Origin of the sequence: Pseudogracilibacillus sp. SE30717A (assembly GCF_037071985.1) — a bacterium.
Classification (GTDB): Bacteria; Bacillota; Bacilli; order Bacillales; family Amphibacillaceae; genus Pseudogracilibacillus.
In genome coordinates this window covers 1-178390 of record NZ_JAXHDF010000010.1, presented here as the reverse complement: position 1 = coordinate 178390, position 178390 = coordinate 1, and the positions used below count along the sequence as shown (strand labels likewise).

The following is a 178390-nucleotide window of genomic DNA, read 5'->3' as shown; positions in this document are numbered from 1 at the left end:
GGCATAAGTGAGGAAGAAGACCTTCCAGGTCTGGCCAGTAAAGGTAGTACGTAAGGCGAACCATTCAGTAGCCCTTAGGGCCTGGTCAGTAACAAAGGCTTTCAGCCGCAGAGAAAACCACCCGTTATCACGGGTGGTAATTATTGCGAACTTGAGGACCCTAGGCTTGGCCTGGGGTTCAATTTCTATGTCGATGTAAAAATGATCATCTAATTATTTGAGAATTTATCTGATAAAATGTTCTAATCGCTTGGAAATTTCTGATCTCAACCAAGCAATTAGCTAAATAATAAATCTCTAACCCAATCAGAACTACTTTCTTTTGGATCTTTTTAGATCGTGACGTTTTGCCACTTAGAGTTTACTTATTTCTTTTCGTTAGTCTTCCTAGTAAAAATCCAGCCGCAGCGACTCCGATAAGTGTGTTTGTTTTTTTGTTAAATACTTGTTTTGCAAGTAAATTTAAATTTTGAGGCCGTTCAGCCAGTCTCCGCATGAAATAACCGTACCAGTCTTCACCGAATGGGACATAGGTGCAAAAATGGTAGCCTTCTTTTACGAGGGCATGTTGCATGTCGACGCGAAAACCGTATAGCATTTGGAATTCAAATTTGTCTTTTGGAATCGTATGCTTTTCTACAAATTCTTTTACGTGATTGATGACGTGATGATCGTGTGTGGCGATCGATGTGAACTTTCCATTCAACAAATGCCATTCGATTAATTCAATATAGTTTTTGTCGATATCATGTTTGTTTTGGTAAGCGACTGACTCCTCCTCTTTATATGCACCTTTTACGATACGGAGGCGGTAGTTTTTATACTTTTCAATATCGTCTTTTGCACGGTAAAAATACGCTTGAATAACAGTTCCGATATTATCGTAAGTAGATGAAAGTTCATCCAATAAATCAAATGAAGCTTGTAGCCTTGCGTGATCTTCCATATCAAAATTAATAAAAATATTATATTCATTTGCTTTTTTGACGATCTCTTTTAGGTTTTCTGAACAGAAATCAAGGTCAATATCTAAGCCAAGTTGAGAAGGTTTCAAGGAAATATGTGCGTCCAAATCGTTCGTATGAATTGATTCAATGACCGCTAAAATTTGCTCCTTTGCTTTAAGTGCTACTTCTTTTTCAAAAACAAACTCACCTAAATTATCGATCGTACAAGAGATTCCAGCTGCATTTAATTTTTTAACGCTTTCGATCATTTCATCTACATTCGTCCCGGCGACAACGTTTTGTGCACCTAAACGAAGACCCCATTTTTTTGCTCCTTGATTTAACGTTTTGTTTTGTGAAAGAGAAATAAAAAAGTCTCTTACAATATTATCCATCCATATTACCCTCACTTTCATGCTTCGAATCGTTTTATACTTAAATTTCTACTTTTATTCCGGTATCTGTTGCGCGAGCTTTTTTATAGACGCCATTTGCTACTGCAAGGTCGTAATAAGCGGCGCCGACTGATTTAAAAAATGTAATTTCATCATCATTTTCGCGGCGACTAATTTGGTTTGTAACGAGCCCTAGCAGTTCACCGTGAATATTTTCATACGACCAATCTGGTTGCTTTGCAGCATGGATGAGTTCCCCAGCTTCTTCAGTCACTCCTTCCATATCATCAACGACGATTTTTGCTGCCCGTTTAATAAATGTAAAATCAACCTCTTGCATATGTGGTAAGTAGGAACCAACGCCATTTACATGCGTCCCTGGTTTTATATCTTTTCCATTAAACACTGGTTTATGAGATCGCGTGCTGCAGCAAATGATGTCGGCACGAGATACTGCTTCAGAAACATTTTCTAACACATTAATTTCTACCGAAGAATTTACACTAAAGTCGCGTAATTTTTCTTTAAAAAGATATGCCTTCTCCTTTGTTGGATTGATTAATAGTATTTCTTTTATGTCGCGAACAGCCAATACACCGAGAGCTTGTTCAAAAGCCATGCCACCCGTTCCAATCATTGTTAGTGTTTCAGCATTTTTTCTAGCGAGCCTGTCTGTTGCAAGTCCACTAATTGCGCCAGTACGTAAACGGGTTAAGTAAGAAGCATTAAACATCGCTACATGTTCTCCGTCTTTCGCACTTGATAATAGAACAACTCCTTGAGTCGTTGACTTTCCTTGTGACGGGTTATTCGGGAAGATTGTAACCGCCTTCATTGACATGATTTCTTCATCAAGATCAGTGCTTGGCATGTAGAGAACAGAACCGTCTTCTTGTGGAAATTCAATAACCGTACGTATAGGGTTTATTATTTTTCCTTCATTTTTATGATGAAGCATTCGTTCAACATCAGAAATTGCTTCTTGCATCCCGTAAATACCCTGAATTTCTTTTTCGTTTAAAATAATCATTATATTTTCAGCCTTTCATGCTTTGTTATTTAAGTGACACTTCAATTTATATTTATTGTAATTCCAAATGTTACAATAGTCAAATTTCATGAAAATTTCTTAACATGAAAAAATTGTTATTGACAGCAAGATTTATCTGTTTATATAATTAAAGTGCGACTTCAATTAAGTGACACTTCAATTTTGAAATACTTTTAACGGTTTATATAAATTTTTTTATTCGAAATGAAAGCGTTGCCTTTCTAATTTAGATGAGAAGAGGAAAGAAAATGAAGAAAAGTTTACCATTTAGTCAAATTTTCGTCATTGGTCTTATGCTTTTATCAATGTTTCTAGGGGCGGGTAATATTATTTTCGCTCCAAAACTTGGACAACTTGCCGGAACAAACACATGGATTGCGATGGCTGGTTTCTTGGTCACCGGTGTTGGACTCGTTTTACTTGCGATCATTTCATTAGCGATTTCAGGTGGAACAGTTGAAAAACTAGCAGGCCTTGTCGGTAAGAAGTTTGGGATTATTTTTTCTGTGTTATTATTTTTAACATTAGGACCTATATATGTTATCCCACGTACTACTTCTGTTGTATATGAAGTATCTATTCTCCCATCCATTTCAATCTTAGGGATGAATACAAGCATTTTTCTGTTTATTTTTTCTGTCATTTTTATAGCATTGACTGTATGGTTATCGATGTCTCCGGGAAAATTCGTTGATCGTTTAGGTAGAATTATTACGCCTGTGTTTGGTGGATTACTCGTTATATTAATTGCAAAATCGTTTATTACACCGATGGGGGCAATAGGTGCGCCTCAAGAACCTTATCTAGAAAATATCTTTTTAAAAGGGTTTGTTGAAGGATACTATACAATGGATGTACTTGCTGCATTTGTTTTTGGTGGTATTTTTATTAAAGCGATTGCAAATGAGGGAATTACAGAAGAAAAAGATGTTTCACTTACGTTTATAAAGGCAGGAATTATTACGATTATTGGTTTAGCCTTGTTGCAATTATCGATGGCATGGATAGGAGCGTCTAGTGTCGATGCGATTGGAATGGGTGAAAATGGTGGCGAAATTTTAGCGTGGAGTTCCCAGCAACTGTTTGGAAATATTGGACTCCTTATAATTGGAACAATCGTATTTTTAACAGGGATTACAACAAATATTGCGTGTTTATCTTCTGTTGCAGAATATTTCGAGAGACAATTTCCGAGATACTCGTATAAACAATGGATATATATTTTAGCTTTTGGTAGTTTAGTCATTACAAACTTTGGTTTAGCGACGATTTTAGAGTTAGCTTCTCCTGTTTTATTGTTATTGTATCCGATTTCAATTGCACTAATCGTTCTGTCATTCACACATAGATGGTTCAATGGTTATCGGGCTGTTTACATTGGAACTATTACTGGGGTTGGATTTGTTGCAGTATTGGATGCGTTAAAAGAAGCAGGCATTGCTGTTCATTTTATCGATCAGACATTTGCTTTTATCCCTCTGTTTATGAATGGTGCTGGTTGGATTACGACGGGTTTAATTGGAGCGGTAATCGGTTTGATTTATGCGAAATCTAAGTCAGCAGAAGTGCGCTCCATGCCAATCCAAGACTGATGATTTGGAGTAAGAATACTGAACTGTGGTAAGCTTTTCGGTGTTTTTAATAGATGATAGGGCAAGGGAAAAATGATATGCTTATTTAAAAGTCTAGAAAGGGTAATACGATTGAAGGATACATTAGGTGCAAATATAAAAACATTACGCAAGAAAAATAAAATGACACTGAAAACTTTGGCGAGTAAAACTGGTTTTTCTATTAGTTTTCTAAGCCAATTGGAGCGTGGAAAGTCTTCGGCAACATTGGAGTCATTGAAAAAGATATCGCTCGCCTTAAATGTAAATCCAGGATATTTCTTTGATGAAACAGACGAAGAGGAGAAAATTGTTCGTCGTGGGGTACTCGAAACGGAACAAATGGAAAAGCATAATATTTATTATAAAAGCTTAGCGAAATCGATGGAGAATCCTGCATTTTCTCCCCTTCTCGTCGTGTTGAAACCAAATCAAAATGAAGATAACTTAATGCAACATTCTGGACAAGAATTTTTATATGTTTTAGAAGGACAATTAACTGTTCAATTGGATGATAAAACATATATTTTAAATCCTACTGACTCGATTATGTTTGACTCGAGGAAAGAGCATTATTGGTACAATTATACAGAGGAAGATGTGAAATTTCTCTGTGTTGCTTATGATGAAAATTAACTTTGGCTGTCACATGTTGTGGTGGCTTTTTTTTTGTGGTTGTAAACTACTGAAATTGCTTCATAATAATCCAATTTGTAAAAGTCCTAATGAATTTTGATTCTCTTTCTGCATTAAAAAAACTCAAAGTCATATAATAACTCAACTTTCGCAGCCTAAAAAGTTTCCGAAGCAGCTTTTGGAAATTAATAAATACTGCACAGTTTACGTTTTTGTGCAAAACAGATTTAACATCATAAGGTTGTCAAGATAGCAAATGGAAGCATTTTTCGGGTTAATCCACGTATCTGTTTAAACTCAATTTGTTGTACGAAAGTTGAGTAATAATTTTCTTGTATTTACAATAAACACCTCCCGAAATTTCGGGAGGTGGGTTTTTAATTTGAAGAAGCAAGTGTAGATGCTTCTTCTCGTCGTTCTGGATATATGATACTCACTGCGATTCCTACAATTAAACAAATGAAGAAAGTTGCTGCCTTGGCAGATATAATTGCTTCCAATGGAGAAATGGACCATAAAATAGCGCTAATAAATCCTGTAATAATGGTAGCAACAATTCCAGTACCCGAAGCTTTTTTCCAAAAGAAGATAAGTAAAATAGCTGCTGAAAAAGTGTTTCCTACACCTGCCCAAGCGAAACTTACCATCGTGTAAATAATGGAACCCGAAGCGAGTGACACGACAATACCGACAAGCCCGCTTAAAATAGTGACAATACGAGATAGTTTAACTAATGACCGACTTTTAATTTTCATGCCCATAGCTTTATGAACGATATCTTCACTCACAGAGGTGGTAATGACAAGTAATTGTGATGAAGCAGTAGACATAATGGCTGCTAAAATACCTGCAATAATAATTCCGGCAACCCATGGTGGCAATAAATCAAACACCATATGAGGTAAGATCATTTCTGCATCTTCAATTGTTCCTTGCTTATATAAAACAGAAGCGAAAATTGCTGTTAAAAAAGCTCCAACATACACGATTAATGTCCAGATAACTGCAACAATTTGACCGTTTCTTAAATCTTTCTCATCTTTTAATGCCATGAATCTGGAACTTAACTGTGGTTGACCACCAAGCCATCCGAAAAACCATGAGATATTAGTAAATAACATAGCACCGAGAGCTAACCCAGTTAAGCCGCCAAGCCAACTATTTGCACCATTTCCCATATCACTTAAACTAGAAGAAATAGATAAGTCTGCTTGCTGGATGGCGAAAAAACCTGCGATAGGAACAATAATAAATGCAGCAACCATGAGAAAGCTTTGTATTGTATCGGTCCACACAACAGACATGAATCCACCCATGCAAGAATAGGCAATAATGATAATTGCGATAATGATTGTTCCAATTGTAATATTAAGACCCGAGAAAGAATAAAGTGTTTTTCCGACACCCGAGAATTGTGCTGCTAAATAACAAGTAAAGAAAGTAACCATAATGATTGCAGATAGCCATCGAATGAGATTGCTATGATTCGGAAATTTTACGGCAATATAATCAGTCAATGTATAGACATTGTATTTTTTTGTTTCAATCATAAATCTTTTTGCTAAGAAAAACCATGAGAAAATTATTCCAAAAAACATTCCGGATAAGATCCAAATCCCTGATAACCCAGTTACATAAATAAAACCTACTGCTCCAAGGAACATATAAGCAGATTCACCTGTTGCTCTTTCTGAAAATGCAAGTGCCCACCCAGGCAGTTTATTCCCCCCAAGAAAAAAATCGGCATGATCAAGTTTCTTCCTACTGAAAAAGAAACCTACTCCCAGCATGACAAACAGGTAAAGAATAATTTCTACAAATACAATTGTAGAACCTGTAAAGTTCATCGTTTTCTCGCTCCTTTATTATTAGAATATTAATTAAACAAATCAATTTAGTTGGATTAATGAGACAAAAGAGTGGTTAGATTAATAAAAAAGCTAACCACTTAAATGAAATCGTAAAAGATTATTTATCTTTTTCTTCTGGTAACTGAAAACGGAAATGGCATTTCCCTTCCTTTAAAATGTATTGATCATGGATGACGTTAAAATTCTCATTAAATCCTTTTGCGATAGAAGGGTCAATCATTCGACAATAAACAATTCCATATTGATGCATATTATCGTCGGCCCATTGTTGCCCAAATGGACAAACGGTAAAGGTTTGTTCAATTTCTTCAGGACTATGGGTCGTTTCATATTTAAATAAGTCGCTTCTTCCCATATCATAGTTTGCTAGATATTGATCGATCGTGTTATCTTTTCCTTGCACGCGAGCCCGTTGCTTGATGCCTTCTCCACGTTTTTCGCCAAAGTTCCAGACAGCTTTTTCAATAACTTTTTCCCCTTCAGCCCCGTAAGTATCCATAAAGATTTTTGTAATTTGGGCAAACAGCTTTGCAAATAAGGCGAAAGAGGTAAGTCCTTCATAATTATAATTTTGGCTATGATTTTTCGGGATATAGTCAAATAATTTATGGTTCTCGCCTTCCTTTGTAGCTTGAATGGCGATGTCTTCTGCATCCTTATAGCCAAAATTTTTGACACCTTGTTGCAAGAGCTTTTTTCCTTCTTCTTTATATTTAGTGACAACTTCTGCTTCGATTTCATTAAATAATTTAGCTGTCATTATTTCCATTGAATGGGGTGGAATAACATGATGTGCAATGCTCAAATTTATCCCTCACTTTCTAAGTTGATAAAACCAATTAAGTTACTGTGATTTTAGATATATTATAAGTAGCGATACTTGTATAAGTCAAATGAATATTTATAATATAAAGTATGAAATAAATTAATAAATGGGGATTAACGAATGTCATTAAATAAATATGAAGTATTAAGAGCGGTTGTAGAATCGGGGACTTTATCGAAAGCAGCAGAAAGTATTGGATTAAGTCAGTCGGCTATAAGCCATGCGTTAGCTAATTTGGAGTCTGAATTTGGATTTGAATTATTAACACGAGGACGGTCTGGAATTAAATTGACGCACAATGGGGAGAAGGTGTTAATTTATATCAATGAAATTTTAAATTTAAATGAAAAGCTAATACAGGAAGTTAATAAAATTAATGGATTAGAGAAGGGAATTGTACGGTTAGGAACGTTTCCAAGTGTTGCCATTCAATGGTTGCCTGAAATAATGAAGCGTTTTGAAGTTGACTATCCCAATATTGAACTGAAATTATATGAAGGAGATTACGATGAAATAGAAAAATGGATTGAGGATAGAACAGTGGATTTAGGTTTTCTTCCACTTCCAATTCAAAGAAAAGACGAAGTAATTTCGTTAAAGCAAGATAGGTTGCTCTGTATTTTAAGTGATGAACACCCACTTGCTGAACAAGAAATGATTTATTTTAATCAACTAGAAGATGAATGGTTTATTATGCCGAAATCGACAATTGATAAAGACGTACGGCGCGTATTAAAAAAACATCAGATCAAGCCAAAAATTCGTTATGAAATTGCTGAAGATTTTGCAATCATTTCCATGGTTCAAAAAAATCTTGGGATCAGTATTTTACCGGAATTGATTTTATATAGTCTGCCTGAAAACATTCGGGTTATTCCGTTAGAAGGAAATTATTATCGTACAATTGGAATAGTTGCTCCATCTTTAAAAGGTCTATCGCCCGGAGCTAAAAAAATGATTGATTTGATAAAGGAGATTATTAATTTATAGTTTATAGGATTCAAATTAAGTTTAAAACTTTAAGCGCATTTTTAACATTTTTAAATAAGCATTAAATACAAAAACCTAAATGATGAGCTTCACCATCTAGGTTAGAATCGTAATGAATGGGCAGATCTTTTTGGTTCACTTTTCGGATAGGAACTCCCAAAATCCGGGTGTGTTATTTTTTTCTAATAGACTATTTACTTTTTCAATTATTTTTAACTTGATCTCTTGTTCTAAGTCATCCCGGTCATTTGCGGGAACTTTTCGTAAGTTATAGTTAATTTTCACTTGAAAATCACTCAAAATTTCTTCCCAATTTTTATCATCATAAATATTATCCAATTTCTTTGTGCTGTAAATCTGATTCACAACGCTCACCCCCGATCTTTCTCAAAAGATTCTTTAATCTTTTTTAAAGCCCGTTTGTGGATATTGGAAATGTTTTGGGGAGTCTCTTTATATAAACGTGCAATTTCGTTTGTATTATATCCATGAATATAAATGAGATCTAATACTTTTTTCTGCTTGCTTGTCAACTTTTGGTAGGCATTATACAGCTTGGAGCTTTCGATAGTTTCTTGAAAGGATTGCACACTATCAAAGTAATCCGTTTCAGTAGTGTATTTAGAAGGTTGGACATCAATAAGGTTTGTTGAACTGTCGTCGCTCTCATATTTAGGTGCATCTAGCATTAGCATAAAACGACGGTTTCTCTGATTGTTTTTCTTATCAAAATCGATTGTGTAAAAATGAATTAAACTACTAATATATTTTATGATTTTAAGTTTTAAATAATACTCTTTAAACTCTTTATCTAATTTCTCAATATTAGTTGGAGAAGGATTAACCAGAACTTTAGCTAACAATTGTTCATTTTTCTCTTGTTTAAGAAAACTTTGAATTACATCATTTTGTAATTGAGATCTATTTTCTATATGAAATTTTTTAAAATTTTCTTTGTTAGGCATTGATTTCACCCCTTACTTAAAACTTTTTACTGCAAAGTAAGGCTCAGGTTCTAATAAATTATTATTTGTGACAAAAAATAATCCGATCTCAGAGGATTGTATTTTTTCTTATTACCGATACAACTGAGTCGAATTAATAAAATGATTGATTTGTATTTTTGCTCGTAATATATACACTTTACATTTATTGGTATTTTCCCCTAAGTTTTAACTGTTAAACAATTACTTTCTAGAATAGTGAAATTCAATAATTGTAGCTATTTACCTCTAATAAATACGCATTTTTTAGCTTTCTTTTGTAAATAGGAAATAAATTAATTTTCTACTGCTTTTTGTATCAGTTTTCCAGTCATCTAGTTACCCGTTCATTACTTCCTGAAGGCTGCTTTTCATAAAAGACAATTTTCTTCTAAGGTAAGAAGGCTTAGTAAATAAGAATTGGAATATCGCCTTAATAGCTTGCCAATTGACGAGTTTTATTTAGCGGTAAGCACATTTATTTATGAGAACCTTTATATACTAGAGTGAGAGGAAGGGTGAAATTATCAACCTTTATTTAAAAATATTTGGTGGCAAACTTTCTCAGCAGATAGGATATAAAACTTTATTCCTATTCACGGGCCAAGAGCATGACATCCTGTTGTTCGCCCAATAGCATTTTTCGCTTTGCCAGAACTAGCATGTCCTTTGTACAATCAGTTTACTAACTAATTAACCACATAAGCTCTGGCAATTAGTTAGTAAACCTATTACAAAAATACATTAACGCATCTGATAGTGATAATACATGCCAATCAGTGTGTTTTCTTTAGTGATCGTCCAAACTTGCTATGAGGGTAAGTAGTCATAAGTGTGAGTTTATTTGCTGAAGTTAATTGAACTAATCCATTTCCTACTGAATGAATGGAATAATTAAGTTCTCTTGCATGGGTAAGTAAATAATGATAAATAAAGTAAGGAATCATGGATTGATTTTCATGCTCTATCATATTTAAAATGAGGGCAACAGAGCCGGCGATATATGGAGCAGCCATGGAAGTACCTGTAAGTTTTACAAATTTATTGTCTAAATGAGTGGAATACACATTTTCTCCTGGAGCAACGAAGTCAATATTAACGTTACTGTTGGAAAAGACAGAAGGTTGCAGATCTTTATTGACAGAACCTACTTGAATCACCTCTTGATAGAATCCAGGGTAGGATCGTTCAAAAGAATTAGGATTACCATCTCCTTCATTTCCAGCGGCAGCAACGAGGCTGATCCCTTTTTGTCTGGCTTTTTTAATAGCGGTATGCAGTTTTTCATTCGGTGCAGGACCACCGAGCGACATATTGATAACATTTACCTTTTCACCATTTGGTCCTCTCCAGTCGATTGCATAGTTTATTGCTTCTGTGATAGATTTGTAGGACCCCATACCATGTCGGTTCATTACTTTTAAAATGAGTAATTTACTTTTCGGGGCGACTCCAAAAATTCCTCTACTATTATCTTGATAGGCTGCAATAATGCCTGCGACATGTGTTCCGTGCCCAGCATAATCTTCAAATATAGTTGGATCCCCTTTGTCATCATCTGAAAAATTGTACCCACCAATTATATTACGAGTTAAATTTTGATGATCTGAATCAACTCCGGTATCCAAAACAGCCACGACATTTCCTTCTCCTTGTTTAGAAATTTCCCATACATCACGGGCTTTAATGACATCAAGATTACTAGGTGTTAACGTTAATGTATCAAATATCGATACAATCTCTGAAGCTTTGTAATGAAAAGAATTTGTCATTTTAAATCTCCTCCTTTTACTCTATTAAGGAGGAATAAACATAAGAGAAATAAATCTTTTGGTCGAAATAAATTTTAAAAAAATATTTTATTATTTGAGTTGATCTTTTGGATCAATGTTTCACTTTAGAAAGAGAAGGGGAGAGGTGGTAATGAAAAAGGTAAGGGAATTGGTTAGTTGTAAATATTTCTGGAAAGAAGCGTTCCTATTACCTGGATGTTTATTTTCCCTGTCGTCAATTGCAGTCACATTTATGGAAGAAGTCCAATTTGTACAACGTTATAAAATTGTTGTGTTTATAGTGCTTCTCATCATTTCGATGCTCATGATCGTATTCTTTCTTATATATAAAGCGAGAATTCAATCTGTCAAATTAATAATTAATCATTCGGTGGTAAAAGTTGAATTCGGAGATATATTTAAGCAGAAGATCAATGATTTTAAGGTGATTCCATTTAATGAATTTTTTGATACAGTCGTAGATGGAAAAATTGTTTCGAGCCATTCATTGCATGGAGAGTATCTTTTGAGAAGATACGCGAATTCTGAGTTTCGTAGAAATTTAGATGAGCGAATGGAGAAAGATCGCGGGTTAAATGAAAAAATTTTAGATTCTCTTGTTTTGCGTGAGAGTGGAGGGAAATGTGTTCGTTATAAATTAGGCACAGTATTTAAGGATGATGATTTTTTGCTTTTCGCTTTTTCAAAGGTGAATGATAGGAACGAAGCGGAATTATATTTAGCGGAATATGTTCAATCTATGCTTGCGTTTTGGGAGGAGGTTGAGCGGTACCGTGAAGGGCAAACTATAGTTGTGCCGTTGTTTGGAACAGGGATTACTCGATATAAAAATTTTACTGCGACACATCAGGAACTATTAGAAATTATTATTTGGACGTTTGAAATGAGTAAAGTACATTATAAAACACCTGCAAAAGTAAAAATTGTTGTCCATGAAGAAAAACGGAAGGAGATAAATTTTCATCGATTGAAGGCGCTTGAAAAATAGGATTCTCATAGAGAAATTAATCGAAATATTATAATGTGTTTTTTATGAATCTTCAGCCCAGCCGACATGTCTGACCATACAACTGACGTGCCTAGAAAACCCAAATAACTGATATTATTTGGGTTTTGTCCAATGGGAAAATTTATCACCTTTTTTCTGATATTGCTAGAAGGGTATTGAACAGACGATTATGCATTGTTACTCAGAGGTTTCGAACGAGACAAATTAATAAATGATTTTTTACACGCTTATAAGGAGGGAGACAGGAGTGTACAAAGGCTTTAAAGTTGTGTTGACAGATTGTTTTTCTCATTATCATCATTCGGGTGAAGAAATTATCGCTCTACAGAATCAATCTATATGGCAGTGCTTGGATAATTATATCAATCCTGAAACAGGTGCGTTGGTCGGTGATGCGCTTGAACGAGATTGGTTTCCAGTATCAGCGTACGATGTCTTTATTTCTCATTCTCATGAAGATGCAGAGCAAGTTGTGGCATTTGCCGGTTATTTACAGGAAAAATATCAATTATCCGTTTTTATTGATTCGGCAGTTTGGCGTAGTGCTGATTCTTTAGTAGAGAAGATCCATGCACGATATGGTACAGATTGGGTGAAACCCGATTATCGTAGACGGGATTATCAAGTTAGCCATGTGTATATGTTGATGGCGATGGCACTTGGAAAAGTGATAGATCGAGCGGAATGTTTTATGTTCATCACTACACCGAATTCGGTGAAAAAAGGCATTACACGATCTCCTTGGATTTATGCAGAGTTAATGTTTACAAAATTAATGAAGAAGCGGCTTCCTTCGAGGTGGGTTTCCAGGCATCCAACAGAGATTATGATGCATCAGAAGAAGCAGCTAGCGGTTGAATATGATGTTTGTTCTGTAATGAGTGAGCTACTTTTATTACAAGAGGATAATTTGCAGTTATGGGAAAAAATGTATCAAAGTAATCGCTCTAATCATCCTTTAGATTTATTGTATGCCCAATATGATAGAGGGGAGTCGGAAAATTGAGGCGAATCTCTAAGGTGAGTTTTTTAGGGATATTTTGCCCTTGATTCTATTATTTGATTAATATATTCAGGTGGGGACGTATTATTAATTCAAGTTGTTAATAATTATACTGAAAACCTTACAATGGGTTGACCCATCAACCCGAGTATGGTATATTGCTTATAATCATTTTTAAATATTCGGAATATTATCTATTGTGACTTAATAATAATGGATTTATTTCACAGAATAGGTGATTCGTCTTGCTATTTAAAATTGATATTCTTGTTTCATATATAAAGGAGGTGGATAAATGATTTATTAATTTGTTGAAATAAATTAATAGTTAAACTTTGAAATGATAGGAGGTTTCTTAATCTAAAAAAAAGATATTATAAATTGTGAGTCGCCTTAAACTCAATATTTTTACCAACATAATTTATAGACTAGAACAAAGAATTAATTGTTATATAACTCTTTATTTTCATGAAAAAACGTGTTAAATAAAATGACTTTGGAGGTTGAAAATGCAGAATAAAAATATGCTTAAACAACTAGCAGGTCTTTTTTTTGTAGTATGTATACTATTAGTGCTTGTACCTTCATCCATGGTTGGTTCAGCAGAGAATAATAATGAGGGAGCAATCGGTACGATAAATAGTATTAACCAAGATGGTAGCGATGTCTTTATTGAATTGTCTTCGGGAGAAGGAATCAAAATTAGTTTCTTAAAAGATAATCTTTTTCGCTTCCATTTAGATCCAACAGGTAAGTTTCCAGAATATCCGACTCCAAACAATAAGGATCATGTTACTACAATCGTTGATAAGGATGAAAATGAGTATAAAGATAGTTATGGAAAAATAGATGTTAAGGTCGAGGATAGTGATGCAGATGTATACAAGATTTCTACAAATACGATTGAATTAAGAATTGATAAAAAAACATCTAAAATGAGTCTGTATAATAAGAAGACCTCAAAGGTTATTTGGGAAGAAGCAGAGCCATTAAAGATTCAAAATAATAATGCGATTCAAACACTAACAACCAAGGAAAATGAATATTTTTATGGCGGCGGACAACAAAATGGATATTATTCACACAAAAATCAATCGATTAACATTAAAGTTGGAGGAGGTTGGGATGCAGGAGCTGCTTCAAGTCCTGTTCCATTCTATTTAAGTACAGAGGGTTATGGTGTAATGCGTAACACCTTCAAACCTGGAATGTATGATTTCTCAAAAACAGCAACATTTGGACATAATGAAAATAGATTTGATGCGTACTATTTTGTTGATGAGTCTATTCCAGAAATAATCGACGAATATACTGAGCTAACAGGAAAAGCAGCTTTGATGCCAGAATACGCTTTCTACCTAGGACATCTTGATTGCTTTAACGGAGTGCATAACGGGCATAAGGAAGAAAGAAATTTCATGGAAGATGCATATAAATATGTAAAAGAACATGGAAACAATGACATGCCTTTGGGTTGGTTTTTGCCAAACGACGGGTATAGTTGTGGCTATAGTGGTTTAGATAACTTAGAGAATTTTGTAAACGCTGCCAAAGAAGAAAATGTGGTAACAGGTTTATGGACTGAGAGTAATCTTCATCCAGATCCTAATTTACCTGAAGATGATCCTAAACGTAGAGATCTTGATGGTGAAGTAAAAGCTGGAATCAGAGCAATTAAAACAGATGTCGCTTGGGTTGGGAATGGCTATTCAATGGCATTGAATGCGACCCGTCTGGCAGCAGAAGGAATTGAAAAAGTTGAAAATTCTGGAGGCGCTCGTCCGTTTGTTGTGACTGTAAATGGTTGGGCGGGGACACAACGATATTCCACCTTATGGTCTGGTGATCAATATGGTGGAAACTGGGAGTATATTAGAATGCATATTCCAACCTATATCGGAGCTGGATTATCAGGAAATCCGAATATAGGTTCAGACATGGATGGAATTTTTGGCGGAAACAACGTCATTCAAACAAGGGATTTTCAATGGAAGGCTTTTACCCCTATTCAAATGGATATGAGTGGCTGGGCTGGAAAAGCAAATGAAAAAAATCCATGGAATTACGGTGAACCATATGCATCAATTAATAGAATGTATTTAAAATTAAAAGCGGAAATGATGCCGTATAACTATACAATCGCTGAAGAATCAACATCAACATCGATGCCAATGGTTAGAGGAATGATGCTTGAATATCCTGAGGATCCGTATACATACGGAACTGAAACTCAATATCAGTTTATGTGGGGGCCAAATCTTCTCATCGCACCAGTTTATAAGGGGAGTGACCATGATGCTGGTGTAAGAAATGGAATCTATCTGCCGGATGAAAACCAAATTTGGATCGATTATTTTACAGGCGAACAATATAAAGGTGGATCAGTAATAAATAATTTCAAAGCTCCATTGTGGAAAACACCCGTATTTGTAAAAGCAGGTGCAATTATTCCGATGGCACCGGAAAATAATTCAATTTTAGAATTAGATGGCAGCGAAAATAGAATTTTTGATGTCTATCCATTAGGTAAATCCGAATTCACAATGTATGAAGATGACGGGGAAACAATCGAATATAAAAATGGAAAAAATATGAGAACAAAAATCACTTCCGAAGTGGAGAATGATATAGCTGTCATAACTGTTCATGAAACAAAGGGAAATGGTTATAACGGGATGGTGAAGGACAGAGGGACAGAATTTATCGTAAACACAAATCAAGAACCCGAAGCCTTAATTGTCAATGTGGGCACAAAAAAAATAGAGCTAACAGAGGCTAAATCCATAGAAGAATATGAGAAATCAGACAACGTTTACTTCTATGATGAGAAACCAGACTTAAACAAATATGCTACAGAAGGTTCTGAATTTGAAAAGACTGAAATAATTACGACCCCTAAGCTGTATGTAAAGGTTGAAAAAGCAGATATTACGGCTAATAAAGTTACTTTAACCGTCGAAGGCTTTAGTAATGCCTCTGACGAAGAAGTAGTTGACGAAGAAGTGCCTGAAGTTCCTAAAAACCTTCGAGCTGATGAAGAAGCAATTAAAGACAATGAAATTAAGCTGATTTGGGACAAGGTTGAAAGTGATAATGTTCAATATGACATAATGATCGATGGAGTTATTCATCGTAATATTTTTGTAGAAACAAAAGACAAAGAGGAACCTTTCTTTGTCCATACTGATCTAAAAAGTGACACAGAATATACGTATCAGGTCAGAGCTGTTAATACGAAAGGTGCTTCTAATTGGAGTGAAGAAGTAAAAGTGAAAACAGATCTCGACCGTTTTAGGAATGTACCGAAGAACATGACTGCTACTGCAAGTAGTCATCAGTCAGGAGAAGAACCTGATAAAGCAATTGACGGAAAAGAAAGTACAATGTGGCATACAAACTGGAATAATGGGAATGTTCCACCTCATACTTTTGAGATTGATATGAAATTGGCTTATGATCTTGATAAATTTGAATATGTACCAAGAAGCGGTGCCGGAAATGGAACAATATTAAAATATAATTTAGATGTTAGTCTAGATGGTAAAACATATAAAAGTATTGTTAAAGATGGTAAATTTGATCGGAACGATGAGATAAAAACGATTAATTTTAATGAAGATGTATATGCAAGATATATTAAAATAACGATTACAGATGGTGTTGGAGGATTTGGTTCAGCAGGGGAATTTAGACCTTATAAAAAGGACAAGACTGAAGGTTGGGTTGTCGGAAAGAACATTTCAGATGGTGTTGACGGAAAAATAGGAGAAGATGATTTGAACTTCTTCGCAAGTTATATGGGCGTTGATGAAACGGATACTGCTTGGAATCAAGTGAAGAGAGCAGATATTAATTATAATGGTGTAATTGATGCCTATGATCTTATGTATGTGGCTAGTCATCTAGGAGAAGAACCGCTTAAAGAAACAGGTAAAACGATTAAAGGTTCGATAGATATTAGACCTAGTAAAGAACAATTAACTAAAGGAGAAGAGTTTACTGTAGATCTTATAGGGAATGGAATGCAGGACATTAATGCATTTAGTCTAGAGTTACTAGCTGATACAAATAAATACAGATTAATAAAAATCAGTACAACTGAAACAAGTGGGCATATGCTCGATTATTCTACAAGAAATGGTCAAAGAATCATGGCAGCGTTCTCTAATAAAGGAACCCAGAAGACGCTTGAAGGTACAGAAGTATTAGCTACTATTACATTGGAGGCAAGAGAAGATACAGAGTTTGGTTTGTCTATCTCAAGGTCCATGTTACTTAATACTTCATTTGAAACAAAAGAAGAGATTGGTAAGATATTGGCTCCTAATCAAGAACCAGAAATTCCGGAAGAACCAAGAGCAGAAAAGATTCTGACGAATGAGGATATAACCATCACAGGTGACGATGAAAAGATGCAAGGTGGAAAAGATGCTTTTGAAAAATTAATTGATGGTAATCTAAACACGTTGGCAGAGCTTATCTGGACCACTGTGCCTGGTGAAGATGTAGAAGGAGTATCATTACCTTTAAATGTCCAGTTTACATTTAATCATCCAGAAGAATTAAAAATGTTCGAAGTTTATAATCGGCCAACCGGTCAGAATGGAAAAATAAAAAAACTTAGCGCCACGGCAATTGATGAAGAAAATAATGAATATGATTTAGGGATGAAAGAGATAAAACCTGATGCTAAATCAGTAGTTTTTGAGACGGAAGGGCTAGAGGAGATCCCTAAAGGTACTAAGTTTAGCCAAATTCATATTGTATTTGAAGAATCACATGTAGGACATCCGAAAATGTTATCGGTAGCAGAAATTGAATTCACTGCATATGTTCAGGAGATGGAAGAAGTTGATAAAGCTGCATTAAAAGCGGCAATAGTCGATGCAGAGCAAATAAATCTAGAAGAATATACTGAAGAAAGCGTAGAAAAACTAATGGAAAAGTTAGATATAGCAAAAGCTGTTGCTAATGATCAAGATGCCAGACAAGAACAAGTGGACTCAGCATTAGCTGAATTGCTGAAGGCAATTGAGGGATTAGAAAAAGTAGAAGTTAAAGTATCTATTGAAAAAATTAAAACAATTGTCGAGGAATTTGAAGAAGCTGGAGAATTTAAAAACCAAGGTGTTGCTCGCTCTTTAATTGCTCAATTAGATTCAGCAATTAAAAGTGAAGAAAAAGGACAAGCCGATAAGGTTGTACACCATATGGAGAAATTTAAAGAGTTATTAGAGAAACGGTATGAAAATGGCCATATATCTAAACATGCATATGAAGCATTACTAGCTGAATCAGAAGTAATACTTGAACAGTGGAATTAAGTTAAAGCAATAGATTAACTCAACTATAACTTGAAGTCATAACTTCTCTCATTTGAGAAGTTATGACTTTTATGACCTTATCAAATTAAATGCTTGTAGGCTGTTCAACACTTTTTTAAGGGTGAAAAGTTAGAAAGAAGCTAGTTCTAATGAATTAATTTACTGGTTTATTTAAATGTTTTTATAAGTAATAAAAAGTGAAATATAAAATAAACTTTAAAAAGAACCTTTATTGGGTTGACCCATCAACCCTATTGGAGTATAATCTATTTATAGAAAATTTTTAGAAAATTCGGTTTTAAAAAAGGGGGAAGAATAAAGTAATGTTTACAAGAGGTATGGTCGGTAATTTTGAATGCGTTTTCATGAGGGTTAATTTAATTCGTTAGAGATAATAAGACACAATAATTTAAAAAGAGGTGGAACATATGAGGAAAAAAGTTGGACTTTTTAGTGTAATCTTGTTAATCAGTATCTTATTTGTTGCGACAGCATGTAGTAAGAATACTGGTTCAGATTCAGGAAGTTCAGGAGATTCTGGTAAGACAGTAATTAAATACTGGTCAATGTGGAATACTGGAGAACCCCAACAAGAAGTAATCCAAGGAATAATAGATGCTTATGAAGAGGAAAATCCAGACGTAACAATTGATGTTCAGTGGATGGGCCGCCAAGTTTTATCCGATGTAAGAAATGCTTCCCTAGGTGGAGATGGGGCACCAGATTTAACTGACCAGTCAGGTGCTGAAGTAGTAGGGACATTAGTTAAAAATGAGTTGGTAGAACCATTAAATGACTTACTTACAATGGAAATACCGAATGAAGGTGCAACTTTTCAAGACGTATTTATTGATGATACCTTATCATTCTATCAGCAAGATGAAGATACTTATTTTATTCCTTATGAAATAATCACATCAGGTTTCCATTATAATGAGTCACTCTTCAATGAACATGGAATTGATGCTCCTTCAACTTGGGATGAATTTATTGAAGTAGGTAAAAAATTAAAGGATAAAGGAATTGCGCCACTTGCCCAAGATGGGAATATTGATTTTTATAATGCCTATTATTATTATTGGTTAACTGAACGAATCATGGGTGCAGAATCTTTACTAAAGGCAGCTGGAGATGAGACAGGAGAGACATGGTCTGAACCAGGGTATTTGGAGGCAGCTAAAAAGATTGAAGAGTTAGTTGATAATGATTTTTTTGCTGATGGTTATGAAGGCAGTCAGTATCCAGCGGCACAAACTGCTTGGGCTAAAGGTGATTCTGCAATGATATTAAATGGAAGCTGGATCTCAAGTGAAACATCTGAATATAGCTCTGATGATTTTATTTACCGTGCGTTTCCTTTTCCTGAAATTGAAAGTTCAGAGGTTGATAGTGATCAAGCTGAACTCTATTTGATCGGATGGGTAGCTCCAGAAGGGTCTAATGTAGATGCAGTGCAGGATTTCCTAGCATTTGCAATGCAAAAGCAATATCAAGAAGGCATAGTCACTGAAACAGGTAACATCAGTACAAGAAATGATCTTGATGCTCCAGAAAAACTAACTGATTTAAAAGAGATGATTGTAAATGCATCTACATACCATGCTGAATACGATAGATTACAGGCAGAATATCCAGAGTGGTGGAAAACGGTTTTCCTACCTTTAGATGATAGTTTACTATTTGGTGATATAACAGCAGATGAATTTATCGATCAATTACAAGTCCAAACAAAAGAGTTTTGGGAAAATCAATAATTAAATAAAGAGAACGGGGGATTTCTTCTCCTGTTTTCTTTTTAACAAACTCCAAAATTAGGGGGAATACAATGGATAAAGAAAAGAGGAAACTAGCAATTCCGTATCTACTCCCAGCGGTAGGTTTATATTTAATTTTCTTTATTGGACCAGCAATTTATGGACTTTGGATAAGTTTACATAGCTGGAGTGGTTTTACAAAGGAAATGGATTTTATTGGCTTAAAAAATTACGCTAAAATCTTAGGAGATCCAATATATTGGCAATCATTTAAAAACATGATGTTAATTTTATTGGGAGGTGGGGTTTTTGTTTTTTTAATTGGTTTATTATTTACTGCATTGATGAGTCAAGGAATCCCAGCTAAAAAAGCGATACGTGCAATTATATTTTTTCCGCAAATCGTCGCTCCAATCGCTTTAGCAATTGTATGGAATTATTTATATAGGTTCGATACAGGATTTTTTAACTCTTTATTAGATTTAGTTGGTATAAGTGCGGTTAACTGGACTAGTCCTAAAAACATTATGATTTCTGCTGTGGCAGCGATTATATGGTATAATACCGGTTTTTATGCAATTATTTTACTAAGTGGTGTAGATAAAATCCCAAATACTCTTTTTGAAGCAGCAAAGATTGAAGGGGCTTCAACATTCACGATTTTTAGAACAGTCACTTTACCTCTAATATGGGATGTGTTTTCAATTGCAGTTATTTTATGGGGAATAAATGCAATTCGACTATTTGATTTTCTGTTTGCATTTGGAGGACCGGAACCTCCTTCAAGAATGTGGAACACTGCAATGTATCAATATATATTAGGTTTTGGTCAGCGGACCCCAATTTATGAGCTAGGGTATTCAAGTGCAATTGCCGTTACCATGGTTGTAGTTGTATTTATTTTTGTTATCACTGGAAGAAAATTATTTCAACGTGAAGTCTATGAATTATAACTCAATTTAATTACTGAAATATTAGGGGTGAATGAACTTGAGGACTCGTGACCGAAGTATCTTCTTTAGATTGGGAATGATATTTTTATATATTTGGGTGTTATTTATTTTATTTGTCTTAGGTTGGATTATACTTGCTTCGTTAAAAACAAACCAAGAATTGTTTGAAAGCTTTTGGAAACTTCCATCTTCTCTTCAATGGGAAAATTATTATACAGCATGGGTACAATCTGATTTAGTATCGTACTTTTTTAATAGCGTGTTCGTTGTAATTATTAGTGTTTTAGGAATAGTGTTGGTAAGTGCTCCTGCGGCATACGTATTGTCCAGATTTTCATTTCCGGGAAAAGAACCATTAACTATTTCTTTTATTTTAGGAATAGGTATTCCATATCAAGCGGTATTAATTCCTATCTACATGTTATTACTAAAGATAGGATTGATTAATACACTTACTGGATTGATTGTTGTATATATTGCTCTTTCCTTACCATTTACAATTTTTATTTTAACTGGCTTTTTCCAAACATTGCCTAATGAGATAGAAGAGTCAGCGGCAATGGATGGTGCAAGTCAGAATACAATATTTTGGAGAGTGATGCTTCCGATGGCTCGACCAGGTTTAATAACAGTTACGATATTAAATGCGGTAACTTTGTGGAATGAGTTTTTGCTTGCAAAGGCATATATAAATGTCAATGACAAATTTACGCTATCGGTAGGATTGTATCAGTTTTATCAATCCATGCAGTACAATTCAGATTGGGTCAGTTTATTTGCCGGGGTAGTTATAATTATATTCCCGATTTTAATCTTCTTTTTATGGCTATCGGATCGAATAATTGAAGGCATGACTGCAGGAAGTGGAAAATAATATAAATCATTCTATACTATACATTTGAAGGGAGATAAACAATATGGAAAAATTCGAACTAGATACAGGCAGTTTTGTTCCACTGTACCAACAGTTAAAGGAATTTATCATTGAAAACATAGATAAGAATGTTTGGAAGCCGGGAGATAAGATATATTCTGAAAATCAGTTGTTTGAGAAATTTGACGTAAGTAGAAATACTGCGAAAAAAGCAATTGAAGATTTAGTTCAGGAAGGCATTTTGTACCGTATTCAAGGTAAAGGTACGTTTGTAAGTTACCCTAAAATAGAGCAATCTTTATCTGCATTTTATAGTTTCAGTCAAGTGCTAAGAGATAAAGGAATGCATCCAAAAGATGTGGTGTTAGATGTCAAAGTTATTGAAGCAACCCACAAGGTAGCAAAAGCATTAAATTTAGATAAAGGAGAAGAAGTTGTTCATTTACAAAGACTTCGTTATGCGAATGAGGAACCAATTATTTTAGAATCATCTTATTTACCAAAAAGTATTATAAGTGATGTGGTGAAATTAGAATCTGTTGGTGAAACACCTCTATATGACATATTAAGGAAGGAATTTAATGTTTTTGTAAATTCTGCAAAAGAAACTTTTGAACCTATTTTAATAAGAGAGGAAGAACAGGGTCATTTAGAAGTGAGTATTGGATCCCCAGCATTGTTACTTGAAAGGATCGCTTATGATCAAAAAAAGCAACCGGTAGAGTTTTGTAAATCAATCGTGCGTGGAGATAGATGTAAGTTTTATACAGAATTGGTATAAAGACCGCGTTGAGGAGTTTTGATATGGAGTATACGTTAGCTGTAGATATTGGAGGAACTAAGATTGCCGCTGGTGTCATGGATCAAAAGAAGTCTTGGGTAACTACCTTGCAATTACAAAGTGATAAATCAAGTGCAACTAGTATGTATGAATCCGTCTTACAATGCATGAATGATGTAATTAATAAAGCCGGGATACGTAAAGAACAAATTAATCATATCGGCATAACCATACCAGGTCAATTAGATATAGAAACCGGTTTAGCCATTTATCAAAATAACTTACCGTGGAGAAACTTTCCATTAGGAGAGTTACTAAGAGCAAAGTTCTCTCAAAGTAATATAATTTTCGAGCATGATGTCGTTGCAGCTGCACAAGGAGAGTGGACAGTCCGCAATTTAACAAACGAATTGTTCGTCTATGTAACGATAAGCACTGGGATATCTGCAAGTATAATATATCAAGGGATACCGTTAAGAGGGAAAGGATTTGCTGGTGAGATTGGTTTTTTTCAGATGGATAAAGGAAAAGAATTGGAAAAGTCAGCATCCGGATCTGCAATGGAAAAAGAGCTTAAGTTAATTGAACAAAGCCTCTCACTTCCATACGCATTTAAGGAATGGAATAAAGGAAATGAACAATTAAATAGCTTCTTCAATGACAAAGCCGGTCAAATTGCACGTGCAATTTACAATATAACAGCTACACTCGACCCACATAAGATTGTACTCGGTGGAGGAGTTATTAATCATCAAAACCATTTTTTCGAACTAATAAAAGATCATTTTTATTTTTTATGCCGTCAGCCATTTCAACATGATTGGGGAAATAGAGTGGAGAGAAGTATTTTGCAAGGAAAAGCTGGATTGTTTGGAGTTGCAAGTGGTTGCCATAATAAAAGGAGAGTGGATGTTTGATTGTATTACATTTAAGTAATGAATTTTAATTAACATTATGATTATGGTAAAGGTGGATGATCTTTCATGTTTAATTTAACTTCAGAAGAATTAAAGGAAAAACAGGCGCTACATACGACTACAGAAATATATCAACAGCCAGAAGTATGGCGAGAGTTAACTATAGACTTTATAAAATACCAAAATGATTTTAAGAAATTTATCGAATCGATTTATACGAGACATGAAAAAACACGGGTTATTTTTACAGGAGCAGGAACGTCGGCATTTATTGGGGATATTCTTGTACCGGAACTGACTAAACATGCGGGAAAGAATGTTCAATTTGAAGCAATTGCAACGACAGATATTGTTTCAAATCCCAAGGAGTATTTGATTGATGTACCAACGATATTAGTTTCATTTGCAAGATCAGGAAACAGTCCAGAGAGTGTGGCAACCGTAGCGTTAAGCAAATGGATAATAAAAGATTTCTACCAAGTTATTATTACAAGTAATAAGAATGGAGAATTAGCTAAAAATTGTGAAAGTGACGATAAAAGTCTTATTATTTTAACTCCTGAAAAAGCAAATGATCAGTCGCTTGCAATGACGAGTAGCTTTTCGAGTATGATTCTTCTGGCTTATATGTTGTTTGCAAATAGTGAATTTTCGGATAGTTTTTCCAAACAATTAATTACTAGTGCTACTCACTTGCTAGATTCATTTGAAGAGCTAATAAACGAAATATTAGATTTTGATTTTAACCGTGTTGTTTATTTAGGATCTGGTTCTCTAGCTCAATTAGCTCATGAAGCGGCACTCAAAATGTTGGAGTTAACAGCTGGTAAAGTAATCGCCATTCATGAATCATCCTTGGGCTTTCGTCATGGTCCCAAGTCAATTTTAAATGATCAATCGATTGTTGTTTTATTTATGTCACAAGATGAGTATACGAGAAAATATGATTTTGATATTTTAAGAGAATTGGCTGCAACAGATTCAGAGATGAAGATTGTTGCTTTAACTGAAAAAGAGGAAAAAGAAGTTGAATCCTTGGCCAATTGGACAATTCCAGTAAATGTAGGTAGTAAGAGTATTAATAGTGACTTTCAGTTAGGGCTACTATATATCCTTTTTGCTCAAACTCTTGCGTTGACAAAATCTAAAGACCTTGGAATTTCACCTGACAATCCAAGTCCTGATGGAGCTATAAGTCGTGTTGTACAGGGCGTTACGATATACGAATACGAAGAGTGAAATATGTGGATAAAAGAAAAGGATGTATAACATGGAATATTATATTAAGGCAGATCGTTTTTTACTTGAATCAGAAGAAAAGATCGGTGGATATTTACTAGTGGAAAACGGTCGCTTTGGTAATTTTGTAAATAAAGTTCCAGTGTGTGCGGTTGTAGAAGATTGGACTGGATATACGGTTGCTCCCGGTCTTTTTGATACGCATATTCATGGGATTAAGAATTATGATGTAATGGATGGTACGGTTAAAGCAGTTCAAGAAATATCTGCAATTTTGCCGGAGCTAGGTGTTACCCGTTTTTTACCGACTACGTTGACTTCGAGTAAACATGATTTGCAAAAAGCGATTTTAGCTGTTAAAGAGGGAATTGACAAAGGATTACCTGGCGCTAAGTCTGAAGGGATATTTTTAGAAGGTCCCTATTTTACAAATAAACATAAGGGCGCTCAAAACCCAGCCTTTTTTCGAAATCCCAGCTATGAAGAGTTTACCGAGTGGCAACAACTAGCAGATGGTATGATCGTAAAAGTTGCTCTTGCTCCGGAACGCCCAGGTTCGATTGACTTTATTGAGAAAGTTAGTAAGGAAAACGTGTTTATAAGTATAGCTCATACTGATGCAAGTTATGAATGTTGTAGAAATGCAATAAAAGCTGGAGCGACTATTTTTGTTCATTTGTTTAACGGTATGTCAGGTTTGCATCATCGAAAACCGGGAGCCGTTGGAGCTGCATTATTGAATAATCAAACGTATACAGAAATAATTTGTGACGGATTTCATGTACATCCACATATGGCTAATCTTGCTTTTCAAATCAAAGAAGAAAAATTAGTGCTCATTACGGACTGTATGCGAGCCGGATTAATGCCTGACGGTGATTATTCATTGGGAGATTTTCAAGTAAAAATGAATAATAATATTGCCCGAACTGTAACAGGTTCATTGGCAGGAAGTACATTAACATTGATAGACGGGGTAAAAAACTTTTACAAGTGGAGCAGGAAAGGTTTACACATAGTTTGGCACTTGGCAAGCTTGTCTCCCGCTAATAGTATCGGAAAGGGAAATCAACTTGGCAGTATATCTCCTGGAAAGCTTGCTGACTATGTTGTTATAGATGAAAATTTTGAAGTCCAGATGACAGCCATTACTGGGGAAATAATTTATAAAAGATTAAACATCTAGCAGCAAAGAATTGGAGGAGGAAGATAATGGGATATGTAACAAATACGAAAGATATGCTGATTAAAGCGAGACAGGGAGGTTATGCAATTCCGGCGTTTAATATTCATAATTTAGAAACAATTCAAGCCGTTGTTGAAGCCGCTTCCGCTTTAAGATCACCGTTGATTTTAGCAGCAACTCCTGGAACAATGGATTATTCAGGTCGAAGTTATATTCAATCAATTGCGGAAAACGCTGCAAAAGAAAATGATATTCCTATCGCATTACATTTAGATCATCATGAAACAGTAGAATCTATAAAAGAATCACTTAAATTAGGTGTAAAATCGGTAATGATAGATGGATCCATGGGTTCTTTTGAAGACAATATTGCAATAACAAAGAAAGTAGTAGAAGTAGCACATGTCTTTGGAGCTACAGTTGAGGCTGAACTTGGTAAACTAGTTGGACAAGAAGATGATATTATTGTAGAAGAAAAAGATGCTGAATATACTGACCCTGATCAAGCAGCTATCTTTGTTAAAGAAACTAGAATCGATTCATTGGCAGTTGCAATTGGAACGGGACATGGTGTCTATGAGATTAAGCCTAATTTAGATTTGGCCCGCTTAGAGAAAATAAAAGAAGTTGTTGATATTCCTTTAGTATTACACGGTGCATCCGGTATTTCGACAGAAGACGTACGTAAGTGTATAGCATTAGGTTGTGCCAAAGTAAACATTTCCACCGAGTTAAAAGTACCATTTTCAAATGAGGTTAGACAATACTTAATTGATCATCCTGAAGAGACTGATATTAGAAAATATATGAGTCCTGCCAAAAATGTAATGAAAGAAATTGCTACTGAAAAAATAATCATGTGTATGAGTGATGGTAAGGCGTAGAATAGAAATTTGCTTCGACTAGAAGTCTTTAAATAGGAGTATACGTTTTGCCGGAAACTATAAAAATTTAATATGTAAATTTTAAAGATATGATTAAGCTAAGAAATGAGGTAGTTTAATGATATTAACAATTACTCTAAACCCGGCAGTTGATATTGGATATAAGCTGGATTCATTTACTACTAATGCAGTTAATCGGGTAAACGATGTTTCAAAAACAGCAGGAGGGAAAGGTTTAAATGTTGCTCGAGTATTAAACGAACTTGAAGAACCTGTCGCCGTATCAGGTTTTCTAGGCGGAAATTTAGGGGAATTTATTAGACAAGAAGTCTATAAGCTAAATATAAAGGACTTTTTTGTAAATATTAGTGGGGAAACACGTAATTGTATTGCAATGATACATAAAGGGAAGCAAACGGAGATTTTAGAAAGTGGTCCAACAATCACAAAAGGTGAAGCAACGAAGTTTTTGAAGGAGTTTTCTGAATTTGCTCAAAAGGTAAAATTTATTACTATATCAGGTAGCTTACCAAAAGGTTTGCCCAAAGATTATTATGTCAGATTACTAGAAATTGCTGATCAACATAGTACCCCGGTTTTATTAGATACGAATGGGGAATTGCTAAGTACAACATTAAGTAAGAGTATACCTTTTCTTATTAAACCAAACAAAGAGGAACTTGGTGACCTGCTAGGTGAACAATTAACTTCTATAGAAGATATTCTTGAAGGGTTAAACTCATCTTTATTCGCGGAAATTCCTTGGGTTGTAGTAACAATTGGAGAAGAAGGGGCTATTATAAAGCATCATAATAATATCTATCAAATAACACCTCCACAGATTGAAGTTATAAATCCTGTTGGATCAGGGGATGCAGTAATTGCTGGATTTGCAGCTGGGTTCTCTCGTAATTTATCTAATGAAAAATTAATAAGATTTGCAATAACTATGGGGGTTTTAAATTCTATGGAAAGTAAAACAGGACATATTAATGCAGCCAGAATAAAAAGTATAATGGCTCAAGTAGAATTTAAAAAACTATGATAGGATTTAAAAACAAGAGATTTAACTTTCTATTTCCCAACATATATCCATCAAATAATAAAATGTTGTTTGGTGGGTATTTTTATGAACTTTATGAAAAATACTAACGCAATTGTTATTTAGATAATAAATGCAGCATTTATCAAAAAAGTTCATAAAAAGGATCAGTGCTTGAATTATGATAATGCTCTCAACCCAACGACACCAATGACAATAAGGATAACGCTTGTAATTCTACCGAGACTTTTAGATTCCCCGAAAAATATCATATTGATAATAACGGCACCTGCTGTTCCAATCCCAACCCAGACGGCATATGCAGTACTTACTTGTAAAAAATTAAAGGAGAAATATAAAAAAGTAAAAGACGCTGCAAACCCACCAAGATATAAAATCGTATTAATGACAGTTTTAGTCTCACTATATTTTTTTAGACCGATGACGCCGACAAATTCGCTCATTGCTGCCATGAAAACTAGTATCCAACCCATTTATTTCAAACCTTTCAATGCTTTTTTCTCATCTGCACTATCTGCTATATTTAAACCTACAACGCCTGCGATTAAAATGATAATAAAAATAATTTTACCGAGATTGATTGTTTCATTGAATAAAAATATATCCATCAACGTTGTTCCCAGTGTTCCTATGCCTGCAAAAATGGCATATACCGTTCCAGTTGGTAAAAGTTCACACGCTTTTGCTAAAAAGTGAAAGTCTATCAATATAAATATAATGATAAAAATCCATTGCCACCAAGCGTTTACAACATTAAATCCAAAAATCCAAACTAATTCAAAAAATGAAGTTAAGGCAACATAAACCCATGCCTTTCTCATAAAAATTTCCTCCTAACGATTTATGACTGAATGTCATTCATTATAATGTAAAGTTAACAAAATGTTAACTATTTGCTTTAGAAATACCTAAAGCATCAAACAAAAATTGAACGACTTCCTTTCGTTGTATTTCTATTTCATGCTCGTCACGGTAGTCATATAAAAATACTTGCTCGGCTGCAGATTCTATTAAACCAATAATAAGTTTCGCCGTACGATCTGGTTTAATCGATTGCCGAATCGTTCCATTTTCTTTTGCATCTTTTAACAAATCACTAACCCATTCATAACAGGTGGCATACACCGTTTCCCATTCTTTTAAATGCTCAGTAGATGCGAGCCCTGAGTAAATAATGGCCATAACTTCACTATATTCTTCATTTATAGCGAAAATACTATCTACTAATTGTTCTAATTTTATTTCAATTGTTTGATCACTTTGTACGTCATTTCTAATTCGTTGCATTAGAATTTTTACCATTTCTTCCGCAATTGCAGGCATCAATGATAGCTTGGATGGAAAGTATAAATAAAAGGTTCCCTGTGCTATATGTGCATCTTTTACAATATCAGAAATTTTCGTTTGTTCAATGCCGTTCTTCTTAAATAGATTAATCGATGATTGGATAATTGCATCTCGTTTTCCCATACGACTACCCTTCTCTCGGAATGCTGTAATTTTCTAAAGTATATCTTATATGTTAGTTCTTGACAACAAACAGTAGCGAATTTCGTATATTTTTAAGTTTGTACAATCGTCAAATTTGTAAACTTCTTGACAATATTTCTTTTACTAAAATATAATAGAAGTAGTTATAAAACGCTGTTTTAATAATTAAAAAAGGGGAGTATAATGAGTAAATCTTTACGTAATTCATCTACAGTAAGGGTTCTTCGTATTTTGGAAGAGATCGCGAAAAGTGAGGAAGGGATTGGAGTAACGGAGCTTGCTAATCGATTAGAATTAAATAAAAGTACAGTTTATCGATTTCTAGCAACATTAGAGGAAGAACAGTACCTGGAACAACAATTGACAACTAAAAAATATCAATCAGGAATTAAATTGTTTGAACTCGCTTCACGGATTGTTAATCAAGTAGACTGGACGAAAGATATTCGACCTTTTTTGGTTGATTTAAAAGATCGCGTGAATGAAACCGTTCACTTAGGAATCATTGATGATGGCGAAGTAGTGTATATCGATAAAGTGGAGTGTGAACGCTCTATTCGTATGTATTCGAGAGTAGGAAAGCGGGCACCTGTTTATTGTACAGGAGTTGGCAAGGCGATACTAGCTTTTCTTTCCAAAGAAAAACAGGCGAATATTATTGAAAATATTGATTATACTAAGTTTACTGCTAGTACCATTATTGATGATAGTGATCTAAATAAAGAAATAAAAATTATTCGAGCTCAAGGATTTGCATTAGATAGAGAAGAACATGAATCAGGTGTAAATTGTGCTGCGGCACCAATATTTACGCATGATGGCCAAGTCTTGGGCGGAATAAGTATTGCGGGTCCTTCTTCACGTGTAGATGAAGAAAATTTATTTGAATTAGCTGCCGAAGTAAAAGAGACGGCTCAATTAATTTCACGTCGCTTGGGAAGTCTCTAAATTTTTTTAAGTACCTATTAAAACGCTGTTTTAACTATTAAAATAGTAGGAGAGGATTATATGTCTAAAATAGAACAGAGATTAAAAGAATTAGGTATTGAACTTCCAGAGGCGCCTAAGCCTGCTGCAGTCTATGTACCGGCAAAAAGATTTGCCAACAACTTATTATATGTGTCGGGACAAGATTGTCGAAAAGATGGAAAGCTAATCTATGAAGGAAAAGTCGGTTCTGACTTAACAATTGAGCAAGGGTATGAAGCGTCTAAGCAAGCGATGATTAATACGTTAGCTGTAATTAAAAGTGAAATTGGCGATTTAGATAAAATAAAGGATTTTGTAAAGTTATTAGGCTTTGTTAATTCAGCTGATGGCTTTGTTGAACAGCCTTATGTGATTAACGGTGCTTCGGAATTTTTAGAAGAAGTTTTTGGCGAAAAAGGAAAACATGCACGATCTGCACTTTCTGCTAACGAATTACCTTTTAATACGCCAGTTGAGATAGAAACAATCGTAGAGCTAGAGGGATAGGAGTTTCGAAATGGATGTATTTACTTTAGGGGAAACAATGGTTTCATTTAATACGGTAAATAACCGTTCTATTGTACAACACGATGAAACATTAGCATCAATTGCAGGTGCCGAATCAAATGTATCGATTGCTTTGGCTCGGCTCGGCAATAAGGTTAAATGGTTTAGCAGATTAGGGAACGATCCATTTGGACAAAAGATATTATATGAATTGAACGCACACCTTGTTGATACGAGTGATGTAATTATTGATTCAAACCATTCTACTGGATTAATGTTTAAACAAAAAAAAGAGCTGTTAGATTCGGAAGTCATATACTATCGAGAGCAGTCTGCAGCTTCTACCATGGACAAAAATGATGTCCGGGAAGAATGGATAAAACATGCAAGATTGATTCATATTACAGGAATAACCCCAGCACTTAGTCATTCATGTAAAGAGTTAGTGATGGAAGTGATTCGGCTAGCAAAGCGGCATGGAATATTAATCAGTTTTGATCCAAATATCCGGTTGAAATTATGGGATATAGAAGCTGCGAGGGAAACATTAATACCGATTGCCAAACAATGTGATATATTTCTCCCGGGAAAAAGTGAAATGAAGTTGCTTTGCAATGTGGAAGAATTCAATAGTATTGAAGTTTATTTAAAAGAATGGGAAGTTCCTCTTACCGTAATGAAAGATGGTGCAAATGGAGCCTGGGTACTTGAAAATGGTGAGTCCACATTTATTCCTTCTTTCAAAGTAAAGCGAGTTGTCGATGAAATTGGTGCCGGAGATGCGTTTGCAGCAGGCTTTTTACATGGTTTTTTGCAAAAGCGAAGTCACGAGAATGCGGTGAAAATGGGACATGCCTGTGCTGCGTTTGTTGTCAGTTCAGAAGGAGATACGAATGGGCTACCAACCAAACAAGAATTGGAACGTTTTTTAGCCAATGATTTTGGGACAGTTCGATAATCAACTAATAAGGGGAGTGGTTTCTTTGTTATCACTAGTAAATAAATACAAAATTATACCAATATTAAGGGGTATGGAACTGGAAGATGCTCGTTTTTTGGTCGACTGTTTTCGAGAAGCAGACCTCAAGATATTGGAAGTTTCATTAAATCAGTCTAATAGCTTACATGTTTTAGAAAATCTAGTTAAAGAATTTGGCGATGATATGGTGATTGGTGCTGGTACTGTTTTAACGAAAGAAATAGCAATTGATGCAAAAAATGCAGGAGCAGCATTTTTCTTAAGTCCTAATGTTTCAGAACAAGTAGCAGATATGGCAGCAGAGATGGGCATTCCTTATATTCCGGGAGCCTTTTCTCCAACTGAAATTCAATATGCCAGTGAATTAGGTGCTGAAGTCATCAAAGTTTTTCCTGTTCGACAAGTAGGAGCATCCTATATTAAGGATGTTTTGGCATCTTTGAATAAAGTTTCTTTGTTAGCGGTTGGGGGTGTCGCTCCTCAAAATATGCGTAAATTTTTTGAGGCAGGCGTTAAAGGAGTAGGAGTAGGTAGTAGTTTAGTTGATCAAGAATGGATTGAAAAAAGAGATAGAAATAAAATTATAGCACGATTGGAAGAATATAAAAATCTAGTGCATGAAAATTAGGAGGGAAAGTGGATGGATTTTGGAAGCGTTTTGATCTTGGGTTCTGTTGCCGTATTTGCCATATTGCTTAGTGTAGGACCTTATTTGGAGTTGAAAGGAAAAATATTATTTGAAAAACAAAAAAGAGCACCGGTATTAAAAGGACGTTTTGGAATGGGATTAATGGTGGTGAGTATCCTCGTATTTGTCATAGGTTTATTACTTCGTTCCGTTCTTGATGCAAGTGTTGTGACTCCGTTTGTTATTGGTGGTTATTTACTATGGATAGTTGGGGGAGTTATTGCAGTAGCTAGAAATGAATTGTTAGCCTTTATGGTTTCTGATGAAGAAAAAGAGGCATTGAAAGGAGATCACAACTAATATGGATCATACAATTGCAAGTTTGGATATTTTGATTATAGTTTTCTACGTTATTTTAACATTATTTATCGGATGGTGGGTATCGAGAGGAATTGACAGCTTTGAGGATTTTGCTGTAGCTGGAAGAACGTTTGGTCCGTTTATGTTAGCGGCCACTTTTGGAGCAACAAACTTTTCTACTTGGAGTTTAGTCGGAAAACCTGGACTTGTATATAATGCAGGTGTTTCTGTAAGTTGGATTGCATTAAATGCGATGGCATGTGTCTTAGCAGCTGTTGTGTTTGTCCCTATTTACAGAAAATTAAGATATAATACAATGTCGGAAATTTTTGAAGATCGATATGATGGTCGAGTTCGAGGACTTATTAGTGTCATTTGGATTTTAGCAGATACATTAAACAGATATGGTGTTACTGTATATGCAGCTGCTGTTATTACAGGACTTGTTTTTGGAATCAATCTTAATTGGATGATTATATTAATTGCTATTATTGTTGTTATCTATACGTACTTAGGTGGACTTCGATCTGTTGTTATTACAGACTCAATTCAGTTCTTGTTCATGTTTGCCGGGTTATTTATCGGTGGAGCATACATCTTTTCACAATTAGGCGGTTGGAGTGGTGTTGTTAATTCCGTTCCAGAAAATTTAACTGAATGGGTTCCTTCTGCTGAAAGTGCAAACGGTTGGCCATGGATTATGGCTATGACATTACTAGGTTTTCCTTATTTTATTACGAGTCAGTTCGTTATGCAGAGAGGGCTTGCTGCAAAATCAGTGAATGTCGCAAGATGGGGATTAATTTTAGCTGCCATTATTGCAATCCCAATTGCTATTTTAGAGATTTTACCAGGGTTGGCTGCACATTCAATTCTTTCAGAAGAATTAGTAGCAAGTCTTGATCCGGATATGGTTGGACCACAAGTTTATATTGAATTGCTTCCGGTTGGAATGTTGGGGATCTTTTTTGCAGCTTTATTATCAGCAGGTATATCAACAGCGGATTCGGCTTTATGTGCGTCATCTTCATTATTTACTGAAGACTTTTATCGGAAATGGAATCCGAAAAAAAATGAAGGTCATTATTTAAAAGTGTCCAGAATTGCAACGATTATTTTAGCTGTAATTGGAACATTATGGGCAATGATTGTTCCATTATTAGGTGGTGCAGTAGATGCAATTTTAAATGTTATCGCAATTACGGATATGCCGATCTTTGTCATTGTTTGTTTAGCAATCTTCTGGAAAAAGATGAAAGCAACAGCGGCAGTTATCTCTATTCTTGTCGGAACAGGAAGTGGATTACTCGTTTCTATTCTTGGTGTTGGGGGAATACAAGGCTTAGCCGCAACAACAGCTACAAGTACTTTAATGACGTTGATTACTGGTGTAGTTTTAAGCTTTATAATTAAAACAACGAATAAACATGAAGAAAAAGTACAGAAATTCTTTGAAAAGATGGGAACAAAAGAAATAGAAGAATAATGTGTTGGAGTGATTTTTGTGTTAAATATTGCTGTTATTGGGACAGGTGCTTTCGGAGTGGAACATATCCGAACCATTCAATCAATGAACGGTGTCGAATTGTTTGGGATATGTAATCGGAGTGAAGACCGATTAATGAGAGTGGCAAAGGAATATGGAATACCTGCCGAAAAGACGTATACAAATATAACGAAACTTTTACAGGAAAAGGAACTTGATGCAGTTGTAATTGCGACGGATGAGAAAAGTCATGAGCCAATTACACGCGAAGCAGTTCAATATGGGAAACATGTGTTAATTGAAAAGCCGGTCTCAACAGATAGTAAGACAGCAGAGAATTTATTGAATCTGTCGGAAGAAAGTGATGTCGTTATACTCCCAGGTCATATGCTTCGTTTTGACCCGGGGTATGCAGCAGTGAATCATCAATTAGCTGAGGTGGAGGGTAATATCCATTCACTGCGCTTAAAACGAAATGTTCCAGTTGAACGATTTTCTTTACATGCGCGGACTCATCCAGTGTTTATGGCTCTCTCTCATGATATTGACCAATTAATTTGGAATGTAAAATCGAAGCCAAAACGCATATATGCCATGGAGAAGAAAATTGACCAGGAAATTAATATGCCAGGCGTCTTTTTTGGACTTATCGAAATGGAAAATGGCATAATTTGTTCGCTCGAAACCCAGTGGTGTTTACCGAATGAATATGGTCAGTATTTGGACGTTGAGTTGGAAGCAATGTATGAGGGCGGTCATTTGAAATACCGTTTCCCAGGAGATACGCTCTCTGTGATGGAAAAAGGAGAGCTTAGCCGACCTGATATTCAACTTTCTCCAATGATCCACGGAAATGTGTATGGAGCGCTTCGTAATGAATTAGAACATTTTGTGGAACTTATTCGTAATCCAGAAATCAAACAAGCAGTTCCAATGGAAGATGCTGTTTTAGGAATTAAGATTTGTGAAGCATTAATTAAGTCAGCTAGCGAAAAACGAGAGATCTTATGGGAAAATCTTTAATCCGTTTAGGAGTTGGAAAAAATGAAGTTAACCGAAAATATATACTTAGTCGGTAGTGGAGAAATTGGATTATCGAACAACTATGATTGTCATGTATATTTGGTAGATGGCGGAAGTGATGCAATTTTAATCGATGCTGGAGTAGGGATTGAACCAGAGAAAATTAAAGCGAATGTTGAAAAATATGTTCCTTGGGATAAGGTGTCACGTGTGTTGTGCACACATTCGCATGCGGATCACAGCGGAGGAAGTGAATATTTCCAAAAAGAAGGGAAAGAAGTTTGGCTTTCTAAGGAAGAATATGACTGGATGAGTAACAGCAAGGCAGAAGTGGAAGAAGCACTTCGTCTTGCTATCAATGCCGGTGGCTATCCTGAAGGGTATGTTTTTTCTTATTTTAAACCAGATCATGTAATGAATGAGGATGAACTCATTACATGTGGCGATTTGAAACTCCGTCCTATACATGTCCGTGGTCATAGCCCGGGAATGTATTGCTTTTATATGGAAGCAGACGATGGAAATGTATTATTTGCGAGTGATTTTGTTTTTATTAATGGGGATATTGGTTTGTTAAATGCACCGGGTTCTGATTTAGCAAGTTACCGGGAAGATATTGGAAAACTAAAAGACTTACTAGTGGATGCAATGTTTTCTGGTCACCGATTATTTTTACTTAAGAACGGGCAAGCTCATATCCAAAAAGCTATTGAGCAATTAGACAAGGTATTTATGCCATCGACATTTTAATTACGTTAGGATGATGGGAAGTGGACTGGAAAGAAGAAGCATTTGAGCTATTGGAGAAACTTGTTTCTATACCGAGTATTAATCCAGGAGAAAAACCATTAGATGAAGCACTTTATGGAGAAAAAGCAGTCGGTGACAAGTTACTTTGTTATTTTAAAGAATATTTACCGGATTTCTCGTATTGGAAAGAGGAAGTTTTACCAGAAAGGTTTAATTGTTTTGCATCATATGTAAGAGGAGAAAATTATCCAACGATTTTGTTGGAAACACATCTCGATACAGTCGATGTAAAAGGAATGACGGTTGAGCCTTTCACATTAACTCGTCAAGGAAATAAATGGTTTGGGCGCGGTGCTTGTGATGCAAAGGGGCAACTAACAGCAATGATCATCGGTTTGAGAAAAGCATTAGAGGAACAGGACGGGAAATTACCGGTCAATATTATACTTGCTGCAGTCGTGGATGAGGAACATAAACATCGGGGAGTCGACCATCTAGTTGAGCAATCTGTTTCGGCAGATTTAGCTATTGTTGGAGAACCAACACAATTGGAATTCGGTGCTTTTCATAAAGGAAGTATTCGTTTCGTCCTTGAAACGATTGGAAAAAACGCCCACTCATCAACTCCTTGGAATGGGGAAAATGCAGTAGAAAAGATGGCTGAAGTCGTTATGGTTTTGAAGGAGGATGCAAAGCAAGCGGTTGAAGGTATCGTTCATCCCTTATGTGGGAAAAGCTCCTTAAGTGTAACGCTAATTTCTGGTGGAGAACAAGTGAATATTATTCCAGATCAATGCTCGATTCATGTGGATCGGCGACTAAATCCACAGGAAAATTGGCAAGAGTCACTCGATGATTTGAGACTACTCGTCAAACAGAAAGTAAGTTTTAGCTTATGGGAGGATCTTGTTTGGCAAAAACCATATTTAATCGACCCACCTTTGACGAATGATCTTTCTACTAGGGAATTAGTGGCTCTGTCAGATGTGATCCAACAGATTCGACCAGACTTTGACTTTGTAGGTTTACAATTTGGTTGTGATGCAAGTAAAATTCAGCCTGCAGGTATTCCGACCGTTGTTTTTGGGCCTGGCAGTATTAATGAAGCACATACGGCAGATGAGTGGATAGATGCGGATGAATTGATGGAAGCAGTGGATATTTACTCAACAATTTTTCAGACGTATCGACTGTAATGAATAGAAAAGTTTAATAATTTAAAAGAAAGTGTGAGAGTTAATATGGACGGAGAAGAAATAAAGAAGTTTCGTGAAGGGATTCCAATTTTACATGAAAAACTGTATCTAGATAATGCAGCGATGGGGCCACTACATAATGATGTGGTTAATCGTATTCATGATTTTCATGTTCAACGACAAACAAAGGGACCAGATTTTACAACTTGGTGGAATATCGTTGGAGAAACACGTGGATTAATCGCTGATTGGATCCATGCCAATCCAAAAGAGATTACTTTTTTATGGAATACTTCGGCCGGAATTAATTTAGCTGCACAGGGAATCGATTTTTCAGCCGGGGATGAAGTGATTATCCCTGAAAAAGAATTTCCAGCAAATATTTATCCTTGGTTAGCGTTAGAGGAACGCGGTGTACATGTGAAGATTATTCCATTTGTAGAAAATAAACTAACCGCTGAACAAATTATTGATGCTGTGACAGATAAAACAAAAGTAATCAGCGTAAGTTGGGTAAGTGCGACAAATGGAAATATGATTGACCTTCAGAAACTTGGTGAGTTTTGTAAGAACAATGATATATTTTTTGTAGTGGATGCTATTCAAGGATTTGCAACGAATGAACTCGATGTTTCGACATGTCATATTGATGTGTTAGTTAGTGGCTTTTATAAATGGGCAATGGGACCTGATGGAATTTCCTTCGTATATGTAAATAAAAATGCGATGGATAAATTGGATATGCCTTGGGTAGGCTGGGCAAGTATGGAAAATCCGTTTGACTATGAAAAAATTGAGTATCGTTTAAGTGAGGATGCTAGACGTTATGAAACAGGAAATATGAATTTTTCTGCAATCGCTGGAATTCATGAAGCGTTACGTCTACTCCAGCCTCTTCGAGCAAAAATATATGAGCGGGTTCCGATGTTGACAGCGCGGTTACGAGATGGATTAAGGGCGATTCCGAATATAAGTCTGCTCTCTCCACTGGATAGCAAATCAGGAATTACATTATTCTCCGGACGTAATATAGAGGATATTTCGAAACATAATATAACAGTGAATTTCCGTTCTGGCATTCGCGTGTCACCTCATTTTTATAATACTGAAGCTGAAATAGATCGGTTTTTAAATAGTTTATAACTGGGACTGGGTTAAGTGGAGCTTATATCTCTGCTTAACCATTTTTATTGATTTTTTACCGAGTGGCATAAGACTCATCTCCCTCTTAAATGTCAATTATTAACTTTCTATATCTTTCCTCATAAGGTGAATTTAAAAATAAGTAGTAGCATAAGATAAATCGCTTACCTCTTTTCGGTTATCTGAGCAAGACTACTTAAATTGAGCCGATTTTTCAGATTCACATCAACACATCAAGAAAAGGGATTCTACTATCTGACGTCGTATATATAGAATAGGTTCTTTACATGAAATTTTCGGGTATATTAACTATACTTAAACAAAGTAGAAGGAAGTGATCAGATGAATTTAGTCACATTGAATAATGGAATCAAAATGCCTCAGTTAGGTTTAGGAGTATGGAAAATTCCAGACGAAACAGCGGCAACTGTAGTCAAAGAGGCAATTGACGTTGGGTACCGTTTAATTGACACGGCGAAAGTGTATCAAAATGAGTCCGGTGTTGGTGAAGGGTTAAAGCAAGTATCGGTACCGAGAGAAGAATTATTTATTACAACGAAAGTTTGGAATGCTGATCAAGGGTATGATCAAACATTAAAAGCTTTTGATGAAAGTCTTGAGCGTCTTGGTTTAGACTATATCGATTTATATTTAATTCACTGGCCGACACCAAAATATGATCAATACATAGAGACATATAAAGCTTTGGAGAAGTTATATAAAGACGGTCGCGTAAAATCAATTGGAGTTTGTAATTTTAATATAGAACATTTAGAAAGATTGCTAGAAGAATGTGAAGTCGTTCCTGTTGTTAACCAAGTAGAATGTCATCCATATTTACAACAAAAGGAACTTCAAGAGTTTTGTAAGAGACATTCAATTTATCTTGAGTCATATAGCCCATTAATGAATGGAAGAAAGATTTTGGAAGATAATGTGATTAGTGAGTTGGCCAAAAAACATGGTAAAACACCAGCACAAATTATATTGCGCTGGCATCTTCAATCAAATTATATCGTTATCCCAAAAACAGTCACGCCATCAAGAATGGAAGAAAACTTAAACGTATTTGATTTTGAGCTAAGTGATGACGATATGGAGAAAATTAACGAGCTCGATCGTGATGAGCGGATTAATCATGAGCCGAGTGAGATGAATATCAGATAAGTTTTTAAAACAATGTAAACCAGGTAGAGAATATACTGCCTGGTTTTTTCATTGTCTTTTTAAGCTTGATGAACAAAATCTATATTTTATTTATTAAAATAAATCTTTTCATTTAGTTCTATTTTTAATTTTTCTGACATTTACTAATAATAATCAAATTTAAAAACAAGATTGAAACCGATTTCCTAATAAGTGCTTATATTTACTGGACTATAAAATATATTGCCATCTTCACACTGTTAGATACTCCTTTTTTCTTCAGCGATGATATTAAATCTTCTGTATTTCTATGCAGTTAAACAAATTCTTGCTTCATGTAAATTAATAGAAAAAATGAAAAGCGAAACAAATAAAATAGAAATCGATTTCTATATTTTCTAGAATGAAGCGAAGATTTAATTGAAATATTCAAAACTAAACATATAAAAATGTTAAAATACTTTTTTTAATCGAATTATAGAAACCGATTTCTATCCTAGACTTAATGCATAATTCACTTCAGATAAAAAATTTATAGGGTAGAGGGGGATTGAAAGAAAAATCGTAAATCCGTCCAAATAAGTTTAAGTATTTATTAAATTTTAGTAGGGGGTAAAAAAATGATAAGAATTAAACGTTTATTTTTCTTAGTCTTAATTTTAAGTGTAGCTTTTTCTTTAGTGGCCTGTGGTAGTTCTGATAAAGATGCGTCTCAAGATAATCCCAATTCCGGGGATAAGAAATCGGATGAAAATATCACACTTAACTTTTGGACATTTGGAGCTACAGGGTATGACGAATTAATCAAGGAGTATGAAAAAGAAAATCCTCATGTGAAAATAAAGTTTAAAACTTCCGAGAACGCAGATCATCATGATGCATTGTTTACCGCGTTATCAGCAGGAACCGGAGCTCCAGATATTGCCATGATAGAAGTAGATCAATTAGATCGTTTTAAGCAAGCGCAAGATCGTTTTAATAATTTATTTGATTTAGGTGCCGAAGAAGTTGCTGGTAATTATCAGGATTGGGCTTGGAATACTGCTCAAAATACAGAGGGTGATTTTTTAGTTGGTTTACCGACTGATATTGGACCAAAAGCTTTATATTATCGCATTGATGTGTTTGAAGAAGCTGGACTACCGACCGATCCTGATGAAGTCGCTGCTTTGATTAATTCTCCAAATGCTTTAAAAGAAGCTGCTAAAAAGGTGAAAGAAACTACGGGTAAACCTTTTGTAGATAGTATGGAAATGGCATATAGAGCTTATTTAGATGCAGCACCAAACTCACATTTAAATCCGGATGGAGAATTATTAATCGATAAAGAAGAAAGTCTTGTAAAAGAAGCTTATGACTTTGCAGTGGAGTTAAATGAAGCAGGTTTGGTAGGCAATTTTGAGATGTGGACGCCTGAATGGGCAAATGCAGTAAATGATGGTGATTTTGCTGCAGAATTAGGTCCAGGTTGGCTTAAAGGTTGGATGGAAGGAAATGCACCTGATGCATCAGGTTTGTTTCGGGTTGCAACGTTACCAAAAGAATTTTCCGCTAACTGGGGTGGATCATTTTTAGCTATTCCAGCAGAAACGAAACATGCCGTAGAAGCTTATAATTTTATTCAATGGCTAACATCTCCTGAAAATCAACTAAATTCTTTCAAAAGTCATGGGTTGTTCCCCTCTGCACCATCTGTGTATGACATGGAAGAATTTAAAACGAATGAAGATGAATTTTTTGGAGGACAGGTAACATCTGTAGTGTTTGGTGAAGCAGCGAATAATATTTCGGAAGCTGTTTATAAGGGAGAGAAATATGTTCCTGTAAATAATGAGATTTTAACAGCTTTGACAAATGTTCAAGAAGGTGCTGATCCCGAAAAGGAATGGGAGGAAGCAGTTCAGCGGGCTCAAGAATTAGTTAACCGCTAGGAGAGAAAATTTAAATAATGGATATGGTGTTTTCCAACTAAAACATCATATCCACTTATTTAAAAGAACGAGGTGTGAAAATGGCAGCGAAGAAGCAAGGAATTAAAAAAAGATATTTATCGGAAGAAAAAAAAGATATAATTTCGGGATATTTATTTGTTTCGCCATTTTTTATTATTTTTATTTTAGTTGGATTGTTTCCGGCATTATTTAGTATGTATTTGTCATTTCAAAGTTGGAATGGATTCGCTCCTATGGAATTTGTAGGGTTGAATAACTTCAGAATCGTTTTAACTGATTCTCTATTTTGGAAATCGGTATATAATACAATCGTTATGGGACTTTTAGGAACTGCGCCTCAATTAGTTGTGGGGCTCATTTTAGCCTTTTTATTAAATCAGGCCCTTTTACGTTTTAAACAATTTTTTAGAGTAACGATCTTCATGCCCTATATCACATCCATGGTAGCAGTTGCACTTGTATTTAGTGTATTGTTTAGTAATCAAGATTCTTCAATGGCTAATTATATATTAAGTTTGTTTGGAAAGGACCCGATAAATTGGAGTACGTCAGAATGGGGATCTAAAATTGCCATCTCTCTTATGGTGTTTTGGAGGTGGGTAGGATATAACACAATTATCTATCTAGCAGGATTGCAAAGTATATCAAATGATCTTTATGAAGCAGCAACAATAGATGGAGCAAGTAAACTTCAGCAATTTAGATATATTACTTTACCACTTTTAAAACCCTTCGTCTTATTAACGGTATTTTTTTCAACAGTCGGTGCGTTACAACTATTTTCAGAACCTACCGTATTTTTGGGAGCCAGTGCTTTTACAAGGGATGAAGCGATGACAGTAGTTATGTATTTATACCGCGATGCATTTAGCTTACAGTCTTTCGGAACTGCATCAGCTACTGCAGTAATCTTGGTAGTATTAATTACGGCGTTAGCTACAATTAATTTGACTCTCACATCTGGTATAGGGTTTAGAAGGAAGGGGGTAAGAAAATGAAGCAAACAACAGGCGGAAAGAAATTCCCGTTAAACAAGATTTTAATGTATTTCTTTTTGTTCCTTGCTTCTCTTATGTCATTATTTCCATTTTATTGGATGTTTGTTATGGCCACACGACCTAGTGCTGCTTATAATTCTATACCTCCTACTATTACTCCCGGTACTATGCTAGTGGAAAACTTTCAAAAAGTTTTACAACAGATCAATTTCTTCGGGGCAATGTGGAATTCGTTCGTACTTTGTACCGTTGTCACGTTGGTAGTTTTATTCATAAGTTCTTTAGCAGGTTTTGCTTTTGCAAAGTTTAAATTTCCGGGAAAAAATGTACTTTTTGTAGCGATATTATTAACAATGGTAATTCCACCACAATTAGGGCTAATTCCTCAGTACCTTGTAATAGCAAAAGCAGGATTATTAGACACATTACAAGGGGTGATGATTCTATTTTTTCTTAATCCGTTGGGGATATTTCTAATGAGACAATATATTAGTAAAGCAATATCTGATGAATTAATTGAAGCGGCAAAGCTAGATGGTGCTTCAAATTTTAAAATATATAGAAAAGTAGTTTTGCCGATTATACTTCCGGCTTTTGCAACTTTAGGTATCATCGTATTTACAGCAACTTGGGGCGAGTTTTTATGGCAATTTACAGTACTTCGAGATCCTGAAATGTATACGATACAAGTGGCTCTTGCTTCATTGAATAATACATTTAAAGTAGATTTTGGAATGCTCTTATCAGGTGTGTTTTGGTCCACCGTCCCATTGGTGATTGTATTTTTAATCTTTAATAAGTTATTTATTGCTAGTATTACAGAAGGTTCTGTTAAATCTTAAAATAATATTGATAAATTCTATAAATTGAGGGATAAAATGAATCTAACAATAAAAAATATTGCTGAACTAGCAGGTGTCTCACCATCAACTGTTTCAAAAGTCATGAATAAGTATAGTGGAGTTAGTGATAAAACGAGAAAAAAAGTATTAGATGTAATCAAGGAAAAAGAATATCATCCAATGTTTACAGCTAGAACACTCGCAACTAAAAAATCAAAATTAATTGGTTTAATCTATGCAGGAAAGATAAACGTTGATTTTAATCATCCATTTTTTAATGAAGTAGTTACTGCATTTAAAAAAATAATAGGAAAATTAGGATATGACATTATTGTGTTTTCTAATGAAGGATTTGAACACGATGGCGGTAGTTATTTAGCTAGATGTAAATACTACCATGTAGAAGGATGCGTTATTATTGCTGGTGATGAAGTAGAGGAAGGGATTCAAGAACTGGTGAACAGTGGAATTCCTTGTGTTGGGATCGATATTGAATTGAATGGTCCAAGAGCAAGTTACGTGATGACAGATAATGAAAGTCTATCCAAAAAAGTTGTTCAACAGCTATATTTGAGTGGAATAAGGGATATTGGATATATTGGCAGCACGAGGGATTCTGTTGTTGCCAAAAATAGAAAAATAGGTTTTATTAAAACGATGAATCAACTAGGAATGGATATCAAAGAAAATTGGATGCAATATGGCGATTTTTATGAAGAAAGTGGTTATCTTGCCATGAATAAAATAATGAAAAAGAAACCATATCCGAAGGCAGTTTTTGCTATTTCTGACTTAATGGCGTTCGGAGCATTACGTGCAATTGAAGAAAAAGGTTTAAATGTACCGGAAGATATTCGAATTATTGGTTGTGACGATATTCATGCATGCCGATACAGTAGTCCAAAATTATCTACTATGAGGCAACAGAAAGATATGCTAGGAAAGTTTGCCGCAAATATTTTAAATGATCTAATTAATGATACAAAGAAAATCAAACCTATTTTAATCGATTCCGAATTAATTATAAGGGAATCATAAACGTTTCGTGCAGGTATTTTTATCATCATTTATAGATGTAAAATATGTATTGGAGGATATAAAGATGGCCGTGATAAAATTTTCTAAAGATATCGAATGGGGAACTGCGACAGCTGCATATCAAATTGAAGGTGCTGTTGATAAAGACGGAAGAGGTTTGTCCATTTGGGATACTTATTCTCATACGCCGGGTATTATACGTAATGGTGACAATGGTGATATCGCCTGTGACAGCTATCATCGCTATGAAGAAGATATACAATTAATGAAGGAACTTGGTATTGATATATATAGATTTTCTGTTTCATGGCCTCGAATTTTTCCATTGGGTAAAGGCGAACCTAACCGGAAAGGGCTAGAATTTTATCATCGATTTGTAGATACTTTATTGGAGAATGGCATTGAGCCAATGTGTACGTTGTATCATTGGGACCTACCACAGTCAATGCAGGATATAGGGGGATGGGGCAACAGGGAAGTTGTTGATGCATTCGCTAATTATGCACGTGTCATGTTTGAAGAATTCGGTGGAAAGATTAAAAAATGGATTACGATTAATGAGCCTTGGTGTGTCTCTTTTTTATCTAATTATGAAGGTAAACATGCTCCCGGAAATACAAACTTACAACTAGCTACGACAATATCGCATCATCTGCTGCTAGCTCATGGTAAAGCTGTTTCGCAATTTAGAGATTTAGGTATTGAGGGTGAAATTGGTTACGCACCGAACGGAGAGTGGCTTGAACCTTTTAGTGTCCAAAAGGAAGATATCGATGCTTGTAATAGAGGAATGGGGATATTTATCGAATGGTTTTTTGATCCAGTTTTTAAGGGTAAGTATCCAGATTTCATGTTAGATTGGTTTAGAAAAAAAGGAATTACACTTCCGATAGAAGAAAATGATATGGAGACCATCCATCAACCGATTGACTTTGTTGGGATTAATTATTATTCTGGAAGTGTTGGAAGATATAAAAAAGACGAGGGATTATTAGATGTAGAAAAAGTGGATATTGGTTATACCAAAACGGATATTGGGTGGAATATTTATCCCGAAGGTTTTTATAAACTACTGACGAAGATTAAGAATCAGTACGGGAATATCCCAATCTATATCACTGAGAATGGTGCCTGTTATAATGATGATGTCAAAAATGGTCGTGTGCAAGATGATAATCGTATTAACTACTTAAAACAGCATTTAACTTCGTTACAAAGAAGTATAGATTCAGGAGTAAACATTAAGGGATACCTAGCTTGGTCATTATTAGATAATTTTGAGTGGACGGAAGGGTATGCTATGCGCTTTGGTCTAATCCATGTAAACTTTAACACATTAGAAAGAACGAGAAAGGATAGTTTTTACTGGTATAAAAAAGTTATTAAAAATGGATGGATATCTATGTAAGCAAACTGTCTATAACTAAGTTAATTAATTGGGGATAATTATTTTAGCTGATGATTTCTATAAGAGGTACATACCGGTGTTGATTTAAAAAGAGAAATTACGTATCTAGGTTTGAAATTGAAAACTTTCATATTTTTTAGCTTATATGACGGTAGAGGTTAAATAAACAATAAGATATATCAATTAATAGTTATTTTAATCTGAATTTTTTCAATTTATTTTTATTTTCATATGAGTATTTTTACCTAAACTTTTAACTAATAATCTCGATATTATATATGTAGTTGAAAACTACACTTACTTTATTTGTCTAGTCTTTCATGACAATTTAATATAAAGAAGTGGAAGAAGGTACTCAGCAAATTGAAACAACAGCTGAGAAGTTTATCGGTATTAATTCTGCGGTCATGGAAATGGTCAATAATATTCGACTCGTATCTGGCAATTTAGAGAGCATGGCAACAAGAGGTCAAGAAATAAATAATTCGATCGAAGATATTGCTGCAGTATCAGAAGAATCGGCAGCTGGCATTGAAGAGACATCGGCATCTTCTGAACAGGCAAGTGCCTCTATGGAGGAAATATCATTTAGTTCAAATGACTTGGCAAAACTTGCAGAAGAATTAAATGAAATAGTAGGACAGTTTAAATTATAAAAAGAGTAGTTACTATCGTTCGTTCATTTGTTTAATTAATGAGCGAACGATTTTTGATTAAATGATTTATGTATTGCTATTTTCCTTTTTACCTCGATAAGTCTATGTTTGCTTTTTAATGTATCGCTGATTTAAACTTTCCTCCTCGCGCTTCTTGAGCATCCATTATCGTCGTAAAAGCATTAGGATCAATTTCGTAAATAATATCTTTTAATTTTGAAATTTCCAGTCGGATAATAACAACATAGATGATATCTTTTTCTTCACCGAAAAAACCTCCTTGACCATGTAATCTGGTTACAGTGCGACCGAGCCGTTGATTAATTGTATCTGCAATTTCTTCATATTGATCGGACACAATGATGGCTGCTTTCGTATCGTTAAACCCTTGGGTAATAGCATCGATCGTCTTCGAAGCGATGTAATAGGTAAGTATCGAATACATAGCTTGTTCCCAGCCAAGTACAAAGCCTGCCCAGCCAAAAATGAAGATATTAAAAAACATGACCATTTCGCCGACTGAAAAGGGAATTTTTTTCGTAAGTAAAATACTTAAAATTTCCGTTCCATCTAATGCTCCACCTACTCGAATGACAATACCTACTCCGGCTCCCAGTATCAATCCTCCGAAAACTGTTGCAAGGAGAGGCTCGTTTGTAATAGCAGGAAATGGTTGCAGGCTTGGTTCGATGACAGCTAAGATGATAATTCCGAACAGAGATGCAAAAGAGAAACTCTTTCCAATGTATTTATACCCGAAATATAAAAAAGGTAAATTAATCACGAATACTAATATACCGAAGTTGATATTTGTTAAATGATTGAGTAATAGAGAAATCCCGATAATCCCACCATCAATAATAGTATTTTCAACTAAAAACAATTCAATTGCAGTTGCAGCTAGTGTTGCTCCGATTACGAGAAAAATATATCTTCTTATTAAATGCCTGGTTGTTTCCGGTTTATGTTGTTTCTTCATCTCTTTTCACCTCTAAACTAGTTTTCCTTAATTAGATAAAAAGTAAACCGACTAGATTTCAAATCATTTACTGTAATATGTGAAGAGATACAGTTAATTTTATTTTTTTCTAACTCTTCTTTGGCAATAGTAAAGTTAACCAAACAATCCCCACACAAGCTATAAAGGAAACGATAGCTACTATGTGAAAATGTGCAATATCAAGATGTCCTGTAAATGACAAGCCGAGGAAGCTACTAGATAAAATTGCCCCTAAGTAACGACTTGTTTGAAATAAACCGGAAGCGGAACCAGTATCTTTTTCGTCAATATGTTCATAGAGTGCTGTCTGGGCAGATATATTATTAAACCCATTACTGATTCCGAGGATTGCCATATTCATCATCAGCAACCAAAGTACGGAATTTTCATTGTAAGTAAGTAAAAGTCCTGTACCGATAAGAAGAAAAATTGCCCCAATAATTGCAGCTGGCTTTGCTCCTTTTCGGTCGATAAGAATTCCTACTAACGGGGTAACGATGACGCTAAAGCCTGCTAGTGCAAGCATAATAAGACCAGTGTGTTCCTCACTATACCCGCGTACTTGTTGTAAAAGCGTTGGCAGACCGAAAAAATAGTTATAGTAAACAGCGTTGATCAACATAAATAAAACATAAACAATAGTAACATTTTTATTGTTACGTAGTGCTTCAACATCGATAAAAGGCTCTTTTTTCTTCCTCTCAAATTGGAAGAAAAGGATTCCGAAAAAGACAAAGATAATCAATGCCCACCAACGAATATGCTCGGCTAAGGAGAGCAAGAATAAAATTAATCCGAATACAGAAATAATGAACAGAATGATCCCGATCATGTCAATTCGTTTAAGGTCAATATTCACTTTACTTGTCTGTGGTAAGAAGAAAATTGCCATAAAAAAGGCGACGATAATTATCGGAATATTTATGAGGAAGATAGCGGGCCAATTCCAATTAGCGACTACTAGCCCTCCGATTGTCGGTCCAAATGCTGCTGATGTGGAAGAAAATATGCTAATAAAGCTAATCGCGCGAGCTTGATTTGTCGTAATATGTGCACGTATCATACTCATCCCGCTTGGAAACAAGGTAGAACTACCAATTGCCTGCAAGGCACGACAACCTAGTAAAAATCCATAATTCGGTGCAAATGGTGCTAATCCACAAGCGAAAACGATTAGAATAAGGCCGGCAATAAATAAACGTTTCGCACCGAACATATCGCTTAGTTTTCCCATAACAGGTTGACCAACTGAACTTGCTAGATAAAAGACGGATATAAGCCAAGACGCATCAGCAAATGTTAAGGAAAAATCACGTTGCATCTGTGTTAACGCGACAGAGATCATTGACGAATTTAACGGATTTAATAAGGTGCCTAGACCGATTGTTAATAAGAATATCCATGGTTTCGGCGTTGTACTTGTCATTAAATCACCTCACAAAAAATCAATGTTCTTAGTTACTTTGTTCAGTTTACCAAATCTTATCAAATAAATTCATATGAACTTAAAAAGAACAAATCCATGGCAAGAATGGTATAATACACCAAGAAATAGAAGTTTCCTATATATATGCGCTATAATTAGCTTGAAAATATAGAAGAACAATAAAGTATACAATATGTACGATAAAAGGAGTTATACTATTGCCTAACAATAAAAAACATCTAGCGAGCAAATCAAAGCATTATGCGGTTGAAGAGTCAACTACTTTATTACTTTTCCTGTTAAAGGTAATGCCTAAACGTGGACGAAACTCCGTAAAGTCAATACTGGAGCGTGGACAGGTATCTGTCGATGATCATATTGAAACTTTTTATAAATATGAACTTAACCCCGGGCAGATTGTCTCCGTCTTACCAAATAAAGAAGCTAGGAGAGAAGGCGCATTAATCGGAATGTCGATTCTTTATGAAGACACAGAAATGATAGTCATTGATAAAGAAGCAGGCTTACTATCCATTGCAAATCAAAAAGAAAAGCGAAAAACAGCTCATCATCAGTTAATGGATTATGTTAGAAAAAAGAATCCGCGTAATCAGATTTACATTGTTCATAGATTGGATCAAGACACATCTGGTGTCATGATGTTTGCCAAAAATGAACAGGTAAAACGTCAGTTGCAAGATAGCTGGAACAAGAGAGTCAAGGAGCGAGGATATCTGGCGCTTGTAGAAGGGAAAGTGAAAGAAAAGTCTGGAACCATTACTTCATGGCTGAGGGAAACAAAGGCACATCGTATGTATTCAAGTTCGGAAAAAAATGATGGCCAGTTTGCCAAAACAAATTACACAGTGTTGCAATCAAATAATCGGTTTTCGTTGCTCGAAGTTCATTTGGTGACAGGGCGAAAAAATCAAATTCGAGTGCATATGCAAGATCTAGGTCATCCAGTAGTCGGCGATAAAAAATATGGTGCTCAGTCAAACCCAATTCGCAGGCTTGGTCTTCATGCCCATAAATTAACACTTACCCATCCAACAACAAATGAAGAGCTTACCTTTAACAGTCCTGCTCCTAAGACATTTTGGAAAATGTCTAATTAAGTAAGTAGAACCTTTTCTTACTTGGTGCTAAGTCAGTTTTCAGCCAGTTCAGCAGAGTCGTTTTCCCTAAATTAGTGTTTTGTGTACCACATTCAGAGGGCGAATCGACTCTGTATGATTTTTAATTCAATACTCATACCTTTTATTCTCTGCCCCATCAATAATTCCCTACCGTTTTATGCACTCCTCTTTTTGCGAATATATAATTTGGTTAATAGAAACTTCATCCCCATAATATCTGAAGTCATATCCTCATTGTTCAATAGTTAGAACGTAATTGACACCGTTTGATTTGAAGGTTATGACCTTAAATTTTTCTTTTTTAAAAAAACATTAAAAAAAAGTCATTTTCCCTTTGTATTTTTATACATATTTATGTATAATAAATACTAACAGATTCGAATGTTTAGGGAGAGAGTGCGTTGGATAAGAAAAATATTATTATTATAGGTGCTGCTGGAAGAGATTTTCATAATTTTAATACGTATTATAGAAACAAAGTGGAATTTAATGTCGTAGCTTTTACTGCTGCACAAATTCCTGATATAGATGGTCGTAAATATCCGAGTGAATTGGCTGGAGAATTGTATAAGGAAGGAATTCCAATTTATTCACAGGATGAATTACCATCGTTAATAAAAGAGTTTAATGTTGATGAATGTGTTTTCGCTTATAGCGACGTTCCTTATGAGGAAGTGATGAGCGTTAGTGCGATCGTTAATGCAGCAGGAGCGGATTTTACACTACTTGGACCGAAAAATACGATGTTAAAAAGTAATAAGCCTGTTATTTCTGTTTGTGCGGTTAGAACGGGAACTGGTAAAAGCCAAACATCACGTAAAATTATTGAAACATTATTGGAACAAGATATCAAAGTTATCGCAGTTAGACATCCGATGCCGTACGGTGATTTGAATGCACAGCGTGTACAGCGGTTTGCGACTGTGGAAGATCTTGAGAAACATAAATGTACGATTGAAGAGATGGAAGAGTATGAGCCGCATGTAGCACGGGGAAATACGGTTTATGCTGGAGTTGATTATGCAGATATATTAACAGCGGTTGAAAATGACCCAGATGGTTGTGATGTGATTTTATGGGATGGCGGTAATAATGATTTCTCATTTTACGAGCCAGACTTAGCCGTAACAGTTTTAGACCCACATCGTCCGGGACATGAGTTAAAGTATTACCCAGGTGAGGTTGCTTTAAGAACGACTGATGTTTCAATTATTAACAAGATTGATAGTGCAGATCAAGAGTCGATTGAAATTGTTGAAAATAATATTAAACGTGTAAGTCCTGATAGCACAATTATTAAAGCTGAATCAACTATAACAGTTGATAATCCAGAAATTATTAAAGGAAAACGTGTGTTAATCGTAGAGGATGGACCGACACTTACACATGGCGAAATGAATATTGGAGCAGGTATGGTTGCTGCACAGCGTTTGGAAGCAACTGAATCGGTTGATCCGCGTCCATTTGCGGTTGGTTCTATTAAAGATACATTTTCAAAATATAGCCATATTGGCAATGTTCTTCCGGCAATGGGATATGGGGAACAACAATTAAAAGATTTAGAAGAAACAATTAATCAAACAGACTGTGATGCAGTTATTATCGGGACACCGATTGATTTATCTAGAATCATCGATATTAATAAGCCGTGCACACGGGTTCATTATGACTTAGATGAGGTCGGTAATCCGAATTTAAAAGAAATATTAAATGATTTCGTTAAAAAACATAAGTTGAAAAAAGAATCGGTAGAACAGGCATAATCGGAATAGCAATGGTGAAGAAGCCACCTTCTTTTTGAAGGTGGTTTCACTATTTGATAAGATAAATAATAGTAGCATGTATATACATATACATTATCAATTATACATAAACAACTTGCTAAATTAATAATTGGGGGATACATGGATGAAGAAGTTTATTGGTATTTCTATGTTAATGGTTCTTCTTTTTTTATCCGGTTGTGGAACAATTTTGGATGTAATTGGTGGTAGAGAAGGAATGATTTTCGGTACGGGGACATTTGAGGATGGAATTCAAGATAAAAAGTCTACATTTCGGTCTAATGAAGATTTTTTATTAGAAGCTTATTCGAAAAAAGCTTTTGGAACGAGTGAAATAAAGATTACAACATTGAAAAATGATAATAATAAAGAAGAAATTTACGAAGAATGGTATGACAAAGTAGACCCTACATGGAATGAAATGTTATATGAGTTTCACGTTGTCGATTATGATGGTGAGTATGAGCCAGGTGATTATATTGTTCGTATATTTAAAGATGAGACCAATCTTCTTGTAGAAGGAACATTTTCCATTGAAGAGTGATTGAATGAGGAGGAAATTTCTTGTTTCATCTTTCCTCCTTTTATTTACTATTTTCTGTCGCCACCCAGTATGTTAAATAATCCGCCGACGATACTACCTTCGTCTTTTGAACCCCCGTGTTGTGGAGCAGCAGCAAATACTCGGCTTGCCAGTCTGCTGAAAGGAAGTGATTGAACCCAAACAGTCCCTGGCCCTTTTAATGTTGCAAAGAACAACCCTTCGCCCCCAAACAATGCTGTTTTAACGCCACGTACGAACTCAATATCATAATCAACTCCACCTGTCATCGCAACAAGACAGCCTGTATCTACCTTTAATGTTTCGCCAGCTTGAAGGTCTTTTTGATGAATAGTTCCACCTGCATGAATAAAGGCCATGCCGTCTCCCGCAAGTTTCTGCATGATAAACCCTTCTCCTCCGAAGAAACCAGCACCAATTTTTCGTTGAAACTCAATTCCAACAGAAACCCCTTTTGCGGCTGCTAAAAAAGCATCTTTTTGGCAAATTAATTTTCCATTAATCGTATTTAAATCAATTGGAATTATTTTACCTGGATATGGTGAAGCAAAAGATACATGCTTTTTTCCGGTACCTTTATTTGTGAATGTCGTCATGAATAGACTTTCACCAGTTAATACTCGTTTACCTGCACCAAGTAATTTATCCATTAAGCCATTTTGAGTGGACGATCCATCGCCAAAAATAGTTTCCATCTGAATTTCTTCATTCATCATCATCAGACTGCCGGCCTCAGCAATTACTGTTTCCTCGGGATCAAGCTCAATTTCGACAAATTGCATATCGTCCCCAAATAGTTTGTAATCAATTTCATGGTTTTTCATTGCTTCATCTCCTGATCTATAGCATCTTATGATGATTATTATATAGATTATTTATTAATTCGTATACTTTAACAGAATCATATAGATTATTTAGTTGGTGGAGATTTGAAAGTTGTTCGGTATATTTTAAAAGTTTCATTTACACATATACTATTTAACCTTCTACGTTTACTAATAAGATTGTAACCAAATGTCATTTCCCGGGAAATAAAGTCGAATATTTGCATAGCGTGATTTTCTTTTAACATATTAGGGAGCTTGGTATCCAATAGAAAGTTTAAACCACTCGACTTTACAGAGTTTATAAATATTCATAGCAATGACCTTACATACATGGTTGTTTTCCAAATAAGTTTCGAATATTATATTATTAGTTTTTAATGAAAAATCTTTCATTCCGTGAGAAAGCAATGTTACTATTATAGGCAAGGAGGAAGAAAAAGAATGTGAGAGTATGTTCTAATTTTTAAAAATGGAGGTACGTCATGACTCAAAATATATACTTTGAACCAGCTTGGGAACGTACAATAAGTGATCCGGATCGCAAAGTGATTCTTGAAAAATTTTATCGTCTCAAAGAAGCAAATGTAGCTAACGATTTTATCACATACTTATGGCATGCCTATAATCATCGTCAATCGTTGCTGACCACAATACTTATTCATAATTGGAGTGGTCAGGCAATAGATTTTGAAAATCGGCTTGTTCATTGTTTGGTTGGCGGCGAAAAAATTGCAACTGAAAAATTTAGTATTCCATGTCAAGTGCCTGCACACACAAGTATGCCGTGGACATTCATTTTTCCTAAAGAGCATGTAAGAAGCAGTGTGGATTTTAGTAAATGTCAGTTAATAGTTGAAAATAATATTTGCAGGACTTTAAATGATGATAAGAATGAGATGCATATAGAATAAGCAATTTGTCTCATCCATAGTCTTAGATGCTATTATTTAGTAATGAGATTTTAAACCATAAAGGTATTTGTCAGGTTCGTTTAAATCTTTTCTTAAAATAAAATATATTTTTTCCTGAGAATATCTTTTTTAATAAAGATTTTTCATCAAATCCAGCGTCTAATGAACAAACTGTATTTAGATGTTTTTGTCGTTGTTTTATTTCGTAATAATAAACTTGTAAATTGATATTCATTATATTTCCTCCTTTTAATTTGATATTCATATAATGTTATGTTTGATACTTATCAAATAAGGTGACGTAAAATAAGCCGAAAAAATCGATCGATTTATTTTCTTTATGTTAATAGGTCAATCATTTCGGCAATAGATTGTTTCAATTTATCTTTATTTACTTCATAATAAATTTTATTTTCAAATTTAGTAGTTGTAACAAGACCAAGACGAAACAAGATAGACATATGATGGGATATAGTTGGACTTGATAAGTTAAGACGTTGTGCGAGTTCGTAACCATAACGGGGTTGTTTGTTCAATTCTTGAATAATATTTATCCTTTTACTATCAGACAAAGCACGTGCAAATTCAATAATTTTTTCTTCGGTGTCCTTTTCGTTCATTAACTCTTCAATTAAATTAATCCCTGTGATACTTATAACAAGATCGCAATCAGTGTCATATGAAAAAACAGTTTTACTATGATGATAATAAGAAGGAATAATGATAATCGTGTTTGGAAGTTTTTCAAACGGTGTATTTTCATCAAATCGAATGATCTGATTTAATTGTTGTACACTTAATGATTTTATTTTTTCTATTGCTTCCACATGGGATGTTTCAAGCTGTTTACTATTGGATCTATATATTAGATCATAACCTTGTTGAAGAACTGAAATAAGTTTTTCTTGCGTATTTTCTGCATCAAAATAGAGATAAAATAATTTTGATTTCTCATTGTTTGGTAATGTTGTGTTTTGAATATATTTATGAACTTTTGCGGAGTTTGAGAAAATTGATTCATTGTTAAATAAATTATGTCCTGTGTTAAAGAAGGATGATACGATTTGTTTTGCATCGACTGTTTTTAAAAAAGCTAAACATTTTTCAATATCATGATGTTGATTATGAAGGTAAATCATTTCTATTAAGGATAATCCAAAAAAACTATCGGGGTGAAAAAACATATTAATTTCTTCAAGTAAGTCAGTTGAAAGATCTTGCTGTAACTCTTTAAACCAGTCGTAAAGTCTTTTAGTCTCCTGTTTTTGATAAGTTTCCTTTTCTACGGTTTTAAATTCAGAAATTTGAACGAGTAGAACGAGTAATTCAAAAACAGGTGAACGAGCAACGTAAAAATTGTTGGATAATTTTTCCGCCATTTTGTCACTTCCTAACATGAAGTTTGATGAATATCTAATGTTAAATCAATTTTACCAGCTAAATTCCTGTTTATCATATTTATTTTACCATAAATTTCTATTATGAAAAATAGAATCTAGTTCATTTTAATGTAGAACATAGCTTTCTTGACCTGTATATGTTTAATTGTTATTATTTTTCTATTGTATAAAACATCTTTTGTAAGATAAATTATTTAACTATAAATACGCATAATAGCAGGAGACAGCCTTGATGAAAAACTTTTTTAACTTTACAGAAAGAAATACAACATATAAGAAAGAAATTTTTGCAGGTATTACTACTTTTCTTTCCATCTCTTATATTTTAGTCGTTAATCCGTTAATCTTGAGTGAAGCAGGGATGGATAAGGGAGCTGTATTTACAGCAACTGCCCTGACTTCTATTCTTGGTTCACTCCTTATTGGTCTGCTTGCCAATTTTCCGATTGCCATTGCACCAAGTATGGGATTGAATTCTTTTTTTGCTTTTTCGGTATGTCTTGGGATGGGCATTGAGTGGCAAGTAGCATTAACAGGAGTGTTTATTGCAAGCGTCTTATTTATGATGTTAAGTTTAATGAAAATAAGGGAGAAAATTATTAATGCCATTCCTGAGGATTTAAAACATGCGATTGCAGGCGGGATTGGCTTTTTTATTGCTTTTATCGGACTGAAAAACGCCGGAATCATCATTTCCAATGAGGATACTTTTGTCACAATTGGAAATGTGACTTCTCCCATGACAGCATTAGCTTTATTCGGTCTTGTTATTACTATTTTTATGTTGGTGTATGGAATAAATGGCGGGATTTTTTACGGGATGGTTGTTACAGCTATTGTCGGGATGATGTTTGGGCTTATCAGTACACCTACATCAATTATTGGAAAAATTCCAAGTCTAGCACCAACTTTCGGAGTTGTCTTTACGAATTTACATGAGGTATTTACACCTGAGTTGTTGGCAGTAATATTTACCTTTTTATTTGTAGCCTTTTTTGATACAGCGGGTGCGTTAATTGCACTAACAAGTCAAGCTGGAATAATGAAAAATAATAAAATTCCAAATGCAGGTAGAGCATTACTTGCAGATTCCTCTGCAGGTGTTATTGGTTCCATATTAGGAACATCCACTCCAGCTACCAGTGTGGAGTCATCAGCAGGCATTGCACTTGGTGGAAAAACAGGGTTTACATCTGTCGTTATCGCATTTTGTTTTACGATCGCATTGTTTTTTTCCCCCATTTTAACTGTAATTACAACAGAAGTGACAGCTCCTGCTCTAATTGTAGTTGGCGCATTAATGGCAATGCAAATAAGTAGAATAAATTGGAGTAAGTTAGAAATTGTTATTCCTTCCTTTATTACAATCATTATGATGCCGATGTCTTCAAGTGTGGCAACTGGTATAGCATTTGGTTTTATTCTTTATCCGATAACCTTAGTAGCACAAAAGCGGTACAAAGAAGTTCATCCAATTATGTATGTATTAAGCTTATTATTTGTTTTGTATTTTGTATTTATCGTTTGATAAACGAATTAACACTCAGTGAAAGATCTAATTCATCTGTGATTTTTTTAAAAAGATTCTAAAAGAAGTATGAGAAATCAATAGGTATCATGCATGCTGCATGTAGGTCCGGAATGGAAATTAAAGTAATATCACCTATTAATTACAATTGAGAAATAAAGATTATAATTGATAAAACGAAAATATAAAATAATTTGACAAATATAATTTTTAATCATATACTCTTATCTATCATGTTGCTATAAAGACATGGTGCATACACAATAAAAATTACCTACTAAAATTTATTAGTTTACTCTTATCCAGAGAGGTGGAGGGACAGGCCCTAAGAATCCTCGGCAACCAAATGAGTTAATCTCATTCAGGTGCCAATTCCTGAGAAGCGATTGCTTTTTGTAGATAAGAGAGTTGGAAAAATTGATATTGACCATCCAATCTCTCTGTATTTTGCAGAGAGATTTTTATATTTAATGAGGCTGGGATAAAACAAAATAGTAGATATAAAACATGAATACTACTCCAAATTAACGAAAGAAATATTCGTAGACTCTTGCCAGAAGATGTCGCTCTTATGCCAGTGATAAAAGCGGAGTATATTTCTGTAGCGACTATAATAAGCATTCGTGTTTTAATAACTCTATATAACTTATATCTCAACCTCTTTATATATAACAGGTAATTACTATTAACTAAATTTTCTTATTAGGTAGGAAATAAACAAGTTTTGATAAATTGCGATTAGTTAGGAAAATTAATCTGTATGCAAGGTTAATTCCTAGTCAGGTCAGATGTATTATACATAAAAAAGTAGCATAGTAGATGTATATTCTATAAATCGAGTGAGTTATCAGAAAATTGCGCGCTTTAAATAGGCAGTATTTTTGTAGGAGGAAAGCTGATGAGTAAGGGGCAAAAAATAGAAACATTATTATTGCACGGAGGACAAGAAGTTGATCCGACAACAGGATCACGAGCGGTACCTATCTATCAAACAACATCATACGTTTTTGAAGATTCCGCCCATGCTGAGAAGTTATTCTCTTTAAATGAAACCGGAAATATATATAGTCGCATGATGAACCCGACCGTTGATGTTTTTGAAAAAAGAATGGCTTTATTGGAGGAAGGTGTTGCAGCAGTAGCGACGTCTTCAGGGATGGCTGCAATTGCGTTATCCGTCCTTAATATCGCCTCGGCTGGAGATGAAATTGTCGCTGCAACCAATATATATGGAGGTACATATAATTTATTCTCTATAACATTACCTAAATACGGAATTAATGTACGGTTTGTCGATCCGTCGAATCCACAAAACTTTAAAAAGGCGATCACGTATAAAACGAAAGCAATTTTTGCTGAAACAATTGGAAACCCGAGTCTACATGTGTTAGATATCCAAGGTGTTGCAAAAATAGCACGTGAGGCAGGTATTCCACTTATTATTGATAACACATTTGCAACGCCGTATGTTTGTAAGCCTATAGAACACGGAGCAGACATAGTTGTTCATTCGGCTACAAAATGGATAGGTGGTCATGGGACGTCAATTGGTGGCATTGTGGTAGACGGCGGTAATTTTGATTGGAACTCGAAAAAGTTTCCGGGCTTTATTGAACCTGATCGCAGCTATAACGGTATAAGTTATGCAAAAGATTTTGGCGACATTGCCTTTGCGACAAAACTACGTGTTCAATTACTCAGAGACTTTGGTTCATGTTTAAGTCCTTATAATGCGTTTCAATTGCTTCAAGGGGTAGAAACGTTAAATTTACGGGTTGATAGACATAATGAAAATGCGTTAGAGCTAGCAAGACGATTAGAGAAACATCCTGCAGTCGCATGGGTTTCTTATCCTGGATTACCATCTCATCCATCATATGAACATGCTAAAAAACTATTAACCAACGGATTTGGATCTATCGTAGTGTTCGGGATAAAAGGCGGCAGAGAAGCTGGTAGCAGATTAATAGATCATGTCTCGCTATGGTCACATTTAGCAAATGTGGGGGATGCAAAAAGTTTAATTATCCATCCTGCATCAACCACTCATTTACAATTGTCAGATGAAGAACTTGCGGCTACTGGTGTATCAAAAGATTTAGTTAGATTATCAGTAGGTTTAGAAAATATTGATGATATTTATGAAGATTTGGATCAAGCGTTAGAAAAAGCAACAGGTCAACGTGACAATGGAAATAAGGATATAGTAACGAATGACATCTTGCAAAACAATACGGAAGATATTGTGAACAAACTTACTGAAGCAGTTATTCAGCAATTGAAAGACAAAAGAATTTAGTAGAACACTATGCAAATAGTTTTCATAAAAAAATTAGAAAAATCAGGGGGAAAGAAGATGAAAAAGAGAAGTATTTTAACAGCATTTCTACTAACGTTTGCACTCGCGCTGTTTTTAGCCGGATGCGGATCATCTGATGATAAAGCATCAAGTGATGATTCATCAGATAAAGGGGTAAATGAAGATGTGTCATTAGAAGGAGTGCCAGAAAGATTTGCAGATGGAGAGAAAACTAAAATTATGGTTATCCGTAAAATTGGCGGAGACGACCATACAGCACAATTCTTTGCTGGTGCAAAACAAGAAGGAGAAGCGTTAGGCTTCCAAGTAGATACATTTACAGCAAACGGAGATTCAGCTAAATTCAATGATGCTATCGCTCAAGCGATTCAGCAAAACTATGATGGATTAATTATTTCTCATGGTGATGATGCAGCAGTAGTTGATCAAGTAAAAGAAGCGAGAGAAAAAGGCATTGATGTAGTAGCGTTTGACTCAAACACGGACTTACTTGATGTTGAAGGAGTAACACTAACAGCACAGGATGACCATGCATTAGCAACATTAGCATTAGATAAATTAGTTGAAGAACAAGACGGCGAAGCTAAAATTGCTTATTTATGGGTGGATGGATTCCCACCAATGGAAAGAAGAAATGAAATCTATACACAAACATTAGAAGAAAATCCAGGCATTGAAGAAATTGAGCGTTTTGGAGTTGCTTCCGAAAATACATCGGTCGATACACAAGATGCCGTGGCGGCAATGCTGAATAAACACCCTAAGGGTTCAATTGATGCGATTTTTGCAACATGGGATGCATTTGCAACAGGTGCAGTACGTGCCATTGAAGAAGCGGGTCGAGACGAAATTGCTATTTATGGAATTGATGTTTCAAATGCAGACCTTCAATTAATGAGCGAAGAAGGCAGCTCTTGGAAATATACAGCAGCTGTAGATCCGAAGTTAATTGGAGCAATAGATTTACGTATTCTTGCGAAAAAACTTGCAGGGGAAGAAACGCCTCAAACATTTGATTTGGAAGCATCTTTAATTTCTCAAGAAGATTTACTAGCGGCAGATGAAGAAGTGAATATGGAAAACCTTGCAAATGTTATTGAAGGCTGGGGGACGTCATCCGAATTTGAAGAAGATTGGATGATTACGTTAAAAGAATATCATGCAAAATAAAATGAAATGATCGGAATTCACTATCACCGAACACTAAAGCGGCACTCTTTTTGGGTGACGTTTTAGTGCTTTATATAAAAAGTGGGTGGAGAGATTGAAAGAAATAGTTCTTAAAATGAAAAATATATCGATTGAATTTCCTGGCGTGAAGGCATTAGACGATGTTCATTTTGTTGCCAAAACGGGAAGAACTCATGCATTAATTGGTGCGAATGGAGCAGGAAAATCCTCTTTAATGAAAGTGCTATCCGGAGCGTACAATCATTATACAGGTGAAATTGAATTAGACGGTAAAAAAATTGATATTCGTAAACCAAAAGATGCTCAAGATTTAGGTATTCAAATTGTTTATCAGGAAGTGGATACTGCTTTGATTTCCTATTTATCTGTCGGAGAAAATATTATGCTCAATGATTTAGTTAGCAATATGGGAAAAAAGCAATTTGTTAACTATCAGCAACTTCATAAACGAGCAACGGAGATTTTAAAAAACCTCCATATGAACGTTTCTTCCAGACAACTTGTAAGTGAATTGACATTAGCGGAGAAACAAATGGTATTAATTGCTCGCGCTATTTCTTCTAACTGCACGTTTTTAATTTTAGACGAACCGACAGCCCCTTTAAGTCATTCAGAGACCGAGAAGTTATTTGAAGTAGTGGATCAGCTAAAGAAAAATAATGTAGGAATAATCTTTATTTCACATCGTTTGCCCGAGTTGTTTGCCATCTGTGATGACATTACCATTATGAGAAATGGCCGCTTTATTATTGAAGAAAAAATTAAAGAAACAAATGTAAATCGAGTTGTAGAACATATGATTGGTAAAAGGATGGAGGACCAATTTCCTACAATTGAAAAGGAAATCGGAGAGACAGTTTTAGAAGTGAGAAATCTTACTGATTTTGAAAAAATTAAAGATATTAATTTACAGGTTCGTGCAGGGGAAGTTGTTGGGGTTGCAGGACTTGTTGGGGCAGGAAAAACAGAAATATGTAAAGCGCTATTCGGCGCATCGAAAAAGATCGAAGGGCAACTATTAATCAAAGGAAAAAATGCGAAAGCAAATAATCCACGTAAAGCTGTTATAAATGGAATGGCCTTAGTTCCTGAAGAACGTCGAAAAGAAGGTGTGTTAGTATTAGAATCCGTTTCTACTAATTTAACAGCCTCTTACTTAAAAAACTTTTTAAAACCATTTAGTTTTCTAGATTTTAAAAAAGAAAGAGACGTTTCAAAAGAAATGGTTTCAAGTCTAGGGATTAAAACACCTTCTGTTGATACAAAAGTCCAAAACTTATCAGGCGGAAATCAGCAAAAAGTAGCGATTGGAAAATGGTTAACAGCAGATGCCGAGGTGTATATTTTTGATGAGCCGACAAAAGGAATTGATGTAGGTTCCAAAAAAGATGTGTTTGAACTTATCACTGCGCTCGCAAAACGCGGTAAAGCAATAATTTACGCTTCCAGTGAACTTTCTGAAATCATGGGTATTACGGATCGGGTATACGTAGTTTATGATGGTGAAGTGACGAAAGAGCTGGAAACGACTGAAACAAATGAAGAAGAACTTCTATACTTTTCAACAGGAGGAAGGTAGAATGACGGCATCGAATACAGAGTCAACCAATCGGTCAAAACGAAGATTCGACTTTTTCGATTTTTTATATAAATATGGAACAATAATTACAATCGTTTTACTTATCATTATTTTTTCCATTGCAAATCCAAGTTTCATTCAAATGGGAAATATTATTAATATTTTACGCTCTATCTCCATTGTAACCATTATTGCTATTGGAATTACGATTTCATTATCTGTTAATGGATTCGATTTATCAGTAGGATCGACTGCGTCTCTTACAAATGCTGTCGTTATGTCGATGTTTATCTGGTATGGGCAATCAACACCTGTCGCTATTTTAGTTGCGCTATTAGCAGCATTAGCAGTTGGACTTCTTAATTCTTTTTTAATTGTTAAAATACGTATCCCTGATATGTTATTGACATTAGCGATGATGTTTATCATCCAAGGGGTAGCACTGACATACACACAAGGCGCAACCTTATCAGAAAACATGATCATGCCAGATGGAAGTTATGCGGAAGGAAAGATCTCGCCTATTTTTGATAAAATCGGTCAAGTACCATGGATTATTATAATTATGCTCATTGTCGTTTTTGCCGTACATATTTTATTGACGTATACGAAGCACGGTCGTTATATGTATGTCATAGGTGGAAATGCAGAGGCTGCTAGATTATCTGGAATTCCCGTAAATAAATATAAAGTCGCTGCATATTTATTATCCGCAACGTTTGCGGGAATTGGTGGAATTGTATTAGCTTCACGTGTAGGTACAGCAGAGATTAATGCCGGGGGTTCTTACTTAATGGATTCAGTTGCAGCCGCATTTATTGGACTTTCGGTACTTGGTGCAGGGAAACCAAATGCGTTTGGAACGTTCGTAGGAGCCGTATTAATTGGTATTTTAGCAAATGGGCTAGTCATGTTGTCTGTTCCGTATTATGCGATGGATATTGTCAAAGGAACTGTACTGGCGTTAGCACTTGCACTAACCTATTATAAAATGAAATAAATAGACTAGGAGGTTTTGTGAGGTGGATTTTACGACAAGTTATTTTACGATGTCAGAAAAGGAAGCATTGGAATATGCAAGAACAAAGTTAGATTATTTTGCAGAAGATGCAGAGCTTACGTGTAAAGAAATTGGAGACGGTAATTTGAATTATATTTTTCGTATAGTAGATGAGAAATATAATAAGTCAATTATTATTAAACAAGCAGGTCCGGTTGCTAGAATTTCGGATGAATTTAAGGTCTCACCAGACAGAAACCGAATCGAAAGTGATATATTAAAACTTCATTATAAACTTGCACCAGATTATGCTCCAATTACGTATGAATACGACCCGATTATGAACTGTTTTGCGATGGAGGATCTATCTGATTATGAAATTATGCGAGCTGCATTAATGAAATATAAAGAATTCCCACTTTTTGCTGATCAGATTACAACTTTTATTGTCAATACATTAATCCATACTTCAGATGTCGTGATGGAACATAAAGAGAAAAAAGAACTTGTTAAAAAATTTATTAATCCAGAGCTTTGTGAAATATCAGAAGATCTTGTTTATACTGAACCATTTTATGACTGTCCAAGAAATGAAGTGTTTGATCCATCAAGGTCTTTTATTGAAGAACATATTTGGAATGATAAGCAGTTACAGTTGGAAACAGCTAAACTGAAATTTGAATTTATGACAAACGCTCAAAGTTTAATTCATGGAGATTTGCATACAGGTTCCATTTTTATTAAAGAAGATACGTTAAAAGTAATTGATCCGGAGTTTGCTTTTTATGGACCGATTGGATATGATGTCGGAAATGTAATTGCAAACTTGATCCTTGCTTATGTACATGCGCGATTTACAATCGAAGATGAAACAGAAAGAAATTCGTATGTAAACTACTTAAAGAAGACGATTCGAGAAGTAGTTAATCTCTTTAAAGATAAATTTAATCAAGCATTTGACCGTTATGCAACTGAACAAGTTACTGCATATGAAGGATTTAAGTCATATTATTTAGAGTCGATTTTAAAAGATACAGCAGCTGTTGCCGGATTAGAACTTTGCAGAAGAATTATCGGTTTAGCCCAAGTTGTTGATATCACTTCTATTGAAGATTCAGAAAAGCGAGCGAATGCTGAAAAAATTTGTTTGTTATCGGGTAAAAAGTTTATTTTAGAAAGAGATACACTTACTACTGGGGAGGGTTATGTCAACGTGATTGAAGCATTCGAGAAAGAAACATTGGAGGTATAAACAATGACTAATCCTGTAAACGTAATAGAGTCTGTGAAGTTAGACGATGAAGAAAATACATTAGTTATCCTCGATCAAACGGCGTTACCTAATCATAAGAACTTCTTACGCCTTATGACAGTGGAACAAGTATGGGATGCAATCTACCATTTAAAAGTACGTGGTGCACCTGCAATTGGAATCGCAGCAGCTTATGGGGTATATTTGGCAACAAAGATATCCGTTGCCTCCACAACAGAAGAATTATATGAAACATTTAAGCGGCATAAAGAATACTTAGCATCTTCACGTCCAACAGCAGTAAATTTATTTTGGGCACTTGATCGAATGGAAAATCGTTTTCTCAAAGAAAAACTAAAAAACCCAGAACAAGTAAAAGCGGCATTGAAAGAAGAAGCTGAATTAATTAAACAAGAAGATGAAGCGATTTGTGAATCGATTGGAAAACATGCATTGACCTTATTGGAACCAGGATGGGGGTTACTTACACATTGTAATGCTGGTACCATTGCTACTGCAAAATATGGAACAGCCCTAGCGCCAATTTATTTAGGACAGGAACAGGGCTATAATTTTAAAGTATTTGCCGATGAGACGAGGCCACTTCTGCAAGGTGCACGACTCACCGCATGGGAATTAAATGAAGCTGGAATTGATGTTACATTAATTTGCGATAATATGGCATCAATCGTGATGCAACAAGGTAAAGTCCAAGCCGTATTAGTTGGCTGTGATCGAGTGGCAGCGAATGGAGATACAGCAAATAAAATCGGTACGTCTGGTGTTGCGATCTTAGCTAAACATTATGGGATACCTTTTTACGTTTGTGCTCCATTATCGACTATTGATTTAGAATCAAAAACTGGAAAAGATATAGAAATTGAGGAACGACCGTCGGAAGAGATCACTTCCACATGGTATACAGAACCAATGGCTCCAACGGACGTGAAAACTTATAATCCTGCTTTCGATGTGACGGATCATTCGTTAATAACTGCAATTGTAACGGAAAAAGGGATTGTGTACCCAAATTATGAAACAAAATTACAAGAATTGTTTACAGAAGAAAGTAGTTAAGCAACATCTTGTCATGTTAATAGTTTATGAAAATTAACAAGATGTGGGTCTTCAAAATAGGTGTATTGCGAGAAAAGAGGTGACAGTATTTGAAACAAAAATATTATTCAGATTTTGAAGCGAAAAAACTAATTTGTGATATAGGAAAACGAATATATAATAAAAACTTTGTTGCCGCAAATGACGGAAATATTTCAGTCCGTGTAGGTCCGAATACAATTTGGACGACCCCTACTGGAGTAAGTAAAGGATTCATGACCCCAGATATGATGGTGAAAATGGATCTGTCAGGTAAGGTTTTGGCAGGAAGAAGCAAACCTTCCTCAGAAGTGAAAATGCATTTAAAAGTTTATAATGAAAATGAAGAAACAAACGCAGTTGTCCATGCCCACCCACCAGTTGCCACTTCATTTGCAATTGCGGGGATTAGTTTAGAAAAGCCAATTTCACCAGAAGCGGTCGTTTTATTAGGGAAAGTTCCATTAGCTCCCTATGCAACACCAGGTACACAAGAGGTTCCGGATTCAATTGCACCATTTTGTAAAGACTATCATGCAGTCCTCCTTGCCAATCATGGAGCATTAACATGGGGACGCGATTTAATAGAAGCTTATTACCGAATGGAATCATTGGAACATTATGCGATGATGCATATGTATACGACCAATATAATGAACAAATCAAATGAATTAGATTGTAATCAAATTGCCGATTTAGTAGAAATCCGACATAAGATGGGGATAAAAACAGGTGGTGTTCCTGCATGTGAACTTCCGAAACAAGAAGAGGCGACAGGAATGCAAGAAACAAACCAGGATCTTGACAAACAACAAGCACTCGAAGCAATTATCAGTAGAGTTACTGAAAAAGTGTTAGAGAACTTAAGCAAAAAGGGAGGGTAGACGGAAATGAATTTAACGGAAAAAGATATTAAAACTATTGTCGAATCAGTCATGAATAACGTTGAATCTACTCTTATACAGGATAGCAGCAAAGTAAATAATCCTATTCAATTAAAGACAATTACATCTTCTCTGGCTAGTTCCAACGAATCTTCCCATTTATTAAGTGAAGGTGAGTACGGTGTTTTTGCAGATGTGGAAGCTGCTATCGATGCAGCATATGATGCTCAAGGTGAGTTGATCAAAAATTTCGGTATCAAAGATAGGGAACGAATGATTGAATCAATTCGCCGTTTAATTCGTGATAAAAAAGAAATATTAGCTAGACTAGTACTGGAAGAAACACAGATTGGTAAATATGAGCATAAATTAGCTAAGTTGGAATTGACAATAGACAAAACCCCTGGAACAGAGGATTTACAAACAGATTCTTTTACTGGTGATGATGGACTTACTTTCGTGGAAAAGTCTCCCTTCGGACTAATTGGAGCAGTAACTCCTGTGACGAACCCAACGGAAACAATCATTAACAATGCGATTGGTATGATAGCTGCCGGAAACTCCGTTGTTTTTAATGCTCATCCCGCTTCCAAACAGTCCAGTGCATTGGCAGTAACATTCATTAATCAAGCGATCGAACAGAGTGGTGGACCTCAAAATCTTGTAACGATGGTAAAAGATCCAACTTTAAATACGCTTGAGACGATTGCAAAGAGTCAAAAGGTTAAATTACTTGTAGGGACGGGCGGACCTGCAATGGTAAGAACGTTACTTAAATCAGGAAAAAAAGCGATAGGAGCAGGTGCAGGGAATCCACCAGTTATTGTGGATGAAACGGCAAATCTAAAAAAAGCGGCAAAAGCGATTATCGAAGGCGCTTCATTTGATAATAATCTTCTCTGTATAGCGGAAAAAGAGGTATTTGTTTTAGATCATGTAGCAGATGACCTCATCTTTGAACTGTTAAATGAAGGAGCTTATATGTTAGATCGAAATAAGCTTGCTGATGTAATGAATTTTGCGTTAGAAGAGAACATCAATAATAGCGTAGCAGGCTGTAGTTATAAAAAACGAAATTATCTTGTATCAAAAGATTGGATTGGTAAAGATGCATCAACATTTCTTAATAAGTTAAATATAGTTGAAAAAGATGTGAAACTATTAATTTGTGAGGTTGATTTCCATCATCCTTTCGTCCAATTAGAACAACTGATGCCTATTTTACCAATTGTAAGAGTAAATGATATAGACGAAGCGATTAAAAAAGCAGTAGCCGCGGAGCATGGTAATCGCCATACAGCAGTTATTCATTCACAAAATATTGATACAATTACGAAGTTTGCTAGAGCAATTGAAACAACTCTATTTATTTCGAACGCTTCTTCCCTAGCTGGTGTAGGTTATGGTGGAGAAGGACATACAACAATGACTATTGCAGGACCAACAGGTGAAGGAGTAACTTCTGCCAAAACGTTTACAAGACAACGACGAACAGCTATTGCGGGCGGATTGAACATAATTGGGTAGGTGAAAGAAATGAATAAAGCGATTGGTCTACTGGAAGTACAAGGGTTCAGTGTTGCATTAGCAGCGATGGATCAAGCTCTGAAAGCAGCGGACATCCGCATAGAAGGTATCGATTGTAACAATCCCTCAAAAGGAGATCTTGCATCTATCCCAGTAGTTATTCAAGTGAAATTCAGTGGAACTATTTCAGACGTAAAAGTCGCCTTAGAAGTTGCGAAAGAAGCAGCCGAAAAGTATATAGCAAAGGAAGATATTTTAACACATTACATTCCATCGGCATTGAAAGAATTAGAACCACTGTTAACGACAGGAAAGGTAAATAGAAAAACATGAACAGATGGCCGGGAAGGTGGAATTAAATGAGTCATTCATTAGGAATTATTGAAGTAAGAGGGATTGTAACAGCCACTTCTTGTATAGATGCAATGGTTAAGTCATCCTATGTGACTATCTCTCGTATTGATCGAGTCGGTTCGGGATTAATCGCAATCATTATTAAAGGTGATGTCGCATCTGTTCAAATAGCTCTAGAGATTGGACGAGAAGAAGCAACAAAACATGGAGAGGTGATTGCTGCAAAAGTAATACCGAAACCTGATGATAAATTAGATTCATTCATATCTCTAGAGGAAAAGGTGAATGAAAATGAAAAAGTATGAGGCTATCGGCGTCATTGAAACTCAATATTTTCCCGTTGCCACGGAAATATTAGATCATGTTTGTAAGGCTGCTAATATTGAATTTTTATCTAGCGAAAAGTATTTAGGCGGACGGTTAGTCTCATTGATCATAGGTGGATCGATCGCTGATGTTTCTGAGGCAGTTCGTGTCGCAGAACAGGTTGGAGAAAGTAAACAAGGAAGTCCATTAAAAAAAGCAATTGTCATTACTAACCCACATGAAGAGATATTACGGTATATTATCTCTCCTAAGGAAAAAGTAAAAGGAAAAAAGCGATCAAAGAATACAATAAAAACGAAAAAAACAACGGCTAAGAAAAAGTCTGAGGAGGATAATACGAATGAGTGATTCATTAGGGATTATTGAAACTAGAGGGTTAACAGCAGCAATTGAGGCAGCAGATGCAATGCTAAAAGCAGCAAATGTAGAGATTGTTGGCAGTGAAAAAATCGGTTCAGGCTTAGTGTCTGTAATTATTCAAGGAGATGTTGGTGCAGTTAAAGCAGCAACAGAAGTCGGCGAAGAATCAGCAAGCCGTGTTGGTGAAGTAGTTGCGGTTCATGTCATTCCAAGACCACACGGAGATGTACGTACTTTACTTAACTTAAAAAAATAAGCAAGCCTATAGGAGGAATTTAAACATGAGTAATTCATTAGGAATGATTGAAACTAGAGGATTAACAGCAGCAATCGAGGCAGCAGATGCAATGTTAAAAGCAGCAAACGTAGAGATTGTTGGCAGTGAGAAAATCGGTTCAGGCTTAGTGTCTGTAATTATTCAAGGAGATGTTGGTGCGGTTAAAGCAGCGACCGAGGTTGGTGAAGAGGCAGCAAGCCGTGTTGGAGAAGTAGTTGCAGTCCATGTAATCCCAAGACCACATGGAGATATATCAAAATTATTGCCTGAATTAAAATAAAGTGGTGAATAAGCCGTGAAGCAATTTAACAAATCGGATATATATGAAGAGATAAAAAAAGCATTAGTAGAAGAATTGGGTTCACAGGCTTACCGAACAACATCGTATAAGCAGTCAAATGTGCCTGTAAGTGTATCTGCTCGTCATGTTCATTTACAGCCAGAACATGTAGAAAAACTATTTGGCAGAGGGTATACATTAAAGAAATACAGAGATATTTCACAACCAGGGCAATATGCATGCGAGGAAAAAGTGACGATCGCAGGGCTTAAAGGTTCTATCGAAAATGTACGCATCCTTGGCCCAACACGAAAAGAAACTCAAGTGGAAGTTTCACGAACGGATAGTCGTACATTAGGGGTCACGCCGCCAGTACGACGTTCAGGGGATATTAGCAATTCCGCTCCAATCCGTCTTATTGGACCAAAAGGAACGGTTCGGCTTACTGAAGGTTGTATCATCGCAGACCGACATATTCATATGTCACCATCAGAGGCACACGCATTCGGAGTAGAAAATCTCCAAAAAGTCTCTGTAGTGGTGGAAGGTGAAAAAGGTGGAGTGATGAACAATGTGACAATCCGTGTAAACGAACGTTACGTGCTTGATATGCATATTGATACAGATGACGCAAATGCATTTGGACTTATTGGGGGAGAAGTGTTAAAAATTGTCTCCTCCTCTCATAATGGAGGCCTGTAGAAAATGGTAATAGGTAGAGTAGTAAGCAGATTAGTAGCCACAAGAAAATATGATGAATTACAAGGATATAAAATGTTAATCATTGAACCGTATTTTGATGAAAATAAAAAGCATTTCGTGGCTGCCGATACAATTGGAGCAGGCGAAGGTGAACTTGTACTTGTTTCGTTTGGAAGCTCTGTGCAGCATGCATTAGATAAAACAGCTCCAATTGATGCACTTGTAGTCGGTATTCTTGATCAAGAACCAACGCTATAACCATGAAACTAAGTTTTTTAGCAGATAGGAAATATAAATCCTTTCTTACTGTTCACTGGCTAAAGACGCAACGTCATGGATTGAGACAGCTTACATGTCCCAACTAAATGTTTTGTTTAGGAGAAATTAACAATGAAGTTAATCGTCATTGGTGGAGTTGCGGCAGGAATGTCGGCGGCTTCAAAATTAAAAAGAATGAAAAGTGATGCACAAATAGTTGTGTATGAAAAAGGTGCTCATGTATCATATGGCGCCTGCGGCCTGCCTTATTATGTGTCAGGTGAAAATGATGATCATACAAAAATGATTGCTCGTACGAAAGAGCAATTTGAAGAGGCAGGCATCGATGTGTTTTTACATCATGAAGTAGTAAAAGTTGCTCCAGAAAGAAAACAGATTATGGTTAAAAACATTGAAAATGGAGATGTTTTTATCGATCACTACGATAAATTAATGATTGGAACAGGAACAATACCGATCAAGCCACCATTTGAAGGATTAGAATTGGAAAATATCCATGTTTTAAAAACGTTAGAAGATGGAATTGATTTAAAAAATATCGCCCATCAAGATGATGTTGAAAATATTGTTATTGTTGGTGGAGGATATATCGGCATTGAAGTAGCAGAAGCAATGCGATATATAGGAAAAAATGTTTCAGTCATTGAACAGGCTGATCGTGTTTTAACAAACTTTGATTCAGAAATAACGGATCTTGCAGAAAAGGAACTGAGTAAGCAAGGTGTCCAACTTCTTCTGAATGAAAAGGTTGAAAAATTTCTAGGTGAAAAAAAAGTGAATGCAGTTCAGACGAGTAAAGGGATTCATGCTGCTGATCTCGTTATTCTGGCAATTGGGGTAAAACCGGCAACAAAATTTCTTGAAAGTTCAGGGATTCATTTAGCGAATAATGGAGCAATTCGGATTGACCGGGAAATGCGTACGAATTTTGAAGATATATATGCAGCAGGAGATTGTGCAGAAGTATACAACAAAGTTATGCAAGAAAATTCATATATTCCACTTGGAACGAATGCAAATAAATGTGGACGAATTGCTGGAGAAAACATTGCCGGTAACCATGTAAAGTATACTGGAACACTTGGAAGTGCTGCTGTAAAAGTGTTTGATTTAGAAATTGCACGTACAGGAATGTCAGAAAAAGATGCACAAGACTTAGCGGTTGATTTTACGACAGTCTTTGTAAAGAGCAATGATCGTCCAAAATATTACCCGGATCAAACTCCGATTTGGATAAAATTAATTTGCGAAAAAAGAACGCGGAAAATATTAGGTGCACAAGCAATTGGACCAAAAGGGGTAGTCCTCCGTATTGATATGTTTGCTATTGCAATTCATAACAAAATGACAGCCGATGAATTAGGGATGACAGATTTGTGTTATGCGCCACCATTTGCAGGCGTTTGGGATGCTGTTCATATCGCGAGCAATGCTGTTAAATAAGACATTGATAATAGATGCAGGAAGATTGGTGGTGGATGGTCAATGGATAAGCAAATAACTTTAAGTGAAGCCGTAAATCTTGTAAAAGATGGGGATATATTAGCTCTCGGAGGGAACGTTTTACATCGGGCTCCGATGGCTTTTGTCCGCGAATTAATAAGACAGAACAAACGAGAATTAAACGTAGTAAAAACAGCAGGAGCACATGAGATTGACTTATTATGTGCGGCAGATGCAATCGACTCTGTTTCAGCCGGTTTTGTCAGTTATGAAACTAAATATGGTCTGGCCACTCACTATCGAAAAGCTGTACAAACAGGAAAAGTAAAAGCACATGAGCATGCTTGTTATACGGTAATTAATGCACTTAGAGCCGCTACAATGAATGTTCCTTTTATGCCAGTACATGGTTTAAAAGCAGGTGATCTGATTGAGAAAAATGATTATTTTGTTGTAGTTGAAGATCCATTTGGCGGAAAGCCAGTTACTTTGATTAAAGCAATCGTACCAAATGTGGCCATCATTCATGTTCAGGAATGTGACATCAATGGAAACGCTAGAATTTTTGGTCCTAAGTATGAAGATGTGTTAATGAGCCGTGCTGCGGATAAAGTAATAATTACTACCGAACGCATTGTAACTGAACATACGACTAAACAGCACCGAGAGCAAATCGATATTCCAGGATTTTTAGTTGAAGCGGTAGTTCACATACCTAATGGTGCAAGCCCTGGGTCCTGCTATAAACGATATGATGCTAATGATCGCTCTTTATCTTCCTTCTTATCCATGACATCATGGGAAGAAATAACAGCATATATTAAGTCATTTGAATCAGCTGATTATGCAGGTATAAGGAGGAAACAGGTATGGTAAAGCAATATCGGACGAGTGATATGATGACGTGTACGATTGCCCGTATGCTTCAAGATGGCGAAACCGTTTTTCACGGCGTTTCTTCCCATTTGCCGATGGTGGCTATGTTATTAGCAAAGAGTTTGCATGCACCTAATTTGGTTCAATTAAATATTCCAGGCGGAGTAAATCCCGACTCCATAGATAAAGCTTCCTATTCTTCGGCAGGAGCTGATTTATTAGAATGTGGGGAAGCGTATTTTCCTCTCGATCAATTATTTGATTTATCAATGAGAGGAAAATTGGATGTTGCTTTTTTAGGTGGTGTGCAATTCGATATCCATGGTAATGTCAATGCCTCGGTAATTGGTGACTATCGAAAACCTAAAGTGCGACTCCCTGGAGGTGCCGGAAGTGCCGTCCTTATACCAACAGCTAAAAAGGCGATAATTTGGCGTACAAAGCACGATCGTCGTACGTTTGTTGAAAACGTCGACTTTATTACGACAAGAGGGAATCTGTGGAAAATAGTTACCCCATTATGTGTGTTTGAATTTAAACACGGGAAACTACATTTAGACAGTGTCCATCCAACTTCATCTTTAGAAGAAGTTGCTGAAAATACGGGATTTAACTTGCTTTACGATGAAATTAAATATACTGAACTACCAACACAACATGAACTAAAAACATTACGGAAAATTGATCCACACGACTATCGATCGAGTGAATTTTAGCTCAAAGGAACAATGAGGACTGTACCCTTGTTGTTCTTTTTTGGTTTAAAATATTAAATTTTTCTAAAAGAAAGTTCGACAAAACATCAAAGGAATTTCCCCATCTTGATTCTTACTGTTTCTTACTTCTGTCTAATTTCTCATTCGTCATTTTTGCAATATCTGCTGGATTTACTATTTTTTCATGTCCAACTTCAATCCCGTACTGTACTCCAGTAGGATCGCTCATAACACCTTCTCTCATACCATCTGGATTAGGAGTTATTTTCTGGTTCGTATCACTTTCTTTTCTAGGCACTTTATTCACCTCCATTTTTCGCAGTTTTGAGCTATAGATTTTGTCGACCACGGCAACTAAGTAGATCATATTTATAAAAGGAAAAAATTGCTTAATTGGTCATCTAAACCGAGTTTATGAATGAATGGTTTAAAGGTATAAGGCTTAGTATAGATACACTAAACGCCCAACCCACTTCACTTAATGTAAAATGTATTAATAAATATGTTTCAACTTATTTTGGAGCTTTAACATAAAAATATACCAAATATTCGATTTCCTGCTTTATTTGTTTCCTTCATATAACATACTAATAATAATCTTTAGTATTTAATGATCATCTGATTTTGTACTTTAAAAAACATACTGAATAGAATGGCCCTTTCATGAAATAAAAAGTTGGTCTTCCCGAAACTTTCTGCTATAATAGTCGTAGTACTTTAGTTGCAATTTTTATAAAGATAAATTGGAGGCAAGTAGAAATGAGTTCAACGCAAACGGATATCTTATTAGAAAGCGGTACGAATGAGTTGGAAGTGATCATGTTTGAGATTGGTTCCGGAATCTTCGGTATTAATGTATTGAAAGTAAGAGAAATTATAAATGCAGTAGAAGTAACAAAGATACCAAACTCTCATGAGCATGTTGAGGGAGTTATTCGTTTACGTGAAGAGGTCTTGCCTGTTATTAATTTATCTCATGTTTTAAATATACCGGAATCAGAAAATCCTGAACGTGATAAATTTATTATTGCTGAGCTAAATCAAGTAAAAGTAGCATTTAGAGTTCATCATGTATCAAGAATTCACCGAATTTCTTGGGAACAAATAGAAAAACCATCTGAGTTGTCTTCAGGAGAACATGCTTATGCTATAGGAATTATCAAACTTGAAGATCAAATGTCTATTTTATTAGATTTTGAAAAAGTAGTTGTGGAAATTGATCCAAAATCGGGCGTTAATGTTGAAAGCTTAAAAGTACTTGGTCCACGAGAGCGTTCCACAAAAAAATTAATTGTAGCCGAGGATTCTGCAATGCTTCGTCAATTATTAAAAGACACTTTATCTGAAGCTGGTTATGAAGATATACTTTTTTTTGAAAATGGTAAAGAAGCATGGGAGCACCTAGAAGGTTTAACTGAGAATGAATCTGTTAACCTAAGGGAAGAAGTTAATATAGTAATTACAGATATAGAAATGCCACAAATGGATGGACATCATTTAACAGGAAGGATTAAAGGAAATTCACAGTTAAAGGATATCCCTGTCATTATATTTTCTTCGTTAATTACGAAAGATCTTTTTCATAAAGGAGAAACGGTTGGAGCGAGTGCTCAAGTAAGCAAGCCTGAGATCGTTACACTTGTTGAAAAAATTGATCAATTAATTAAATAAATTTAACATCCCTTCTTATGATAGAAGGGATAAATATTGTTTTTATTTAAAGGACATAACAGCATTATTAAGACGTTTAAAAAGAAATTTAAAAGTTTTTATTAAATAAGCTTGCATTTTTTTTAGAAAGAGATATAATATAAATTGTCGCTAAAATTCAGTGGCTTCAAACAAAAGATAAAATGTTTGTAGGTACATAAAAATCAACTATTTTTATTTTAACGTATTTCACACTAACACAGTGGTAGAACAAATCGGCAGAAAACGAATATTTATTTTCGTTAAAGTGGATAGTACTGTACGATGAGCCATTGAAAAGTTTGAACAAAACTTAAATATCTTCTATATTAATCATATTCCACAGTAGCTCAGTGGTAGAGCAATCGGCTGTTAACCGATCGGTCGTAGGTTCGAACCCTACCTGTGGAGCCATTCGGAGAGCTGTCCGAGTTGGTCGAAGGAGCACGATTGGAAATCGTGTAGGCCACTAACGTGGTCTCAAGGGTTCAAATCCCTTGCTCTCCGCCAGCATATAAAAACTGGCCCGTTGGTCAAGTGGTTAAGACACCGCCCTTTCACGGCGGTAACACGGGTTCGAATCCCGTACGGGTCACCAATATTTTTAAAAAATGCTATAATATATCTTAATAGATTATATTTAACGGAGGATTAGCTCAGCTGGGAGAGCACTTGCCTTACAAGCAAGGGGTCGCAGGTTCGAGCCCTGCATCCTCCACCATATTTTTACCTGCAGCATCTTCTACATGTAAGAGCTACGACGGGAACCTTAGGTCCTACCAAAATAGCAGGTCGAAAATAATTTAATTTATATCGCGGGGTGGAGCAGTCTGGCAGCTCGTTGGGCTCATAACCCAAAGGTCGCAAGTTCAAATCTTGCCCCCGCAACCAAATATCATATAATTGATTCATTTGACTAATACCAATTATTAATGGTATTTTATTATTGGTAAGATTGTTGTTATGGTCCGGTAGTTCAGTTGGTTAGAATGCCAGCCTGTCACGCTGGAGGTCGCGGGTTCGAGTCCCGTCCGGATCGCCATAATACTTTGGCTCGATAGCTCAGTCGGTAGAGCAAAGGACTGAAAATCCTTGTGTCGGCGGTTCGATTCCGTCTCGAGCCACATTTAATTATAAGCACTTAACGTGGAGGGGTAGCGAAGTGGCTAAACGCGGCGGACTGTAAATCCGCTCCCATCGGGTTCGGCAGTTCGAATCTGCCCCCCTCCACCACTTAATATAGGGGTATAGTTTAATGGTAAAACGAAGGTCTCCAAAACCTTTGATGTGGGTTCGATTCCTACTACCCCTGCCATAGTGGAATAATATACACCTAATGATGATGGCGGTCGTGGCGAAGTGGTTAACGCACCGGATTGTGGCTCCGGCACGCGAGGGTTCAAATCCCTCCGGTCGCCCCATTTTATTTCATTGGGCTATAGCCAAGCGGTAAGGCAACGGGTTTTGGTCCCGTCATTCCTAGGTTCGAATCCTAGTAGCCCAGCTAGCTTGCGGAAGTAGTTCAGTGGTAGAATATCACCTTGCCAAGGTGAGGGTCGCGGGTTCGAATCCCGTCTTCCGCTTTAATAATTTATTATGGCGGCATAGCCAAGTGGTAAGGCAGAGGTCTGCAAAACCTCTATCACCGGTTCAAATCCGGTTGCCGCCTCCAAGATAGATATTATTGCCAGTGTGGCGGAATTGGCAGACGCGCGGGACTCAAAATCCCGTTCCAGCAATGGAGTGTCGGTTCGAGACCGACCACTGGTATTTTTAGTATATTATAATTTAATTAAATTGATTTAAGCTCGTAAACTTGATATAAAAGGGTTTGCGAGTTTTTTAATTTTTTTAAGAATGTTTTATAAAATGATTGGATATTATATTGTTTTACACATTTTATACACAAGATTTACACTACTAAGTCTTCAAAAGTTTTCATGCTTAATCGTTCATCTTCTACTCTTAATTCTGTTAAAACATGTGTGTGTCTTATAAATATTTATAAAGAAAAACGGTGCCCTTATCTTCTTTTCCATCCATCCCTTTCACCTTGATAAGTAACCATATAAGTATTCCCACGATAAGCGATAAAATGGCAATACTCAAAAACATGCCGCTTCTAGACCAATCCATCAACCTGGAAAAGATGGGTGGTCCGATTGCCACACTTAAAAACCGAATTGAACCATATAAGGAAGAGACAAACCCTCTTCTTTCTTTTCCTACAGCTCCGGTTATCAGGCTGTTCACGCAAGGCATCACCATACCAGCACCAACACTACTTAGGGCTAAAACCAATAAAAAAGGAACAAGTTTTTCAAAAAAAACTAAAAGACCATAGGATACGGTCATTAAAAGAAATCCAATTATCATAAGCAATTTCATTTTCTCAAAATTTTTCCCAATTTTGTTTCCTGTCAAGTAGGAGTTAGTCACCATGACAAACAATGGTATCGCTAGTATTACACCTTTTAAGACACCATCAATTTTATACTTTTCCTCTAAAATGTCGGATAAAAAGAATAGTATGCCAAAAAGGGTGAATAAACATGTACCACCTGCAAGGTATACAGTAAAAAGCCACCTGCCCTCAAATTTAAATACACTGAATAATCCCTTTGCATATTTCCTAAGAGGCGGCGGAGATTGAAATTTGGCTTTTTCCTTAACAAAAAACCAAACAAGTAAAATTGAAATGAGACAAATTCCAGGAAATGCAAAAAATACAGAATACCAAACGATCAATCCGAAAAGGGATCCGAGGATTGGTGATACAACCTTTCCAAGTCCATTTGAAGCTTCAAATATTCCCAAAACCCTACTTTGTTCTCCGCCTTTAAATAAATCCCCTGTTAATGCCATGGCGATTGGGGCTGTCCCCGCGGCACCCATACCTTGGAATGCCCGTCCGATTAATATCCATAAATACGCATTTGAAAAAAAAGCCGCTGCGACCCCCGCAAGTATTCCGCCAATACCATACAGAAATAATGAAGGGATAATGACCATTTTCCTTGTAAATCGGTCAGAAAGATAGCCGACAAATGGAATTAAGATTGCGGCGGATACTGAAAAAACAGTAATTGTTAAACTAACTTGCATCTGGGACAGCTTTAGGGCTGACTTCATTGCGGGAAGTACGGGAATGATCATAGAGTTTCCCAAGACCATAATAAGCGGAATAGAACCAATGGCAGTTATGGTCATGCCCTTATTATTCGATGCCATGTATTTTTCACTCCGTATTTTTAAATTTGTTTTATTAATGATGAAATAATCTACTTCTTCCATTGGTAGTTTTAAACTAAACTTTTTTTCGAGCATCGCAACATAGATCCGAACTTCCGGTGTAAACTTAAAACCTTTTTAGTCTAACAGGTCAGAATTATATATTATTTAGGGTATTTCCAATGAAATCACGATGTATTTAGTTATCCCCCAAAATGATTAAATTATTTTCTATGATTACTTCTGTGTTACTTGAAATTATGCTAGAGCTATTAAGCAGATCTTGATTAAATTAAGGGAGTATCAACATAATCATGTTGGACATGCATAAACTGTACAAGCGGGAAAAATAATGGGGGAGAATTGTCATGAAGAAAAAAAACCTTAAACACCGTCTGTATTCCAAATGAAAAAGGGTATATTCATCTATTTTTTCCTTTTTTCTGGGGCAATTTTACAAGGCCTATCCATGGTATTTTTTTTCTTTCCACATTCCATCCCCTCGGGTGGAGCTGCGGGGTTTACCATTTTACTGAACCACTTTTTTGGATTACCCTATGGTTTGGCCTTTTGGTTTGTTAACGTTCTTTTTTTGGGCTTTGCACTTAATCACTTCGGTAAACGTTGGACATTCCGAACAATTTTATCTGTATTTACGATATCTACGACACTAAATGTTGTTTCATTTTACATGTCAATTCCACATATCAATTTATTTTTTGATATTTTATTTGGAAGTATTCTTTTCGGAGCCGGAATTGGATTACAAATTCGCGCTGGAGCCTCAAGCGGGGGGATGGTCATTCTAGCTTTGATGATTTCTAGCTACAAAAAATGGAGTCCGGGGAAAACATTGATGGGGGTTAATATGCTAATTTTTATATTAACTTCAGTAGTTATCGATTATAAAATCATTATTTACGCCATTATTTGTCAAATCATTTCTGCATTTATTATTGATTATATGAATGGCTTATCATTAAGCACTGTAGTTGGATTTACCTTGAGAAAAAAATAGGTGAATCAACAAATGAAGGGATTTTTATTGGGGTATTTGAATAATTTATGAATGCAATTTCAGAATACCCCGGAGTATTTAACACTATTCCCTTAATATGTTATTTTTTTTGCGTTATTAATATTCATGATGACGGGATCATTAAAACGGACCTTTCTTTTGTTCATATCGGACAGATTACCGTTATGAACGTAGGAGAGAAATGCACGAATCCAGGCACCATGTCCAAATAATAATATATTTTTATAGGACAGATATTTTTTTAAAAAAGCAGCTATCCTTTCCTCCAATGTCAAAAGACTTTCTCCAAGCCTAATTGTTTCAGGGTTTTCCATCCACTGTTTTCCAAAATGATCTAGCAGTTTTTGCCTTGGGTTGCCCTCATAGATACCAAAATCCAATTCATCCAATAAGGTTTCCACAAGCGGCTCAAAGTCATATTGTTTTGCCGTTTGCTGTGTCCTTCTTAATGAACTTGCAAGCACAAGATCATATGGTGCATTTTCCTGTAAGAGCAACTTATTTTTCATTATCCTTGCTTGGTGCTCTGTTGTAATGTCAGAAATGCTAATATTCTTTCTACCTTGTAATACTGCCTTTTTATTCCATTCCGTTGGCAGATGCCTTATTAGCGTAATTTGCATTTTTGTTCATCCATAAAAAATGTTTCACACCTCAGTCCATGGCGCTGAGTTTCCAAGACAAGTATTTCATTTGGCTTCACATTACCGAGGTTTACATTTGGTCCAATTCTATTAATAAAGTACATTTGTTGTTTCGGTGTCGGTGCTTCGAAAATGACTTTTTTCACATCAATATTGTTTAACAATTGTTCAATTAAATCTGAATTAATCGTGCCATCCTGATTGTAAATTCCTGCTGTTCCGGAATCCCTGCCTTCCATAATGACATAGTCACATCCAGATTCCAATAAAAGATTAATTTCATTTTTCCATTCAGGTATAAATATTTTTTTTGTCGTATCCTTGGAACCAACTTCAGCCACTATTCTAAAATCATCCCTCAGCGTAGAAATTAGATAAAGTCGTTCCTCAAGTGGAATATCCACTGTACCAGTTGAAACCTCAATCCATTCAATTCCTAGTTCCTTCAGGTTATCAACAAACTCGGGAATCTTCCCTTGGTAATAACATTTTTCAAATAATGTTCCTCCAAAATAAGGTATCACATTATATTTTTTGTATAGTTTAATTTTATCTTTTAGATTAGATGTAATATAAGCAGTGCCGATGCCAAACTTGGCTATATCAATAAAGTCTCCATAATCCAATAAAATATTTTCAAGTTCCCTACTTGGAACTCCCGAATCCATTATAGAAGTCAAACCATATGTTCTCTGGCCACTTACACGTTTTGGTAAATCTAAAAAATTCATTGAGAAAAACCCCTCCTCTTGTTACGATAACCTATTCAAAAACTAGGTAAATGTGCAAATTTGCAGAAAATAAGAAGGGTTAATATAGATAGTTTTTGCAAGTAAAGGTCCAGCTTCTTCCCAATGCTTAATCTATCAAATGCGAGAACGCCCGATCACAGTGATGGCGGTAGGTCAACAAGCGGCGGAGGAAGTGTGGCGGGGCGCAAGGTAATGACCCCTTGTCAAAAGGATAAATGCATTCAAATAGGGGGGCTACGTACTTCATAATAGCCTTTGTAAGTAATTTTCAACAATATTCACAGGAACTGAACCCTTTATGCCAATTATCGTTTTTTGATTTTTCACTTTGCTATAATAAAAAAGAATTAAGGGTGCACGTTCATTTCATTTATGATGTGCATCCTTAATTATTCTTTATCAAAAATCATAAAAAACTAGGATTTCGCAATATCACGATAATTTTCAATAATATGGTCTGCAGTTCTTGCAGCGATTGCCATCACTGTATTTGTCGGATTACCCCCACCAGATGTTACGAACAAACTGGCACTGCAAATAAATAGATTGGCAATATCATGGGTGCGCCCATAGGAGTCCGTAACAGAGGTTTCCGGATCATCACCCATCCGGCATCCACCCATTAGATGGGCTGTATCTGTTGTCACAAATTCCGGTGTACCGCCCGCCGCTTCAATGATTTCTTTCATTTTGGACACTGCATGTTTTATTAAGCGCTGGTCATTATCCCCATATGAAAAGGTAACATGCGGAATTGGCAGGCCATATTCGTCTTTTTCCGCTGAAAGGGTGACACTGTTATACGGGTTAGGAAGGACCTCACCGACTAATGTGATTCTCCCATAGTAATTGTAGTCCAGCATGGTGTTACGAAGCGCTGAACCCCAGATGCCCCCTCCGGATTTGGCGATAGCTTTAGCCGTTTCAACAGGTCGGGACCCGTGTGCATGCAGCGTATATCCCCTTGCAAAACCACGGTCTTTGTCTGTTTCATAAAATTCCTGCGTTGTCGCCAAGATTGGAGTCCCTTTGTACAAACGAATTTCATCTTCAAATTTACCGTACACATCGTTACTACTATGTACCATAATGGCTTTTCCAACCCAGCCACTGGAGTTCGCAAGCCCATTAGGGAACATCGGGTTTGCGGAATTAAGTAATAATCGCGGGGTTTCCACAACAAAATTTGCCAAAATAGTGATCGGTGCCTTTTGTTCATAGTCATTTCCATCATAATTAAAGATTACCCCTGTGGCTAACCCCTGATTGTTTGTGAGGACTTGTGTCACCATACTATCCGAAATAATTTCTGCCCCATGTTCAATTGCTTTTGGAATATGATGGACTAATGTACTAAATTTTGCATTTGGCATACACCCATAATTACAAAACCCGCGGTTAGTACATGGAGGCCGTCCATCGAATGGGGCTGAATTAATCCCAAGCGGGGGCACAACGGTACGAATCCCTAATTTTTCACAACCAATTCGAAACATTTGTGAATTGGAACTAATTGGATCCCGGCTTGGATAAGGGTATGGACCATGATATGCCCCCCACGGAAAATCTTTCGGCCCAGATACGGCGATATCTTTTTCAATTTTATCATAATAAGGTCTAAGATCCTTATAACGAATCGGCCAATCCTCTCCTACCCCGTCGATTGTTTTCGTTTGGAAATCACTTTCAAAATATCTAAGTAATACCCCGGTAAAGTGTGTGGTGCCCCCACCTACTCCCCGCCCACAGTTGTTATGCCCCAATTGAATGGGATGCCCACCGCCAACAATTCTTGTTTCTTGCCATCCAAGATGACCCATTGATAATTCATCACTTGCAAAATCTGACTCCGGATCCCAAAAAGGGCCCGCCTCAATAACGACCACCTTGAGACCCGCTTTACTTAGTTCATAAGCAAGAATACCGCCAGCTGCACCGGCACCAACTATACAAACATCCGCGTCATCTTTATATTTTCGATTATTTAAATGGGTATATCGATAATCGTTAAAATGATTGATATGATGTCTAGGGCTTTCGTTTTTATTCGGCATCTCTTCTTGCCTCCCATGGATCTGTTAATCCTAATTCTGTCCGTACATAACCACGTGGATATGCGGGTCCGGCATAACCAATCTCTGACCACACAGTTGGATGTGAATAATAGGCTGCCGTCGCTTCATAAAAAATTTTATGAATAAAATCCAATGACGGAATACTTTTTTTCCCGTCCTGTAAAGGAAAAACCCCTTCCATTAATCCCTTTACAACTTTCTTTTTGACTTCTTTATTCAATGCTTTAAATGTAAAGTTATATTTCTTATGGCACACCTGATTAAGTAGTTCCATTCCCTCACGGATCAACAGTGGCTGTTTCGGTACATTTGCTTTCCTTTGAGATTCCCCGATATTTGCTTGTAAAATGTTATCAAAATGATGAACTATAAATGTAAGGATCGGGCGGCGCTGATCGTCAAGAAGGATGGAACATAGACTGTACAGTGTGTCCACTTCATCTATTGTAAAAAACTTCAAATCGGGTGTTAATTTTTTGTCCAATCTATTTCCGACAATTTCCTGTGTATGCGAATCCCAATATTCTTTTTCGTCCATCACATTAAATGTAGGGTAATGTCCATGTTTTTCCGTCAATGTATTCACCTCCAATGCAGCGCAAACAAACCCAGAACACTAGCTGCAGTAATTAAGGACGGAAGTGTAAGTGGTGGACCGATTAGAAAATTACGCAATTTATAGCCGTCCACCCTTTTTCCAATTCCTTTAATATGCATAAATGAGCCAAACAAACCTGCAAGCACCCCAACCACGAGCAATACTGTTAACAATAATAATAACCAGTTTGCATGATAAAAGGTATAAATGATGAGTAATAAGCCAAACAGCGGTGTAGCAGTTACAGGTATCCACATAGACCAATGGCGAAAATTTTGCCGATAGTGAAATAGTGTTACCTGTATAAAAATCACAAGAAATAACAATCCCATTGCCAGAACTATAATTCGATGTAATGACCAACCATCCCAAACCATCTTTCTTCACCATCCATTCTTAATTAAACATACATGTAGTGTGTTTAAAATAAATATTCCTATTCTTGACATTTTTCCGGAATAATGGGGGGAATACTGGGGAAACTACCGGGCAATTAGAATGTTTTACATGAGTAAAGGAGTTAAATAAATGCCATCTAATGAAAATCAAATAGACCCTATTCAACAACTACCTAACTCGAGCACGGTTGCTGAGACAATAATTGAACAACTTCATCTATGGGGTGTTAAACGAATTTATGGTGTAGTCGGTGATGCCATTTTTGGGTTATTGGATGCTATTGCAAAACAAAATAAAATCCGGTTTATAAGTGTTAAACATGAATCCGTTGCAGCAATGATGGCATCAGCGGAGGCTAAATTAACAGGGAATATCGGTGTTTGTATCGCCCAAATGGGTCCCGGGTTAGCAAATTTAATAAATGGATTGGGGGATGCATACTTGGATAAGGCCCCTGTTCTAGCGATAACCGGACAGTCGCCACTTAAAAAAATCGGAACGCCATATAAACAACTAATTAATCAACAACAATTGATGCAGGCAATTTCCGGGTACAGCGAACTTGTTGTTCATCCGGATGTGGCAGTTGTTGCTCTTGCAAAGGGAATACATACGGCTGTATCTATGAACACAGTTGCACATTTATCTATCCCCACAGATCTATTTGAACATATAACCTATGCACAGCCCCATCAACCAGTCAAAAAAAAGCCAGTTTTTCACCGCCCGGAACAATTTGATGAGACCGTTAGCATAATGGAAAGTGCGACATCCCCAATGATGATGGTTGGAAATCAGACAAGAACTCTAAACCCCGAAATTCAAAAGTTAGCTGCGCATTGGGGCAGTGGTATTGTGACCGCATATGGGGCAATTGGAATGTTTGCAAATGATTTTCCCTTCTATTTGGGGGGGATCGGTGAAGGTGGTAACCCAAATGTAACACCATTATTCAAACAAGCAGATGTTATTTTGGCAATTGGGACCTCCTGGTGGCCGGCTGGGTTTTCACCGGTGGCAACTAAGATCATTCAAATTCAAGATAATGAAATGAAAATTGGAGAAGGAATGCCGACAGATCACGGGATTACGGGTTCAATACGTAGCATTATAACAATCCTTAATGAAAAATTGCAGTTCCATACACCTAATGAGGAATGGATTAATCAGATCTGTGGGTGTCATCAAATGTGGTCACTAAAAAAAGAAAGCGGAAATTCCCCGTCCCCCATATCCCCATCATCTATTGTAAATGCAATTGAACGAAATATTACGAAGGAAACAATTATCGCATTGGATGAAGGGGATTCAACCCTTTGGTTTATGGAAAATTTTAAAACACAATGTCGCGCTATTCTTCTCTCGCAGAACTGGCGTACAATGGGCTTTGGCCTTCCAGCAGCTCTTTCTGCAAAATTAACGATGCCGGAAAATCAGGTTATTTGTATTACAGGTGATGGAGGGCTTGGAATGGTATTGGCCGATTTACTTACTGCAACAAGATATAAACTGCCAATTACCGTAGTTGTCTTTAATAATGGGAAACTACAAATGGAAAAAAACAAAATGACGTTCAAGGGACTTATTGCGGAGGGAACCGATATCACAAATCCCGATTTTGCCGCACTTGCTAAAGCCTGCGGTTGGGAGGCCCATATAGTTAAAGATGAAAATGAACTTGAAAAATTACTGCAATTAGCGCAAACTAAACAAGTCCCAATGCTGCTTGATATCCAAACCGCACAAGATGTTTATCCAAATTATCAAAGTGAATGAAAGGAAAATGAAATGATGAATAATAATAACGATATGAAACCAATCCCACCATACCCGACACAGGAGCAGTCCCAGCAGCCGGGGCTCGAAACGGAAATGGTTCCAAGACCCGTTTTTGATAATCCAAACTATATTGGTAGCGGAAAATTAAAGGGTAAAGTCGCCATTATCACCGGTGGGGACAGTGGGCAAGGTCGTGCGATTGCAGTTGCTTTTGCCAAGGAAGGGGCGGATGTTGCCGTTGTTTATTTAAATGAACATCGGGATGCAGAGGAAACAAAACAAGCTGTTGAAGAAAAAGATCAAAAGTGTCTACTTATCCCGGGAGATATTGGAGATGAAAACTTCTGTAAACAAATTGTTGAGCAAACAATAACTGAATTTGGTAAATTAGATATTTTAGTTAATAATGCGGCCGAACAACATGTAAAAACAGGTTTGGAATTTATTACGACAGAGCAAATTGAAAAGACTTTTCGAACCAATTTTTTCTCCATTTTTCATATAACAAAAGCTGCCTTGCCCTATTTAAAAAGTGGAAGCACAATTATTAATGCTGGCTCTTTGGCGGCCTATGAAGGAAATAAACAATTAATTGATTATTCCGCGACAAAAGGGGCGATCGTCTCCTTTACTCGCTCGCTTTCCAAATCATTGCACCATAAAGGAATTCGCGTGAATGGTGTTTGCCCTGGAAACATGTGGACACCACTAATTCCAGCATCCTTTCCGGCCTCCCAAGTGGCAAATTGGGGAATGAGCGCACCAATGAAACGAGCCGGACAACCGTGGGAAATCGCCCCAGCCTACGTATTTTTGGCATCGGAAGATTCCTTGTATATGGGGGGACAATTTATTCACGTGAACGGCGGAGTTGTTATAAACGGGTAGTTATATTAAATTTATAAAAAAATAATAAAATGATTAAGGGATCCAAAAAACACCTTCCGAATTATGAATTTTTGGAAGATGCGAATGTGATGGAACCTTACAAAAAAGAATTGGTTTATTATTTTGAGGGACGAATTAAGGAATTTTCATTGCCGATGATTTTCATGGCACAGAATTTCAACGGACAGTTTGGCGGGCACTGATGGAAATTCCTTACGGGCAAACAGTTACATACACAGAAATTGCGGAAAAGATCAATAGACCTGATGCAGTCCGGGCAGTAGGCAGCTACTATCTCCGAACAAATCGAATGACCCCTTATGGACGATTAGAAAGATGTCCAAAGGCAAACAGAATGAGAAAAGAGCATGTTACAGAGATGGTTTTAGCGAAACAATCTAACATCGATTATATTTACCATCTCATAATCCCCGATAACTTTAGGCAATCGGCCATTCAAGGAAGAATAAAAATTACCGATGAACTATAAAGTTCATCAGTAATATTTTATTAGTTATGCACTTTTCTTTCGACGGATATCTCCTAAGTAAAAGTCCATTGAATTGAAATATTCGTTTTTAAGTCTAACTACTTCTTTACTTAATAATAGTAAAGCAATAATATTCGGGATTGCCATTGCTGCTAGGCTAATGTCTAGAAGACTCCACATTACTTTTGCTCCACCAACCGCACCAATTAAAATGGAAAGTACATAGACTACTTTCATAACCCAAACGGCCTTATGTCCAAACAGGAACTCAGCTTGTTTTTCTCCATAGAAAGACAATACGATTACAGTAGACACTACAAAGAATAACAGTGAAATGGTTACAACATACCCACCAATGGTCCCTAACCCCTCGGAGAATGCGATGGAAGTTAATGCAGAAGGATCATCACCAGCGCCTTCAGCTTTCCATACCCCTGTAGACAATATAACAAAAGCAGTTGCTGTACATACGACCAACGTATCAATTACGACCTCTGCAAGGCCCCATAGACCCTGTCTAACCGGATGATCTGTTGTCGCTGTAGCATGAGCAATTGGTGCTGTACCTACACCAGCTTCGTTCGAATAAACTCCACGCGCAAATCCGTGTCTGATTGCCTGAGCAATTACTGCACCCCCAAACCCGCCAGCAGCTGCCATAGGTTTAAATGCATAACCGAATATTAAGCCAAAAACTTCTCCAACCATATTGATATTCATTATTATAATGAATAATGCTCCAGCCAAATAGATAAATACCATAAATGGAACAAATTTTTCAGTAAAGCTTCCTATTCGCTTAATACCGCCAATAATAACTGCGCCTACTAAAATCATCGTAATAATCCCAGTTACTATTGGGCTAATATTAAATGTTTCTTTAACAGATAAAGCAAGTGAGTTTGCTTGTACCATATTGCTTGCAGCTACTTCAAACATAAGGGCAACAGCAAACCAAACACCAAGCCATTTCATCTTCAATCCTTTAGTTATGTAATACATCGGACCACCGACGTATTCGCCTTTTGCATTTTTTTCACGGTACCGGACAGCTAGTACAACTTCTGAAAACTTTATTGCACCTGCTAATAATGCGATAACCCACATCCAGAAAATAGCTCCTGGTCCACCTAACATGATAGCAACAGGTACACCTACAATATTACCTGCACCGATTGTACAGGCCAGTGCAGAAGTAAGAGCTTGAAACGGTGAAATTGTACCTTCTGCCTGCTTTGTAGGATTTTGTTTCTTAAATAGACTTCCAACTGTTTGTCCGAAAATATATTTAGCATATCTAAGGTGAAAAAAACCTAATCTTACTGTTAAAAAAATACCGCTAATAAATAATAAAATAATCATCGGCGGTCCCCATATCCAATCCGATAATTGAACAATCCTGTCAATCATGTCTTCTCCCCCTTCTTTTTGTCAAAAAACGTGTTTTTGTAAGCGTTCTCTAAAAGTTGTTCTATATTTACTTACTAGCTTGTTTTGTCCCGGTCTCTTTCTGTCAATTGTCGACAAAGCATTTCTTAGGTAGTCACATTATAGTTAACAGATATATTTATGTCAAGGTTATTTCTGGCTTTTTATGTATATCTTGTTAGATAAATACTGCAATAATTTCTTACAAATGAGGTTATAGTATTGCTAAACAAGTAGTAGGGTATAAATTATTTTTTATTTGTATTAAAATAAAAACTCTTTTATTTTAGAAACATTTTTATTATTCTAGTAATATACTAAAAATTTCTTATGACAGAAAGTTGGAACATACATGAAAAAAGTATTAACATTTGCAGGATCTGATTCAAGTGGTGGAGCTGGTATTCAAGCTGATTTAAAAACATTCCAGGAATATGGTGTCTATGGCATGACAGCGTTAACTTCAATAGTCACAATGGATCCAGAAAATAATTGGAGCCATGGTGTATTCCCAATAGACCTAGAGATCGTTGAAAAACAGCTTAATACAATCTTATCTGTTGAAATTGATGGAATGAAGACTGGGATGCTTGGTTCTGTTGAGATAATCAAACTGGGAGCCAAAAAAATTGATCAATATAAAGTAAATCATGTAGTCATTGACCCTGTGATGGTCTGTAAAGGAGAAGATGAAGTACTACAACCTGAAAATACAGAAGCACTACGCGAATTGCTTATCCCTAGAGCAACAATTGTTACCCCTAATTTATTCGAAGCGGGCCAACTTGCAAAAACAGGTCCAATCAAGACTGTTGAAGGAATGAAAGATGCAGCAGTCAAAATACACAAACTAGGTGCGCAAAATGTCATTATTAAAGGTGGCAAAGCACTTGAACATGTAAAAGCAATCGATTTATTTTACGATGGTCAAACGTTTACTATATTAGAAGAAGATAAAATTGCTACTAATTATAATCATGGTGCGGGATGTACCTTTGCTGCAGCGATTACAGCAAATTTAGTTCAAGGTAAATCAGTAAAAGATGCAGTGTCAGCGGCTAAGCAATTTGTTACTGCCGCTATTAAACATGGTTGGAAATTAAATGAATATGTAGGTCCTGTCATGCATGGGGCATACAACATAAAATAAGCAGTTACTTAAAAGGTTTTGATTCCGTTAATGGATCGAGACCTTTTTTGTTAAAAATAAAGTAATATTTAGGATATTTACTAGGAGTAAAGTAATAAGTGTAATAGATTATTTTAAATAAAATAGTTGAATAAACAAGAGGCTAAAGAATGGAAGTTATGAAAGCGAGTAATCTTTTTGATTCATTTACTATTAAATCTATTAAAAACTCTTTACAATTGGAAGGAGTTTTATTAAAGTAGCGTTAAAATGGGATATTTTTCTATCAAAGCAATCTAGGCATAATTATCTAGTTTACTATAGAAAGTTAAAGTATCTTTGATTGAATCAAAAGAGGTGAATTTATGTTACCAATTGGAAGCGTTGTTATGTTAAAAAAAGGTGAAGAAAAACTAATGATTACCGGAAGAAAGCCAATCGTTGAAAATATACATAGTGAAAATGTTTATATGGATTATATGGCTTGTTTGTATCCAGTTGGAATGGTGAATGAAGAGATGTATTTTTTTAATGAAGAAGATATTGAAACAATTTTTTTTAAAGGGTACAAAGAAGATGCTGAATTACTGGATTTCATCGAAGAATGGGAAAAGCGTACGCCGATTAAAAAAGGAAATATTAATCAAGAATTTTTAATTGAATAATCTGGGAGGAATGACGGAATGGATTATGATACGCGGATAAATCGATTGGAAAATGCAATCCAATGGCTGGAAAGTGCTCAATCAGTTGCGCTTTATTGTCCAGCATCTATTCATTCAAATTTTTGGGATACTAGTCAATCAAAAAATGCTGCGGAAGAAACATTCAATCAATTAGATTCCTTTCTATTACATTATCAAACAGCTTATTCGGATAGTCTAGAAGCTCTTAGAGCAAGAAAAGAACAATTGTATCAGACAAAAATAGAGTTATTTAACTATTATACGAGAGAATTAATGGGATTATCAGCAGAAGACCGTGCAAATTATTTAAATAAAGCAAACATTGATCAGAGTGTGAAAAAAATGCTGGGAGGGTAAACGAATGCTTGAAATTGGTAGTGGAGGAAGCGCGAAGGTTACCATTGAGTATGATTCAGATAAAACACTCCAAGGAATATCAGATGTTAAAAGTCAACTATCTGCATTTATGGATTCAACGAATAAAATTACAGGCGAATTTGATCGAATATTTGCTGAATTGTCAGGGGAGTCCATAAATAACTATCGTGAACAGGTAAATGAATATATGGTAAGTGCAAAATTGGCTGAAGATTATATTACTATCCTCGTTGATTTAGTAAATCTAATGGATGATGAAATTTCTGAGGCGGAACGGAAAAGTGCGAATATGTTTTAAATAGGTGGATTTAAACCTTGCAAAAGGAGTGGGAAAGTATGAGTAAGATTCTTATCGATATGAATCGCATGGAAGAATTGTATAAAGTGCTTTATGAAGAAAAAGGCAGTGCTGATCTGATGATTAGTACACTTATTAAATTTAAAGAAAACTTGGAAGAGCAAGGGATTGATCGGAGCAGTTTGGGACAAGTTCATTATTATACAGATACATTAATTAATTTAATGGAAATTCTATCGAAAAACATCACTACACTTCAAGATAATGCAACCGAAATTGCTGAACAATTTGCACAAACAGATCAAACATTGGCTGCTTATCACGGTATGCCAAGTAGTGGAATAACGAGCTATGAAAGTTATGAAGTAAAACAATTGCAGAAAGAGTATGGTATGTATTAAGGCAGGACTCGAAAGAGGTGATGGTGTGGGAAAGTTGAAGATACAGACGGATGATATACGTGAGTATTTAAATCGAATGTATGCTTATTATGAAGAACAGGAAGATGTGATTAAAAGCCATGTCTCGATTATACAAGATATTCAAGACCATCTTGCAATTGAAGATCTGGCTGCAGTACAATTTGAATTAGGGGAAGTAGAAAAACGAGGTAAGAATTATATTGATCAAAAAATGCCACCATTACACGATATATTACCTCAAACAAAACCCGTCGATCCATACATAGAAGCAGTATCAGTAGTTCAGCAATATATACAAGAAAATGATGTGATGTCACTAAGTAGAGAAATTCGGGAATTACAAGCCTATAATCGGACAACAGAACCGAAAGAGCCGATGAATTGGGAAGGCGTTGCTGAGTTTGGCTTAGACATTGTAGGCGTAAATGATTTATACCATGCATTTAATGGCAAGGATCCTTTTACAGGAGAAAGTTTAAGCTTCGCTGCCTGGTTAGAATCCGTCGGTTGGAGTATTTTAACGGTGGTTCCACCGGCAAGGCTTGCAAAAGGTGCTGGAAAAGTAGGAACTGCTGCTAAAGGTACACGTGCACTCCAAACTACGAAGGCCATGAATGCCCAAGAAAAATTGACACAGCTTAGTCAATTGGCGAAAGCACACGGCCATGCAATCGCAAAAAAAGGAAAAGAACTAACCCAAGCAGAAGCAGATCGGCTAGTAAGACAAATAAACGAAATGTTAGATAATCTCGGGTTCTTTCCTAATTCTGCTTTCGCCAGTGCAGGAGGACCAAGCTTTAAAGTGGTAGAAAATCAATTTCAGATGTTTAGTAAGGGGAAAACTGGGGCTGGAAAAAGTTTAGGGAGCAGTGAAGTAGTTTACAATGCTAATAGAAATCCTGACTTGAGAAAGCTTCGAAGACCCACCTTTGATAAAATATTGGACGAAGGTTTCGAGAATGGTATGAAACTTAATCCTCATGCTTATAATTCGCTTTTTAAGTCTGGGAGAAAAGATATCATGCCAGCCGATGTTATTGAAGCGCTAAAAAATACTCCAAAGAAAGCACAAGGAAATAGTCAAGAATATATAAATCCAAAAACCGGTACTAGTGTATTTGTTAATGCAGACACGAATGAAGTAGTCGGAATATGGCCAGCAACTTTTAAACGGTAGAAAGCAGGGAGTATAATGTTCAAAATTAAAGATGTATTAAAAGAAAATATTGAAATAACGACAAGTTTTATAGAAGAAGTTAATACTTATTCTATTTCAACTGAGAAAATGAATGATGATTGTTTGCCAATCAGATATTCTCAAAGCTTAATGGTATGGATTGACGAAAATGGGTACATAGGCGAAATGGAGTCGATATTCCCAGTACAGACAGAAGAAGATATGGAATTTAGTTTTACATCAAATTTTGTTAGAGAAAAAGGGCTCCCTAAGATAGAAGTTTTTGAAGAAAATAAAGATATTAAAGTTAAAAACACTAAAGGTGGATTCATCCTTTTATTCTCCGATTATACGCAAATCGATAAAGTTATTGAATGTGAAAAAGTAAAATTCTATTGCTCAAATAACTTTGTAATTGCAATAGATGCTCTACTTTAATTGAAAAGTAGAACCAGAGGATTGTGAATTCATGGTTAGAGATAAATTAAGAAGTAAAAAGTATTTTAATCAATTAATTGAAGATGAGGAACAGCGAATTACTAAATTTACGAATGTAATTAGGAAAGTAATTGCAGAAAGAGGAGAAGTCGATGATGGAGTTGAAAGTGGGTACAACTATCTCTTTGGGGCTCACTTTAGAAAATTGAAAGCATTATATTCCTCAGGTGCTCCCCTAGAAAAGATCAAAGACTTTGTTCCTGAAGTCATTGATATAGCGGAGAAAACATGGGATTCAGAAGGCGATTATATAGAGATGGTCTATCTATTGTCAATAGGGTATATGTTAAATATTGAGTCATCACAAATGGAACGATTAAAACAGCTAATTATAAAAGATGGCGTAGAAGATTATTTAATTGATTTCTTGCTTCATTCCTACGATACAACTTGGGAAATTCGGACTACTTCTCTTCATTTTGGTCACCCTTATCCACTATTACATGATATCATCCAAGATGAAAATAAAGAAAAAGCATTATCTTTATTAAAAACTTACTTAGAAGTAGATTGGTACGATGCCCACGATGATATGGGATGGTACGATACTCATAAAAAGGAGGATGAGCTTATTTACAGCGGTTACTGGAGTTTTGAATGTGGTGCGATTGCCAAAACCCTTGGGTTAGACGATAGTAGTTTAAAAGATACACCTTATTATCCGTATGATATGGTTCATTTTATAGGTTGAAATATGTTAAAAGTTACTGAGATTTTAAAAGACCCTATCACGGTTAAAGGAAGAAAAGTTCAAGAAGTAAGGACATATTCAATTAGGACTGAACGGATGAATGATAATTGTCTGCCAATCAGATATGCTCAAAGTTTAATGATATGGATTGATAAAGACGGATACATAGGTGAAATGGAATCAATCTTCCCAATTCAAACTGATGAAAATATTGAATTTGCTTTCTCGTCAAATATTGTTAAAGAACAAGGATTTCCACAACTACAAATAAAAGAAAAGAATATGGACATAAAGGTAAAAAACACTGAAAAAGGGTTCATTCTGTTATTTTCCGATGATAGAAGAATTAATAGAATCATTGAATGTGGGGATGTAAAATTCTATTGCTTGGATCAGTTTGTTATTGCACTGGAAGCTATGATTTCGATGTAATATTAAACATACTTTATAAAAAAAGTTCAACGAACCAGCCAGATAATTGAATAAATTATATTTTAATTACTCGCTAGAAATAAATAATTAATACAAGGTGGCTGTTTATTTGGATATAAAGCAAGATATCGCACGTACAAAAATGAGGTCTATGTGGGGATGTTTAATATGGGCAGTAATTTTGATCTTTGGACCCATTCTATTTTTGACTATCAAATTCTACTACGACACAGAAATTAAAGAAAATACCCTTGTTGTCAGTGATTCTCCAAATGATGTAAATAAAATTAAGGTGATTGAAAAAGGAGAACCCTTTTTCTTTGGTCCTTCCTCCATTCGTTTGAAATATAGAAATGAATATCTTGATACAAGTATATCTAATGATGGTAAGAGACTAGATGAATCGAATATTGAAATCACCTGGAACAATGAAAATGAGGCAAAAATTATTTTATATGGAGAAGAACAAGTCCCAGAGGTAATTAGCTTTAAGGCAACAAGTAACGCCACTCCGTTTAATGTAGAGTACATAGAACTTGGTTATATTCCAACTGCATCCAAACAAGATCCATATGGGGATTATGCTATTCAGATTCGAAAATCCACATATTCCAAGGGATCGAAACAGCGTTATAATTTCAATGCACCTGTCAGAATATATTATGGTCAAAAGAACAGTGATCCGAGTCGATATAAGGAATGGGACATAAGGGATCTTTCAATGTGGGATACTTTCGAATTATATTGGAACGATGATTATGTTTGGATTGATGTATTGGGCGAAAACAGTAACGGGACAACGTATGTTAAAGATTCAATCGAGATACCATTTAATGAATAGGTTCGTTGACTGTAATCCAAAAATACAAATAGGGTTAAGTTTAATAGTATTCGTATTCAACAAACGGTCGCGACCGCATAAGACAGTTATTTATTTATCGAGCCAGATTGTTTAATGTTATTCAAAAACTTGGAGGTTTTTTGATGATAAAAGAAGCGACATTAAAGGAAGCAAAAGAAGCTGCAAATCTCGCTCTACTACTGTGGGCAGACCACACATTAGAGGAATTAATTCAAGAAATGAGTCTTCTTATTTCTCAGCCTGACGCAAAAGTTTTCTTGGCATATTGTGACAATAAAGCAATTGGGTTTGCACAATGTCAATTGCGATATGATTATGTTGAAGGAACAAATTCAAGTCCTGTAGGCTACTTAGAGGGACTATTCGTAAGAGATGCGTTTCGTGAACAAGGATTTGCAAAAAAACTGGTGAATGTTTGTGAGGAATGGGCGCGAAACAAAGGTTGTCGTGAATTTGCAAGTGATTGTGAGTTGGAAAATGAGGGGAGCTTGGCAGTTCATCTAAAATTGGGATTTAGAGAGGTCAACCGTATTATTTGTTTTAAAAAAGATTTATGAGGATAGGAGAGACTAAGGATTCCATATCAACTTCGGCAATCGGGCGCGCTTCTTGAATAAGTGTCCTGCAGCATTTGGCTAGATTACCTTTGAGAGGTGGCGAACCCTAAGGAAAAAATTAGAGTATGACGATAGCGTGACAGTATTTTGTTCCTCGCAGCTTCAATCAAATAGCCGAATAAACTCTCTACTCCTTAAAAAACAGCCGCTTCTTCATAAGAAGCAACTGCTTTTCGCTAATACGTCGTTAACCCTGTTAATTTTTGGACCCAGTATGTTAATTTTCTGGCAGGAGTTAATGTATCTTGATATTTTTCATATTCCGCTGTAAAAATTCCGTCCTCGTTGTTCCACATACGTTGAAAATAAGCATCCATATCTTTCATTACCTGTTCATCTAAGGATGACACGATTTTTATATCATTCTCTAAATTGAGGTCGTCTAAGTTTCTCTGTGTGTAATTTGCTGAGCCTCCGATGATTATTCCATCCTTTTCATCTTTAATATAAATCATTTTTGGATGGTATTGTTCCTCTGCAGAATCATACCAGCGAATTTGAATGTTATCATGTGTAATCATTTCTGAAGAGGTCGGTAAATTCGGCAGACCCGCTTTTGTATGACCGAAGGCAATTTTATTCGCATCGAGAATCATATTCACTTGAACCCCTCTATCTGCAGCAACCACTAAAGCATCGATCACCTTTTTGTCGGCTATATAAAACATACTTAGCCATATTTCATCTCCTTGCTTTGTCTGGTTAATATTTTGTAATATGTGTTCATATATCTTTCCTTCAGTTAGATATTTTATCGCAATATTTCCTTCTTTTTTTTCCTTAGAATCTTTTCTTTTTCTAATATTTATGGGGTGCTCTTTGGTTGTATAGTCGATGACCGCTTGCTCCGATTCGAAAATGTCATTGATTATGTTCCCCCTCACCTTAAATGCAGTATTGGAGAAAAAACCACTTTCATCATGAGCATTTGCTGATGTAATGATTGCTGCTTTTTCGGTAGCTACTACTTTTCTATGATTTGCTTTTACATTAAACAAGAGTAAGTATGAGCGTAGTGTAACTTTTGGCGCGTCTGACGAAATCGGATTTGGCAGCCAACCTTTCCCTTCCTGACCAAACATCTGGAAAAATATCCGCCAGATGCCTGAATAGAGAGGGTTTGAATCTCTTAGTTCATTTAAACTTGTAACTACCACATCGATCCCGTTCTCTTTCAGTTTTTCAAGCAGTTCATTTTCATATGAATGATACCCCGTATTTACTGGATCAGTAATAAAAATAATTTGGATATTAGGATGTTTTTCTTTTTGTGTAATTAATGCGTTTGTTAGATTCGAACTTAATTTAGGAAAATCTCTGTCTTGGTCTGTGTAATTATTAAATAGAAACATATCAACGACAATAACATCTTCCGCTTCTCCGATTATTTTTTCAATTTCTGAAAAAATTTCCTGTTCATATATCGTGATGCCATTCTCATCTTGATAAGTCAGATTATATAAGAATTCTACATCATCTACATAATGTGTTTCGCCTTCATATGAGATTCTTTCTGGTAAAGATTTATTTGTATTGTAAAAAATGACGAGAATTAATATAACAATAAACAAAAGCAATGCTATAAGGTATTTTCTCTTGTGATTTTTCATGATTTTCCCCTTTGGTTTATTTTTTATATACCTTAAAAGGAGGAAAGCAAAACGTTAGTTAAACAGCAAGATTCGATTTACAAATTTTCCATGGTATAATTTACTTAAGATAATATTTTGGAATGTTCCAAAAGGGATTCAGTTAGTTTTAACAGTTACCAATAAAAAGTTCACGCTAAGTTAGAGTTGCTCATCTTCCCCTAATTTATTTCTTCCTGTAGGGGATCCGACTCATCATAAAATTGTCGGATGAGATTACTAATCGATACATCTTGAATTTTGCTTGAAAGTAGTGAAGTGAATTGATTTATGTACGTTTTCTAGTATTTATGATTGGAACGATTCTTTTTAGTTTTGGGATTTCTGTTACAATCAACATGCAACATTTAGGTCTACATCCATGGGATGTACTGAATGTAGGATTATTTGATAAGTTCGGATTAACGATTGGTACATGGAATATTATTATTGGAATAATCCTTGTAACCGTTTCATTAATTTTAGACAGGACATATGTCCGTATTGGTACGATATTAAACGCTTTTCTAGTTGGATCTTTTGTTGATTTTTATTTATGGCTAGATTTTCTACCTAAGGCCTCTCATACATGGATGGACGTCGTTGTTATTGTTGCAGGAATTGTATTTATGGGGATTGGCGGAGGAATTTATAATGCTGCAGGAATTGGATCTGGACCAAGAGACGGGTTTATGTTATCTATTTCAGATAAGACTGGTGTCTCGATCGGAAAGGTACGGATTATTACGGAAACAAGTATCCTCTTGTTAGGGTTATTAATTGGAGGACCAGTGTTTATCTTTACGTTAATTTTTACGTTTGTGCAAAGTCCTATTTTCCAATTTATATACTTAAAAGTAGTCGAATTTCTAAACCGGATAGAACCGAATAAAAAGCAACAAAAATCAAAGGCGATATAAAACCGCCCTTGTTTTCTCATTTATTTCAACACTTGCTCAACACGATATGCGTTCAATTCAACATCTAGCTCAGAACCTTCTACCATTGCTGCAAGTTGCTTTCCGATAAAAGGTCCAGTCGTAAGTCCAGATGCCCCTAGTCCATTTGCAATCAGTAAACCATTTATTTCTGGGATTTTACCGAAAATAGGTAAGTGATTAAAGGTAAATGGTCTAAAACCAACTCGAGTTTCAACGATCGATAAATTACTTAATCCAGGGGCTACCTTTAATGCTTCATCAAGTATATAGTGAATACCGCTAGCTGTAATGTTTGTTGTGAGTGTGTCAGTATTTGCATGAGAGGCTCCGATAACTATTTTGCCACGATCAAAATGTAACATATATTGATTATTAGGTGGCATCACAACAGGCAATGAGGATGTATCGATTGTGTCTGTTTGCAAATGGATGATTTCACCTTTTTGCGCAGTAATATTCAGGTTTATGCCTAAAGGTTTTAGAAGCTGGGGCATCCATACCCCATTTGTTGCGATGACCATGTCTGCATGAACGTTTTTTTCTCCGACTTCTACACCGGTTATTTTATTTTGCTTTGAATTGATATTCGCCTTTCCTTTTATATATATAGCACCGTATTTCTTTGCAGCTGAAATAAGGGAATCACGTAACGCGCGACCATCAACACGTGCTGCTCCTTCGATAAATAAGGAAGAATAGGTACCATTTAACATAGGAAGTTTCTCCTGGGTTTCTTTTTCTGATAAGAGTGTGAGTTCACCTATTTGCGGAGCAATCTCTCTTCTTTTACATGCAATCTCTTTTAATTCGTGTAGTTTCTCTACATCAGTATGCAATCGCATTGCGCCAATTTTTTTGTACCCAGTATCCCTTTCTCCATCAGCATGTAATTCGGAAATCAACTGTTCAATATAGGCGGCTCCTTTTCGAGCTAATTCATACCAAGCTTTATTTCTTCTACGAGTTACCCATGGACAGATGATGCCCGCTGCAGCTGAAGTTGCACGACCGTCTGCATGTTCATCAATTAAGGTAACATGAAAACCTTTTTGAGCTAATTCATAGGCGGCTGAAGCGCCAACAATTCCAGCTCCAATAATGATAACTTTTCCCACTACAAATTACCTACCTTTTTTGAAAAAACTGTATTGCGCGTCGAACATTTATTAGGTAAAATATATCTTAACATAATTTAAACCTCTTTCGTCTTGAAATGTCGAATATTGAAGATAACAGGTAGAAAAACAAGTTAAATATGTAACTAATTGTGGAGAAATATGTTAATGTAGTACATATAACTATTGAATTAGGGGTATTGAAATGGGAAAAACATTCATATTTGGGCATAAGAATCCTGATACAGACTCAATTTGTTCAGCGATTGCATATGCAAATTTAAAGACTATGTTAGGAAAAAATGTTGAGGCGGTCAGACTTGGAGCGCTGAATAAAGAGACGGAATATGTTTTACAGTTTGCTGAAGTAGAGGCACCTCGCTTCATTGAAAAAGTAGAAGAAGGTGTGGAAGAAGTTATTCTTGTAGACCACAATGAATTTCAGCAATCAGTAGATAATATTAAGGATGTAAAAATTACTGAAGTAATTGATCATCATCGTATTGCAAACTTTGAGACGAATGATCCACTTCTTTTTAGAGCAGAACCAGTAGGTTGTACGGCAACAATTTTGAATAAAATATATAAAGAAAACGATTTAGAAGTAAACGAAAAGAATGCTATTTTACTTCTTTCTGCTATTATTTCCGACACTTTATTGTTTAAATCTCCAACTTGTACAGAAGAGGATATAAAAGCAGCAAAAGACTTGGCGAAGATCGCGAATATTGATTTAGATACATATGGTCTTGATATGTTAAAAGCGGGAACTGATTTAAGCGATAAGTCGATTGCCGAACTCTTAGCAATGGATTCTAAAGAGTTTATGATGGGGCCATCCAAAGTTGAAATAGCACAAGTGAATGCAGTAGATCTTGAAGAAATTTATGAAAAACAAGCAGATCTTGAAAAAGAAATAGAAAAGATTATAGAAGATAAAAAGTTAGATTTATTTTTATTAGTTGTTACGGATATTATTAACAGTAACTCGGAAGTATTAGCCTTAGGTAAAGCAAGCAGAAATGTAGAAGATGCTTTTAGCGTACAATTAGCAGGTAACCGCGCATTATTAGAGGGTGTTGTTTCTCGTAAAAAACAAATTGTTACTAATTTAGGTGCTACCTTTCAATAAAACTACAGAGAGAAAGTAGCTATTATTCCGAACTTAGGAAACACATTGTTTCTCGTTCGGAATTTTCCTGTTATTTTAGAATATTGTGTTAAGTTTTCGAAATTTTTAATTAAATAAATAGAATGGAGGAGTGAAGTGGATACCATCAAAAGATGGAAACAGGAGAGAAGGTTATTTGTTGTATCCATAACAGTATTAGCAATTATTTTTTATTTGGCTCTCCCGCTATCTCTTAGTGTGATACCTGACACGATGAACAAGCCGGCAATTGCCAATGTGTCTTGGGCATGGATTTATGCTTTTATGCAAGTCCTAATGACTTGGTTAATCGGTTGGGTTTATTGGATTAAGGCAAAACAACTGGACAAGCTAGTTGATCGAATAAAGCAGGAGGAAGCGGAATGAACTTTACCTATTTTTTATTTTTTGTCTGTATCGTTGTCTGTACGTTAATTATTACATACTGGGCTGCAAGACGTAGTAAGACAACGATACAATTCTACACAGCTGCAGGGCGATTAACAGGAATTCAAAATGGAATGGCAATCGCTGGTGACTATATAAGTGCAGCATCTTTTCTTGGGATTGTCGGTGCAATTGCGTTGAATGGGTATGATGGGTTTTTATACTCACTCGGTTTCTTAGTATCATACTTAGTCGTTTTATTGTTTGTTGCTGAACCTGTTCATCATTTAGGTAAATATTCATTAGGCGACGTGATTTGTGCACGATTTCCTAGCAACCAAATTCGTTGGATTATGGCAATCGGTTCTTTTATTATTTCTATTTTTTATATGATCCCGCAATTGGTTGCTTCAGGCTTACTACTTAGATTACTATTAAATATTGATTACTCTACCTCAGTTTTAGTGATTGGCAGTTTAATGACTGTTTACGTTGTTTTTGGTGGAATGATTGCTACGTCATGGGTGCAAATTGTTAAAACGATTCTACTTATGTCGAGTACGTTTTTATTATCCTTAATTGTTTTTTCTTATTATAACTGGGATGTATATACGTTGATAGATAAAGTGAAAATGGGTACTCCTTTTGGTGATCAATTTTTTATGCCGGGTCATTTACTGACGAATCCATATGAAGTGTTCTCATTATATATAGCGTTAATTTTAGGGACAGCAGGGTTACCGCATATATTAATTCGATTCTATACGGTACGCAATGCAGCTGAGGTACGTAAGTCTGTTCTAACAGCCAGTTGGATTATTGGATTATTTTATTTAATGACGTTAGTTTTAGGGTTAGGAACTGCTGCAGTTATTGGATATGATTATTTAATCGTAGCTGACTCCACTGGTAATTTAGCTGCTCCTCTATTAGCAAAGGCATTAGGGGGAGACTTTTTATTAGCATTCATTTCTGCTATTGCTTTTACTACGGTTGTTGCGGTAGTCGCAGGTTTAGTTATTTCTGCAACGACAGCATTTTCTCATGATATTTATCACCATATAATTAAAAAGGGTAACACAACTGAAAAAGAGCAGTTGAGAGCGGCACAATGGTCTGCATTTGCGATTGGTTTAATCTCTACTTTATTTGCTTTAGGATTAAAAAATATTAATGTTACTTTTCTAGTGTCGTTAACTTTTATCGTTGCTGCTTCTAGTAATCTACCAGTTATTTTGTTTACTATATATTGGAAACGCTTTAGTAAGACTGGAGCATTAATAGGTATGATCAGTGGCTTAGTTGCCTCCCTGTCTTTATTAATGCTTGGTCCACATATTATGAATGTAGAAAATGGCTGGATTCTGCGGGAACCTATCTTTAATTTGTATAACCCTGGAATTATTGCTATTCCGATTGGGTTCTTAGGAGCAATTTTAGGGTCATTATTTTTTCCTAGTAAAGAAGAAATCGATTTTGAACGCTTTTATCTCAAGGCACAAACAGGGATTACATTAAGGAGAGAAGGCAAGTGAAAGACTTAACTATCATTTTATTAGAGCGTATCGGTTTACTGTTAGTCATTGCCTTCGTACTTACTCGGGTCCCAAATTTCAGGTCGTTGCTATATAGGGAATATGATACGAAAATGACAATTATTCATGCATGTGTCTTTGGAGTTTTTGCCATTGCCAGCAGTCATTTTGGAATTGTTTTATCAAATGGAGAAGTGATTAATAAAGGATTAGTTTGGATTGTAGAACCTGATCATATGGTAGTGAGCTTAAGTTTAATTGCAATTGTAATCGCTGGTTTATTAGGAGGTCCAATAGTAGGCTTAGGTGCGGGGATTATTGCGGCAGTACATTTAGTGTTTTTAGGTGGAATTGGTTGGTTTGCCAATATGTTAGTTAATCCGCTAACCGGGTTATTGGCAGGTCTGACAGGTAGGTTTTTTTCAAAAGCAAGAGTTATTTCACCGATACAGGCTCTTTTTATTGGAGTGTTTCCGCCCATTTTACAGATGCAATTATTAATTGTCTTATATCCTCAAAATGAAAATGTTATTCAGTTTGTTAATTTAACAGGATTACCTTTAGTCTTATCTAATAGTATAGCAATTGCCGTATTTACAGCAATGATAGGAATTGTGTTAAATGAACAAGAAAATGAAGCTGCTTTAGCGACGAAGCAAGCATTGACGATTGCAGAAGAAGCATTACCTTTTTTAAAAAGCGGTTCATTAAGTGACCATGCTGACGGCATTGCTAATTTACTTTATGAACGCTCTGGAGTTGCTGCGATCTCGGTTACAAGTCAAGATGAAGTATTAGCATTTAAAGGGATTGGAGATGACCATCACCAAATCGGCCATAAAATTATAACTCCTTTATCGAAAGAAGCGCTCGAAACAAAAGAGATACAAATTGCGTATTCAAAAACAGACATTGCATGTCAAAACCCTGAGTGTCCTCTTGAAGCGGCAATTATTATTCCAATTACTGAAGCAAATGACACGATAAGTTTAATAAAATTTTACTTTCGTAAAACACAACATATTAGACCTGTTGAAAAAGTGTTGGCTCAAGGGATAGGCGATCTTATTTCGAACCAGTTAAAAGCCATTGCGAGTGAAAATTTAAAAGCAAACATTCGTGATGCAGAGCTGCGGAACTTACAAGCACAAATTAATCCTCACTTCTTATTTAATACATTACATTTAATAGCGACACTTTTCAGAGTTGATCCGAAAAGAGCAAGGCATATTACAATTCAACTAGCCAATTTCATGCGATTTAACTTGGGGATCGCTTCAGAATCATTGATATTATTAGAAAGAGAATGTGAGCATGTGAAAGCTTATATCGAAATTATTCAGGCGAGATTTTCAAATCGGTTACAGATCAATTTTGAACAAGAGCGTACAGTCTCTAATGTATTAATACCTCCATCGACTATTCAGCCGTTAGTAGAAAACTCTATACAGCACGGACTTAAAAGTGTCACAACAAACGGGAAGATCGATGTGCTTATTAAAAAGCAGGAAGATCGAATTATGGTCATTGTTCAAGATAACGGTGTAGGGTTCGATGAAAAAGAAATTGAAAATATTAATCATAAAAGAAAAACAAATAAAGATAATGGTGGGATTGGTCTTTATAATGTGAATCAACGATTAATCAGTTTGCTAGGTGAAGAATCACGTGTATATGTGGAGAACTTCCCATCAAGAGGAAGTAAGGTTTATTTTACAATCCCAAATGGTGCAGTAAGGAGGAATACAAATGCAAATTAAAGTAATGATTGCCGAGGATGAATATTTAGCTAGAGAAGAATTAATTTATCTACTTGAAAAAGAAAAAGAGATCATTCTATGTCCTAGTGCTGAAACAGGAGAAGAGTTAGTAGACCTTTATTTTGAACATAAACCCGATGTGTTGTTTTTAGATATAGAGATGCCAGGTATTACAGGGGTTGAGGCAGCCAAGCAAATTATGAAGTTTACGAGTAATACCCCTTTATTTGTTTTTACAACTGCCTATGATGCTTATGCAATTGATGCCTTTGAAATCGAAGCAGTTGATTACTTATTAAAACCGTTTGACCAGGGCAGACTCCATCAGGCGGTAGAACGAATTAAGAAACGGCTGTTGGATAAAAAAGAAATCGAACTTCCGAATACACATCCATCCAGTGGAAAATTATTAATTGATGATGGAGAAAAGATGATTGTCTTATCTCCTGATTCAATTTATTATGCCGTTCCATCTCAACGGATGCTGGAAATTCACACGGAAAACGACGTTATTGAGAGTAAAATGACTTTACAAGAATTAGAGAAAAAATTAGAAGGCTTGTCATTTTTTCGAACTCACCGTAGTTATTTGGTAAACCTAAACCATATTTTAGAAATTACACCTTGGTTTAATGGTGCGTATAATATTACTTTAAAGAATAAAGAGAAAACGACAATACCTGTAAGCAGGTCGGCACGAAAAGCATTATTTGAGAGATTTGGACATTAAGAGGCTTTCTAAATTAATTATTGAACCACTTAGTCTGAATTTTTAACCATTCAAACGGAAATAACACAATTTGTTCATGATTTTGATAAACTACCTGTTAAGCGTTTACATTATTGATATAAAAGGGAGGTAGTGTAATGTCAAAAGCTATTAACTTTGAACAAATTGAACAAACAGAAGAATTTAAGGAATTAAAACGGCAGAAATACAAATTTATTTTCCCAGTTCCTATTCTATTCTTCTTATACTATTTAACATTTCCAATCTTATCTGCGTATGCAAAACCGTTAATGACAAAACTTGTAATTGGTAACTTGACATTTGGATATCTGTTTGGTTTATCGTATTTTATTGTCATTTGGACACTTGCATTTGTATATGTAGTCAAAGCAAGAAAGTATGACAGAATGATCGATGAGATTGTTCAAAAATATGGACCGAAGACGAAAGAAAAGGGGGCATAAGATTTGGATACAGCAAAAATATTTGGAATTATTTTATTTGGACTTATTATTGCGTTAACGATGTACGTAACTTATTTAGCATCGAAACGTACAACGGGTACACAAGATTTTTATGCCGCCGGTAGATCTTTAACAGGTTTCCAAAATGGGATGGCGATTGCGGGAGACTATTTAAGTGCCGCATCTTTCCTTGGGATTGCGGGATTAGTAGCCCTTTACGGTTATGATGGTTTTATGTACTCGATTGGTTGGTTGATGGGATATATTATTGTATTATTTATTATTGCAGAGCCATTTAGAAACTCAGGAGAGTTTACTGTTGCAGACGTAATTTCTTATCGTTTAGAACAGCGTCCTGTACGGACAGCAGCGGCGTTTGTGACAATGGGAATCACTATCTTTTATATGATTTCTCAATTAGTTGGTGCTGGTGCAATTATTCATTTACTAGTAGGTATTCCATATGAAGTTTCCTTAATCATTGTTGGAGTTCTAATGATGATTTACGTTACACTCGGTGGAATGTTAGCAACGAGCTGGGTACAGATTATTAAAGCAGTTTTACTAATGAGTGCAATGCTTGTCATGTTAGTATTTATTGCGGTAATCTTTAAGTTTAATTTGTCATCTTTGTTTGGTTCTATTATAAATGGAAGTGAAATTGCTGGTCTTGGAAAAATTGGTGGTCAGGGAATTTCTTTCTTAGAACCAGGACAGTTATATAAGAACCCTATTGATTTATTATCTTTAGGAATGACCTTAATTTTAGGAACAGCGGGATTATCACATTTACTGGTACGTTTCTTCACAGTACCGACTGCTCAAGCTGCTAGATCGTCCGTTATCTGGGGTATGGTTATTATTGGTTCTTTCTATGTAATCATTGGAATTATCGGATTTGCATCTGCTTCACTTGTTGGTGAAGAAGCTATCACTGCAGCAGGCGGTGGAGGTAATATGGCAGCACCATTACTTGCCCAAGTTCTCGGTGGTGGAGCAGGAACCCTTGGTGGAGAAATATTTATGGCTGCTATTTCAGCAGTAGCGTTCGCTACGATTGTTGCTGTTGTTGCCGGTCTAGTAATCACTGGAGCAGGAGTGTTTGCTCACGATATTTACACAAACGTTATTAAACGTGGTGAAGTAGATCAGAAGAAACAATTCCAAGTTGCTCGTTTAGCAGCACTTTTGATCGGTATTATTTCGATCATTTTAGGTATCTTAGCAAAGAACTTCAACGTAGCTCAGTTAGTTACGTATTCATTTGCGATTGGTGCGAGCTCTAACTTACCAGTTATTATATTCTCTATTTACTGGAAGCGATTCAATACTCCAGGAGCTGTTGCATCTATGATTACGGGTACTTCGGTGACAATTATATTAATTTTACTAAGCCCACAAATTTTACATGAAAATGCTATTTATCCTTTAACAAACCCAGGTATCATTAGTATTCCAGCAGGATTCTTAGCTGCATGGCTCGTAACATTAATGACAAAACCAGAAGATAAAGATAAAGTGTATGCAGAAATGTCTGTACGTTCTCACACTGGTTTAGGAGCAGAGTAAGAATAGTAGCTTTAAAATATCTGATAGATACTCTTGAAACAATTTATTAAATCAAAACCAGCTGCCATTATTGCAATAATGGCAGCTGGTTTTTGTTTTGACAAGATTCTCATATTATGTGAGTAAATATATTTAGATACTACACTCAATTTTAGAGTGAAGATGAATCTACTTTTTTAAAGACACGACAGCTGTTATCTGTACGTTTATTACAGTAAGGGCACTTTTTTAAATCAATAATTTGTAACGCATAATTAATCGCATCTGTTGTATCATGAAAGAAATTATTAGGTCCAATCACATCATACAGTCCACTTCTTTTTAACATATCAAGCGGTTCTTCGTGTAACTCTGTTATTAGAACCGTACCTTTCTTTTTAATAAAATCTTTCACAAACGTTGCTAAGTTAGCTTCACCGGTAACGTCAATCACGGATACATGTCGCATTTTTAAAATTAATACTGTTGGACGTTTAAGAATAGAGCGTGAGAGAGTTGATTCAAAACGATCCGCAGCTCCAAAGAATAATGGACCATGTATGGTAAAACTGGCAATCTTTGAACAACTGTATTCAGTTCGGTTGTCTTTTCCTCTACCTTCTTTGTCAGCAAATTGAACAGGCATGATATTTTGTACGTTTAACACATTACTGATACGTCTTACAAACGATACCATGGCAAGTAATAATCCAATTGGAACTGCGATGGTTAAATTGACAAACACAGTGAGAAGAAATGTTGTAATTAGTACTAATGAGTCTGATGTACGTAATTTAAATATCGAACGGAACGATTTATATTCACTCATATTGAATGCAACGACCATTAATATTGGAGCCATACTAGCTAATGGGATATGAGAAGCATAAGGCGCAAATAATAACAATGTTAGTAAGACAAAAATACTTTGAAAAATTCCTGAGAAAGGACTTATTGCACCACTCTTTATATTGGTTGCTGTTCTAGCAATCGCCCCAGTTGCGGGAATTCCTCCAAAAAATGGAGTAACAATATTCGCTAAACCTTGGCCAAATAATTCCCGGTTTGATTTATGCTGCTTACCAGTCATACCATCCGCTACAACGGCTGATAGGAGAGATTCTATTCCACCAAGCATGGCTATAGCAAATGCAGGTTGCCACAAATAAAGTAATTTATCAAACGTAATTTCAGGTAATTTAAAACCCGGTAGAGATTGAGAAATACCGCCAAAAGCAGAACCAATAGTTGCAACCTTACCTTGAAAGAACAAAAAACTAATAATTGCCGGTATGACGAGTGCCACGAGAAGTACCGGTAATCGAGGAAAGAATTTAGGTACAAAAATAATTATCAGTAAGCCAAGAATGGCGATAAGTACACTGTATATGTTGACCGTATCAATATTTCTGATAATTTCCAACATATTTTCATGAAAGTATTGTTTCTTCTCTATGTTTTTCAGGCCTAAGAAGTTTTCAATTTGTCCGGAAAATATTATTACTGCAATACCTGAAGTAAATCCTATCGTTACCGATCTAGGTATATATGTTATTAAACTGCCAAATTTAAAGATACTCATTAAAATGAGCATTACTCCCGCCAACATTCCTGCAATAAGTAAATCTTCGTAGCCGTACTGTAAAACGATTGCGAGCAATATAGGAATAAAAGCCCCCGTCGGTCCAGCAATTTGAAAATGGGATCCACCGAATAATGCAACTATGAGTCCTGCAATAATTGTTGTATAAATACCATATTCCGGACTAACTCCAGACGCTATTGCAAATGCCATTCCTAAAGGGATAGCTACTACACCGACTGTAATCCCAGCGATTAAGTCATTCTTTAAGTCACTTGTGGTTAAACCTTTAAAGCGATCATCACTAAACAATCTACAACACTCCTAATTTAATAATGGAACGGTAAAACGACAGATCCCTAGTTGACCGCTAACAAATCTAGGTATCTGTCCAAAACATTAAAAACCAAATTATATATCTATTATATCACAAAGGGCGAAAATTTAAAAGGTTGTTATATAACAGAATTATAAATGAACCATAAGACAGATGGCATATCAACTGATAAATGGTAAAATAAAAAGAATCGATGCTACCGTAAAATGAATCTACTAAATAAGAGGAGTGTTACGGATCTTGAGAAAAGTGATTGATGCGCATATTCATATTGATGATTATAAAAAAGAATCACGACTAAAAGTGTTACAAGAATTAAAACAATATAATGTAACTGCACTAATTGCTGTCGCAAAAAATATTACCTCTTCAAAACTAATATATGAATTATCCAAGGATTGGTTGGAAATTAAACCGGCATTTGGATATCATCCGGAACAACGCTTACCAACTGAGCAAGAGATGGAAGAGTTGATAAAATTTATCGAAGACCACAATGACGAAATGATTGCAATCGGGGAGGTAGGACTTCCCTTTTATCAAAGAACAGAAGATTCATCCCTTCCTTTTGAAGCGTATATTGAGCTATTGGAATATTTTATCCGTTTAGCAAAGAAATACAATAAACCAATTGTGTTACACGCTGTTTATGAAGATGCTGAAATAGCTTTGGATTTATTAGAAAAACATTCGATCGACAAGGCTCATTTTCATTGGTTTAAGGCAGATAATTCAACGGTAGAACGGTTAATCGCTAATCGATATCATATTTCTGTTACGCCAGATATTTTATACAGTCAAAGATCGATTGATTTAATGGCTACATATCCTTTAACGTTAACGATGGTTGAAACAGATGGACCTTGGCCATTTACAGGTCCTTTTACAGGAGAATTAACACATCCGAAAATGGTTCATCAAGTCATTCGAAAAATTGCCAGCATAAAAAAATTAGCTGTAGAAGAAATATATAAAGTAGTTTATCGAAATACAAAGTCTTTTTATCGATTATAAGCTAAAATAGTCGATGTGAAGTCTATATAGATATATGTTAGAATAAGATAAAACGTAGTAGAAAGGGTTTGAGGTATATGTTAAAGATAGATAATACAGCGCTTGTATTAATTGATGTACAAGGAAAACTTGCCAAAATAATGCATCAGAGTAAAGAGCTTTTGGTAAATTTAGAACGCTTAATCCAAGGTGCACATCTTCTTGAAATTCCGATCATTTGGTTGGAGCAGTATCCAAAAGGCCTCGGACCAACCGCAGATGAAATTAAGCAGCATTTAGCTGAATTGAGGCCTATTGATAAAATGACGTTTAGCGCATGTAAAAATGATGATTTTCAAAAAGAGATTGCTAGTTTAGAGAAAATGAACTACCTCGTCGCAGGCATTGAGTCACATATTTGTGTATACCAAACAGTAAGTGAATTATTAAATGAAGGAAATCACGTTGAAGTTGTCATTGATGGCGTGTCATCAAGAACATTAGCAAATAAAGAAGTCGGTATCGAAAAAATGAAATCATTAGGTGCACAAGTTACCTCAGTTGAGATGGCATTATTTGAATTAATGGAAACAGCTGAACATCCTAAGTTTAAAGAAATCAGTAAATTAATTAAATAAATATAGAGTTTAAATACGTGTATATGTTTGTTTTGAATTTTATTTTTAGGAGGGATAAATGTGAAGGTGATCTTAGAGCAAAAACAGATGTTGAAGATGGTCATGACGACCGAACTTCGTCAGGCGATTGAATTATTACAACTTTCAACATATGAATTGATGCAATTTATCCGTAAACAAGCAGAAGAAAATCCTTTAATTGAGCTTGCAGATACTATTTATGACACTCCAGCAAACAGAACACGGTCACCGTACAGAGAAAAAAGTATAAATTCAGTTGAGTTCTCAGTAAGTGAAGAAAAAACATTGTATTCTTATTTGACAGAACAGTTAATGGATTACGAACTGAGTGAACATGAGCGGGATACAGTTGAATATATGATATTAAACTTGGATGAAAACGGTTATCTTAACATTTCTGAAGATGAAATTTGTAAGCGTTTAAACACCAATAAAGAAACGGTAGAAAAAGCAAATAGTCTACTCCAAAAATTGGAGCCTGCCGGCATAGGTGCAAAAAATTTAACCGAATGCCTTCTCATTCAAGCAAAAAGGAAGTTTCCAGAAAATGAAATTCTTTTGCAGCTCATAGAAGGCTTTTTACAGCCTCTTGCTGATAAAAAGTGGGATCAGATTGCAAAGCAACTTTCGATCTCTCTTCAGGATGTAAAAAAATTATTTGATATGATACGGCTTTTTAACCCGAAACCTGCTTCTAGTTTTTCATCTGAAAAGGTTGAATATGTGACTCCAGATATTTTTATAAGTAAAACAAATGATAAAAAAGGTTTTACAGTTACGTTAAATGATTACTATCTACCCAAAATCACATATAACCATTCCTATTATCTTGAGTTAACTAAAACGAGACAAGTAGCTAACTATGTAAAAGACTATTTTAAAAAATATGAATGGCTTCAAAGAAGTATTGAACAACGGAGAGAAACAATTATTAAGATTATGAAGGTAGTCATAGGGAGACAACATGCATATTTGACAAATGGTTCCCCGGCATCGATACAGGCTCTTACATTAAAAGAGGTTGCACGGGAAATAGGGATGCATGAATCTACTGTCAGTAGAGCGACAGCTAATAAAATTGTTCAAACTCCAATTGGGACATTTGAACTGCGTCGATTGTTTTCTACAAAACTATCTTCACCAACAGGCGAAGCTGCTTCACAATTAAAGGTAAAAGCATTATTGAAGAAAATGATAAACGAAGAAGATAAATGTAAGCCCTTATCCGATCAAAAACTATCCAATCTAATGAAAGAGGAAGGAATCCTTGTTTCACGAAGAACTATTGCAAAATATCGAGAGGAACTCAATATACTCTCTTCAACTAAAAGGAAAGAAATCAAGATAACAAATGAATAATTTGATATAATAAGAGATTAAAGCATACTTCATAGAATTCTATGAAGTTTTTATTTTTTGTTTAGAAAGAAAAAGGTGATCGATTGGCAAGGATATATACATTACTTTTTTTAGTTATGGCGATATGGGGATTTAATTTATCGGCCCTCGTCGTATTAGTTAATAATGTCGAACCAATTACATTAACTGCCGCTCGTATTTTTGTGGCGGGAATTTCAGTACTCATTATTTCCAAGTTGATTGGAATCTTTCGTTTACCGACGAAAGAGGAATGGAAGACGATCTTTATTATTACCATCTTTAACGTCGCATTTCATCATACCTTCTTAGCTTTGGGTCTGACTAGGACTACTGGAGTGAATGCGGGGATCATACTTGGAGCAGCTCCCCTTGTGACGATGGTTTTATCAATTATTATTTTACATAATCAGATTTCCCGTTTACGTGCATTTGGATTTTTGTTAGGTTTTATCGGAATTCTTATCACTTCTTTAGCTGGTACAGAAGGAATAGCTACAGTCTCTTCGGGAGATGTGATGATTTTTTTATCTATGTTTGTTCAGGCGTTTAGTTTTATTTTAATTAGTAAACTGAACCCGACATTTGATCCACGCTTATTAACTGGATATATGTTAATGCTCGGTTCCATATTTATTTTTGTAGTGAGTTTTATTTTAGAGGGAGATTTCGTTCAATTATCAAAATTGTTATCTTGGAAACTAGGTATGCTCTTTTTGTTTAGTGCTATCATTGCGACAGCATTCGGACATATGACGTATAATTTTGCGATTAAGAATGTCGGACCGACTGAAACAACGATTTTTGTTAACTTAAATACATTATTTGCTTTACTTGGTGCTACATTTTTTTTAGGTGAACCGATTATGAAGAGTGATTTTATTGGATTAATATTTATTTTAGTAGGTGTTTTTATCGGTTCAGGAACATTAGAATATTTAATTAAGAAAAGACGTATGAGAGCACGATAAAGCTTCTTGTTCATGCAAGTTATAATTCGTGAAGAATAAAAAATAGAAAACGGGTGGGACGTAAATCAAAATGAAGCAACATACATTGGATCAGTATATAACATGCAATGTGCGAATAGTGCTAGGGGAAATTTGGCCTTACTTTATGGGGTTCTAAAAAAACAGAAGGTTTTGAATCAGTGGAATATGTATTAATAGACCAAGATATTTTAGATTTTATAAAAATGTAAATTTTTATAATGGGTGGTGATGTTAATGGAGCCTAAATGGCTTGATTGGGCAAAACAACTGCAATCAATAGCACAAGCAGGATTAACTTATTCCAAAGATGTTTATGACTTGGAAAGATTTGAATTACTAAGAAATATAAGCATTGAAATATTGTCGCAATATACAGATATGGATAGAACAGTTATAAGAAATTTATTTGCCAATGAAACTGGTTATGCAACACCTAAAATAGATATTAGGGCTGTTGTATTTAGACATAATAAGATATTAATGGTTAGAGAAAACACGGATGGTAATTGGTCGTTACCAGGCGGTTGGGGTGACATAGGATTAACTCCAAGTGAAGTTGCAATTAAAGAAACAAAGGAAGAATCAGGATTTGATGTAAAAGCAATCAAATTGTTAGGTATACTTGATAAGAAGTGCCATCCCCACCCTCCTTCTCCCTATCATGTTTATAAAATGTTTATCCAATGTGAAATAATTGGTGGACAGGCAAAAGAAGGAATAGAAACTGATGCAGTCGAGTTCTTTTCTGAAAACAATTTACCATCTTTATCAATAGCCAGAAATACAGAATCGCAAATTAAATTGGCTTTTAAACATTTACATAATCCACAAGAACCTGTTTATTTTGATTGATAATCCAAGTTGAATATCGATTAGTGTTATATTGAATGGCATGATATGCGCTGTATATATTAACTTTGTAGTCTCTAAATTACATTGCGGTGTACTTGTAAGTAGACTAGATTTTAGTGAAAAATCCGAACTACTACAAGTTCTGATAAACTTGTAAGATAGTTCGGTTAACTCTAATACCAGAAACTCTTATTATATTAACTAGCCCTTTCTGTTTGTGTATAAATAATGTTGGCAGATTGTAGGCGTTGACGTACAAGAATACCAATCCATGCGGCAAGAAAAGCTTTGATTAGACCACCGACAATAAATGGAATGAATCCCGCCATAAATGCTGCAGGCCATGTAAGATTGGCGATAAATTTAAGCCAAACTGTGCCAATGATTAATGTAATGAACATCCCAATGATATTTGCAATGAAAGCATTAATAACTGTAAATTTAGTTTTTTCGAGATAAATACCAATGATATAGGCAGTCGGAATAAATCCGATGATGAATCCGCCGGTCGGTCCAAAAATAACTCCTAACCCTGCACTCATTTGTGAGAAAACAGGAATACCTATAGCTCCGATTATAAGATATAAAACAGATGATAGCGATCCGTAACGTGATCCTAATATAGTAGCTGCAAGTCCTATAGCAAGTGTCTGTCCGGTTATTGGCACAAGCGGTAAGGGAATGGTTACTTGGGCAAGTACACCAATAATTGCAGCAAATAATGCAGTTATATTCATCATTTGTAATTTGGAATTTCTCATTTTCTTCCCCCTTGTCAATATAATGTAAACCTATGTATTTTTAAGTTAACATAATTTGTAGAATACAAGAAAACAAATAAGTTGTCAAGAGAGAGTATGCGAAATTAGAAAGGAGAAAGAGGCTTGAAGTCGAAGGAATTAATTAGTATTCTGTGTTTTTTTATTCTAATAACAGGCTGTGGATTAAATGAAAAAATGGAAGGATATATCTTAGAGGTTGCAGAGGGGAGTATACTTTTCGCTGAAGACGCGAGTATGGAAGAATATGACGAATGGAAAGACTTAACCTATGATGAGCTGTTAGAGGCATCCCCAAAACCGTCTCTAATCAAACTTACCTATGAAGATGTGGAAAAACTTCAAAAAGGGGACTATGTCCAAGTTAAGCTGGAAGGCGATGTGGCAGCTTTATTTCCAGGCCAAGCTAAAGCTAAAAAAGTTCAACTAAAATGAAACACTTCTCGCCGAATAGCAAGAAGTGTTTTGACTTAATGGAAAACGATTGTTTTATTATCTTTAACAATTATTCGGTCTTGTAGATGCCATTTTACAGCTCGGGCTAGAACTCGTCGTTCTACTTGCTGACCAATCTTTTTAAGTGTTGCAATATTATCGCGATGATCGACACGTTCTATATCTTGCTCAATAATTGGCCCTTCATCTAAGTCATTTGTCACATAATGTGAAGTAGCCCCAATTAATTTAACTCCCCGTTCGTATGCTCTTTCGTAAGGACGTGCACCAATAAATGCAGGTAGGAAAGAGTGATGAATATTTATAATTTGATTTGGGAAATTCTGGACGAAATTAGGTGTTAAGATTTGCATATAACGTGCCAAAATGAGTACATCTATATCGTGTTCTTTCATAAGTTCAATTTGTTTTGCTTCTACTTCTTCCCTTATATCTTTGTTGGCAGGAATATAATAGAATGGTATACCAAGTGGTTCGACAATCTCTCTTGCTGTTTCATGATTACTAATAACAAGGGGGATATCTGTATCTAAATCTCCACTTTGCCATTCCCATAACAGCTCAAGTAAGCAATGGATCTCTTTTGAAACAAAGATTGCACTTCGTTTCCTGTTTTTATTGTACGTAAAATTAAAATCCATTTCGAACTCATTTGCTAATGTTTTAAAGGCAGCTTCCATTTGACTACGTATTTGTAAGAGATTTTCACAGTAATATTCAAAACGTATATAGAACATTCTGCTTTCATCATCACTTGAATATTGACTAGATTCCATTATGTCTGCGCCATGATCATATAAAAATTTTGATAAAGCCGCAACAATTCCCGGTTTATCTGGACATTTAACTAATAATCGTCCAATATTTTCTTTTTGTCGATTATATTGTGTGAAAATTGACATATCTTCTACGACTCCTACTAAAAATTTTTTCCATGTATGATTATACATGAAACTTCTTTTTTAATAACTTAAAATGATTCCTATTTTAAGGCCCTTATAAATAAATGGGATAATAGTTTAAATATGAGCAAAGGTTTTACTTGATGTTAAATTTTAGCAGTAGATTTAATCACTAGCCATTACAACACCAATAGGTTTTAGTGTATGGAGAATTTCTATCGTTCCTTCATGCGCATCTAATACTTCTTGCAATTTTCTATAGACAAATGGACTTTCATCAGTGCCAGCACCTCGTAGTTCAACTCCATAACGTTTTACTGCTTTTTTCATTTGTTCTTCTGTAATAGCTCCACCACGTCTTTTACGTGTCTTCCAATTCATCTTTCCAGCTGCTTGAGTTCGACTCATAATTCTACCCGCTCCGTGAACGGTACTATAAAAAGCCTCTTTACTTTTCTCTGACTCTACACCTTGTAAAATGACAGAAATATCGCCCATGCTTCCGCCTACAAAGCCAAGTTGTCCCGGTGCTGCAGGGGTTGCACCTTTTCGAACAACTATATATTCTTTGCCGAAATGGGTTTCTTTCCACGCATAATTATGGTGATTATGTACTTCAAATGTGGATTCTGCACCTAATATATCGAGAACTTGTTGAATGACATAATCTCTTCCCGCATATGCATAACGACCGGCTAGCGTCATAGCTCGGTAATACATTTCTCCTAATTCACTATCCATTTGAAATAAGGTAGGCGCTACTTCCATTGATTCCCCTGGAGCGCGGTCAGAAAAAGCAAGACCTTTAGCTAAATTGAGGAAACCTGTTGCAGTTCGATGACCTAAACCACGGCTACCAAAGTGATTGCCAATCCAAACTTCTTCTGTGTTTTGATCGATTAGAATATCGACATAATGGTTTCCAGATCCGGCTGTTCCAAGCTGTGCTCGTGCAGTTGCTTTTAATTGATCATGTTCATGTTGTCCAATTTCTTTAAACACATTCCAATTTTCGTCGTCAAAAATTTCATGATCAACCGGGACTGGATTTTTTCTTCCAAAGCCAAAAGGAACTTTTTTCTGCACTTCATCCATAATAGATGAAATCGTATCTTTTATATCGTTGTATTGTAAGTTCGTTTTCACTGCTTTATTTCCACAGGCAATATCATATCCGACACCAGATGGAGAAATCTGCCCATCGTATACAACCACACCGCCAACAGGTTGTGAGTACCCATAATGACCATCTGCACACATAACGCCACCAACGACATTACCAGTTTCTAAACAATGATTAAACTGTCTTATTGTGTCTTGTTCATGCTTCCCAAAAATAACAGTTTTCAATGTGATCCACTCCTCTTACATAGTATACATGATTAGAAGAAAGTCCTCATGTTTAGTCTTATTTTTAAAGGGAATATATATATGAACAAACAATTAATTGATAAAACTGAATAGTAAAATAGTGGTAAATATAGATTCTTTCCATTGAATTTTTAAAGATTTAGGGTTATTATATAACTAAAGCTGCGATGTCCGTAATTTACTTAAGTTTAACCTCTAAACAAGAATTAGGGAGTTTTAATATCGAGGGCCGAATGTCATGCCTTCCTTTGAGAGGAAGACAGGAAGTCCTTTGCGAACACCCACTTAGTTAAGTGGTGGTTAAAACTTTTTAATTGATTACGGCATCTGTGGCTGTTTTATTCGTTATAGAAGTTATCCGCTCTTTCAAACAAAGAGCGGATTTTATGTTTTTAACACTGTTATTGTGAAAGTTCTCGAGTTATGAGCAGATAAGATAAAACATCTGTCGAATAGAGCTATAATAGACGATAAGCTTTTCTAAGACTTGGGGGTACTTTATGTGACTAAATTTACAACTCAAAGCACTGAGAAATATAATCGTTTAACGATTGTTGCAATTTTATTGGGCGGTTCTTTTTTAGCAATTTTAAATCAGACATTATTAATAACCGCTACACCTCACATTATGGAGGAATTTAAATTAACGGAAAACTCTGGACAGTGGGTGACAACTATTTTTATGCTCGTCAATGGGATCATGATTCCTATTACGGCATTTTTAATGGAAACCTTTACAACAAGGAGATTGTTTATCGTTTCCATGTCCGTATTTATAGCTGGAACTGTCGTATGTGCGTTATCTGCAAACTTCCCTATGTTAATGGTAGGGAGAATTATACAAGCTGCTGGTGCAGGGATTGTTATGCCGCTTATGATGACAATATTTATGTTGATTTTTGCTGTCGAAAAACGTGGTTTTGCAATGGGCATATCTGGCTTGGTCATATCTTTTGCTCCTGCAATTGGTCCATCTTTATCCGGTTGGTTAATTGAAATCTTTCCTTGGAGATCGCTATTTTATATTATTCTTCCCTTAGCTATTATCGATTTAGTAATTGGAATATTTTTTATGAAAAATATTATTACTCGGACATTCCCTAAAGTTGATTTTCTATCTATCATCTTATCTACGCTCGGTTTTGGCGGATTATTATATGGATTTAGTAGTGTTGGTAATTATGGATGGTCAGATACAGGGGTGATGATCTCGTTAATCGTTGGCGCGATTACAATCACTATTTTTATCCTTAGACAACTAAAATTAAAGCAACCGGTATTAGAGTTCCGTGTTTTTACATATAAGATATATACATTAACGACAATAATCGGGATGATTGGTTTTACGATGTTAATTGCTGCTGAAACTATTTTACCAATTTATATGCAGTTGATGGCAGGGTTTACCGCTTTTGAATCGGGATTAATGATCTTACCTGGCGCCTTGATTATGGGAATATTATCCCCATTTATCGGAAAAGTTTTTGATGCTATCGGTGCGAGGTGGCTATTAATTATCGGGTTATCGATCATGTCTATTACGACGTTGTTTTTTACAAATTTAACAGAAAATACGTCATTATTCTTTTTAACAGTTGTGTTTGCGGTTCGCATGATTGGAATTTCAATGGTAATGATGCCTTCTACGACCGCAGGGTTAAATGTACTGCCGACAAGGCTTATTCCTCATGGGACTGCAATGACAAATACGATGCGACAAGTAGCTGCTTCAATTGGAACGGCAACTCTTGTAACCGTCATGTCCCTTACGGCTAAAGACCCATCCGAAGCAGGCGTGCAAGGGCTTATTCATGGAGTGAATATAGTATTTATCGTTGCGACAGTCATTACGATTATCGGTTTGATATTATCTTTTTATGTGAAAGATAATAAACGAGTAATGGAAGAAAATTCAGCTGCTGAAATGTAAAAAATAATTTTGAAATTAAAATGTTATTTCTCGAAAAAATCTAAATAAAATAAGCAGCGGTTGCGATAGCGGTAATCACTGCTTATTTTTAATTCCAAGCACAAAAAAGAGAAGCCTCTAAAAAGGACGAGCGAACTCCAAAATTGGAGAGCTTTCTTTAGCAAAGCATATTTTAAAAACATTAACTAAGAAACTTGTTTGTCCATCCCTGTTAGCCGTTTACGATCGATTAAAGTTGAGATGACGCTATGCAAAATAATACCGGAAATAACGAGGATAATTCCCATAATGGAGATAAAATTAGGGAAAACTGCTCCTAGAAATATAATTTCACCAACTAAAGCGAAGATGACTTCTCCCGCTGTTGTTGCTTCTACTCCTGCAAGTTTATGATTATCATGTTGAACAAGTTCTGTTGCGTAGAAAAATAATATCGTTGCAATAATGCCCGATGCAATGGCAACAATAAATGTTTGGACTACCTGACTTTGAGTAGGTGATCCATATGTAAACGAACCATAAATACCTAAAATAATCCAAAAAGGCATGGAAGCAATCGTCATCCCTAATGTACGTTGAATGGTGTTTAATTCTCCGTTCACAATCTGCATCATTTTTCGATTGCCTAGCGGGTAGGAGATTGCTGAAATAATAAGTGGAATGATCGTTAGTATGAGTGCTAGAGAAGATACTTTGCTAGCATGTTCAAGTTGCATGAGAACAACTCCAATAATGATAATTAACGATACGATAATACTTTGAATTGGAATAGAACGATTTGTTTTATTAATAAAAGGAACGAGCAACGAGCCAGCGACAATACTTAGTTGAAATGTAGCAGCAACGAGCCAGCCGGGAGCGTAAATTGTTCCGAAAGTAAGTGGTGCATAGAATAATCCAAATCCGACAGTACTCCAGATGATCCAAGAAAGCGGATATTTTTTTATATGAAGTAGGACTGGTTTTACATTACGTTTATATCCAACGAGCAGAAATAAAATTGGTAGCATAAAGAAAAAGCGAAGAGAAGAACTCCAAACCCAACTACCACCTTCTAATTCCATTGCCCGATTTAAAATAAAGGTCACAGAGAAAAAAAGTGCGGCTAATATTCCAATTAAAATCGGTCTCAAATCATCACACCTTTCTTAAAAATATTTATTAGTTGCTTTAGAGCAGGCCCCTTCTAGCTTAACATAGAATGTTTAATAGGAGATAAAAACTTTAAAAATAATGCTTGACATATTTTTATCCGGGCCATATAATCAATTTATATTAAAAATGCATATAAAAATAAAAACGTAGATGAGAAAAAGTAAGATTTTGTAATTTTTCAACAGAGAGCTTCGGTAGCTGAAAAGAAGCAAAAATGAGAAATCTGAAAAATGGCCTCAGAGTTTCGTGCTGAACATACTGTAAAGTATAAGTAGGTTCCGACGGGAATTAGCATCCGTTATCAAAGCAAGGGTATTAAAAGTGTTTTCTATAAACATTTGCGTACTTAATGAGGCTATTTGTGTGAGCAAATAGTAAAGTAAGGTGGTAACACGTATATTCAACCACGTCCTTATCGATAATTAACGATATGGACGTGGTTTTTTATTTTTACTAAAAAATTTTTGGAGGTAGAAGAAATGAGTAGACATTTAGTATTACAGACAGACTTTGGATTATGTGATGGGGCAGTAAGTGCGATGTATGGTGTTGCTTTATCAGTCGATCCAGATTTAAAAATATATGATTTAACCCACGAAATTCCACAGTACAATATTTGGGAAGGTTCTTACCGTCTTTATCAGACGATAACGTATTGGCCAGAAGAGACTGTATTTGTTTCGGTTGTAGATCCTGGAGTTGGAACAGAGCGGTTAAGTATTGTGGCAAAAACGACAGATAATCAATATATTGTTACTCCAGATAATGGAACATTAACACATGTTGCCGAAAATATCGGTATCGTTGCTGTTAGAGAAATAGATGAAACGAAGAACCGCTTACCGAATTCTGGAGAGTCCTACACATTCCATGGCCGAGATATTTACGCTTATACAGGTGCTAGATTAGCCGCTGGAGTAATTAAATTTGACGAAGTAGGCCGGGAATTATCCGTAGATTCCATCCTTAAATTAATCAACCCAGAACCAAAATCAGGGGAAGGAATTGTAACAGGTAATATTGATATTCTCGATGTCCGATTTGGAAACCTTTGGACGAATATAAGCCGAGAACTTTTTATTCAATCCGATGTGAAATACGGTGATTTACTGGAGGTAACGATTGAAAACAACAATCGTCAAGTATATAAAAATGCTATGACGTTTGGAAGATCATTTGCTGACAGTCGTCTAGGTGAACCACTAATCTATGTTAACTCTGTTGATAAGCTGGGAGTGGCAATTAACCAAGGATCATTTGCAAAAGCCTATCATATTGGAACAGGGATCAATTGGAAAATTACGATTCGAAAAACAAATAACCGAGCATATAATTAATAATAATTAGAAAGAAATATTTAAAAAGAATTTACTATTAAGCAAGCGAAGTAGTCAAAAGATCGAAACGAGTAATTTAGCAGATAGATAATAAAAAATAAAGGAGAATGTATAATGGAAAAAGGATTATCAATTAAAACGATTGTTGCAATTGGGATTGGGTCAGCCGTATTTGTTATATTAGGAAGGTTTGTCTCGATTCCGACCGGAATACCAAATACATCGATTGAAACAGCATATGCATTTCTTGCATTAATGGCTGTAGTGTTTGGACCGGTAGCAGGATTTTTAATCGGGCTCATTGGGCATGCATTAAAAGATGCTGTTTTCTATGGATCGATTTGGTGGAGCTGGGTACTCGTATCTGCTTTTGTAGGACTGTTTATTGGATTGTTCGCTAATCGGATCAATATTCAGTCAGGCATATTTGAAGGCAAACAAATTGTTACGTTTAATGTTATTCAAGCCCTAGCTCAAGCGGTTGGTTGGTTTGTTATCGCCCCTACTCTTGATGTATTAATTTATGCTGAACCAGCAAATAAAGTATATCTTCAAGGGATTGTAGCCGGCCTTTCAAATATTGTCACGGTAGGTGTAATTGGAACTATCCTTCTTGTATCTTATGCAAAAACACGTAATAAAAGTGACAGCTTATCTGTTGAGTAATTGATATAAGAATTAGAAATTATACATTTTATTAAATCTTATTTCTACTTTTCATTGTATAATAAAGTTAAGTGAACAGCCTTTCCGATGAGCTTTTGGAGGGGCTCGTTTTCTGTTTTACCTCGTAAAGGAGAAGAAAATGAAAAAAACGGTTATCCAATTTAATAACTTTACATTTAAATATGATAGTCAAAAAGAACCTACCATTCGAAATATTGATTTGTCCATTTATGAAGGAGAAAAGGTATTAATAGCAGGTCCATCTGGTTCAGGAAAAAGTACACTAGGTCATTGTTTAAATGGTTTGATCCCATTTTCCTTTAAAGGAGATATAACAGGGAGCTTAACCATCAATAATCAGGAGACTAGTAAGTTGAATATTTTTTCTTTGTCTAAAATGGTAGGGACTGTGTTACAAGACCCTGATGGTCAGTTTATCGGCTTATCTGTCGGTGAAGATGTTGCCTTTGCTCTTGAAAATGATGAAGTTCCAAGGGACGACATGCATCGTAAGGTGATCGATGTTTCAAAGCTAGTAATGATGGAAGATAAGCTAACATCCTCTGTCCATGAATTGTCAGGAGGACAACGGCAGCGAGTTGCACTTGGTGGGGTCATTGTCGAGAAGGTAGATATTTTACTTTTTGATGAACCACTTGCAAATTTAGATCCAGCAACAGGTCAGCACGCTATTAAATTGATTGATGACCTCCATAAAGCTTTAAATTGTACAATTGTTATAATTGAACATCGATTAGAAGATGTATTAGATCAACATATGGATCGTGTTATCGTAATGGATAGAGGTAGAATCGTAAGTGATTCCAATCCGAATGAATTACTTGCTTCTACTCTTTTAAATGAAAGTTATATTCGAGAACCTCTCTATGTAACAGCGTTGAAATATGCGAATTGTGAACTGAATCCATCTATGGAATTAGAACATATACAGAAATTAAATATAGATTCTTGTAAAGCATCGTTGCACCAATGGTATGAGGATTCAACTTTTAAAAAAGAACAACCTAATAAAACGCCTATTCTTGAGGTACAGAATATAACATTTGCTTACGAGGGTAAAGAACCTACATTAAAAGATATATTTTTTACCATTCAACAAGGAGAAATGATTAGTATTGTTGGAAAAAATGGTGCGGGAAAGTCAACACTCTCGAAGTTAATCTGCGGATTTGAAAAAGGGCATCAAGGTAAAATAATATTCGATAAAAGAGACATCACATACGATACAATCCGAGAGCGGGCGGAAAAAATAGGCATGGTGATGCAAAACCCGAACCATATGATTTCCAAACATATGATTTTTGATGAAGTTGCCCTTGGTCTTGTGATGCGTGGAGTACCGGAAAAAGAAATTAAGGAGCGCGTCGAAGCTGTGTTACAAATCTGCGGATTATACCCATACCGAAATTGGCCGATTTCCGCACTTAGTTTTGGGCAAAAAAAGCGGGTAACGATTGCTTCTATATTAGTATTAAATCCTGAAATTATTATTTTGGATGAGCCGACAGCAGGACAAGATTTTTACCATTACACACAAATTATGGAATTCTTAGTTGAGCTGAATAACCAAGGAAAAACAATCATCATGGTTACTCATGATATGCACTTAATGCTTGAATACACCCCGCGAAGTCTTGTACTTCTTGACGGTGAGTTGCTGGCAGATGATACGTCAGTCAATATTTTATCAGATAAAGAGATTGTCGAAGCAGCTAATTTAAAGCAAACTTCTTTATTTGAACTTGCTCGTCGTGCATGTATTCCTAATCCTACAGAATTTGTTGCACGCTTTATTTCGTATGATAAGGAGGTAAGAAATATTGGCTACAGAGATGCTGGCATACATTGATCGAAAATCATTTATTCATGAATTATCTGGAGCAACTAAATTAATTATCTTTATCATGTGGTCAACGATAGCTATGTTAACTTACGATACTCGGATATTACTGTTTTTGTTTCTGTTCAGTTTAGTAGTTTTTTGGATTTCCAAAATAAAAATCCGAGAAGTTGGATTTGTGTTATTATTTATATTAGCGTTCTTATTATTAAATAATGTAGCGATTTACATCTTTTCCCCACAAGAAGGGGTAAAAATTTATGGAACGAGTCATCTTCTTTTTGAATTTTTTGGTAGGTATAACCTGACGGCAGAGCAATTATTTTATCAATTAAACATTACTTTAAAATATTTTGCAGTAATTCCAGCAGCATTACTATTTATCGTTACGACACACCCGAGTGAATTTGCTGCATCGTTAAATAAAATAGGTGTAAATTATAAAATAGCTTATTCAGTTTCATTGGCACTCCGTTATATTCCTGATATTCAGCGGGATTTTAGGACAATCGCACAAGCACAGCAAGCGCGAGGAATTGATTTATCGAGCAAAGAAAAGTTAGGTAAACGGCTAAAGAATGCCTCTTCGATCGTTATGCCGCTTATTTTATCTAGTCTCGATCGAATTGATACGATAAGTAACGCAATGGAACTACGTGCGTTTGGTAAAAAGAAAAAACGGACTTGGTATAACGAACAATCATTTAAGCGAACAGACTATATTACGATTATTCTGGGTCTATTTATATTAGTTGGATCCCTTATCATCACTTTTTATGATGGGAGCAGATTTTATAACCCGTTTGTATGATTACTGCGATTCAACTAATCTCCCTTCTCTTTATAAAAAGAGCAGAAAATGTTAGAGAATTTTTTAAAAAAGACAGAAAAAATAGTAATTATAGGAGGAGTTAAGTTGACGATAAAAGAGTTTCCATTAAAACAGAAATTACTTTCGAATTATGATCAATCATTAAATAAAAACGGAGTTAGTGGAGAACGGCTTGCCGAAAGATTGCATCAAATTGCTCAAATTGGGCTAACAAGTAACAACGGCTCGAATCGTCCTGGTTTCTCACCCGAGGAGTTAGCAGCGAAACAACTAGTCTTAAAGTGGATGAAGGAAGCAGGGCTTACTGTCACGACTGATGGGGCTGGGAATGTCTTCGGACGCTTAGAAGGAAAAGACAATATGAAAAAAGCAATTTTAAGTGGTTCTCATGTGGATAGTGTTCCGAATGGTGGACATTTTGATGGTCCGTTAGGTGTATTAGCTGCCTTAGAAGTAGTAGAAGCATGGCGAGAAGCAGGGTACCTACCCGAGAGAGATTTTGAAGTAGCGATTTTTACCGATGAAGAAGGGTCCCGGTTTAATAGCGGATTCCATGGGAGTGAAGCAGTTACCGGAGCTGGAAGCATTGAAGAAAGACTAAAATTAACCGATCAGAAAGGGCTGTCTTTTCAGGAAGTTTTGCAATCAGTTGGTCTGACAGTTGAAGGCTATTTGGATTCAAAAAGAGATTTGTCTGCAATTGAACTGTTCATAGAAGTACATATTGAACAAGGAAAAAAACTTGAAAAAGCAAATGAACCGTGTGGAATTGTAACAGGTATTGCAGGACCTTGCTGGGTTGAATTTACCTTTACCGGCGAAGCAGGTCATGCTGGAAATACACCAATGAATGATCGAAAAGATGCACTTGTGGCAGCTAGCGAATTTATTCAAAGAGTGCCGCAGGTTCCTGTTAAAATCAGTGAAAGTGCGGTGGCGACAATTGGGAAACTAGCTGTAAAGCCGAATGGGGTAAATGTCATTCCAGGTGAAGTGAGTTTATATGTAGATATGAGGGATATTTACAAAGAGAATCAGGAAGAATTAGTAAATCAGGTAATTGCTGTTGCCAAAGATGTGGCTGAAACATATGATGTTGAGCTTTCTTATGAAGAGAAAATCCGAATTACTCCTGTTCCGATTCAAAAAGATATCCTGCAAAAACTAGCGGACATCTTTCATGAAAAGGGAATTGAACCTTTATATTTACCTAGTGGAGCAGGGCATGATGCGATGATTATCGGTGAACAAGTTCCAGCAGCAATGATATTTGTCAAAAGTAAAGATGGAATCAGTCACCGACCGGATGAATGGACAGATTTAAATGATTGTGTACAGTCTGTGCATTTGTTAAAAAGTTTTATTGAGAAGCAGCAATAAACAATTTGATTGGATCGAGAAATAATGACATCATTTTTACTTCGGTTTGGATTATATTGTACACTTTGGGTATTCATGATCTTTTTTGCTAGCGATTCTACATTGATAAGTTTATCGATGTTAATCGCTAGTTTAGCAGTCTATTTTTTCTTATCACATGAATATACCTCTGTCTATATTTATATTCTTCTATCTGCCTTGTTGTTTATTCATGGTTTGATTATACATGATGTATTATTTACTTCATTACTTTTAGCATTAATAACTATTACAGCACTTTTTCGCTTTACTAAACGATTGTTGTATCTTTTTATAGGAATCAATTATTTCTTCGCTGTTATTTTAGCGTATATACATAAAGAACATATGATAGCTACTGTTTTTATAGGTAGTATGCTTGTTTTTTTAATCGTAAAATTAAATGAAATGTCCACACAAAATAAGGAACAGCAAGCATTTTATCAGGAAATGAATGCTGACTATCGTCAATTAAAAAGATTACATGTTTCAGCTGAAGAAATGGCAAAAGCAGAAGAGAGGACTAGGATTGCGAGAGAAATTCACGATTCTGTCGGACATCGCTTAACCGCATTAATAATGAAACTTGAAATCTTATATCTTCAAAAAAAAGATGAACAGTTTTTAGAATTAAAGAAAATGGCAAATGAAAGTTTAACAGAAACTAGGGAAGCTGTACAAACCTTACAAGAAAGTGAAACAAGTGGAATTCCAGCCGTAGTTCAATTAATTCGTAAATTGGAAGCAGAGAGTCAACTACTTATCCAATTTACATTAAAAGAAGGAGCACTGACACTTCCCATTTCAAATGAACATGGAGTCGTGCTATATCGTGTTATTCAAGAATGTTTAACGAATGTAATGCGGCATTCACCTTCCAAGCAAGTTACCATTTTAATAGGAAAGTCGGCGGTAAACACTCTCTCGTTTACCATTTCCAATCCAATCTCAATTAATGAGAAATTCAGTTTAGGGTTTGGATTAACAAATATGCAAGCGAGAGTGAAGGAAATTGGCGGGCAGTTATATATACATCAAACGGAAGAACAATTTGTTGTTCAGGGGATGATACCTAATGAATAAAAAAGAAAAAGAAGTGTGGCGCATACTCATTGTAGATGATCAATCGATTGTACGACAAGGGTTAAAAGTAATGCTGGAACAAGATGAGAAAATTAAAGTTACGTGTGAAGCTGAAAATGGCCAAGAAGCAATTGAACTATTAGAAAAAAACCATCTGATTGACCTCATCTTAATGGATGTTCGAATGCCTATTATGAATGGGATGGAAGCGACTCGGCTAATCAAAGCGAAATGGCCGCAAGTTAAAATTTTAATACTAACGACATTTAATGATGAGCACTATGCAATGGAAACGTTAAAAGATGGAGCAAGTGGCTTTTTATTAAAAACTGCGGATTCAGAAAGGTTGATACGTGCAGTACATAGTATCATGGAAAATGCCTTGCCAATAAACGAGGAAGTGGCGGCAAAGGTCATTCCGAATTTATTAAAAAGGGGTAATCATACCAAAATACCAACAAAGTTGACAGAAAGAGAACTCGCTATTGTAAAACGTATAGGTGAAGGCAAAACGAATAAAGAAATTGCTTCAGAACTATATTTATCGATTGGGACAGTTAAAAATAATATAACGAATATTTTACAAAAACTACAATTAAGGGATCGAACACAATTAGCTATTTTTGCGATAAAAAATAATCTTGCATAATGGTTCAATAATTAAGTGGATAATAATGCTGACATTACAAAAATTACGCATATTTATTAGGTTATTAAAATTGTTTGTAGGATTACGGAATTGGATAAATAGAAAGAATTTATGTTAAAAAAGTATTGGATACTCAATCAGTAAAATGGAATTACTCATAATATACATATTGACATGGGGTATATATTCTTTTAAAATAAATTTGAACAGTGGTCAAAAAGGATGAATTTTATGAAAAACAATAAAATGGGTAAAACCGAACTAACAAGACAAGTGATTATGGAAGTTGCAAGAGAACTGTTAATTGAAAAAGGGTATACGAATGTATCTATGAGACTGATTGCTAATGAAATTAACTGTAGCCATGGAGCAATTTATTATTATTTTAAAAATAAGGCAGAACTTTTTTATGCGTTAGTCGAGGAACATTTTCTAATGTTAGATCAAAAAATGACAGAAGTGATCGTAGATTCATGTGACCGAAAGGAAAAATTAAGAAGGCTTTTATTGGGTTTTATTGAATTTGGTTTAACTAATCAAGGTCATTATGAAATAATGTTTTTAATCAAAGATGAAGAAGTGCTGCATTTTTTAAATAAGAGCCCGTCAAAAACGTACGAAAAGTTTGCAAACTATGTAGCCGAATTAAGTGATAGACAGCTAACGATTAAAGAGATCTGGTCAATCTTTTTATCACTCCATGGATTTGTAACTCATTATCTCAGACATATTGTCAGTTTTAGTGAGGTTGAAGATATGGCTAATTCACATGTAGCTATGTTACTGAAGTGGACGGAAAATTAATAATAAATGGAGAGCTTTTGACAAACGTATTCTTATCAAAGAAAAGACGAACGATGGTAGATGTATGATAAGTTACACTGAAATATACTGCTTTTACCGCATGTATAAGAGCTACATCCGGGACTACATGAACATTCGTCCTCTTAGATATAGTTTTATTTGTCTTAGCTTCAATTTTTTATCCTTATTTGAACAGTGGTCAAAAAAGAAAGGATGAGTAAAAATGAAGAACGCAATCGTATTAGGAGCAACCGGAGGAATGGGTTTTGCACTTGTCAATGAATTAGTAAGTAGAGAAGTCAAAGTAACAGCTTTTGCGCGTAACGAAAGGAAACTTAAGGACTTGTATGGTGGCAACAAACAAATAAATATTTTTCCTGGAAATGCTTTTAATGAGGAAAATTTAGTTCAGGCAGTTGAAGGTAATGACGTTATTTTTCATGCTATTAATTTACCGTACGGAGATTGGAGAACAAACTTGCCAGTCCTGACAAAAAACATAATCCATTCTGCAAAAGTGCATTCAGCTAAATTAGCTATTGTAGACAATATTTATAGCTATGGAAAAAATCCAGGTAATAAAGTAAGGGAACTTACAACAAAAAATCCACATACGAAGAAAGGAAAAGTCAGATTAGAAATGGAATCGCTATATAATTCTTCCAATGTTCCAACAATCATTGCTCACTTCCCTGATTTTTACGGTCCTCACGTAGAGAGTTCGTTACTAGGCTTTACATTAAATAAGATGATTGAGAATAAACAAGCACAGTTTGTAGGAAATAAATCAATCCCACGTGAACATCTTTTTACTCCAGATGGAGCGGAAGCATTAGTGAATCTTGCGATGAATGATAACTCATATAACCAAAATTGGAATATCCCTGCTACTGATGTAATAACCGGTGAGGAAATTATTTCGATCATTCGTCAACTGACTAACAATTATAAAAAGGTATCTACTGTGACGAGAAATATGTTACGTCTAGTTGGATTATTTAATAAACAAATGCGGGAATTCGTTGAAATGCAGTATTTGAACGAAGATCCAGTCGTATTAAGTGGAGAAAAGTATGAGAAATATATTGGCCCTTTACCAAAGACACCTTATAAAGAAGGGATAAAAGCTACGATTGAAGCAAGGAAATCTTAAATAAATTAAGTGTCTATGGCTGCTTTCAAAGTAAAATTTCTTAAGACGACCTCTCTTTGATTATGTCTATATTATTATGTAAAATAATAGACCGCTCTAACTTAAGCGGAAGAAACCAACGTAGACTCCCACGGGAAAAGCAACAACTGAAAAGTTATAGCGACACAGAAGTGGAGCTATAAAAGTTGAAGTGTTGCCCGTGGAAAGCATAGTAGGTTTCTGAAGCGATTTTATCTACAATAGTAATTTTACACATATGTAAGGTCATAACCCTCTCTTTTAACGTTTATTAACAAATGTGACTTAAGTCATTGTTTTCTATTAAAAATAATGACCTAAGACAGTAGGAAGGAGAAGTAAAAAGCAATACAATAAACATTAGCAGGGAGGGAATGGCATGCTTGAGTTAGTGAACCTATCCAAACGTTATAAACAATTTTACGCAGTGAAAAATATGAATATGTATATTGAAAAAGGGGAGATAGTCGGACTATTAGGTCCCAACGGGGCTGGCAAATCGACAGCAATTTCTATGTTATCAACCCTTATTGAACCGACAGAGGGAGATGTGTTATTTGAGAGAAGAAGTGTGTTAAAAAAGCCGGTTTCACTACGTAAGGTGACAGGAGTAGTCCCACAAGAAATAGCCCTTTATGAAGATTTGACAGCTGATGAAAACTTATTTTTTTTCGGTAAGATTTATAAAATGTCTGGTACTAACTTAAAACAAAAAATAGACGATATTTTAGATCTCATAGGACTCACTGATAGAAGAAATTCATTAGTGAAAAAATTTTCCGGGGGAATGAAGCGACGGTTAAATATCGGTGTTGCATTACTGCATGATCCGGAATTGCTAATTATGGATGAACCGACAGTAGGAATTGATCCTCAATCAAGAAATTATATTTTAGAAACGGTAAAGAAATTAAACAAAGAAAAAGGAATGACTGTTCTTTATACAAGTCACTATATGGAAGAAGTCGAATTTTTATGTGATCGAATTTATATTATGGACCGTGGGAACTTGATCGCTGTAGGCACAACAGAGGAAATTAAAGAAATTCTCTCTTCAGAAAATACAATTTACATCGAGGCGGAACTGTTAAATGATTCATTTATCACCGCATTACAAGATGAGCTGACAATTAAGAAAGTCTTTGTGAAAAATGAAACTGTAACAATTATTGTTCCTAAAGAGATAAATATTTTTAGATTGGTGACGGAATTTGCAGCAAATTCAAATGTACAGTTAAAATCATTGTCTGTTAAAACCCCAACTTTAGAGGATGTCTTTTTACATCTTACGGGTCGAGCGTTAAGGGACTAGAGGTGAATGAAATGATTTGGGATATTGTAAAAAAACAGAGTATTTTATTCATACGTAATCCACAACAATTAATTCTTTTACTTATGTTGCCGATCATATTAATCTGCATTTTAAGCGTCTCTCTAAGTGGGTTTATAAGTGGGGAAACGTTTGAAATTGACGCTAAAATAGCAATGATAGAACATACCGATGAAAAGGAGCAAATAGAAAGATTTATCCAAGAAGTAGAAAACAGTAAGCTTTCTGAAGTGGAGAAAAAGGAAATTGGTCAAGTAGCAAAAAATATATCAATTGTCCATCTATTAAAAGATGAAGCATTTGCTGATATGGATAAATTAATTGATATAACGATGGTTTCACCAGAAGATAAGGCAACTGTTTTAGCGGATGATAGTTTTGCAGCTGTCATCGAGATTCCAAAAGACTTCACATACAATGCATTAAACTTCTATTTATTAAAAGAAGGAAATGCTAGTGAAATGAAGGTTTATCAGAATGAAAGTAAAACACTTCAGTCAAACATCGTTAAAAGTATTATCGATTCTTTTCAGGAACAAATGTCTATGATGAAGTTCACTATGGACCACCATATAGATCCAGTAAATTTGGAAGCTGGTGATCTAGAACATATAGGAACGGTAGAACCGATCGGAAAAGGTAATCCTGTTTCTTCAAAACAATATTATACAATAGGTATGGCAGTGATGAATGTATTATATGTTGCAACTGCTGTAGGAGTATACGCTTTTATAGAAAAACAGACACAGGTTTTTAATCGAGTCATTCTTGCTAATGTATCTAGATGGACTTATTTTTCCGGGATCTTCGTTTCGGGCGTTTCATTTGCATTGATTCAATTACTGATTATATTTGGTTTCTCATGGATTGTTTACGGGGTGACATGGCCGATTTTACAGTTTCTTTTGGTTACGGTTTGTCTTGCATTTGCAGTTGGAGCGTTATCTGTTCTACTTACTTCAATTAGTTATCGGATAAATTCTGAATCAGTTATCAATTTCTTTTCTAATTTTTTAGTAGCATTGTTAGCCTTATTGGGAGGTAGTTTTTTTCCGATTGGAGATATTGCAGACGTATTCCAGTTACTTGGAGATTTCACACCCAATGGTGCGAGTATGAGTGCGTATTTAAGTTTGCTGCGAGGAGATGAGTTTAGTCAAACAATTCCATACTTGATTTATTTGCTCCTCTTTACCTTTTGTTTGCTTTTAGTATCTATTTTCAGCTTTCCAAAAAGGGGGCAAATATAATGAGTGGAATATTTATTACGAAAATAAAATGGTTAATTCGAAATCCGTGGACATTTATTTTAATGACGTTTATGTCTATTCTATTTGCCCTCATCACTGGTGGTGCAAATGGTACGAATAAAATAACGGTTCCTGCCTATACGGAACTCAATCAGATTAAAAACTCGTCTCTAGCTGAGATGATAGATGAGAAAAGTATTTTTAAAATCGATTGGGTTACGGATAAACGGGCACTGGAAAAAAAGATCCTTAGTGGGAAACATGAATTTGGGATTGTTTTTAATCAAGATGACTATGACATTCTTGTTGGAATCAATTCCCCTAATGTGGTTTTGTTTGAAAACACAGTGAAAAATGCTTACCACTTAGATAAACAGTTTAACCAATTGGAACAAGCTTCGGGCGAAGAAAATGTAAAAGAAATAATTGAAAACAATTCATTTTTTAATGTGAAAAGTCAATGGTTTCACGGGCAAGATACATTCCTTTTTGACGGAAATCTGCATACACTCTTCGGTTTTTCATTGTTTTTTGTCATTTATACAATTGCCTATAGTGTGTTTCAAATCTTGTTAGAGAAAAGAACTGGTGTATGGGATCGGGTTATTCTGTCACCTGTTAGAAAATGGGAAATGTATGTAGCAAATTTCCTCTATAGTTTTTTAATCGGTTATGTTCAAGTAGTAATTGTTTTTTTCATATTTCGATTTATAGTTAAGGTTGATTTTCATGGGATGTTTTGGCAAACATTACTTTTATTAATTCCTTATGTGTTAGCGATAGTGGCTCTATCTATTTTTATCATAGGAACAGTTAATACAATACAACAATTTAATGCTGTCATTCCAATTGTATCTGTAAGCATGGCAATGATTGGTGGTGCATTTTGGCCACTAGACATCGTGGATTCAACTTTTATGCTGCAATTATCAAAATTGATTCCGATAACGTACGGAATGGAAGTATTATATGGAGTAACCTTGTATGGATATAATTTAGAACAGATTTTATATCCGGTAAGCATTTTACTGTTAATGACCGTTGTTTTAACGGGGTTAGGTATTCATTTGATGGAAAGAAATTATATCTCATAAGAGGAATGGATAAAAAGAAAGATAAGAATTTCCAGTAGCATGTTTCATTTCAATCAGTTTGGGATAAAGTAGAATAAATAACTAATTAACTTTTGGAATGATGATATGCGAAACGTGATAAATATATTTAAACTGGATATAAAAAATATAACGACGAATTGGGTTGTAGCCATTTTAATTGGAGGGTTAATTATCTTACCCTCCCTTTATGCGTGGTTAAACATAAAAGCATCTTGGGATCCTTATGGTCAGACAAATCAGATTCCGATTGCAGTTGTAAATGAAGATACAGGAACGAATATTAGGGATCAAGATGTAAATGTCGGGGATTTATTAGTTGAAACGTTGCAAAAAAACAATGACTTTGATTGGAAATTTGTTAATCGGGAAAAAGCGATGGAAGAAGTAGAATATGGCAATTATTTTGCGGTCATTGTTGTACCTGATGATTTTTCAGCAACGTTAGGAACGGTGATTACAGAAAAACCACAAAAAGCTAAGATTGAATATTATGTAAATGAAAAAATTAATGCTATTTCTCCGAAAATAACTGAAAAAGGGGCTTCGGTTATTGTTGAACAAATAAGCAGTCAATTTATTTCGACAGTAAATGGCGTTATTTTTAATATGTTTAACCAAATCGGATTAGAACTTGAAGCAGACTTACCAGATATTAAAAAATTTGAATCTTACTTATTTACCTTAGAAGAGAATTTACCTGATATACATAAAAAATTATTAAGCACGAGAGAAGATGCTGAAGAAGCCAATCAAACAATTGCAAAAGCCAAGCAATGGATACCTGAAGCAAAAACAATGACAGAAGAAGGATTAGAAACGATTAACAAAGCGATTAAGATAATATCGAACGCTGAAGAAAAGTTTAAAGAGTTGGAACCTAAAATAGAGGAAGATGTGCAAAAAGCAAAAGCTGCGTTTGAAAAAGCCTCTGCTCTAATAACTGAATTAAAAGGGGTAGAACTGAATAAAGATGCTTTGACAGGAAAAGTTGAGGAAATAAATCAAAATGTAAATGAATCATTAGAGACACTTGAAGCTATCAATGCAGCACTAAGTGAGATTCAAGAAAATACTAACGAAGAAAACGAAACGATATCAAATGCGCAAGATAAAATAACAAACCTTCAGACAAGTCTTACGTCATTACAAACCTCTATAAAAGATATCGAACAATTTGTAGCAGAAAACGATCAACAGATTGGTACGATGACAGAAAAAATTTCAGAAATAGAACAAGTACCAGAGGAAAGTTTTCAGGAGTTTGTTACGACATATCAAAAGCAAATTAAAGCTGCTATTAGTGAAGAGATCAAAAATGTGACCGAAAAATTGCAAACAGCAAAAAGCATGCTAACAGACATTCAATCGACAATACCAAAAATAGATAAATTACTTACGAATACAAGTAATCGTTTGGATGAAGGGAAAAAAGTACTGGATGACGTATTGAACGAATTTCCTTATGTGAATGATAAAGTAACGGAGTTAGCAAATCGAATTCGTGAATTGCAATCTGAAGCAGACGTTAATGAAATAATTGAGTTATTAAAAAATAACCCTAAAGCAGAAAAAGGATTTTTTGCTGAGCCTGTCGTGCTAAATAAAAATGAAATATTTCCTATTGAAAATTATGGGACAGGGATGACACCATTTTATACCGTTTTATCGCTTTGGGTAGGAGCCTTACTGCTTATCTCATTACTTTCTACAGAATTACCAGCAGATGAAAAAGTGAAACCACGAGAAGTATATTTTGGAAGGTTATTGACATTCCTGACGATTGGTTTAATGCAGACGATCATTGTGACCTTAGGAGATGTTTATCTTGTAGGAGTTCAAGTAAGTAGTCCGTTCTGGTTTGTTATTTTTGGTATTTTGATCAGTCTTATTTTTATGATGATTGTTTATACGGTCGTATCGATATTTGGAGATGTCGGAAAGGCAATTGCGATTGTTCTACTTGTATTACAAATTGCTGGATCGGGAGGAACATATCCTGTCGTTCTACTTCCAGAGTTTTTTCAAACGATCAATCCATTTTTACCGTTTACCTATGCCGTTGACTTAATGAGAGAAGCAGTGGGAGGGATTATTTGGAAACGCGCATTACGTGATATTGGTTTTTTAATTGTCTTTGGTATCCTATTTATTCTTATGGGATTCTTGTTAAAAGAACCTGTCAATCGTCATTTACATAAGTTTCTTCGTTCAAAAGGTTCTCGTCTTTTCCATTAAAACGCTGAATGAATCAAAGAAATTGGTGGATTCCTTATGGTCTTGTTCGCTTTCCACTGATTTCTTTGTGAAATCCATCAATTTAATAGGAGAATTTTACAAGGTAAAATAGTACAACATTAAAACTATTAATCGCCGTTATAGTTGGTCCATCGCCAATAAATGAATATGCCCCGCCGTAAAACTTACATAACCGCCGATACCGACCTCCAATTCGCCGTTATAGTTGGTCCACCGCCGATAAATGAATATGCCCCGCCTTAAAACTTGCACAACCGCTGATATCGACCTCCAATCCGCCGTTATCCCAAGGCTACTTGCCGATAATTTCTGCACTATACATGCACTCACGATGAATGTATGTAAATTTTTCTGTGGGTATACGTATTGTGCCAAATTTATTTCCACGAAAAAATATCCATTATAATCCTTTTTTGTAAAAAAGAATTGAGTGGAAATTACAGATTAATATTTTCATTTCTATTATAATAGAATAAGAGAGACCTCAGGTAGGGGGGATAGAAATGAAGAGAAAACGTTGGATGATTATACTTAGTACTGTACTATGCAGTTTATTAATTATAGATGTAGTAGCAAGTTTTTATTTTTATAATTTAGCGATTAAACGAGGGCCGAAAGATTTTCTTCAAGGTAATTCAGATTTGGAAGTATCTGCAGAAGCACTTGATGAATTTTTAGAAGGCGATTGGATTGATTGGACCCAACAACAAAGCTTCGACCAGCTTGAAATGACATCATTTGACGGATTGAAGTTACAAGGTTATTATTTACCGTCGAAAGAGCCGTCTAATAAAATAGTCGTTTTTGCTCACGGATATTTAGGAAATGCCTATGATATGGGGTTATTCGGCGAATATTATTATGAAAATCTTGGCTACAATGTATTTACTCCAGATCTTCGTGGACATGGTAATAGTGAAGGAGATTATATTGGTTTTGGATGGCATGACCGCCTTGATTTGATTGATTGGATCAATTTACTGATAGAAAATAATGGACCAGATACAGAGGTTGTCATGCATGGACTATCTATGGGAGCAGCCACAGTTTTAATGGCATCTGGTGAAAATTTACCACAGAATGTGAAAGCAATTATTGCAGATAGCCCATATACATCGGTTTATGATTTGTTTGCATATCAGATGGAACGGATGTTTCATTTGCCAGATAAGCCAATTTTACCTTCAACGAGTCTAGTAACAAAGCAAAAAGCAGGCTACTCTTTAACGGAAGCATCGGCAATAAATCAGGTGAAAAAAGCGACTGTTCCGATTTTATACATTTCTGGAGATTCAGATACGTTTGTACCTACAGAAATGACGACAGAACTATATGAAAATACGAAAAGTGAACGGTCATTGGTTTCGTATGCCGGAGCAAATCATGGGGAGTCAATTATCTTATATCGAGATGATTATTTAAAAACAATTACCGAGTTTATTGAAAAATATGTACAGTAAAGACAGGGGCGATTTAATTCCCGTCTTTACTTATTAAACAATGAGGTAGGGAGTAGCTAATCAGCTGCCAACTTTTCATCGTTGTTTCTTTGATGCAGAAATAATATAGATAATAAAAAAATTCCTACCTATAATTAGGTAGGAATGTATTTTTGCTTATTTAACTTTTTCTCGCTTTAACTGTGCATCAATTTCATATGCTTCCTGAAGTTTCCGAGAAATATCACCAGGTTTTCCATCAGCAATTTTTTTCTGATCAACTTCAACAATTGGTAATACTTCTGACATACTGCTCGTTAAGAACAATTCATCCGCTTCATGAATATCATCTAAAGTAAATGCCTCTTCAATGAATGGAATGTTTAAGTCGTTTGCAAAACGTTCTACAGCAATACGTACACATCCTTTTAAAATTCTATGTGTAGCGGGATGTGTATAAATCTTACCGTCTTTTACAAGAAAAACATTTGAAGAACCACATTCGGTTACACGTCCATCAAGATGAAGAATTGCTTCATAACAACCTTGCTCTAAAGCAGTTTGTTTCGCCAAAACGTTTGGAAGTAAATTTAAACTTTTAATATAACAATTTTGCCAACGTTCGTCTGGAAGGGTAATTGCTCCTACCCCATCTGCAATCCCTTCAACATTTCGAGGTTGATTTTCTAAATATGCATAAAAGTTCGGTTCAACATTTTCCGGAAACGTATGAATACGTTTTGCTGAACCTCTCGAAACCTGTAAGTAGACTAAACCATCCTGGTTCATATTGTTTCTTGCAATTAGCTCTGAAAGTAAATTTATTATTTCCGCTTTCGAATGTTTCAACTCGATTCGAATGGCATCAAGTGAGCGAAATAAACGATCGACATGCTCATCTAATAAATAAAGTCTGCCATCGTAAATACGAATTACTTCGTATACTCCGTCTCCGAAATGAAGGCCTCGTTCTTCATATGGAAAAGTCAAACTGTCCTTATGTGTAAATTTACCTTGTGACAAAATAATTGGATACATTGACATACTATTACATCCCCCTCATCTACAATAATATTTTACATCTTATTCGAGCGATTGTAAATTAGTTCATTTGTTGGGTTTATTCATGTATGATTTACATGGTAGTTTAACTTTTATAAGGAGGTGATTCGTTTGAATGTTGCCGAATTAAAGCAAGATATTATTTCGTATAGCAAAGAAATAGGGATTGATAAAATCGGTTTTACTTCTGCGAATATGTTTACAGAATTAAAACAACGATTAATAGAGCAAGAAAAACTGAACTATGCTTCGGGGTTTGAAAAAGGCACGATTGAAGAACGAACTGAACCGAAGAAATTAATGAGTGAGGCAAAGTCAATTATTTCTATTGCCGTTGCCTATCCGTCAAAAATTCAAGATCCTCCAAAAAATAAGTCAGGAGAACGTCGAGGGATTTTTTGCCGAGCTTCATGGGGAAAAGATTATCACTATGTACTTCGAGAACGTTTAGAAAAATTAGCTCAGTACATTCAAGCGAAAAATCCTTACTTTTCATATAAAATTATGGTTGACACGGGTGAATTGAGTGACCGGGCAGTAGCTGAACGAGCGGGTATAGGGTTCAGTGGGAAAAATACATTATTAATTACGAAAGAATTTGGTTCTTTTGTATATCTTGGAGAAATGATTACAAATATTCCATTTACACCAGATAATCCAATTGAGGAAAGCTGTGGAGATTGTCGTATCTGTATGGATGCATGTCCGACTGGTGCACTTGTTCAAGAGGGGCAACTGAACGCCCAAAAGTGTTTAGCATTTCTAACCCAAACGAAAGATTTTTTGCCGGATGAATTTAGGACAAAAATTGGGACAAGAATATATGGCTGTGATACTTGTCAAGCAGTTTGTCCATATAATAAAGGAATTGATTTTCATCTTCATCAAGAGTTAGAACCAGAACCTGAGGTTGCAAAACCACTTCTTCGTCCAATGTTACGGATGTCAAATCGTGAATTCAGAGAAAAATTTGGGCATGTTTCTGGATTTTGGAGAGGTAAAAATCCGTTACAACGGAATGCTATGATTGGGCTGGCACATTTTAAAGATGAAACGTCGGTTGACGAGCTGATTGAAGTAATGCAAAACGATGTTCGGCCAGTTATTCGAGGTACCGCAGCTTGGAGCCTAGGGAAAATTGGCACGAAAAAAGCTATAGAAGCGATTGAACAAGCTTCAGTGTCTGAACAAGATGAACGCGTATTAACCGAAATGAAAAAAGGATTACAGCTTGCAGAAGTAAATAATAGATAGCAAGATTATGCCGGTTCTCTCATACAAATAGATGAGAGAACTTTTTTTAGTTCAAGCTTTTAAGCTTTGCCCTTTTCTATCACTTTAGATATTGAGGAGGAGAAATATATGAATGGTTTTGTATACGATCGTGATCGGGCGGTAGAATATGCAGAAAAGTGGTGGAACAGTTATAACCCGGAATTCCCTCAATTTGACGTTGACTGTACTAATTTTATATCGCAATGTTTATATGCGGGAGGAGCACCGATGAGAGGAGAACCTGTAAGAGACCGAGGATGGTGGTGTCGATATAATAATTGGAGTTTCAGCTGGTCTGTTGCTCACTCGTTGTATTGGTATTTAAAAACATCAAAGAGTGGCCTTCAGGCAGTGGAAGTTTCGCGAGCTCAAGAACTTTACCCAGGAGATGTAATTTGTTATGATTTTGAAGGTAATAATCGCTGGGATCATAATACAATTGTTGTGACATATGATAACAGTGGAAACCCCTTAGTAAATGCTCATACAGATAATAGTCGGCATCGATTTTGGACATATACCGATTCAGCAGCTTGGACAACTAATATTAGATATGCTTTTTTTCGAATAAAAGGATAAAATATATCATTATATCGTACGAGGAGAAAATTTTATGGGATTACATATCGTCTTATATCAACCAGAAATACCAGCCAACACTGGTAATATTGCTCGCACTTGCCTAGCAACCAATACGTCTTTACATTTAATTCATCCACTAGGGTTTTCAACAGATGACAAAATGCTAAGGAGAGCAGGTCTCGACTATTGGAATGATGTAACCATTCATGAATATGATTCAATAAATGAACTGTATAAAAAATATGAGAAGGGAATATTTTATTATATAGAAAATTTTGGAACAAAATACTATTCTGATTTTGACTATAGTAATAAAGAGGAAGAGTTGTTTTTTGTTTTTGGCAGGGAAACGAATGGGATTCCTAAAGAATTGATAGAAGGTAAAGAAGACTACTGTCTACGTATTCATATGACCGACCAAGTACGCTCATTAAATTTATCAAATTCAGCTGCTATCATAATTTATGAAGCTTTAAGGCAGCAAGGTTTTCCATATGTGAAGTAGTATTCTTTAGTAATAACTCAACTATCGCACAAACAAAGTGAGTTCTAAAAGAGACGTGGGTTAGCTGGACCGCTTCGGCAGAATACTTCGCTTTCCGTGGGGACGGCTTCAGCCCCCTTGTCCCGACAAGGAGTTTGTCGACGTTGTCAGCAAAGACATTTTTAGTCGGCCATCATTAAATTATGCTGCGGGGTCTTCAGACTCGTGCTATTCCCACAGGAGTCTACGTATTATGCCTACGCTAGTTAGAATTTCTATAACAGCGTTATACACGGAGACTCCTAGTTGCCTAATTTCGGTCACGTACTGTGGCCTACGCCAACACTTGGACGTCCTATCCGTCGTAGGAGGAAAGGCATCGGTGAGACTAGTGCGTAGTACGAAGTAGGTTCAACAGTCGGCCACAGTAAAGGAAACACTGTGAAAGCAAGCGATAGTGCGGCTTGAAAAGATGTACTTGGTGGGACGATCAATATGTAGTCCAAGATATCGCTCTTATGTCTGTGGTGAAAGTGCATTGTATTTTCGTAGTGAATCATACGCTTAACTTTTTAATAAGTTACTGCGCAGTTTATATTTTTTGTGGTATATTTATCTATTTTTCGCTGCGAAACCGTTAGTAATAAAAAATCGTCATGTAAAGAAAATCACATGACGATTTTATTATTGATTATTTTTTGGTACACCCGGTTTTGCTTCGTATGCAGAAGTAAAGCATGCAGTGATGAATGAAAGAGCAACAGCTAATATTAATACTAGTTTCATGAAATTTACCTCCCTAAAAACGAATAATAATTCTGGGTCTATTATACCTGCTTTGAATCTATTTGTGAACTCATACCCTATTCTTATCAATCAAAATGTCTTTTATTGATAACTTAATCGATAAAGTGGGATTAATTGTTCAAATGTTTGTTTTGCAAATTGAATAAATTCATTTCCATTCGCTAATACCGGATTTGTAGGGAAAAGTTGCTTTCCAACTAAAAACTCCGCTTTTTTAACATCACGTAATCTTTCTAAAGCGTTTTTTAAGTCCATTTGTTCAATTGCCTTGGCGTCTTTTTTAGTATGGTCTAAGGAAATAACATAATGGTCCGAACTTAAGTTACTAATTTCATTCATATGTTGTAAGAATGTATTCGCGATTTCCGTTTTGCGTGGTAACTCATAAATATAAGCGAGCCATATAAATACTCGGTCATCCCATAATCCTATTTGAAAATGAGGATGTTTTTTGTAGCCACGCTTATCCCCGGCAATTGCAAGCCATGTGTCATTAGGAGGATTTACAGTTCTCCTTGCATGTCTGGCGATATGCAAATACATTTCTGATCCAATCATTCCGGATAAATCTTCTGTCAGTTCATCGCCAATTATTCTGAATTTCGGCTGAATACGATCTTCGATTGCTCTTTTTCTGGGAAGTAAGCCTTCAATATGAAAAACATTAAAATCATCTGCTGTAAAACCGTCAAAAGTCATTTTTATTGTCCTTTCTACTAGTTAAGTCACGATTCATGCAGTAAAAAAATTAACTTAAGATTTCATTAATAAGGTTGGTATTTGCCTGGACAAAATTGATAGTCAAACCCATTGTTAAGAATAGCGTATCATGAAAATTAGAAAATATACATAAATTAGCGAGCTCGGCAACCAAAAATACCACTCAGGAACAAAAGGTAGCGCCTTCATTATAGTTTCATACCATTTAGGGGTTATTAGTTGCTCAACTTATCGTACAGTTCTATAATGAGAACAGAGTGGAAATTTCCGTTTAACATGGAAAAGTCAATATCTAATGGGGGTATAAGACGTGGCACAGAGTGCAGAACCTAGTGAAAAGTTTTGGCAAAAATTTTATGGTCCAAACATGGGATATGTAGAAGAACAATATGACCTATATAAAGAGGATCCCAATGTAGTAGATCCTACTTTGAAAGCAATGTTTGATGAACATGGTGCCCCTAAGTGGTTGGACCAGACTGGTGCAGACCAACACGTAAGTGGTGAATTTTCGACAAATGATGTCAGAAAAATCACTGCTGCAATGAAGTATTTAGACGCAATCCGTCGATTTGGTCATCTGGAAGCTGACATTTATGCAGTTGGCGGCTGGGATGAAACAACAAATCTATTAGAAGCGCAAACCTATGGTATTACGGACGAAGATTTAAAAGAGATTCCTGCGGCATGGTTATGGGACAAAGCACCCGCAAACTTGGAAACAGGATATGATGTAGTTAAATTTTTACGTAAAAAATATACTGGTAAAATATCATTTGAATATGACCATGTTAATAGTGATGAAGAAAGAAAATGGTTTTTAGATCGTATTGAATCAGGTAAATTTGAATTAGAATTATCTGATACTGAGAAAAAGCAATTATTAGATCGATTAATTCATGTTGAAGGTTTTGAGCAATTTTTACAAAAAACATTTGTTGGGCAAAAACGATTTTCGATTGAAGGATTAGAATCAATGGTGCCGGTACTTGATCAAATCGTTAAGTCAGCAAATAAAGATAAAATTGAAAATATCATGATGGGTATGGCACATCGTGGCCGTTTAAGTGTGCTCGCTCATGTGCTTGGCAAACCTGTTGATAAAATTTTTTCAGAATTCCATCATGCACCGGATAAGGAATTAATTCCTTCTGAAGGTTCCATGGGAATTAACTATGGTTGGACCGGAGATGTAAAATATCATTTCGGTGGAACGCGTGTTGTCAAGAATGATCAGGCGTCTACTCGCATTAAACTTGCAAATAACCCGTCTCACTTAGAATTCGTTAATCCGGTTGTTGCTGGTTTTACAAGAGCAGCACAGGATAGTCGAGATGAAAAAGGCTATCCAAAACAAGATCTTGATAAAGCAATTAGTGTGTTAATTCATGGAGATGCTGCTTTTATTGGAGAAGGAATTGTACCGGAAACGATGAATTTAAGCGGACTTGAAGGGTATCGTATAGGTGGAACGTTACACATTATTGCGAATAACTTAATCGGATTTACAACAGCTCGTAAAGAAGGCCGCTCTACTCGCTATGCAAGTGATCTTGCAAAAGGGTATGAAATTCCAATTATTCGTGTAAATGCAGACGATCCGATTGCATGTGTTCGGGCAATTCAATTAGCCTACGAGTATTCACATGAATTTAAGAAAGATTGTGTGCTTGATTTAGTTGGATATCGTCGTTATGGGCATAACGAAATGGATGAGCCAAGAGCAACTCAACCGAAATTGTATGCTGAAATCGATAATCATCCTACAGTAACTGAGATTTTTGCAAATGTGTTAAAAGGGCAGAATATTGTTAGTGATGATGAATTTAAAACAATGAAAGAAAAAGTCCAAACTGAATTACAAGATATTTATAACGGAATGAAAGAAGATAAATTATCAGGTATCTCTGAATTGAAAATGCCAGATGTTTTAGCAAACAGTATCGATCATTATGAGACAGCTGTTCCTTTAGAGGACTTGAAAAAATTAAATGAAGATTTGTTAAAACGTCCGGAAGGATTTAATGGATTTAAACGATTGGAAAGAGTGTTTAAACGCCGTAAAAACATCTTAGAAGAAGGACAGAAAGCTGATTGGGGCGAAGGAGAAGCACTCGCTTATGCTTCCATTTTAAAAGATGGAATTCCAATCCGTCTAACTGGTCAAGATTCTGAGCGTGGAACATTCGCACACCGTCATCTTGTATTATATGATACGGAAACTGGTGAGAAATACTGTCCAATGCATGGATTAGATGATGCAAATGCTTCATTTGCTATTCATAATAGCCCATTATCCGAAACAGCGGTGCTTGGATTTGAATATGGTTATAGTGTTCAATCACCTGATACATTAGTTATTTGGGAAGCGCAGTTTGGAGACTTCGCGAACGTAGCACAAGTAATTTTTGATCAATTTATTTCATCTGCACGTGCTAAATGGGGCGATAAGTCCAATATGGTTATGTTATTACCTCATGGATATGAGGGCCAAGGACCAGAGCATTCAAGTGCAAGGCTTGAACGTTTCTTACAAATGGCAGGGGAGAATAATTGGATTGTAGCAAATGTTACATCATCAGCACAATTCTTCCACTTACTACGCAGACAAGCAAAAATGCGTGACCATGAGGAAGCACGGCCTTTAGTAGTTATGTCACCTAAAAGCTTATTGCGTAATGAGCGAGTTGCATCGCCTTCGGAAGACTTTACAAATGGTAAATTTGAAGCATTACGAAATCAGCCAAACCTAAAGGTAAGCAAGAAAAATGCGAAACGACTTTTACTAGGTACTGGGAAAGTCATGGTAGATATTGAAGAAGCGATCGTGAATTCAGAGGAAAAATATGATTGGTTACGCACCTTACGCGTTGAACAGTTGTATCCATTCCCAATGGAACAATTGAAAAAAGAGATAGAGCAACTTCCAAACTTAGAAGAAATTGTTTGGGTACAGGAAGAACCGAAGAATATGGGAAGTTGGCGTTTTGTTTTAGAATATTTGCGCGAGCTGGTAGACGACGAAAAAATGATTCGTTATATTGGCAGACCAGAAAGAGCTTCTACCTCTGTAGGAGAGCCAAATGTTCACAAGATTATTCAAAACAAAGTCGTTACAGAAGCGATAAATCCAGCAAAGGGAGGAAATAGTAGTGAAGGAAATTAAAATTCCAGAACTAGCTGAATCGATTACAGAAGGAACAATTGCAGAATGGCTTGTAAAAGCAGGAGACAAAGTTGAAAAGGGAGATCCTGTTGTTGAGCTGGAAACAGACAAAGTAAACGTGGAAGTTAACTCAGATTATTCAGGAGTTATAGTTGAAGTTTTAGCTGAAGAAGGAGACGACGTAAGCGTTGGAGACGCAATTGCGAAAGTCGACGAGAATGCAGAAGCAGGAACAGTAAGCGAACCATCAACAGACGCTCCAAAAGAAGAAGCGAAAGCAGATGCACCAAAAGAAGAAACACCTGCACCAGCTGCTAGCTCTGAAGAAACGGTAGATAATTCAGGTGTTATTGCTTCACCGGCTGCAAGAAAATTAGCTCGTGAATTAAATATAGATTTGACTAAAGTAAAAGCACAGGATCCACTTGGCCGTATCCGTCCTGAAGATGTAGAAGCTGCAAATAAAGCAGCGCAATCTGCTTCTGCCCCAGCTGCCAAACAAGCATCAGCACCGGCATCGGCACAAGAATTTACTAAGCCTGTTAAAGTGGAAAAAATGTCACGCCGTCGTCAAACAATTGCAAAACGTTTAGTTGAAGCACAGCATAATTCTGCTATGTTAACTACATTTAATGAAGTAGATATGACAGCAGTAATGAATATGCGTAAAGAGCGTCAAGAAAGTTTTGTCGCTAAAAATGATATTAAATTAGGTTTCATGTCATTCTTTACGAAAGCAAGTGTTGCTGCATTAAAAGAATTTCCATTACTTAATGCGGAGATTGATGGAACGAACCTAATTATTAAAGAATACTACGACGTTGGTATTGCAGTATCAGCACCTGGAGGATTAGTAGTACCAGTTGTTCGCGATGCAGATAAATTAGATTTTGCTGGAATTGAACGTGAAATCGTTCGTCTTGGTACAAAAGCTCGTGATAACCAGTTAGGTATTGATGACTTACAGGGCGGTTCATTTACGATTACAAACGGTGGAATTTTCGGATCTATGTTATCAACACCGATCTTAAACGCACCGCAAGTCGGAATTCTTGGAATGCATAATATCGTTAAACGTGCAGTGGTTATGCCTGATGATACAATCGAAGTACGTCCAATGATGTATTTAGCATTATCCTATGACCATCGTATCGTAGATGGTGCAGAGGCTGTACAGTTCTTAGTTCGAATTAAACAAATGCTTGAAGATCCATACGATTTATTACTTCAAGGGTAATTAATATAAATAGAAATCCCTCTTAGAACTGATATGCTCCCCTATAGGTAGACAGATTAAATAAATAAAATCTGATTACTTATAGGGGAGCTTTTTTATGTCAAATAAAAGAAGTCGTTCTTTAAAAGAAAAAGTTGAAATATTGAAAGCTTATGAATCGGGGAATCATTCTTTAAGTGAATTATACGATCTTTATAATGTATATCCTAGTTCAATTAAGGACTGGAAATATAAGTATGAAAGGTATGGGATATTTATGCAACTCTTTAATTTCTTCAAGAATTTTTTCGTTCAATCGTTCTTCTGGAGAAGGTATTCGTTTATCCCATTTATAGTACGATGAACGTGCAATAACGGCTATTTCACATAATAAAGATATATTAAACCCTTCATCTTCATTTAGTTCTTTGATTGCTAAATACTTATGTTCTTGACGAAATTTACTTAAGACCGCCTCCTTTCTAGTTCCTCCAACTTTTTTAAAAACGTATTCTCCGTGACACTGTATATAAATCGTTTATTTAAAAATAGCTATAACAAAAAGAGAATCCGAAGGATTATGAAAATCGCAGGCATAGAATCTGTTATTAGAAGGAAAAAGAATCGATATGTAAAATCTACTCCGCAACATGTTGCGGAAAACACGCTAAATAGAGACTTTACAGCAGAAAAGCCAAATCAGAAATGGGTAACAGATGTTACTAAATTTAAATATGGTCATTCAAAGAAAGCCTATTTAAGTGCTATTTTGGACTTATATGATAACACTATTGTCAGCTATGTAGTTGGTCATTCAAATAATAATCAACTTGTATTTGAAACATTGGATAATGCCATCCAAACATTATCGGCAACAAAGCCATTAATCCATAGTGATCGTGGATATCAGTATACTTCTTATCAATTTAAACGGAAAATTGATGAAGCAAAGATGACACAAAGTATGTCAAGGGTCGGAAAGTGTATTGATAATGGACCAATAGAGGCATTTTGGGGAACAATAAAATGCGAAAAATATTATTTAAATAAATATGATACTTTTGAAGAACTCGTAAAGGCAATAGATGAATACATATATTTTTTCTATTACGAACGATTACAAGAAAGCTTAAACGGCCTTAGCCCCATGGAATTTAGGGATAAGGCCGCTTAAGCTCATTTTATTATTCCACTGTCTACTTGACAGGGAGCAGTTCAAACTTCTCGTCTAAGTGGGATTTTTTATAGGCTGTCAGAATTGGTGCGAATTTTCAATAGCTTCGCTATCATCTTTTTCCAAGAGCAACATCGACGAAATATACAACATCGTTTGTTTTTTAAGCCTTGTCTTTGAGGTGGCCGTTTTTCGTGTTTTTCTATTAGATTAACGGTGAGAGCGACCATGAAAAGCGAGTAAATTAAATTTATCTCTTTTATTATCACTCTCATTTCAAGTAATATATAATGGAGTGTAGAATAAAATTGTAAAGTGTGATTGTCTATGAGGAAAGGAACTGCTTACATGAAACAAAAGCGTATATTATTTACTGGTGGAGGTACTGCAGGGCATGTAATTGTAAATTTGGCTCTTATTCCACATTTTCAGAGAGAAGGATGGGCAATTGATTATATCGGTTCTAAATCAGGAATTGAGCGTGATTTAATTAACCAGCTGCCAAATATTACATATCATCCAATCTCCACAGGGAAATTAAGGCGATATATGTCGGTTGAAAACTTTAAAGATCCTTTTAAAGTATTAAAAGGCACATTAGATGCTTGGAACATAATTCGTAAAACAAAGCCAAATATTATATTTTCAAAAGGTGGGTTTGTTTCTGTCCCGGTCGTAGTAGCGGCACGTTTGCGCAGGGTACCTACGATTATTCATGAGTCAGATATAACACCAGGGCTTGCGAATAAATTAGCTACCCCTTTTGCAAAAAAAGTTTTGACAACTTTTAAAGAAACTGCCAAATACTTGCCTGATAAAAAAGCAGAGCATGTTGGAGCAGTTGTTCGAGAAGAGTTGTTTCAAGGGAATAAAACACGTGGATACGAGGTAACAAATCTTACGCCAGGTAAACCAATCATCCTAATTATGGGTGGAAGTATAGGGTCTAAAAAAATTAATGAAGCAATCCGCTCTAACTTGGACTCATTATTAAAAAGATATCAATTTATACATATTTGTGGACGTGGTAATGTGGACCCGTTACATCAAAGAAAAGGCTATGTTCAATTTGAGTATGTAAACGAAGAATTAAAAGATATTTTCGCAATAACAGATTTTGTTATTTCAAGAGCGGGAGCTAATGCTATTTTTGAATTTTTAGCATTGGATTTACCAATGTTATTAATTCCTCTATCTCTTGCCGCTAGTCGAGGAGATCAAATTGACAATGCAAAGTCATTTAAAGAGAATGGATTTGCTCATGTTTTGCCAGAAGAAGAACTGACACAAGAAAGATTATTAGATGAAATATATGCTTTAGAACAAGCAGCTGTTACGATCAAGGAAACCATGAAGCAATATTCAAGTGAAGAATCACGGGATAAAGTAATCCGAATGATAGAGAAAATGGCAAAATAAGTAGAAAAAACTGCACCTTCTTTATGAAACGTGCAGTTTTTATATATTACAGCTAGAAATAAAACTATATTCCAAGATATATCTTGTCGTATTTGATGAAAACTGTGCAGTAACTAAAATTTATGAGCTGATCAACCGCTGCAGAATATGTTTCGCTTTCCATGGGCGGCTGTTGAGCCCCCTTGTGCTACGCACTGCGTAGTCTCATCTAGGCCTATACTCCCATAGGAGTCTCCACATATTTCCTTCGCTGGGACGATCAGTGTTGAACAACAATACTATATATTAAATAAAATTTAACGTGCTAGCGCAGGAAAAATACGAAGACTCCTGCAGGAACAGCGCGAGTCCGAAGATCCCTGTAGCTTCTCGTTAACGAGAAGTTACAGAAGCTGAGGCCGTGCCTGCGGAAAGCGAAGTATTTTTCCGAAGCGGCTTCCGGAAATTAATAAAGTTGACATCATTACGTCGCAGTCTACGTTTTTGGTGTAAAACTGCTTTATCATGATAAGGTTGTCAATATATCAAATGGAGGCATTTTTGAGTTAATCTACATATCTAACTCACTTTGTTGGTGCGAAAGTTGAGTATGTAATTATAAAAAGCATAGAGTTTTGGCTCTATGCTTTACGCTCATCAATAGAGATTGCGTCTACTTTTCCAGTGTTTGGATCGATAACAAGTCCATGTACAAGCACTCTAGATGGTAAAAGTGGATGCTCGCGAATAATTTCAACACTTTGAGCGATTGATTCTTCTACCGTTTCAAATCCATGAAACTCCTTATGAAAATCGACTCCAGAGTATTCCAACGCTTTAAAGGTTTCTTCTGTTATTCCTTCTTCTTCTTTCATCATATCCATTAATTCATTTGTATTCACACAGGACATACCACAATCATGATGTCCTATAACTACAATTTCTTCTGCTTGAAGTTTGTATACTGCTACAAGAATACTTTTAATGATACTGTCGAACGATTTACGAATGATTGCCCCTGCGTTTTTAACCATTTTTACATCGCCATTTTGGATGTTTAAGGCTTTTGGCAATAACTCTACAAGCCTTGATTCCATACAAGTAAACACAACCATTTTTTTATTAGGAATCGAATTCGATAAAAATTGTTCATAATTTTTGTTTGCAACAAATTGTTTATTATACTCCAACATTTTTTGAATTCGCATCATTAGAACCCCTTTCGATGCCATATTTTATATAATAAAAGTTATTATATCATACCGTACAGAAAGTCCAAGCAGTAAGCAACTATAAATCAAAATGCATATTGACAACATTTAATGAACGATTATAATTAGATTGGAATAATAGGAAAATATTAGGTATTATACTAGAATCAGAGAGTGCACGAAATAAACGTGCTTTTTTGGTTAGATGAGTAGGTGAAAAAATGTTTGATGTATTGGTAAAACTAGATTGGTTTTTCAAAACCTATTGGAAACGATATGTATTTGCAATTACTGCATTAATTATCGCGAGTGCAATTGGATTATTACCTCCCAAGCTATTAGGGTATACAATTGACCATATTCGATTCGATTCATTAACGGAGCAGCTTTTACTGATGGTTGTGATTGTTTATCTTACCATCATTATTGTGCATTATATCATTTCATTTCTTTGGGATTATACATTATTTAGTGGAGCGGTTATCTTGGAAAGAAAGATGCGGAGTCGGTTGATGGGACATTTTCTTAAAATGACGCAAACTTTTTTTGGCAAGAATAAAACGGGAGATTTGATGGCGAGAAGTACGAACGATCTAAAAGCAGTTGCCCTGACCGCAGGATTTGGTATTTTAACATTAGTTGATTCAACGACATTTATGTTTATGATCATTGCGATGATGGGTTTTACAATTAGTTGGAAGCTTACACTTGCTGCGTTAATTCCTCTCCCTGTAATGGCAGTGATTATGAATAAGTATGGTTCGGTGATTCATTCCCGATTTATGAAAGCGCAAAATGCATTTGGAGATATGAATAATGAGGTTCTTGAATCCATTCGGGGAGTCAGAGTGCTTCGAGCGTTTGTACAGGAACGACAAGATGCAAAGCGTTTTAATGATATGACAGAGGATGTCTATGAAAAAAACATGGCGGTTGCACGCATTGATGCATTGTTCGAACCTACGATGAAAATATTGGTAGGGAGTTCATATACGATTGGATTAGGGTATGGTGCAATGCTTGTGTTTCAGAATACGATCACATTAGGTGATTTAGTTACATTTAATGTGTATCTTGGTATGCTGATTTGGCCAATGTTCGCGGTAGGTGAACTAATCAATGTTCTACAACGAGGAAACGCATCTATTGATCGGGTAAATGAAGTATTACGATATAAACCAGATGTTAGTAGTCCTAAAAATCCTATCGATGTTCCACAGTTAGAATCAATTCTTTTTAACAATGTTAAATTTTCTTATCCTTTCACCAAAACAAATCAATTGGAAATTAATCATCTTACCATTCATAAAGGAAATACGATAGGAATTGTTGGAAAAACGGGTGCTGGTAAGACGACAATTTTTAAGATCATGTTACGTGAATATCCGAATATTAAAGGAGAAGTTACATTTTCAGGAGTACCGATCGAGCAATTAGATGTTAAACAACTGCGAAACTGGATTGGATATGTGCCCCAAGATCAAATTATGTTTTCAAAATCGATACGAGAGAACATTCAGTTTGGAGATGAAAATGCAACTGATGAGGACATATATCGAGTGATGGAACTTGCTCACTTTTTAGATGATATAAAACAATTGCCGAAAGGATTAGATACGGAAGTCGGTGAAAGTGGTGTAACACTGTCAGGAGGACAGAAACAACGAGTTGCTTTAGCAAGAGCGTTTATAAAAAATCCAGAAATACTTATATTAGACGATTCCTTATCTGCAGTGGACGGAAAGACAGAAGCAAACATCATTGAACATTTAAAAAATGAAAGACAAGGAAAAACGACGTTAATTGCAGCTCATCGTCTATCTGCCGTTGTTCATGCAGACCATATTATCGTATTAGATAATGGAAAAATAATTGAAGAAGGGACACATGAAGAGTTATTACAGACGGATGGCTGGTATAAAGAGCAATATGATAAGCAGCAATTGGAACAATAGGAGGTGACAGCGATGAAAAGAATGTCTACAGAAAAAAGGTTATTACATTATGCTTCACATTTTAAGAAAGGGATTATATTAGGAATCATTTGTTTAATGATTGCGACGGCATTAGAATTGGCCGGTCCTCTTATTGCTAAAGTAATTATCGATGATCATATTTTGGGAATAGAGGGAACATGGCACGAAGTAAATGAAGAAAGTGACTATTCAGTTACCTATAATCAACAAAAATTTATAAGAGAAGAACGTCTGTCTTCTAAGCAAGAGTCACTAGGGAAAATTTCAATTGTTCCAGTAGATAAAGATTATTATTTAGTAAATGAGGAAGTACCATTAGAGGGGAAAAGAATTGTTCAGGATGGACTATTAACGATTGGTCGAGATGCACAAGTAACGATTCAAGCTGAAAAATTAACGCTAAATGAATTGTATCAATTTTTTAAACCGGAACAAAAACCAATTATCCTCTTATTATGTCTCTATGTTGGTTTACTACTCATTGCGGGTATTTTCCAATATTATCAGACATACTTGTTACAGCAATCTTCCAATCAAATTGTGAAAAAGATGAGAAATGATGTGTTTTTGCACACACAGAAAATTCCAATTGATTATTTTGTTGATCAACCAGCTGGAAAAATTGTAGCAAGAATAACCAATGACACAGAAGCCATTCGTGAATTGTATGAACGTGTTTTATCGATTGTTGTCACCCGAGTGATTTATATGGCTGGGATTTTGGTTGCGATTTATATTTTGAATCCAAAGCTCGCTCTTCTTTGTTTAATCATTATTCCAATTATTATTTTAATTGCTAGAGTGTATAAATATTTCGGCTCTAAGTATAATTTAGTTATACGAAAAACGAATAGTGAAATTAACGGAAATATTAATGAAGCGATTCAAGGAATGTCGATTATCCAAGCGTTTCAAATGGAACGTAAAACAAAACAAGAGTTTGAGAAATTAAACGAAGAAATCTTTACTCATCAAAGAAAGTTAGTAAAACTTAATGCATTTACATCGTTTAATTTAGTATCGTCAATAAGAAACCTTGCTTTTGTTTTATTCATTTGGCATTTTGGTAACTTTTCCCTTGAAGCGACAAGTGTCTTATCCATTGGTATGCTTTATGCATTAGTTGATTATTTAACACGTTTTTTTGAACCTGTTACTGCGATTGTTAATCAATTTCCGCTTATTGAGCAGGCGAGAGCGTCTGGAGATCGGATGTTTAAATTGATGGATGAAAAAGGTGAAGAAGTTATTAACGATGAGATTGGTCGGTATAAGGGAGAAATTACATTTCAAAATGTATCTTTTGCTTATCAGGAAAATGAATATGTATTAAAAAATATTTCATTTCACGTGAACGCTGGAGAAACAGCAGCATTTGTTGGGCATACTGGGTCAGGGAAAAGTTCTATAATGAATGTACTGTTTCGATTTTATGATCCACAAGAAGGTTTAATCACGATTGATGGTGTATCAACGAAGGAATGGTCAAGGCAACAAGTTAGATCTCATATGGGCATTGTATTACAGGATCCTTTTTTATTTTCGGGTTCGATTATTTCGAATGTTACAATGAACGACCCTACCATTTCTCGTGCAACAGCCATTCAAGCTTTAATAGCGGTAGGGGCAAATGAATTTATTGAAAAGCTTCCTAACAGCTATGATGAAAACGTAACGGAAGGTGGAAGTACATTTTCTCTTGGTGAAAGACAGTTAATTTCATTCGCTAGAGCTCTTGCATTTAATCCGGCAATCCTAATATTAGATGAAGCAACTGCAAATATTGACACAGAAACAGAACAAATTATCCAAGAAGCACTAGAAGTACTTAAAAAAGGGAGAACGACATTAATTATCGCTCACAGATTATCGACCATTCAAAATGCTGATAAGATTTTTGCGTTGGAACATGGTAAGATAAAGGAAACAGGAAACCATGAAACATTAATAAAAGAACGTGGAATTTATTATCAAATGTACGAAATGCAAAAAGGGAAGTCTCAGCAGGTTGGATAATGAGCGATTCAAGCGGGACATTGAGGGGTGTCTATGGATAATCAAAAAGAATACACAAATGACATCATTGATGAAGATTTATATGAAGAATTTGAAGATGAAGAACTATATGAACTTGTAGAAGAAGCTCGGAAAGAGGCCCTTCAACGAATAGAAGAAAGAAAGCAAAATAAAAAACAAAGAACCCCATTTCCTAAATGGATATTCTGGATAATTGCTTTTGCACTTATGTTTAATATTGTCGCTTTATTGCCTCAGACATTTTCTATTCCCGCCGTTGATTTTTTAATTACATCTGCAAAATTATCAACACAGGATAATATTAAAACATATAAAGAAGCTGTTGTTGTAATTGAAACAGATAATTCAAAAGGAACTGGATTTTCTATTAATGAACAAGGAGATATTATAACAAATTATCATGTAATCGAGGGCAATCAAACCGTCACCGTTGCTTTTCCAGAAGATGGCTTGTTTTCAGGGGAAATTGTTGAGACGTATCCTGAAATCGATTTGGCTGTTGTAAGAGTTGACAGCCATGAACAGTTGCCTTATCTTCCATTAGCAGATACCTTCCTTTACGAACCAAAAGAACAAATATATTTTATTGGAAATCCGCTTAAGTTCCAAGGAATTGCTAATAAAGGAAATATAATGGATTATGTCTATGTGAACAGTAAAGACCTACCGATGGTCATGTTAGATGCTCCCGTGTATAAAGGAAATAGCGGAAGTCCAATTATTGATGAAGCTGGAGAAGTTATTGGAGTTATTTTTGCCACGATGGATCATAAAGAAGAAGGACGTGTTGGTTTATTTATTCCGATTGATTATTTTTATGATTACAGGAGCATTAATAAAGAACAGGTGAATTAAAATGCGTATTTCAAAAAGAAAGTATCCATGGATTGGTGAACAAACATGGACAGATACGTTGTTTTTACATTGGCCCGTACCTGTCGATATTATTCGCCAGTATGTTCCTTCATCCTTTGAAATTGATACATTTAAGGGAACGGCTTGGATTAGTATAGTTGTTTTTAATGCAAAAAAAAGTTTGATCCGAGGAATGCCGGCCTTTACATCTTTTCCTACAGTAACCCAAATAAATATGCGTACGTATGTGTATCATCCTGATTGTTCAGAACGGGGTGTGTATTTCATTTCCTTACGTGTCAATAATTTACTGGCCGCTATTGGTGCCCAAAAATTGTTTGGGCTTCCGTTTTACAGAGTTACAAATATATTTAAACAGATAAATTCGACCTTCTTTGTAACTAGTTGGACAGAGGAAATAAATAAATTCTCTTTACAATATACACCCGAAGATATAACAATTAATGACAAGTTAGCACAGTTTTTAACGGAAAGATATTGTATATGGAATATTCACCGCAACCAGATGATTAAAATACCAATTCGTCATTCTCATTGGAATCTGAGGAAAGTGCAAGTAAAAGTCTTAGAAAATAAATTACTACCTTTTACAAATGAATCCAATTTTATTGCGCACTATTGTGGGTACAAACATGCTTTATTGTATCCATATGAAACGTATAATTGGAAATGAAAATTTTACTATCCGATCAAATACATGTAGAGTGATTCGGGGTCGTGCTAAGAGGAATTTCCTTCTGACAAGTGATGCGCGCTAATAAGTCTAAATTGTCTCCCGCGAAATAGTTTAAAAATCCGAACGATAATAGTTCGGATTTTTCTGTAGCTGAAAAATTTTTAAGGCTCTTCAAAATTAAACATGCATTGTATGTGAGTGAATTGTACTACTTACAATTGCATGATCAATATAAAATAATAACTCATCGTGTGTGTCAATGATTTCTTTTTGTTTAGACGAATAATAATAAGCATTCAAAAACAATTGAATTTTCTTTCCTAACATATCATCATTAGTGCGTATCATTAAAGTAAATAGGTCATCCCACCGACCCCATAAAACATAATTTAAAGCATATTCATAATCAGGTAACATATGTTTGCCTCCTTTAAATTGGAGTTATATTGATGGTGTTATTTAGTATTACCCGAAAATAGTGTAACTTCCCTAACCATATGTGGTGCTCTTTCCAATATAAGGTTTAAAGAATAAATCCTCCTTCATGATACATAATAAAATCAAAACAAAAAGGAGGATAAATAAATCAATGAAAGGTAAACTTACTTCTGTAATAATTGCTACTTTTTTAGTTTTAGTAGGCTGTCAAGCAACGAATAACGACCAAGAAGGTCAAGGGATGAATAATACGTTTGAAAGAACTCGAACTACCCATGATAATGGAACTAATAGAGACGGTAACTTGACAGGTAATAATAATTGGACCCAAAATGTTGCTGACCGTAATCGAAACAGTAATAATCGTCCGAGTAATAATACTCAAGATCAATATGACGTTTCTGAAGAAGCAGCAAATCGAATAGTGGAAGAAATGGCAGATATCGATCGTGCATATGTATTAACGACCCGTAATAATGCCTATGTTGCGGCTACACTGAACAAAGATAATACGACACCAAAAGATAATTTAACATACAATGACAGACAGAACAGTTCAGCTGGAATGAATGTTCGTAATGTTAATGATCGAAATGTAAAAGATCGAACTGTAAATGAAGGTGATGCAAACCAACGTAGATCTGACAATCATTCCTCTAATAGACGAGACCAAGTTTCTGATGAAGTTGAAAAGAAACGAGATGTTGAATCAGATGAAGTTACTGATGAAGTAAAAAATCAGATCGCTGATATCGTTCAAGATGTCGATAATAACATCGATAATGTTTATGTATCAACAAGTCCTGACTTTTTTGATTTAACTCATAATTATGTTACAGATATGAATAACGGAAAACCAGTTAGAGGATTTTTTGATCAAATAGGTAACACGATTGAACGTATCTTCCCTCAAAATAAACGATAATTTATTTATGCGAGCGGCATTAAAGTCGCTCGTTTTTTTGTTCGCCTTTTTTTATTATTTAAGATAAAGTATAGATAGGTCAAGAAAGGATGGATACATAATGGTAAAAGGAGTAGTTGAATATTTAACGGACAATCGTGAAGCACTTTTAAAACGTTTACATGAATACTTAACAATACCTAGTATTAGCACGGACAGCGCGTATAAAGAAGATGTAAAAGACGCTGCCCGATTTACATCTGAATATTTAACAGAAATTGGATTTAATAAAGTCGAAATACTTGAAACGAAAGGTCATCCACTTGTGTTTGCAGAATATAACAAAGCAGGAGAAAATGCACCTACTGTGTTATTTTATGGTCATTATGATGTACAACCAGTCGATCCGATAGAAGAATGGGAAAGTGATCCGTTTAACCCAAATATTCGGAATGGTCGGATATACGCACGTGGTGCTAGCGATGACAAAGGACAGGTTTTCATGAATTTAGCAGTATTCGAAGCTTATATGAAAACTAAAGGAAAGCTTCCTATAAATGTAAAGGTTTGTATTGAAGGGGAAGAAGAAATTGGTAGTGAAAACTTATATGATATTCTGATAGACAATAAAGAGAAGTTTTCTGCTGATTTTGTTGTCATTTCAGATTCAGGAATGGTTGCAAAAAATCAACCAACTATTCTATATGGATTAAAAGGTTTTACTGGAATTGAAATTACGGTAAAAGGACCAGATCAAGATTTGCATTCAGGAATATACGGTGGAGCAGTTAGAAATCCAATTATGGCCTTATCACATATTTTAGCTTCAATGAAAAATGATGAAGAAGTAATTACAGTAGAGGGTTTTTATGACAATGTTGAACCTTTAAGTGAAGAAGAAAGGGAGTTAATTAAAAAAGTAAAAGGCGAGAATTACGAAGAGACAACAGGGGTAAAAGAAACGGTGTCTGAAAAAGGATACGATGCAAAAGAACATACAATGGCTAGACCCACGTTTGAAATAAACGGCATATATGGTGGTTATCAAGGAGAAGGAACAAAAACGATTATACCTTCCACAGCAACTGCTAAGATTACATGCCGCTTAGTACCAGGACAAGATCCAAACGAAATTCAACAGATGTTGAAAAATCATATAGAAAAGGTAAAACCTTCCGGGGTTGACGTAGACATTAAGCTTGAAAAATTATCTTCAAAGGCATATATGGTAAAACCTGATCACCCGCTCGTCCAAAAAGCCGCAGCATGCTATAAAAAAGCATTTCAAAAAGAAACTGTTTTTGTAAGGATGGGAGGTTCCATACCTATCGTTGAATGGCTTGATGAGTTATATCATATACCCGTCATTTTATTAGGCTTCGGTACACCAGATGATCGTTTACATTCTCCGAATGAAAGTTTTCCTTTAGATAGTTTTGATAAAGGGATGGAAACACTTGTTTATTATTGGAATGAAGTGGGAATATAATTTGTTAGTAAAGAATCGTAAAGTGTACGAAAAATAAAGTGAAACAGTAGCCTTTATTATAAAATGAAAAGAGGGGTTTGTTTTGGATTATTTAATGTACATTAATGGAAAGAAAATGGGGGAGGATCTGGAGAAAATAGAGATCATGAATCCCGCAACAAATGAGGTTATCGGTAAGGTGCCAAACGGAGGCGAGAAGGAAGCAGAACAGGCGATAAAAGCAGCTTATGAAGCGTTTCTTACTTGGTCTGAGACAACTGCTTATGAACGGGCTGCTTATTTAAAAAGATTAAACAAGTTAATTATTGAACATCAAGAAGAATTGGCTCAGACGATGACGATGGAAATGGGAAAGCCGATAGAGGAATCTAAAGGCGAAGTTGTTTATGGAGCATCCTTTTTAGAGTGGTATGCAGAAGAAGCAAAGCGAGTTTATGGCGAAACGATACCGACACATATTTCAAATAAACGGTTACAAGTATGGAAAAAACCAGTTGGGGTTGTTGCAGCAATAACACCATGGAATTTCCCTCTAGCTATGATTACACGTAAAATCGCTCCCGCCCTTGCTGCTGGATGTACAGTAATTATTAAACCATCCAAAGAAAGCCCACTTACCGCAATTAAGCTAATGGAATTAGTTGAAAAAGCTGGTATCCCTGAAGGTGTGGTTAATCTTGTCACTGGTTCGTCTGCAAAAATTGTTGGACAAATGATGGAGAATGATAAGGTACGCAAGATTACCTTTACCGGATCAACAGAAATAGGAAAATTACTCATCGAACAAAGTGCCAAACAAGTAAAACGTCTATCATTGGAGTTAGGGGGGCATGCTCCTTTTATTATCCTTGATGACGCAAATGTAGAGAAAGCTGTAGATGGTGTGTTGGCATCGAAGTTTAGAAATGGCGGTCAGACATGTGTATGCGCCAATCGAATTTATGTTCAGGCGGGTATTTATGAACAGTTTGTAAACAAATTCAGTGAAAAAGTAAAAGGATTACGAGTCGGGAATAGCCTTCACGAAGAAAAAGTCGATATTGGACCATTGATTAACGAAGATGGGGTAAATAAAGTAGCCCGTCATGTAAAAGATGCTGTTGAAAAAGGGGCATTAATCGTTACAGGAGGGAATAGAATAGAAGGAGAAGGAACATTCTATGAACCGACGGTACTTCGTGATATCGACCCGTCAATGATCATTATGCAAGAAGAGACATTTGGCCCTGTTGCTCCAATTCAAAAAATTGAAACGGACGAAGAAGCTGTAGAATTGGCGAATAGTACCGAATATGGATTAGCTGCTTATGTTTTTACGGAAAGTGTATCTCGGGGCACTAAACTTGTTGAAAAATTAGATTTTGGAATCGTTGGTTGGAATGATGGAGTCCCATCAGCAGCTCAAGCACCCTTCGGTGGAATGAAAGAAAGTGGGATTGGCCGGGAAGGTGGCCATGAAGGAATGGATGCCTTTTTAGAAACACAATATGTTTCAATTGGTCTTTCGTAAGTAGGCTGCACCTTAAAGGGTGCAGTTTAAATTTTTCTGTACATTTCTAAAAAAGGGGGATTTATGTGAAAGTGGCCATTGTAACTGGAGTTTCACGAGGTCTGGGAGAATCTGTTGCCGCTTTTTTACTTGAGTCTGGTATTCATGTATACGGTATATCACGAACTATTAATAAGAAATTACAAGAGATAGCTGCTGATAACAATATACAATATAAACATTTTTACAGTGATCTAGGGAACTTAGATAATATAAATCAAACAATTGAGCGTATTAAAATGGACGTGAACAATAATAAAATAACACAGATGTATGTTGTCAACAATGCGGCCGTGTTAAATCCAATTGAAAAAGCAACATCTACGAATGGGAAAGAGGTAGTCTACCATTACCAAGTGAACGTTATCTCTCCAATGATTATTTTGAATACATTACTTGCTCAATGTAATGAACAAAACATTCCGATTGTTGGGGCTAATGTAACGAGCGGTGCAGCCAACAATCCGATTTACGGTTGGTCCGCATATTGCAGTTCGAAAGCAAGTTTGAATATGTATACAAAGACAGTTGCCTTAGAACAGGAGCAATTAAAAACTGGTAATAAAATTTTCGCATTCAATCCTGGTGTAATGGATACAGAAATGCAGGCTGAGATACGTAAAAGTGATTATGAGCAATTTATTGATGTAGATACGTTTAAAGATTACAAAAAACAAAACTTGTTATCAGAAACAGAAGCAGTCGCCGGAGTGCTTGTCGATATTTTAACGGATGAAGTCAATATACAGAATGGAAAAATATATAACGTATCTGAATACTTTTGAATTAAAAATGTAGGTCAAATTTTCTTTGACTAGTTAATCGCCCTTCCATGCAGGCTAATTATTCATAAACTGTACCATAAGCGATTGGGAATCCCATCGCCAACAAATGTATTTAATATGGGGAGGGGCTTTAATATGAGTGAAAGAGGATACGGAGAAGGCTTCGGCTTTGCATTAATAGTCGTGTTATTTATACTATTAATCATTGTCGGTGCGTTTTATATGGACCGAGGATACGATTATTGCTAAAAAAGCAGAACAAAAGAGGGCATAATAGCTCTCTTTTTTTGTTTTAATGATCTTCTGAAGAGTATTACAATCAACTATGTCATACATTTATGGTACACTTAAAAATGGAATATTACGTTGGGAAGGGAGTACTTTAGGTGATAACTCGAAAAAGTAAGCGTGAAATTACTCAAATGCAAGAAGCGGGAAAGCTGCTTGTTAAAACGCATAAAGAAATTGCGAAAATGATAAAACCTGGTATTACGACAATGGAGATCGATGAATTTGTAGAAGGTTTCTTAAAAAAACATGGTGCAACACCTGAACAAAAAGGATTCCAAGGTTACCCATATGCAACATGTGCATCGATTAATGACGAGATCTGTCATGGTTTTCCGAGAAAAGATCCATTAAAAGATGGAGATATCGTTACAATAGATATGGTTGTTAATTTGAACGGTGGTTTAGCGGATTCGGCATGGTCTTATGCTGTTGGAAATGTAGATGAAAAAGGTAAACGATTAATGGAAGTAACGAAAAAGTCCCTTTACATTGGAATTGAGCAAGCACAAGTAGGAAACCGGATAGGCGATATCGGTCATGCGATTCAAACATATGCAGAAGGAGAAGGTTTTTCAGTTGTTCGAGAGTTTACGGGTCATGGCATTGGACCGACGATTCATGAACCACCACATATTCCTCATTACGGTTTGCCAAATAAAGGAGTCCGTTTAAAAGAAGGTATGGTTATTACGATAGAACCAATGATTAACGAAGGTACTTGGAAAAGTAAAATGGATAAAAATAATTGGACGGCGAGAACTGTAGATAAAGGGCGTTCTGCTCAATATGAGCATACATTAGCAATTACAAAAGATGGACCAATAATTATAACAGAACAAGATGAAGCGTAATTAGCCAGAGGGGGTACTAAAATGACGCAGGCGACGAAGCAAGAAAGCAAAGATCATGCTTTCCATATGTTTCAAAAAGGAATTCAAGTAGGTTTTCCGATTATGCTTGGATATATTCCAATTGCGATTACATATGGAGTATTAGCTGCACAGTCTGGCATGTCAATTATTGATTTAACGTTGATGAGTGCCCTCGTATTTGCCGGAGCAAGTCAATTTATGGGTGTAAATATGATCGCTGCAAGTGCAGGTGCAGTAGAAATCATCATTGCGACATTTGTTTTGAATTTCCGCCACTTTGTAATGAGTTTATCATTTATGAATGAGGTACGGGACAGTGTGTCATTGAAAGGTCGTACAGGATTAGCTTTAACATTGACTGATGAAACATTTGCTGTCTCAGCCCTTAATAAAGACAAAGCAAAACAGAAAAATGCAGTATTCTTTTTTCTAGCGATAAACTTATCCGCCTATTTATCATGGATTTTCGGTTCCTTCCTAGGTGGGCTGCTAGGGGAAATAATCCCTGAGCAGCTAAGCCAAAGTATGGGTGTCGCTTTGTATGCGATGTTTATTGGTCTCTTAGTTCCTTCGGTTAAAAAAGAATTGAGAATTGGATTAATTGCAATTATTGCAATGCTTATAAATGTACTTGCAAGTCAATTCGTAAGTAGTGGTTGGGCAATTGTTTTAGGAACTGTACTTGGCGGACTTACCGGGGTGTTTATCTTAAAGGAGAAGAAACAATGATCTTTTTAATAATTATTGGTATGGCACTTGTAACGATGATTCCAAGAGTTATTCCAGCTTTATTAGTTAATAAATTTCTATTTAAAGATTGGGTCAATCGGTGGCTGCAGGCCATTCCATATGCGGCGCTTGGTGCATTAATTTTTCCTGGAATTTTATCTGTCATTGAGGATGCTCCTCATATTGGATTACTTGGTGGAATCGTAGCGATTGTACTCGCTTATTTTGGTCTCAATATAGTCCTAGTTGTTATCGGTTCGATCGCAACAGTTTTCTTATTAACGATGTAAAAACGAACAACCAGACATTCTGGTTGTTTTTTTATCGCATAAAGTTCATTCCTCAAGTAAATAATAATCGTACTGATTATGTAAAAGGGTGAACCTTTGTGTCCAATGAGCAATCAATTGAAAAAAGATGGGCGATCATTTCGCTTGCATCTGTTCCCCTTATAATGACGTTAGGAAATTCAATGTTAATTCCAATATTGCCTGTAATGGAAAAAAAATTGGATATTTCTTCATTACAGTCGAGCTATATTATTACGGTTTATTCAATCGTTGCAATACTATTTATTCCTATAGCCGGCTATTTATCAGATCGATATGGCAGAAAAATAGTGATAGTTCCAGCACTTATTTTGACTGGAATAGGCGGATTAATTGCAGGTTTTGCAGCATGGAAAATGGAACAGGCGTTTACAGTAATTCTAATAGGGAGAATTTTGCAAGGAATTGGTGCTTCAGGAGCGATGCCGATTGTTCTTCCTTTAGTGGGAGATATGTTCAGAAGAGATAATGAGGCGAGTGCGACACTAGGTATTATTGAAACGTCTAACACAATTGGAAAAGTACTTAGCCCGATTTTAGGTTCAGCATTGGCTGCGATAGTCTGGTTTTTACCGTTTTTCTCGATTCCTGTATTTTGTACGATATCCGTATTGATGATTCTTTTTTTAATTAAGAATAAAAAAGAAAATGACGACAAGCCAATGCCCTTTAAAGAGTATTGGGGACAAATAAAAGATGTTTTCAGGGAACATAAACGTTGGTTAATTGCTATTTTTTTAATTGGCGCCATATTAATGTTTATTTTGTTTGGCTTTCTTTTTTATTTATCTAATACATTAGAAGATAAATTTGATTTTAAAGGAATCAAAAAAGGATTACTATTAGCAATTCCTTTATTGGCATTATCAATCGCATCTTATATTACTGGAAGGAAGATTGCATCCAGACTCCGTCTAATGAAATGGATCACTTTTACCGGAATTGTTTTAGCTGGTTGTTCTGTAGCAGTCATTTCTTTTATGGATCATTTTATTTACCTAATTATCATTTTTTTAGTTTGTGGAATAGGGATTGGCATGGCATTGCCTTGTATGGATTCTTTGATTACAGAGAGTTTAGACAAGAACGTTCGCGGAGCAGTTACTTCCATTTATAGTTCAATGCGTTTTATCGGTGTTGCCGCAGGTCCGCCAGTAATCGCTGTCTTAATGAAGCAAAATATCTTTTGGATGGTAAGTTTATTAACTATATTTGCTTTAGGGGCCGGGTTTTTAGCTTTTCGGAACATTGACCCAGAAAAAGAGTAGATTAAAATTACTTTTTTCTAAATCCTAATTGTTGCAATTATTGAAAAAAATTAGGATAATAGAGTAAAGCTTAGGGGGCATGTTCCATGAAAAAGCAAAAGACGAATTATCGATTTATTCGGTACGATGGTAAAGTGCTTCTAGCTAAAAAGGAAATTCCATTTGAAATGAAGTTGGCAGCAAGATTAATACTTGATGAACTTTGTTATACATGGAATAAGAAGCAGTTGCAAAAACAACTTGATCAGGCATTACTAGATGGAGATGAAAAAGAATTTGCTACAATAAGCAAATTATATCAGCAATTTATTTTGGAATAATAAAATAAAACGTTTATAATAATTCGAATGATGATTCCTAAGAATCTCTTCGGATTTTTCTTTTGCCTTTAAAATTTTACGAATATCATAAGAGCAAAAAAAGGTGGCATGATCATAATACTTTTCATAAGACTTTTTTTACAAAGTAACATCACTCAAGCGTAAAACATTACAGTATAACGTTATTTGTAAGTATGTCATACTGATTTGTATATAAAAAGAAAAATTTTTGTTACAATAGATACGAAACAATTATCACTGGTCCATAGGGAGGAAATAGTAGAATGGATTATCGTATAGAAAAAGATACATTAGGTGAAGTGAAAGTACCTGCAGATAAATTTTGGGGAGCACAAACACAACGTAGTAAACAAAATTTCCCAATCGGGCATGAAACAATGCCTACTGAAATAATAAAAGCATTTGCTATTACGAAAAAAGGCGCAGCAATAGCAAACAGTGACTTAGGTTTAATGGAAGAGAAAAAAGCAGAAGCAATCTCTTATGCTGCTGAACAAATTTTAGAAGGAAAATTGAATAATCATTTTCCTTTAGTAGTATGGCAAACTGGAAGCGGTACTCAATCAAATATGAACGTAAATGAAGTCATTGCACATGTAGGGAATAAATGGTTAAAAGAACAAGAAAGTGATTTAGTATTACACCCGAATGATGATGTAAACAAGTCACAAAGTTCAAATGATACATACCCAACAGCATTACATGTTGCAGCTGTGCTAAAACTAGAAGACACAGTACTTCCTGCTGTTAAAGTACTGAAAGATTCGATCGGTAAGAAAGTTGAAGCGTTTAAAGATATTGTAAAAATTGGCCGTACGCATTTACAGGATGCTACTCCAATTACATTAGGCCAGGAAATGAGTGGCTGGCATCGTATGCTTGAAAAGGCTGAAATAATGATCACTGAAAGTGCAGAACACTTAAAAGATCTTGCAATTGGTGGTACAGCTGTTGGTACAGGTTTAAACGCACACCCAGAGTTTTCTGAACGTGTTTGTAAAGAAATTAGCAAGATTACTGGAAAAGGTTTCCGTTCCGAGCCAGTTAAGTTCCATTCTTTAACGAGTTATGATGAAGCAGTATATGCACACGGAGCATTAAAAGCATTAGCAGCTGATTTAATGAAGATTGCCAATGACGTTCGTTGGCTCGCAAGCGGTCCACGTTCTGGACTTGGTGAAATTATTATCCCTGCAAATGAGCCGGGAAGTTCTATTATGCCAGGTAAAGTGAACCCTACTCAAAGCGAAGCAATGACGATGGTTGTAACTCAAGTAATAGGAAATGATGCAACAATTGCTTTTGCAGCAAGCCAAGGAAACTTTGAACTAAATGTGTTCAAGCCAGTTATCGCGTATAACTTTATCCAGTCAGCACAATTACTTGCAGATAGTATGTTATCTTTTGAAGAACGTTGTGTACGTGGAATTGAGCCAAATCATGAAAAAATTGATAAATTTTTAAATGATTCATTGATGCTTGTAACGGCATTAAACCCTCATATTGGCTATGAAAATGCTGCTAAAATTGCTAAAAAAGCATATGAAGAAAATACAACTCTAAAAGAAGCAGCAGTAGCACTTGATTTATTAACAGAAGAAGAATTCGATAAATACGTTGTACCAGAAGATATGACACATACATTGTAACACAAAAAAACTGTCCCAAAACTATGGGGCAGTTTTTTTGTATACTGCAATCTAATTAAAAAAAACACATATATGGAAACAATTTACCTCTATTACCAAGAAGTTAACCTGATAAGAACAGAAAAATTGCTAACAATACGTAGTAAGGAGGTGACAGAAATGGAAACTAGCCGAAATAATTCAAATCAATTATTAGTTCCTGGAGCTGAACAAGCCCTTAACCAAATGAAAACTGAAATTGCTTCAGAATTTGGTGTACAATTAGGAGCTGACACTACTTCCCGTGCGAATGGTTCAGTAGGTGGAGAAATCACAAAACGTCTTGTCCGTCAAGCGCAGCAACAATTTGGTGGCGGTCAATAATAAAACTAGAGGTAGAGGATGAAGCATACTTATGATGTAGCTTGCTATACCATAAGATTCATCCTCTTTTACCAAAAAAACTTTACTTCCATACCTTACGGATAAAATGAACTAAACATTAGCTTTAGTTCATTTTGTTTTTAAAGAAAAATGTTGTTAGCGATGAAATAATAGCAAACGAGCATCTTCCGTTACACAACGGTGAGTATAGTCACTAAATCCTTTTTCCTCTAATTTTTGCCTTCCAATATTTTTGGCTTCCTCATCATTTGGTGCGCTAAATGATTCATCTAGTAGTTTTTCTCCCGTTTTTGAAAACACAGTAATCACAAAATTTTTCATTTTTCTCTCCTCCAAATGAATGCTTATTCATTATTATTACATAAAAAATGAAAAAAAGATACGAAGATTAAATGTAAAGTTAACTTGACACCAAATAAAAAACCATTTATGATAAATATGTAAAGTTAACTTGACATATACTGTGAGGAGAAAGAATGAAAAATCGCATAAAAGAATACCGAGTTCAGGAAAGTTTAACTCAAGAACAGTTATCCAGGAAGGTTGGTGTCTCGCGTCAGTCTATTGTAGCAATTGAATCGGGAAAATATAACCCTTCATTGGAACTCGCATTTAAAATTGCAAGAGAATTTAATTGCTCTATTGAAGATGTATTTCTTTTTGAGGAAGGAGAGAATAAATAATGGGTATCCAGATTGGTGGCATAATTGGTCTATATGGTGGAATGATCTGTGGTTTATTAGGCTGGTATATCGGAAGAGTAAAAGCTAAAAAACAGAGAGCTCTTGATGAAACCCATAATCATATTTGGCAAAAAGCTAGATCTTATTCTTGGTATGTAACGATTGTAGGCAATTATATTTTATTTTCACTATATTTATTTGGACTTACTTTTAGTGTTGCTGCAGCACTTGGGATTTTAATTTTAATTCAATTAGGAAGCTGGGGAATTATCGGCATGCCCCTAACGGGGTTTATGTATAATGAAAAGGAAATTAAGGTATCTGATCTTTTGATCGGCATTTGCATTATTGTTATTTCTACTCTTTTATTTGTAAGTTTAGCTATAATCATGGACCAGTGGATGTATTTTATTATGACTTTACCTTTCAGTATCGTTGGTTATTTATTTATTCGTAAAAGTTATACAGAAAAAGAAAGTTAAGGGGGTTCTATTATTGTCACTTTCATTATCAAATGTTACAAAAAAATTTGGGGAACATACAGCGGTAAATCAATTAAATTTGGAAATACCGAATCAAGAACTTTTTGGATTCCTAGGTGGTAACGGAGCCGGGAAGACAACTACTTTCCGAATGATTTTAGGCTTAATAGATCAGACAGAAGGTAATATTACATGGAATGGTGAACGAATAAATTATGATCAGAGTCATCTAATTGGGTATTTACCAGAAGAGCGAGGATTGTATCCAAAGTTAAGAGTAAAAGAGCAATTGCTTTATTTAGGTAAATTAAGAGGAATGACAAAACAAGAAGCATTAGTTCAATTAAACAAATGGCTGGAACGATTTCGAGTAGAGTCCTATTTAAATAAACGAGTGGAAGAATTATCAAAAGGAAACCAACAAAAAATCCAGTTTATATCTTCCGTTATTCATCAACCCAAATTATTGATTTTAGACGAACCATTTTCTGGACTTGATCCAATTAATGTAGAAATGATGAAAGATGCTGTATTGGATTTAACGGAAGAAGGAACAACAATCGTGTTTTCATCTCACCAAATGGATGATGTGGAACAAATGTGTGAAAATGTTTGTATTCTGAGAGAAGGAAATGCTGTTGTTAAAGGAAACTTGAAGGATATTAAAAAGACGTTCGGCAGAAAAAACTTACATATAAACGCGGATTTTAATTTAGATTTTATAGAAGAAATGGATGGAGTGTTAAATTATAAAAAATATAATAATGGGTGTAAATTACAAATCGCTAATGAGCAAATATCCCAAACAATTTTAGCCCAAATTCAACAAAAAGGATTTATACGGAAATTTGAGTTAGAAGAACCTTCTTTACACGATATTTTTATTGAAAAAGTAGGTGAACAGTATGAATAAATTTTGGACCGTATTAAGCCATACATATATGACGCGTTTGAAGTCAAAAGCTTTTATAATTACAACATTAATTGTTTTATTATTTATAGTTGCGTTAGCCAACCTTCCGTCCATCATTGATACGTTTACTGGAAAGGACGGGGCAGATCAAATCGCTGTAATTGATGAATCGAATGAACTATTAGAAGTTCTTTCAGAAAGTGTTGCCGAATTAGATGAGTCGATTGATTTAATTCCATTTAAAGGGACAGAAGAGGAAGGGAAAGAAGCAGTACGAGAAGAAGAATTTTCGGGTTTTTTAGTTTTGTATTTAGATGAACAAAAATTGCCGGCCGCGACATATTATGAAAATTCAGCTGTAAGTTCATGGTTAGAAATGATGATTCAACAACAATTACAACAAATAAAAGTAGAAACCGCAATGAAACAAGCAGGAGTGGATGAAGTAACATTTGCAGCAATTCAAGAAGATGTAACCTTTGAAAAAATTGCTCTAGATGAAGCGGCCAAAACAGATGAAGAATTGGATCAGACCCGTGGTATTGTTTACATTATGTTATTTGTATTATACATGGCAGTCGTGGTTTATGGACAAATGATTGCAACAGATGTGGCGACAGAAAAGTCTTCTCGGGTGATGGAGATACTGATTTCTAGTGCTTCACCAGTTACGCATATGTTTGCAAAAATTATCGGTATAGCCTTACTTGGTTTAACCCAAATCGTCTTAATTTTTATTGTAGGATATAATTTAATTCTAACAAAATCACAAGAATTTACAGGGGATTTCTTTGAAGTATTTGGCTTTGATACAATTTCGTTAAACATTTATTTCTATGCAATTTTATTTTTTATTTTAGGATATTTATTATATGCTACAATCGCAGCAATGCTTGGCTCATTAGTTAGTCGGGTGGAAGATGTCCAATATTTATTAATGCCTATGATATTTTTAGTCATGATCGCATTTTTTATAGCAATTTTCGGATTAGGGATGCCAGAGGCTAAGTTTATTACAATCACTTCCTTTATTCCATTTTTCTCACCAATGATCATGTTTTTACGAGTCGGTATGTTAGACGTTCCTGTGTGGCAAGTAATTACATCGATCGGATTATTAGTAATGACAATCGTTCTATTAGCGATTCTTGGGGCACGAATTTATAAAGGGGGAGTACTCATGTATGGTGCATCTCGTTCTTTAAAAGACTTTAAAAAAGCATTTATGTTATCTAAAAAGAATTAAACATTGATTCTCTTGCTTGATAAAAAATTTTAGTATAGTAAAACTTTAAAAATATCGTAATTATACATACGATTTCGTAGGTTGACCTGCAGAAATCCGTTTCATAATTAGAAGTAGAAGACTTCGTAATGAAACGGATTTTTTTTGTTTTAATGGGAGTTATTAAACAAATGGAAACACTTGCTCTCATATTAGGTTCATGATATGATACGTTTTAACTAGTACTTAATAAAAGAGAGATAAATTGGTGATCAAGAATGACAAATTCAATATCCTTTATCCATGCAGCGGATCTACATTTAGACAGTCCGTATAAAGGCCTTACTCATATCCCTAAAACAATTTTTCAAGATATTAGAGAAAGTACATTTAAAGCATTAGATAATCTTGTATCAACTGCGATTAAAAAACAAGTAGATTTTGTTTTATTAGCCGGAGATCTTTTTGATAATGAAAATCAAAGTTTAAAGGCACAAGTTTACCTGCGAGAAGCATTTGAAAGGTTAGAGTCTCACCATATTCATGTATATCTATCTTACGGAAATCATGATTTTATTAATGGAAACATTCATCCAATAGACTATCCCGAAAACGTACATATCTTCCTAAATGAAAATGTTACCTCCTTTACCTATGAAAAAGATAAAAAGAAATTGGCCTCTATTTATGGTTTTAGTTACGAAAATCGCTCCCTTACCAAAAATATGTCTATTGAATTTAATGTAAAAGATACATCTATTCCTTTCCATATAGCAATGATGCATGGAACGGTGAATGGAAATAAAGAGCATGATCCTTATGCTCCTTTTAATCTTAGTGATTTACAAGCGAAAGATTTTGACTATTGGGCGCTTGGCCATATTCATAAACGGGAACAGTTATCCGAGTTTCCATCGATTATTTATCCTGGTAATATACAAGGAAGGCATCGTAATGAAGCTGGAGAAAAAGGATGTTATTATGTTCGATTATCCTCTGCGAAAACTGATTTAGAATTTATCCCTTTACACTCTGTCTTATTTCAAGAAACGAGGATAGATATATCAAATTGCGATACGATTTATCAAATGGAAGAAAAGTTGAGAGAAACGTTTCAGAATAACTCTTGTAAACAACTTATTCATTTAACGCTTTATAGTAAAACGAATGAAATTTTAAATTTTGAAACTGACGGAATGATAAAAGAACTGATCGATGTGATAAATGAGACAATGATCATTGAGAAGCCTTGGAGTTATATATATGCGTATCGGATCGATACGGATAATTTATCCCATTTTAATTATGATGATTTTTTTATAGGGGAGATTATACAATCATTGGACAATCTATCTGTTTCCGAAACGATAACCGATTTATATAAGCATCCCGTAGCGAGAAAATTCCTTGAAAATTTATCTACTGAAGATATACAAGAGGCAGCAAAACAGTTTCTTATCCATGAGCTGTTAAAGGTTAAAGAAGGTGATTGATTTGAAATTTGTTCGAGCTGAAATATATGGGTTTGGTAAATGGGTAGATGCTACGTTTGATTTTACCAATGGGTTGTTAGCCAGTTTTTATGGTGAGAATGAAGCGGGTAAATCAACGTTACAGCAATTTATTTTATATATGCTATTTGGATTACCACCAAGAAAACGTAATTTTTATCAACCAAAAAATAGTAATCGAGTAGGTGGTACATTAACAGTTATAGATGAACAAATTGGTCAGTACACTATTGAGCGTGTTGGAGATCATGTTACCTGTCTGCTTGCGAATGGAAAGACATATGATGAATTGTGGTTAGACGAGCAATTAAAAGGGATGAGCCGAGAAGTATATACGTCTATCTATGCTTTTTCAGCAAATGATCTTACTGATATACGAAAAATGAAACGGAATCAGTTAAGTGATGTGTTATTTAGTGTCGGCTTAACCGGTGCAACAGCTATATACGACGTAGAGAAAAAACTTGATAATAAATTAGCAGGCCTATTTAAAAAAGCTGGTCGTAATCCAGTAATTAATAAGCAAATTAAATTAGTTCAAGAAAAACATCAACAACTACAAATATATAAAGAAAATGAAGCAAAATATCGAGATCAAAAAGCTTTACAGGAGCAGTTGGAAAAATCAATTGTAAAAGAGAAAACAACTTTAACCGAATTACAGGCGGAACTTTATCAGAATGAAAAAGTTCAACATATGATTCCAATGATTCTTGATTACCAGACAAGTAAACGATCATTACAAACATATCCGACAGATATTCCATTTCCAGAGGATGGGATAGATCGATTTCAAGCTTTAAAAAATAATATGATCCCTTTAAAAAGTGAATGGGAAATTTTTCAGAAAAATATTGAGCAATATATAGAAAAACGTACGATGTTGAAAAAAGAAATTTATGCTCCTAGCATTTATAAAGTTGCACAATCAATTGTTGCGCAAAAACAAGAGGATGAAAATAATAAACTGCAACTTATCGAGAAAGAAAAAATGCTGGATAAAATGAATAACACGATTAAGGATCAACTTGTCCCTTTAAATTTGGAAGAAAAAGAGGTTCAAGAAACAGTTCTTCCTTTTCATATCGAAGCAAATTGGCAAGAAATTAGGGATTTAAATATTCAATTGCAGCAAGAAAGTGAACATTTAGCAGAGGAGATTCAATATTTATCTGTAGAATTAAATAAAATTAAGGAAGAAAAAAATGAAATCAGCAGCTTTCTATTACCAGAACAGGAAGTGACTGAGTATCAAATAAAGATAAATCAGTATGACTACTATCAAACAACAAACCATACTGAAATGAATCAAAAACAACGAGTTGAGGATTGGAAGCAAAGACAGAGTCGACTAGCATCCGGCACGTTATTGGGAACAAGCATCATTGGTATTGCATCCGTTTTAGCCGGATTCTTTATGGACAACTATATGTGGTTTGGGCTAGCTATCGTGATTGTTTTAGTAGGTTTTTTACAAGTTTCATTTATTAAACAGACAATTAGAGAAGCGAAAAATGACACGGGGAGACAGGCTTCTCCTCAGCCAATTTCGCAGGCAGAACGGGTACACTTAGAAAGTAAACTTAATCTGCATCATCAATATTTAGCTGATGTTCGAACATTAGAAAATGAAGAAAAACGGTTAGAATTACAAAAGATTCAATGGGAAGAAAAGAAACGGATGTTTGATCAAAAGGAAAGTCAGTGGGAAGACCGTCTAAAAACAGAACAGTATCAATATCCTTTTTTAAAACAGGTGGAACCAGATCATTGGTTAGATTTACTTAATAAAGTGAAAGAAATTAAACATCTATTACGCGACAAACAAGAATTAATTGAAGAAATAAACATATTAAAAGAAGCACGTTCCTTATTGGAAGAGAAAATGAGACATTTCGCAACAGATATAGAGTGGGAAGAAGCTTCTATTACGATGAAAGATATCGAAAAATTGTTAGATAAAGAAAAACAAATACATCAATCGCTTGAACAGTATGAGCGTTTATTAGAAGAAACAGAAGAAAAGCAACAGGAAGTAGAAATGAAAATGGCCTCATACGAGAAAGAGATTTTAGGATTATTATCAATTGCTCGTGTAAAAGATGAAGAAGAATATTTTAAAAACGCTAGAGAAATAGAAGATAAAGCTAAACTAATGAATCGTGTAAACGACCTTGAACAGCAATTAACTCCCCTTCGTAAAAGCGGCCAATCATTCCATCATTTTTTAGAAGGCATAAACCAAGAAGAAATCGATAGAAAGGTCACTAGTTTAAAAGAAGAAATAAATGATTGTCAAACTACTATATCTGATTTGAATAAGCAATTAGCTGCTGTTGAAATGATGATTAAACAGATGGAAAAGTCAGAGAATAACTCTAAAGCAGCCTTTACTTATCAAATGGAGAAAGACAAATTAAATAAACTCGCAGAAGAATGGGCTATTTCCCAAATTGCACAAACTGCTTTAATGAAAGCAAAAGATTCCTATCAGAAAAAACACTTAACTGAAGTCATTAGATTAACATCAGAGTTTTTTTGTACATTAACCAATGGAAAGTATGAAAAAGTACATGCTCCAACCGGTTCAAAACTATTTCAAGTAGAAGCAAATAATTATATACGTTATACTGTAGATGAGTTGTCGCAAGGAACAATAGATCAATTGTATGTTTCTTTAAGATTGGCAATTAGTAAGGTAATGAGCGATAAATATGTAATTCCGCTCATGATAGATGATGCATTTGTTAATTTTGATGATCAACGGACGGATCAAATCATTAAAATTATTAAAGCATTTGCAAAGGAACAGCAAATTTTATTCTTTACTTGTAAACAAGAGATTGCTAGGAAATTAGAAGCAGAGTATATTCGATCAGATTTGAAAGTATAACAACTTAGGAACAAGGGGGATCCTCATGCAAAAAGGGATAGGTAATCATGCGGTTGGCGATACATTTGAAGGGTTTATGCTCATAAAAGAAGCCAAAAAGGGTACGGCGAGTAATGGAAAGCCATTTTTAACCTTGTATTTTGTTGACTCAAGTGGGGAAATAGATGCTAAGTTATGGGATGCATCAAAAGAAGATGAGGAAATTTTTACTGAAGAAAAAGTTGTGAAATTAGTTGGAGATATTCATGAATTTCGAGGGAAAGCACAAATGAGAATTAAATCAATCCGACCTGCTCAAGTGACGGATGGAGTCAGAGTTTCTGATTTTCTTGAAAAGTCTCCAGTTGATAAAGATATTTTGCAAGAACAGATGATGGAAGCCATTTTTGAAATGAAGAATCCAAATATTCAACGAATTGTTCGGGCATTTATCAAAAAGTACAATGAAGATTTATTTATATATCCTGCTGCTTCCAGAAATCATCATGCTTATGTTTCTGGGTTAGCACACCATATTGTCAGCATGTTAAAAATAGGTAGACAGCTTTGCGATATTTATCCAGAGCTAAATAAAGATTTACTGTACGCCGGGATCATTTTGCATGATATCGGAAAACTTCATGAATTATCTGGAGTAGTGTCAACATCTTATACATTAGAAGGAAAACTATTAGGACATATCTCATTAATGGTCACAGAAATAAAAGAAGTAGCAGATGAACTAAAAATTGAGGGAGAAGAAGTTATTATCCTTCAGCATTTAGTTTTAAGTCATCACGGAAAAGCTGAATGGGGAAGCGCAAAACCGCCATTAGTCCGTGAAGCAGAAATCCTTCATTTCATTGATGTGATCGATGCTAAAATGAATATGTTAAATCGTGCATTAGAAAAAACTAACCCGGGAGAATTTACCGAGCGTTTATTTGCGCTTGATCAACGATCATTTTATAAGCCGTTATTTGAGGAGTAATTTATTCTGTAACTTCTCATTTTGCTTTTTTCTGAATTCTCAATTCACCAATAAATCAAAGACTCCTCTGCCAAGATGGTAGAGGAGTTTGCTTTAGTACTATCAAATAAGAGACCATACGTTCGATTTCTGGGACATCTAAATAAAATGCCTGTTGGTTAGTTTCTATAATTATAGTATAAATCAATTTTAAATATAAGTCTATATTTTTCTGAAAATTTATATTATTGTTATAGTTACTTGGCCAAGGAATACAATCGAAAGGGTTTGACTTTTATTGAAGTGGCTTTCATGGGATACTAATTTGAAAACAAGGTTAATTGGTGAAACACTCTTTAATATGTTTTTTTGGATGTACTTTCCATTTTTAACTATATATTTTAGTGCTACACTGGGGGTGGTTGAGGCAGGTATTATGATGACTACTCCGTCAATAATTAGTATATTTGGAGGCATGGTCGGAGGCTATATAACCGATCAATTCGGAAGGAGAAAGATAATGCTAATAGGGTCATTTATGCAGGCTGCTTTTTTTGCCCTGTTTGCTTCATCTTTTTCTCCTTGGTTAGATTATGTAGCTTTCATTGGGATTAGCCTTGGGAAGTCCTTTTATAGACCAGCTAGTTCTGCAATGGTAGCTGACCTAGTACCAGATGAAAATAGACGTAGTGTTTTTGCAACCTTTGCTTCGGCCAATAATCTAGGAGCAGTTTTTGGGCCAATTATAGGAGCCGTTTTGTTTTTCCAATATCGTAGTGAACTACTATGGACTTGTACAGTAGTTACTTTACTGTATTCTTTTGCAATCTTGTTTATAATTAGAGAAACCACGCCGAATCGGGAAAGAGAAGAGGAACAAAGCGAGAGCTTATTTTTAATTGTAAAAAAACAATTTGTTAATTATTATGTGATTTTGAAAGATAAAGTGTTCCTTCTTTTTATACTCGGAGGAATTTTTATAACGGTTTCCATTATGCAATTAGATTTGTATTTAGCCCTCTATGTACGAAATTTCGTACCTGCTCAGGAGTTGTTTTCAACAGGAGAATGGTCAGTCTCGTTAAGCAGTGAGGAAATATTTGGTTGGATGATTGGATTAAATGGTTTACTGTTTGTGTTATTAATAATTCCAGTAACCAAAATCTTTGAGAGATGGAGTGATAGGAATTCACTGATACTTGCTGCTTTTCTATCTGGATTTGGAATGTTTTTAGTAGGATTCACGAAAAGTGCATGGGTCCTATTTGGAATTATCATCATACTGACAATAGGTGAGATAATTCATGGTCCAGTGGTACAAAACTTTGTCAGCAAGTATGCCCCTGTAAATTCTAGAGGCCAATATTTGGGTGCATCCGATATACAGTATTCAATAGGGAGGTTTATCGCACCAGTTACAGTTATATTTTCTGTTTCATTTTCTTCGGTCGTTATATTTGGCTTTATAATGCTTTGTGCTTTGATAAGCGCATTTATTTATTTTCAGATGTTTAGAATATTACCTAAAACTGATTTAAAAAAATTAAGTTATTAAATGCTTTATTATAGATTTTAACTAACGTGCTTGATCTACCGATCACGGAAGAAATTATAAAAACACCCATATAAAGAAAAGGAAGTACTATTTCAAGTGCTTGTGCAAGAGAAAAATGATCGTTTCGTACGAACAAAGCAAAATCATGCGGTTAATTTTCTTCAAAAAAAGCTTTGAAAGAACTCCAAGAGGAAGTATTACTAGATTCTGCGAGACAAAAATTAGCGCATCTAAAACAGTTGAACTGCATGAATTAAATCTTCCCTACAAATCCTTTAAAGAAAGGATGGCTTACCCTTATGGATACCATCCTTCTATCTGAATTATATCTCATTATTTTGATTGTTATTTCCTATTTGTTGTTGTAAATTTTGGGGAGCAGTCCCTGCTTGCAACGGAGTTGATATTTGTTGATTATTTTGGTTGCCTGTCATATTTTGTAATGACTTCGTTAATTGTTGAACTTGTGGATTGTTCAGCGCATTAGAAACGGTTTGGGGCAAACGCTTAAATGTTCCGTTTTGAACCCCCCTCGTAATACCATAGATAGCCGCACCAGCCGCACCGATAGTTATTAGTGAAGTTAACATACCTCTTTGGTTATTCATAATAAAGTATCATCCTTTTATTGATATAATTTGTTCAAAAATTCTTATTTGAATCATGATTAGTTTTTACCAACCCACTAAAAATATACTGTTAACTGTTTTTTGGTTTATTCAATACACATTAGGGGAGATGACTAGCCAGATTTA

General features: G+C 35.4%; 166 protein-coding genes, 14 tRNA genes, 1 other RNA gene, 2 pseudogenes, 1 riboswitch and 1 other annotated feature. Of the genes and pseudogenes, 147 read left to right on the top strand and 36 right to left on the bottom strand.

Annotated elements, in window-relative coordinates:
* Positions 1–361: 361 nt before the first annotated feature.
* Both SPD48_RS16415 and SPD48_RS16410 read right to left on the bottom strand, forming a co-directional pair.
* The gene (locus SPD48_RS16415; protein WP_336259198.1) at positions 362–1342 is read right to left on the bottom strand and encodes a proline dehydrogenase family protein; all 981 of its coding nucleotides are present in this window, start codon (positions 1340–1342) and stop codon (positions 362–364) included.
* 40 nt (positions 1343–1382) lie between these two features.
* Complete coding sequence (locus SPD48_RS16410) at positions 1383–2372, bottom strand: ornithine cyclodeaminase family protein (protein WP_336259197.1); 990 nt, start codon at positions 2370–2372, stop codon at positions 1383–1385.
* A 269-nt stretch (positions 2373–2641) separates the two neighbouring features.
* On the opposite strand from SPD48_RS16410, the gene brnQ reads away from it, so the two are divergent.
* On the top strand, positions 2642–3985 hold the full coding sequence (gene brnQ, locus SPD48_RS16405) for a branched-chain amino acid transport system II carrier protein (protein ID WP_336259196.1): 1344 nt from the start codon (positions 2642–2644) through the stop codon (positions 3983–3985).
* Positions 3986–4096: 111 nt separating this feature from the next.
* Positions 4097–4639, top strand: a complete 543-nt coding sequence (locus SPD48_RS16400) for a helix-turn-helix domain-containing protein (protein ID WP_336259195.1) — start codon at positions 4097–4099, stop codon at positions 4637–4639.
* A 377-nt stretch (positions 4640–5016) separates the two neighbouring features.
* Here SPD48_RS16400 and SPD48_RS16395 read toward each other — a convergent pair whose 3' ends face one another.
* Together SPD48_RS16395 and SPD48_RS16390 are read right to left on the bottom strand one after the other, a co-directional pair.
* Positions 5017–6486, bottom strand: a complete 1470-nt coding sequence (locus SPD48_RS16395; protein ID WP_336259194.1) for a sodium/proline symporter — start codon at positions 6484–6486, stop codon at positions 5017–5019.
* Positions 6487–6607: 121 nt separating this feature from the next.
* Positions 6608–7315: an L-2-amino-thiazoline-4-carboxylic acid hydrolase gene (locus tag SPD48_RS16390; protein ID WP_336259193.1), complete on the bottom strand. Its 708-nt coding sequence runs from the start codon at positions 7313–7315 to the stop codon at positions 6608–6610.
* 141 nt (positions 7316–7456) lie between these two features.
* Here SPD48_RS16390 and SPD48_RS16385 point away from each other — a divergent pair, with 141 nt between their 5' ends.
* On the top strand, positions 7457–8326 hold the full coding sequence (locus SPD48_RS16385; RefSeq protein ID WP_336259192.1) for a LysR family transcriptional regulator: 870 nt from the start codon (positions 7457–7459) through the stop codon (positions 8324–8326).
* A gap of 135 nt (positions 8327–8461) precedes the next feature.
* Here SPD48_RS16385 and SPD48_RS16380 read toward each other — a convergent pair whose 3' ends face one another.
* The 3 genes from SPD48_RS16380 to SPD48_RS16370 all read right to left on the bottom strand — a co-directional run bounded on the left by SPD48_RS16380 (position 8462) and on the right by SPD48_RS16370 (position 11081).
* Positions 8462–8692, bottom strand: coding sequence for a hypothetical protein (locus tag SPD48_RS16380; RefSeq protein WP_336259191.1), 231 nt, complete (start codon positions 8690–8692; stop codon positions 8462–8464).
* Positions 8693–8697: 5 nt separating this feature from the next.
* Positions 8698–9291 (bottom strand): sigma-70 family RNA polymerase sigma factor, encoded by a 594-nt coding sequence (locus SPD48_RS16375; protein ID WP_336259190.1) that lies wholly within the window; start codon positions 9289–9291, stop codon positions 8698–8700.
* 794 nt (positions 9292–10085) lie between these two features.
* Positions 10086–11081: a S8 family peptidase gene (locus SPD48_RS16370; RefSeq protein WP_336259189.1), complete on the bottom strand. Its 996-nt coding sequence runs from the start codon at positions 11079–11081 to the stop codon at positions 10086–10088.
* A 151-nt stretch (positions 11082–11232) separates the two neighbouring features.
* Between SPD48_RS16370 and SPD48_RS16365 the strand changes: the two genes are divergently transcribed.
* The 12 genes from SPD48_RS16365 (at position 11233) to SPD48_RS16310 (ending at position 28071) form a co-directional block, all read left to right on the top strand.
* Positions 11233–12090 carry a macro domain-containing protein gene (locus SPD48_RS16365; protein WP_336259188.1) on the top strand — a complete coding sequence of 286 codons (858 nt, stop codon included), beginning with the start codon at positions 11233–11235 and terminating at the stop codon, positions 12088–12090.
* A 268-nt stretch (positions 12091–12358) separates the two neighbouring features.
* Positions 12359–13117, top strand: a complete 759-nt coding sequence (locus SPD48_RS16360) for a hypothetical protein (protein ID WP_336259187.1) — start codon at positions 12359–12361, stop codon at positions 13115–13117.
* 506 nt (positions 13118–13623) lie between these two features.
* Positions 13624–18438 (top strand): discoidin domain-containing protein, encoded by a 4815-nt coding sequence (locus SPD48_RS16355; RefSeq protein WP_336259186.1) that lies wholly within the window; start codon positions 13624–13626, stop codon positions 18436–18438.
* 428 nt (positions 18439–18866) lie between these two features.
* A complete protein-coding gene (locus SPD48_RS16350) occupies positions 18867–20192 on the top strand; it encodes an ABC transporter substrate-binding protein (RefSeq protein WP_336259185.1) in 1326 nt (441 codons plus the stop codon).
* Positions 20193–20263: 71 nt separating this feature from the next.
* Entirely contained in the window at positions 20264–21145 is an 882-nt protein-coding gene (locus SPD48_RS16345) for a carbohydrate ABC transporter permease (RefSeq protein ID WP_336259184.1), read from the top strand.
* 37 nt (positions 21146–21182) lie between these two features.
* Positions 21183–22019, top strand: a complete 837-nt coding sequence (locus SPD48_RS16340) for a carbohydrate ABC transporter permease (RefSeq protein WP_336259183.1) — start codon at positions 21183–21185, stop codon at positions 22017–22019.
* Positions 22020–22062: 43 nt separating this feature from the next.
* Positions 22063–22800, top strand: a complete 738-nt coding sequence (locus tag SPD48_RS16335; RefSeq protein WP_336259182.1) for a GntR family transcriptional regulator — start codon at positions 22063–22065, stop codon at positions 22798–22800.
* 23 nt (positions 22801–22823) lie between these two features.
* Complete coding sequence (locus SPD48_RS16330) at positions 22824–23717, top strand: ROK family protein (RefSeq protein ID WP_336259181.1); 894 nt, start codon at positions 22824–22826, stop codon at positions 23715–23717.
* A 66-nt stretch (positions 23718–23783) separates the two neighbouring features.
* Positions 23784–24956 (top strand): SIS domain-containing protein, encoded by a 1173-nt coding sequence (locus tag SPD48_RS16325; RefSeq protein WP_336259180.1) that lies wholly within the window; start codon positions 23784–23786, stop codon positions 24954–24956.
* A gap of 31 nt (positions 24957–24987) precedes the next feature.
* Complete coding sequence (gene nagA, locus SPD48_RS16320) at positions 24988–26142, top strand: N-acetylglucosamine-6-phosphate deacetylase (protein WP_336259179.1); 1155 nt, start codon at positions 24988–24990, stop codon at positions 26140–26142.
* A gap of 26 nt (positions 26143–26168) precedes the next feature.
* The gene (gene gatY / locus SPD48_RS16315) at positions 26169–27026 is read left to right on the top strand and encodes a tagatose-bisphosphate aldolase subunit GatY (protein WP_336259178.1); all 858 of its coding nucleotides are present in this window, start codon (positions 26169–26171) and stop codon (positions 27024–27026) included.
* Positions 27027–27144: 118 nt separating this feature from the next.
* The gene (locus tag SPD48_RS16310) at positions 27145–28071 is read left to right on the top strand and encodes a hexose kinase (RefSeq protein WP_336259177.1); all 927 of its coding nucleotides are present in this window, start codon (positions 27145–27147) and stop codon (positions 28069–28071) included.
* Between the two features lie 176 nt (positions 28072–28247).
* Here the strand turns inward: SPD48_RS16310 and SPD48_RS16305 are convergent, their stop codons facing one another.
* From SPD48_RS16305 to SPD48_RS16295, 3 genes are all read right to left on the bottom strand, one after another.
* On the bottom strand, positions 28248–28562 hold the full coding sequence (locus SPD48_RS16305; protein ID WP_336259176.1) for a DMT family transporter: 315 nt from the start codon (positions 28560–28562) through the stop codon (positions 28248–28250).
* On the bottom strand, positions 28563–28910 hold the full coding sequence (locus SPD48_RS16300; RefSeq protein WP_336259175.1) for a DMT family transporter: 348 nt from the start codon (positions 28908–28910) through the stop codon (positions 28563–28565).
* A gap of 64 nt (positions 28911–28974) precedes the next feature.
* Entirely contained in the window at positions 28975–29559 is a 585-nt protein-coding gene (locus SPD48_RS16295) for a TetR family transcriptional regulator (RefSeq protein ID WP_336259174.1), read from the bottom strand.
* Between the two features lie 204 nt (positions 29560–29763).
* Between SPD48_RS16295 and SPD48_RS16290 the strand changes: the two genes are divergently transcribed.
* The 17 genes from SPD48_RS16290 to SPD48_RS16210 all read left to right on the top strand — a co-directional run bounded on the left by SPD48_RS16290 (position 29764) and on the right by SPD48_RS16210 (position 46661).
* Positions 29764–30528, top strand: a complete 765-nt coding sequence (locus SPD48_RS16290; protein WP_336259173.1) for an IclR family transcriptional regulator — start codon at positions 29764–29766, stop codon at positions 30526–30528.
* 60 nt (positions 30529–30588) lie between these two features.
* Complete coding sequence (locus SPD48_RS16285; protein WP_336259172.1) at positions 30589–31056, top strand: RidA family protein; 468 nt, start codon at positions 30589–30591, stop codon at positions 31054–31056.
* Positions 31057–31066: 10 nt separating this feature from the next.
* A complete protein-coding gene (locus SPD48_RS16280) occupies positions 31067–32014 on the top strand; it encodes a sugar kinase (protein ID WP_336259171.1) in 948 nt (315 codons plus the stop codon).
* Positions 31992–32663 (top strand): bifunctional 4-hydroxy-2-oxoglutarate aldolase/2-dehydro-3-deoxy-phosphogluconate aldolase, encoded by a 672-nt coding sequence (locus tag SPD48_RS16275; RefSeq protein WP_336259170.1) that lies wholly within the window; start codon positions 31992–31994, stop codon positions 32661–32663. Before SPD48_RS16280 ends, SPD48_RS16275 begins: the two co-directional genes overlap by 23 nt.
* A 12-nt stretch (positions 32664–32675) precedes the next feature.
* Complete coding sequence (locus SPD48_RS16270; RefSeq protein ID WP_336259169.1) at positions 32676–33023, top strand: hypothetical protein; 348 nt, start codon at positions 32676–32678, stop codon at positions 33021–33023.
* Position 33024: 1 nt separating this feature from the next.
* Positions 33025–34509, top strand: coding sequence for a sodium:solute symporter family protein (locus SPD48_RS16265; RefSeq protein WP_336259168.1), 1485 nt, complete (start codon positions 33025–33027; stop codon positions 34507–34509).
* Positions 34510–34527: 18 nt separating this feature from the next.
* A complete protein-coding gene (locus SPD48_RS16260; RefSeq protein ID WP_336259167.1) occupies positions 34528–35532 on the top strand; it encodes a Gfo/Idh/MocA family protein in 1005 nt (334 codons plus the stop codon).
* Positions 35533–35553: 21 nt separating this feature from the next.
* Entirely contained in the window at positions 35554–36282 is a 729-nt protein-coding gene (locus SPD48_RS16255; protein ID WP_336259166.1) for an MBL fold metallo-hydrolase, read from the top strand.
* A gap of 20 nt (positions 36283–36302) precedes the next feature.
* Complete coding sequence (locus SPD48_RS16250; protein ID WP_336259165.1) at positions 36303–37478, top strand: M20 family metallopeptidase; 1176 nt, start codon at positions 36303–36305, stop codon at positions 37476–37478.
* A gap of 45 nt (positions 37479–37523) precedes the next feature.
* Complete coding sequence (locus SPD48_RS16245) at positions 37524–38621, top strand: aminotransferase class V-fold PLP-dependent enzyme (protein WP_336259164.1); 1098 nt, start codon at positions 37524–37526, stop codon at positions 38619–38621.
* Between the two features lie 342 nt (positions 38622–38963).
* A complete protein-coding gene (locus SPD48_RS16240; RefSeq protein ID WP_336259163.1) occupies positions 38964–39788 on the top strand; it encodes an aldo/keto reductase in 825 nt (274 codons plus the stop codon).
* A gap of 599 nt (positions 39789–40387) precedes the next feature.
* Positions 40388–41698, top strand: a complete 1311-nt coding sequence (locus SPD48_RS16235) for an ABC transporter substrate-binding protein (protein ID WP_336259162.1) — start codon at positions 40388–40390, stop codon at positions 41696–41698.
* Positions 41699–41778: 80 nt separating this feature from the next.
* On the top strand, positions 41779–42717 hold the full coding sequence (locus tag SPD48_RS16230) for a carbohydrate ABC transporter permease (protein ID WP_336259161.1): 939 nt from the start codon (positions 41779–41781) through the stop codon (positions 42715–42717).
* Positions 42714–43559: a carbohydrate ABC transporter permease gene (locus SPD48_RS16225; protein WP_336259160.1), complete on the top strand. Its 846-nt coding sequence runs from the start codon at positions 42714–42716 to the stop codon at positions 43557–43559. Before SPD48_RS16230 ends, SPD48_RS16225 begins: the two co-directional genes overlap by 4 nt.
* Before the next feature lie 24 nt (positions 43560–43583).
* On the top strand, positions 43584–44597 hold the full coding sequence (locus SPD48_RS16220) for a LacI family DNA-binding transcriptional regulator (RefSeq protein WP_336259159.1): 1014 nt from the start codon (positions 43584–43586) through the stop codon (positions 44595–44597).
* 64 nt (positions 44598–44661) lie between these two features.
* On the top strand, positions 44662–46005 hold the full coding sequence (locus tag SPD48_RS16215) for a GH1 family beta-glucosidase (RefSeq protein ID WP_336259158.1): 1344 nt from the start codon (positions 44662–44664) through the stop codon (positions 46003–46005).
* Positions 46006–46346: 341 nt separating this feature from the next.
* Positions 46347–46661 carry a hypothetical protein gene (locus SPD48_RS16210; protein WP_336259157.1) on the top strand — a complete coding sequence of 105 codons (315 nt, stop codon included), beginning with the start codon at positions 46347–46349 and terminating at the stop codon, positions 46659–46661.
* A 115-nt stretch (positions 46662–46776) separates the two neighbouring features.
* Here SPD48_RS16210 and SPD48_RS16205 read toward each other — a convergent pair whose 3' ends face one another.
* Complete coding sequence (locus tag SPD48_RS16205; protein ID WP_336259156.1) at positions 46777–47640, bottom strand: YitT family protein; 864 nt, start codon at positions 47638–47640, stop codon at positions 46777–46779.
* 109 nt (positions 47641–47749) lie between these two features.
* The gene (locus tag SPD48_RS16200; protein ID WP_336259155.1) at positions 47750–49087 is read right to left on the bottom strand and encodes an MFS transporter; all 1338 of its coding nucleotides are present in this window, start codon (positions 49085–49087) and stop codon (positions 47750–47752) included.
* Positions 49088–49305: 218 nt separating this feature from the next.
* Here SPD48_RS16200 and SPD48_RS16195 point away from each other — a divergent pair, with 218 nt between their 5' ends.
* From SPD48_RS16195 to SPD48_RS16185, 3 genes are all read left to right on the top strand, one after another.
* The gene (locus SPD48_RS16195; RefSeq protein WP_336259154.1) at positions 49306–50205 is read left to right on the top strand and encodes an RluA family pseudouridine synthase; all 900 of its coding nucleotides are present in this window, start codon (positions 49306–49308) and stop codon (positions 50203–50205) included.
* 422 nt (positions 50206–50627) lie between these two features.
* Positions 50628–51989, top strand: coding sequence for a cyclic 2,3-diphosphoglycerate synthase (locus SPD48_RS16190; protein WP_336259153.1), 1362 nt, complete (start codon positions 50628–50630; stop codon positions 51987–51989).
* 145 nt (positions 51990–52134) lie between these two features.
* On the top strand, positions 52135–52554 hold the full coding sequence (locus tag SPD48_RS16185; protein WP_336259152.1) for a hypothetical protein: 420 nt from the start codon (positions 52135–52137) through the stop codon (positions 52552–52554).
* A gap of 47 nt (positions 52555–52601) precedes the next feature.
* Here SPD48_RS16185 and SPD48_RS16180 read toward each other — a convergent pair whose 3' ends face one another.
* On the bottom strand, positions 52602–53396 hold the full coding sequence (locus SPD48_RS16180) for a TIGR00266 family protein (RefSeq protein WP_336259151.1): 795 nt from the start codon (positions 53394–53396) through the stop codon (positions 52602–52604).
* A 485-nt stretch (positions 53397–53881) separates the two neighbouring features.
* Here SPD48_RS16180 and SPD48_RS16175 point away from each other — a divergent pair, with 485 nt between their 5' ends.
* Positions 53882–54310 carry an SLAP domain-containing protein gene (locus tag SPD48_RS16175; RefSeq protein ID WP_336259150.1) on the top strand — a complete coding sequence of 143 codons (429 nt, stop codon included), beginning with the start codon at positions 53882–53884 and terminating at the stop codon, positions 54308–54310.
* A 70-nt stretch (positions 54311–54380) separates the two neighbouring features.
* Here the strand turns inward: SPD48_RS16175 and SPD48_RS16170 are convergent, their stop codons facing one another.
* Together SPD48_RS16170 and SPD48_RS16165 are read right to left on the bottom strand one after the other, a co-directional pair.
* The gene (locus tag SPD48_RS16170; RefSeq protein WP_336259149.1) at positions 54381–54545 is read right to left on the bottom strand and encodes a hypothetical protein; all 165 of its coding nucleotides are present in this window, start codon (positions 54543–54545) and stop codon (positions 54381–54383) included.
* A gap of 103 nt (positions 54546–54648) precedes the next feature.
* On the bottom strand, positions 54649–55689 hold the full coding sequence (locus SPD48_RS16165) for an ArsR/SmtB family transcription factor (protein ID WP_336259148.1): 1041 nt from the start codon (positions 55687–55689) through the stop codon (positions 54649–54651).
* 253 nt (positions 55690–55942) lie between these two features.
* Between SPD48_RS16165 and SPD48_RS16160 the strand changes: the two genes are divergently transcribed.
* From SPD48_RS16160 to SPD48_RS16070, 19 genes and pseudogenes are all read left to right on the top strand, one after another.
* Positions 55943–57238, top strand: coding sequence for an NCS2 family permease (locus tag SPD48_RS16160; protein WP_336259147.1), 1296 nt, complete (start codon positions 55943–55945; stop codon positions 57236–57238).
* 295 nt (positions 57239–57533) lie between these two features.
* Positions 57534–57644: riboswitch (SAM riboswitch) on the top strand.
* Between the two features lie 492 nt (positions 57645–58136).
* A pseudogene (locus SPD48_RS16155) lies at positions 58137–59456 on the top strand (O-acetylhomoserine aminocarboxypropyltransferase/cysteine synthase family protein); the annotation flags it as partial.
* A 138-nt stretch (positions 59457–59594) separates the two neighbouring features.
* A complete protein-coding gene (locus SPD48_RS16150) occupies positions 59595–60728 on the top strand; it encodes a sugar ABC transporter substrate-binding protein (RefSeq protein WP_336259146.1) in 1134 nt (377 codons plus the stop codon).
* Between the two features lie 94 nt (positions 60729–60822).
* Positions 60823–62328 (top strand): sugar ABC transporter ATP-binding protein, encoded by a 1506-nt coding sequence (locus tag SPD48_RS16145; protein WP_336259145.1) that lies wholly within the window; start codon positions 60823–60825, stop codon positions 62326–62328.
* 1 nt (position 62329) lies between these two features.
* Complete coding sequence (locus tag SPD48_RS16140) at positions 62330–63328, top strand: ABC transporter permease (RefSeq protein WP_336259144.1); 999 nt, start codon at positions 62330–62332, stop codon at positions 63326–63328.
* Positions 63329–63377: 49 nt separating this feature from the next.
* Entirely contained in the window at positions 63378–64580 is a 1203-nt protein-coding gene (mtnK, locus tag SPD48_RS16135) for an S-methyl-5-thioribose kinase (RefSeq protein ID WP_442962169.1), read from the top strand.
* Between the two features lie 3 nt (positions 64581–64583).
* Complete coding sequence (gene mtnA, locus SPD48_RS16130; protein ID WP_336259142.1) at positions 64584–65657, top strand: S-methyl-5-thioribose-1-phosphate isomerase; 1074 nt, start codon at positions 64584–64586, stop codon at positions 65655–65657.
* A gap of 89 nt (positions 65658–65746) precedes the next feature.
* Entirely contained in the window at positions 65747–66559 is an 813-nt protein-coding gene (locus SPD48_RS16125; RefSeq protein WP_336259141.1) for a class II aldolase/adducin family protein, read from the top strand.
* Between the two features lie 6 nt (positions 66560–66565).
* Positions 66566–68086, top strand: a complete 1521-nt coding sequence (locus SPD48_RS16120) for an aldehyde dehydrogenase family protein (protein ID WP_336259140.1) — start codon at positions 66566–66568, stop codon at positions 68084–68086.
* A gap of 9 nt (positions 68087–68095) precedes the next feature.
* On the top strand, positions 68096–68419 hold the full coding sequence (locus SPD48_RS16115) for a BMC domain-containing protein (protein WP_336259139.1): 324 nt from the start codon (positions 68096–68098) through the stop codon (positions 68417–68419).
* Between the two features lie 26 nt (positions 68420–68445).
* Positions 68446–68745, top strand: a complete 300-nt coding sequence (locus tag SPD48_RS16110; protein WP_336259138.1) for a BMC domain-containing protein — start codon at positions 68446–68448, stop codon at positions 68743–68745.
* On the top strand, positions 68732–69115 hold the full coding sequence (locus SPD48_RS16105; RefSeq protein WP_336259137.1) for a BMC domain-containing protein: 384 nt from the start codon (positions 68732–68734) through the stop codon (positions 69113–69115). Before SPD48_RS16110 ends, SPD48_RS16105 begins: the two co-directional genes overlap by 14 nt.
* Complete coding sequence (locus tag SPD48_RS16100; protein ID WP_336259136.1) at positions 69108–69383, top strand: BMC domain-containing protein; 276 nt, start codon at positions 69108–69110, stop codon at positions 69381–69383. Before SPD48_RS16105 ends, SPD48_RS16100 begins: the two co-directional genes overlap by 8 nt.
* Before the next feature lie 25 nt (positions 69384–69408).
* Positions 69409–69684 (top strand): BMC domain-containing protein, encoded by a 276-nt coding sequence (locus tag SPD48_RS16095; RefSeq protein WP_336259135.1) that lies wholly within the window; start codon positions 69409–69411, stop codon positions 69682–69684.
* A 39-nt stretch (positions 69685–69723) separates the two neighbouring features.
* Positions 69724–70386 carry a phosphate propanoyltransferase gene (locus SPD48_RS16090; RefSeq protein ID WP_336259207.1) on the top strand — a complete coding sequence of 221 codons (663 nt, stop codon included), beginning with the start codon at positions 69724–69726 and terminating at the stop codon, positions 70384–70386.
* Positions 70387–70389: 3 nt separating this feature from the next.
* A complete protein-coding gene (locus SPD48_RS16085) occupies positions 70390–70644 on the top strand; it encodes a EutN/CcmL family microcompartment protein (RefSeq protein ID WP_336259134.1) in 255 nt (84 codons plus the stop codon).
* Positions 70645–70776: 132 nt separating this feature from the next.
* Positions 70777–72108, top strand: coding sequence for a CoA-disulfide reductase (locus tag SPD48_RS16080; RefSeq protein WP_336259133.1), 1332 nt, complete (start codon positions 70777–70779; stop codon positions 72106–72108).
* 42 nt (positions 72109–72150) lie between these two features.
* Positions 72151–72984: a CoA transferase subunit A gene (locus SPD48_RS16075; protein WP_336259132.1), complete on the top strand. Its 834-nt coding sequence runs from the start codon at positions 72151–72153 to the stop codon at positions 72982–72984.
* On the top strand, positions 72978–73700 hold the full coding sequence (locus SPD48_RS16070; protein WP_336259131.1) for a CoA-transferase subunit beta: 723 nt from the start codon (positions 72978–72980) through the stop codon (positions 73698–73700). Before SPD48_RS16075 ends, SPD48_RS16070 begins: the two co-directional genes overlap by 7 nt.
* Positions 73701–73812: 112 nt before the next feature.
* Here SPD48_RS16070 and SPD48_RS16065 read toward each other — a convergent pair whose 3' ends face one another.
* A complete protein-coding gene (locus tag SPD48_RS16065; RefSeq protein WP_336259130.1) occupies positions 73813–73998 on the bottom strand; it encodes a hypothetical protein in 186 nt (61 codons plus the stop codon).
* Between the two features lie 461 nt (positions 73999–74459).
* Between SPD48_RS16065 and SPD48_RS16060 the strand changes: the two genes are divergently transcribed.
* The 15 genes from SPD48_RS16060 (at position 74460) to SPD48_RS15990 (ending at position 77159) form a co-directional block, all read left to right on the top strand.
* Positions 74460–75371, top strand: coding sequence for a chemotaxis protein (locus SPD48_RS16060; RefSeq protein WP_336259129.1), 912 nt, complete (start codon positions 74460–74462; stop codon positions 75369–75371).
* Positions 75372–75728: 357 nt separating this feature from the next.
* A tRNA-Asn gene (locus tag SPD48_RS16055) sits at positions 75729–75803 on the top strand.
* Positions 75804–75806: 3 nt separating this feature from the next.
* Positions 75807–75899, top strand: a tRNA-Ser gene (locus SPD48_RS16050).
* A gap of 13 nt (positions 75900–75912) precedes the next feature.
* A tRNA-Glu gene (locus tag SPD48_RS16045) sits at positions 75913–75987 on the top strand.
* 47 nt (positions 75988–76034) lie between these two features.
* Positions 76035–76110, top strand: a tRNA-Val gene (locus SPD48_RS16040).
* A gap of 93 nt (positions 76111–76203) precedes the next feature.
* Positions 76204–76280, top strand: a tRNA-Met gene (locus SPD48_RS16035).
* Positions 76281–76354: 74 nt separating this feature from the next.
* A tRNA-Asp gene (locus SPD48_RS16030) sits at positions 76355–76431 on the top strand.
* Between the two features lie 9 nt (positions 76432–76440).
* A tRNA-Phe gene (locus SPD48_RS16025) sits at positions 76441–76513 on the top strand.
* Between the two features lie 24 nt (positions 76514–76537).
* Positions 76538–76622: transfer RNA gene (locus tag SPD48_RS16020), tRNA-Tyr, on the top strand.
* Positions 76623–76630: 8 nt separating this feature from the next.
* Positions 76631–76704: transfer RNA gene (locus SPD48_RS16015), tRNA-Trp, on the top strand.
* 30 nt (positions 76705–76734) lie between these two features.
* Positions 76735–76810, top strand: a tRNA-His gene (locus SPD48_RS16010).
* 11 nt (positions 76811–76821) lie between these two features.
* Positions 76822–76893, top strand: a tRNA-Gln gene (locus SPD48_RS16005).
* Positions 76894–76900: 7 nt separating this feature from the next.
* A tRNA-Gly gene (locus tag SPD48_RS16000) sits at positions 76901–76972 on the top strand.
* A gap of 15 nt (positions 76973–76987) precedes the next feature.
* Positions 76988–77061: transfer RNA gene (locus SPD48_RS15995), tRNA-Cys, on the top strand.
* Between the two features lie 14 nt (positions 77062–77075).
* A tRNA-Leu gene (locus tag SPD48_RS15990) sits at positions 77076–77159 on the top strand.
* Positions 77160–77381: 222 nt separating this feature from the next.
* On the opposite strand, the gene SPD48_RS15985 is transcribed toward SPD48_RS15990, so the two are convergent.
* A complete protein-coding gene (locus tag SPD48_RS15985; RefSeq protein ID WP_336259206.1) occupies positions 77382–78620 on the bottom strand; it encodes an MFS transporter in 1239 nt (412 codons plus the stop codon).
* A gap of 406 nt (positions 78621–79026) precedes the next feature.
* On the opposite strand from SPD48_RS15985, the gene SPD48_RS15980 reads away from it, so the two are divergent.
* The gene (locus SPD48_RS15980; protein ID WP_336259128.1) at positions 79027–79638 is read left to right on the top strand and encodes a YitT family protein; all 612 of its coding nucleotides are present in this window, start codon (positions 79027–79029) and stop codon (positions 79636–79638) included.
* 92 nt (positions 79639–79730) lie between these two features.
* Here SPD48_RS15980 and SPD48_RS15975 read toward each other — a convergent pair whose 3' ends face one another.
* The 5 genes from SPD48_RS15975 to SPD48_RS15955 form a co-directional block, all read right to left on the bottom strand.
* The gene (locus SPD48_RS15975; protein WP_336259127.1) at positions 79731–80282 is read right to left on the bottom strand and encodes a histidine phosphatase family protein; all 552 of its coding nucleotides are present in this window, start codon (positions 80280–80282) and stop codon (positions 79731–79733) included.
* Positions 80267–81034, bottom strand: a complete 768-nt coding sequence (locus SPD48_RS15970; RefSeq protein ID WP_336259126.1) for a phosphosulfolactate synthase — start codon at positions 81032–81034, stop codon at positions 80267–80269. Before SPD48_RS15970 ends, SPD48_RS15975 begins: the two co-directional genes overlap by 16 nt.
* A gap of 437 nt (positions 81035–81471) precedes the next feature.
* Complete coding sequence (locus SPD48_RS15965; protein ID WP_336259125.1) at positions 81472–83109, bottom strand: GMC family oxidoreductase; 1638 nt, start codon at positions 83107–83109, stop codon at positions 81472–81474.
* A complete protein-coding gene (locus SPD48_RS15960) occupies positions 83099–83707 on the bottom strand; it encodes a gluconate 2-dehydrogenase subunit 3 family protein (RefSeq protein ID WP_336259124.1) in 609 nt (202 codons plus the stop codon). The genes SPD48_RS15965 and SPD48_RS15960 overlap by 11 nt, the downstream gene beginning before the upstream one ends.
* Before the next feature lie 5 nt (positions 83708–83712).
* Positions 83713–84105, bottom strand: a complete 393-nt coding sequence (locus SPD48_RS15955; protein ID WP_336259123.1) for a hypothetical protein — start codon at positions 84103–84105, stop codon at positions 83713–83715.
* Positions 84106–84256: 151 nt separating this feature from the next.
* Here SPD48_RS15955 and SPD48_RS15950 point away from each other — a divergent pair, with 151 nt between their 5' ends.
* The 3 genes from SPD48_RS15950 to SPD48_RS15940 all read left to right on the top strand — a co-directional run bounded on the left by SPD48_RS15950 (position 84257) and on the right by SPD48_RS15940 (position 87284).
* Positions 84257–85903 carry a thiamine pyrophosphate-binding protein gene (locus tag SPD48_RS15950; RefSeq protein WP_336259122.1) on the top strand — a complete coding sequence of 549 codons (1647 nt, stop codon included), beginning with the start codon at positions 84257–84259 and terminating at the stop codon, positions 85901–85903.
* Positions 85904–85918: 15 nt separating this feature from the next.
* On the top strand, positions 85919–86794 hold the full coding sequence (locus SPD48_RS15945) for an SDR family oxidoreductase (RefSeq protein WP_336259121.1): 876 nt from the start codon (positions 85919–85921) through the stop codon (positions 86792–86794).
* Between the two features lie 202 nt (positions 86795–86996).
* Positions 86997–87284, top strand: coding sequence for an MGMT family protein (locus SPD48_RS15940; RefSeq protein ID WP_336259120.1), 288 nt, complete (start codon positions 86997–86999; stop codon positions 87282–87284).
* Positions 87285–87308: 24 nt separating this feature from the next.
* Here SPD48_RS15940 and SPD48_RS15935 read toward each other — a convergent pair whose 3' ends face one another.
* The gene (locus SPD48_RS15935; RefSeq protein WP_336259119.1) at positions 87309–88694 is read right to left on the bottom strand and encodes an alanine/glycine:cation symporter family protein; all 1386 of its coding nucleotides are present in this window, start codon (positions 88692–88694) and stop codon (positions 87309–87311) included.
* 370 nt (positions 88695–89064) lie between these two features.
* Between SPD48_RS15935 and pdxK the strand changes: the two genes are divergently transcribed.
* The 11 genes from pdxK (at position 89065) to aac(6') (ending at position 95842) form a co-directional block, all read left to right on the top strand.
* Entirely contained in the window at positions 89065–89862 is a 798-nt protein-coding gene (gene pdxK / locus SPD48_RS15930) for a pyridoxine/pyridoxal/pyridoxamine kinase (RefSeq protein ID WP_336259118.1), read from the top strand.
* A gap of 344 nt (positions 89863–90206) precedes the next feature.
* Complete coding sequence (locus SPD48_RS15925) at positions 90207–90506, top strand: DUF4176 domain-containing protein (protein WP_336259117.1); 300 nt, start codon at positions 90207–90209, stop codon at positions 90504–90506.
* Positions 90507–90524: 18 nt separating this feature from the next.
* Positions 90525–90884: a hypothetical protein gene (locus SPD48_RS15920; RefSeq protein ID WP_336259116.1), complete on the top strand. Its 360-nt coding sequence runs from the start codon at positions 90525–90527 to the stop codon at positions 90882–90884.
* A gap of 4 nt (positions 90885–90888) precedes the next feature.
* Entirely contained in the window at positions 90889–91203 is a 315-nt protein-coding gene (locus SPD48_RS15915) for a hypothetical protein (protein WP_336259115.1), read from the top strand.
* Between the two features lie 38 nt (positions 91204–91241).
* Positions 91242–91604, top strand: coding sequence for a hypothetical protein (locus tag SPD48_RS15910; RefSeq protein WP_336259114.1), 363 nt, complete (start codon positions 91242–91244; stop codon positions 91602–91604).
* A gap of 25 nt (positions 91605–91629) precedes the next feature.
* Entirely contained in the window at positions 91630–92802 is a 1173-nt protein-coding gene (locus tag SPD48_RS15905; protein WP_336259113.1) for a pre-toxin TG domain-containing protein, read from the top strand.
* Positions 92803–92817: 15 nt separating this feature from the next.
* Positions 92818–93240 carry a hypothetical protein gene (locus SPD48_RS15900; protein ID WP_336259112.1) on the top strand — a complete coding sequence of 141 codons (423 nt, stop codon included), beginning with the start codon at positions 92818–92820 and terminating at the stop codon, positions 93238–93240.
* Between the two features lie 31 nt (positions 93241–93271).
* Positions 93272–93991 (top strand): PoNi-like cognate immunity protein, encoded by a 720-nt coding sequence (locus tag SPD48_RS15895; protein WP_336259111.1) that lies wholly within the window; start codon positions 93272–93274, stop codon positions 93989–93991.
* Positions 93992–93994: 3 nt separating this feature from the next.
* On the top strand, positions 93995–94423 hold the full coding sequence (locus tag SPD48_RS15890) for a hypothetical protein (protein ID WP_336259110.1): 429 nt from the start codon (positions 93995–93997) through the stop codon (positions 94421–94423).
* Between the two features lie 109 nt (positions 94424–94532).
* Positions 94533–95264, top strand: a complete 732-nt coding sequence (locus tag SPD48_RS15885; RefSeq protein ID WP_336259109.1) for a hypothetical protein — start codon at positions 94533–94535, stop codon at positions 95262–95264.
* 143 nt (positions 95265–95407) lie between these two features.
* Positions 95408–95842, top strand: coding sequence for an aminoglycoside 6'-N-acetyltransferase (gene aac(6') / locus SPD48_RS15880; RefSeq protein ID WP_336259108.1), 435 nt, complete (start codon positions 95408–95410; stop codon positions 95840–95842).
* Between the two features lie 236 nt (positions 95843–96078).
* On the opposite strand, the gene SPD48_RS15875 is transcribed toward aac(6'), so the two are convergent.
* Positions 96079–97512 carry a phospholipase D family protein gene (locus SPD48_RS15875; RefSeq protein ID WP_336259107.1) on the bottom strand — a complete coding sequence of 478 codons (1434 nt, stop codon included), beginning with the start codon at positions 97510–97512 and terminating at the stop codon, positions 96079–96081.
* A 329-nt stretch (positions 97513–97841) separates the two neighbouring features.
* Between SPD48_RS15875 and SPD48_RS15870 the strand changes: the two genes are divergently transcribed.
* Positions 97842–98450 carry a YczE/YyaS/YitT family protein gene (locus tag SPD48_RS15870; RefSeq protein ID WP_442962168.1) on the top strand — a complete coding sequence of 203 codons (609 nt, stop codon included), beginning with the start codon at positions 97842–97844 and terminating at the stop codon, positions 98448–98450.
* 20 nt (positions 98451–98470) lie between these two features.
* Here SPD48_RS15870 and SPD48_RS15865 read toward each other — a convergent pair whose 3' ends face one another.
* The gene (locus SPD48_RS15865) at positions 98471–99586 is read right to left on the bottom strand and encodes an NAD(P)/FAD-dependent oxidoreductase (protein WP_336259105.1); all 1116 of its coding nucleotides are present in this window, start codon (positions 99584–99586) and stop codon (positions 98471–98473) included.
* A 205-nt stretch (positions 99587–99791) separates the two neighbouring features.
* On the opposite strand from SPD48_RS15865, the gene SPD48_RS15860 reads away from it, so the two are divergent.
* The 7 genes from SPD48_RS15860 (at position 99792) to SPD48_RS15830 (ending at position 107181) form a co-directional block, all read left to right on the top strand.
* The gene (locus SPD48_RS15860; protein WP_336259104.1) at positions 99792–100718 is read left to right on the top strand and encodes a manganese-dependent inorganic pyrophosphatase; all 927 of its coding nucleotides are present in this window, start codon (positions 99792–99794) and stop codon (positions 100716–100718) included.
* Between the two features lie 135 nt (positions 100719–100853).
* Positions 100854–101123, top strand: a complete 270-nt coding sequence (locus SPD48_RS15855) for a DUF485 domain-containing protein (RefSeq protein ID WP_336259103.1) — start codon at positions 100854–100856, stop codon at positions 101121–101123.
* Complete coding sequence (locus SPD48_RS15850; RefSeq protein ID WP_336259102.1) at positions 101120–102658, top strand: solute symporter family protein; 1539 nt, start codon at positions 101120–101122, stop codon at positions 102656–102658. The genes SPD48_RS15855 and SPD48_RS15850 overlap by 4 nt, the downstream gene beginning before the upstream one ends.
* The gene (locus SPD48_RS15845) at positions 102655–104418 is read left to right on the top strand and encodes a LytS/YhcK type 5TM receptor domain-containing protein (RefSeq protein WP_336259101.1); all 1764 of its coding nucleotides are present in this window, start codon (positions 102655–102657) and stop codon (positions 104416–104418) included. Before SPD48_RS15850 ends, SPD48_RS15845 begins: the two co-directional genes overlap by 4 nt.
* Positions 104408–105148 (top strand): LytR/AlgR family response regulator transcription factor, encoded by a 741-nt coding sequence (locus SPD48_RS15840; RefSeq protein ID WP_336259100.1) that lies wholly within the window; start codon positions 104408–104410, stop codon positions 105146–105148. The genes SPD48_RS15845 and SPD48_RS15840 overlap by 11 nt, the downstream gene beginning before the upstream one ends.
* A 137-nt stretch (positions 105149–105285) precedes the next feature.
* Positions 105286–105612: a DUF485 domain-containing protein gene (locus SPD48_RS15835; protein WP_336259099.1), complete on the top strand. Its 327-nt coding sequence runs from the start codon at positions 105286–105288 to the stop codon at positions 105610–105612.
* A gap of 3 nt (positions 105613–105615) precedes the next feature.
* Complete coding sequence (locus SPD48_RS15830) at positions 105616–107181, top strand: solute symporter family protein (RefSeq protein ID WP_336259098.1); 1566 nt, start codon at positions 105616–105618, stop codon at positions 107179–107181.
* Positions 107182–107332: 151 nt separating this feature from the next.
* Here the strand turns inward: SPD48_RS15830 and SPD48_RS15825 are convergent, their stop codons facing one another.
* The gene (locus tag SPD48_RS15825; protein ID WP_336259097.1) at positions 107333–109054 is read right to left on the bottom strand and encodes a SulP family inorganic anion transporter; all 1722 of its coding nucleotides are present in this window, start codon (positions 109052–109054) and stop codon (positions 107333–107335) included.
* Positions 109055–109328: 274 nt separating this feature from the next.
* Between SPD48_RS15825 and SPD48_RS15820 the strand changes: the two genes are divergently transcribed.
* The 5 genes from SPD48_RS15820 (at position 109329) to SPD48_RS15800 (ending at position 113952) form a co-directional block, all read left to right on the top strand.
* A complete protein-coding gene (locus tag SPD48_RS15820) occupies positions 109329–110093 on the top strand; it encodes a TatD family hydrolase (RefSeq protein WP_336259205.1) in 765 nt (254 codons plus the stop codon).
* A 77-nt stretch (positions 110094–110170) separates the two neighbouring features.
* Entirely contained in the window at positions 110171–110710 is a 540-nt protein-coding gene (locus tag SPD48_RS15815) for a hydrolase (protein ID WP_336259096.1), read from the top strand.
* Positions 110711–110770: 60 nt separating this feature from the next.
* Complete coding sequence (rpoN, locus tag SPD48_RS15810) at positions 110771–112090, top strand: RNA polymerase factor sigma-54 (RefSeq protein ID WP_336259095.1); 1320 nt, start codon at positions 110771–110773, stop codon at positions 112088–112090.
* Between the two features lie 83 nt (positions 112091–112173).
* The gene (locus SPD48_RS15805) at positions 112174–113079 is read left to right on the top strand and encodes a DMT family transporter (RefSeq protein WP_336259094.1); all 906 of its coding nucleotides are present in this window, start codon (positions 112174–112176) and stop codon (positions 113077–113079) included.
* 255 nt (positions 113080–113334) lie between these two features.
* Positions 113335–113952 carry an NUDIX hydrolase gene (locus SPD48_RS15800; protein WP_336259093.1) on the top strand — a complete coding sequence of 206 codons (618 nt, stop codon included), beginning with the start codon at positions 113335–113337 and terminating at the stop codon, positions 113950–113952.
* A 197-nt stretch (positions 113953–114149) separates the two neighbouring features.
* On the opposite strand, the gene SPD48_RS15795 is transcribed toward SPD48_RS15800, so the two are convergent.
* A complete protein-coding gene (locus SPD48_RS15795) occupies positions 114150–114713 on the bottom strand; it encodes a biotin transporter BioY (RefSeq protein ID WP_336259092.1) in 564 nt (187 codons plus the stop codon).
* 123 nt (positions 114714–114836) lie between these two features.
* On the opposite strand from SPD48_RS15795, the gene SPD48_RS15790 reads away from it, so the two are divergent.
* Entirely contained in the window at positions 114837–115166 is a 330-nt protein-coding gene (locus SPD48_RS15790; RefSeq protein WP_336259091.1) for a DUF3221 domain-containing protein, read from the top strand.
* 35 nt (positions 115167–115201) lie between these two features.
* Here the strand turns inward: SPD48_RS15790 and purU are convergent, their stop codons facing one another.
* The gene (gene purU, locus SPD48_RS15785; protein WP_336259090.1) at positions 115202–116089 is read right to left on the bottom strand and encodes a formyltetrahydrofolate deformylase; all 888 of its coding nucleotides are present in this window, start codon (positions 116087–116089) and stop codon (positions 115202–115204) included.
* A gap of 165 nt (positions 116090–116254) precedes the next feature.
* A complete protein-coding gene (locus SPD48_RS15780; protein WP_336259204.1) occupies positions 116255–117400 on the bottom strand; it encodes an RtcB family protein in 1146 nt (381 codons plus the stop codon).
* Between the two features lie 216 nt (positions 117401–117616).
* Between SPD48_RS15780 and ssrS the strand changes: the two genes are divergently transcribed.
* Positions 117617–117800: non-coding RNA, 6S RNA (gene ssrS / locus SPD48_RS15775), on the top strand.
* A 162-nt stretch (positions 117801–117962) separates the two neighbouring features.
* Positions 117963–119390, top strand: a complete 1428-nt coding sequence (locus SPD48_RS15770) for an MDR family MFS transporter (RefSeq protein WP_336259089.1) — start codon at positions 117963–117965, stop codon at positions 119388–119390.
* A 185-nt stretch (positions 119391–119575) separates the two neighbouring features.
* Here the strand turns inward: SPD48_RS15770 and SPD48_RS15765 are convergent, their stop codons facing one another.
* The gene (locus SPD48_RS15765; protein ID WP_336259088.1) at positions 119576–120523 is read right to left on the bottom strand and encodes a DMT family transporter; all 948 of its coding nucleotides are present in this window, start codon (positions 120521–120523) and stop codon (positions 119576–119578) included.
* Positions 120524–120683: 160 nt separating this feature from the next.
* Positions 120684–120962 (top strand) — a binding site (T-box leader).
* A 62-nt stretch (positions 120963–121024) separates the two neighbouring features.
* Here SPD48_RS15765 and SPD48_RS15760 point away from each other — a divergent pair.
* From SPD48_RS15760 to SPD48_RS15695, 14 genes are all read left to right on the top strand, one after another.
* Positions 121025–121882, top strand: a complete 858-nt coding sequence (locus SPD48_RS15760) for an SAM hydrolase/SAM-dependent halogenase family protein (protein WP_336259087.1) — start codon at positions 121025–121027, stop codon at positions 121880–121882.
* Positions 121883–121993: 111 nt separating this feature from the next.
* Entirely contained in the window at positions 121994–122548 is a 555-nt protein-coding gene (locus tag SPD48_RS15755) for an ECF-type riboflavin transporter substrate-binding protein (protein ID WP_336259203.1), read from the top strand.
* Between the two features lie 139 nt (positions 122549–122687).
* Positions 122688–124418, top strand: coding sequence for an ABC transporter ATP-binding protein (locus SPD48_RS15750; protein ID WP_336259086.1), 1731 nt, complete (start codon positions 122688–122690; stop codon positions 124416–124418).
* Positions 124390–125220 (top strand): energy-coupling factor transporter transmembrane component T family protein, encoded by an 831-nt coding sequence (locus tag SPD48_RS15745; RefSeq protein ID WP_336259085.1) that lies wholly within the window; start codon positions 124390–124392, stop codon positions 125218–125220. Before SPD48_RS15750 ends, SPD48_RS15745 begins: the two co-directional genes overlap by 29 nt.
* 105 nt (positions 125221–125325) lie before the next feature.
* Complete coding sequence (locus tag SPD48_RS15740) at positions 125326–126621, top strand: M20 family metallo-hydrolase (protein WP_336259084.1); 1296 nt, start codon at positions 125326–125328, stop codon at positions 126619–126621.
* 24 nt (positions 126622–126645) lie between these two features.
* A complete protein-coding gene (locus SPD48_RS15735; protein ID WP_336259083.1) occupies positions 126646–127722 on the top strand; it encodes a histidine kinase in 1077 nt (358 codons plus the stop codon).
* Between the two features lie 13 nt (positions 127723–127735).
* Entirely contained in the window at positions 127736–128371 is a 636-nt protein-coding gene (locus tag SPD48_RS15730) for a response regulator transcription factor (RefSeq protein WP_336259202.1), read from the top strand.
* A 231-nt stretch (positions 128372–128602) separates the two neighbouring features.
* Positions 128603–129175: a TetR/AcrR family transcriptional regulator gene (locus SPD48_RS15725; protein ID WP_336259082.1), complete on the top strand. Its 573-nt coding sequence runs from the start codon at positions 128603–128605 to the stop codon at positions 129173–129175.
* A 223-nt stretch (positions 129176–129398) separates the two neighbouring features.
* The gene (locus SPD48_RS15720; protein ID WP_336259081.1) at positions 129399–130328 is read left to right on the top strand and encodes an NAD(P)H-binding protein; all 930 of its coding nucleotides are present in this window, start codon (positions 129399–129401) and stop codon (positions 130326–130328) included.
* Between the two features lie 397 nt (positions 130329–130725).
* Positions 130726–131658: an ABC transporter ATP-binding protein gene (locus tag SPD48_RS15715; RefSeq protein WP_336259080.1), complete on the top strand. Its 933-nt coding sequence runs from the start codon at positions 130726–130728 to the stop codon at positions 131656–131658.
* Between the two features lie 11 nt (positions 131659–131669).
* A complete protein-coding gene (locus SPD48_RS15710) occupies positions 131670–132926 on the top strand; it encodes an ABC transporter permease (RefSeq protein ID WP_336259201.1) in 1257 nt (418 codons plus the stop codon).
* On the top strand, positions 132926–134020 hold the full coding sequence (locus SPD48_RS15705; protein ID WP_336259079.1) for an ABC transporter permease: 1095 nt from the start codon (positions 132926–132928) through the stop codon (positions 134018–134020). Before SPD48_RS15710 ends, SPD48_RS15705 begins: the two co-directional genes overlap by 1 nt.
* Before the next feature lie 105 nt (positions 134021–134125).
* On the top strand, positions 134126–136276 hold the full coding sequence (locus SPD48_RS15700) for a YhgE/Pip domain-containing protein (RefSeq protein ID WP_336259078.1): 2151 nt from the start codon (positions 134126–134128) through the stop codon (positions 136274–136276).
* A 524-nt stretch (positions 136277–136800) separates the two neighbouring features.
* Positions 136801–137757: an alpha/beta hydrolase gene (locus SPD48_RS15695; protein ID WP_336259077.1), complete on the top strand. Its 957-nt coding sequence runs from the start codon at positions 136801–136803 to the stop codon at positions 137755–137757.
* A gap of 156 nt (positions 137758–137913) precedes the next feature.
* On the opposite strand, the gene dat is transcribed toward SPD48_RS15695, so the two are convergent.
* Positions 137914–138780, bottom strand: a complete 867-nt coding sequence (gene dat, locus SPD48_RS15690; RefSeq protein ID WP_336259076.1) for a D-amino-acid transaminase — start codon at positions 138778–138780, stop codon at positions 137914–137916.
* A 129-nt stretch (positions 138781–138909) separates the two neighbouring features.
* Between dat and queG the strand changes: the two genes are divergently transcribed.
* From queG to trmL, 3 genes and pseudogenes are all read left to right on the top strand, one after another.
* The gene (queG, locus tag SPD48_RS15685) at positions 138910–140052 is read left to right on the top strand and encodes a tRNA epoxyqueuosine(34) reductase QueG (protein ID WP_336259075.1); all 1143 of its coding nucleotides are present in this window, start codon (positions 138910–138912) and stop codon (positions 140050–140052) included.
* A gap of 120 nt (positions 140053–140172) precedes the next feature.
* Positions 140173–140652, top strand: a pseudogene (locus tag SPD48_RS15680) (amidase domain-containing protein); the annotation flags it as partial.
* 34 nt (positions 140653–140686) lie between these two features.
* Positions 140687–141160: a tRNA (uridine(34)/cytosine(34)/5-carboxymethylaminomethyluridine(34)-2'-O)-methyltransferase TrmL gene (gene trmL / locus SPD48_RS15675; protein WP_336259074.1), complete on the top strand. Its 474-nt coding sequence runs from the start codon at positions 140687–140689 to the stop codon at positions 141158–141160.
* Between the two features lie 867 nt (positions 141161–142027).
* On the opposite strand, the gene SPD48_RS15670 is transcribed toward trmL, so the two are convergent.
* The gene (locus SPD48_RS15670; protein WP_336259073.1) at positions 142028–142645 is read right to left on the bottom strand and encodes a YktB family protein; all 618 of its coding nucleotides are present in this window, start codon (positions 142643–142645) and stop codon (positions 142028–142030) included.
* Between the two features lie 331 nt (positions 142646–142976).
* Between SPD48_RS15670 and SPD48_RS15665 the strand changes: the two genes are divergently transcribed.
* From SPD48_RS15665 to SPD48_RS15645, 5 genes are all read left to right on the top strand, one after another.
* A complete protein-coding gene (locus SPD48_RS15665) occupies positions 142977–145832 on the top strand; it encodes a 2-oxoglutarate dehydrogenase E1 component (RefSeq protein ID WP_336259072.1) in 2856 nt (951 codons plus the stop codon).
* Positions 145819–147069: a 2-oxoglutarate dehydrogenase complex dihydrolipoyllysine-residue succinyltransferase gene (gene odhB, locus SPD48_RS15660; protein WP_336259071.1), complete on the top strand. Its 1251-nt coding sequence runs from the start codon at positions 145819–145821 to the stop codon at positions 147067–147069. The genes SPD48_RS15665 and odhB overlap by 14 nt, the downstream gene beginning before the upstream one ends.
* Positions 147070–147166: 97 nt before the next feature.
* Positions 147167–147412 carry a helix-turn-helix domain-containing protein gene (locus tag SPD48_RS15655; RefSeq protein ID WP_336259070.1) on the top strand — a complete coding sequence of 82 codons (246 nt, stop codon included), beginning with the start codon at positions 147167–147169 and terminating at the stop codon, positions 147410–147412.
* Between the two features lie 153 nt (positions 147413–147565).
* On the top strand, positions 147566–148222 hold the full coding sequence (locus SPD48_RS15650) for an IS3 family transposase (RefSeq protein ID WP_336259069.1): 657 nt from the start codon (positions 147566–147568) through the stop codon (positions 148220–148222).
* Positions 148223–148570: 348 nt separating this feature from the next.
* Positions 148571–149641: an undecaprenyldiphospho-muramoylpentapeptide beta-N-acetylglucosaminyltransferase gene (locus SPD48_RS15645; protein WP_336259068.1), complete on the top strand. Its 1071-nt coding sequence runs from the start codon at positions 148571–148573 to the stop codon at positions 149639–149641.
* A 620-nt stretch (positions 149642–150261) separates the two neighbouring features.
* On the opposite strand, the gene SPD48_RS15640 is transcribed toward SPD48_RS15645, so the two are convergent.
* On the bottom strand, positions 150262–150831 hold the full coding sequence (locus SPD48_RS15640; protein ID WP_336259067.1) for a beta-class carbonic anhydrase: 570 nt from the start codon (positions 150829–150831) through the stop codon (positions 150262–150264).
* 221 nt (positions 150832–151052) lie between these two features.
* On the opposite strand from SPD48_RS15640, the gene SPD48_RS15635 reads away from it, so the two are divergent.
* From SPD48_RS15635 to SPD48_RS15620, 4 genes are read left to right on the top strand one after another with little or no spacing between them, the layout of a single operon-like run.
* A complete protein-coding gene (locus SPD48_RS15635) occupies positions 151053–152786 on the top strand; it encodes an ABC transporter ATP-binding protein (protein ID WP_336259066.1) in 1734 nt (577 codons plus the stop codon).
* Positions 152787–152807: 21 nt separating this feature from the next.
* The gene (locus tag SPD48_RS15630) at positions 152808–154823 is read left to right on the top strand and encodes an ABC transporter ATP-binding protein (RefSeq protein WP_336259200.1); all 2016 of its coding nucleotides are present in this window, start codon (positions 152808–152810) and stop codon (positions 154821–154823) included.
* A 33-nt stretch (positions 154824–154856) separates the two neighbouring features.
* A complete protein-coding gene (locus SPD48_RS15625; RefSeq protein ID WP_336259065.1) occupies positions 154857–155699 on the top strand; it encodes a S1 family peptidase in 843 nt (280 codons plus the stop codon).
* 1 nt (position 155700) lies between these two features.
* Entirely contained in the window at positions 155701–156393 is a 693-nt protein-coding gene (locus SPD48_RS15620) for a DUF2071 domain-containing protein (RefSeq protein WP_336259064.1), read from the top strand.
* A gap of 180 nt (positions 156394–156573) precedes the next feature.
* On the opposite strand, the gene SPD48_RS15615 is transcribed toward SPD48_RS15620, so the two are convergent.
* The gene (locus SPD48_RS15615; RefSeq protein WP_336259063.1) at positions 156574–156813 is read right to left on the bottom strand and encodes a YhdB family protein; all 240 of its coding nucleotides are present in this window, start codon (positions 156811–156813) and stop codon (positions 156574–156576) included.
* 172 nt (positions 156814–156985) lie between these two features.
* On the opposite strand from SPD48_RS15615, the gene SPD48_RS15610 reads away from it, so the two are divergent.
* From SPD48_RS15610 to SPD48_RS15555, 12 genes are all read left to right on the top strand, one after another.
* Positions 156986–157759 (top strand): YhcN/YlaJ family sporulation lipoprotein, encoded by a 774-nt coding sequence (locus tag SPD48_RS15610; RefSeq protein ID WP_336259062.1) that lies wholly within the window; start codon positions 156986–156988, stop codon positions 157757–157759.
* 100 nt (positions 157760–157859) lie between these two features.
* The gene (locus tag SPD48_RS15605; protein ID WP_336259061.1) at positions 157860–159227 is read left to right on the top strand and encodes a dipeptidase; all 1368 of its coding nucleotides are present in this window, start codon (positions 157860–157862) and stop codon (positions 159225–159227) included.
* Positions 159228–159321: 94 nt separating this feature from the next.
* A complete protein-coding gene (locus tag SPD48_RS15600) occupies positions 159322–160737 on the top strand; it encodes an NAD-dependent succinate-semialdehyde dehydrogenase (RefSeq protein ID WP_336259199.1) in 1416 nt (471 codons plus the stop codon).
* A gap of 65 nt (positions 160738–160802) precedes the next feature.
* The gene (locus tag SPD48_RS15595; RefSeq protein ID WP_336259060.1) at positions 160803–161561 is read left to right on the top strand and encodes a (S)-benzoin forming benzil reductase; all 759 of its coding nucleotides are present in this window, start codon (positions 160803–160805) and stop codon (positions 161559–161561) included.
* 135 nt (positions 161562–161696) lie between these two features.
* Positions 161697–161810 carry a YjcZ family sporulation protein gene (locus SPD48_RS15590; protein ID WP_336259059.1) on the top strand — a complete coding sequence of 38 codons (114 nt, stop codon included), beginning with the start codon at positions 161697–161699 and terminating at the stop codon, positions 161808–161810.
* 137 nt (positions 161811–161947) lie between these two features.
* Positions 161948–162703 (top strand): type I methionyl aminopeptidase, encoded by a 756-nt coding sequence (map, locus tag SPD48_RS15585; RefSeq protein ID WP_336259058.1) that lies wholly within the window; start codon positions 161948–161950, stop codon positions 162701–162703.
* A gap of 21 nt (positions 162704–162724) precedes the next feature.
* Positions 162725–163453 (top strand): AzlC family ABC transporter permease, encoded by a 729-nt coding sequence (locus tag SPD48_RS15580; protein WP_336259057.1) that lies wholly within the window; start codon positions 162725–162727, stop codon positions 163451–163453.
* Positions 163450–163743, top strand: coding sequence for an AzlD domain-containing protein (locus SPD48_RS15575; RefSeq protein ID WP_336259056.1), 294 nt, complete (start codon positions 163450–163452; stop codon positions 163741–163743). The genes SPD48_RS15580 and SPD48_RS15575 overlap by 4 nt, the downstream gene beginning before the upstream one ends.
* Positions 163744–163841: 98 nt before the next feature.
* Entirely contained in the window at positions 163842–165050 is a 1209-nt protein-coding gene (locus SPD48_RS15570; RefSeq protein ID WP_336259055.1) for an MFS transporter, read from the top strand.
* 86 nt (positions 165051–165136) lie between these two features.
* Positions 165137–165370, top strand: a complete 234-nt coding sequence (locus SPD48_RS15565) for an IDEAL domain-containing protein (RefSeq protein ID WP_336259054.1) — start codon at positions 165137–165139, stop codon at positions 165368–165370.
* A gap of 284 nt (positions 165371–165654) precedes the next feature.
* Positions 165655–167040, top strand: a complete 1386-nt coding sequence (gene fumC / locus SPD48_RS15560) for a class II fumarate hydratase (protein ID WP_336259053.1) — start codon at positions 165655–165657, stop codon at positions 167038–167040.
* A 159-nt stretch (positions 167041–167199) separates the two neighbouring features.
* Complete coding sequence (locus SPD48_RS15555) at positions 167200–167403, top strand: alpha/beta-type small acid-soluble spore protein (RefSeq protein WP_336259052.1); 204 nt, start codon at positions 167200–167202, stop codon at positions 167401–167403.
* Between the two features lie 156 nt (positions 167404–167559).
* Here the strand turns inward: SPD48_RS15555 and SPD48_RS15550 are convergent, their stop codons facing one another.
* A complete protein-coding gene (locus tag SPD48_RS15550) occupies positions 167560–167745 on the bottom strand; it encodes a YhzD family protein (RefSeq protein ID WP_336259051.1) in 186 nt (61 codons plus the stop codon).
* Between the two features lie 155 nt (positions 167746–167900).
* Here SPD48_RS15550 and SPD48_RS15545 point away from each other — a divergent pair, with 155 nt between their 5' ends.
* The 8 genes from SPD48_RS15545 (at position 167901) to SPD48_RS15510 (ending at position 177635) form a co-directional block, all read left to right on the top strand.
* Positions 167901–168107: a helix-turn-helix transcriptional regulator gene (locus SPD48_RS15545; protein ID WP_336259050.1), complete on the top strand. Its 207-nt coding sequence runs from the start codon at positions 167901–167903 to the stop codon at positions 168105–168107.
* Positions 168107–168589 (top strand): hypothetical protein, encoded by a 483-nt coding sequence (locus SPD48_RS15540; protein WP_336259049.1) that lies wholly within the window; start codon positions 168107–168109, stop codon positions 168587–168589. The genes SPD48_RS15545 and SPD48_RS15540 overlap by 1 nt, the downstream gene beginning before the upstream one ends.
* 13 nt (positions 168590–168602) lie before the next feature.
* A complete protein-coding gene (locus SPD48_RS15535; RefSeq protein WP_336259048.1) occupies positions 168603–169502 on the top strand; it encodes an ABC transporter ATP-binding protein in 900 nt (299 codons plus the stop codon).
* Positions 169495–170748: an ABC transporter permease gene (locus SPD48_RS15530; RefSeq protein WP_336259047.1), complete on the top strand. Its 1254-nt coding sequence runs from the start codon at positions 169495–169497 to the stop codon at positions 170746–170748. The genes SPD48_RS15535 and SPD48_RS15530 overlap by 8 nt, the downstream gene beginning before the upstream one ends.
* A gap of 257 nt (positions 170749–171005) precedes the next feature.
* Positions 171006–172220 (top strand): metallophosphoesterase family protein, encoded by a 1215-nt coding sequence (locus tag SPD48_RS15525; RefSeq protein WP_336259046.1) that lies wholly within the window; start codon positions 171006–171008, stop codon positions 172218–172220.
* A 1-nt stretch (position 172221) separates the two neighbouring features.
* The gene (locus SPD48_RS15520) at positions 172222–175131 is read left to right on the top strand and encodes an ATP-binding protein (protein ID WP_336259045.1); all 2910 of its coding nucleotides are present in this window, start codon (positions 172222–172224) and stop codon (positions 175129–175131) included.
* A gap of 25 nt (positions 175132–175156) precedes the next feature.
* The gene (gene yhaM, locus SPD48_RS15515; RefSeq protein WP_336259044.1) at positions 175157–176101 is read left to right on the top strand and encodes a 3'-5' exoribonuclease YhaM; all 945 of its coding nucleotides are present in this window, start codon (positions 175157–175159) and stop codon (positions 176099–176101) included.
* A gap of 277 nt (positions 176102–176378) precedes the next feature.
* Complete coding sequence (locus tag SPD48_RS15510) at positions 176379–177635, top strand: MFS transporter (RefSeq protein WP_336259043.1); 1257 nt, start codon at positions 176379–176381, stop codon at positions 177633–177635.
* 323 nt (positions 177636–177958) lie between these two features.
* On the opposite strand, the gene SPD48_RS15505 is transcribed toward SPD48_RS15510, so the two are convergent.
* On the bottom strand, positions 177959–178243 hold the full coding sequence (locus SPD48_RS15505; protein ID WP_336259042.1) for a hypothetical protein: 285 nt from the start codon (positions 178241–178243) through the stop codon (positions 177959–177961).
* Positions 178244–178390 lie beyond the last annotated feature (147 nt).

Bases quoted from the DNA above. Each gene is read 5' to 3' on its own strand.
- SPD48_RS16415 (WP_336259198.1), bottom strand. From the start codon at position 1,342: ATGGATAATATTGTAAGAGACTTTTTTATTTCTCTTTCACAAAACAAA.
- SPD48_RS16410 (WP_336259197.1), bottom strand. From the start codon at position 2,372: ATGATTATTTTAAACGAAAAAGAAATTCAGGGTATTTACGGGATGCAA.
- brnQ (WP_336259196.1), top strand. From the start codon at position 2,642: ATGAAGAAAAGTTTACCATTTAGTCAAATTTTCGTCATTGGTCTTATG.
- SPD48_RS16395 (WP_336259194.1), bottom strand. From the start codon at position 6,486: ATGAACTTTACAGGTTCTACAATTGTATTTGTAGAAATTATTCTTTAC.
- SPD48_RS16385 (WP_336259192.1), top strand. From the start codon at position 7,457: ATGTCATTAAATAAATATGAAGTATTAAGAGCGGTTGTAGAATCGGGG.
- SPD48_RS16375 (WP_336259190.1), bottom strand. From the start codon at position 9,291: ATGCCTAACAAAGAAAATTTTAAAAAATTTCATATAGAAAATAGATCT.
- SPD48_RS16370 (WP_336259189.1), bottom strand. From the start codon at position 11,081: ATGACAAATTCTTTTCATTACAAAGCTTCAGAGATTGTATCGATATTT.
- SPD48_RS16365 (WP_336259188.1), top strand. From the start codon at position 11,233: ATGAAAAAGGTAAGGGAATTGGTTAGTTGTAAATATTTCTGGAAAGAA.
- SPD48_RS16355 (WP_336259186.1), top strand. From the start codon at position 13,624: ATGCAGAATAAAAATATGCTTAAACAACTAGCAGGTCTTTTTTTTGTA.
- SPD48_RS16350 (WP_336259185.1), top strand. From the start codon at position 18,867: ATGAGGAAAAAAGTTGGACTTTTTAGTGTAATCTTGTTAATCAGTATC.
- SPD48_RS16345 (WP_336259184.1), top strand. From the start codon at position 20,264: ATGGATAAAGAAAAGAGGAAACTAGCAATTCCGTATCTACTCCCAGCG.
- SPD48_RS16335 (WP_336259182.1), top strand. From the start codon at position 22,063: ATGGAAAAATTCGAACTAGATACAGGCAGTTTTGTTCCACTGTACCAA.
- SPD48_RS16330 (WP_336259181.1), top strand. From the start codon at position 22,824: ATGGAGTATACGTTAGCTGTAGATATTGGAGGAACTAAGATTGCCGCT.
- SPD48_RS16325 (WP_336259180.1), top strand. From the start codon at position 23,784: ATGTTTAATTTAACTTCAGAAGAATTAAAGGAAAAACAGGCGCTACAT.
- nagA (WP_336259179.1), top strand. From the start codon at position 24,988: ATGGAATATTATATTAAGGCAGATCGTTTTTTACTTGAATCAGAAGAA.
- gatY (WP_336259178.1), top strand. From the start codon at position 26,169: ATGGGATATGTAACAAATACGAAAGATATGCTGATTAAAGCGAGACAG.
- SPD48_RS16310 (WP_336259177.1), top strand. From the start codon at position 27,145: ATGATATTAACAATTACTCTAAACCCGGCAGTTGATATTGGATATAAG.
- SPD48_RS16305 (WP_336259176.1), bottom strand. From the start codon at position 28,562: ATGGGTTGGATACTAGTTTTCATGGCAGCAATGAGCGAATTTGTCGGC.
- SPD48_RS16300 (WP_336259175.1), bottom strand. From the start codon at position 28,910: ATGAGAAAGGCATGGGTTTATGTTGCCTTAACTTCATTTTTTGAATTA.
- SPD48_RS16295 (WP_336259174.1), bottom strand. From the start codon at position 29,559: ATGGGAAAACGAGATGCAATTATCCAATCATCGATTAATCTATTTAAG.
- SPD48_RS16290 (WP_336259173.1), top strand. From the start codon at position 29,764: ATGAGTAAATCTTTACGTAATTCATCTACAGTAAGGGTTCTTCGTATT.
- SPD48_RS16285 (WP_336259172.1), top strand. From the start codon at position 30,589: ATGTCTAAAATAGAACAGAGATTAAAAGAATTAGGTATTGAACTTCCA.
- SPD48_RS16280 (WP_336259171.1), top strand. From the start codon at position 31,067: ATGGATGTATTTACTTTAGGGGAAACAATGGTTTCATTTAATACGGTA.
- SPD48_RS16275 (WP_336259170.1), top strand. From the start codon at position 31,992: ATGATTTTGGGACAGTTCGATAATCAACTAATAAGGGGAGTGGTTTCT.
- SPD48_RS16270 (WP_336259169.1), top strand. From the start codon at position 32,676: ATGGATTTTGGAAGCGTTTTGATCTTGGGTTCTGTTGCCGTATTTGCC.
- SPD48_RS16265 (WP_336259168.1), top strand. From the start codon at position 33,025: ATGGATCATACAATTGCAAGTTTGGATATTTTGATTATAGTTTTCTAC.
- SPD48_RS16255 (WP_336259166.1), top strand. From the start codon at position 35,554: ATGAAGTTAACCGAAAATATATACTTAGTCGGTAGTGGAGAAATTGGA.
- SPD48_RS16245 (WP_336259164.1), top strand. From the start codon at position 37,524: ATGGACGGAGAAGAAATAAAGAAGTTTCGTGAAGGGATTCCAATTTTA.
- SPD48_RS16240 (WP_336259163.1), top strand. From the start codon at position 38,964: ATGAATTTAGTCACATTGAATAATGGAATCAAAATGCCTCAGTTAGGT.
- SPD48_RS16235 (WP_336259162.1), top strand. From the start codon at position 40,388: ATGATAAGAATTAAACGTTTATTTTTCTTAGTCTTAATTTTAAGTGTA.
- SPD48_RS16230 (WP_336259161.1), top strand. From the start codon at position 41,779: ATGGCAGCGAAGAAGCAAGGAATTAAAAAAAGATATTTATCGGAAGAA.
- SPD48_RS16225 (WP_336259160.1), top strand. From the start codon at position 42,714: ATGAAGCAAACAACAGGCGGAAAGAAATTCCCGTTAAACAAGATTTTA.
- SPD48_RS16215 (WP_336259158.1), top strand. From the start codon at position 44,662: ATGGCCGTGATAAAATTTTCTAAAGATATCGAATGGGGAACTGCGACA.
- SPD48_RS16205 (WP_336259156.1), bottom strand. From the start codon at position 47,640: ATGAAGAAACAACATAAACCGGAAACAACCAGGCATTTAATAAGAAGA.
- SPD48_RS16200 (WP_336259155.1), bottom strand. From the start codon at position 49,087: ATGACAAGTACAACGCCGAAACCATGGATATTCTTATTAACAATCGGT.
- SPD48_RS16185 (WP_336259152.1), top strand. From the start codon at position 52,135: ATGAAGAAGTTTATTGGTATTTCTATGTTAATGGTTCTTCTTTTTTTA.
- SPD48_RS16180 (WP_336259151.1), bottom strand. From the start codon at position 53,396: ATGAAAAACCATGAAATTGATTACAAACTATTTGGGGACGATATGCAA.
- SPD48_RS16175 (WP_336259150.1), top strand. From the start codon at position 53,882: ATGACTCAAAATATATACTTTGAACCAGCTTGGGAACGTACAATAAGT.
- SPD48_RS16170 (WP_336259149.1), bottom strand. From the start codon at position 54,545: ATGAATATCAATTTACAAGTTTATTATTACGAAATAAAACAACGACAA.
- SPD48_RS16165 (WP_336259148.1), bottom strand. From the start codon at position 55,689: ATGGCGGAAAAATTATCCAACAATTTTTACGTTGCTCGTTCACCTGTT.
- SPD48_RS16160 (WP_336259147.1), top strand. From the start codon at position 55,943: ATGAAAAACTTTTTTAACTTTACAGAAAGAAATACAACATATAAGAAA.
- SPD48_RS16150 (WP_336259146.1), top strand. From the start codon at position 59,595: ATGAAAAAGAGAAGTATTTTAACAGCATTTCTACTAACGTTTGCACTC.
- SPD48_RS16140 (WP_336259144.1), top strand. From the start codon at position 62,330: ATGACGGCATCGAATACAGAGTCAACCAATCGGTCAAAACGAAGATTC.
- mtnK (WP_442962169.1), top strand. From the start codon at position 63,378: ATGTCAGAAAAGGAAGCATTGGAATATGCAAGAACAAAGTTAGATTAT.
- mtnA (WP_336259142.1), top strand. From the start codon at position 64,584: ATGACTAATCCTGTAAACGTAATAGAGTCTGTGAAGTTAGACGATGAA.
- SPD48_RS16120 (WP_336259140.1), top strand. From the start codon at position 66,566: ATGAATTTAACGGAAAAAGATATTAAAACTATTGTCGAATCAGTCATG.
- SPD48_RS16115 (WP_336259139.1), top strand. From the start codon at position 68,096: ATGAATAAAGCGATTGGTCTACTGGAAGTACAAGGGTTCAGTGTTGCA.
- SPD48_RS16110 (WP_336259138.1), top strand. From the start codon at position 68,446: ATGAGTCATTCATTAGGAATTATTGAAGTAAGAGGGATTGTAACAGCC.
- SPD48_RS16105 (WP_336259137.1), top strand. From the start codon at position 68,732: ATGAAAAAGTATGAGGCTATCGGCGTCATTGAAACTCAATATTTTCCC.
- SPD48_RS16100 (WP_336259136.1), top strand. From the start codon at position 69,108: ATGAGTGATTCATTAGGGATTATTGAAACTAGAGGGTTAACAGCAGCA.
- SPD48_RS16095 (WP_336259135.1), top strand. From the start codon at position 69,409: ATGAGTAATTCATTAGGAATGATTGAAACTAGAGGATTAACAGCAGCA.
- SPD48_RS16085 (WP_336259134.1), top strand. From the start codon at position 70,390: ATGGTAATAGGTAGAGTAGTAAGCAGATTAGTAGCCACAAGAAAATAT.
- SPD48_RS16080 (WP_336259133.1), top strand. From the start codon at position 70,777: ATGAAGTTAATCGTCATTGGTGGAGTTGCGGCAGGAATGTCGGCGGCT.
- SPD48_RS16075 (WP_336259132.1), top strand. From the start codon at position 72,151: ATGGATAAGCAAATAACTTTAAGTGAAGCCGTAAATCTTGTAAAAGAT.
- SPD48_RS16070 (WP_336259131.1), top strand. From the start codon at position 72,978: ATGGTAAAGCAATATCGGACGAGTGATATGATGACGTGTACGATTGCC.
- SPD48_RS16060 (WP_336259129.1), top strand. From the start codon at position 74,460: ATGAGTTCAACGCAAACGGATATCTTATTAGAAAGCGGTACGAATGAG.
- SPD48_RS15985 (WP_336259206.1), bottom strand. From the start codon at position 78,620: ATGGCATCGAATAATAAGGGCATGACCATAACTGCCATTGGTTCTATT.
- SPD48_RS15980 (WP_336259128.1), top strand. From the start codon at position 79,027: ATGAAAAAGGGTATATTCATCTATTTTTTCCTTTTTTCTGGGGCAATT.
- SPD48_RS15975 (WP_336259127.1), bottom strand. From the start codon at position 80,282: ATGCAAATTACGCTAATAAGGCATCTGCCAACGGAATGGAATAAAAAG.
- SPD48_RS15970 (WP_336259126.1), bottom strand. From the start codon at position 81,034: ATGAATTTTTTAGATTTACCAAAACGTGTAAGTGGCCAGAGAACATAT.
- SPD48_RS15965 (WP_336259125.1), bottom strand. From the start codon at position 83,109: ATGCCGAATAAAAACGAAAGCCCTAGACATCATATCAATCATTTTAAC.
- SPD48_RS15955 (WP_336259123.1), bottom strand. From the start codon at position 84,105: ATGGTTTGGGATGGTTGGTCATTACATCGAATTATAGTTCTGGCAATG.
- SPD48_RS15950 (WP_336259122.1), top strand. From the start codon at position 84,257: ATGCCATCTAATGAAAATCAAATAGACCCTATTCAACAACTACCTAAC.
- SPD48_RS15945 (WP_336259121.1), top strand. From the start codon at position 85,919: ATGAATAATAATAACGATATGAAACCAATCCCACCATACCCGACACAG.
- SPD48_RS15940 (WP_336259120.1), top strand. From the start codon at position 86,997: ATGGAAATTCCTTACGGGCAAACAGTTACATACACAGAAATTGCGGAA.
- SPD48_RS15935 (WP_336259119.1), bottom strand. From the start codon at position 88,694: ATGATTGACAGGATTGTTCAATTATCGGATTGGATATGGGGACCGCCG.
- pdxK (WP_336259118.1), top strand. From the start codon at position 89,065: ATGAAAAAAGTATTAACATTTGCAGGATCTGATTCAAGTGGTGGAGCT.
- SPD48_RS15925 (WP_336259117.1), top strand. From the start codon at position 90,207: ATGTTACCAATTGGAAGCGTTGTTATGTTAAAAAAAGGTGAAGAAAAA.
- SPD48_RS15920 (WP_336259116.1), top strand. From the start codon at position 90,525: ATGGATTATGATACGCGGATAAATCGATTGGAAAATGCAATCCAATGG.
- SPD48_RS15915 (WP_336259115.1), top strand. From the start codon at position 90,889: ATGCTTGAAATTGGTAGTGGAGGAAGCGCGAAGGTTACCATTGAGTAT.
- SPD48_RS15910 (WP_336259114.1), top strand. From the start codon at position 91,242: ATGAGTAAGATTCTTATCGATATGAATCGCATGGAAGAATTGTATAAA.
- SPD48_RS15900 (WP_336259112.1), top strand. From the start codon at position 92,818: ATGTTCAAAATTAAAGATGTATTAAAAGAAAATATTGAAATAACGACA.
- SPD48_RS15895 (WP_336259111.1), top strand. From the start codon at position 93,272: ATGGTTAGAGATAAATTAAGAAGTAAAAAGTATTTTAATCAATTAATT.
- SPD48_RS15890 (WP_336259110.1), top strand. From the start codon at position 93,995: ATGTTAAAAGTTACTGAGATTTTAAAAGACCCTATCACGGTTAAAGGA.
- SPD48_RS15875 (WP_336259107.1), bottom strand. From the start codon at position 97,512: ATGAAAAATCACAAGAGAAAATACCTTATAGCATTGCTTTTGTTTATT.
- SPD48_RS15870 (WP_442962168.1), top strand. From the start codon at position 97,842: ATGATTGGAACGATTCTTTTTAGTTTTGGGATTTCTGTTACAATCAAC.
- SPD48_RS15860 (WP_336259104.1), top strand. From the start codon at position 99,792: ATGGGAAAAACATTCATATTTGGGCATAAGAATCCTGATACAGACTCA.
- SPD48_RS15850 (WP_336259102.1), top strand. From the start codon at position 101,120: ATGAACTTTACCTATTTTTTATTTTTTGTCTGTATCGTTGTCTGTACG.
- SPD48_RS15840 (WP_336259100.1), top strand. From the start codon at position 104,408: ATGCAAATTAAAGTAATGATTGCCGAGGATGAATATTTAGCTAGAGAA.
- SPD48_RS15835 (WP_336259099.1), top strand. From the start codon at position 105,286: ATGTCAAAAGCTATTAACTTTGAACAAATTGAACAAACAGAAGAATTT.
- SPD48_RS15815 (WP_336259096.1), top strand. From the start codon at position 110,171: ATGTTAAAGATAGATAATACAGCGCTTGTATTAATTGATGTACAAGGA.
- SPD48_RS15800 (WP_336259093.1), top strand. From the start codon at position 113,335: ATGGAGCCTAAATGGCTTGATTGGGCAAAACAACTGCAATCAATAGCA.
- SPD48_RS15795 (WP_336259092.1), bottom strand. From the start codon at position 114,713: ATGAGAAATTCCAAATTACAAATGATGAATATAACTGCATTATTTGCT.
- purU (WP_336259090.1), bottom strand. From the start codon at position 116,089: ATGTCAATTTTCACACAATATAATCGACAAAAAGAAAATATTGGACGA.
- SPD48_RS15760 (WP_336259087.1), top strand. From the start codon at position 121,025: ATGAGTAGACATTTAGTATTACAGACAGACTTTGGATTATGTGATGGG.
- SPD48_RS15750 (WP_336259086.1), top strand. From the start codon at position 122,688: ATGAAAAAAACGGTTATCCAATTTAATAACTTTACATTTAAATATGAT.
- SPD48_RS15735 (WP_336259083.1), top strand. From the start codon at position 126,646: ATGACATCATTTTTACTTCGGTTTGGATTATATTGTACACTTTGGGTA.
- SPD48_RS15725 (WP_336259082.1), top strand. From the start codon at position 128,603: ATGAAAAACAATAAAATGGGTAAAACCGAACTAACAAGACAAGTGATT.
- SPD48_RS15720 (WP_336259081.1), top strand. From the start codon at position 129,399: ATGAAGAACGCAATCGTATTAGGAGCAACCGGAGGAATGGGTTTTGCA.
- SPD48_RS15715 (WP_336259080.1), top strand. From the start codon at position 130,726: ATGCTTGAGTTAGTGAACCTATCCAAACGTTATAAACAATTTTACGCA.
- SPD48_RS15710 (WP_336259201.1), top strand. From the start codon at position 131,670: ATGATTTGGGATATTGTAAAAAAACAGAGTATTTTATTCATACGTAAT.
- SPD48_RS15705 (WP_336259079.1), top strand. From the start codon at position 132,926: ATGAGTGGAATATTTATTACGAAAATAAAATGGTTAATTCGAAATCCG.
- SPD48_RS15700 (WP_336259078.1), top strand. From the start codon at position 134,126: ATGCGAAACGTGATAAATATATTTAAACTGGATATAAAAAATATAACG.
- SPD48_RS15695 (WP_336259077.1), top strand. From the start codon at position 136,801: ATGAAGAGAAAACGTTGGATGATTATACTTAGTACTGTACTATGCAGT.
- dat (WP_336259076.1), bottom strand. From the start codon at position 138,780: ATGTCAATGTATCCAATTATTTTGTCACAAGGTAAATTTACACATAAG.
- trmL (WP_336259074.1), top strand. From the start codon at position 140,687: ATGGGATTACATATCGTCTTATATCAACCAGAAATACCAGCCAACACT.
- SPD48_RS15670 (WP_336259073.1), bottom strand. From the start codon at position 142,645: ATGACTTTTGACGGTTTTACAGCAGATGATTTTAATGTTTTTCATATT.
- SPD48_RS15655 (WP_336259070.1), top strand. From the start codon at position 147,167: ATGTCAAATAAAAGAAGTCGTTCTTTAAAAGAAAAAGTTGAAATATTG.
- SPD48_RS15645 (WP_336259068.1), top strand. From the start codon at position 148,571: ATGAAACAAAAGCGTATATTATTTACTGGTGGAGGTACTGCAGGGCAT.
- SPD48_RS15640 (WP_336259067.1), bottom strand. From the start codon at position 150,831: ATGATGCGAATTCAAAAAATGTTGGAGTATAATAAACAATTTGTTGCA.
- SPD48_RS15635 (WP_336259066.1), top strand. From the start codon at position 151,053: ATGTTTGATGTATTGGTAAAACTAGATTGGTTTTTCAAAACCTATTGG.
- SPD48_RS15630 (WP_336259200.1), top strand. From the start codon at position 152,808: ATGTCTACAGAAAAAAGGTTATTACATTATGCTTCACATTTTAAGAAA.
- SPD48_RS15625 (WP_336259065.1), top strand. From the start codon at position 154,857: ATGGATAATCAAAAAGAATACACAAATGACATCATTGATGAAGATTTA.
- SPD48_RS15620 (WP_336259064.1), top strand. From the start codon at position 155,701: ATGCGTATTTCAAAAAGAAAGTATCCATGGATTGGTGAACAAACATGG.
- SPD48_RS15615 (WP_336259063.1), bottom strand. From the start codon at position 156,813: ATGTTACCTGATTATGAATATGCTTTAAATTATGTTTTATGGGGTCGG.
- SPD48_RS15610 (WP_336259062.1), top strand. From the start codon at position 156,986: ATGAAAGGTAAACTTACTTCTGTAATAATTGCTACTTTTTTAGTTTTA.
- SPD48_RS15605 (WP_336259061.1), top strand. From the start codon at position 157,860: ATGGTAAAAGGAGTAGTTGAATATTTAACGGACAATCGTGAAGCACTT.
- SPD48_RS15600 (WP_336259199.1), top strand. From the start codon at position 159,322: ATGTACATTAATGGAAAGAAAATGGGGGAGGATCTGGAGAAAATAGAG.
- SPD48_RS15590 (WP_336259059.1), top strand. From the start codon at position 161,697: ATGAGTGAAAGAGGATACGGAGAAGGCTTCGGCTTTGCATTAATAGTC.
- SPD48_RS15580 (WP_336259057.1), top strand. From the start codon at position 162,725: ATGACGCAGGCGACGAAGCAAGAAAGCAAAGATCATGCTTTCCATATG.
- SPD48_RS15575 (WP_336259056.1), top strand. From the start codon at position 163,450: ATGATCTTTTTAATAATTATTGGTATGGCACTTGTAACGATGATTCCA.
- SPD48_RS15565 (WP_336259054.1), top strand. From the start codon at position 165,137: ATGAAAAAGCAAAAGACGAATTATCGATTTATTCGGTACGATGGTAAA.
- fumC (WP_336259053.1), top strand. From the start codon at position 165,655: ATGGATTATCGTATAGAAAAAGATACATTAGGTGAAGTGAAAGTACCT.
- SPD48_RS15555 (WP_336259052.1), top strand. From the start codon at position 167,200: ATGGAAACTAGCCGAAATAATTCAAATCAATTATTAGTTCCTGGAGCT.
- SPD48_RS15550 (WP_336259051.1), bottom strand. From the start codon at position 167,745: ATGAAAAATTTTGTGATTACTGTGTTTTCAAAAACGGGAGAAAAACTA.
- SPD48_RS15545 (WP_336259050.1), top strand. From the start codon at position 167,901: ATGAAAAATCGCATAAAAGAATACCGAGTTCAGGAAAGTTTAACTCAA.
- SPD48_RS15540 (WP_336259049.1), top strand. From the start codon at position 168,107: ATGGGTATCCAGATTGGTGGCATAATTGGTCTATATGGTGGAATGATC.
- SPD48_RS15530 (WP_336259047.1), top strand. From the start codon at position 169,495: ATGAATAAATTTTGGACCGTATTAAGCCATACATATATGACGCGTTTG.
- SPD48_RS15525 (WP_336259046.1), top strand. From the start codon at position 171,006: ATGACAAATTCAATATCCTTTATCCATGCAGCGGATCTACATTTAGAC.
- yhaM (WP_336259044.1), top strand. From the start codon at position 175,157: ATGCAAAAAGGGATAGGTAATCATGCGGTTGGCGATACATTTGAAGGG.
- SPD48_RS15505 (WP_336259042.1), bottom strand. From the start codon at position 178,243: ATGAATAACCAAAGAGGTATGTTAACTTCACTAATAACTATCGGTGCG.